At 34.3% G+C, this 178,058-nt stretch carries 147 protein-coding genes and 3 pseudogenes (1 of these 150 running past the window's edge); 109 read left to right on the top strand and 41 right to left on the bottom strand.

Translation table 11 applies throughout. The features are described 5' to 3' along the window. From FN817_RS14025 to FN817_RS14005, 5 genes are all read left to right on the top strand, one after another. Positions 1 to 987: thioesterase domain-containing protein (locus FN817_RS14025; protein WP_228451562.1), on the top strand; the 987-nt coding region annotated here is incomplete at its 5' end. 371 nt (positions 988 to 1,358) lie between these two features. Continuing rightward, entirely contained in the window at positions 1,359 to 1,751 is a 393-nt protein-coding gene (locus FN817_RS14020; protein WP_142718499.1) for a hypothetical protein, read from the top strand. A gap of 30 nt (positions 1,752 to 1,781) precedes the next feature. After that, on the top strand, positions 1,782 to 2,804 hold the full coding sequence (locus FN817_RS14015) for an alpha/beta hydrolase (protein WP_167498871.1): 1,023 nt from the start codon (positions 1,782 to 1,784) through the stop codon (positions 2,802 to 2,804). Positions 2,805 to 2,836: 32 nt separating this feature from the next. Beyond that, positions 2,837 to 3,436, top strand: coding sequence for a hypothetical protein (locus FN817_RS14010; protein ID WP_142718497.1), 600 nt, complete (start codon positions 2,837 to 2,839; stop codon positions 3,434 to 3,436). A 1,048-nt stretch (positions 3,437 to 4,484) separates the two neighbouring features. Beyond that, on the top strand, positions 4,485 to 5,078 hold the full coding sequence (locus FN817_RS14005; protein ID WP_142718496.1) for a Crp/Fnr family transcriptional regulator: 594 nt from the start codon (positions 4,485 to 4,487) through the stop codon (positions 5,076 to 5,078). Positions 5,079 to 5,197: 119 nt separating this feature from the next. On the opposite strand, the gene FN817_RS14000 is transcribed toward FN817_RS14005, so the two are convergent. The 3 genes from FN817_RS14000 to FN817_RS13990 all read right to left on the bottom strand — a co-directional run bounded on the left by FN817_RS14000 (position 5,198) and on the right by FN817_RS13990 (position 8,215). Beyond that, positions 5,198 to 6,586 carry a hypothetical protein gene (locus FN817_RS14000; protein WP_142718495.1) on the bottom strand — a complete coding sequence of 463 codons (1,389 nt, stop codon included), beginning with the start codon at positions 6,584 to 6,586 and terminating at the stop codon, positions 5,198 to 5,200. After that, positions 6,520 to 6,927, bottom strand: coding sequence for a hypothetical protein (locus FN817_RS13995; protein ID WP_142718494.1), 408 nt, complete (start codon positions 6,925 to 6,927; stop codon positions 6,520 to 6,522). Before FN817_RS13995 ends, FN817_RS14000 begins: the two co-directional genes overlap by 67 nt. A gap of 517 nt (positions 6,928 to 7,444) precedes the next feature. After that, a complete protein-coding gene (locus FN817_RS13990; protein WP_142718493.1) occupies positions 7,445 to 8,215 on the bottom strand; it encodes a YdcF family protein in 771 nt (256 codons plus the stop codon). A gap of 343 nt (positions 8,216 to 8,558) precedes the next feature. On the opposite strand from FN817_RS13990, the gene FN817_RS13985 reads away from it, so the two are divergent. The 10 genes from FN817_RS13985 (at position 8,559) to FN817_RS13940 (ending at position 19,039) form a co-directional block, all read left to right on the top strand. Then, positions 8,559 to 8,960 (top strand): lipocalin family protein, encoded by a 402-nt coding sequence (locus tag FN817_RS13985; protein ID WP_142718492.1) that lies wholly within the window; start codon positions 8,559 to 8,561, stop codon positions 8,958 to 8,960. A 673-nt stretch (positions 8,961 to 9,633) separates the two neighbouring features. Then, the gene (locus FN817_RS13980; RefSeq protein ID WP_142718491.1) at positions 9,634 to 10,044 is read left to right on the top strand and encodes a lipocalin family protein; all 411 of its coding nucleotides are present in this window, start codon (positions 9,634 to 9,636) and stop codon (positions 10,042 to 10,044) included. Positions 10,045 to 11,083: 1,039 nt separating this feature from the next. Then, positions 11,084 to 12,502: a peroxiredoxin family protein gene (locus tag FN817_RS13975; RefSeq protein ID WP_142718490.1), complete on the top strand. Its 1,419-nt coding sequence runs from the start codon at positions 11,084 to 11,086 to the stop codon at positions 12,500 to 12,502. A gap of 16 nt (positions 12,503 to 12,518) precedes the next feature. Beyond that, positions 12,519 to 12,869 (top strand): helix-turn-helix domain-containing protein, encoded by a 351-nt coding sequence (locus tag FN817_RS13970; RefSeq protein ID WP_142718489.1) that lies wholly within the window; start codon positions 12,519 to 12,521, stop codon positions 12,867 to 12,869. 45 nt (positions 12,870 to 12,914) lie between these two features. Continuing rightward, positions 12,915 to 13,370, top strand: a complete 456-nt coding sequence (locus tag FN817_RS13965; protein WP_142718488.1) for a transposase — start codon at positions 12,915 to 12,917, stop codon at positions 13,368 to 13,370. A gap of 38 nt (positions 13,371 to 13,408) precedes the next feature. Beyond that, on the top strand, positions 13,409 to 14,008 hold the full coding sequence (locus FN817_RS13960) for a DUF6759 domain-containing protein (RefSeq protein ID WP_142718487.1): 600 nt from the start codon (positions 13,409 to 13,411) through the stop codon (positions 14,006 to 14,008). Between the two features lie 121 nt (positions 14,009 to 14,129). Continuing rightward, on the top strand, positions 14,130 to 15,272 hold the full coding sequence (locus tag FN817_RS13955; RefSeq protein ID WP_142718486.1) for a Dabb family protein: 1,143 nt from the start codon (positions 14,130 to 14,132) through the stop codon (positions 15,270 to 15,272). 155 nt (positions 15,273 to 15,427) lie between these two features. Further along, positions 15,428 to 16,375 carry a glycosyltransferase family 2 protein gene (locus tag FN817_RS13950; RefSeq protein WP_142718485.1) on the top strand — a complete coding sequence of 316 codons (948 nt, stop codon included), beginning with the start codon at positions 15,428 to 15,430 and terminating at the stop codon, positions 16,373 to 16,375. A 439-nt stretch (positions 16,376 to 16,814) separates the two neighbouring features. Then, a complete protein-coding gene (locus FN817_RS13945; protein WP_142718484.1) occupies positions 16,815 to 17,177 on the top strand; it encodes a hypothetical protein in 363 nt (120 codons plus the stop codon). Then, the gene (locus tag FN817_RS13940; RefSeq protein WP_142718483.1) at positions 17,177 to 19,039 is read left to right on the top strand and encodes a hypothetical protein; all 1,863 of its coding nucleotides are present in this window, start codon (positions 17,177 to 17,179) and stop codon (positions 19,037 to 19,039) included. The genes FN817_RS13945 and FN817_RS13940 overlap by 1 nt, the downstream gene beginning before the upstream one ends. Positions 19,040 to 19,310: 271 nt before the next feature. Here the strand turns inward: FN817_RS13940 and FN817_RS13935 are convergent, their stop codons facing one another. Then, entirely contained in the window at positions 19,311 to 20,543 is a 1,233-nt protein-coding gene (locus FN817_RS13935; RefSeq protein WP_142718482.1) for a helix-turn-helix transcriptional regulator, read from the bottom strand. Between the two features lie 365 nt (positions 20,544 to 20,908). Further along, positions 20,909 to 21,526, bottom strand: coding sequence for a response regulator (locus tag FN817_RS13930; RefSeq protein WP_228451561.1), 618 nt, complete (start codon positions 21,524 to 21,526; stop codon positions 20,909 to 20,911). Between the two features lie 1,230 nt (positions 21,527 to 22,756). On the opposite strand from FN817_RS13930, the gene FN817_RS13925 reads away from it, so the two are divergent. From FN817_RS13925 to FN817_RS13905, 5 genes are all read left to right on the top strand, one after another. Continuing rightward, positions 22,757 to 23,182 (top strand): hypothetical protein, encoded by a 426-nt coding sequence (locus tag FN817_RS13925; protein WP_142718481.1) that lies wholly within the window; start codon positions 22,757 to 22,759, stop codon positions 23,180 to 23,182. 1,277 nt (positions 23,183 to 24,459) lie between these two features. Continuing rightward, positions 24,460 to 25,101 (top strand): porin family protein, encoded by a 642-nt coding sequence (locus FN817_RS13920; protein WP_142718480.1) that lies wholly within the window; start codon positions 24,460 to 24,462, stop codon positions 25,099 to 25,101. Positions 25,102 to 25,117: 16 nt separating this feature from the next. Further along, positions 25,118 to 25,660, top strand: coding sequence for a CopD family protein (locus FN817_RS13915; protein WP_142718479.1), 543 nt, complete (start codon positions 25,118 to 25,120; stop codon positions 25,658 to 25,660). A 136-nt stretch (positions 25,661 to 25,796) separates the two neighbouring features. Further along, positions 25,797 to 26,717, top strand: coding sequence for an oxygen-dependent coproporphyrinogen oxidase (hemF, locus tag FN817_RS13910; protein WP_142718478.1), 921 nt, complete (start codon positions 25,797 to 25,799; stop codon positions 26,715 to 26,717). 38 nt (positions 26,718 to 26,755) lie between these two features. Next, positions 26,756 to 27,568, top strand: a complete 813-nt coding sequence (locus FN817_RS13905) for an RsiV family protein (protein ID WP_142718477.1) — start codon at positions 26,756 to 26,758, stop codon at positions 27,566 to 27,568. A gap of 89 nt (positions 27,569 to 27,657) precedes the next feature. Here the strand turns inward: FN817_RS13905 and FN817_RS13900 are convergent, their stop codons facing one another. After that, on the bottom strand, positions 27,658 to 28,713 hold the full coding sequence (locus FN817_RS13900; RefSeq protein ID WP_142718476.1) for a PKD domain-containing protein: 1,056 nt from the start codon (positions 28,711 to 28,713) through the stop codon (positions 27,658 to 27,660). Positions 28,714 to 28,979: 266 nt separating this feature from the next. Between FN817_RS13900 and FN817_RS13895 the strand changes: the two genes are divergently transcribed. The 18 genes from FN817_RS13895 (at position 28,980) to FN817_RS13810 (ending at position 44,686) form a co-directional block, all read left to right on the top strand. Beyond that, positions 28,980 to 29,633: an NlpC/P60 family protein gene (locus FN817_RS13895; RefSeq protein ID WP_142718475.1), complete on the top strand. Its 654-nt coding sequence runs from the start codon at positions 28,980 to 28,982 to the stop codon at positions 29,631 to 29,633. Between the two features lie 4 nt (positions 29,634 to 29,637). Continuing rightward, on the top strand, positions 29,638 to 30,573 hold the full coding sequence (locus FN817_RS13890; RefSeq protein WP_142718474.1) for a type VI secretion system baseplate subunit TssG: 936 nt from the start codon (positions 29,638 to 29,640) through the stop codon (positions 30,571 to 30,573). A gap of 20 nt (positions 30,574 to 30,593) precedes the next feature. Further along, entirely contained in the window at positions 30,594 to 31,535 is a 942-nt protein-coding gene (locus tag FN817_RS13885) for a TssN family type VI secretion system protein (RefSeq protein WP_228451560.1), read from the top strand. 8 nt (positions 31,536 to 31,543) lie between these two features. Next, positions 31,544 to 32,704, top strand: a complete 1,161-nt coding sequence (tssK, locus tag FN817_RS13880) for a type VI secretion system baseplate subunit TssK (protein ID WP_142718472.1) — start codon at positions 31,544 to 31,546, stop codon at positions 32,702 to 32,704. Positions 32,705 to 32,760: 56 nt separating this feature from the next. Then, a complete protein-coding gene (gene tssO, locus FN817_RS13875) occupies positions 32,761 to 33,273 on the top strand; it encodes a type VI secretion system TssO (RefSeq protein ID WP_142718471.1) in 513 nt (170 codons plus the stop codon). Beyond that, positions 33,273 to 33,812, top strand: coding sequence for a hypothetical protein (locus FN817_RS13870; RefSeq protein ID WP_142718470.1), 540 nt, complete (start codon positions 33,273 to 33,275; stop codon positions 33,810 to 33,812). Before tssO ends, FN817_RS13870 begins: the two co-directional genes overlap by 1 nt. 115 nt (positions 33,813 to 33,927) lie before the next feature. Then, positions 33,928 to 34,356, top strand: coding sequence for a GPW/gp25 family protein (locus tag FN817_RS13865; protein WP_142718469.1), 429 nt, complete (start codon positions 33,928 to 33,930; stop codon positions 34,354 to 34,356). A gap of 5 nt (positions 34,357 to 34,361) precedes the next feature. After that, on the top strand, positions 34,362 to 36,182 hold the full coding sequence (locus FN817_RS13860) for a type VI secretion system baseplate subunit TssF (protein WP_142718468.1): 1,821 nt from the start codon (positions 34,362 to 34,364) through the stop codon (positions 36,180 to 36,182). A gap of 76 nt (positions 36,183 to 36,258) precedes the next feature. Beyond that, positions 36,259 to 36,708, top strand: coding sequence for a hypothetical protein (locus FN817_RS13855; protein ID WP_142718467.1), 450 nt, complete (start codon positions 36,259 to 36,261; stop codon positions 36,706 to 36,708). Between the two features lie 11 nt (positions 36,709 to 36,719). Further along, positions 36,720 to 38,078, top strand: coding sequence for a DUF5458 family protein (locus FN817_RS13850; RefSeq protein WP_167498870.1), 1,359 nt, complete (start codon positions 36,720 to 36,722; stop codon positions 38,076 to 38,078). A gap of 288 nt (positions 38,079 to 38,366) precedes the next feature. After that, the gene (tssD, locus tag FN817_RS13845; protein ID WP_142718465.1) at positions 38,367 to 38,753 is read left to right on the top strand and encodes a type VI secretion system tube protein TssD; all 387 of its coding nucleotides are present in this window, start codon (positions 38,367 to 38,369) and stop codon (positions 38,751 to 38,753) included. A gap of 85 nt (positions 38,754 to 38,838) precedes the next feature. Next, entirely contained in the window at positions 38,839 to 39,225 is a 387-nt protein-coding gene (tssD, locus tag FN817_RS13840) for a type VI secretion system tube protein TssD (protein ID WP_142718464.1), read from the top strand. A gap of 43 nt (positions 39,226 to 39,268) precedes the next feature. Continuing rightward, on the top strand, positions 39,269 to 41,338 hold the full coding sequence (locus FN817_RS13835; protein ID WP_142718463.1) for a type VI secretion system Vgr family protein: 2,070 nt from the start codon (positions 39,269 to 39,271) through the stop codon (positions 41,336 to 41,338). Positions 41,339 to 41,371: 33 nt separating this feature from the next. Continuing rightward, positions 41,372 to 41,710 (top strand): DUF4280 domain-containing protein, encoded by a 339-nt coding sequence (locus FN817_RS13830; protein ID WP_142718462.1) that lies wholly within the window; start codon positions 41,372 to 41,374, stop codon positions 41,708 to 41,710. 447 nt (positions 41,711 to 42,157) lie between these two features. Continuing rightward, positions 42,158 to 42,751 (top strand): Crp/Fnr family transcriptional regulator, encoded by a 594-nt coding sequence (locus tag FN817_RS13825; RefSeq protein WP_142718461.1) that lies wholly within the window; start codon positions 42,158 to 42,160, stop codon positions 42,749 to 42,751. A gap of 220 nt (positions 42,752 to 42,971) precedes the next feature. Then, positions 42,972 to 43,373 carry a putative signal transducing protein gene (locus FN817_RS13820; protein ID WP_185149914.1) on the top strand — a complete coding sequence of 134 codons (402 nt, stop codon included), beginning with the start codon at positions 42,972 to 42,974 and terminating at the stop codon, positions 43,371 to 43,373. 493 nt (positions 43,374 to 43,866) lie between these two features. After that, a complete protein-coding gene (locus FN817_RS13815; protein WP_228451559.1) occupies positions 43,867 to 44,349 on the top strand; it encodes a hypothetical protein in 483 nt (160 codons plus the stop codon). A 64-nt stretch (positions 44,350 to 44,413) separates the two neighbouring features. Further along, a complete protein-coding gene (locus FN817_RS13810) occupies positions 44,414 to 44,686 on the top strand; it encodes a hypothetical protein (RefSeq protein ID WP_142718459.1) in 273 nt (90 codons plus the stop codon). Positions 44,687 to 44,972: 286 nt separating this feature from the next. Here FN817_RS13810 and FN817_RS13805 read toward each other — a convergent pair whose 3' ends face one another. Next, positions 44,973 to 45,215: a hypothetical protein gene (locus tag FN817_RS13805; protein ID WP_142718458.1), complete on the bottom strand. Its 243-nt coding sequence runs from the start codon at positions 45,213 to 45,215 to the stop codon at positions 44,973 to 44,975. Positions 45,216 to 45,816: 601 nt separating this feature from the next. Between FN817_RS13805 and FN817_RS23615 the strand changes: the two genes are divergently transcribed. Continuing rightward, entirely contained in the window at positions 45,817 to 45,969 is a 153-nt protein-coding gene (locus FN817_RS23615; RefSeq protein ID WP_142718508.1) for a glycosyltransferase, read from the top strand. A gap of 2,960 nt (positions 45,970 to 48,929) precedes the next feature. Here FN817_RS23615 and FN817_RS13795 read toward each other — a convergent pair. Beyond that, positions 48,930 to 49,736 (bottom strand): hypothetical protein, encoded by an 807-nt coding sequence (locus FN817_RS13795; RefSeq protein WP_142718457.1) that lies wholly within the window; start codon positions 49,734 to 49,736, stop codon positions 48,930 to 48,932. Between the two features lie 373 nt (positions 49,737 to 50,109). Here FN817_RS13795 and FN817_RS13790 point away from each other — a divergent pair, with 373 nt between their 5' ends. From FN817_RS13790 to FN817_RS13760, 7 genes are all read left to right on the top strand, one after another. Continuing rightward, a complete protein-coding gene (locus FN817_RS13790; RefSeq protein ID WP_142718456.1) occupies positions 50,110 to 50,304 on the top strand; it encodes a hypothetical protein in 195 nt (64 codons plus the stop codon). 1,095 nt (positions 50,305 to 51,399) lie between these two features. After that, positions 51,400 to 51,774, top strand: a complete 375-nt coding sequence (locus tag FN817_RS13785; RefSeq protein WP_142718455.1) for a hypothetical protein — start codon at positions 51,400 to 51,402, stop codon at positions 51,772 to 51,774. Positions 51,775 to 52,140: 366 nt separating this feature from the next. Further along, positions 52,141 to 53,280, top strand: coding sequence for a DcaP family trimeric outer membrane transporter (locus FN817_RS13780; RefSeq protein WP_142718454.1), 1,140 nt, complete (start codon positions 52,141 to 52,143; stop codon positions 53,278 to 53,280). A 565-nt stretch (positions 53,281 to 53,845) separates the two neighbouring features. After that, complete coding sequence (locus FN817_RS13775) at positions 53,846 to 54,571, top strand: glycosyltransferase family 2 protein (protein ID WP_142718453.1); 726 nt, start codon at positions 53,846 to 53,848, stop codon at positions 54,569 to 54,571. A 1,132-nt stretch (positions 54,572 to 55,703) separates the two neighbouring features. Then, the gene (locus tag FN817_RS13770) at positions 55,704 to 56,921 is read left to right on the top strand and encodes an FISUMP domain-containing protein (RefSeq protein WP_142718452.1); all 1,218 of its coding nucleotides are present in this window, start codon (positions 55,704 to 55,706) and stop codon (positions 56,919 to 56,921) included. Between the two features lie 454 nt (positions 56,922 to 57,375). Then, positions 57,376 to 61,122, top strand: a complete 3,747-nt coding sequence (locus FN817_RS13765; RefSeq protein WP_142718451.1) for a T9SS type B sorting domain-containing protein — start codon at positions 57,376 to 57,378, stop codon at positions 61,120 to 61,122. Between the two features lie 498 nt (positions 61,123 to 61,620). Next, the gene (locus FN817_RS13760) at positions 61,621 to 62,388 is read left to right on the top strand and encodes a class I SAM-dependent methyltransferase (RefSeq protein ID WP_142718450.1); all 768 of its coding nucleotides are present in this window, start codon (positions 61,621 to 61,623) and stop codon (positions 62,386 to 62,388) included. Between the two features lie 614 nt (positions 62,389 to 63,002). Here FN817_RS13760 and FN817_RS13755 read toward each other — a convergent pair. Beyond that, positions 63,003 to 63,266 carry a signal peptidase gene (locus FN817_RS13755; RefSeq protein ID WP_228451558.1) on the bottom strand — a complete coding sequence of 88 codons (264 nt, stop codon included), beginning with the start codon at positions 63,264 to 63,266 and terminating at the stop codon, positions 63,003 to 63,005. Between the two features lie 5 nt (positions 63,267 to 63,271). Then, entirely contained in the window at positions 63,272 to 65,233 is a 1,962-nt protein-coding gene (locus FN817_RS13750) for a T9SS type A sorting domain-containing protein (protein WP_142718449.1), read from the bottom strand. An 839-nt stretch (positions 65,234 to 66,072) separates the two neighbouring features. Between FN817_RS13750 and FN817_RS23610 the strand changes: the two are divergent. The 3 genes and pseudogenes from FN817_RS23610 to FN817_RS13735 all read left to right on the top strand — a co-directional run. Next, positions 66,073 to 66,288 (top strand): annotated as a pseudogene (locus FN817_RS23610) (lipocalin family protein); the annotation flags it as partial. A gap of 324 nt (positions 66,289 to 66,612) precedes the next feature. Then, positions 66,613 to 67,884, top strand: coding sequence for an FISUMP domain-containing protein (locus FN817_RS13740; RefSeq protein ID WP_167498869.1), 1,272 nt, complete (start codon positions 66,613 to 66,615; stop codon positions 67,882 to 67,884). 128 nt (positions 67,885 to 68,012) lie between these two features. Further along, positions 68,013 to 69,284: an FISUMP domain-containing protein gene (locus tag FN817_RS13735; RefSeq protein ID WP_142718446.1), complete on the top strand. Its 1,272-nt coding sequence runs from the start codon at positions 68,013 to 68,015 to the stop codon at positions 69,282 to 69,284. An 871-nt stretch (positions 69,285 to 70,155) separates the two neighbouring features. Here the strand turns inward: FN817_RS13735 and FN817_RS13730 are convergent. Continuing rightward, a complete protein-coding gene (locus FN817_RS13730) occupies positions 70,156 to 73,128 on the bottom strand; it encodes a ligand-binding sensor domain-containing protein (protein WP_142718445.1) in 2,973 nt (990 codons plus the stop codon). A gap of 709 nt (positions 73,129 to 73,837) precedes the next feature. On the opposite strand from FN817_RS13730, the gene FN817_RS13725 reads away from it, so the two are divergent. Next, the gene (locus FN817_RS13725; protein ID WP_142718444.1) at positions 73,838 to 74,110 is read left to right on the top strand and encodes a hypothetical protein; all 273 of its coding nucleotides are present in this window, start codon (positions 73,838 to 73,840) and stop codon (positions 74,108 to 74,110) included. Positions 74,111 to 74,354: 244 nt separating this feature from the next. Here FN817_RS13725 and FN817_RS13720 read toward each other — a convergent pair whose 3' ends face one another. The 5 genes from FN817_RS13720 to FN817_RS13700 all read right to left on the bottom strand — a co-directional run bounded on the left by FN817_RS13720 (position 74,355) and on the right by FN817_RS13700 (position 78,865). Continuing rightward, positions 74,355 to 74,726, bottom strand: coding sequence for a GntR family transcriptional regulator (locus FN817_RS13720; RefSeq protein ID WP_142718443.1), 372 nt, complete (start codon positions 74,724 to 74,726; stop codon positions 74,355 to 74,357). Position 74,727: 1 nt separating this feature from the next. Beyond that, positions 74,728 to 75,453: a hypothetical protein gene (locus FN817_RS13715; protein ID WP_142718442.1), complete on the bottom strand. Its 726-nt coding sequence runs from the start codon at positions 75,451 to 75,453 to the stop codon at positions 74,728 to 74,730. A gap of 8 nt (positions 75,454 to 75,461) precedes the next feature. Next, a complete protein-coding gene (locus FN817_RS13710) occupies positions 75,462 to 76,292 on the bottom strand; it encodes an ABC transporter ATP-binding protein (RefSeq protein WP_142718441.1) in 831 nt (276 codons plus the stop codon). A 357-nt stretch (positions 76,293 to 76,649) separates the two neighbouring features. After that, a complete protein-coding gene (locus FN817_RS13705; RefSeq protein WP_142718440.1) occupies positions 76,650 to 77,279 on the bottom strand; it encodes an NUMOD4 domain-containing protein in 630 nt (209 codons plus the stop codon). Between the two features lie 341 nt (positions 77,280 to 77,620). After that, a complete protein-coding gene (locus FN817_RS13700; RefSeq protein ID WP_142718439.1) occupies positions 77,621 to 78,865 on the bottom strand; it encodes a chloride channel protein in 1,245 nt (414 codons plus the stop codon). A gap of 98 nt (positions 78,866 to 78,963) precedes the next feature. On the opposite strand from FN817_RS13700, the gene FN817_RS23605 reads away from it, so the two are divergent. After that, on the top strand, positions 78,964 to 79,107 hold the full coding sequence (locus FN817_RS23605; RefSeq protein ID WP_142718506.1) for a DUF2750 domain-containing protein: 144 nt from the start codon (positions 78,964 to 78,966) through the stop codon (positions 79,105 to 79,107). 689 nt (positions 79,108 to 79,796) lie between these two features. Here the strand turns inward: FN817_RS23605 and FN817_RS13685 are convergent. Next, a complete protein-coding gene (locus tag FN817_RS13685; RefSeq protein ID WP_142718437.1) occupies positions 79,797 to 80,105 on the bottom strand; it encodes a hypothetical protein in 309 nt (102 codons plus the stop codon). 338 nt (positions 80,106 to 80,443) lie between these two features. Between FN817_RS13685 and FN817_RS13680 the strand changes: the two are divergent. Beyond that, positions 80,444 to 81,697: pseudogene (locus FN817_RS13680) on the top strand (DNA topoisomerase); the annotation flags it as partial. A gap of 2 nt (positions 81,698 to 81,699) precedes the next feature. On the opposite strand, the gene FN817_RS13675 reads toward FN817_RS13680, so the two are convergent. Then, positions 81,700 to 83,982 carry an AAA domain-containing protein gene (locus FN817_RS13675; protein WP_142718436.1) on the bottom strand — a complete coding sequence of 761 codons (2,283 nt, stop codon included), beginning with the start codon at positions 83,980 to 83,982 and terminating at the stop codon, positions 81,700 to 81,702. 340 nt (positions 83,983 to 84,322) lie between these two features. Here FN817_RS13675 and FN817_RS23600 point away from each other — a divergent pair. Beyond that, positions 84,323 to 84,465 (top strand): annotated as a pseudogene (locus FN817_RS23600) (integrase core domain-containing protein); the annotation flags it as partial. 273 nt (positions 84,466 to 84,738) lie between these two features. On the opposite strand, the gene FN817_RS23530 reads toward FN817_RS23600, so the two are convergent. Both FN817_RS23530 and FN817_RS13660 read right to left on the bottom strand, forming a co-directional pair. Further along, entirely contained in the window at positions 84,739 to 84,903 is a 165-nt protein-coding gene (locus FN817_RS23530; RefSeq protein ID WP_317129980.1) for a hypothetical protein, read from the bottom strand. Between the two features lie 598 nt (positions 84,904 to 85,501). Next, entirely contained in the window at positions 85,502 to 85,756 is a 255-nt protein-coding gene (locus FN817_RS13660; RefSeq protein ID WP_142718435.1) for a helix-turn-helix domain-containing protein, read from the bottom strand. Positions 85,757 to 86,401: 645 nt separating this feature from the next. Here FN817_RS13660 and FN817_RS13655 point away from each other — a divergent pair. The 4 genes from FN817_RS13655 (at position 86,402) to FN817_RS13640 (ending at position 95,049) form a co-directional block, all read left to right on the top strand. After that, positions 86,402 to 89,389 (top strand): SusC/RagA family TonB-linked outer membrane protein, encoded by a 2,988-nt coding sequence (locus tag FN817_RS13655; protein ID WP_142718434.1) that lies wholly within the window; start codon positions 86,402 to 86,404, stop codon positions 89,387 to 89,389. 43 nt (positions 89,390 to 89,432) lie between these two features. Beyond that, positions 89,433 to 90,815: a RagB/SusD family nutrient uptake outer membrane protein gene (locus FN817_RS13650; protein WP_142718433.1), complete on the top strand. Its 1,383-nt coding sequence runs from the start codon at positions 89,433 to 89,435 to the stop codon at positions 90,813 to 90,815. 33 nt (positions 90,816 to 90,848) lie between these two features. Next, positions 90,849 to 93,374, top strand: a complete 2,526-nt coding sequence (locus tag FN817_RS13645; RefSeq protein WP_142718432.1) for an alpha/beta hydrolase family protein — start codon at positions 90,849 to 90,851, stop codon at positions 93,372 to 93,374. A gap of 436 nt (positions 93,375 to 93,810) precedes the next feature. Continuing rightward, positions 93,811 to 95,049, top strand: coding sequence for a pyridoxal-dependent decarboxylase (locus FN817_RS13640; protein WP_142718431.1), 1,239 nt, complete (start codon positions 93,811 to 93,813; stop codon positions 95,047 to 95,049). A gap of 911 nt (positions 95,050 to 95,960) precedes the next feature. Here the strand turns inward: FN817_RS13640 and FN817_RS13635 are convergent. Next, positions 95,961 to 96,440, bottom strand: a complete 480-nt coding sequence (locus tag FN817_RS13635) for a hypothetical protein (protein WP_142718430.1) — start codon at positions 96,438 to 96,440, stop codon at positions 95,961 to 95,963. A 1,045-nt stretch (positions 96,441 to 97,485) separates the two neighbouring features. Here FN817_RS13635 and FN817_RS13630 point away from each other — a divergent pair. Together FN817_RS13630 and FN817_RS13625 are read left to right on the top strand one after the other, a co-directional pair. Further along, on the top strand, positions 97,486 to 100,068 hold the full coding sequence (locus FN817_RS13630; RefSeq protein ID WP_142718429.1) for a T9SS-dependent M36 family metallopeptidase: 2,583 nt from the start codon (positions 97,486 to 97,488) through the stop codon (positions 100,066 to 100,068). A 1,394-nt stretch (positions 100,069 to 101,462) separates the two neighbouring features. Further along, positions 101,463 to 102,854: a M14-type cytosolic carboxypeptidase gene (locus FN817_RS13625; protein WP_142718428.1), complete on the top strand. Its 1,392-nt coding sequence runs from the start codon at positions 101,463 to 101,465 to the stop codon at positions 102,852 to 102,854. A 146-nt stretch (positions 102,855 to 103,000) separates the two neighbouring features. Here the strand turns inward: FN817_RS13625 and aqpZ are convergent, their stop codons facing one another. The 5 genes from aqpZ to FN817_RS13605 form a co-directional block, all read right to left on the bottom strand. Beyond that, positions 103,001 to 103,714, bottom strand: a complete 714-nt coding sequence (gene aqpZ / locus FN817_RS13620; RefSeq protein WP_142718504.1) for an aquaporin Z — start codon at positions 103,712 to 103,714, stop codon at positions 103,001 to 103,003. A gap of 398 nt (positions 103,715 to 104,112) precedes the next feature. Beyond that, on the bottom strand, positions 104,113 to 104,376 hold the full coding sequence (locus FN817_RS13615; protein ID WP_142718427.1) for a DUF6520 family protein: 264 nt from the start codon (positions 104,374 to 104,376) through the stop codon (positions 104,113 to 104,115). Between the two features lie 32 nt (positions 104,377 to 104,408). Further along, the gene (locus FN817_RS13610) at positions 104,409 to 105,920 is read right to left on the bottom strand and encodes a MauE/DoxX family redox-associated membrane protein (protein WP_142718426.1); all 1,512 of its coding nucleotides are present in this window, start codon (positions 105,918 to 105,920) and stop codon (positions 104,409 to 104,411) included. An 18-nt stretch (positions 105,921 to 105,938) separates the two neighbouring features. Next, a complete protein-coding gene (locus FN817_RS23185; RefSeq protein WP_167498867.1) occupies positions 105,939 to 106,106 on the bottom strand; it encodes a hypothetical protein in 168 nt (55 codons plus the stop codon). Between the two features lie 16 nt (positions 106,107 to 106,122). After that, a complete protein-coding gene (locus FN817_RS13605; RefSeq protein ID WP_142718425.1) occupies positions 106,123 to 106,350 on the bottom strand; it encodes a hypothetical protein in 228 nt (75 codons plus the stop codon). 274 nt (positions 106,351 to 106,624) lie between these two features. Here FN817_RS13605 and FN817_RS13600 point away from each other — a divergent pair, with 274 nt between their 5' ends. Together FN817_RS13600 and FN817_RS13595 are read left to right on the top strand one after the other, a co-directional pair. Beyond that, positions 106,625 to 108,328 (top strand): helix-turn-helix domain-containing protein, encoded by a 1,704-nt coding sequence (locus FN817_RS13600; RefSeq protein ID WP_142718424.1) that lies wholly within the window; start codon positions 106,625 to 106,627, stop codon positions 108,326 to 108,328. A gap of 46 nt (positions 108,329 to 108,374) precedes the next feature. Beyond that, positions 108,375 to 109,220 (top strand): RteC domain-containing protein, encoded by an 846-nt coding sequence (locus FN817_RS13595; protein ID WP_142718423.1) that lies wholly within the window; start codon positions 108,375 to 108,377, stop codon positions 109,218 to 109,220. 49 nt (positions 109,221 to 109,269) lie between these two features. On the opposite strand, the gene mobC is transcribed toward FN817_RS13595, so the two are convergent. The 3 genes from mobC to mobA all read right to left on the bottom strand — a co-directional run bounded on the left by mobC (position 109,270) and on the right by mobA (position 113,081). Beyond that, positions 109,270 to 111,270: a conjugal transfer protein MobC gene (mobC, locus tag FN817_RS13590; RefSeq protein ID WP_142718503.1), complete on the bottom strand. Its 2,001-nt coding sequence runs from the start codon at positions 111,268 to 111,270 to the stop codon at positions 109,270 to 109,272. Positions 111,271 to 111,396: 126 nt separating this feature from the next. Continuing rightward, the gene (gene mobB, locus FN817_RS13585) at positions 111,397 to 112,650 is read right to left on the bottom strand and encodes a conjugal transfer protein MobB (protein ID WP_142718422.1); all 1,254 of its coding nucleotides are present in this window, start codon (positions 112,648 to 112,650) and stop codon (positions 111,397 to 111,399) included. Continuing rightward, the gene (gene mobA, locus FN817_RS13580; protein WP_142718421.1) at positions 112,647 to 113,081 is read right to left on the bottom strand and encodes a conjugal transfer protein MobA; all 435 of its coding nucleotides are present in this window, start codon (positions 113,079 to 113,081) and stop codon (positions 112,647 to 112,649) included. The genes mobB and mobA overlap by 4 nt, the downstream gene beginning before the upstream one ends. A 633-nt stretch (positions 113,082 to 113,714) precedes the next feature. On the opposite strand from mobA, the gene FN817_RS13575 reads away from it, so the two are divergent. The 15 genes from FN817_RS13575 to FN817_RS13505 all read left to right on the top strand — a co-directional run bounded on the left by FN817_RS13575 (position 113,715) and on the right by FN817_RS13505 (position 125,294). Beyond that, a complete protein-coding gene (locus FN817_RS13575) occupies positions 113,715 to 114,482 on the top strand; it encodes a ParA family protein (RefSeq protein WP_142718420.1) in 768 nt (255 codons plus the stop codon). A gap of 4 nt (positions 114,483 to 114,486) precedes the next feature. Further along, positions 114,487 to 114,882 carry a DUF3408 domain-containing protein gene (locus FN817_RS13570; RefSeq protein WP_142718419.1) on the top strand — a complete coding sequence of 132 codons (396 nt, stop codon included), beginning with the start codon at positions 114,487 to 114,489 and terminating at the stop codon, positions 114,880 to 114,882. Positions 114,883 to 114,893: 11 nt separating this feature from the next. Then, positions 114,894 to 115,514, top strand: coding sequence for a hypothetical protein (locus FN817_RS13565; RefSeq protein WP_142718418.1), 621 nt, complete (start codon positions 114,894 to 114,896; stop codon positions 115,512 to 115,514). A gap of 62 nt (positions 115,515 to 115,576) precedes the next feature. Further along, positions 115,577 to 116,101, top strand: coding sequence for a hypothetical protein (locus FN817_RS13560; RefSeq protein WP_142718417.1), 525 nt, complete (start codon positions 115,577 to 115,579; stop codon positions 116,099 to 116,101). Positions 116,102 to 116,298: 197 nt separating this feature from the next. Continuing rightward, on the top strand, positions 116,299 to 116,604 hold the full coding sequence (locus FN817_RS13555) for a DUF4134 domain-containing protein (protein WP_142718416.1): 306 nt from the start codon (positions 116,299 to 116,301) through the stop codon (positions 116,602 to 116,604). 10 nt (positions 116,605 to 116,614) lie between these two features. Further along, positions 116,615 to 116,947 carry a DUF4133 domain-containing protein gene (locus tag FN817_RS13550; protein ID WP_142718415.1) on the top strand — a complete coding sequence of 111 codons (333 nt, stop codon included), beginning with the start codon at positions 116,615 to 116,617 and terminating at the stop codon, positions 116,945 to 116,947. After that, positions 116,944 to 119,451: a TraG family conjugative transposon ATPase gene (locus tag FN817_RS13545; RefSeq protein ID WP_142718414.1), complete on the top strand. Its 2,508-nt coding sequence runs from the start codon at positions 116,944 to 116,946 to the stop codon at positions 119,449 to 119,451. Before FN817_RS13550 ends, FN817_RS13545 begins: the two co-directional genes overlap by 4 nt. 19 nt (positions 119,452 to 119,470) lie before the next feature. Next, on the top strand, positions 119,471 to 120,103 hold the full coding sequence (locus FN817_RS13540; protein ID WP_142718413.1) for a DUF4141 domain-containing protein: 633 nt from the start codon (positions 119,471 to 119,473) through the stop codon (positions 120,101 to 120,103). A 1-nt stretch (position 120,104) separates the two neighbouring features. Next, positions 120,105 to 121,097, top strand: coding sequence for a conjugative transposon protein TraJ (traJ, locus tag FN817_RS13535; RefSeq protein WP_142718412.1), 993 nt, complete (start codon positions 120,105 to 120,107; stop codon positions 121,095 to 121,097). 12 nt (positions 121,098 to 121,109) lie between these two features. After that, a complete protein-coding gene (gene traK / locus FN817_RS13530; protein ID WP_142718411.1) occupies positions 121,110 to 121,733 on the top strand; it encodes a conjugative transposon protein TraK in 624 nt (207 codons plus the stop codon). 11 nt (positions 121,734 to 121,744) lie between these two features. Continuing rightward, entirely contained in the window at positions 121,745 to 122,038 is a 294-nt protein-coding gene (locus FN817_RS13525; RefSeq protein ID WP_142718410.1) for a hypothetical protein, read from the top strand. Beyond that, on the top strand, positions 122,022 to 123,320 hold the full coding sequence (gene traM, locus FN817_RS13520; protein ID WP_142718409.1) for a conjugative transposon protein TraM: 1,299 nt from the start codon (positions 122,022 to 122,024) through the stop codon (positions 123,318 to 123,320). Before FN817_RS13525 ends, traM begins: the two co-directional genes overlap by 17 nt. An 18-nt stretch (positions 123,321 to 123,338) precedes the next feature. Continuing rightward, positions 123,339 to 124,235: a conjugative transposon protein TraN gene (gene traN / locus FN817_RS13515; RefSeq protein WP_142718408.1), complete on the top strand. Its 897-nt coding sequence runs from the start codon at positions 123,339 to 123,341 to the stop codon at positions 124,233 to 124,235. 1 nt (position 124,236) lies between these two features. Further along, positions 124,237 to 124,794 (top strand): conjugal transfer protein TraO, encoded by a 558-nt coding sequence (locus tag FN817_RS13510; protein ID WP_142718407.1) that lies wholly within the window; start codon positions 124,237 to 124,239, stop codon positions 124,792 to 124,794. Positions 124,795 to 124,808: 14 nt separating this feature from the next. Next, positions 124,809 to 125,294, top strand: a complete 486-nt coding sequence (locus FN817_RS13505) for a DUF3872 domain-containing protein (RefSeq protein WP_142718406.1) — start codon at positions 124,809 to 124,811, stop codon at positions 125,292 to 125,294. A gap of 182 nt (positions 125,295 to 125,476) precedes the next feature. Here FN817_RS13505 and FN817_RS13500 read toward each other — a convergent pair whose 3' ends face one another. Further along, positions 125,477 to 125,920, bottom strand: a complete 444-nt coding sequence (locus FN817_RS13500; protein WP_142718405.1) for a JAB domain-containing protein — start codon at positions 125,918 to 125,920, stop codon at positions 125,477 to 125,479. Positions 125,921 to 126,442: 522 nt separating this feature from the next. Between FN817_RS13500 and FN817_RS13495 the strand changes: the two genes are divergently transcribed. The 7 genes from FN817_RS13495 (at position 126,443) to FN817_RS13465 (ending at position 132,382) form a co-directional block, all read left to right on the top strand. Further along, complete coding sequence (locus FN817_RS13495; RefSeq protein WP_142718404.1) at positions 126,443 to 127,492, top strand: alpha/beta hydrolase; 1,050 nt, start codon at positions 126,443 to 126,445, stop codon at positions 127,490 to 127,492. A 12-nt stretch (positions 127,493 to 127,504) separates the two neighbouring features. Continuing rightward, entirely contained in the window at positions 127,505 to 128,095 is a 591-nt protein-coding gene (locus tag FN817_RS13490; protein ID WP_142718403.1) for a hypothetical protein, read from the top strand. 157 nt (positions 128,096 to 128,252) lie between these two features. Further along, on the top strand, positions 128,253 to 129,032 hold the full coding sequence (locus FN817_RS13485; RefSeq protein ID WP_167498866.1) for a transporter substrate-binding domain-containing protein: 780 nt from the start codon (positions 128,253 to 128,255) through the stop codon (positions 129,030 to 129,032). 697 nt (positions 129,033 to 129,729) lie between these two features. Then, a complete protein-coding gene (locus FN817_RS13480) occupies positions 129,730 to 130,404 on the top strand; it encodes a DNA-processing protein DprA (protein ID WP_142718401.1) in 675 nt (224 codons plus the stop codon). Further along, positions 130,394 to 131,002: a hypothetical protein gene (locus FN817_RS13475; RefSeq protein WP_142718400.1), complete on the top strand. Its 609-nt coding sequence runs from the start codon at positions 130,394 to 130,396 to the stop codon at positions 131,000 to 131,002. The genes FN817_RS13480 and FN817_RS13475 overlap by 11 nt, the downstream gene beginning before the upstream one ends. Before the next feature lie 121 nt (positions 131,003 to 131,123). Next, positions 131,124 to 131,639 (top strand): restriction endonuclease, encoded by a 516-nt coding sequence (locus FN817_RS13470; protein ID WP_142718399.1) that lies wholly within the window; start codon positions 131,124 to 131,126, stop codon positions 131,637 to 131,639. Between the two features lie 95 nt (positions 131,640 to 131,734). Beyond that, a complete protein-coding gene (locus tag FN817_RS13465) occupies positions 131,735 to 132,382 on the top strand; it encodes an ImmA/IrrE family metallo-endopeptidase (RefSeq protein ID WP_167498865.1) in 648 nt (215 codons plus the stop codon). 144 nt (positions 132,383 to 132,526) lie between these two features. Here the strand turns inward: FN817_RS13465 and FN817_RS13460 are convergent, their stop codons facing one another. Further along, positions 132,527 to 135,298, bottom strand: a complete 2,772-nt coding sequence (locus FN817_RS13460) for a TonB-dependent receptor (protein WP_142718397.1) — start codon at positions 135,296 to 135,298, stop codon at positions 132,527 to 132,529. Positions 135,299 to 136,379: 1,081 nt separating this feature from the next. Here FN817_RS13460 and FN817_RS13455 point away from each other — a divergent pair. From FN817_RS13455 to FN817_RS23595, 4 genes are read left to right on the top strand one after another with little or no spacing between them, the layout of a single operon-like run. Beyond that, the gene (locus FN817_RS13455) at positions 136,380 to 137,594 is read left to right on the top strand and encodes an ABC-three component system protein (protein ID WP_142718396.1); all 1,215 of its coding nucleotides are present in this window, start codon (positions 136,380 to 136,382) and stop codon (positions 137,592 to 137,594) included. Beyond that, complete coding sequence (locus FN817_RS13450; protein ID WP_142718395.1) at positions 137,591 to 138,088, top strand: three component ABC system middle component; 498 nt, start codon at positions 137,591 to 137,593, stop codon at positions 138,086 to 138,088. Before FN817_RS13455 ends, FN817_RS13450 begins: the two co-directional genes overlap by 4 nt. 8 nt (positions 138,089 to 138,096) lie before the next feature. After that, positions 138,097 to 139,944 carry a DUF3732 domain-containing protein gene (locus tag FN817_RS23485; RefSeq protein ID WP_142718394.1) on the top strand — a complete coding sequence of 616 codons (1,848 nt, stop codon included), beginning with the start codon at positions 138,097 to 138,099 and terminating at the stop codon, positions 139,942 to 139,944. Positions 139,945 to 139,981: 37 nt separating this feature from the next. Beyond that, positions 139,982 to 140,152, top strand: coding sequence for a hypothetical protein (locus tag FN817_RS23595; RefSeq protein ID WP_394345038.1), 171 nt, complete (start codon positions 139,982 to 139,984; stop codon positions 140,150 to 140,152). A 474-nt stretch (positions 140,153 to 140,626) separates the two neighbouring features. Here FN817_RS23595 and FN817_RS13435 read toward each other — a convergent pair whose 3' ends face one another. The 4 genes from FN817_RS13435 to mnmE all read right to left on the bottom strand — a co-directional run bounded on the left by FN817_RS13435 (position 140,627) and on the right by mnmE (position 144,595). Next, the gene (locus FN817_RS13435; protein WP_142718392.1) at positions 140,627 to 140,971 is read right to left on the bottom strand and encodes a helix-turn-helix domain-containing protein; all 345 of its coding nucleotides are present in this window, start codon (positions 140,969 to 140,971) and stop codon (positions 140,627 to 140,629) included. Positions 140,972 to 141,052: 81 nt separating this feature from the next. Next, positions 141,053 to 142,225: a site-specific integrase gene (locus tag FN817_RS13430; protein WP_142718391.1), complete on the bottom strand. Its 1,173-nt coding sequence runs from the start codon at positions 142,223 to 142,225 to the stop codon at positions 141,053 to 141,055. 107 nt (positions 142,226 to 142,332) lie between these two features. Next, on the bottom strand, positions 142,333 to 142,950 hold the full coding sequence (locus tag FN817_RS13425) for a helix-turn-helix domain-containing protein (RefSeq protein WP_142718390.1): 618 nt from the start codon (positions 142,948 to 142,950) through the stop codon (positions 142,333 to 142,335). Positions 142,951 to 143,209: 259 nt separating this feature from the next. Further along, positions 143,210 to 144,595, bottom strand: a complete 1,386-nt coding sequence (mnmE, locus tag FN817_RS13420) for a tRNA uridine-5-carboxymethylaminomethyl(34) synthesis GTPase MnmE (protein ID WP_142718389.1) — start codon at positions 144,593 to 144,595, stop codon at positions 143,210 to 143,212. 436 nt (positions 144,596 to 145,031) lie between these two features. On the opposite strand from mnmE, the gene FN817_RS13415 reads away from it, so the two are divergent. After that, positions 145,032 to 146,036, top strand: coding sequence for a hypothetical protein (locus FN817_RS13415; protein ID WP_142718388.1), 1,005 nt, complete (start codon positions 145,032 to 145,034; stop codon positions 146,034 to 146,036). A gap of 16 nt (positions 146,037 to 146,052) precedes the next feature. Next, on the top strand, positions 146,053 to 146,568 hold the full coding sequence (locus FN817_RS13410; protein WP_228451557.1) for a hypothetical protein: 516 nt from the start codon (positions 146,053 to 146,055) through the stop codon (positions 146,566 to 146,568). A 151-nt stretch (positions 146,569 to 146,719) separates the two neighbouring features. Here FN817_RS13410 and FN817_RS13405 read toward each other — a convergent pair whose 3' ends face one another. After that, positions 146,720 to 147,190 (bottom strand): Lrp/AsnC family transcriptional regulator, encoded by a 471-nt coding sequence (locus FN817_RS13405; protein WP_142718386.1) that lies wholly within the window; start codon positions 147,188 to 147,190, stop codon positions 146,720 to 146,722. Positions 147,191 to 147,332: 142 nt separating this feature from the next. On the opposite strand from FN817_RS13405, the gene FN817_RS13400 reads away from it, so the two are divergent. From FN817_RS13400 to FN817_RS13365, 8 genes are all read left to right on the top strand, one after another. Continuing rightward, positions 147,333 to 148,721 carry an MFS transporter gene (locus FN817_RS13400; protein WP_142718385.1) on the top strand — a complete coding sequence of 463 codons (1,389 nt, stop codon included), beginning with the start codon at positions 147,333 to 147,335 and terminating at the stop codon, positions 148,719 to 148,721. 111 nt (positions 148,722 to 148,832) lie between these two features. Continuing rightward, the gene (locus FN817_RS13395) at positions 148,833 to 149,579 is read left to right on the top strand and encodes a metallophosphoesterase (RefSeq protein ID WP_142718384.1); all 747 of its coding nucleotides are present in this window, start codon (positions 148,833 to 148,835) and stop codon (positions 149,577 to 149,579) included. A gap of 85 nt (positions 149,580 to 149,664) precedes the next feature. After that, positions 149,665 to 150,579 (top strand): helix-turn-helix domain-containing protein, encoded by a 915-nt coding sequence (locus FN817_RS13390; protein ID WP_142718383.1) that lies wholly within the window; start codon positions 149,665 to 149,667, stop codon positions 150,577 to 150,579. Positions 150,580 to 150,797: 218 nt separating this feature from the next. After that, positions 150,798 to 151,943, top strand: coding sequence for an efflux RND transporter periplasmic adaptor subunit (locus FN817_RS13385; protein WP_142718382.1), 1,146 nt, complete (start codon positions 150,798 to 150,800; stop codon positions 151,941 to 151,943). A gap of 9 nt (positions 151,944 to 151,952) precedes the next feature. After that, positions 151,953 to 155,093, top strand: a complete 3,141-nt coding sequence (locus FN817_RS13380) for an efflux RND transporter permease subunit (RefSeq protein WP_142718381.1) — start codon at positions 151,953 to 151,955, stop codon at positions 155,091 to 155,093. A 17-nt stretch (positions 155,094 to 155,110) separates the two neighbouring features. Further along, a complete protein-coding gene (locus tag FN817_RS13375) occupies positions 155,111 to 156,523 on the top strand; it encodes an efflux transporter outer membrane subunit (protein WP_228451556.1) in 1,413 nt (470 codons plus the stop codon). 59 nt (positions 156,524 to 156,582) lie between these two features. Beyond that, a complete protein-coding gene (locus tag FN817_RS13370) occupies positions 156,583 to 157,134 on the top strand; it encodes a DUF2652 domain-containing protein (protein ID WP_047388034.1) in 552 nt (183 codons plus the stop codon). Positions 157,135 to 157,515: 381 nt separating this feature from the next. Beyond that, positions 157,516 to 159,702: a TonB-dependent receptor domain-containing protein gene (locus FN817_RS13365; RefSeq protein ID WP_142718379.1), complete on the top strand. Its 2,187-nt coding sequence runs from the start codon at positions 157,516 to 157,518 to the stop codon at positions 159,700 to 159,702. A 610-nt stretch (positions 159,703 to 160,312) separates the two neighbouring features. Here the strand turns inward: FN817_RS13365 and FN817_RS13360 are convergent. From FN817_RS13360 to FN817_RS13340, 5 genes are all read right to left on the bottom strand, one after another. After that, positions 160,313 to 162,523, bottom strand: coding sequence for a glycoside hydrolase family 3 C-terminal domain-containing protein (locus FN817_RS13360; RefSeq protein ID WP_394345039.1), 2,211 nt, complete (start codon positions 162,521 to 162,523; stop codon positions 160,313 to 160,315). A 288-nt stretch (positions 162,524 to 162,811) separates the two neighbouring features. Then, positions 162,812 to 163,621, bottom strand: coding sequence for a methionine ABC transporter substrate-binding lipoprotein MetQ (metQ, locus tag FN817_RS13355; protein ID WP_142718377.1), 810 nt, complete (start codon positions 163,619 to 163,621; stop codon positions 162,812 to 162,814). A 141-nt stretch (positions 163,622 to 163,762) separates the two neighbouring features. After that, positions 163,763 to 164,419, bottom strand: a complete 657-nt coding sequence (gene metI / locus FN817_RS13350) for a methionine ABC transporter permease MetI (RefSeq protein ID WP_142718376.1) — start codon at positions 164,417 to 164,419, stop codon at positions 163,763 to 163,765. After that, positions 164,412 to 165,440: a methionine ABC transporter ATP-binding protein gene (locus tag FN817_RS13345; RefSeq protein WP_142718375.1), complete on the bottom strand. Its 1,029-nt coding sequence runs from the start codon at positions 165,438 to 165,440 to the stop codon at positions 164,412 to 164,414. Before FN817_RS13345 ends, metI begins: the two co-directional genes overlap by 8 nt. A gap of 18 nt (positions 165,441 to 165,458) precedes the next feature. Further along, a complete protein-coding gene (locus tag FN817_RS13340; RefSeq protein ID WP_142718374.1) occupies positions 165,459 to 166,457 on the bottom strand; it encodes an EamA family transporter in 999 nt (332 codons plus the stop codon). Between the two features lie 682 nt (positions 166,458 to 167,139). Here FN817_RS13340 and FN817_RS13335 point away from each other — a divergent pair. The 12 genes from FN817_RS13335 to FN817_RS13280 form a co-directional block, all read left to right on the top strand. Then, positions 167,140 to 168,072, top strand: coding sequence for a ring-cleaving dioxygenase (locus FN817_RS13335; protein WP_142718373.1), 933 nt, complete (start codon positions 167,140 to 167,142; stop codon positions 168,070 to 168,072). Positions 168,073 to 168,130: 58 nt separating this feature from the next. Beyond that, positions 168,131 to 168,427 (top strand): GNAT family N-acetyltransferase, encoded by a 297-nt coding sequence (locus tag FN817_RS13330; protein ID WP_142718372.1) that lies wholly within the window; start codon positions 168,131 to 168,133, stop codon positions 168,425 to 168,427. Between the two features lie 76 nt (positions 168,428 to 168,503). After that, entirely contained in the window at positions 168,504 to 169,550 is a 1,047-nt protein-coding gene (locus tag FN817_RS13325; RefSeq protein ID WP_228451555.1) for a ring-cleaving dioxygenase, read from the top strand. 5 nt (positions 169,551 to 169,555) lie between these two features. Then, positions 169,556 to 170,176 (top strand): alpha/beta hydrolase, encoded by a 621-nt coding sequence (locus FN817_RS13320; RefSeq protein WP_142718371.1) that lies wholly within the window; start codon positions 169,556 to 169,558, stop codon positions 170,174 to 170,176. Between the two features lie 303 nt (positions 170,177 to 170,479). Next, a complete protein-coding gene (locus FN817_RS13315; protein ID WP_142718370.1) occupies positions 170,480 to 172,090 on the top strand; it encodes a Na+/H+ antiporter in 1,611 nt (536 codons plus the stop codon). A 121-nt stretch (positions 172,091 to 172,211) separates the two neighbouring features. Further along, the gene (locus tag FN817_RS13310) at positions 172,212 to 172,523 is read left to right on the top strand and encodes a hypothetical protein (protein WP_142718369.1); all 312 of its coding nucleotides are present in this window, start codon (positions 172,212 to 172,214) and stop codon (positions 172,521 to 172,523) included. A gap of 10 nt (positions 172,524 to 172,533) precedes the next feature. Further along, on the top strand, positions 172,534 to 173,118 hold the full coding sequence (locus tag FN817_RS13305) for a Crp/Fnr family transcriptional regulator (RefSeq protein WP_142718368.1): 585 nt from the start codon (positions 172,534 to 172,536) through the stop codon (positions 173,116 to 173,118). 268 nt (positions 173,119 to 173,386) lie between these two features. Then, on the top strand, positions 173,387 to 174,262 hold the full coding sequence (locus tag FN817_RS13300) for a pirin family protein (RefSeq protein ID WP_142718367.1): 876 nt from the start codon (positions 173,387 to 173,389) through the stop codon (positions 174,260 to 174,262). Positions 174,263 to 174,303: 41 nt separating this feature from the next. Then, the gene (locus tag FN817_RS13295) at positions 174,304 to 174,993 is read left to right on the top strand and encodes a hydrolase (protein WP_047388066.1); all 690 of its coding nucleotides are present in this window, start codon (positions 174,304 to 174,306) and stop codon (positions 174,991 to 174,993) included. A 58-nt stretch (positions 174,994 to 175,051) separates the two neighbouring features. Beyond that, positions 175,052 to 176,824 (top strand): amidohydrolase, encoded by a 1,773-nt coding sequence (locus tag FN817_RS13290; protein ID WP_142718366.1) that lies wholly within the window; start codon positions 175,052 to 175,054, stop codon positions 176,822 to 176,824. A 211-nt stretch (positions 176,825 to 177,035) separates the two neighbouring features. After that, complete coding sequence (locus tag FN817_RS13285; protein WP_142718365.1) at positions 177,036 to 177,461, top strand: DoxX family protein; 426 nt, start codon at positions 177,036 to 177,038, stop codon at positions 177,459 to 177,461. A 2-nt stretch (positions 177,462 to 177,463) separates the two neighbouring features. Further along, positions 177,464 to 178,058, top strand: partial view of an alginate export family protein gene (locus tag FN817_RS13280; protein ID WP_142718364.1) — the 5' end (the start) only. It continues 773 nt past the right edge of the window; 595 of the gene's 1,368 nt are visible here — the first part of the coding sequence; the start codon lies at positions 177,464 to 177,466; its stop codon lies beyond the right edge, outside the window.

Here is a 178,058-nt window from a genome sequence, read left to right as displayed (position 1 = left end):
CCTTTACAGGAGTTGCTGGTGGAGATTTACGGAGAAATGCTAGGTCTAGATTCAGATCATATCAGTATCCATGATGATTTTTTCCGATTGGGAGGTAATAGTATTATGGCTATTAAACTGGTCAATAAAATTTATCAGCGAACGGGGATACAAGCTAAGGTTATCGATATTTTTAATGAAAAGACGATTAACAAACTAAGCTTGGTTATCAATCACTATGAACCTGAATATAAAGCAGTCATTCCTTTAAACCATGTTACTGACAAACCCAGTGCTTTTATGATCCACCCGGGAGGAGCGGGATGTGAAGTATATAAGGGACTCGCTGAAAAGCTAAGACCTTATTGTCAATGCTATGGAGTGGATTCTTATAATTTATACAATGATGAAAAAATAACCAATCTTAATGATTTGGCTATGTACTATCTAAACCATATCGAAGTAATACAGAAATCCAGCCAACAGAAAGAGTATATTTTGGTAGGATGGTGTTTAGGGGGACAGATTGCTCTGGAGATCGCTTCAATTTTAGAAAGCAGGGGTCATAAAAATATTATAATATTGATGTTGGATACTATACTCAGAGGTGAAGATGCAAAACTGATGGAGCTTTCTTCCGTGCCTAGTGATGATGAAATAAGTGAAGAATTTAAAGCACCTGTAGACAGTGAACTTTTTTTAGCGTCCAAAAAGTTTGCGTTGGCTGAACATTGTATTGTTGGACAAAAAATTACTACCCGTTTGAGATTTACAAGGATGGTATTATTAAAAGCTATGGTTAAAGGGGGAAAAGAAAGCCAGTTACTTTTTGATCATATTCATCAGTTGGATTGTAATAATTTGGACAAAACAATAGAAAATTCCGATTTATTAATGGTGTATCCAGTTGAGGCATCACACCAGGAAATTATAAAAGAAGAGGAGTTTATTATAGATATTATTAAAAGATTAATCCATGATCCACAAAAAATGATTCCATTATTTTAAAGAAGACTTTTATAGGTTTTTGATTTGGTTAGGTTGGCAACCAGGATATATTCCTGGTTGCTTTTTTATTATAATTGTAACCAGATTCTATTACTTATATTCTTATTCGCTCTCAACACGAGATACAAATGATTTCTAAAAGAACTTATAATATAAAAACGCACTAATGGTAGTTATAATTTTACATTAAATTCTATATAAATCTACATTTGTCTTTTAGTTTTCATATCGCATAAGTATTAAATTTACATAGATAAGTAGGGGAACTACATTTTCATCGCAAGCTTTACAGTTAACAACAATGGTGGGGTAACTGCTCCATGATATTTTGGCATTGTTGCTAACCATAACAAATTAAATAATGTATTGCCATGAAAAAAAAAATATTTTTCTTTTTAATAATACTGATCTATTCAGTAACAGCATGTGAACAGCCTGGGAAAACAAAATTATTTAAGGCTGAAAAACAGATTCATTCTAATCATATTATTAAGAACGTTTATCTTGACGATCAATTCGCAGAGGATGAAATGGAGGTTATTCTCAACAATACGACCAATACGGTAACCATACATCTGGACGGAGAGACTCATGAGCTTAAGAAAAGTATAGATTTACCGGAATATACTGCTGAAAATAGTGAATATAGATATACTGATATTAATGGAGAAATCACTTTTTTAAACAGAAATCTTGATATGATCGTTTTTCATCATACAGCGGAACCCAAACGACAAAAAAAACTTAGAAAAGTATCCTACTAATAATTCTGAATAACCATGGAAATAATATTTATGAACAAAGCTTTCAAGGCAATGAAGCTGATTGCGATCAAGTTCTGTATGTGCTTTATAATTCTAGGCAGTGGATCCTTAATATTTTGTCAGATCAGCCTGTGGCCGGAAGTTATGCTGATCCGCCTTGCTTTCAACAAAAATGGTAAAAAAACTGCAAAGGCTCTTCAGCCTTTTGTACCTGCCGGGATTGCTACAATAAGTAATCTGCAATATCAGAAAGATGACAAGGACGCTTATCTTGATGTATATTATCCTCAATCTATGATCAAAATCCGCAAAGTACTACCCACTATTATGTGGATTCATGGTGGGGGATGGGTGTCCGGAAGTAAAGAGAATGTTGCTAATTACTGTAAAATTCTTGCAGCAAAAGGATTTACAGTAATTGCTATCAATTATTCCATCGCTCCAGAACATACCTATCCTACACCTGTCATTCAGGCTAATCAGGCATTGGACTATCTTATAAATAACTATAAGAATCTTCATGTAGATCCTGATTCCATCATCATTGCCGGTGATTCAGGCGGGGCTCATGTTGCTGCACAGTTAGCCAATATTATTTCTGAACCTTCGTATGCTTCGGAAATGAAAATGTTTCCTTCGATAACAAGGGCGCAGCTTTCAGGTGTAATTTTATTTTGTGGCGCATACGATCTCAATCAGGTTGATTTCGAGGGAAAGTATAAAGGTTTCTTAAAGACAGTCCTTTGGGCGTATACCGGAACGGAGGATTTTATGACTGATCCAAAGATTGCTCCTGCTTCTGTTTATAATTATATTTCTTCCACGTTTCCACCAACATTTATCAGTGTGGGGAATGGGGATCCTTTAGCGAATCAATCCCATTCATTAGCCCGTAAACTGACTCAAATGAATGTCAAAGTTGATTCTTTATTTTATCCCAAAGATTATAGTCCGGTATTACCTCATGAATATCAGTTTAATTTGAAGGGAGATGCAGGAAAAGAGGCTCTAAAAAAGGTTTCAGCTTTTTTATCTTCCGGGATTAGGAAATAATAAATTCCAACTAATCATATAAAAATAATACCATGAAAAAATTATCTCTTCTATTTATTGTTCTTGCCTCGTTTTTACACGCCCAGACATTGGAATTGACAGATGGTGATTACACCTATACCAAAACCATAAATACCGACAAACAGAAAAAAGAGCTTTATATAATTCTGAAAAAATGGATTATAAGTAATTCTTCTCTATATACCCTGAATAAGGATGACCAAAGGTCAGGTATTCTTTCCTTTGAAGAGAGGCTACCCTTAGTGCATTATAATGATTCCCAATCTACTATTCCTTCCTACACCAATGTTATTGAGATTACCAACAAGCAGATAATGTACCGAGTGGAGCATATTGTATTTCAGGATATATTTGGTGGAATGACAAATACCAGAAATGATTATCAAAGTCTGGTTAAAAGAATTGCTCTTTCAGTGTCAACAATTAATCAGCTTAAGGACCAACTAAACAAGGAAAGAAATATTAAAAATAGATTTAATTTCAGGAAAGAAATTTCGGCAGAAAATGAAAAGTTAAGTAAGCTTAATAACATTAATATGCTGTTGACAGAACACTTTACCTCTAATGTTGAAGCTATTGCCCAACAAATAAGCGGGACTTATCAGAAGTAGGCTTATAGTGTTTTTTTGACATCTGGGTATGGATAAAACTACAGTTTATTAGGATGTTATATGTGATATATATGGTACATTTACAATACAAAACATACATAGAGAAATTCACATTTTTTTATAGTTAATTGTACGGTGTGAAAAAATGGGATGGGCGTAGTTTAACATAACTAAATTCTATTATCATAATTTGTGGTTATCGCCGGAGAATTCATCCCGCTCCGGCATTTTAACCAAAATAGTCATACAACTGAAATACAGCAGATAGATTCCTCAGGATCTCTAAATGAAATAATATAATATTGGTTTTTATAAATGGTTGGTTTTCAGGAAAGGTGGTTTATCAAAAAATTGAAGATAAACTATTGATTTCACTTAATTTTATGCCAGCCGTAATTGATAATTACGGCTGGCTTTTTTAAAATACCAGTACTCATAAAAAACGATTAATTAAGCCCTAATCTATTGTAAAGTTGAACCTGCCATATTCTTACTATTTCACCTAACATCATGGAAGTCATTGCACTGTTGTAGGAATTGGGAATTAGTTTCAAGGGGACAGTTCTTCCGCCAAGAACATTATTACCGAAGGAGAAGAAACAGGTGGAAGTTTGGATGGATATCCTTCCTGTAAATACTGTGCAACTAATTCTATAATGCCAATCATTATTATTAAGAAGGTTGATGTTAATATGATGATTCCTGACATGGCTACAATCACAACAAATAAAATAAAGGGATCAGTCAGTACTTTAGAAAGTTTACCAGAAGTTGAATGGAGTGTAGAACTTTTATACATATAATTTATTAATATTTTCAGTACGAACAGGAAAATCACCCAACAATAGTTGTTTTTAAGATTAGAATAAATTATTTGATATTACCATAATGTTGAATTTTATAGTAGGAATAAAGAAGGATGAATTTTTTTCTGTATATTTTTGAATATTAATGTGTGGTAGAAATAATTGATTACGGTATGCTATTTGATGTAATATGAATTAATTTTTTACTAACAATTTCATTGCTTAAATGAAAAATTAACGATATGATAATTAGTGAAGATCTGTTACTTTCACATGGAGCAACCTATGAAGAATTTCATACAAAAGATGTGATTTTTAGTGAAGGTACATTACCAAGGTTTTACTTTCAGGTTGTAAAAGGAACTGTTGAACTAAATAACTTTCAGGAAGATGGACGCGAGTTTATACAGGGTATAATTTCTGACGGACAAAGTTTAGGTGAATCATTGTTGTTTATTGAACAGCCCTACCCAATGAATGCAATTGCAAAAACTGATTGCAAAATTTTAAAATTACCTGCTTCGGATTTTCTATCTTTAGTACAGCAGAATAAAGATGTAATGATGACTGTATTTAAATTTATGTCAGAAAGATTACTCTATAAATATATTATGCTTTTTAGCATTGCTTCGGGTGATCCTCAAATGAAAATTAAAACATTACTTGATTATATTAAAACGATCAATGGTTATAAAGAACAGAGCTTTATAGTACCCTATACTAGACAACAGCTTGCTAATTTAACTGGACTGAGAGTAGAAACAGTAATCAGGACAATTAAGAAAATGGCAGATTTTAGGATAATAAGATTAAATAAAAAGAAAATTGAATATTAAAAAAACCTCCATAAGGAGGTAAAAAGATTAGACATTTTATCAATAAAAGTTTAAAAAATATTCCAGTAAAGTAAGCCGAAAAAATCTTGAAAGTTGATTTACCAGGTAAATCGCTTACTTTATATACCACCTAATATTTCAAAGAAATAACTATAAACAGTACCATTCGTATTGGTAACTCGTAATTCTCCATTATCTTGATCTATACTAATTTTCGTTGTACCAAGATTAGAATTGACCCAACTGATACTAGTGTCTGTACGGGTAAATGATTTTGGATTCCCATCATATCCTTTTATTGTGACATCAACTATAGTATTAAGATGATTATAATCCATACCAATTATGGTAAAATCACCATAAGTATAAGCAGCAGCTCTTCCGTTGTTTGTATCATCACTATTATCAACATAATGTACAAATCGAATTCTTGCTATCAAATTTGTTTTAGGGAAAGTAGCTATCAGGGCATTTCCTCCAGGTCTATATCCCCCGGAAACTCTTGTGTAACCATTTGGAGCAAAACGAACTGTTCCATCTGTAGTGCTGGCATAAAGAGGTTCGTTTGTTCCGTTCATTAATCTGTTTGGGATATTGTCAGCTACAGTTTGACTTATTCGTGCAGTTCCTTCAATGTCCATAGTTTTTTTTGGAGACGTTGTGCCTATCCCTAGATTTCCAACTGAACTTAAAACCATTGCCGGTGCCTTGTCTGTCGCAGATCCAGCATGAAATTGAAGGATACCAGAGCTTACTCCAACTCCATAAAAAGAGTTGCCAGTAGCATTGTTATAGAGTGCAAGTTTTTTCCCAAGTACATCATTAGGGCTACTTCCAATATTAGATCCCAGATCTAATGTGTTATTTGGTGCAGTTGTTCCAATACCTACTTTTCCTGCAGAATTTAATACCATTCCAGGAGACTTAGCAGAAGTTGAACCTGCATGGAATTGAAGAATATCGGTGCTGCTTCCCAATCCATAAAAATCAGTTCCGTCCGCATTATTGTAGACTGCCAACTTTTCACCAAGCACGTCTGTTGCATTACTTGCTAAGTATAACCCAAGATCTAATGTGTTGTGGGGTGCAGTTGTTCCAATACCTACTTTTCCTGAAGAACTTAACACCATTCCTGGAGATATAGTGGGACCGGAGCCCGCATGAAACTGTAGGATTCCAGCATTTACTCCCAGTCCGTAAAAATCAGTACCTGCTGTATTATTGTATACAGCAAGTTTTTTCCCTAACATATCACCAGATGTGGTTCCAATATTTGGACCGAGATCCAGTAAATGATTAGGGGCAGCAGTGCCAATTCCTATATTTCCAATAGGATTTATACGAAACCGTTCTCCATCGGAAGTTCTGAATATTAAATCACTTAATAATGTAGTTCCATCTCCACGATAATAAGAATTTATCGAAGATCCTCCTGAAATATTTAATATACCAGCTGTTCTTGGACTAAAATAGATTGAACCAATAAAATCGTTAGGGGCAAGATCCATTGGAGTAGCTGAAGTTCTATTGGAGTAGCTGAAGTTCCATTGGATGAATGTAGGATAATTGCTGGTCCATTTGATGTTCCAAATCCTTTAAAAGAATATTGGTCTCCCGAAACATTTTCGATATTATAGGAAATAGATTTTACGGATTGTCGGGTATTCTCTTTAAAGGACTTTGGCATTACGAGAGCTGTATCCTTTCCGTGTTTTTTAACGGAAGAGTTTGTAGCTACTTTAGATTTAATTTCTTTACTATTTGTTTTTTTTGATTTAGAAAAGTTTGTTTGAATTTGCGCTGAGGTTAAGGAGAAAACCAAGATACACAAGAAAGCTAATTTTTTCATGGTTGTAGGTATTTCATGTTTCATTATTAAGTAAATAATATCTTAGAGATATTTTCATGGTATAAAAATCTAAATATCAGTGCTATTTAATAGTTAAATCTAATTGTCTGCTAATTATCAAATAATATGATATTTATCTTTTACGTTCTGAATAAAATAATCCAGCATAACATACATTGTAGAACAACAGAGATTATCAGACTATTTATTTCAATAAATCAGCGTGTCACCTACACTTTAAAATTAGATACAAAAGTCATTAGTCGAAAATATATATATGTAGTTTTTAATTAACCGTTTATAGTTTTTTCGTTACAAAATAGGAGGTTATTTGCTATGGTAAATACAGCAGATAGATTTCTTAGGATCTCTAAATGAAATAGTATAATATTGGTTTTTCAGGAAGGTGGTTTATTAAAAAATTGAAGATGATCTATTGATTTTACTTAATTTTTTGCCAATCGTAATTGATAATTATGGCTGGCTTTTTTAAAATACTACTACTCATAAAAGATGATTAATTAAGCCCTAATCTATTGTAAAGTTGAACCTGCCATATTCCTACTATTTCACCTAACATCATGGAAGTCATTGCACTGTTATAGGAATTGGGAATCACTGTAAGATGGGTATTAATTAAATCGGAAGGACATGGTACTGGATGTACACCAAAAGTTTTAAAGATTACTGCAGCTCTTTTGATATGAAAACCTGAAGTGACAAGATATACTTTTGAAGAGGATAATTTTCTTAATATCACACTTGAATATTTGGCATTTTCATATGTATTCATACTCCTCTCTTCCTTAATAATGTCGGTTTCAGGAACGCCCATTTCGGTAAGAACCTTGGCATACAATACTGCTTCAGAGCTCCCATTGTGATTTCCGTTTCCGGATGCCAATATTTTGCATGGTTGTTTATTTTGCTTAGCATTCTGATATAATTTAAACGCTGCAATAAGTCTTGAGTAAGAAATGAGGTTGGATTCCTGGGTTTCATTCAAGCGGACAGTTCCTCCGCCAAGAATCACTATTACTGAAGGAGAAGAAACAGGTGGAAGTTTGGATGTATATTCTTCCTGTAAATACTGTGCAGTTAATTTACCTACAATGCCAGTCGTTATTATTAAGATGGTTGATGTTAATATGATGATTCCTAACAAGGCAGCCTTATATTTATTCTTTTTCCTAAGAATAACAATTATTATAGCCATTACAACAAATAAAATAAAGGGATCAGTCAGTATTTTAAGCACTGAAAAAATAGCATTTAATAGTATTTTCATGTTTGATTATTTAAAATTAATAAATTTTGGAGAAATGAATTTCAAAATAAATACAAAACCATTTTGCGAGGGGTGAAAATACAAAAAACACACTATAACAGATCTTTATTTCATTAATAATCAAGAAAATACTAATCTTTAAAAAATGGTGTAGTGATAATTTTACATTATTCTCAACGTAAATCTATATTGCATTTATCTTTGTTAAAAAAGATATGATTTAATTTTACAGAATTATCATTAAAATATAAGGTATGGTGCTTAAATATAATACAATTAGAAATAATACTTATAATAATCATTTTATATTAATAATTTTTGAAAACTCTAAATTTTACATGTTATGAAAAAACAAACTATTTTATGGATCGCCCTCGGTGTATTGACCGCGTGTAATTCTCCTTCAGGAAATAAGAATTCAGACTCTACTAAAGATATTAATTCACAAAGAGTCAAACTTATAGGAAAGTGGCTTCAGCCTATTCCCGGTATGGAAAGTGAAAAACAAGGCTTTGAACTCTATGAAAACGGAGTGGCTACATCACTGAATATTCACACTTTGCAATACGACAAATGGATGGTTTCACAGGATACTCTTTTCCTTTGGTATCATACAGAGGGTGTCCAGCAAGTTTCAAACGGTGTTGATACTCTAATAATCAAAAAACTGGATGTGAACAATCTGGTGGTTTCTTCTGCAGGAACCAATACTTCTGATGAAGATACATACACCAAAGAAAAATAACTGAAGATTTCTATTCCATCAAACCAAAGCATTAATCAAAAAACTACTAAATACTAGTGATAATGCAACTTTAAATAATTTTATATTCAAAATGTAGCTCTTTACATTTGATCATTAATGATCAATCTACATGATTTACACGCTATCATATTATTAAATTTGGGTACCTGGCAGAGTACAACTTATGCCAGGTTTTTACTGATTTCACCTACAAAAATCTATAACAATACATAAATAAAGATAAGTAAGAACAAAAAAATTGAAAAGGTTGAATTTATCATGAGGTTCGAAGAACCTAAGCGCTAAGTATAAATACAGACTTACTGTATTTTTATTATAAAAATAATTTGTTAGAGCTTCATAGTCATATTCATTAAGAATCTAATTTTCATCCTTAGTGTTTGGGTTTAAATACCTCAGTGCGACAAGATATTGTCGCACGTTTTATTTTATGTCTGTACTATTAAAACTTTCCTGATTTCTTTTCATGCAAAATAGTGAAAAAACTATAATTTACTAGTGATAATATGACTTGTGTTCAGTGTTGTAATTAATAATAAGAGTATACATTTGTACTATAACATTGAGTTAAAAAGCAATTATAAAATTGAAATGTGGACTTGAATATACCGGTGAAGTTTTTATAATTACTTCCAACTTAAATTATATAAATATGAAAAAATTAATTCTTCTAACTTTTGCCTGTATGTTGTCCGCTTGCAATCCGTTTTCGGAAAAGAAGATAACTAAGGGTTTTTCATCTACAGCCTCAGTTCCTAATCCCTACAGGGAGAAGCTGATTGGAAAGTGGTTACAGCCTATTGCTGGTCAGCAAAAAGAAAAACAGGGTTTTGAATTACAGGAAAATGGTACTGCCTCTTCACTTAATATTCATACGTTGCTATATGATGGGTGGAAATTATCTGAAGACACAATTTACTTATCTTATCACACTGAAGGTGTCAAACTGATCTCTAAAGGAATCGATACCCTTGTCATTAAAGAAGTTGATGATAGTGAACTGATCCTCTCTCCTATTGGAATCAATGTCAGCGATGCAGAATTTTATCATAAGGAAAACTAAATAAATATTCAATTAAAATAATAAGACACTTTCTACCCCTGATTTATAATGCATAGTTTCTGATTTGTTTGGCGTTTTTCTTAGGTAGGTTCCGTTAAATACTATTGAGCGGATAAAACTAATAAAAATAAGGAACCTTTCTTATAAACTTCGGTTAAGTGCCGGGATAACAGTATAGCAGAAGTATATATTTTTTCATGTCAAAACATAATGCTATCCTTATTATTTTAATTTTGAGCGCCCGGCACTGATCGTGCAACCAATGCCGGGCCTTTTCTTAAGTATATCTTTTTTAACATCAGAGTCAGTAATTTAATTACTATTTTTTTTCATCCTTAGTCTTTTTGGGTTTACCCTTTGTGTGGCAAATATATTTTGCCACATTTTTTATGTTTAAAACTGACCGATTATCAATTGTAAATAGTTAAAAAACTACAGTTAGATAGTTGTAATATGACTGTTAATCAATGTTTTTTTTGCCCAGGAGATCCTAAATTTGTTTGAGATACTTTCTTAATGACTTAATGTGTTTTCAGCTTTAAGATAAATTAAGTTAGTATATAGACAAAATCATCTCAATCAATTTATTAGGATTAAAACAATAAATAATCATTAAATGTTATATAAATGAAAAAGTATATATTATTTGTTTTTAGTATTTTATGCTCAGGCAGGTAGGGATCAATAACTGTGTTTCACCTTAAATCTAATAATTGGTATTGATTAGCACATTAATAGACTATTTTATAGGGTTTGTTTCTTCATTCAAACCCGTGCAGCAAAGAAATTTGCTGCACTTTATTAAAATATAAGCTCATTATTAATAATAATTATGAACAATATGGGAGCATAGTCCGTAGCTGCTGCTGAGAACTATTTTGAGTAGTAAAAAAGATTGTACAAGCATTTTATTTTTACTTGGCTAGCAGTACGGCGCCCCCACCAAAATACCAAAGAATATCAGTAATTGCATTTTAAGAAATTGTCAATAAAAGAAACTTAAAAAAACTAATTACCCATTTTAATTTCATTAAATTTTATGTACTACAAAAACAAACTCATACTGATTATCATTTTCTTAAGTACTACCATTAGTATTTCAGGGCAATCTGTCAGCATGTATTTTCCTCACTTTGCCGGCAAGACTTATGACTTTATTCTTTTTCAAGGAAAAGATACTAAGGTTCAAAAAGGAACCATACCTGCTGATGGTAGGTTTACTTTGGAAGTTCCCAAAGAGCTATCTCCCTACACGGGAATGTCCAGATGGCTGATTACCGGAACCCAGGAAGGGGGAGGTCTTGATATGATTATCCCTGGCCACAACTTTTCTGTAGAATGCACTTCTGCTATACCGGATAATAAAAATATCATCTATAAAAACAACGATGAAAACAGCTTTTTGAATTCCCGATATAGCGCACAAAAATCAATTGTTGACCGCTTTGTTGCCATGAACATGGTGATCAAAGCTTATCCAAAGGATGATAAAAACTACAGCCTTTATCAAAAAGAGCTGGCTATACAAAAAGACCGTTATACAGGTTTTCAGAAGAATCTTGAGAAAAACAAGGACTATGCATCCGGTTTTCTGCAAACCGTAAATCTCACCAATGGACTCGGAGGAGCTTTAAAGGAAAATGAAGAGGACAATAGAAAAGAAATTCTTCGCACAATCACAGAAAATATTTCGTGGACCAGTCTTTATTCTTCGGGACATTGGGATGGCGTTATTGCGATATTTACAGACCTTGAAGAAAAAAAAGACGGTGGGCAGATTTTTACAACTGACTTTAAGCGTATAGGAGATCGAATTTCAGACAATAAGCTCTATACTGAATTTACAGACCGAATTACCTATTATCTCACTCAATCTGGGAATGATAATATCATTGCAAAGCTTTCTCCGATTGTTTTAGGTTCTGGTAAAATTACCTCTTATAATGGTATTCTGTCAGTATATCAGAAAGCGACTCCGGGCAATAAAGCACCGGATCTTACCATTAGCTCATTTGAAAATGGCTCTAATGTTGCCAAAAAAATAGATTTTACAGATGCTCAATACCAGAAGACCCTTCTTGTATTTTACTTGTCAGACTGTGGACATTGCGAAACGGAGATGAAAATGCTTGCTGAAAAGCAGGGGGATCTTCTCAAAAGTAAAATCCGTTTGATTGCTATTTCCGGAGATACAGATCAGAAAGTTTTTAAAGACGGTGTTGATAAACTGCAGTGGAAAGCTACTTTATCCTGTGACCTTCAGGGAATGAAAGGAGACAATTTTATGAATTACGGCGTTCATGCAACTCCTACATTATTCGTTATTGATCAGCGCGGAAACATTGTTACCCGTGAAAGTACTGCAGAGTCTGCACTAAAAGCACTTGCCGATCCGTCAACAGAATTATGGAGAAAAATACGAAAACCTCCACGACCTTATGTAGCACCTCAGCAATAAAATGCAAAATATTAATATGAAAAATACCAAAAAAAGAAAGTCTCCGGCATCTAGAGTGCCTGACTATAAAAGAATATATACAGACCTTATCACGTTAAAATATCCGCATCTTATGGAAAGATGCAGAGTCTTTCTCGAAAAGGACCATCTGATGAGTTATGATGTATTGAAACTTAGTGGAATTATTACCGGAAAGGATGATCATGAAGCGATATCTTTTAATGCAAGGCATAAGTCTTATGATCCTAATACGATTCTAAGAATTCTTGACTACCAGAAAAAGTATAAATGCAGCAATCTACAGCTTGCCCAATATTTCAGGCTGAGTCGGAATACGGTTGCAAAATGGAAAAAATTATTTTTATAACCGATTATTTCATTAATCAATTTAATTCATCAAAACGGGTAAGTAATGAATTCTAATATATTTAAAAATATACATATTGGAACACTTTTAAAGAAAAGGGTTCTGGAACTAAATATCAACGAATCAAGAATTTGTTCCTTCTTATCATTAAGTCCAGTAGAGGTTTTGGATATGTACAAGAAGGAAAGTATTGATTCTAATTATCTGCTGATGTGGAGTAAACTATTGGAATATGATTTTTTTCGTATTTATTCACAGCATCTGATTTTATATGCACCGGCGGCATCTACTATCACACGAAATACATCCACTAGTGATCAGAGTTCAATGCCTAAATTCAGAAAAAATATCTATACAAAAGAAGTTATTGATTTTATGACCGAACTTATAACAACTCAACAGAAAACGGTTAATGAGATAACTTTAGAATATGGGATTCCAAAAAGTACCTTAAATAAGTGGATAGCCAAATACACAAAAAGCAAAACCGAGGCTGATTAGTCATATTAGTTTCTAAATTTAATTACATATAAAACACAATGATGAAAGAAATAGTAAAAGTTAAGCTTTTGCTTATTATGGCTGTAATGTTGATTCAATGCAGTGGAACAAAAAGTCTAAATAGTATTCTCGTAAGTAATAATATTAACGAGATTCAAAATTATCTTAAGAGATCCCATTCGGATGATCCTAAGAATGCTTTATTAAAGAAAAGGATTATAGATCTTAAAAATGATGAGTGGATGAAAAGATCAAGGGATTCAAAGCCTATTGAAATCAGACCACTGACTGTGAATAAAGACTGTGATTCAGATGTTGATCCGGAGAAATTTGAAAAACTTTTACAGGCTGACAAAATTAAGCACAAGGATAAGACTGCTGATTTTTTGAATGAAATGTTTAGCAGTAATCGCGATTCACCTAATGCAATACTTGTTATTAAAAATCATAGTCATTGTAATACCATTCTACATATTACAGAAGGAATTGAAAAGTATGATCTTGCAGTGCCTCACGATGGTGAAAATTTTATAGTACTTGAAAAAGGTAAATACAGTATTAGTGGAAGTATTTGTGGAGCAAGATATGAAAAAGTAAAGGAACTTAATAGAGGAACTTGTTTGACATTAAGTCATTAACCTATCGTAAGATCCATTAAAAAAGTTTTCACTTGAATATTTATAGATATTTCAAAGATGGATTCGATAATTCGTATGGCATGTTTGTACAACAAATTATAAGAGCTTTAAAAGATTACAGATGATTGATCATTTAGTTACATTTCAATTTTACAACAATCCGCTTTTTGCTAAAAAAGATAGGCAAACTCTAAGGGAAAGAGGATTCAAAAGTTATATTATGAATGAACGGGCCATTCTGACTGATTTCATGATATCTGAAACTACTGAGGGTGTATACTTGAAGGTTTTCGATGAGGATTTCGATAGCATTAAAGAGATTTTACAGGAAGAAAAGATAAACGAAAAAGGAAAACTAATTCCGGATGGGGGTGACGTTCTTTGGGAATATTGTGAAATTGTTAATCAGTATACGATGAGTAGGTATAAGAATGGCTCAAAGCTGTTCAGGATTTTATGTGTTGGAATTCTGACCGTATTGGCATTTTCTGCTTTATCGTGTGATCCGAAATTTGAGGTAGTACAACCAAGACAGAGGATTGAAAGATTGGTTTTAATCAGATTAAAAAAAGATCTTTCTGAGGAAAAAAAAGAGGAATTTTTACGAAAAATTACGGAATTAGGCAGTTCTTTAAAAAACGGAAAACTCTATTTAAAAATAGAATATGGTTTTCAGAATAGTAAAGAAGGCCTGAATGCAGGATATGATGTAGGAATAAGGATTTCTTTCCGTTCTTATGAGGATCGGGATTATTTTGACGGAAAGTTATATGAATCGGAGAGCTCCATATTGACATATAGAGATTTCAAAGATTCACTGACACCTTATATGGATCCAGACAATGAGCTTTTCTGTTTTGATTTTTTAAGTAATGAAAAAGGAAAAGGAGATGTTCCAGGAAAAGAATACAGATTGGACCACTGGGTTTTGTTCAAATTCCGAAAGGATTTAACAGAGGCTGAAAAGCAGATGGTAATTGACCGTTTTATGGAACTTAAAAATTCACTTAAAAACGGCAAACCTTATATTCAGTTTATTGAATATGGTTATGAGAATAATAAGTCTGCAGCAAATCTTAATTTTGAAATAGCGTTCCATCTTAGCTTTTTATCACTGGAAGACCGTAATTATTATGTTGGAAAGCCTTTTCAAAATAATCCTAAACATTTTGATCCTATGCATGATAAGTTCAAAAGTTTTGTAGGTTCATACTTGGACCCGATTGGCGGTGTTCTTGTTTTTGATTATGATGTTATAAAATAGCAGTGCATTTTCAGAACTCCATCTACTTATTGAAAATAGTCGTCTCTTAATCATATATAACCTTCGAACATCATTTTTATTCAAAACTGTAGATTGTAGAGAGAATCTTTTCTCTGCTTGAATATGAATGAAGCAGAAGATTAAAAATTTATTTAATGAAAATTTCCGTTATTATCCCTGTCTGTAATGCAGAAGTACTTATTACAAATGCTGTTGAATCTGCTTTACAATTTGGAGAAGTTTACGAAGTTATCCTTATTGAAGATGGGTCTTATGACCAATCATTAAGTGTCTGTCAAGATCTAGTGCATAAGCATGAAAGAGTGAAGCTTTTTCAACATTCTGATTTGCAAAACCATGGAGTTTCTGCAAGCAGAAATCTTGGAATTGAAAAATCAAAAGGAGATTATCTTGCATTTCTTAATGCTCACGATCACTATCTTCCCAACCGATTTGATGCCGAAAAGGAAATGTTTGAAAATAGCAGAGTAGAGGGGATTTATGGTGCTCTGGGGGTTCATTATCACTCAAAAAAAGCAAAAGATAAATATTTTCATCTTTATAGGAATTATTTGACAACGGTTTGTGAAAAATGTCCTCCTGAGGTAGTTTTTGCCGGTCAACTGACTTTAGGAAATCTTTTTGGAAAACTGCATATCGATACATTGACTCTGCGAAAAGAATCTTTCATGAAAAAAATGAAAGATTTTTTTAAACCTATACCGTTTTATACAGATATTGATTTTCTACTGCGGACGTCTTTCTATCTTAATCTATATTCTGGTATTATCAATAATCCCATAGCGATGAGAGGTATTTATGTGCCAGATAGGATCAGTCTTATTATCCCGGATAAGGTAAATCCTGCTACGAAAAAGGTCATTTTATGGAAAGAACTTCATGAGTGGGCTAAGATGGAGGATTCTATTCCAGAAGAAATTAAAATACATATTCGAAGAATGTACCAAAGCTTTAGCATTGGAGACGCTTCTTTTTTAAGAAAATGGAAAATGATATTCAAATATATAATTACAGATTACACCATTATTCGTGCTGATATCTATAACAACAATTTCAGGGATTCTTTATTTTTATTCAATTAACTTTTTACATTGATTATTAACTAGGTTATTTATACCAATCAAATAATATTTTTTGTATATTTCCTTTTATCAATCCGATCTTCTGAGGTCGGATTATTTTTTTAGATATATTCTAGAATAAACTATAAATCATCTATTATAGAACATTACTTATTTTATTGCTTGTTCGAGAGTTAATAAAAATGAATTGAAAAGTTTCTGCATTATATAATGTATTGTAAGTCGTTTAGAATGAGTCTATTGTTTGTTGTATATGATTTGTATATACTGATTTCTAGAATGTATACTAATTGTAATGTGATATTTTATGCATATCTGTTTTAAAATATAATCTTTGTCCCCTTGTATTATCAATATGCGATCGTTCGTATCAATTCATTTCTTAACCTTAAGAAATATAGAAATATTAATTTTTTTATTAACCAATAATAGATTACAAATGAAAAAAAATTTGCTTGCTATTATTTGCTTTGTTTCCGGTTTTGTTTATTCCCAGCAAAATGGAAGTGTGGGAATAAGTAAGGGTTCTTCATTCCGCCCGGACATAAAAGCAATAGTAGATGTCGATTCTAAAGATGCAGGTGCATTATTTCCACGATTAACCACTTTGGAAAGAGATGCAATAGCTGTTTCTGTACAAGAGGATGGTCTCCTTATTTATAACACGGATGAAAAGTGTTTTGATTACTACCAAGCTTTGTCCGGTACATGGAAACAGATGTGTGGAAATGTGGACTCTTCAGTTCCTAAACCACATCTGAAGCTTCTTCAACAAAGTAAAAATTCTAAAAAGAAAAAATAATGAAAAAAATATTTTATTTTATTCTATTGCAGCTAAGTTGTATTGCCTTTGCGCAAGTCGGAATCGGTACAACGAGTCCTAATGCCAAATCCATGCTTGATGTTGTTTCCAATACAAAAGGGGTTCTGTTACCAAGGATGTCACAGGTCCAGCGAGATGCTATATTACCAGGAACTATTGACGCCAACCGGGATGGGCTATTGATTTATAATACCGATACAGGATGTTATAACTATTGGAATATTACACAGAAAAAATGGGTGTCATTATGCCAGACTTCATGTGATCCCTCAACATTTGCTGATTTTACCATGAATTGCAGTCAGTTTCCAGCTGCTGATACTAATACTTATGCAACAGGTAGTTCTGTTTCCGGAAATACCATAACGGTAAGCGTTGATGTCACGCATATTGGGCCTTATGCTATCAATATTATTTCGGATAATGGAATTTCATATTCAGCAGTTGGTACATTTACAACTACCGGGGTGCAAAATGTAACCATCGCTAATGCTAATGGATCTCCTTCTTCATCAACAATAAACTTTACAGTCAAAAGCAATGGTATATCAGTATGTACCTATACTAAAAACTCTTCAGGGAGTGTCGCTGCTTATAATTATAATTGTACCATGGCAACGGTTACTCCGACTATGATCCAAGGGGTATCGGGAACAGGTATTGTAAAAGTTCCGGTAATTATAACAGGAACAAAAGATATTCCAGCTATTAATCAAACCATTAATGGAGTTTCCTATACGTTTGCAGGTATTTCCGGGGCAACATCAGCAATAACTTCTATTGATATTGCTTATAGTGGGACACCTAGCACAGCCAATACAAGTTTATCAATGACCAATTCTGATGGATCATTATGTAATATTGATATTTCTCATCCGGCTGTCAATGCTGCCATTTTTACATGCTCCAGCGTTTCTGTTACAGGCACATATACAGTGGCAACTGAACTCACAAGCTCTAATAAAGTTTATGTAACAGTAAACGTTTCACAACCAGGTAAACTCAGATTGTTATCAACGGATAAAAACGGGATACTGTTTGATAGTGGAGAACTCACTGTGACTACAGGAGCTCAGACGGTTATTCTGAAAGCTGCAATCGCTAAAACGGGTAAGTTCCCTATGACTGCTGAGGAGGTTTCTATGGGAGCGAATGGAAGTAATAATCAATCTTCTACTTACAGCATTAACAATACTATTAACGGTGGCTCACATGTAGGTTGCTCATTTAGTATTGATGTAAAACCTAAAGTTTGGCAAACCATGTATAACGGAGAAGCTAATTCACGTCAATATGGTGCGGATAACGGTATGATAAGACTGGAGATGCAGGATAATTCAAATTTCCAGCTAGGTGTTCCGGGGTATTATAAAGTATGGGTGAAAAATCTTACAGGATCTACAATGTCAACTTCGGTGTATATAAAATCGAGTGATGATCCGCTGCAGGAAAAGAAATGGAATGGCTCTATCAATTCTAATGAAGCATTAGGTTCTATAGACTGTTATTTGCAGGCCAATACGAGTAAACCTATCACAACGGGAGAAATCGGAGCTCATGCCGGTCCGAATGTTCTTCTTCCTGAGTTAAGTGAAACAGGAGCCACATTTACTTTATACAACACATCAGGTAGTAAATGGTTTAATGGGTTAGGCAATAAGAAATTTAAGTACCGTCTAATTTTTAACTCAAGGGATCATGCCCTTAAAGGAACTAATATGGCTGTAGTATTATATGGAATTTATGATACCTCTGTTTCAGTATCCAATTACAATCCGGGTGAACTACCAATGACACCAGGGGGGGCTGGTGGAAACCCTCTTACAGGGTATTGGCCGTAAATATCTAATTGATACCTGCTATAATAAATATTTTAATGACAAAGGGAGTAATAAAATTATTACTCCCTTTACTATAATAATGTTTTTCATTTCAATTTAATGGCTATACTCTTTTATTTTTTAGGGATATTACATTTCATTATTCCTTAATCCGCTACATAACTGGATTTATGTACTATTCCTGAATCAAACTCATTTTATGAAGCCTAATTGAAAGCTATTGGAATTAATAATTTCTTGTATGTTATTGAATATAAAATATGATTGCGGTCTACGCTATTTCTCCTAGGTTTTTAATGAAATCACATAAATCATCATTTTTATTCAGACCAATCTTTTGCTTTAATCTATATTTGGTTACCCTTACGGTTTTAGGATCTACTTTTAAAATATTCGATATCTGAAAATTATTCAGATTAAGATAAATATAGGCTGCGTATTTCAGATCCAGATGGGTAAGTTTGTTTTTAGAAATTTTTTGAATTCGATTAAAAAAGTTAGGATGAACTTCCTCTGTCATATGTTTAAGCTCATTGAAATCATGATCGACCAGTTGGTCTTCTTTTAATATTTTTTTAAGATTGATTTCATTATTCTCTATGCTGTTCTTTAGCTCGTTGAGTACCACATTTTTGGAATTAAGATGAAGTGATGTTGCAATAGCTTGTTTTTGAAGCTTTTGGCGTTGCAGGGTTAGTATCTGCTGCTGTGCTTTAAGGTCATTCTTTTCTGTAGTGAGGAGATGGGTTTGATGTCTGTTTATCTTTTGCTTGTACTGCAAGATAAACATCAAAATAATACTTCCTATTCCTGCTGATAAAGTCATTATCAGAAAGACAAATTTTTGTTTTATATATTTCTTATTTTTTGCTTTCAGTTCTTTAATAAGCTGATTTTTCTGGTCTATATGATAAAAAATTTCCAATGATTTGTTGTCATTTTCTAAATCAATCAAAAGCGGACTTTTTGATTCGACAGCATACTCAACAGCTTTTATGGAATTCTCTTTGATTTCCTTTAAATTGTTATCTTCATCACTATTGGTAATGATCAAATATCTGGTCTTAAGATTGTAAAACATACTGATCAGAAAATTTTCATTTTTTAAACCTTTGAGAATTGTAAATCCTCTATAATAGCTTTTTAAAAACAGATCAAATTCTTTGCGGCTGAGATAATATTTTGCATATCCATATTGTACATACGCCAGGTCTACCGGTCTGTTTGTTTTTTCGGAAATATCATTTGCTCTTTTTAGTAAGTCAGCTCTTTTTTGTGATTGAAGTAACGCATTATAATGTAAGGATAATCCGATATAACCAACAACTTTTTTGGAGTCATCAAAGGAATGAATAAAGTTTTCATCTATTATACGTTCTGCTTTATCAAAATTATTATACTTCAGATAGCACAACACGGACTGCATATTCTGATTGGAATCACTTTGAGCAGGGGCGAAGAAAGAGGTACATAATAAGATAAATAAAAGAAATGTTTTCATCATTGATAGTGCTAAATCCTTTAAGGAAAGAGTAAATTTTTTATTCTAGTTTATTTAGAAAAGGTATTGTTTGAGATACTGAGTTTCGGAATCAATTGCTTGAACTCTGCTTTCTCAGGAATTACCATGGGTATAGAATTTGTGATGGTTGTATGTTTTTATCTGAAGAGTTTCATACCAATTGTTTAAGAGCAGATATGCTTGGGCTGATCAGACAAAATTAAAAAGATGTTTTTTATTATCTGGCAGATCTGGAGTAATATTATTGCTACTTCGTTGTCGTTTTAAAATTAAATTTCAATAGAAGTTTTTCGAAAATAAGTTCAAAAAAAGCCGGTTAATAATAACCGGCCTTATTCTGTATTATATCAGCTGTAATACTTATTGTGAAGATGCACCAACTCTGCGATGGAATGGACGTTGAGTTTTTTAAATATTCTAAGCTTGTGGGTACTAACCGTAGACATATGTATGTTCAGAATGTTAGATATTTCCAGAATACCGTTTCCCTCCACCAGCCGATGGTAAATTTCGGCTTCTCTTTCTGATAGCATATCCAAAGGTCTTGTCATTTTGTTGGAAGGGTTAAAGTCGTTATTGATAACTTCATGCAGTAATGCTTGCGGATAATAATATCCTGAAGTAAAAATAGAGTTTACCGCTTCAATAATCTTGGTGTCTTCACAGGATTTGTTAAGGTAGCCGTTAGCGCCTGCTGATAGATAGGATATCGCTTGGCTTTCTTTATGACTTGTGAAAATAAGAATACTAATGTCATTTTGTAGTTTTCTTATATCCTTTATCATATGTTCAAAAGTGCTGCCCGGCATTTCGAGGTCAAGAATCAGCATGTCATAGTTCTTTTCATTTAATTTCTCAAGAACTTCATGAAAACTTTCTGCATGATCAATACAAAAATCGGGATGAGCGCCTTCAAGAATTATAGCAGTACCCATTCTTACAACGTAATGATCGTCCGCTATCATGATGTTTTTTTTCATAATTGTCAACATTTTAATTTTAGGTTTTTAATTTCTACTTTTTGTCCTTTTGGGTATATTATGGTTAAAGTTATTTAAGTCTTAATTTTGTTGAATAGAAGGATAAGCTTCAGTCCTTAATCGAATCCTTTTTCTGTAGCTGAGCATCCTCAACCCAAATTCAGTGGAGGTTGTTTGGATGATATTCCGTTTCTATCACTGCTGATTATATAAACAAATGGATTATCATAATCCATATCAATTACGATATTACCCTCAATGGTTTTTTACAGTATTTTTAATGATATTATGTACAATTGCTCCCCAACAGTGATTATTAGTTTATATATATAGGATTGAACGTAATACAGGTATCTTTGACATTGTATTGTAAAAGTCTGTTATCTGTTATATAATTTTGCTACTCAAGGGCAGGCTGAGGGTTGGATTAAAAAAATTAAATAATAAAAAAATATAAGTCTATATTCCATACTTAACATATTTGGTTTTCATTTATATCTATAGAGAGTGATTATTAGCACATGTAAATAAAATTCGTATTATTTTGAATTTATTTTTTTTGATTTCTAATTTATGAATAATTTAAAAAAATAAATATTTTGTATTTAATTTTCTTAATATTATATTAAAATATAATATTTTAGTGTTTTTTTTGTAGATAATATAATTCTTACGTATGTGAGTATTTTATTTGTTATAAAATTTTTAACTAAAATTTTTAACAAAATGAATAGATTTTACGAATAAATGGATTGGTTTGTTTGACAATTTGTAATTGCGGTGAAGGATAGCGTTAATTAGCACCGTACATTTTAGGGTGAATAGTAGATATTTTCTCATCTTGTCTTTATTTAAAACAAATTTAGGTCATAGAATTATCTTCCGTTGTAGTTTTGTATTTCATTTAATATAGTATTATGTTTCATTTTATATAGATCTACATCTACACCTTCGATGAATATGCTGTATTTTTTTAATAATTAAAGGCGAATATCGAAGGTGAAATTCATTCGGTTGTAGTTATAATTTTGTGTTTGTATAGTGATAAAACTATAGTATTTCCTGTTGTAAAAGTTTTTAAAAAATGTAAATTTAGATCATGAAAAAGAATAACTAATAACCTTCGTATAAATTAATCTGAGAGGCAAAACGACTGCTGAACATTGGATTTAATTTCGTAATGGTTTATTGTTTAAAATTTACAATGATAAAATTATGACTATTAAAAACATTATATCAAAAGAAGATGGGAAGACTATAGTGTTTTACAAACATAGGGCCTCATGGATTGCGTATGAACAAAGTGCATACTATTTATGGCAGACAGGTGAGTATATTCCTGAAGTAAGGCATATGAAATACCTCAGAAAACATGTTGTCAGTATTAATTTCCCAAATACACTTCTACCAGAGATTGTCAATAATCTTTCAACTTTTGGATTAATAGCGGTTGAGAAAGACCGCGTTCAAATAGTGTTAAGAAAAAAAATGAATAAGCGTCATTTTATACATTGGAAGGAAAGTATTTATTACAGAAATTTTAAAGAAAATGTTCTTTCTTTTTCGTTGGAAACAAAGACCTCTGTAGAAGCTTATCAATTTTTACGGAAGGTACAGCAGAACCTTAATAATCATTTGTAGAATTTTAGATCAATCACTTTCAACTATATTATTTTATGTTTTACCATTTCCTGTAAAAACGGGAAATGGTTTTTTTAGCTTAACAGTGATTTACCATAGTATGATACTTGTGTAATTAAAAAACTATATATGATTCGTGATAATGCTACGTGTTGTGGTCCGTATAATTATTATTTTGTTCTTATGTTTGTATAACAGATTTTTAATTCATTTTTAGCAAAGTGATGAGAAAAATGATGAAGTTCCCTCACAGGGTTTTAAACCTAAAGCCCTGTATTTTTTCAATTACTAAAAACTTTATTTTCATAATTCATTTGATGAAGGAATCCAGATTACAGTTTATATATAAACATCTGAGTTCCTTTTTTTTGATTTTTAATCAAATACTTAGCCGTAAATTTCTATATGTAAAATAATAGTACACAAACGTTTTATTTTTCTTTTCAGATATGCATCTGAACTTTTAATAGTGTTTATTCTGATTAAAGTACATTTAACTCATACTCAAAAGATGGTATCTGTGATTTATGAGTCAGTTTTTATATTGCGTATAACTATATCATAAAATTCCATTATTCCCACAAAAATTTATTAATAATTCACTTTGGGCTACTTACTTGATGTAGTTATCATATAATCACTACGTAAAATTCCATCTAATACTATATTTTGTTTATGCCTAATGGCGGAGATTTTGTTTCTAATTTTGGAATGAACATTTTTCACGTCAATTTTTTGCTAAACAATTAGAGATAAGGATTGCTTAACAGAAGCCTGTATTTTAACCTTAGATTCTCAGGATTGCAATTGCAGATGATCCGTTTATGTGATGTGGAATTCCCAGGTTTATCAGTAAGAAAGAATCAGGAATATAAAGTCTAGTTCTTTAGGTAAGCTTATGCAATTTTCTGCATTAAACTTTTTCATAAAAACTTAATAATCAAAACCGTGGGCCATCTGTTGAACAGATTTAATACAATTTATCTGTAAGATTGTGGCTACAGGAGGAGAATGATAACTACAACTGGAATTTAGCAATTCATGGAATAATATTATTAAAGAACCATTTTATAATAAATAGATATGAAACATTTACAATTAGTAGTTATAGGCATAATTATGTTTTCTTGTCATAGGCTGAAACAGCAGGTATATTTATAGTAATGTACATTCCGACGGGATCTACAGGAAAGAAGTTAATGTTCAGCTTAAGGCCTATCTCGCAGAAGGCATAATGTTTATGGACATCCGAAAATAAATCAATTAATTTTTATTATATGAAAAAACAATCCGTTATTATATTTTTGATGCTCTCAGTAGCAATGACCGCTCAAAAAGTCAATTTTGCAGTGGAAGCAGGTTTTGGATTATCCAATGTACATACTAATGAAACAAGCGGTATTTCAAATGCTTCGGGATTTAATGCAGGTATTTCGACCCGTATACAACTTAATAAGAAATTATGGTTTCAATCAGGTTTATTTTATTCACCTAAAGGAGCCCAAAAGACCATATCAACAGAAAATTCAACCATTAATACCAGACGGGTAATCAATTATTTTGAATTACCAGCTAATATTGTTTATTACTTTGATGGTGAAAAGGCAGGAGGACTGTTCGTATCGACAGGTATGTATGTAGCTCTCGCAGCTGGAGGTCATACCCTTAAGACGGTAACTGGTACAGATAAGAAAATTGAAAAATACAGAAAAGATATTGCATTTGGTCAAAATGTTAATCAGGTTCAACGTTTTGATTACGGACTCAGTGTTGGCTTGGGTTATCAGTCTCCTTTAGGAATTTATATCAAGGGAGAGTATCAAATAGGATTACATAATGTTGTTAATACAAAGTATCTTTACAACAGAAGTGTCCAGTTAATGATTGGGTATGTTATAAAACATCGAGTAACCCTTTAATTGTTATATATCCGTTATGTTTACTATTATAATCACTTTGGCACACATTCTTTCTATAGTATGTTATTTTTTTGGGATATTTTATGTGGGACAACTGTTTCTATGCTATAAACATACTGATAAATTTCTCAGGGTGAAAAAGAAAATTTTAAGAAGGCAATACCTCTTTACCATTGAAAGGATATGGAATTTAATTGTTGTTCCTAGTGGATTAATGATGCTTACAACGGGGCTGATTATGTTTTTTTTGAACAAACAACTTATTAAGATGCAGTGGTTTGATTTAAAACTGATATTCCTCACTATGCTGAGCATTTATCATTATTGGTTTTTAGATAAAATCCGCTATTTAAAAGCATTACAAGGCTATGATTTTAAAATACCCTATATAAAATTACAGCAGATCAATGAAGTGGGTATTTTACTATTGTTATTACTGGGATGCAGTGTGGTTTTAAAGTATACGATAATGCTTCATTATGGGCTTATCATTACAGTAATTATTATTCTGATGTTTTTATTGGCTGCAGTTGTAAAATTGCTAAAAAATGAAAAGTAATATCTATTTTATTTGGTACATATTACCAATGATTTATAGAACCGGATACTATGAAGATACCTATTCTGATTCTTGTCTTTCTATATTAGATTATAAGTTTAAAAAAGGTAGAATGTGGTATTAATTTATTTTGAAGATGAATATTAAAAACGAATTCATAAACTTTATAGAGTTACTCCAGGTACAAATATGTGATGTTCTGGAAACGATAGATGGAAAAGCGGTTTTCAGGCAGGATGTATGGCAGCATCCTGAAGGCGGAGGTGGGCGTACACATGTTATAGAAGGAGGTAATGTATTTGAGAAGGGAGGTGTAAGCACTTCAATTGTTCATGGTAAGATTCCTGCCATGCTGCTTGATAAGAAAGATATACCAGGTAGCCATTTTATGGCCTGTGGGATTTCTGTTATAATTCATCCGGTTAACCCATTTGTTCCTACCGTACATGCTAATTTCCGATATTTTGAACTTTATGATAAAAAAGGAGCTTTAAAAGACCGTTGGTTTGGGGGAGGTGCTGATTTAACCCCTTACTATCTTGAAGAGTGTGATGGTAGTCATTTCCATCGCACATTTAAGAAGGCTTGTGATCCTTTCGGTATAGAGCTCTATTCTTTGTTTAAAAGAAAATGTGATGAATATTTTGTCAATAAACATCGTAATAATGAACCAAGGGGTATCGGAGGAATATTTTACGAGTATATGCGTCCAGATTCTGAAAAAAATATTGAAGATATTCTTGCTTTCTCCCAATCTAATGGTAATGCTTTTTTAAATGCTTATATCCCCCTGGTCATAAGGAACAAGGATGTTCCCTATACTCAGGCACACCGGAGTTGGCAAGCGTATCGGCGTGGACGTTATGTAGAATTTAATCTTATCCATGATCGGGGAACATTATTCGGGATTCAGACCAATGGACGCACGGAATCAGTTCTGATCAGTCTTCCTCCCTTTGCAGAATGGAAATATGATTTTCATCCAGTTCCTGGAAGTCCTGAAGCTCAGATGGAAGAATGGCTTAAACCCAGAGATTGGATTGATACCGGATCTTAATGAATAACTCAGCAAAATTTTAACACAAATATATTATTATGAAAAATTTGATTGTTATTTCAAGTATTGTTTTTTTTTCCATGACAGCCTGTAAAAAAGCTGAATCTCATCCTTTAGCCCAGAAGGAAATATACGCTATTGATTCTATAAATATTACAGATACAATAAAAATTACTGATTCTCTTTCTCTGATCTATTCTTCAAATGAGCTTTACTTGCCATTCATACAGAATCCTGATTTACTCAACAGTATTTATTTCAGGTCTGAAGACTCATATCATTTTTCGAAATCGGAACTGAAAATTTCTGTAGAAAAAGATATGTTAAAGCATTATGATGAGTTAAACAAGCTTTATAAGTTAAAAAGGCTTAATGGCTTGTGGGTATACAAGAATCAAATGCAGATGAAATTTTTGCAATACCAGTATATGCATATTCAATATACTGACATCCATAATGAAGGTGATAAAATTAAACAATGTATCTATAAGGATAAAATGTTTGATCTTAAGAATAATAAAGAAATGGCTCTCGGTGATATCACCAATATATCCACAAATCAGCTTTTGGCACTTTTGAAGAAAAATATGTACAAAGTCTTTTTTAATATGGCGGGTGATGTAAGAATTAATGAATTTGATGAAAAAATATTCAAGATGAATGGATTACGTGAAATTCCGAATACGAATAACTTTTACTTTGATACCAAAGGCTTGTATTTTCATTACAATCCTTATGAAATCCTTTCTTCTTCCTCTGTTGATTTTGTGATTCCCATTTCCTGGGAACAATTAGAGGGAACCTTAAACTCTGAGTTTAAACAAAGAATGAATATTCCTAAAAGTAACTGATACAAATAGAATTCAATTATAATTATACCGGCTGTTTATCGTCCGGTTTCTTTTTTTTTATATTTTTAAATTTCAAGTCTTTTATTTTTTTACTCTTTCATCCACATCATAAATTTCTTAGTTTTATACTCAATAGTAACATGCTCTATACAATTTTGCTGATTTTTTTCTATTCTCAAGAGTGTAATTTTTATTTTTTTTCCATTAATAAGCTGGCAGAACTGTTCGAATGAAATTATTTTTTTCTTGTTAACAACGACAGGGATGTCATATTTACTGCACATATAAGGGGCGAAATCTTCTTTGGTTTTTGACTCCGCAGCTACTTGCTGCAGTAATATTCTGAACTTCTCGTTAGAAATTTCAGGCACATTAATTCGGTTGGTTACTGTATCTTTTTTAGCGGTGGATTTTGGAGAGACAGGAATATATTTTAATGCGTCTACCAACGGATCTTTCTCCGGATTTCCAACCGGTAATGAAAAAGAAGAATGAGGCTTTTCAAATTCATAGGAACTGATATCAATTTTAGGCTTTTCCTGTTTAAGCATAGGCGCAACATAAATAGTTTTTGTTGCAGAGTGCTGCACATCACCGTTAACGACAAGGGTGATTTTCTTGGGGCCTTCTGAATTAAATTGATAGGAAGTTATCTGGTCTACGGCATCAATCTGATTCGATTCTCCAAAATTCCATTCCCACGAAACACCATCTTTTTTTATAGCGTTAAAAGTAACTGTTTTCCCTGCCGTAACAACATTCGGAGCGATAATCAAAGGTAGATTCTCACTATGCTCATCAGTGTTGTGTATGGTTACCAGCTTTTGATGAACACAATTTTTATTAATGGTCAAAGTAATAATATAATCGCCTGGCTTTTGATATGAGTGAAGCGTACGTTGTCTTTTGTCCACTTGTGTACTGTCACCAAAATCCCATTCCCAGCTTTTTGCCCCTGGTGTACTATCATGAAATTCCACTACTTTATGGGTGGTAAACTCCTTTGCATACACTATGAATCTGGCATTTTCACAATCTATATGCCGGCTGTACTGATAAATTAATAAAATAGTACCTAAAGATAAAAGTAATATGATGGTCCAAAAAACTTTAGGATCCAGACTGGAAGAAAAATAAGATTTCATTGTTTTTGTGTTTATTACAATGATATAAAATGGTTAGTTATTGCAACTTGTTTTATATCAATATTTTATGTTGTAATTTTATCGATTTTATTCTATGCCATTTCATGATTTGAATCATGAAAATGAGAAAATTCATCCTATACATTTGTGCATCTTTAGTACAAAAAAATTATACAATAAATTTTTGATTTTGATGATTTCCTGTCTTGCATCATTATACAGTATCAGATAGTCTGTACTTGTTTTTAATACCCTATATAAAAAAGATGAAATTGTATTTAGACCAACATTGGGTTGCAGTAATAACTCTTCTTTCGCTATTGGGACTTATTTCCTGTAGCAGCAGAAGGTATATCGAAGAACTTCCGTATCTGCATTCTTCGGAGCAATATACTGAAGAATTAAATTGGGTCAAGAGTCGTGCTGATTCTGCTTTTAATACGGAGAATGAGCACAGTGAAAAACTAAATGATGAAGAAATGGATATCATGGAAAGGTATTCTATTATAATGGGGGTAATGCCTAAAAAAGTTACCAATTATAAACTATATTCTTTTATTGATCAGTGGATGGGAAGGTCCGCCAACAAGCAAACGTTTGATCAGAAAAACGGGGTAAATTGTGCTCAGTTTACTTCTTTACTTTTTAACGAAGTATATCAGGAAACACTTTCTCCAATCCCTGAAAAAGTTTTTCGTTCAAAAGATATTGAATTATTTACCGGCAGGAGTTTTCTGCAGGAGGGGGATATTTTATTTTTCCGATATGATAAATTACATCCTATTTCTGATGAAGGTATATATCTGCAAAATAACAGAATAGTTGCCTGTACAGCCGGTGGATTAAATATCTATGATTTTAATGACAAGTATTTTCAGCTGAGATATATAGCTGCAGGAAGATTAAAACCTAAAAGCTGAAAGAATGAAACATTTTGAAAATATTGCCAAGCAGATCAACTCTTTACCTTATGATATCAGAGCAGAGGTGATTATTAATAATTTATTGGAAAATAATGATTTACAATCCGACAATTTCATTGTAGAAAAGGATGGACAGTTTTCAAGGGCATATCGTTATGATGTTCTGGATGCGGAGTCGGGCAATTATAGCTTTGGAAGTGAAGCCTTTTTAAAGCTCGTTTTGTCCCGTGACAGCATATATGATATGCTGCCTGAAAATATAGTGCATGATATCAGTAATCATACCGCAGAAAATAATGTGGATATCATGATACAGGAATACAGGATTAAAAAACAGGATCAAAAGAATTCAAGGCTTTTTTTCCAACCATTTGAAAATGAAATTTTCAGTTATGGAATCCGTATTGAAAATTTTGAACAGGACCTTTTTTGCCAACTGCATAGTTCAAATTCTCCTGAATTATTTTATGAACTGTGGGGTATCAGAAAAGATGTACCCCCCGAGATGGCTTCCCGGTTAATCAGAATCTTACCATTTGCTTATAAAATTGTAGGCAATACTGCTGTAACCTGTCGGGTGTTTTCTTTACTTATGGAAGAAGAGGTAAGGATAAGCCGAAAAAGCTGGAAAAAATACTATGATGATATGCAGAATAGCTGTCTGGGTAGTTGTAAGCTAGGGCTAGACATGGTGTCAGGTAATAATTACGATCACTATACGGATCATATCAATCTGTCAATAGGACCTCTAAAAAACGGGCTTTTTTCAGATTACCTGAATGAGGGAAAAAGAAAGTGGTTTTTGGATTTGCTTTGTTCCTATTTCTTTTCGGCTGAAACGGAAATAGAGATTACAATTCTGCTTTCAAAGCAAGAAGAAGATTTCGATTTGAATGTGACAAAAGATACTGTTTTAGGATATAATACAAGGATATAATGCAACTGAAGAAGTATTTTATGAATTTGCTGGAACCCGAAATTTTGGTTTTCATTCTTGTTCTGCTTTCTGTTTGTATTATCCTTACTGCAATTTTCAGACGCAGAATACCGGATTTTAAAAGCATATACGGCTCCAAATTCAATTCATATCTTTTGGGGGTAATGATTGTCAGCTCATTGATTGGTTTTGTTGGATATAATCAACTTTTCGCGGATCATATACAGCTTGAGTTTATTTTTTATCAGTTAAGTTCGTTAGCTGTGGGAAGCTTACATTGTTATATATACAGAACTTTTTTTAGAAAATTCGGGGATGAGGTAAAGGGACTGGAATACTTTTTTGTACTGTTAATGATTGGTTACAGTATTATTCCTTTTGCTTTAATCTATACTTTCTTCAATGGAATTCAGTTTGTTTTTCTCATGTCGGGACAGTATGTTTTATTTTTTCTTCCCACAGTATTGAACGAAACTTTTAACAGGGCAATGGCTATTCCTCCTCAGATTTATAGGACCTGGCATTTTCCTGAAAATTATAAGAACCTTCCAGGAGTTACAGATGAAGAAATGAAAGACCTAGTGGTTTTTACCTTACTTATTGATAAGGACCGGAATGCAAAAAATTACAGTGCCTATAAAGCCAAAGGCCCTACTAGGATTGACTTCGGCCGGCTTTTTTACAGTTTTATATTAGACTATAATGAAAAGAACTCGGAAAGCGAGATAAAAGTAGAAGGAGAAAATGGTTTTTATGATTGGGTGTTTTTTTTACGGCCCAAATGGTATGAATCTACCAAATATGTGGACGCGGACCTGCCTCTTTATATGAATGGTATTGAAGAAAACAGTGTGGTAATCTGTGCACGGGCGCAGCATATGATTGTCGAAGAAAATTTGAATGATAATGATAATATACCTGACTTTGAATATAAAGAAAGGGAATATGACGAATTAAAATAACAAATAAAATGATAGAAAAGTTAAAATATTTTCCTGTGCATTGGATAGATGGCATGAAGATTAATAAAGGACATTTTACAGATATTCAAAATTTTATAAGTGACTCTGTACGCGATTCAATCGGAGTTCATACATCACCAGTGGATTATGGTCTTCTACCTGTTAATGACGCTGTAAAAGTCAGCACGTCCGTAGATCAGCATAAATTGCTAAAAGTTGTTCTGGAAGAATGTCAGGCTATTACACCGAACGGATCCCGAATTGATATCAGTACCCATGATACTGGATTTTCTGAATACGCACTTTTATCCCCTGATTCAAACTATGTGATCAAGGATGAAGAAGATATTAACCTGATGGTATGTATTTCGGTAAACCATTTCAACAGAGTTCCTTTTGGAGAGCTTGATCCTGATGAAAATCCTCCGAGATATCCTTATACAAAGCCAAAATATTCCTTGGAACTTATTGCGGAAAGCGAATTGAGAAACACATTGGGATTTAGATCAGGGTACCTTATGGTTGCAAGAATAATTATAAGTGCAGGAGAATGTACTATAGATGAAGATTATATACCCCCTTGTGTAAGTGTATCAAGCCATACAAAGTTAAAAAAACTCTACGTTGAAATTGACCGCTTTTACTGTCAGGTTGAACTCTTTGCATCTCAGATCAAACAAAAAATCCGTGCTAAAAAACAAAATAATCTGTTATCGTTACTGGTGGATGATATAGCAGAGAAAGTAGTCTGTTACCTCGGATCGGAAATAAATCGTTACCGGTGGTCTGCTCCGTATTCTCCTCCGGTTTATATGCTTTCATCAGTCATTACTTTAGGAAGGATACTTAAGAATTGCCTAGAAACCTATACGGGTTGTGGAAAAGAAGAATTATTGAATTACCTTACAGAATGGTGTAACATAAGCCAGGGGGATTTTGAATCAATTTTTTCCGAAGTACTGAATGCTGAGTATAATCATAATCAGATAGGTTCGGTTGTTCTAAAAATAGAGCGGTTTATTAAAACAGCAGAAGAGATATTTTCCATTCTTAACCAATTGGATTATATCGGTAAAAAAAGAGATGGCAGTATTTTTATTTCTGAAAATCAGAATGACCGCGATGCAATTATTCATTCCAAGCGAAGTCACTCATTTTTAGCAGATTAATTCATTCCAAGCGAAGTCACTCTTTTAGCAGATTAATAATTTTATGACCTTATATTATGGAAATCCTTAATAAAAAAGAACGATTACGTGCATTTCTGTTTTTTATTTTCTTCTTTTTAACTGCTGTATTTACGTTAGTTACAGGCCTCTTTTTTAATACCTACTTCCCATTTAAGGAGAACTCATTGTTAAAAGCTGAAAATAATACACTTAGAAAGGAAATGGAAATTCAGGATCATTTTTCTTTTCAATTGGAAAAAGTGAAGTCGGCTGTAGATTCTATAGGAGCTCCGGGGAAGAACGATTTCTTTAATGAAAACTTAGCATTATCGGTTCTTGCAGATATGTATCAGAAGATACCGAAAGATAGTATTAAAAATGAGGTGATGTACAATAACATTATCATTGGTTATAAAGACTTGGTCGATCGTAAGAAAGAGATAAGACGATTATCCTCGACCGGGAAGGCTGCGGATAGTTTACAGGCAATCAATAAAATCCTAAGACAGGAATATGATAAGGTAAAAACTGATCTGGATGTTTGCCGACAATTATATAAATCTCAGTAATGAACCGCTTCAAAACCTGTTTTACCATATTATGTATTGCTTTTGGAGAGATTTTTTTGCACGCGCAAATAATAGCAGACTCTAACTCGAAAGCAGCTCAGTTCGATTGTAAAATAACCCAGAATAAGGAAAAACTGCAAAATAAAAATTTCATCAGTACACCAGATCTGCGGCTGAGAGCGAACAATGAGGAACTTGTTTATGCAGTGATGCAGTTTGGAAAAAGGAGCCATAGTATTTTTATGTATATCAGGATTATCGATAAAAATGTATGTATTAAAAAAGATCAGATCCTGGAGATACAATATACCAACGGGGAAACAGTCAGTTATAAAAATGACTATTCAGTAAACTGTGATGGCATCTTCGTGAGAAAATTTGATAAAAAAGAAGTAAGAAAAATCAGCGAAAATGAAATGACTGTTATCAAAATATATACCTACCAAAAAAACTACGAGTTTTTGGTCAATGGTACACTAAACTATGATATAAGCAATCAGATTCATTGTCTGACTGCTTACAAGATGAAATCAATGTAGGCTATAAATTATCATAATGATAAATGGAAATGATTATGAAGCTATCATTACATAATGAATATTTTAGCTCTTAAAAAAACTTACGAGTAGTAAAAAACGATTTAAAGATATATGTATGAGAGGAACTTATTATAAGATACCCATCGACTTTGCTAGCATTATAGATGAAAGAAATGCTGAAAAGGTGTCCATTGAGCAATCGATTAATCAGCATCTTTTTATTATTGTCACTACACCTTTAGGAAGATGCAAATTTGATGATAGTTTCGGAACCGAAATTTTTGAAGTTGACTTTGATCTTCCCAGAAGTGATAATTCAATCAAAGAATTTATTACAAAGGCTGTAACGGAATCCATTATTAAACGTGAGCAAAGGCTTTTGCTGGAAGATATAGAAGTAGCCGTAAAAAATGCAGATATAGGAAATGCAGAGAGAAAAAGAGCAAAAAAAAAGGTTATGGTATCGGTAAAAGGGTTGGTTAAAGAAACGGACAGACCTTTCTTTTTTCAAAAGTCATTTTTTATAGGACCTCTTTCATATTAAATAGTATGAATCAAGAAAAAATAAAAGACAGAATATTCCGCAGAGCGGCAAAACTCTGGGGATATAACGAACTGCGAGCAGATTCTTCCTTTGATCCTATTGTTGGTCTTATGTTATCAGCAACAGCCTCGGAACTTGAAAAACTCGGATTTGAATTGGAAAATTCCAAGGCACGTATAATAGAACGTGTTATTGAAGTGCTGTTTCCGGAAGAGATTTCCGGAGTAACCCCCTCAAGATCACTGCTTCAGGTGTTTCCCGTTGAGAATGGATCTAAGATATCGTTACATGATCATTTCAAAATGGAAAAAAAGATATCAAATGGGGCTCACCGCAGTGAGGTAACAGGTAAGGATATTTATTTTTGTCCGACAATAGAAGCTTGTCTGACTACAGCCAGAGTTGAATATATTGCTCATGGTAAAATTATTAAGGAAGTTGCGAGTTCTTTTTCCGGAACTGTATTGCAGAAAAGTAAGAGTCATATTCCGGCAGGTGAAATATGGATAGGTATTCGTACTCCGGATAAAGAATCTCTTAAAAATCTGATGTTTTACATTGATATTAATAATCCATATCAAAAAGAGTTGTTTTCCCATTATATCAAGCAGGTTAAAGTGTATTCAGGTGATCAGGAATTGGAGCTTACCGCAGGTTATAATGTAGACCAGCAGGTAATTGATTTTGAAAATATCCTTGTGGAGAATTACTTGGAGCTTAAGCATATATATCAGGAGGTGAATACATATTATTACTCCCGTTACTTTACTTTAAAGGAAAAGATCAGACCTACAAATGGGCGGAGCGAGGAGCTTTTTACTTGGTACTTCCCTGATAGCAGCCTTTCTGAAGAAGAAGATTTGATTTGGCTTAGATTTAAGTTTCCTGAAGCCGTTGAAGAGGATGTATTGCAGAATATAAGTATTATTCTTAATTGTATTCCGGTTGTCAATATATATAATGTTAAAACCTATAGAAGAGCTTTAGGAAGACTTGATATTCTGCCGATTCAATCCGAAGATCATTTTTTAGCTTTAGATTATGTCTCTGATGATGCAGGGCGAAGATTTGATGTAAAAAACTATTCTACAGGAGGAGATAACGTTTCGGCTATTTTGAGGAAAGGAGGGGTATCTAGGTTTGACCGTCGCAATGCCTCCGAGCTTCTGCAATATCTGTTAGAGGTTATAAAAGATGAAACAGCTGCCTTTTCAGCAATAGGAGGTGATTCCACCCGGGAGATGCTAGTGCAGATCAGTCAGAATATGGCAGCACTGCATCAGCTTGCTCAGGAAAAGAATTTTTCATATATACATAACCCATATCTTATTATCACAGGCAATACTCTAAAATCTGAAGCTTCATATAATATTTCTTATTGGAATACACAGGCGGAAGAGGCCAATCATATCAGGCCGGGAACATTGTTTGTTGCAGACCAGCCGGGAACTCTGATGTGTGAAAGAAATTCTGTAATGATCACCACCTCACTTGGTGGAAGAAAGAGTCTTTCACCCCAGGATAAAATTTTAGAATTCAGAGCAGCGCTGCTTAGCAGAGGGAGAGTGGTAACTCCGGCAGATATTAAAGAATCTGCTATGAGGCATTTTAAAGATACTATAATAGATGTTAAAGTACAAAAAGGAACCAGGAAAGAAGCAGCCTTAAAAGAAGGATTCAGCAGAACAATAGATATTCATCTTTTTAAAAATCCTGACATTAAAGAGATTCATGAAGATGAATGGAAATATTTATGTGATAGCTTTCTGCTTCATCTTAAAAATAATTCTGTTCATATGCTTCCTTACAGGATTTTTGAAAATTAAGTATACAGTTGGTTCATAGCCGGAGGCAATGTTGGCCGCTCTAAAAACGAAGATAAATAATTAAAAAATACATACTATGTTATCAAACAAAGGAATTGGAGGAAACGAAGTTCCACCAGAAATAAGCGAATCCATTTTTGAAATTCCTCAGAACAGGACGCTACTAGCACAGAAATTAACTGCTCATGATCCTGTTAAACCTGAACTTGTAGAAGGATTAGATACAGTAGAAAAAGTTTTTGAACACTTTAAACCAGAAATTAAAGTTGATTTTGAAGATGAAAACGGAACCTCTAAAATAGAATCACTCAAATTTAATAATCTGGGAGATTTCGGAATAAAAGGTATTACAAAACAGAGTGACTTCCTATCAGGATTGGAAACGGAAAAAAATCAATATCAGCAAATCATCAGGCAGCTCAAGACCAATAAAATATTAAAAGCAGCCATAGAAGATCCGGATGCACGGAAAGCCCTATACAGCACTTTGCAGTCTCTGATCCTGGAATTGGAAAATAATAAATAAAAAGAAGTATTATGGACAAGCAACAACAATTACAACAACATACCACTCAAGAAAGGTTTAGAGAAAATTACGCACAGCCGGACAACCTTGTAGCGCTGGCCCGTTATGGTGGTTTTGACTTGCTGGAAATATCTATTGATGGAGTACAGAATATCAATCCCGACAGAAGGGCCAGAAAAAGAATTTTTTTAACTGAGCCAGGTAAAGAAAAAGAAAAAGAAACCTTGAAAAAGACTCTGAAATTATGGGTAAGTGTGTTGTCTAACAGCGAATCACTATCGGATATGATTACAGATTGTGAAGAAAGAAAAAAATGTGCGGAACAGCTGTTAGTAAACAATTTATCGAAAGCTATTGAAGACAGTAGGGAAATAGAGGCTAATTACAGAACTGTTGCCTTATTCTACAAAAATACGGAATCAGCCAAGGTAAAAAACATTACCATTGTTAATGCAACGTTGGAGCAGTTAAAAGATCTGGATAATACACGTTTTATTGATACCATACATACGGAACTTACGGATAATTACGACAGACTTGACCTTAAAAATAATTATGGAATCTTGGTTATTCCGGGATATCTGGGATCCAATAAAGTAATAGAGAAATGGGCAAAACTAGTGTATGAAAATAAGGTAATGCTTGTTACAGATTTTGAGCACCTCGATGAACCGGATGACGTAATGGAGATGTTTGATCAGGCATATCTTACGGGAGGGGATGTATACAGATCAAATGTTCTGATGACCTGCAATTGGCTTGTAGGAAGAGGAAGGTTTGAAGAAATCGAGGAACGCGAAAATATGTATATACCTCCTTCTACAGCTTTGGCAGGAAAGATCTATAAAACCCTTATGTCGCAGGTTACTGCGGGAAAGAAGTTCGGAGGAATTAACGAAGTGGAAGGAGTAAAATTTGATCTTAAAAAAAGTGAAATTGCCAATCTTGAGAATCTGGGGCTTATTCCTATGGTAAATGAATATGGAAAGGTTATGGCCTTTTCAGGAAAAACCCTTTTTAACGGAGATAATTTAGGTCTACAAACGTATTCCGTAGTGAGGGTTTTTGATTATGTGACTAAGGTTCTGATGGATTTTCTAAACCGAAGAGCTTTCGAAAATTTCACGGCAGTAACCCGTAAAGAAATCATGAATCAGATTGTTGGTTTCTTGGACAGCATTGCGGGTCCCGGTAAATTAATTGAGAATTTTGAGATCAAAAGATTTGAACAAGATCCCGTTCAGAAGGATAGAATTCACCTTGATATTCATATGAAACCCTATTTCCCGGCTAAAAACTTCTTGATCAAGATGGACGGGCATAAAGGGGACCAGGGTAATGAATGGGATACAGAATATAAGCAAAACTAGAATGAAATATCAGAAGATCATTATGTAATATGTTCAGGAATATGTATCATGAAAATCACAATATAATATCGGGAAGCTGGGTAATGTAAAAACCAGATAAAGGAATATTGATACAACCAAATTAAACAGGATTTCTATTCTATTACCTTTCCCCGTTTTAAGCAAAAATTACAAACAGCCTCACTGCGATGAACGATTATTTTTAAGGCCCATCCTTAAGAATTAACGGGTTGCTTGTTTGGGCGAGTATTGTATTTCAATATTTATTAATCATTAAATTTTAAAGTTATGTCATTTAAAGCAAAGTTAAAAGTGGCTGGTAAAGAGTATAATATACTTAAAGTAAGCTACGGATTATTTCAGGAAACTGATGCAACAGGAAGACCTTCCACCGTTACAAGGGGTGGAAAGATTGATATTGTATTAGAAGGTACAGGGTCTACCGATCTTTTCGAGTGGATGACCAATTCTTTTGAAAGAAAAGACGGGTGTATTGTATTCGCTAAGCGGGATAGTGAAGCTACTCTCAAAGAATTGAAATTCACTGAGGGATATCTGGTAAAGCACAATGAAGATTTTGATTCTACTGGAGATAATCCATTGACTGAAGCATTTACGATTTCAGCAAGAAAAATCGAAATGGGGACCGGGGCCTATGAAAATGAATGGGTATAAACCTTAAGGATAAGCAGTAGTAATCTGTTTACTGCTGCTTATCTTATTATTATATGTTTATTATTTAACTATAAGCTAATCTATTATGTCATTTTTATCCAAATTAGAACTGGATGGTATTACGTACAACATTCTCGAATGTCAATATGGTTTTACCCAAGCAACAGATAATACAGGGAAACCACAAGGAATACCACAGGGAGGAGAGATTATCATTAAGATTGAAAGTACAGGAAACCCCGAACTTTTGAGCTGGATGCTGGATCATAATCAGACAAAAAACGGTAAGATAATTTTTTACCGTCGTGATGCTATAAGTAAACTTCAGGAATTGGTTTTTGAAAAAGCCTACTGCATCGGATTTAAAGAAAAATTTGATGCCAACAGCACCCAGCCTTTACAAATTGAAATGCGCATGATTGCAAAGAAGTTTGATCTTAATAATGCAATTCATGAAAAAATGTGGAAATAACAAGCGGATATTGAATTAAGTAAAATTTCAATGCAATTTGGTCATGTCGAAAAAAATATATAACTCTATATCGTCTGATAATTCATCGGATGTATCCAATAGCATCTACGCAGTACAGAATCCTTATTTACAACTGACAAATTCTGTCCTGAAAGAAAAGGAAAGCCCTTTAGTTTATTGTACATTGGTGCTTGAGGGAAAACCGTTCCTTGAAAAATCAAGTTTTTCACTGGAACTTTATCAGGTTACTAATGATCATGATGGTTTTAATATCATTGTTCCTGACGATGCACTTGATCGTTTTGAAGGGTATTTAATGGAAAACTCTAAAACTCTACTTGGAAAAAATATCACTCTTTCTTTCCATCGTTTTGGAAGTATAAGGCAGTCTTTTAGCGGAATTATTACCAATATTAAAAATAGGAAAGAAAATGGATATGGTAAGCTGATCATAACCGGAAATGCACCTACGATTCTTTTGGAAAATGGCAAAGCCTGCCATAGTTTTGAGAACAGAAAGCTTAATGAGATTGTAAAAGAATCAACCGAGGAGCATGCGGATATTAAAGTAGTTATTGAAAACCTTAATACTCAGTATACTTTACCGTATACTGTACAATATAAAGAATCGGACTATCAATTTATCCGAAGGCTTGCCATTCGGTATGGGGAGTACTTTTATTATAACGGGCAAGAATTGGTATTTGGTAATAAAGTGCAGCCTATAGTTGTTCTTGAAGAAAATATTGATCTCATTGAGGTAGAATTTGAACTAAACATCAGGCCCCAGGATTTTGAGTATACTGTTTATGACGCAAAGAAGGGAATCAATACAAAAACAAAGTCTTCTTCAATTCGTTCCCAATATAAAGAAAACCACTTTCAGGCTATTGCTATTAATGCTTCTAAAGGAGTATATAAAAAGAAACAGCAAATGTTGTTCAACTACAGTGGTATTTCCGATGTTACTGAAAAAGAGTTAAAGGAGGCAGTAACAAAAGAGAAGGAAACCAGGGAAAACCTGGTTTGTATAAAGGGGAAAAGCAAAGATCCCGAGGTAAAAATCGGGGGAAGGGTTCAGCTGATTGATATTAACGGAAAGGCAATGGAAACGTACCGGATTACTGAAATTACACATTTTCATGACGGAAATATTTATTACAATGAATTTGCAGGGATTCCCGATCTGTATATTGCGCCTTATCAGGATGGTGAAGCTGTTCCCTTAGGTGAGCAGCAATCAGCTAGGGTAATAGATAATAATGATCCTCTGGGAATGGGAAGAGTGAGGGTTCAGTTTCCATGGCAGGAAAACAAAGGGACTAGTTCACCGTGGCTCCGTTTGCTTCAACCTCATGGAGGTGACGGGAAGGGGTTCTATTTTGTGCCAGAGAAAGGTGAGGAAATCTCAGTTGGGTTTGAAAGCAATAACGCAGAAAAGCCGTATGTTATGGGAACCCATTATAACGGATCTGAAAAAAGTGGCTATCAGACGGAGAATAATTCTAAAAAAATAATTCAAACGCGGAGTGGTAACCGTATTGAAATGGATGATGAGGCAGGTAGTATAACTATACGAGACGCTGGTAATAACACTATTGTTATGGATGGAAAAGGAAATATTGAAATTAATGCACCTAAAACGATTCATCTTACTGCAGGTGCAGAAATTAAAATGGTAGCCGGAGCTAAAATATCTGCTACAACCGTCAATATGGAGCAAATGATAGCGAATAAACTGGAAACTACGGCCACGCAGATCAGTTCTAAGGCCATCGCAAAAATTGAGCAGTCGGCCCTTGAAATTATAACTAAAGGTGAAAAGAAACTTGATCTTAAAACGAAAGAACTTACATTGAATGCCGAAGAGAAATTAATGATGCATTCAGATAAGGAGGCTATTGTCAATGGTAAATCCACTGTAGGAATAAAGGGTGGTAAAATCAGCATGGATAATAAACCCAAAGGACCTGAAAAAACCAAGAAGGAAAAAGATCTGGAAAAAGTAAAAGAGGTTGGTCTGGATAAAATTATTCCAGCAAGTGTTGATAAAGGGATGGAATATCTGGACAAATATAAAAAATTAACAACAGACCCTACCCAAAAAAAGTAGATATAAATGTATTACAATTAAGTTCCGTAAGATATGCCAGAGATCATTACAGAGAGAGCTTCTTTATTATGTGATAAAGGAGTAACACCTTCACTGCTGAAGGTTACAAGCAATTGCTTTTATCAAGCCGATAATAAGTTAATTGCTACGGAAGAAGATAAACAGACAGAAATCAATATTGGTTCCTTTGGAATTTGCACCGTTACCAAAATAAAATGTATTCCTGTCATTGCAAAGTGGGAGAATACGGCGAAGGACACTTGTATTAACAATCACAAGGTTCTCACGGAAAAAAGCACATGCCATTGCGGTACGGGTGGTAAAATTTCCGTTACGAATAAAGGACACTGTGAAAAGCATGATGTAGAATAAATGAATACGTTTCGTTTATTAAGAAAATTTGAGGCTTACTATAACTTTTTTCTCTTTATAATAATCAGCGGTTCCTTAGCCTGATTAGTTAAAAAATTACATTTTTTTAGTGATAATACGACCTTGAATGAGTAGAATTTTAAAAATGAACTTTTTACATTTGTTCTGTTAATAATCTAATTATTAATTCTTTATTGCAGTATTGTGGTATCTGATACAATGATTCTTATATCTGTATGATTCTCCAGATACACGGCATTTCCGGGAATGCTGAAATATGAAGCAGATCTGCTATATCAGTAGGTTTATTTTGCTTGTTTAATCGTATATATGTTCAAGGAACAAAGAATATACTTTCATAACTGGCTTTCTTATAGTATCGAAGCTTGATAGTATTACAAAACTATAACCTAAGTAATTTTATTCAACTTTTTTAAAAGGAGTAGTATGATAATAGACGAAGATTTGCTTTTAGCAAAAGGTGAAATTAGGTATTATAAACCAAATGAATTGATTTTTTGTGAAGATGAATTTCCTTTTTATTATTATCAGATAATAAATGGCAAAGTAAAGCTAAACAGCTACAAAGAAGAAGGAAAAGAGTTCATTCACAATATATTTTCAGATGGACAAAGTTTTGGTGAATATACACTATTTGCTGAAAAGCCATATCCGATGAATGCTGAGACTGTTACACAAAGTAGTATTGTAAGACTCCCCAAACAGGCGTTTCTTGAATTAGTAGGGCAGAGTACTGAATTATTATCAGTTATGGTAAAGAACCTTTCTCATGGAATGTATGATGAATGTATTATTAAGAAGTATCTTACTTCTCTAAGCCCTGTGGTTAAAATCAGGGGGCTGCTGGATTACCTAAAAAGTTTTCAGAAAAAGAAATTTATTTATTCTTTCAAGATACCGCTAACCAGGAAACAGATTGCCTGTCTGACCGGTCTCTGTGAGGAAACGGTTATCAGAACATTAAAAAAAATGGAGAAGGATAAGATTGTTACCATCAGGAATGGAAAAATTTTTTATTAACCTGTTGATTGTGCTGAGGTTATTTATCATCGGACTTTAGCCTCTGGTAAGAATCGAACGTTTTATAGGATTACAGTAAGGCTGCAATTAAATTAATGAATATAGACCTAACAGAATGAAAGGTCATTATGTCTATAGAGCTGCTATTTTCAAAACTTTTACCTGCAACGATCTTATCTGTATTGTGGCTCATACTTGTTTCATATATATATTTTAGCATATGTCCAGATTGATCAGTATTAAATTTTACAGACAAATTAGCAATGCCAGAGAAGACAAGCAATTGTTGGAAAAAAACGGAATTAACTGTTTTATAGGTAACGAGAATCTTTTTAATGCTGATTGGATGCTCTCGAAGACTGGTGGTGGAATACAACTACAGGTTTTTGATGTTGATGTTGAGGATGCCATACATATCCTGGAAAAGGAACATACAGAAGATCCTAAAATAGGGATTGAGGTATCAAATCCGGTGTGTACCCGATGTGGCTCCCATCATGTTTTTCAGATTGAAAAACTGGGTGGTGTTTTCGGTATGAGTTGGTACATCCTTGGATTTCCGAGTGAAATTTCAAAAACATATTACTACTGTTATTATTGCGATGGCGAGTTTACTTGCTGAAACACTGATGAAAAGTATTGGAGATTATTAAATAAGATAGCAATAAGATTCATGAAAAAGATATGATATTATGCCATTATTATTTGTAATGGTTAATTCTAGACCAGCATTCTAATTTTACTCCTCTATTATGCTATATTTTGTTAGTTTAAAAACTATAGTTTATTCGTAATAATACGAGTATGTTTAAACGAAATATGGAAAATATCTTTTTAGCTTTGTAATAAGTTTTTAAAGAATATTTCATCATCAAAAACATTTGGAATATTTAAATCTGAATTATTTGTTTCTCATTATCCGGTATTGGGTAAAACCTTTGCCGGATTTATTTTCTTTTAAGTCTAACACCAAACATAAAAATAATATTTCTGTCATTTAATAAGTAGAGGAAGCATGTATTTGTAGCATTAGAAAATGCTAAAGAAGGGTAAAATCACAGATCCAAAAAATCAGAGATGTTAACATCATTATATTAATGCAAAAAATCGATTTTATGCTAAAACCATGTATTTTTCTTCTATCAGGTTTACTGTTTCTATCTTGTTCAAATAAATCAGGGAACACAGGAATATCTTATCATTCGGTAATACAAAATATTCCCATAACCGATACACTTAAAGCCGTTAAAAGTCAGGAAGCTGAAAGAACGGTTACTAATGCAGTTATTACCCGTATTGTAGATATGCATCAATTTCCTATTGAAATTCATGAAGAACTGACTAATGAAAATCAGAAGTTGGTGCTACACTTGAGAAACATCAGAAGAACTAAAATATCCGGACGTATTATTCCGGAGTCTGGGCAGGATAATATCCGCTTTAATAACATTGAGCTGAATCAACGAAGTATTGACGGTCCTTTTGGAAAAGACTTTGAATATGAGCTTAACAAGGTAGGAGATTACAGTATTGTAATACAAAAAAGTTTAATGGCTTCTGGAAGCCAGATCGGGAAATTTAGAATTATTCTGAAATAATACTCTGAATCATTTATCAATATTAGGTTTTATCCTAATTTATGTTCAATTAAAAAATTAATATATGAAAAATGTAAATCAATTTGTGAATAATATTCCATTTGACAAAGTTATTGTTTTTGACAGAGATGGAAATCAGATGGTTTTAACAACTTACAAGATTATCATAGAGCTGGATGGAAAACAATATTTCATTGAGAATCATCCTCATCCGCGAAAACCGGACGGACTAAGCATTTACTTTGATGCTAACCGGGGTAATCCAAAATATTTTGCAGTTTATCCCGGAGGTGGTAATCTGGTACATTTGTCCATTAACTGTTGTGAAAATTTATAAAGTCGTGTTTTTTAACAATAATACATTTTTTAACAAAAATGAGACAACATTCATTTCCCGACAAAATCAAATTCTCAACCTTATTTTGAGATTTACCAAGGCTCTCATTAAGTTCATTTCTAAAAGAAGTGATAAAGTTAGTTATAATAATATTTGAACTGCAAGAGGAATGTAATGTATTATTTTATTGTCTTCAGCAGAACATTTCTAGCCATTTAATAATCCTTTCGTTTGATTGATTTTGCATATCGTCAATTATCAAAAATGACAATTGGTTAAAACAATTTTATCTGCAATTGAGGATTTGGTCTTCACACATTCTATACACCATATATTTGTTGTCTGTTGAAAATTTAATACAGGACTGATCATTAAATCTTTTAGGATCTTTCCTGTATTCATTCATATATCTTTGGAAATCCTCTGCTTTTGAGGGGAGAATCATAATTTCTGAAGGACTGTAATTCCTTAATTCTTCCAAACTTTTTAGAATTTCTTTTTTGTGGTTTAATGCCTGATTATAATCCATGATTAGTATTTTTTGATATTGAAGTTAGAAATAGCCAGCATATTTCATATACCGGTTACACGATCACGTCAGTTTTGATTCTGATTAAAACTATTCAGCTTACATTATGATACGCTATTCACGAAAAAAGTTTGGGTGATAAATATTATTCAAAAATAATTAAAAAACTGCAAAAAACAAATAGGTTATTTCTATTTAAAGGAATTAATATCTTGAATATTAGTTATTTATGCTCATGTTGATATTTGTAATTTACAGTGTATGTAATTAAGGTAAATTATTCAATGAATGATTTTTTCTGTAGAGAAAAGCTATGTCATTTTATTGAACGTTTTGTAAATATATATTTGAAGCGGTATTCCAGGTACTACTTTACTTTTTTAGTATGAATTTAAAAATTAAATATTTTCACCAAATTGAGATATAATATAATAATCTTAAGAAATTATAAGTATGGAATGATTTTTATTTATAGTTAAAAAACTATAAATAATTAGCAAAAATACTACAATGTAGAAGGTCTCTGCTACGAGTAAATTGTCAATACTTTTGTTCTAAATCTAATGCCAGATCATGAAATTTTCTATTCTTATAGCTAACCATAATAACGGTAAGTTTTAAAAGTTGTTATGATTCTCTAATCAATCAAACTTACCATAACTGGGAAGCAATTATTCTGGACGACTGTTTTACAGATGCTTCAATAAAGGTCATAAAAGATACTATCGGATCTGATCACTGTTTTAAATTGTAAATTCGATGAAAACCTTATTCCGATCCATATTCAAGATAACGAAAAGATCAGAAATAACGACTGATATTTTTTCAATTGTCTAATGCAGATTGTATTAGACTAACTTTAAAAATTGCAGAAGATCAAAGTCCTATATGGGATTATATGAAAAAAGGAAATTTAAATTTATCAATAAAGTTCACTGTTACTACAGAATGCATGGAGGAGGTGTTTCCAAGAATATTAATAAAGAAAATGAGAGGGAATATGTCTTGGTATTCAGGAATAAAAAGTTTGCTTATAAATTTGTTCACAGACCTGACAATTATTATCCATTTATCTTGATCCAAGATGTGTCTTTTTAACAATGATATATTATTTTATTAAAAATCTGGCTCATTTTGCCGGATTTCTTTATTCTTTCAACCTTTTCTATCTACATTGTATTTAATCTTTCTAACTAGGTGCTAATGAATTTATTCTGTATTATTTTAGATAATCTTCTAAAGACAGATAAGGATTAAGGCCTTCCAATTCAACAAAAAGAAGAGAACCATCAGAAAGACAGTAGACATCTATTCTTTAATCCTTTTCTTAATGTTATTATATTTGATAATTAATCTGCAAATGTAATTTTCCCAACTGGGGGAAATATTCAACTCTTAAAAAGGTATATCTGGTAAAAATAAATGTAATTCAGAACTATTTGATATTCTTATGAGTTGCAGTATTTAGATTTTAATGTAAGTCCAAAACTGAATATCTTATTGATGATTACTTTAGATAAAAAACTACTATTTTATAGTAATAATATGACTAATAATCAGTATTGTATCTACTAATGAATTGTTAAATTTGTTGAAGATCTGATGTAAATAATTTCTTTACTATAACAGCAATATTGAAATGTTAATCTGCATACTACATGGAAGGGAATTTTCAAGAGATGGATATTATGATGTTGATCCAAATTTAAATGTATAAAGCTGAAGAAAGAAATCGAATTTACACAAATATATTTATTAACAAATAGCCATTACAATGATTTAACAAATGAGAAAAATGTATTTATTACCGATCTTTAGAGAAGTTGTATTAATTATTGAATCATAGATTATTATCCTTTTAAAAAAGTGTTTTTTAAGTTTTCTGACCCTGTGCGGCAATGAAATATACTTGCCGCACTTTTTATCAGCTCATTGAGAAAGCCGATGATAGTTTACAGATTAATTATACTAATAAATAATATGTTGTTACAACTGAGATAACCATGAAGACTACAAGTTAAGTTATATTAAAAACACAATTTTCTATAGAAAATCTTAATGTCTGTCTTAAGATATGGTAACAATAATTAGGGTGCATTGCCGTAACTGCCGTTGATAATTTTGGAATAGAATGAAGAATTGTACAAACATTTATATTTCTTTTCAGTGGCAGCACGGAGCCCCGCAAATAATAATGGAAACAAAATTATTAAATCCAACTTGATGCTGTATCTGATATTTTAAGTTTATATATTTTAATCATTATTATATCTCTTTTCAGGTTTATTTTTAAGAAGATTAAATTTATTTGATTTTTTATTTATAAATGTAAAGTGATGCAGATTGACAAATAGCTCCGTAAACTAAATCTTTATTTTTCTTTATTGTAATTGAGTAGATATGGTGCCCACTGAAAAAGCAAACTCTGCTTATTCTCGTTTGAAAATACTCTGCGATGCGGATCATTCAATAATTATATTATTTTCTACCTTACAGGTGGGATGGTAAATGAGATTTCCAAACCAATATATGAATGAGGAGATGTTCAGACCTTTGGGTTATACGCTGACATCAGTCACATCTCTTTAATAAATGGCATGTAGTAAGTTATTTTAAATCAAGATTCAGAATATTTGATTTTGGCTTGTATAGATCAAAAAATTCCGATATCACGACAAAGAAAGATTTGTAAATCCCCTTGTACAGTTGAATGGCAGACTTCATTAGCCGCATTTAGATGCGTCACAGTTGTCCTTTTTCGCGGAGAAGTACTGTATTATTCAATTTTTTGCTGAGATTTATTTTATCCTTTATTAACTATATAAACTGATCCTACTCATGATTTTTCATATTTTCAGATATTATATTTACATTATTCCTATGGTTAGGATTCATCATTAATTATAAGGGCTTTTTTTAGTGTTTAAGCTTCCCATTAGGGAAGCTTTTTTTAAGTATTCTCTACTTCTTCTACTTGGGTATATGTGTTTTTAATTAAAGTGTATTCTAATGAAAAGTATACTTAAATAATTTCTGGTGATTAGCAATGAACTAGAAATTACATAGTTATTCAAGTGTCTGGAATACGAAAACATTTGTTACTGGCTATTGACTGACACTTACCCGTGAAAGAATACAAGCCATCAATACAATGCAAAAAGATGAACAGATTTTTTAACTATTGATACGAATAAAGATACGGTTATCCAAGTAATTTTAACTTTTAAAACTTGTTTAGTATATAATCATTGTATATTAGCGGAAATATTATTCCTGAGTCGACTATGATTACTTCCACGGAAATTTATGAGTTATTGGAACATCAAAATTCTATGGTGTTCCGGATTAAAGATGTAACAATCATTTACTGAATTTTTTAGAAAGTTTCGGATTTTTAGGAGCTGCATCGCTATTAAAGCTCTCAGTGTAGTATATAACAATAAAATCAAGGTAAATGTATCATTACAAGATATAGGTTTGTAGTTTAATTACTGCATTTTTTAGATTTATTACTGCCGTCTCAGAATTCATGACAAAAAGGTTCTTTATAAGTTTGTTTACAGACCTTAAAATTATTATTCATTATCTTGCTCGAAGATGTATTTTTTTAATAACAGGTCTGAATGATATATTAATTTTATTAAGAATCCGGCGCAATAAGTCAGATTTATTTTTTACTCTCTATCTGGCTATTGAGTAAAACATCCCGTTTATCTACATAATATCTAATATCTCTACCCAGTTTTTGATGAATCTGTCCTGTTTAGTTTTAGGCAGTATTTCCAAGGAAAGATAAGGATTAAGGTCTTCTAATTCAACAAGGAGAAGAGAACCATCAGAAAGACAGCAGACATCTACTCTTGTAATCCCTCTTTTAAGGTTATTCCAATTAATGAATTGATCTGCAAATGCAATTTCCCTGGCTGAGGGAAAATATTCAATAAGCTCCCACCTCTTATTTTTTTCCGGTGCATATAAAGCATATTGAAACCGATCATTGAGATAAACAAAAGAGATTTCATATTTAAAATCAATAAAGGGTTGTATAATCTTACCATTAAGTTCTGTGGTATGAATATATTTATTGTTCACTTTTTCCTGACCTGTTGAATCTGCACCATTCTTCATTTTAACCATATAGCTTCCAGGAGTTCCCAGTCTGTGCAGTTCATCTCTATTTTCTACAGTAGGAATAACTGGGAAATTATCCTTTGTCAGTTTCAGTAAATAATCTTTTCCTTTCTGATCACCTTTTCCATCAAATGAATTGAATGTTAAAAGATTTCTCTTTTTAACATTGTCGATAAATTCTTTGAAATAAGGTTCATAATTCATCACAGATCCTGTATTTCTGAAAATAATGATATCTCCATATTCCAGATAAGAATTTACTTGATGTGGATGGCCGATCAGTATATTAAAGTTATTTTTCAATTTTGATGTAATATATAGATCTTCTTTGTAGTAGGCTCTTCCTTTAGCCTCATAGTAAAAGTCCGTAAGATATAAAATGGTTTTCATTCTCAATAGTATATCTGGTAAAAATAAATTTAATTCGGACCCATCGGATATTCTTATATGTAGTAGTATTTAGATTTTAATGTCAATCAAAAACTAATATTTATTAATAATTGTTTTAGATAAAAAACTATAAATTTATAGTGATAATACTACTAATAATCAGTATTTTATTTACTAATGAAGTGTTAAATTTGCTAAAGTATTTATAACATCAATAGTGAAAACGTAACCTATAATATTACATAAAGGAGAATTTTTATGAGATAGTATATTATGATTTTTTTATCCGAACGTAAATATATACTGAAGAAAGAAATCTACTTTTCATAATATATTAACAAATAGTCATTACAATATTTAACAAATGAAAAAAATGTATTTATTACTCCTACTATTTTTTGATGCTCTGTCTTATGTACAAATAATGGCCAACAATGTGGTTGTTAGGCCTACTTTAGATATTACAAGTAACGGGATTAATCATTTCTTGGGTGACGAGGACGGGGTAATTCCCTTAAAAATGCAGATACTGCAGGAGTTTGCAGCTGCTTTGTTCATCAAGATTTAAGTAATCCTCCCTATGTGATTTAAAAAGTTGCTGGATTGTTTATAAGTGTGTTTAAGAATAAATTCTATTGATTGGTATTGACTAGCACATTAACAGGCTATTATAGGGTTTGTTTCTTCATTCAAACCTGTGCGGCAAAGAAATTTGCCGCACTTTAAAAAAACTAAAAAGTCAAATGAGAATATAAAATTTTTTGATAGTTACTTCAATATTGAAATACTTAACAATATATCCGAAATCTTCATTATATTTTAACTTATAACCATGTTTAACTATAGATATATTTTGTTACGACAACTTAAGACTACCATGATTTATTTGAATTAAAAACACAAAGTTCCTATATAAATTTGTAACTCCCTGTCTTAAGAAGTGGTGACCATTATAAGGGAGCATAGTCCGTAGCTGCACTGATTGTCATTGAATTAAATGAAGATTTATGCAAAAACATTTATATTTTACTTTCAGTAGCAGTACGGAGCCCCCGCAAAAATATAATATTTATTTCTCTATAAGTTTAATTTCAGGAAGTGGCTTTCTCATTTTGAGAAAGCTACTTTATTTTTATCCCGATGCACCATCAATAAAATCCTTAATACAAAGTAGAACTTTAGAATGATAAGCCTGATTTTATATTAATAAAACATCAGAAGGTTGTTTTATTTCAATGGAAATTACATTTTGACTATTATAGGGATCACGTCTATTTAGATTGTTTGGCTGTTTAAAACACACGATAAGATAATTATTATTAAAAACATCAAATCATTTTAAAAAACATCAAATTACCGAAGCTGATCAGTTACCGATCAAATCAATGGTTTGCTTTATGATGGAACTGGAAAACTTATTCAAGTAATACGAGAATATCTTCTTTCATCCGGCGAAACAGTTTCCACCGCTGGATTTTCACAGTTTTTTTTTCTCTTAGATGAAAGACGTTTTCTGATCCTTTTAAAGGAGGAATAATTGCTTACATTGAATGAAAAAGTACACCTTCCTTCCGTGAATAAAGATGAGGCCCAGCAATATAATTGTGTCTCCCGTCAGATTGCCAAACAATACCTTAGAAGTTGCTTCTCTTTATAAAACGGATTGGTTCATAGTATAACCAGATATGCTTTACCAATAAAAGAATCAAAAGGAAAAATCTATTTTTATTTTGCGATTGTCTACAAGGGAAAAGTTATGCCTTCAGAAAAACTGGATCTCCAGATCAAAAACAATGAATGTATGGGAGAAAGCAGAGGTAATTATAATATGTGGTATCAGTATCTTATAGCTCAGATTTTAGATAAAAGTAGTTTGATAGCATTAAGTCAGTACCATGCTTTTGACCTGACTTATGATTTAGGACTTCTTTTAATAAATGGATATCTAGACTACCAAATAAGAGAAGGTTTAAAGATTGTATCCGAGGTTATGTTTTTTGCCCTTGAATCGTATCAATTAGATGATACGAAAGAATAGGATATGAGAAAAAACCTTTTGAACATGTAACTGTTATACTTATTCAAGCCAAATTGACTGGACCTTCCAATTATTGAGGCCTTTCATTTATGTAAAGCTTCTCCCTAGGAGAAGCTTTTATAGAGTTAACTTTTGATATTTTCAAGTAATATTTCAATTATTAATATGTGAACAAAAAGCTGATTTCAATCATGATTAACATAAAAATAGCAATATAAATTTGTTTTTCTATAGGTGTTTAATTCAGTATTAACTAAAAAATTAAATATTCAATCCGGAAAAATAAGACTACAAAAACTTGCGAAAGCTTACACAAAACACAATATTACGATGAAAAAAATACAAAGATCTCTAATCTTGTTTATTATGGCAATTATTTATACAAAAGCTCCAGCACAAATTGTTCTCACCAAAACACAAACTGCTGATAATGAATTTGAAGTTTCCTTAAAACCTCTTTTACAAGCAAACTATGGAATTACGTTTCAAAATATGAGTGCGGCTGACGGCTTTGTTCCGCAAGCCATAGAAGTTCCTCAGCGTGATGATGCAAGGGGATATTTCAGTATGAAACAGACCACGATAGGATTAGAAATAAAGAAAGAGAGTACTACTAAAGAAAATTCCTTTTATTCTTATCTTGAAATAGATTTTTACGGTAAGAACGGAGCGACAGCACCAAGATTTAAGCATGGTTTTATCCGTTGGAAAGGATTGACAATCGGACAGACAGCAAGTAACTTTTCTGATACTGAAATTTTTCCCAATATTTTTGACTTCAACGGGCCTAGTGGATTACTGTATTCCCGTAGAATACAGGTAAGCTATAGTACTCATTTTTCAAAAAAGGAAACGCTCTCGTTATCTCTCGAGGATCCCAATACTCCAAGTATTTCTCTTCCTTCAAATAATTATCTGGGATGGAGAAAAAGAGCTATACTTCCGTCATTATCAGGAGTGTACAGGTATGGAGATGAAAGAAGCTATATTAAAGCAGGGGCTATTATTATGCCTATCAGCTATGCTATGAAAGAAAATATGGGAGATAATTACAAGACCTGTACTATTGCAGGCTGGGGTGCTATGATATCAGGAAAATTAAGATACGATGAAAGAAATATTTTCAGCTTTGAAAGTTCTTTTGGAAACGGAATAGCTACCTACAATGCTGATCTGAACGGAGAGAAGTATGATGCGGTACCTGACCCTGCTCATAAGAACCTTCTAGAAACACTGCGGTTATTTAACGTAGTTGGAATTTATGAACATTGGTGGAACCCAAAATGGAGTTCTGTTGCTTTTGCTAGCTATTCAAAGGTTGGTGGTAAAGATTTTATTCCGACCGATATGACAAAAATTCTTTACCATATGAGCCTTAACCTTATTTTTCAACCTTACAAAAGATTTAGGATAGGGATTGAAGCCAATTATGGTATAAAACGAACGTTTGACAACCAGAAAGCACCTGCCTGGAAAATTCAGACATCTACCTCTTTACAGCTTTAATAGCAATTTAAGTTTGTTTTTGTAATCAATAACTATTGTACAAATTAATTTACAAAGCTTATACATGCATACTCAATTTAATTAATAATAAATGAATTATATTGCAATTATTAAGTCAAATTTTACACGAAATTTTTAGAGATATAGCTAAAAAATTACAGATCATTAGTGAAAATACTACCCGCTATCTATTGCGGTGAGGATAAGATATTTTTACTTTTACACAGTTGTCTTTAAGCAATCATTTTTATAAGTATATTTTTGTTAGGCTAAATGATTTAAAGATATTTGCTGAATTATCACTTCATCCGGCCGAGATTGATATCTTTGCCGGATTTTTATTAGAATATTTTAAATTGATATATACACTTAATGTGTTAGAAATACATATTGGATTATAAGGTTTCTTAAAAAAAAGTTTTCCAGAACCTGGCGATCTGGAAAATGAATCCTCACTATTAATGTTGTTCAAATTCAAAGAGGCTGTCGTCATTTTGCTCAAAATGATCATTGATTATGCTTTAAACTTGTTAAAACATTATAATATAAAACTAATACCGATTAAATGAAAATTTCAGTAATTATATCAGTCTATAATGCAGAAGAATTTGTTGCAAATGCAGTAAGGTCTGCCCTACAGTTTGAGGAGGTTTGTGAGGTTTTTCTCATAGAATATGGGTCTTCAGATCATTCGCTGACAATATGTGAAAAGCTTGAAGAGGATTATGACAGGATAAAACTTTTTCAGCATAATCAATGCAGGAATAAAGGGAATATAACCAGTAGAAATTTAGGAATTGAAAACGCTTCGGGTGATTTTATTTCTTTTTTAGATGCTAGCAATTATTATCTTCCCAACCGTTTTGATGCTGAGAGAGAGCTTTTAAAGAATCAAAAAGTAGACGGTGTCTATGGAGCAGTTGGAATCCATTATTACTCACAAAGAGCAAAAGAGAAATATTATCATTTATATAAAGATTGCTTAATCCCTTGCTGTAAGAAATGTCATCCCAAGACTTTTATTCCAAGAAGGCTTAATAAGGCTGATTTGTTTGATCAATTCAGTATTGATACGTTAACAGTACGGAAAGATCGTTTGCTTGAAAAAATGCATTATCTTTTTACTTCATATTCAATGCAGGGAGACGTAGAATTTCTGTTGTCACTTTCATATTATTTGGAATTGTACTATGGAATTTTACATGAACCTGTAGCGATGCAAGGAGTTCATGATAGCTGCAAAGTATTATGGATTAGTAATAAAGAAGTTCTTTCTGCCATAACAGAATAAAAGGTTTTTAAATTGGCTCGGCAACCTGCAAACCCTTAAAACATTAGCCAAATAGTTTAAAAGTATAATGATTGTTTTACATATTGACTTATATAAAACCACATGAATTTCTAACATTAAAGGAAAAAATTGAAATAAGTTTGCACATGAGTAATTCTTTGTTATAAATCAGACTAATAAATAGAATAAAAATGTTGCATTTACGAATTATGAAGAAAAAAATTATTAATTAAAGCCATTCTAATTATTGTTATCAATTATTTGTGGGATGTAAAGTTGACCCCTGGCATATTCAGCATGAAATAAACAAAAAAGTAAGGATGTATTAATAAGAGATATGTTACAGTTTAAGAAGCAGATAGAAAATATCTTTAAGATATAAAGGTGTAAATCCAGTGATATTGACTCTTGTTTTTCATGTGTCAATTAGAATATACGCTGTAACAGTGTATGGTCATTGTTACTCATATAATAGTTTTTGTTTGATGCTCATGATCAGTTTTATTTTTTTCAAAAGTGCGGCAAATTGCTCTGCCGCACAGATTTAAACCAAACTCACAAACTTATTTTAATAATGTATTAATGCTTATTACTTTGATAAAATTTTAAAAGCTATAAAACAAATTTAACATTATATTAACAAATGTTAAATTTGGCCTAAATAGTCAAATAAATTCCGCTTAATAGAGAGACTAACGAATTAAATGAATAGGATCTATTCTGAAATACAACGTACAGAATATCCGTACGTGCGGTAGTGTCTTGTTCTGAATTTACCTTACAGTACTGTTTAGTTATTTGTAGAATGCTAACAGTCATATGTTTAAGTTGTCGTAAAAAAACTACATAATATTAGTGATAATCCGATATGTTGTAGTTGGTGTATTATAAATTAAAAAATTACATTTGTTTTAATTTTTCTTAAAGAGATAAAGGAATTCATCTCAGAATTAATAACTAACACAAAATTTTCAGAGCTTATAAGATCGTCATATGAAATTAACGTCTAAATTTCTGATCCTAACTATTGTCAAAATGCGTTTTTAATGATTTATTGAATCTTATCTATAGAAGAATAAAACAGATTATACTAATTGAGCCAAATGAAAACTAACTATCAAATATTAAAAACATGAGAAAAATATATTTATTACCAACGATTTTTTTTGGTAGCTTATTCTATGGACAAACCTTTATAGATGCTTCAGAAGGGCTTATAATCCCTCGTCTGACGGGTAATTTTCTTCAAACAGCAGAATTAAAGGGTGTATATTCCAATGCCAAAGATGCCATTTTGGTATATGTTACCGCCCCCCCTGATCCTGAAAGGCGTACTGGCCAGGTAGAAGGGATAGATTCCAAAGGTTTCTATTATTTTGACGCAGCAAGTAACCGATGGGTAAGGATAATCTCCAGGGGTAGCGCTACAGCAGCTTTATCACAGTTGTTATGTTCTTCTTCTACCAATATAGGTATTTTGGAAGCCACACGGCCAGCTTCTGGGGTCAGTGTTATTGTGCCTTATAATGGTGGAAACGGAGGAGTCTATCCTGCTTTGAGTGTTCCTTCTATGGGTATTACAAATCTTAACGCAACCCTTTATCAAGGAAATCTTAGTGTTGGCGGTGGTTTCTTAGTATTTAACATTACTGGAATACCTCTTACTACAGGCACAGCTATCTTTAACATCAATATTGCGGGTAAAGACTGCAGTTTTAGTCTTCAAGTACAACCGAAAACCAAGTTTGATGATGTAGTAAATGTCTCCATTAACGGTCAAATCCGTCAGATAATGTCAAGAAATTTGGGTGCAAACCCTACGCAGGATCCTGATGTGCCTTCCCAAGCTATTATGGGAGATTATTTTCAATGGGGGAAAAGGAATGCGGTGGCTACGCCTTATACTCCTGATGTGGCCATCGCCGGATGGAGTACAGAAGGAGCAGCTGATAAAGCATGGAATAGTGGTACAGAAACCAATCCATTAAAAACAGTAAACGATCCCTGCCCATCAGGCTTTAGGCTTCCTACCAGAAATGAATGGGTACAGTTTAACAGCGCAAGTACTAGTAGTACTATAGGAACATGGGCTACCACACCAACAAATGGTCCAACTAATTTCACTGCAGCTATTGTATTTAATAATAATGGGAATACTTTAACTCTTCCTGTTAGCGGATACCGTAATGAGGCTTCAGGATCATTACAGAATCGAGCTCGTTTTGGATATTATTGGAGTAGTACTGAGAGTAGCACCAGTGCATATGCCTTAAATTTTGGTATTAGTGCAGTAAATGCCACTGCTTACACTCGTGGAGATGGCTTCTCAATACGCTGTATCAGTGAATAATTTAGTTTACCTAGTCTATCAGTGTTATCTCAATTAAACTACAAGGATAATCATATGGGACTATTGAGCTAACCCTGCAATTGGAAAGGCATTAGCTATTATGTGACATATATATCGAGGTTCTTCAGAAGCAGACGGCCTCTTAACAATAAATAAGAATCATAGAAACATGTGCTTAATACTGTTTGCTTGATAAACTCATTATCTTTTACTTTAACACAGGAAGACATAGAATTTATACTATTTCTTTCATATCATATAGCAGGCAAGACATCTTTTAAAATATCTAACTTAGAATTAATATTGTGAACAATAGATTTATCTATCCTAGTCTTTTTATGATCATACTAATCGATAATATTCTATAATTAAACCCATATAATACTATAGCTGACTTTTTTTATTACAATAATTTAGTTCCTAAGTTTGCATTTTTGAATTTATCTTTCAAGATATGATAATATCTAATGCATTTTTGTCTAAAGTAAAAAAGACATTACTTTTTCTTTTCCTATTTTTTTCACTGGCAGAAATTTTCGGACAAAGAGATACAGAACATTGGGTGGCTCCTTACTTTGACAGTATGGGAAGTTCATATAATCACGGACTCTATTTTTCAACAGATTCATTTACACCATTTACAGTTAAAATTTATAGCAATAATAATCAGATTGGAAGTGTTACTATCAGTAAAGGTTCTCCTGCAACTTTTATCGTAGAACCTAATTACATAAAATTGACTGGAACTTCTGAAGCAGCTTCAAAATCTAATAAGGGAATATATACTGTTGGGGAAAAGCCTTATTTCCTAACGATGCGAATTGCTACAGGTGCTCACGCTGAGATTATCACCTCTAAAGGACGGGCAGGAATAGGAACTGAATTTTTTGCTGCTGTTGCTCCTGTAACCGCGAGTTCCAATAACTATAATTTTACAGCAGGAATTCTGGCGACAGAAGATAATACGACCGTGAATATTTCAGGATATAATCCGGCAATCAGTTTTTTGAATATCGCTTCAACCCCTAGTGTGCTAACGGTAACATTAAACAAAGGACAGTCGTATACTCTTGCAGGTATAACTAATATAACCGCTAACAGAGAAGGATTTATTGGCGCAAAAATTAGTGCTGATAAGCCCATATCCGTTACCAATGGTAATTCCAATGGATTTTTTGCCACTACAGCAAATGATGGTTCTGATCTGATTATGGACCAGTCTATTCCAGTTTCACGTCTTGGAAACGAGTTTGCAATGATTAAAAGTGTTTCTACAAGTCCTTACAATGTGGACGGGGGAATTATTATTGCCACTGAAAATAATACACAGATTTACCTTAATAATGGCACTGTGCCTATTGCAACAATTAACGCGGGACAATATTATAGAATTCTGGCTAATGCGTATATTAATCAGGGGAACGGACATTCTAATATGTATGTCAAAACTTCCAAAAACGTCTATCTCTATCAACTGGTAGGAGTAGGATCCGGAGGTTATACTGGTGGGTATAACCTTATTCCTCCTTTAAACTGCTTCCTGCCAAGAAAAATTGATGAAATCGGGAAGATTAATGAAATGCCCAATATCTCATCCATATCTGTAAGGATGAATATTCTTACACAAACTGGTGCCCATATTACGGTTAACGGTGCTAGTCCAACATCTGTTCAGGGACCATATCCTCTTCAGGGAAATAATGACTGGGTGACTTATTCAATACAGAATATTACAGGAAACACAACTATTACTTCAGATAAAGCGGTTACGGCTGGAATTAACGGAGGTTATAGCAATGCTGGATATGGGGGATATTTTGCAGGTTTTTCTTCAATACCTGTTATTATGAAAAAATCCGGTGAATGTGCACCCAGTATTACTCTTGAGGTTGATGATAGCTATGATACCTACCAGTGGTATCGTAACGGAAGCAGTATTTCAGGAGCTGCCACTAACACATATTCGCCTGCTCAGGGAGGTAATTATACGGTAAGAATAACTGCCGGCTCATGTGAGCCTAAATTTACTCCTGTTTACAAGATTAACAGCTGTTTGAAGGAAACTACGAAGAATGATTCTATCTGCGGGGATCATCTCAATATTGTTCCCCAGTTTTCACAATCTTCACAAACTGTGGTTCCCGGAAGTGTTGTGATCATTACACCACCTTCCCATGGCACAGCAATTGTGGATTCCACAACAGGAAAAATTACTTACACACCTGTTTCAGGATATGTCGGAACTGACACTATTGTATATAAATTTTGCGGGAATGATCCGGAATTTCCGGATTGTGAACAGGTTAGTCTTCATATCAATATTTCAAAAACACCCAATGTTCAAAATACATCACTTAGCAACTGTTCAGTTACGAATACAGCAGTATTTAATTTAAAAGATGCTGAAACGGTTATTTCTTCAGAGCCGGGTGTCAGTTTTTCATATTATCAAAATCTGACTGATGCTAATGCCGGAAATACCAATACGTTATCAAATCCTACTGCTTATTCCTCGGGAAATATTACAATATATGTTCGCGTATCCTATGGTTTCTGTTATAGTATAGCAGAGTTGCAGCTAATTGTCAATACAAAACCTGAGCCTGTTATCAATGTTTCCTCTTCAGTGATTTGTCATGATATTCCTGTTGTACTCACCTCCAGTTTGCCTGTAGGAAACATCTGGTCGACCGGAGAGATGACACAATCCATAACTGTGCATGCAGCAGGGGTATATACGCTGGTGAATGATAACGGATCTTGTAAGAGTGATGCTGTTGCCGCTACCATTGTTAAAGATGAGGATCCGAACTTGCAGATTGCAGGAAATCTTGTATTCTGTGAAGGGGATTCTACGGTATTAACGGCTAATGCGGACGGAACAGGAAATAACTTCCTTTGGTCTAACGGTACTACCGGAAATACCCTTACTGTGACAACACCAGGAACCTATACAGTAACACTTACTACTGCTTTAGGATGTCAATACCAGCATGCGGTAACAGTGAAGATGGATTCTTTGATTGTTGTTAATATAGCTCCACCCACAAAGACTATTACATGTAATGAAACAAGCATCACGTTAGATGCAACAGGGTCTGTATACCAACCCGGTGCAGCTTTTTTTTGGACAGCAGGCTCTGGTGGAAATATTGTTTCAGGAGAGAATACTTTAACCCCTTTAGTTAACAAAGGTGGTGTTTACACATTAAGCATCAGCAGTTCAACACCTATGGGATGTGTAAAGATGGGTTCAGTCACCGTTTTAGAAGATACTGTTCCTCCTCCGGTAGTTATAACAGCTCAGCAGCTGACAATTTGTAAAGGGTATTCTGTTACTTTGACTGCTTCCGGAGCACAGACCTACATATGGACAGGATTATCAGGAAATGGCAATACACAGATTGTTTCCCCTGATGTTACCACAACATATCATGTTGAAGGAGTAGGACAGAATGGATGTTCTGCTCAGGCAGATATTACAATTACTGTCGTTCCAGCCATAACGTCCCTTCTTCGGGATATCGAAATCTGTCAGGGGCAGAAAGGAGTACTTGATGCCGGTAATGGTCCCAATTATACTTATCACTGGAGCACTGGAGAAACAACAAGAACGATTTCAGTTACTCAGGCAGGAACCTATACTGTTATCATCAGCAATGGAGTTTGCTCAAAATCATATTCGTCTGATGTTGCCTATATCCATGTTCCGGAGATTCTTGAGGTCATATACGAAAATGATGCTTTGAAGATTTTTGTCAAAAACCATGAAAATCTTCCTTTAGAATTTTCTATTGATGATGGAGTGTTATGGCAAAGTTCAGATATATTTTATAATGTCAATAAAAATACAGAATACACAATCAGAATAAGAAATATGGGGATTCTTTGTGATACCTCAGTACAGTATTATACGTTTTTCTTACCTAATGCTTTTACCCCTAACGGAGACGGGATTAATGATGTGATCAGTTTTGCAGGAATCGCAAAACTCAAAAACTTCTCAGCCGTTATTGTTGATAGGTATGGAAGGCAAATGTTTAAGGGCACAGAAAGTAATTTCATCTGGGACGGAAAATATTTAGGTGGGTCTATTCCCACTGCTTCCTATTGGTATACTGTTTCATGGGATGACCGTATCAACGGAAAGCCTGTCACCAAATCAGGATGGATACTACTGCAGAATAGAAATAATAATTGATCAAGCATATTTGTAATTTTGATTTCAACTTCTAAAGCTTTTATATTGCTCAGAATATACTATTTTTTAAACCATATAGTTGTATAACTATGGTTTATTGGTATTAATACGATGTGAAAAAGTGAATATATTTCAAAGTAAGCTTTTAAATTTGTTATGTAGTTTCATTAACATTAAGATAAAGAAATTAATCAATAAAAAATGCTATTAAGATAAATATCATATTAAGAGACCAAAGCAACAATAGGTTCTATGAATAGATTATTTAAATTTTTGATTTTAATGATCTCTATAGACCGGTTAATTTTTATTGTATAAAAGTTCTATAGTTCTAATTAGCAAGCTTTCATGCTGTTTTTTCATGGTAGTGATTATTTTATATAAGCCATTATATAAAACTATAATAGTTTCAGGATAGGTATAGAGGTGAAAGTTTAATTTTGCAACTCTATTAATAAAATAGATTTCAATTAATCTGTTAATTACAAATCAATACTTATGAGCAAAATGAAGCGAAGTGACGGGAGATACTGGAATAATATAGCAAAAGATTACAATTCACTGTATGCCGATAATTGGAGCAAGGAAGAAAATTTATTTATTCAGAAACTATTGAAAACTTTTATCTGTGATCATCATAAAATCCTTGATCTGGGATGTGGTACAGGATTAGGATATGAATTATGCACCGCCAGTAATAAAAAGATTAAATATACAGGTCTGGATATTTCTGAACATATGATACGGCTTCTCAGGTCTCAGCACCCGGAAGTGGGATATATAGAAGGTTCTATGAGTAATTTGAGTCAGCTTAATGATAATTATTTTGATCTTATTGTCAGTATTTTTACCTCTTTCTCCTATACTGATGATGTTTCCAAAACAAGACAAGAAATGTTCAGAGTATTAAAACCCGGAGGAACGGTTGTGATTTCTGTTTTAAGCAAATGGTCTTTAAGACGAATATTTGCATTTAAATTTTTGGGCATTGAAAAATACAAGACCAGAAAAAGCAAAGGTGCTGATTACTGCCTGGCAAAAGTATTTAGTAAAAAAGATATCACTGCATTTGAGCAGGATTTTATCGTGGAAGAGATACTGGGCTATAATTCTTTCGGAGGAATAAATTTTCTGACCAAAAACAACAGGTTCTGGAATATTAGCCGTATCATATCAAAGTTATTTCCTCAGACAAGTCATGAACTTATTGTAATTCTGAAAAAAAGGATGGTATCATGCTCAGCTGAGATCAGTGAAGCAGTATAAGAGCAGTTAACATATGACGGATACTGATTCCATCATAATCCTGAAATACATGTAGTGATTATTTTACATTTAAATCTATATAAAACTATATGAATCTCGTTTATAGTCTGCCTTATATGCTTTAAGTTTGCAATAGACAATGTTTGAAATATATTTCACATTTTAACAGTTATGAAATTTTTCAGAAAATTGTATGACAAGCATTAAGCTAACTATTCAATTAGTATAATTACTTTGCCTGAATTAAACACTCTGGTTTTGTTTCTGCAGTTTTGTTTCATGGACTAATTTTCTGCAGGGCAACATAAGCACAGTGTGATTGTACATTTGGATATACAACTTTTTATTGTCATTATTTGTGTGTTAGCCGGAGACCAACTCCGGTTTTTTATTTCCATAAAAAAGCTCAGCAAATATAAACAATTAAATGATATCTGCCATTAAAAATACCAGATATCAAAAAAAATGCTGGATTCTAAGCACTTTTTCGCTTCTTAAACTTTATATTTTATTGACCTGATAAAATACCTCGGACAGGGAGAAGCTGTTCTATTTATATTGGCAAAACAAAAAAACCTCTCTGATTACAGAGAGGTTTTGTATCTAATTAAATTTTATGCTTTTTGGTGTCCTGTACTTTTAGTAAAGTAAATAATAAATATAATTGCTACGATACCAAGCGCATATATATACATATCAATCGGTGAGGCAGGAGCTCCAGGTCCAACAGGCCCTGTACCCCCTCCTCCGCCATTTGGATTTCCTCCTGGCCCAACTGGTCCTGTACCTTTCATTACTACGGTTGTTTCTTCTGCATAAATCCATATAGCTGAGAAAAGAAGGAAGGAAATTGATAATAGCTTATTTATGATTTTCATATATTTTATTTTAAGATTTTTGTATTAACAACTTCTCCTTTATCTGAAACCACTTTCACTATGTATGCATTTTTAACTTTACCATCTAATTCAATTACAAAATCAGTTGAAGTATTCACTGCTTTTTTAGAAATTACCAGTTTTCCACTCATATCATACACTTCAATATCAGCTTTTTTCCAGGCCGGATCAAATCTGACAATATAGTTTGTAATCTGTGGATTATAAACCACTATTGTTTTTGAAGGAGCTACAGTATTACCTGTTGCCAGAACAGCAGTGTTAGGGGTATCATAATATAGGTTAAGCAGATCTGTAGTAGCTGGGATTATATCTCCTTGTTTAATCGGTTGGGCATTTCCTCCAGTTACATTATAATAAAATCCAAGACCACTAGATAGGGCGAAGGTTGAATTGTTTATCAATTGTGCATTTTCTCTTACTTCAAATTTGTAAGATTTAACTCTCGTCAGATCACTATTTTTTAATACAATATTCTTTCCCTGAAAGTTGCTTTCGTTAGCTTCATTGATATATAACTGATACACATCTTTATAGTTGTTATCAATTCCACCACCTGGAGCTTCTTCATAAGTATATATGAGACTGGATGAATTTGCAACCTGAATTCTTGAACTTGTTGAGTGTCCTGTGTTTCCATTGGCATAGACAACATAATATGTTTTTGCCACTTCATTTCCATTGGCATCAAGACCAATAACACCTAATTGCTTTACGGTATTTGTCGTCGGATTATTTTTATTTGCATTTACATTGTAATCCGTACCACCGGATCTGCTATAATAATTAAATCTTCTGAGATTTGAAAAATTAAGCTGATCGGCTGCAGTATTATCATTAAGCTTAATAGCGAAAGTTCCTAATGGTCTGATTACCATATAGTCGACATCTCCTGTTGGAATGCCTGCATTAAATGTAACAAATTTATCAGGGCCGGTACTTATGGTACCGCCACTATTCGTAGTTACCGTTCCGGGCTGTAATTTAATTCCATAAATTGTACTTAAATAAACACCATCTCCGTTTGCAGCTGGTTCATTATAAGCGACATTTGTTAAATCTAAGTTTGTCAGGAATGGATTAGCCAAAGAATATATATTTCTACCAAAATTGCCTTGCCATTCAGTTCCGCCAGAGGCAATTTCAAAAACATCCTGTATATAACTGTTATAATACTCGTTATAAGAGTTTTTCTGAGCACCTGTTGGTCCAAAGTTGATACCAGCTGCCGCATTTTGTAAAGTTATAGCAGCTCCGATATCTGTTAGCGGACGTCCTTTTAGAGTTCTTGTTGTGTTGCTTACATCAAGATTTAGCCCTCCTAGCATATAATATGTTGAACCGGGAGTTGCTACTCCGAATTTAGAGCTTAAACCAAAATTAGTCGATTCAGTGTTGCTGTTATTTGACCAAAGTATTTCATTTTGAGAATACCTGGATTGCACAAATGTCTTTCCTAATTCTGCACTTAATGTAGAAGCCGTTTTATCATAAAAAGGAAGTCCAATTTGTTGATAACTTCCATGTTTTATTGATCTGAACTCCTGGTCTACAATACCTGTAATATTAGCTTGTGGGATCCCACTAATATACAGTTGCCCATAAGTATAAACAGGGGTAGCAGAAGGACTGTTTACATTGACAGAAGCGTAAGCAGTGGGTTCGTTAAGTTTGTTAATAAAATTACCTGTTACTGAGCCTTCTGTTTTGTCTGCTCCTCCTGTAGTGATCGTTTTAAAGGAGTCTGAAGTAGTACCTGAAACAATAACGTTTCCGTGGTTTTCAATGGTACCAGTTCCTCTTGTTTGTAACCCCCCACCGTTGTAAAGCAGTGTACCTTTACTTACAAAAGTTATAGCAGTGTCATCTACATGAAGTAGAACGTTCTGCGCCTGAACAGAACCTATTGCTGCTAATAAACCAATAGCTGATAAACTTTTTTTCATTAGTATAGTTATTTTGTGTTAAACAAATTTTTAAAAATCAAAATTCACATACTTATATCTCATAGTTACAAGCCGCTATAAAAAATACGTTTTGTAAATTCTTATACAAATGTAAAAAGTATAGTTATTGAATAGGTTTTGAACTGTATAGTATTTTCGTTATTTAATTGTAGTATTTTAACTATAATATTGTTTTTATTTGTAGTTTTAATAATTATATTTGTTTTTTACTGCGTGATTAATCATGGGTTGTCAGTGCGAAATTTTGTAATTGTGAATAGAGGTTATAAGTTTATCTAGAATATGAACAGTTATATAGAGCTGTGTATGATAAATAATTTATTGTTAAAAATTCCAAAGATGAATTATTGATATCATTTCTATTGAACATTCAATTTATCCTCATAAATTCATATTCTCTGAATATTTTTTCAAACAATGGAATAAACTTCATTTCCCAATTGTATGCTCATTTTTTTTTTTTTTTCTTTTTTTTCATATTGTTAAATTTATATATGGATTTTGTGGAATTTGCGAAAGCGTAGTGTTATTTTACGAAGCTATAATAATTAGGTGATTTTGGAATAATATACTTCTAAATTTGTACATGATATAGCAGTTAATTGTTTTTCTGTAGTATTAGGGTTAATAAAGAGTCTGATAAATTAAAGTGAATCAATTAACAGATAATAAAACAATCAATTATATTATTTCGAAAACCTAAAATTTAATGCATTATGGAAAAGAAAATTATTTTAATAATTATTCTTATAGGTAAATGGCTCCAGCCTGTTGAAGGTATGGAAAACGGAAAACAAGGATTTTAGCTCTCCGAAGATGTTACTGCTACTTCTCTTAATGTGCATACATTTTTGTATGAAAAATGGCACAACTCTCATAATACTCTTTTCTTAACTTATCGTACTCAAGATGTAAAACTGATTTCAAAAGGTATCGATACGCTCATTATTAAAAAACTGGATAATGACATGGTAGTAGTTTTTCCTGCTGGAGTTACCACGGAAAATAAACAAGCCTATATGAAAAAGAAATAATACTACTTCGACAGAATTTAAAATTTTTTGGCAAAAGTTAGCAATAATCTAGATGCTATATATCGGAAGAAACAATTTTGTTTCTTCGCTTTTTTTTTAGATGCTTGGGATTTTATAAAATTTTTTATAATTATTACCATTTTTATAAGAAAGTTAGTTTTATTTAAGCTTTTGTTAGTTAAAAAACTACATGTGTTAGTGATAATACGACTGACTGATAATAAGTTACTTGAAAACAACTTTTTATATTTGTTGTGCAAAGGATCTCACATGATTCTTAAAAATTGATAACAAATAAATTAAAATTATATAACGATGAGAAAATTGTATTTATTACCAATAATTTGTTTTGGTACCTTATCTTTCGGTCAGGTTGGTGTTAATAATGTTGTACCTAAATCAACCCTGGATGTACAGAGTAAAACAATAGATGGAAGCCGTTCTGAAGGATTTCTCCTTCCACGAGTAACTGGTAATGCTTTGCATGATGCAGAAGCAGCAGGAGTATATGGAGCAGATCAGGATGTTACATTGGTGTATGTCACTCAGGAGCCTGATCCTGATAATCGTATAGGGCAAACGGAGGGGATGGATTCTCCAGGCTTCTATTATTTTAATGCTGGCAGCAACCGTTGGGTAAAAATGCTGGCCAGTGGCATCAATACGGCTGCTATAACTCAGTTAGTGTGTTCATCCTCCAGCGATATCGGAATACTGCAGTCAGGAGTAGCCGCTGCGGGAGTAAATACTGTAATTCCGTACAACGGAGGTAACGGAGGTGTTTATTCTGCAATAAGTATTCCCTCCATCGGAGTAACAGGACTTACTGCTGTACTTCCTTCAGGAACACTTAATCATGGTAGTGGTTCATTAAATTTCACTATTATTGGTACACCGTCGGGAGTTGGTACAGCTGTTTTCACTCTCGATATAGGGGGGGAGACCTGTGGCTTTAGCCGTAATGTGCAGGCAGGAGGGTCATTCACAGATGTGGTTGATGTGATTGTTAATGGACAAACACGGCAAATGATGACCCGTAATCTTGGAGCCGATCCAACAAAAGATCCTAATACTCCTGTTCAGGCAATCTTTGGTAATTTTTATCAATGGGGTAAACTTAATCCTGTAGCAACCGCTTATACTGCTGCAGGTTCAATTCCGGGTTGGTATACATCCCATGCACCTAACAGATCATGGAATAGTGGTACAGAAGCAGTTCCTATAAAGACCGCTAAAGATCCTTGTCCTTCTGGCTTTCGTATACCAACACGAAATGAATGGGTCGGATTTAATAATGCAAGTACCAATAGTAATATAGGTACATGGGCTACTGGTACAACAGATGGTGCTACCAATTTTACCGCTGCTAAAGTGTTTGTTAATAATGGAAATACCTTAACTTTCCCTATTGTTGGTCAACGTAACTATTATGCTGGTGGATTAATTAACCGATCTTTTGCGGCAGGGTACTGGAGTAGTACTGAAAATGGCAGCGGGCAGGGCTTTAGTATGACGTTGATATCTAGCGCAGTAAACCCGTCTAATATTAATACTACTCGCAGTAATGGATTTGCATTACGTTGTATTTCGCAGTAATTTTTATTCGTATATTCTTTTTGAACTTTGATTTTAAGTGTAATTAATTTATTATGCTGACAATAATCAAATATAAATAGGTATACAATCAGAGCGATTAAAAGCTTTTAATTTAAACAATATTTGCAATGAAAAAAATATATTTATTACCAACAGTTTTCTTAGGTATATTGTCTTATGGACAACTGGGAATCAATAATAGCGACCCAAAATCCACTTTAGATGTGGTTAGTAAAACCACTGATGGCAGTACTGCTGAAGGTTTTATCCTTCCCCGCGTAACCGGTAATGCTTTAAAAGCAGCTGAAGTTGCTGGTGTGTATGGTGAAGACCAGAATGCTGTGCTTGTATATGTTACTGAAGAACCTGATCCTGATAATCGTACGGGACAGGTAGAGGGTATGGATTCTCCCGGGTTTTATTACTTTGATGCGGGTAGTAATCGATGGTTAAAGATGGCATTAGCGGTTACGGCTACAGCCCATATCACACAACTTATGTGCTCATCTTCCAGCGATTCTGGTTTTCTGGAAGAAGGAGAACCTGCTTCCGGAGTAAATACAAGTATTCCCTATAATGGTGGTAATGGAGGTACCTATGATGCAATCAGTATTCCTTCAACAGGAGTAACAGGGCTTACAGCCATACTTCCTTCAGGGACACTTAATAATGGCAGTGGAACGTTGAATTTTACCATTATTGGTACACCTCTAACGGCAGGCACAGCAGTGTTTGATCTTACTATAGGTGGTGAATCTTGTGGTTTTAGTCGTACTGTAGTAGCCAGTAGTTCTTTTGCTGATCAGGTTAATGTACTCATTAACGGACAGACAAGACAGATGTTAACGCGTAACCTTGGGGCTGACCCTTCACAAGACCCTAATGTCCCTAGTCAGTCAATAATGGGAAATTATTATCAATGGGGTAAAAAGAACCCTGTAGCCACTGCTTATACTTCTAGTGCTTCCATTTCAGGATGGAGTACTTCAACAGCAGCCAACAAATCATGGAACAGTGGTACGGAAGCAACACCAGTTAAAACGGCAAATGATCCTTGTCCTACCGGGTTCAGAGTGCCTACCAGAAATGAATGGTTACAATTTAACAGTGCAAGTACAAATACAACTATAGGAACATGGGTTACAGCAGCAACAAATGGCTCTACTAATTTCAGTGCAGCTATAGTATTCAGTAATAATGGGACAACATTAACTTTGCCTACTGGTGGGTATCGTAATGAGACTACTGGATCATTACAGAATAGAGCTCGTTTTGGATATTATTGGAGCAATACTGAAAGTAGTACAAATGCATTTGCTATTAATTTCGGTGTCAGTGCGATAAATTTAACTGCATACACGCGTGCAGATGGTTTTATAGTGCGTTGTATCAGTGAATAAGTTGTTATTTTATAATCACTTATCACTTTATTTTAAAATTCCATAACTCTGTGTGGTAAAATGTTTTTTTTTGTCGCACATTAAAATATAGAATTATAAAAATTTATAAATCGAATTTGACTTAAAAATAAATTAAGTTAATGCCTCACTCTAATTAGTTTCATATTTGATATCATTCTGATCATATTGGTATTGTATTTAATTTCCTGTGGAGAATGGTAATGCAAAATCCTTTAAAGATTGAACATATGAGCTTTTTAAGCTTTGTCCATGCACATGTGAAATGTAAATAATGTATAAAAAAATAAATAGTTTTATAATATTTCTTCTTTTATGTGGTAATGAATTAGCTGGCCTTTAGGTCAGCTTTTCTCTTGTGTCCTGGGCGATATTTTCAAAAAAAGGAATTTTTCTCTAAAAAATTATTTAACAGGTAAGATCAGGCTCATCTATAGAATCGGCAAAAGCTATGCATAGTTGTCTAACTCCGGAGTGAAAAAAATAAAACATTTATTTCTGAATTGGTCTTTATCAATAATCATTTTGGCTTTGATCTTATTATTTACCAATTAGATTTCCATTACAAATTTTCTCTTTAATCCAACTTTTTCCAATCTGCACTATTGCCAACTAGACATCGAGATTCAGATTGTTGTTGTTAAATAACTATAATGGGGATGTATTTTTAAATATAATCAAAGTTTACCCTCGCAAATAATCATTATGAAACCTTTCTCAATAACTTTAGGAATTCTCTGCATTACTAATCCTTTATATTGTATGTTGATCTTGCAGTATAATTACAGTTTCTATTCTTACTCCTCGATGCTCATTGGCTATTAATATATTTCTTTTTCCATCATGGTACCTATTATTTAGGGATTTTTATTTCAACGATGGTTCCTTTAGGAATGTTATTCTTAAAATTAATCTGAGAATTGATCTTATCTAAGAGCAGCAGAACAAATTTAAGACCATAACCTGAACCTTTAAGTTTTACCTCTTCAATAGGAATTTTATATATATTATTATAATGATCTAGCTGCTCTGCAGACATTCCTTTTCCATTATCAGAAATTTTAATGGAAAAGAAGCTATCATTATCCACTGTATCGAGTATTATTTTGCCCTGGCTTGTATTTTTGACTGCATTATCAATAATATTGTGCACGATCGCAGATATAACAGAACGGTTGACTTTTGAGTACAGAAGTTCATTTTGATTATATTCAATAATGGTATTATTGTCCTGGGCGATATTTTCAAAAAAAGATTTTTTCTCCTCCAGAACGTCATTTAAGAGGTAAGGAATTGTCTCATCTACGGTATTAGAAAAAAGGTATGCATAATTGCCTAGCTCCAGAGTGAAATGATAAAGCATTTCTGAGGATTTGTGTATGCTGTGAAGATACTTTTTCTGGATTTCCAGATTATCGGTATCATCGAGTTTTTTAGAGAGATGTGAAAGGTGTTTGATCGGAGTGGAAATATCATGAGATATTGCTTCAATAAGTTTTTCGCGGATAACAGTACTGTTATTGATTTCTTCTTTTTGGGCATTTATTTCTAAATTGGCCTTTATCAATAGTTCATTTTTGACTTTAAGTTGATTATTGGTTAATTTGATGATCAAAACGGTGATCAACAAAGCGATAAAGATCATCAATATTTTAAAGTACTGACTTTGATAGAAAAGAAAATCAACTTTAACAATAATTGTCTTATAGGTATAATTGTTGTTTTGCTGTAAATAACGAAATTTAAGCTGGTGATATCCCGGTTCAAGGTTTTCTAATACATATTTTCTCTGTAATCCGAGATCTTTCCAATTTGCACCACCGTCAATCAAGACATCAAGGTCAATATTATTCAGGCTTTTGAAATATGGAAAATCCAGAAAAATCTCAAGAGTAGTGAATCTATTATTAGGTATATGAAGGGTATCTTTAACTATAGGCATTTCTTTATCATCTAGTTTCGCTCTTTCTATAAAGAAATTTGAGTTTTTAGGGTAAAATGACTTTATTTTATCGGGCTTGAAAAACACCAATCCTTCAAGAGAAGGAAGTACCATTTGTCCATTGGGTAAAATACTTCCGATCGGATTTCCTCCTCCGTTTAATTCATTAATGGATAGCCCATCAGCAATAGTATATTGATAATAAGTCACCGGTGTATTTCTATCGGCGGCGAATTGTAAAAGAGTTGCTTTTGGGATTTTAAACAATCCATTGTTTGTCGAAATCCAAAAGTTACCCTGCTTGTCTTCCAATATAGTATGGGGGTCGAGCAGGTAACTTTTTTTATCCAGAGGCATTTTAATCAGCTTATTATTTCTGAAAAGGTAAAACCCATGATTTTTTGTAAGAATCCAAATGTTATTATCAGTGGTCTGTATGATTTTTTTGATAGAAAAGTCAGAAATTTTTCTAATTTCTTTTTTTGCATAATTACCCATATACAGTCCATTCATTCCACCAATAAGCAATTGTTGTTCATCATATTTTTTGAGATCATTTACTGCATAATGAAAGGAAAATAAAAGGTGTGTTTTTTTGAGTTCTTCATCATATTGTGACAGGTAATACTTGTTATCTTTTAATATTATCACATAGAGATGCTTATCTTTCCCATATACGGCATCGATATATTCTGGAATCGGGATAAGTACAGATTTACTATATTGGTACGCCTTAAGACGCTTGTAAAGTTTATGATCTTTTATAAAAAAAATATCATCATGGGTGTTGTTGGCCAGCGAATATTTATCGTAGGCAAAAAAATAATTCTCAATTTCACCTTTTTGAACTGTGCCAAGGTCTGATATACTATCATAAATCGTTCCATCTGGGGTTATGACGCTGCGATTATTAAATGGAAGTGTAGTATAAAAAACATTGTCAGCAAATGGCGATTTTTTTCTGGAGATGCTGAACTGTGGAATGGTAAGTATGTAGAGTCCTTTGGTGAGGCTCCCAAAAAATAAACTGTGGTTTTGTTTATCATATACTATTGTATTGATATAGAGTGATCTGAGTAGCTTATTGAAATTGGCTATATGATTAATTTTTTTTAGATGTAGTTTACCATCAGTGTATTCACTCAAATATATTGTATCCTTATTAATTACAAATACTTGTCCTGAGCCTTGACTCCAGTATATATTGTTTTGCGGATTATTATACAAAGGATCACTATCAATGAAAGATAGTTCACCGTTGGTAATTTTAATAATTTTGCGGTCATTGGATTTAACAATAAAAATATGATTTTCATGGATGAATACATTTCTCATTTCATCCATGGTAAACTGGATTTTTATCTTTTTGGTCACCCCGGTTGAATGATTATAATAGGTAATGAGATCTTTTTCAACAAAGTAAATATCTTTATTTAGATAAATAAAAAAACGGATGCCGGTAAAGAGTTTTGATGAAACAGAATTTTTATTAAATTGGTTATATCGTTTGTAATTATAAAAGATCACTGGTTTCAGGAATTTTGAAGCCATTTTTGTTTTTGATAACTTTCTCTTTGTAATAAAAGCTGTGAAATCTCCATTGGCTTCAACACTAAATATAGAATCCTTTTCTATATTACCAAAAAAGTTTAAGTATCTTTTTTTATTAAAAGACCGGTCTAATGTTAAAAATTGTTGCCCGTCAAAACGTGTAATTCCATTTTCCGTGGAGATCCAGATAAAACCGTACTTATCTTTTATAATATCTTTCACACTATTCTGAGGTAGACCATTGTCAATATTATAATTTTGCCCCATTACTTCAGATTGAGCACACAGTTTACATATAGTAAAAAATAAAATAAGTATGACACTATTTTTCATTCTTTATATCTTTGATCTTAGTTATGTAGTCGGAATTTATTTCGAATAGAAGAAACAATTCACAGTTATTAGCTTTTCGTTTAAATAGCTAATTTAATAATTTTTTTGAGCTGTTTGTTGTATTGTCGGTATTTTTTAAAATAATTAATATAAATAATATATTTTTTTTATTTTTTTGATACCACATATTTAATTCTTTTTAGAATAATTATAATGGTTTCGTTAGTTTCTAAGTGACATAATTGTGATAATCAGGTCATAAAATAATAATACCTATATGATTATAGGTAAATCCGGGATCATGATTAATTATGAGGAAGTTATCTTAATGACAGGTGTGAGGCAGTTTTTATTCTGTTTTAATATGCAAATTTAGGCTATAGTATTAATTTAATATGTAGTATTCAATTTCAATTGTTGTAGTTTTTAATTTACCATAAATATTTTGATATATCCGAAAAAAAATAACATATAGCTTATATGGAAGCTATACTATATGATGAATATTCAATGATAATAAAAGGCAATTGCAGGATTTTACCTTTAATTTGCATGTCATTGTAATTTTATATTGATATAGTTAAAAATCTGTATTGTTATCTGATATTGGTACCGCTTTTAAATTTAAATTTATTATTTAGTATTATATAAATAAAAGCAAGTAGCGATACGTGATTTTATACCCCAAAATAGTAAAATTATAAAATATATGAAAAATAATGAATTTATTAGCGAAACTCCATTTGATAATGTTACCATTTTAGATAAACATGGAAATAGGAACACTTTTGAAGCGTACAAAATTATTATTGAGTTAGAAGGAAAGGAATATTCTATAGAAAATATACCACATCCCAGAAAGCCTACGGGAATAACTTTATCCTTCATAAGTAATGAAGAACAGAATAGCCGAAGTTATTTTTCTATTTATCCCGGAGCATCTAACCTTGTGCATCTTTCGATTGACACTACTTCTTGGTAAAAATTCTTTTATAAAACTTATAAACTACAAAAAAACTTAGGTATAAAAAGCTTTTACTTATACTTTCATCATTGTTAGTGGTTAGCAACTAGAATTCATTGATGAAATTACAGATATATCGAAGTGATTGAATTAGCTGGGGTGATATTTATTCTTCTGAAATGGTAACCGGTCCTTCCATTTTACAACTTCATCATGTCCGTGATATTGATATTACGGTATTTATATAAGTTTACCGATGTACCTATTTATTATAATTTTCGCAGAATTTGTTAAAGTCATCTTCCAGAGTATGGATATCAAGATCAAGCAGATATAATTGTCTGAAGAAATGAGGAAGATCTTTTTTTATAAAATCTTCCTTTTTATATTCAAGCACCAGCTTGTATCCATCTTTAGTTATAGAGAAGCCAATACCGCGTTGATTCATAATTATTCTTTTTTGTTCAAGAAATTCATAAGTGCGTACAATGGTGTTAGGGTTTACAATAAGCTGAGTGGCAAAATCCCTTATAGAAGGAATTCGCTGTTCAGGAAGCCATTGTTTTAAAAGAATATTTTCACAAATAATATCTGCTATTTGCAAGTATATTGGTATTTGATCTCTGAATTGCATTTTACAAACTGTAGTTTTTGAGTTTCCGATACGCTATAAGCCAGAAACTAATGGTGAAAAATCCATAAATAAATAGATAATAGGTATCTGTTTTTGCCTGCAAATTTAATAAAGCTACTGCAAAATAGAATAAGGTAACGACTAATAAGGTCGTGATATATTTAAATTTATTCAGGATAATGGATCCCAACATAAAAACTGAATGAAAAAAGAAAGCATAGGTAATACTCTCCATGCTGGTCATTATTTTAATATTATGCCATGTATCAAATTTTTTAACCACCAGATATTCGGGAGAGACATGCTGCAGGGCAATAGGATAAAAGATATTCCAAAGGAAATACAAACCTATAAAAGCACTGACAAAAAATACAATCCAAAATAAAATTGCAGTTATTATAAACTTAGCCATAAATTTTTCCCCATTGGTATTTGGTTGCAGAAGAATATAAGAAGTCTTGTTTGTATCGGTGCCCATTTCCGTAAAACTCCCGCAAGCTAAAAAGCTTATAAAACCGAACATTTGAAGAAAAAATGCTAACCTAATAGCACTGGAATTAGTAAAAATATCTTTTTTTAGAGATGTTATGAGCCAAAGAGCTGCTAAACCATATAGCACCCAAAAAGCAAACATCGCCAAGATGATAAACATGTATTTCTTACGATTGGTTTGCCAGTCAATAGCTAATAATTTTTTTAAACGGGAGATTGAAAAATTTTCTTTCATAATATGTTTTATTTGAATAAAGAAGTTATTTTATGTTGTTGCTTAAGCAAAGCATGGTACAATAATTCAATATTAAGATTGGTTTCCTTATGGGTAAGATTGGGACTAATGGTCATAAATCCCTGATAGGTTTGTTCACTATATAAGGATTGTTCCGCTTCTGTGGGATCTTTCACAATATCAAAGGTTAATTTCTGTAGAATATCGCTGGTATTCTGATGAAAAATAACTTGCTCTTGTCCTAAAACAGTGATGCCATCTGCCAGTATATCCATATCTGACACATCGTGGGTACCAATAATCACTGTTTTATCATCATTGGTTATTTCTGTAAGAATCTTTCTAAATTCTCTTTTACTCTTAATATCAAGACCATTGATCGGTTCATCCAGTAAAATGATACTAGCTTGGGTAGCAAAGGCAAAGCTCAGGAAAAGTTTTTTTCTTTGTCCGAAACTCAGTTCGGAAATCCGAGATTCTTTTTTCACTTCAAACATGAACAGGTATTTATAAAAATCATCTGCCTTAAAGAGTGGATATAAAGAACCATATAAAGTTGCAAACTTAGTAATAAGCATATCCGGACAATACATTCCGTCAGAAACAAAACAAATGTTCTGAAGGAGATTTATATTTCGCTTGAAAGCCGGATGATTATTAACTTCTACAGTCCCAGTCTGTGGATGATGCAAACCCGCAATACTACGCAGCAGGGTTGATTTCCCGAATCCATTCGGTCCAAGTAAATAATATATTTTACCTGGCTCATATTGAAGATTAACATCATTTAATACTTTTTTTTGCGAATAAGCAAAGGATAAATTTTTAAATATAATCATGTGTCTTTGTGTACTGGTTTGATAGTACACTGCAAATTTATATAATTACTTTTCAGTCAGCCTAGTTTTTTTCAAAGATTTTTCTGTAGTTTTTTCACTACATATTGATTATATATTTGATTTTTAGTGTTTTATATTTTTTAAATATGTCACCAAAATTGCTCTTTACGTCCATTCGGTAAGTTCATAGATGTTGTCGGGACAATACCAGACTGATTGGTTGTATTAAAGTATATAACAATTCAGCCGTGCTGATTCTGATATCGGCAAAACCGTTGCTGTTGGAGTGGTATATCTTTGTAATTGCTGAGACCACTCAACTTTGTTCATTTTTCAAATTAGCAATTCAATTCGTCTTTATGATTTTCCTTTAAGTAAAGAAATTCTGGTTTTTAATTTAAGTTTCGAGATATCGAAATCCCAGATGGGTTGGTTTTCATTAATTACGACCAGTGTTTTATTGTTCATATCAAATTCTTCCACAAAAGAATAATAGAGCAACCTAGAAATCACTAATAGGATCTTTCGACCTTTATTATTTAACATGATATAAAATAAAGGGTTATAGCGGCCAGCTCCTTTTCCCAGATTAATGGACATAATCCTTTCCTGCCAAAAGCTTTTATTTTTGGAGGTTGTCCAACTGCTGAGGCGTTTTACTCTTCCTTTACTAGAAATAGCATATCTATCTTCAAGGCCAGTTATCGGTTTCCAATGCTCCCCGGGAAGGTCATTCAGGGACAGGTTCATGCATGCAGGTGGATTGTTTGTATCAATTGAAGGTTTGCCCAGTTTTTCCCATAGAGATTTGTTAAATAACTTATTTTGATTATCAGGTTTATTTTCCGTAATGAATTGAAAATCTTCTTTGTTAGGAACCTGGTCTGTAAAGAACCACCGGAAACCTCCTGCTGTTAGCTGGTTTTTGTTCAATGCATGGAAGATATGGTTGGAATGAGGAGTCTGAAAAATGCGCGGGGATAACACTGATTTGTGAAAACTGTTATTTTGATTTGAAAGAATCCTATAAAAATATGCAATAGTTGAATAGCTTATCTACAGCAGAAAATCGATAATATCACTTGAAGAATTTTATACTAATAAGAATCAAAAGAAGCCAATTTTCAATGAAAGCAATAAGTTTGATTAACGTACTAAAAAAACATATAAAAAATTATGAGGAAAATTAACCTCTCTTTTAATTGTTAATGATGCAATGAGTGTAGAATCTTGAAAAATTGACTATAGTAATCCGTTAATTGATTGTATTGTATTGTAATTACCTTACATTATTAAACTATAATTCTGTTTTTATTTTACATCAATTTCTACGACGGATAATTATAAACGTTGTATGGGTAAAGCTTTTTAGCAAAAGTTTTGGAAATCAGGCATCCTATCAAAATCGGGAAAAACAATTCGAAACCATTCGGAACCAGATTACATACCAAGAAAAGTGCCGTAAAGGGCGCATAAATAGAAGCAGACAATGTAGCTGCCGCTCCCACCAAAACGAAATTAAGATAAATTAAAGAGGTTCCGAACCAAGTATTACAAGAATAGGAAAATGCAAATCCCAGAAAAGCACCAGCAACAATACTGGGCGCAAAAACGCCACCATCTCCTCCTGCTCCCAGCGTAAGCGCAGATGCCAAAGGCTTTAGAAATATCAAAAACAAAAGAATATACAGTGAATAACTTTGAGGATGATTCAGGATTTCTGAAAGCGAATGATAGCTGTCTCCGTACAGAAACGGAAAACAAAATATGATACTTCCCACGATTAAAGCACCGAGATTTACCCTCAAAAAATTGTTATTAATCCCTGAGAAGAAAGTTTTAATTTTAATCACCAAAACGGTAAAATAAACGGATAAAATCCCACCCAATAAGCTTAAAATTACAAAGAACGGAACAGCCACCCACTTCCATTCAGTAATGTTGATGGGAAGCAATGGCTCACTTTTTAGAAATATCATGAAAATCCAGGCAACAAGTGCCGATGCCGTACAGCTGATAAAAAGCGTTTTGTTAAATTTCCGGGCAATAACTTCCATTGCAAAAAGCCAGCCAGCAAGAGGACTTCCGAACAAAACAGCCACACCTGCCACCACGCCGGCACAGATGAGCTCTAACTTGTAAACATTGGCGGAAAATTGTTTTTTGTACACTGCATTTCCTATGGTTGCAGTTGCCACAACGGTAGAAACCTCAATTCCTGTGGAACCGCCGAATATGACTGTTAGAAAGCCATTGATATAATGTGACGGAATTTTAAAAAGGGGCAAATGATCTTTTCTATAGTCAACAGTTTTGTAAATTTCGGTAATTCCCTTATTTCTTCTGTTGCGGAAAAGGTATTTTCTTAAAAAATAAATTGCCGTAATCCCAATAGTCGGAAGAAAAATAAAGAGAATAACATTCTGTTTTTCGGCAAAAGTAAAGATTAGTTTCTGAAAATGCTCCGTAATCAACTTTAATGAATATGCCAGGGAAGAAGTAAGGATACCGATAAAAATCGAAACTAAAATTAACCTGAAATAGTGATGTCTTTGTACTTGCTTTCTTTTCATACCTTTTTTGAAATCAAATTTTAAACAAATTTAGGTGTTATAAAAGATAAATCCTATTATGTCATTGGTAAATACAAACGAAATATCGCAGAGATTGACTGGCGGGAGTACTAGGAGATCATGATGATAATCAAATATTTCCTGTATGGCCAGAAAAAGAATTTGCTGTACTTTGTGCAGTTGATCAATGGAAAAATTATAAACCTGAAGTAATACAACTAGAAAACTTTATTGAAAAATGATACCAGGTATAACTAATGATAAAACATTAGTAAATGTTTTTCTTACACCAAATGCTAAAGGAACGATAATTTCATCTAGTGGCCTATACACAGATTTGCAAGAAGAATTAGAACAGTACTAATAATGAATCAAGAAGAGATTGAAAGTGTTATTGCTTTAGAGCTGGAAGAAAGAATTTTCCCATTATGGAGCGCGCAGGAATACGCAGAACTTTGTAAGGTTAATGGGTGGGAAAATTGTGAAATGGTCTTATAGATATTAAAATAATACTTATAGGCAACTTTTGTAAAAGTAAAAAAGGAGAAAAATAGTATATTTTCCTCCTTACAGATTATTTATTTAAATGATTACTATTTCTTAATTTATATTCAGTTTTTTAATATTTTTCCTACCTGTTCTTTTATGAATTTGGGTATTTTTATGATCAACAAGCTGTTGCCTTCTGAATAATTTTCATTCTGAACACGCCAGGGTTCAACTTTACATCCGATACATAAATTGATAGCAATAATTGAAATAACCCAAATTAATACTCTTTTTTTCTTCATAACTTGTAATGCGACATTTTAATGTATTATTCTTAACCTTATATACTACAAAATAGCAATTACAAAAATATTACAATTCTTTTTTTTTAATACCAAAAATCTTGTAGTTTTTCATAAGTAGATTGTAAAATTTTCACTACTTATCTGGTTAAGGATTTAAGTGTTTGCAGATTGATAAACCAATTTAAAAACTGCTTATTACGCTCTAAGTCTGCATAAGAAAAAATAGTTTCTTTGTCACCAGCCCACAGCACTTTACAACGGTCATGAACTCCCTGCATTGCTATAGGTTTATGTAAAATTCCATAATTTAATTCCAGATAATATGAAAGAGACAGGAGAAATTCTACGTCTCCCTGCATTGAATATGAAGTAAAAAGATACTGATTTTTTTCAAGCAAACGATCTTTCCGTACTGTTAACGTATCAATACTGAATTGATCAAACAAATCAGCCTTATTAAGCCTTCTTGGAATAAAAGTCTTGGGATGACATTTCTTACAGCAAGGGATTAAGCAGTCTTTATATAAATGATAATATTTCTCTTTTGCTCTTTGTGAGTAATAATGGATTCCAACTGCTCCATTAACACCGTCTACCTTCTGATTTTTTAAAAGTTCTCTTTCAGCATCAAAACTTTACCAAGCAAAAGTACTTTCAAATCCAGCTGAGTCATAGAAAAAAATATACAGATTTCACCAGCCTTTCACTATTACAATGGGAAGAAAAAAAGCAGGCAGAACAAATCCAAAAATCTATACAACGGGAGTGAAGAGCTGTTGTCGAGGATGTATCCATTACAACAGTGAAGGAACAATCTCCGTTACTTTTCGATCTCACAGAATTACAAAAAGAAGCTAACAGAAAGCTTGGCCTTTCTGCTGATGAGGTTTTACAGATTGCCCAAAGCCTTTATGAAAAGAAATTCATTACCTATCCCAGAACCGGCAGCAAGTATATTCCTCAAGATTTATGGACAGAGATTCCTGAACTGGTCAGAATCCTCAATACAAACGATCAATTTAAATCAGCCATATCTACTTTAAAATTCGGAAACTTCAACAAGAGAATCGTTAATGATGTAAAAGTAACCGATCATCACGGTTTACTTATCACTACGAAAGTTCCATCCGCAATTAGCGCTACGGAAAAAGCCATTTATGAGATGATTGCTTACCGTTTATTGGAATCCCTTTCCCATACCTGTACAAAGCAAGTCAGCCACATCACCATCAAAGTTCATCATTATGAATTCCAGGCCAAAGGCTCAAAAATACTAAATCAAGGCTGGCGAGCGATAAAAGGAATCCTTTCTGACAAGGAAAATACCAATAATGTTGACGAAGCTCTGACTGAGCTACCGGAATTCAAAACAGGAGATGAACTGAAGATTTCAAAAACCAGCCTACTGGAAAAATCTACACAACCTCCCAAGCTTTATACAGAAGCTGATCTCTTATCAGCAATGGAAAATGCTGGTAGATCTATTGAAAATAAAGAAGAGCAGAAAGCGCTATCCAATATCGGCATCGGAACCCCAGCCACCGGAGCCTCCATTATTGAAACGCTTAGCAGAAACTATATCCTCAGGAAAAACAAAACGCTGCATCCCACAGATAAAGGTTTACAGGTTTATGACCTTGTCAAAGACAAAAAAATAGCCAGTGTCCAAATGACCGCAGAATGGGAAATAGCATTAGATCGAATTGAAAAAGGTGAACTTAACAGAACCCAATTTATCAATGATATCCAAAATTACACAGCAGAAATCACCAGCGAACTTTTATCACTGCATATTCCCCAAGAAAATATTCCACAATTAAAATGCCCTAAATGCCAACAGCATCATCTTATTATCAAAGAGAAAATCGTAAAATGTCCTGATGACCAATGTAATTGGATTCTCTTCAGGACCATATGCGGAATACAACTCAGTATTAAAGATATTACCTTATTGTTAACTCAAAACAAAACATCATTAATCAAGAATATGAACATTAAAGGAATTAATTACGGCTTTCCGTACTCTTGTAAATCTTGAAATTACAGTTTTGTTAAAGCCTTAATCAGCTTCTCTCTTTCCCCGCTTCCCGTCGTCAAAAATCTTAACAAAGGAATCTTATACTTTTCCAAGATCTCATTTTTCATGACATCTCTTTCAGCTTGCCGACTTTCCATTTTATGATATTCATATCCATCAACTTCTATGGCTAATACAGGATTTTTTCCCAGTTTATTGTAGATCAGAAAATCAAGATGAGTTGCATGATGTCTGGCATAACGCTCTTCTTCAGGACTTAATCTGGAAAAATTTAACAATAAATTTCTCAATGGGTGATGCAGAATAACACCATATTTTGAAAATTGATCGTCGGATAAAATTTCCATGATTAACAAATACATAAGATTCTCACTGTCGAAAACAGATTTCTTTTTTTGTTCCGATAAAAGGACTCTTCTTTTTTCTTCATACCCCTTGTAGAGATAATCAAAAATAGAATGTACCTCACTGTTGATTGTGCTGAAATTATTATAATCAATATAGCGGATGAGATCTGAGATATTCGTGTCGTTGTCACTTTCATTTCCGTTCACCAACAGGATCAGCTGATCTTTAGCTCTGGAAATGGCTACATTCAGACGGTTCGGGTTGTCGGTGAATTCAGAGATTTCATTATCTACTGTGGAGAGAATGATCACATCATTTTCTCTTCCCTGAAACTTATCCACCGTATCAGCTTTAATGTCTGTTCCCTGAAATGTTCTTTGTAGTGCTAAGGTCTGATTGCGATATGGGGTTACAATTCCCAGATTCACACCTTCTAGCTTTTGCTGGGGAATGATTTCTTGAATAATCACATCAATCTGCCGCTGATTCTCTCTCTGGCGGGCATGATTGCCTTCAGTTGTTTTATATACTAATAAAGGTTCTCTTTCCGTGTGTCCTTCCGAAAGGATGATCAACTGATCGTTATAAAATTTACGGTTACAAAAATCAATGATTTTAGGATGGCAGCGATAATGCTCTTTTAACAATGTTTTAGGCACCTTCGGAAATACTTCTATTACTGAAGAAAGCAGGCTATGACTGGAATACCGATAAGGTTCCGGAATATCATAGTTCTTAAAGATCTGATCTGTATTTTCCGCTGTTTCGGAATCTACCACGTTGGGAAGCTGTTTTAAGTCTCCCACGATGACGGTCTGCTTTGCGCAGGATAATGCGAGTACACCTGTTGCAAGATCTACCTGTGAAGATTCGTCAACAATCACATAATCGTAGATCACATTTTCAGCAAAGCTTCTTCTTAATGAGTAGGTTGTACTCATAATGACAGGATAATCTTTAATAAATTCTTCTGATTTAAATCGAAGATCCCATTCGGTATATTCTGAACGTTCCTGTCCTTTATTTTTTTTATAGAGTTTGTTTTTAAACAGCTGCATCGATCCGTCCGTATATTCTTTCATTTTATCATGGAAAGAAAAATGTTGTAACGTATTGTGCAGCTCCTGCTTTCTAAAAGTAAGCTCTGAAATTTTTACTCCATAGTATTTTGACTGAACAATCCTGATCATTTCTTCATACGTTAAGGTATAGAAAATCTTATCTCTTACCCCATACAGAAAAGGTAATATGAGTTTACGCCACCAGTAAAATCTCTTACCTTTTTTTTCATAGTCTTCCAACGTCACCCATAATGAAAGCAGCTGATCTGAACTGACATTCTTTTTAAAACGGATCTCCGTTGTCAATGCAACATCATCCGTAAAATGCTGATGCTCTGTTTTGATCTTATCGATTTCCAATTTGAGTAAAGCCAATTCATTCTTTAGTTCCAACTTTTCAGCAAGTTCAGTAAAAAGAAGGGTGGTAGACTGAATAAGGGATTGTTCCTGTTCTTCCTCTAATCTAAAATCTGATAGATCCGGTATTTCAGTCTGAGCATCGATAAATTCTTTTTTATTCTGACTGCTCCCCAATAATGCTGCTATAAAAGAAACCCCGTTGCTCTCCAGTTTCTCAAAAACATTTTTTGTCGCCGAATTATTGCTTGAAACAACAGCCACACTTTGATTATTCATTACAGCATTGGCAATAATATTAAGAATAGTCTGTGTCTTTCCTGTTCCGGGAGGACCTTCAATGACACTTAACGGATTTGAAAATGCGTTGTCAACTCCTGTTCTCTGACTTAGATTAAAACCAAAAGGGAAAATTTCAATAGGAGAGGTGTGATAATCCTTATTGGGTTCTTTTCCATTAAGGTAATTGTAAATAATAGAAGTTTCTGGAATAAAAGATATCCTTTTAACTTCCGGCAAGAATATTATTTCCTTCTTCTGTTTGTAGTCCTATAGTGTCGGCAATCTCTTAGATACCTGAAAATATTTGCTACCTTCTGGCTTTACATAGCAGACCTGGCAATCTTAATTCTACTTTGAGGATAAGAATAGACTTTATCGCTGCTTTTATAAACAACCAAACATTTATCCCCCTCACAAAGAATAAGAGTCGATCTCATCCGTTCGGTCTTTGCCATCAATATTGATGGTTTCTTTTCTATGGGTATGTGGAGTAGATTTTTGCATGGATTATTTTTTGTTACAAATATAATGACATGAAGCGAAAAATAACAATATATTGTTTTCGCATATCTATATACCTACGCAGAACTCTTTAATTGAGAGGTTCAACAAGTCATTCAGAGAAGGGATTTTGGATGCGTATTTATTTTCAAATTTAGAAGAAGTAAGAAAAGTAACAGAAGAATTGGTCGAAGGTTATAACTATATCGTCCGCACGATGCATTGGGTACCCTATTACAGTAGTTAAAATTTTTATACGCTTTTTGGTGACCATTAAAGTTATCCAAAGTGAGATCAAGATGGGGTTTTGCCATTGAGTATGAGTTATTGTTTTCAACAAATATGCAAATTAATCAATACAAAAGATTTGTTATCATCTATAATATTTATTACAGTAACTGAGTGATCTCTTTTATCTCTTTCTCTGCTATTCGTATGCTTATAATACATCCATACATACATTAATCCTATCAATATAACAGCATATGCTAATCATTTTCCTATCCGTTCTATAAAGTTTATAAAAGTAGCTTTCTCATAATTTGAGAATCCTTCCAATCCGGCAACATTACGTCTGTTGAATTTTCTTCTGTTAATCCAGTATCGAAGACCAAAGCCTAGCAGCAAGAATACTATACCTTTTATTAATATTTCCATGATTTTTAGTTTTATTTAATATACCATATAATCCAATATGATAATTTATTAGATTAAAGTAATTTTTATACAATTCAGAAATGAATTTACAAAAAAAATTAATTAGCCAACAATTAAAAACTAATGTTATAAAGTGTTTATTTTCAATTTTATAATAGGTTTCTAAAATTTCCTTTGATAAATTTGAGGATATTATATAGGCGATCATGATAACCTGCCCGTTTCTTTGAAGAATTTAGAATAATAAACATTTGGATAAATAGCAATATTAAGATATAATAATGAAAACTTGATCTGAAAAGTTATGGATTAAAATTTTTACAACTATTGCACGCAACTAATTGTCACTTCCTTTTACATTTCTATTGATTTTTTTGAAATCGTGCCCTGCTCTAGTGTGAGTTAATTCCAACAATTTTATCTGCCTATATTCTGTTCCCTCAATTTCATCAATAATGGTATTATCAGATTCCCTTTACAATACAAATTAAGAATTTACAAAACCAAAAAAGAATATGAAGAAACAGAATAAGTTTTTAAACAATGTTCTGACCGTTTTTACAAAAAATGGTAAATAAAAGGAAATCCTAACTATTAGTTAGGATTTTTCAATGCTATATTTTTTATAATCGAATTTAAAGTTTATTAATTCTTTTGGTTCAACATTTAGCGCAATTGACAACTTTAGAAGTGTCTTAATAGTTAGATTAATTTTGCCTTGTTCATATTTATTTACATCACTTGAATCTATGCCAGTTAGAAACTCAATATCATCTAATGTTTGCTTATTAATATTCCTTATTTCTGAAATCCTTTTGCCAAGTTCAATTAAAAAGTCTTTGTTAATATTCATTTTTAATGATTTGAAGCTAAAATCCTGACTTTTCTAAAATTTCTTTTGGGGATATATCCCCAAAATGAAAATAATTTAATATATTTGTAAAATAAGTTACAATAAATGTAACTTTGCGATACTTCAACGAATATTAGAAGCTATTGCTTAGAATCTCAATCTGAAAACTGGTAATTTTTAACACACGAGATGATAAGCTAGAAGCTCACGACCTAGGCGTGAGGTTCTTCCTCTTATCTGTGTGTAAGGTATACCAGTACCTCAGATTAGATAATGTAGAACCCATGCCGTTTTTTATTTCATGCAGTCCTGCCATTCTATAATTATCTTTTTAAGCCAGACTTCACCATATACAGTATCATGACATGACACAATGGACCCGTACAATCCATTGAGGCTTTAGTGCTTTCACAGGAATTAACATTCATTCATATTAGTTTTTATAGTGGGCCGGGGTGGAGGCTTAAATGCAGGGCTTCCTCCCGGTTTTTACTAAAGATATGATAATATAAAATAATAAAAGATTGTAAAAAACAGAAAGTGTAAGGTAACCATAGAAAGAGAAAAAGCCCTTTCCGTGAAGTTGACCGCTAGTAGGAAAGAGCTAAAATGCTTAATTAAATTAAACTTTTCAATTTCAAAAGTATGAAAAAAAACTTTTGCAGCCTAAGGCATCTTCAAATGTCTTTAGGTTTTACCATACTCATTTCAGGTATGGCTGTCGGACAGCTCCGTACTATTACAGGTACTGTCACAGAGAATAACAAACCCATACAGAATGTATCGGTATTTGAAGAGGGGAGTACTGCCATCGCAGTAACCAATTCTTCAGGCAGTTATCAATTAAAGGTTTCAGGAGATAACCCTGTCATTATTTTCCGCCATCCTGAATATGGTGAAAAAAGAGTATTCATTCAAAACAAAACTGTAGTTCCTGTTTCTCTCGAACCCCCAACCAAAAGCATTGGAGAAGTTATTCTCAACGCAGGCTACTACAAGGTCAAAGACAAAGAAAGAACGGGTAGTATTGCTAAGATCTCAGCAAAAGATATCGAAAATCAGCCTGTCACTAATGTCCTTTCCACCGCGCAGGGCAGGATGGCAGGGGTGAGCATTACCCAGAATTCAGGAGTTCCGGGAGGCGGCTTTGACATCCAAATCCGCGGTAAAAACAGTCTCCGCCGTGAAGGAAATGAACCATTGTATATTGTGGATGGAGTACCTTTGAGCTCAGAAACATCATCCTTGTTTGCCGTCACCATACTGCCGTGGTCTTCGATGAGTCCACTCAATAGTATCAATCCAGATGACATAGAAAGCTTTGAAGTATTAAAAGATGCTGATGCCACTGCTATTTACGGTTCCAGAGGCGCTAACGGAGTGATCCTTGTTACTACCAAAAAAGGAAAGAAAGGAAAAACGGAGTTCAAGCTGGGAACTTCTTATTCCTTAAGCACTGTAGCCAACAGGTTAAAGATGATGAATACGGAGCAGTATTTAGATATGCGCCGGCAGGCCTATCAGAATGACGGCATATCCAGTATTCCTGCTTCAGACTATGATCTTATAACATGGGATGAGTTCCGGTATACAGACTGGCAGAAAACCTTGATCGGTAATACCGCCGATGCTTCTTCGGTGCAGCTTTCTCTAAGCGGAGGCTCTGAGAATTTATCCTATCTACTCAGCTATGGACATCAGGAGCAGGCTACGGTCTTTCCTGCTGATTTCAGGTATACAACCAATAACCTTACCGGAAACTTTACTTTCAGAAGCCCTGATAAGCGTATTGAAGTGAATATGAACAATACATTCTCCTTTCAGAAAAACAATGTCCAGAATGATGATTTGACTAAGAAAAGCCTTCAGCTGAGTCCCAATGCTCCGGCATTGTATGACAGCTCAGGAAATCTTAACTGGGAAAACGATACCTTCAATAATCCCCTGGCCTTACTTAACAGTGAGTATTTAAATTCTACTGTTATGATCAATAACGGAACGAATATTTCCTACAGGCTGTTTCCTTTTCTTTCTTTGAAACTCAATGGAGGAATTACTTATCAGGATTTTGAAGAACAGAGCCTTAAGCCTCATACGATCTACAATCCTGCTTTTGGACTGACCAGTGCTTATTCCAGTTCATCTCAAAACAATCAAACGGTTTTTTCTTACCTCTTAGAGCCTCAGATCTCAACGGATTTCGGATGGAAAGACCATCGTTTCAATGTACTGATCGGTACTACCTTACAGCAATCTGAAACAAAACAAGGCTCGATACAGGGGATTGGTTTTGAAAGCAATGCCCTGATCCGTAATATAGGGGCTGCTGCCACTAAAATAGTTTCAGACCAGATCCGTAGCCAGTACTATTATACTGCTGCTTTTACCAGACTAAACTATCAGTATAAGAAAAGATATATCCTGAATATAACAGGAAGGCGAGACGGCTCGAGCCGCTTCGGACCGGATAACAGGTTCGGAAACTTCGGAGCTGTAGGGACAGCATGGATTATTTCTGAGGAACCATGGATGAAAAAGCTGTCATGGCTTAGTCTTGCCAAATTAAGAGGAAGTATAGGAACCACAGGAAATGATAAAATAGGAGATTATCAGTACCTGAACACCTACAGTGTAACAACAGGTATATACAATGGTACGGTTGGTCTTTCCCCATCCAGACTGTACAATCCTGATTTTAGTTGGGAGAAAACCATAAAGAGGGAAGCTGCTTTGGAATTAGGAATGCTTAAAAACAGATTAAACGTTTCGGCTGCCTATTACCAAAATACTTCTTCCAACCAGCTGGTAGGGATTCCTCTTCCTGCTACAACAGGTTTTCCAACAATTCAGTCTAATCTTAATGCTAGGGTTCAGAATACAGGCTGGGAATTTGAAGTCTCTGCACGGCCTTTCAAATCGACTCAGTTTAAATACGAAACTTCATTTAACCTTTCCATCCCAAGAAGCAAGCTATTGGAATTTCCAAATCTGGAAGGCTCGACCTATGCCAACCAGTATATGATCGGCTACCCGACGTCCCTGGTTAAGGTCTATCAGTTTGAAGGAGTAGACCCTGCAACAGGTTTGTACCGCTTTAAGGATTTCAACGCTGACGGAAAGATTTCCTCACCTGATGACAACAAGGTCATTGAAAAAATGGGGGTACAGTTCTTTGGTGGGTGGAGTAACAATTTCCACTATAAAGGATGGTCTGCGTCTTTCCTGTTCCAGTTTGTTAAGCAGAGGAACTGGAACTATAACCGGAGCATGCTTATTCCGGGATCAATGAACAATCAGCCTGTAGAAGTGCTGGATGCATGGTCACCTTCCAACCCTTCAGGAACCTACATGCAGTATAGCGCCGGAACCAATGCTCAGAAGAATACTCTGCATTCTTACTTCCAGAACTCAACAGCAGCGATAGGAGACGCTTCATTTATACGGCTTAAAAATGTACAGCTGAGCTACAGTATTCCGGTAAAAAACCTCGGAATCCGCGAAGCGATGATTTATTTTCAGGGGCAGAACCTCTTAACCATTACACGTTATTTCGGGATTGACCCCGAGTTTTTAAGCGTAGGCTATCTCCCTCCTTTAAAGACCTATTCTGTAGGATTTCAACTGAGCTTTTAGTATTCAACTTTTAAACCTTCAACCTTAAACTCCATCTAAAAACATGAAAAATTCAATCAAACAACTAATAAAGACAATTCTTTCATTCTTATCATTAACTGCCATATCCTGTGAAAAGTGGATAGAAACCGATTTTCCCACCAATCAGCTTCCTACAGAACTGGTCTTTGAGAATGAGCAGACTGCGGATGCCACACTGGCTGGTCTGTATGCTAATCTCTGGAACAATTCCTTGATATCAGGAGGACAAGACGGTATGGGACTTCTTATGGGATTATATACGGATGATATTGCTACGGTAATACCGGCTGGAAGTAACGGCATTGTTGATCTGTATTATAATCAGCAGATCCCTACCAACCTGATGGTTCTTACAGTCTGGACCAATGCGTACCAGCATATCTATGCTGCCAACAGTATTTTGGAAGGAGTGGGGAATTCAAAATCATTATCACAGGTTGTAAAGGACCGCATCACAGGAGAAGCCCTTTTCATAAGATCGTTGCTATATTTATACCTTCATCAGATCTACGGTGATATCCCATTTGCAGATACCACCGATTATAAGGTAAATAGTAAACTTTCAAAGCTCTCAGGAAATGATATCCTCAACCGTTTGGAGAAAGATCTTTCAGAGGCGGTAGGACTGCTGCCTTCTGCGTACCGGAGTACGGAAAGAATATATTCCAATAAGTCTGCCGGGTATATCCTTTTAGCCAAAGTCAAGATGCTTCTTGGAAAGTGGACTCAGGCGGAAGTATTATTAGGTGCTGTGATGCAGTCTTCTGACTATTCATTCCAGCATGATATTACCAAGGTATTTCAGAAAAACGGAAGCCATATCATCTGGCAGTTAAAACCTAAAAATGAAGGGGATGCCACCAAAGAAGCTTCACTCTATAACTTCTCAGGAATTCCCACCACGTATATGCTTAGTACAGACCTAGTGAATAGTTTTGCTGATTCCGATCTGAGAAAACAGGCTTATCTCTCAAAAGAAACAGCACAGGGACAGGTTAATTATAAATCGGTTAAGTATAAGAACCTTCAAGGCAGCAATACGACTGAATACTCTGTGATCTACAGGTTAGAAGAAGTGTATTTGATGTATGCGGAAACACTGATCCACCAGAACAGGGTAGTGGAAGCAATTCCTTACCTCAATAAGACAAGAGTAAGAGCCGGACTTGATCCTCTTGCGCAGACCATAAACCAGCCCATAGCAATGAATGAACTGATGGAGGAAAAAAGAAGGGAGTTTTTCATTGAGCACGGCATCCGCTTTTTCGACTTAAAAAGATGGGGAATGCTGGGTGAGCTGATGACGGTAAAACCTAACTGGAAGGCTCATTATGAGAGATGGCCTCTGCCTCAGCAGGAAATGCTCCTTAACTCCAACCTTAACCCTCAGAATCAAGGATATTAGAATACCAAATATCATCTATAAAAGAAGAAGGTTATGAAGATAATTGATAAAATACTACAGATCATAATTTTAATTCTGATGTTTATTGCTCAGCAGTTACCCGCGCAGGTTGATCTTCAGAAACTTGAGGAGGCTACAGAGCATTCTGAAGAGATCCGTTTTCTTTCCACTTCGCGAAATGGAAGTTGGAAAGTATGGCAGTCCTCTTATGAAACTAAACCTCCGCAATTGAAAATAGCGGACAGTCATCATCCTGAAACACTCTTTACGCAAGAAGGAGTAGGAGCATGGAAGCAGGTTGGGGATAAAGGTCTTCTGATGAAACAAGGAGAGGATCTGAAGTACAGAATTCTGGGAACAAACAAAGAAACTGTTCATCATCATGTCAAAGAATTCGGATATCAGGAATCTCAGAATTTCTTCTGGATTCTTCATAATAAAAAGCTCAGTAAGGCTTTAAAAATCTATAATCACGATTCAAAATTGATTAACATCATATCTGATGTAGAAAGGATATTTGCACTTAAAAACGAACTGATACTATTAATTAAAAAGAATGAAAATAACGAACTATATTGTTATAACGGCAGAAACCTGAAGCTAATCTGGTCAGGCACTGCTGAACTATACCGGATTTATGAATCAGGCCTGGTGACTAAAGGGTATACCTTAATCCTACAGGAAACCAAAGGCTTAACCACGTATTATGTGAATGAAAATGCTCACCTGACAGCACTCTCATTAGATGAAGGGGAGTATTTTGATGATGTCAGTCAGTATCCCTCCGCAGATGTCAAGGCTGTTTATTTGCGGCTGAGCCATAAAAAGGAAAAAGAAATAGAAAAGAGTATGGTAGACATTTGGTATGGAAAGGATTTTGATCTGGAGCAGCACTTCCATGAAAAGCCTTTCCATAGGTATGTTCTCTGGTATCCACTAGAAAACAGAATCGTATCTGCTGACCGCAAACGGTTTGGTAAAATGACAGCTGTAGGAAAGTCAGGGTTATTTCTAACCAAAGAAATTGATTCTACATTGGTAGATCCTCATGATAAGAAAGGGAAGGATTATCCAGAGCGGTTCTTTATTTATAATCCTGAAATTAACAGCCATCTTTTTGTAGACGAAATCTCTCAGGGAATACACATAAGCCCATCTGGAAAATGGTTGTTGTATAGAAAAGACAGCAGGTGGAACGTATACAATACTCTAACCAACCAAAGAAAAGAAATTGATCTGCCTGAGTATTCAACACCATACTACTGTTCATCCGATAAAGTTCTTTGGGTCAGAGGTAATGAAATATGGCTTCAGAATCTTAGGAACTTTGCAAAGTCCAAACAAGGTACTTTTACGGGAACTATTGAAATCCTTAATGCGGAAAAGCAAACATCAGAACTAGGATACAGCATTATATACCCGACTGTGGGTCTTAAGCATGAGCTTCTGTTAAAGATAAAGGAAGACTATTCTGTCAGATCTTCTGTAGTCAGCTGGAAAAACGGACGGTCTTTGTATCTTATCCTTAATACAGACGACCGGATTACCGAAGTTTCCTACAACCAAATTTCAAAATCCTATACCTGGATCAGAGAGAACTATAACAAGGCTCCTGAAATTATCATAAAGAAACCTAATGAACAAGCACGGACGCTCTATGCATCACAGCAGCCAGCTTCTACAAAAATGATAACTATGAAGCGCCTCCATTATAAAGGCCCGAACAATGAAGATTTGAGTGCAATTCTGTATTTTCCTCCTAATTTCAAGGAAGATAAAAAGTATCCTGTTGTTCTTTCTATATACGAAATGCAAAGTCAGAATGCCAATAAATATCTTCCTCCTACTTTTAAAAACTCCAGAGGTTTTAATGAAAGATTTTTTTTGGAATCAGGTTATATAATCTTGCTTCCGGATATCAGTCCAGGAGATAAAGAACCTGGATACTCAGCGCTACATTGCGTCAACAATGCCCTCGACCAGCTTGCAACAATACAACAGGCAGATATGAAAAGGGTAGGTCTTGTAGGACAGTCTTTTGGCGGGTATCAGACCAATTTCATTGCTACTCAATCTGACCGGTTTGCTGCCTATATCTCAGGGGCATCCATTTCAGATGTGATCAATACTTCCTTTGCATTTAACTATAATCATTTTTCTGCTGATTACTGGAGGTATGAAGATGGGCAGTTCAGGTTTGGAGATTTTGTGACCCATAAACAAAGGTATATTGATAATAACCCGCTGTATTATGCTCATCAGGTTAATGCTCCCATGCTGTTATGGACAGGGACAGCAGATAAAAATGTCAATCCTGAACAAACCCGGACAATGTATAATGTGCTCCGGAAACATAAAAAGACCGTTATTGCCCTTTTCTATCAGGACGAATTACACGCCTTAACAAGAAATTCTTCCCGTAAAGATCTTAGCATTAAGATGCTGGAGTGGTTTGGATATTTTCTCAAGGATCATCAAGATGTTCCATGGATCAATAAACAAATAAAGAAACACTCAGATCGAGTAGCTTTCAGAACCTCAGAAAAATTCAGTTATTGACTTGTTATTATCAGTCCGGTATTTTGCCAGGCTGATTTCTTGTTTTAGTTTATAGTGGTGAAGTTAAGTTTGAGTTATTCAAAAAGAAATGATGTAATTAGAAGTATATATCATTATTTCTTCCAATTAATTTGTTTTTCAAATGTTGATAATTTTCTAAATTCAGAATTGAGATATAGTAATTATTTTACGTGTATTTCTGTATAAATCTACATTTTCACATGTCTATCTATGAAGTAGAAATTTTAAATTTACAACCAATAAAATAGAGCTTCAAATGTTTTATTATATCTTATTCATAAGAATAAAGACATTAAAATCCCATCAATCTGAATAAAATGTAGAATAAAATTTGACTTAACAGAAAACGTGAAAAAAGGAAATTTTATTAATAAAACACATCTATTATAACTAATAATTAATCTTTTTAAAAAACATGTACTGGGCACAACTTTCAGAAAGAATGATAAAAGACAAAGTATTTAAGGCTTTAAATAGTAATTTTAATTATTCGACCGATCTAATATTAGGAATTCCCGGTTCTTATTTAAATCAGAAACAATTTTATAGTACCTCATTTATAAAAGAATCACCTTTTCTTTCTGTTCTGATGCACAATCCCAATCATATTGGATGTCATACCTATAATAAAGGGGAAAAGTATTTTTTAGGGACACAACAGCTGGAAATTGAACTATTACAGATCTGTGCTGAAGAGATTTTAGAGGCAAAAAAAGGAGAATATGATGGATATGTAGCTACTGGAGGTACTGAAGCAAATATTCAGGCCCAATGGATTTACAGAAACTATTTTATGAAAGAAAAAGGAGCTCTGATCTCTGAAATAGGAATTGTTTTTACTGAAGATGCTCATTATTCTGTGTATAAAGGTGCTAACCTGTTAGGAATATCTCCGATTTGTGTTAAAGTAGATGCTGATAACAGAAGAGTGATTCAGGATGATTTGAAGAATCAATTGAAAAAATCATCTGCTCAAGGTATTAAATACATTATTGTACACCTTTCTATGGGAACAACAATGTTTGGCAGTATTGATGATGCTGATCTTTTTTTAGATATTGTCAGAAAGGATTTTTGTAATTATTTTGTGCACGTTGATGCTGCTTTTGGAGGATTTATCTATCCTTTTTCTTCTTCTAAAAAGGATCTGTACTTTCAAAATCCTGAGATTAGTTCAATTACAATTGATGCGCATAAAATGCTTCAGTCTCCTTATGGCACTGGAATTTTCTTATGCAGAAAAGGGCTGATTGATCAGTCTCAGACTTCGGAAGCTGCCTATGTATATGGTTCAGACTTCACGTTATGTGGGAGCAGGTCCGGCGCCAATGCAGTAGCAATATGGATGATTTTAAAGAGTTACGGTTCTACGGGATGGACCGATGCAATAGCGCAAGTGATAAGCCGCACAGACTTTATATGTCATAAACTTGTTAAAATGAAAGTAAAATTCTACAGAAATCCTCATATGAATATTGTTTCCATAAAAGCACCATTTATTCCCAAAGAGCTTGCAGAAAAATACAATTTGGTTGCTGATAACTATCATTCGCCCAAATGGTGGAAGATTGTGGTGATGCCTCATGTCACCACAGCGCTGCTTTCTGAATTTATAAATGATTTGGATAAATTTAATAAGTGTGAGTGTAATTAATGATATTCTTATGATCATTTCAAAAAAATATTTAAAAAGACATTCTAAAGCAATTTGATTATGCAATTCTACTTAATTTCATAAAGTTTAATACTTGATATTAAGTTTATTGCAGGATTTTCTATTACAAATTATTTACATAAATTTGTTTCACTAACCAATTATTGTAATATTACTATGTTGTTTTTCCATAAAAGTGCTAAAATAGATGAAGAAAAGTATAAAGATTTTTTTTATGCTTACAACAAACGTGTTTATATACATCAAAAAAAGTAAAAGACAGAGATACTGTACGGGAGATCATGCAAAATGTATTTATAAGTACTTTGGCAATATCGTCCTAAACTTTTAAATCCACAATTGAATGAAAGTATTATTTTCAATATATGTGATCAGGAAATACACAAATTTGATATGTCTTTGTAAATACTTTCTTCGAAACCATTGGGTTTAATAATGATGGCTCTGGAAATTATACCTTCCATTGCTTCAATGACAGTAGTGTCCTTGAAAATCTGGACTATACTCTAAGTTAGGACAATAATTTTATAATAGTGATTAAACTTATTCTTTTCATAAATTGAATTATCTATCAAAATTGTTTTAACTCTATAAATTCAATTTTCTAGTAATACCAGAGCGGATAAACCAATCTTATCTTTACTAATCCATTTGTATGATATTATCTGAATTAATAACTTTTGCAATTTAAATAAGAAAATAGAAAACGATTACTCAAAAGAATTTAAATTTCTATGATAAGGGAGGATTACTTGTTTTGGATGAAAATTCATTTTAACTAAAAAATATATTTAATAAAATCCAACCGGAACACAAAATCAGACAAGGATAACAAACCTCTAATATTTATCAGAGGTTTGTTGTTAGACAGTTGAAACACTTAATTTCTATTACTGCCTTTTTATATAGGTTTTATTTCCGTTTTTATTGATATAATATTTACCGCCTCTAGGGCCTGTCAATATTTCTTCACCATTAGGCCCCTTTAAAGTTCGATCTACGGTGGGTGTATATACCTTTGTAGTGTTTATGTTTGGAATATTTGGTCTGTTAACAGATTGAGCCTGTGTTGGTGTGGTTTCTGTTTTTTCTTTTGCTGTACTGTAACGTTTATCAGGTGTACCATCCTTTTTTAACTTAATACCACCTGTATTTGAAGTTGCATTTGGAGCGGCAGTTACTTTGTCAGAAATTGCTGTTGAGGTTTTAGTATAGCGTTTATCCGGTGTGCCATCTTTTTTTAGTTTAACAGCATCTGCTGTTTTCTTTTTAGCTTTTGATTCAATGGATTTTGTTGTTGTAATTGTTTGTGCAATACTTACATTGACACAGAAAGTCATAATGCCTAACAATAATAATAATTTTTTCATATGCTTGGTTTTATAGATTAGATTATTGAAGAGGTTAGTTATAGCAGTTTGAATAGCTTTGCAGTCTCTGTTGACTAAGTAAATAAGATCTGATACATAAAATGTAATATCTTTCATTTTCTTAATTGCATGATAAATTAAGTGTTCTTAAAAAGATACAGTTCAAATTTAAAAAAGATATTTTTCATATTTCATTTAACAACAGTAGTGTTATCGCTAATTGACTGTAGTTTTATTACTAATGTTTGCTGTTTTTTATGGCAGCAGCAGCTAAGAAATGTCAATCCGCAACAAACTCGGCCAATGTTTAATGCCCTTCTTAAACATAAAGACCGTTATATCATTTTTTTTATCAGGATCAATTACACACCTTAACTAGAAATCTGTCCCGTAAAGATCTTAGCATTAAGATGCTGGGAATGCTTTGGTATTTCTCCATAATTATCTAGATGTATAACTAAACAGATGAAGAAGACGAAATAGAGTCATGAAAATTAATTTGTCAGGTTTCAAAAGACTATTCTAAAATTGTAATAAGAAGAGAATAACTTTTTATAGATATATTAATTAACATGTTGAAATCCAAAAAAATAGCCGATTAAATTGTATCATTATAAAAAGTGATAATGTTGATGTAATGTATCTGTGTGCTCAATATTCAAAAGGTATAAGTGATGTAATTATTATTTTACATTGAAGTCTAAATAAAACTATATTGTTTTATTGGGTATTGCGATATATATGCTTTATGTTTGTAATATACAATCAAGAGGATGTATTTCGGGTTTTAACATTATGTAATTTCTAAGAAAATTGTATGACAAGAATTGAGTGTACTATTCCAACATTATGTCACTTTAAGTAATGTCCATATATGATGGCAACAAAATTCCTAAATATAGCTGCTAGATTATTTTCGATCAATTGTGATTTCAAATACAACAAAAATCACGTTTAATTTCACTGCTTTTCTGCTTTTATTATCACTTATGAGAGGAAATATGGTTTATAAAATATTTTTTTCTTCTTACAAATACAGTACAATATGAAAAAGAAAAAATTGCCTGTGCTTCTATATGCATTTTTATTATTTTTGTCTAATAATTTGTTTTCTCAGAATAATGAAGATCTGATAAGAAGTTATATTTCAAGTAATAAGCTTGAAGAGTTTAAAAAAAAGGATCTTACCAACTTTATAATTGAGAATGTAGACCGATCAAAATCATTGAATGGAAGTGTTGTTAAATTCCAGCAAGTCTACAATGGAATTCCCATATACAGCTCTGTTGGAACAGCTTTTATAAGAGATAATAATATTCTTTATTATACGGATAATTTTATTAAAGATTATCAAGGAACGATCTCTGAACCCAAAAAAATCATTAATAAGAAAAGTATATTACAAATATTAGCAGATAGCTTTAAAAAACCAGCAATCAGAAATTATACCCTGCTTGGTTTTTATGACTCAAGCCCTGGAAACAGTAGTATAGTAAGAGAAAGGCAGGTATATGCAATACACAATAATGTACTCATCGAGTGCCATGAATTATTAATATCTGAGCCAGGAACTTCTAATTACTGGAATATATTAGTGGATACAGAGAAAGGTACTGTCATTAGTAAGATCAATTTGGCATCTTACTGTAATTTCAGCGCTGATGCATATTCCCATGATTTTGCAGGCAGTAAAAATAAACCTTCTGTTTTTATTGGACCACAACATCAACGGCCTAGTTTTTTATTGTCACCAGATCATGCTTCCTATAATGTATTTAAATTACCTGTAGAAGCTCCTACTTTTGGTAGCAGGATGCTGGTCAATAATCCATGGATTCTCATCGCCTCTCCCGAAGGATGGCATTCTGACGGTACCAATCATTATACGATTACTAGGGGAAACAACGTGTATGCTTATGTTCGCAATGAAATTGCTGATTATTCGCCGGATGGAGGGACTTCAAGAATCTTTGACTACCCATTTAATGTTAATGGGGCTTCTTTGGATAATCGCGATGCTGCCATTACTAATTTATTTTACATCAATAATAAAGTTCACGATATTTTTTATCAGTTTGGCTTTACGGAGTCGGCAAGAAATTTTCAGCAAAATAATTTTAGCAATGGAGGAATCGGAAATGATTATGTATTGGCAGAAGCACAAAGTAATGAAAGTATGAACAATGCTGTTTTTTTTCCTACCCCTGATGGAATTAATCCCACTATGAAAATGTTTTTATGGTCTCCCATTAAAAAATTATACTATAACACACCGCCTCAAGCAACAACAAGGGTGCCGATAGCCAAAGCAGCGTCTTTTGGCCCTGTTTTAAATACTATAGGAGTTACCGGGGATATTCAGTTAGTCCCTGTATCCAATGGTTGCACGGCACTATCAGCCGGCTCGCTTACTAATAAAATTGCATTAGTAAAGGGGTTGACGATGTCAGAAATTCAGCAAAACCCTCCCTGTACATTTACCACCAAAGTAAAGAATATACAAAATGCAGGTGCTATAGGTGCCATAATATATGAAGATCCCGCTTTCGAGAACATAGGCTTTTTTGGAGAGGATAATACAATAACGATACCTTCAGTGTTGATAAAAAACTCTGAAGGAGAATATATTAAAAACTTGTTGCAAGCTGGAACAACAGTAAATATAACTTTAAAAAGCGGTACAGGCGATACTGCTCCGGATGGCAGCTTTGACAGTGGAATCATGAGCCATGAATTTGGCCATGGAGTTTCAAACAGGTTAACTGGTACAGGATATAATTGTTTAGAAACAAGTGAAAGTCAGGAGCAAATGGGTGAAGGATGGTCAGACTTTTTTGCATTGATGTTAACCAATACACAGAATAGCAGTGCGTCAGTTCCAAGAGGCTTAGGTACTTATATAATCGGAGAGCCAACCACCGGCAATGGAGGCCGACCCGCCAAATATTCTCCGGATTTCACCATTAATAATTATACTTATGGAAATACTAATGGCATGGTGGATGGACATTCTATAGGCTTTATCTGGGCTACAATGCTATGGGATCTTCATTGGAAATATGTTGAAAAATACGGATATTCAGCCGATCTGACAGCCAACACTACTAACGGCAGTACAAGAGCTATGCAGCTTGTCATGGATGCTCTGAAACTTCAGGCTTGTAACCCGACATTTATTGACGGAAGAAATGCAATTCTTGCTGCTGAACAAGCAACCACCGGTGGAATAGATAAGTGTATGATCTGGAAAGTTTTTGCTAAAAGAGGATTAGGGGTTAATGCTTCTGCGGGGAGTAAAACAGATATTAATGATCAAACAGAGGATTTTACTGTTCCCTCCGTATGTAATTCTTTGGAATCTGAAGAATTAAATATAAATAGAACTGTAGTTACAATTTATCCAAATCCTGCAAAGAATGAATTCTTTATCAATTTTCCAGATCATGCATTAGGAAAGGTCAATATTGAAATTTATGATATGTCAGGCAAATTGTTGTATTCAGAAAATAAAGTATTAACGGATACAAAAAAAGTAATACCTACAATAGGTTGGGCCAATGGTACTTATATGGTTAATATAAAAGGATTTGGTTTAAAAAGTGTGCATAAGGTTATAGTGAACAAGTAAATGCTATTAGAATATTTTAAATATAAGTAAGGAAAAATACTTCATTGTCAAGTAAAATATTATAACTGCTATCACAATCTAACCAAGTAAAAAATGGAGAGTGAATATCAATTTCGAACTCCTTTTTGTTATTGGACCATCCGTACTAAACCCTGTGATGTGCTATTATATATCTTTTCTGATACTCATTTTTACAATTACTATCGAATCAGAAATGTGAATAGACGAGTTCTTTCGTTTAAGGGTTGTAGTAGATAATTTATGAAACTTCAAATCTTTGTATTGAATTCGATTAATTGTAGTTATTGTAATATACGTTTTGCTATATAAAACTACATTGTTTTTGTTTTCTACAATAATTTTGGATATTATTTTTGTAAAAATTTGATTTTTTGAAGCTAGAGGAGCATTGTTATATGATCTGAAAGGAATTGGGAGAGCAGCAATTTACCTTTAAAAAGATACAATCTTTTTTTGAATTAATGAAGTTGCTTTAAATACACGATAAATATGAAAAAAAAAGATGAGTACCAACATTATATGGGTATGAGTAAGCTGCAAATATTCATAGAGATGAATGATCAAGCCAATTACTATATGGCCAACAAATGGGAATATCATATTAATACAAATTTGTTTGGGAAAAAAACTATTCTGATCCTTTTTTTCAGGAAAGATATTGTTTATAAAATAAGGATAAAAAAAACGTACAAAAAAATAGTACCCCAAACACTATATTACGTTTAACTACAGCAATAATAAGAGGTATTTAAAGAAATATATGAGGCATAAGTTGAAATTATGTAAATGTTTTAAATTCAATCAAAATTAGCTCATTATAATCTCGATAAATACTCCTGTTTTATTCCGATATTTAAACAACTTACTACAGTGTTCTGTTTAATTAGGAAAAAACTATAGTGGTATTAGTGATAAAATTACCATAAATAAGAAATTTCATGAACGATAATATCATTTACCTTATTCTCTTATAGGAGGAACTGAAGTTAAAAAATGAATAGAATGCATACTTTGGCTATCCCACAAAATAATATTATAAAATATATAGCGTAACCCGGACGATCTAAAAGCTGTTTTATTCATGTGTAGGGAAAATATTGAAGTCAAGTACTTTTATGGGTAACTGTTTTAAATATAATTGTTCTAACATTATTTCTAACCTCTTATTTTATATATACAAGATTATTGAGCACACTGTTACTTCAATATTGTTCAATCGTTATTCTGAAACAGCCTTATACCAAAGTAATAGCTGACTTGGTGTTTGAACTGTAAAGGTCATCATTTTGATCGATCTGGAGCATCTGTAAGATAATAAATGTAATCTATAGTTTTTCACTCCAAAATTATGTTGAATAAATATATCATCATTTATGAAAAAAGAACAATTTTTATGGCTCTTTCTTTTTTTTCTTATTTACAGTTGTTCTCAGGAGACAATAAGTGAGCAAGAAAATAAGAAAATATGTAATGGACTATGTTTTAATACTGATTTTGAATCTGGAAGTATAGGGAAAATATCCAAACTTTCTCAGGATGTATGGTCTCTTGAACTTAAAAATGATAATGATAATTCTTCTTTACCAGATTCATATCGTACTTGGTGGAATGTAAAGGTAGAGTACATTCCAAGCTCAGGTGTTAAATTAAGGTTTACCAAACTGGGATTTCCCTATTTTTTTGTTCCGGTATTCTCTATCAATGGTAAAGATTGGAAACACTTTCCAGAATCCGCTGTAAAGCAAATTGATCCAACCACCATTGAAGTGTCTTTATCCGGAGAGCAATCCTCATTATGGATTGCCAGAACTTTTCCTTATACGACTAAAGATTATACGGAGTATCGAAATTCTATCACTACAAATCCAAATGTAAAAATCAGCTCTTTAGGAAATAGCCCTTTCAAAAATACTTCAATTGAATTATTAACAATAACAAATGCCAATCAAAATCCTGATAAGAAAACAATTTGGATTCATGCCAGAACACATGCTGCAGAAGTAGGAAGCTCTTATGTATTGGAAGGTCTTATCAATACTATTCTTTCTGACGGTAGTTTAGGAACTGATCTTCGCCAAAAATATATATTTAAAATTGTACCGATGCATAATCCTGATGGTATTATTCTGGGAAACTATAGAACCAATAGTGCCAGTATCAATTTAGAAAGTCAATGGCTATTTGATAGAACTATCCTTCATCCTATATATCTTCAGGATACTGCACCTGTAGAGAATAAGTTTCTGAATAAAAATGCAATGTCAACAGTAATTGAAGATGAGGTACATCCGGTTGTATTAGCACTAAATCTGCATTCGAGTAATAGCGATATTAATACACCTGCTTTCTTCTTTCCGCATTTTGGACCTGGAAATAATTATGATAGCCAGCAACAAAATCTCTGGAATAAGCAGATTAACTTTATTCAAACTGTAGCCAGCTTTTATGATGGCAGAATAGAAGCTCCGCCAGCAGACGGAGGAAATGGCTTCCTTAATACCTACTTTCCTGAAACTTGGTTTTGGTATAATAAAAAGGATGTAGTCAATGCCATTACTTTAGAAACAACTTACAGTAAAGCTGGGTATGATTATTGGGTAACCCCTAAAGAATGGAAACAACTGGGAGTTGCATTAGCCCATGCCATCAATAATAGCAATTTTAATAAGCCAAATATGATGAAGGATAGTGAGGATAGATCAATGTTTAAATTACCTTCTACAATGACAAAAGAGCAGTTGCAAAAAATGGAGATTAATCATTAATGGTTATTTTCTATTACTCTAAATTGGGTGATCTTTGATAGTATTTATAGCGAAAAGAAGAGTCCTGTAGATCACAGGACTCTTTCTCTTTAATAATTTTATTGTTTATACTGTTGAATAGTTAATTTATTTCTGGTTGAGTTTAATCAGCTTATTTCCCGAGAATCCCTCTGAAGTAAAAATTTATAGATCAATCCTCCTACAATTCCACCTAAAATTGGTGCTACCCAGAATAGCCAAAGTTGTGATAGGGCAAGCCCACCTGTAAAAACAGCCTGAGAAAGTGATCTTGCAGGATTTACGGATGTATTTGTAATCGGAATAGAGATCAGGTGGATCAAAGTCAGGACAAGACCAATAGCAATACCTGCAAATTTACTATGAGCCCACTTTTCTGTAGCTCCCATGATCACAATAAGAAAAAGTGCTGTTAATAAAAACTCGGCCAGAAATGCTGATCCCATACTAAAAGCTTTTCCATTGTATACAGGTACATCGTAAAAGTTGGTTGCAAAAGCTCCTGGTTGTGAAAAGTCGAGTGTGCCGGCACCATTCAGTATAGTATACAGGCATCCTGCGGCTGTAACTGCTCCAAGGCATTGGGCTCCGATGTAAGGAACCAGTTCTTTTGCAGAAAACCTGCCACCTGCTAAAAGTCCGAATGAAACTGCGGGGTTAAAATGACCTCCGGAAATATGCCCTACTGCGTAAGCCATTGTGAGAACGGTGAGACCAAAGGCTAAAGAAACACCTAAAAGTCCAATGCCAATATCGGGAACACCGGCAGCAAAAACAGCACTTCCACAACCTCCAAAAACGAGCCAGAATGTGCCGAAAAATTCAGCTAAAAGTTTTTTTATCATGTTATTGATTTTTAATGTAAACCAAATGTAGAATTTAAATTTCAAAGTAAAAACACAAGTTGTGTAGTTAAAAATCTGATTTAATTAGTTTTAATACTATAGTTATGATTTTAATATGGGAATGAAGATTTAATGAAGGAGAATTCTATGCAAAGAAATCATAATAAAAAACGTAAAAGGATGCTGAGAACCACAAATTCAAACTATTGCTGAAAGAGTATCCCAATTTGATGAAAGGTCTTAATTACGGATTTTTTGGTAATCACTTACAAAAATATGTATTATATGCATTAAAACCAATACGGGGGCATAATTGGCGAAATTAAAGTACAAAAAACAATCATTATGCCAACCTAAACAAATGAAGGATGCTGATCAGCATCCTTCATTCTTAATTATGGAACTCTAAATAATACATTGAGACAGCCTTCTTTAAAAAGGTTATGTTCTTGTGAACCATCCACATAAGTACAGATATCACCTGATGGTATTGTACTGCAAGAGGTTGTGGTTACATTACATTTCATGCCCGGTGGTGCTGAAGGATTAAAGCGGTACCCGAATTCAATGGTTTTTGCTGTTTCTTTTTCCGCTGTTGTAGCGTACGCACTTCCAATGCCTAAGGCAAATACTACAAAAGGCAGTGCGATTTTTCTCATTTTTTTCATGATGTTAAAATTGTTTTTTATGCCTACTCTTTGTTCAGGTTTTCGGCTTTCCCTGAAATGAAATGTTGAGTGATGTTTTGCGCAAAACTATATCTGATCAGTTCATTTCCTATAATGGTAAAAAGTGTATTATCCGAGATTGAAAATTCTGTTTTGTATTCCCCGGCTTTTTTGGGAACATAAAAGCTTCCCAGATATTGCTGTTTGCTAGTAGAGTACATGTCAATGACCAGTGAACTTTTCTGATATGCTTTATCTTCAAATTTTCCTTTACGCGGAGATTCTATAAAGAGGATACCCTTATAAACAAATGCATTTTTATTAACGATAATAGGAGGGTTTTTCATCTTCTTACTCCCGTCAGGAAGCTTTACAACTTCAATACCAGTTGCACTTATGTCATCAATAGTCTTATAGATCTTCTTAGATTCCAGATTAGTATCAAGGACAATAAATTTATTTTTGTATGTATAGACATAAATAATTGTATTATGGGCAGGATCATATAAAAGTTTACCATCAGTATCAAAAACCCCATCATGTATCTTTTCTAGGATTTCAGGTTTAACAATAGTATTCTTTTGATAGGTAAACATTAAGCCTAGCGACTGTATATTTTTTTGCTTCGAATAGGTAATTACTGCGAAGGAATTATTATTTGTAACCTGTAGCTGGGTGAAATAATTCTGCATATGACTTACTGTTTTAGCACGCTGTTTTCCTATTTCACCTCTGTAGATGATAGGAACTGTGCCATCATAAAGGTAATAATAGGGAGGATATACCTGTACCTTTGAACTTTTGAACAGAAAATCATATTGATCAGGAGTAATTTGATATTCTTTCATCTTCTTAAATGTTGCATCTATAGCATACAGATCAAATGGATGTTCTGTATTTCCCAGATAAAGTGAATCTTCTGTATGTCCTGAAAAATAATAAAAATCAGATGTCAGTATGAAGCGTTTTTCAAGATCAACAGGATGCTGTAAAAACCGACGGGTAAAATTATTTTCTTTCTGGATCATATATTCAGACCTGTCATAAAGTATAAAAAGTATAACAGTACTCAATAAGGAGAAAGTAAGGAGCAGGAATATTGTTATTAATATATATTTTCTGCCTGGCTTTGTCATCAAAATAATGGCCGTGGCTGCGATGAATGTCGTAACGATATTAAAAATAAGGTGAGTTTGCCAGTCCATTTTTTCAAGAATGCCGCCACAGGAGCATGGAACGGATTCACTGTAATGAAGGGTCATATAGATATACATGCTAAATAAAAACATCAGTACAAAAGAACAGTAGAGGCCAAGGAGTCTTGTTCTTTCAAAAATCAGCAGTATACAGACTACGAGCTCTAATGCAAGGATGCCATGAGAAATGGAGCCTGCAAAAGTACTTAATAAGGGAGATTGCGATATCTGTGTCGTAAAGTTTTCAAAATCCATTATTTTACTGATGGCTGCATAGCAGAACAGAAGGATAAAGAAATATGATATTACTTCAACTGTGATAATCTGTAATTTTTTCATGGTTTGTTTTTATGTGTTTTATCCTGGAATCAGTAATTTCCAATAGGTTTTAACGCCACAGTATTCAGGCATTATATCTCCTTTTAGCAGAGGAACTGTAGTTTTGAAATTCCCCATACTCTCCCAGATGCCACTTGCAGGACATGGTAAGCCGGTGAAAACTGATATGGAGGTATGAGGATCCATGGATTATTAGTAACATTTAAATTATTTGATTAGGTCGCCAGTTGTCTCCGTCCCGTACCGGGGGATCTTTTTGCGGATCTTTTATCTGTTCTGATAATTTTGCAGAATCCTGCCGCATTATCAATTGCTCACTAATCTCATTATGTGATGTATTATGAGTGTCAATATCTTCATCTCGAGTTATGCAGTTTTGCACACAAAGTGCCCCTATAACTAGACTTAAAATTGGGATAAGCTTTTTCATGGTAATAATTTTATTGGTTATCCCGGCCGGATTAAATTAGAATTCTGATCTCAAAGTTATCGTGCTGGTTGATGAAAAAAAACTGCTATTCGGATCAATTTTGAAATTGGCACGTCTCAATTTCAAAATTGAGACAATTATTAACGCGTTTTTAACAGTTAATGTTCAGTCTTTTATAAGAAGTTGAGGTGATATTTTTTTCATTTCCCATAAATATGATTTATTTCAGAACAAATGTTTACTTTTGAGATGGTGAGGTTCTAATAATCAGTATATGAAAAAGTTAAACTACTTTCTCGTCTTATTTTCTGCTATTTCTCAGTTATTCTTTTCAAAGGATAAAAATGATAAGACTTTCAATGAAATTAGAAAAGTTTACGAAAAAATGGCTATAGACGACATTAATGCAATGCCGTCTGTGAAATTATATATTGAAAAGGCTAAGAAAGAGAATAATTTTGAGAAACTGATTCAAGGCTACAGAGATGGAAGACAGTTTGACTACCATAATAAAATTAGATATGCTGACAGTGCTATAAGTGTTAGCTTAGTGTACGGCTCTTCCGATGATGTCGGCAAAGATTATCTCAGCAAAGGTATTATTTATTACTTCTATCAAAAGAAGTACAAACTGGCTTTAAACGAATATCTTAAAGCGTATCAATACTTAAAGGGATCAAATGATAAGTATCACCATTATAAAGTGGTCTACCATCTGGGAATTGTTAAAGGGCATTTGGGTTATTATGATGAAGCTCTAAAACATTTTAACGACTGTATCTCGTTTTATAGTACGAAGATGAATGGACAGCTGCATGAGAATGAACTATTTAATTACAACAAAGCATATCTAAATTGTCTACATCAAATGACGGTTATCAACCGATACCAAAAAAATTTTGATAAGAGTGATAGTTTAAGTGAATTAGGTTATAGGCGCACTCTGAATAATAACGATTTTGCTTTGGAGAAAAGTTATTTTCTTAAATGTATTGGAATTTCAAAATATCAGAAAAAAGAATATTCAAAGGCTGCTAAAGTCCTCCAAGAATCCTTACCAACCATTCTAAAGAGAAATGATTTTGCCTGGGCCTCTGTTATTTATTATTATTTAGGAAGATCTTCAGAGGCTCAGAATGATATACCTCAAGCAATTCGCTATTATAATAAAATTGATTCTATTTTTGTAAAAGATGAGTTTATTCTGCCTGAAGTTTATAAAAGCTATAGTTTTCTGATCAATTATTATAAAAATAAAGATATTAATAGACAGCTTTATTATACCAATCAACTTCTTAAAGCCGACAGTGTGATCAGTAAGGACTACGTTTTTCTATCTTCTACACTGCATAAAGATTATGACCGGAGGAGATTAATAGAAGAAAAAGAAGAACTGCAAAAAGCTGGCAGCAAGAAAATGAAATTTGCCGGGGCTTTAATTTTCTCGGGAAGTCTAATTCTTACTTTTTTTGTAGTCAGATACAGAAAGGATCAGGAAATTAAAAAACAATATGATCTTCTGCAAAAAAAAATATCTGAAGGTTCTTACCAAATAAACGATCTTTTGAAAGAACAAACTGACAAATATTCAATGAGGAAAACATTTCTTACTCCCGAAATGACATCGGAAATCAGGGAAAAACTTAACAAATTTGAACAAGAATTACAATTTAAGAAGAAAGGTCTTACGCAGCAAAGTATTGCGACTAAGTTAGGAACCAATTCTCACTACTTATCAATATATATTAATGAGAATAAAGGAATGAATTTCAATAAGTATATGGCGGAGCTCAGAATTAACTATATTACCAATCTCCTCAATACTGATAATAAGTATCTCCAACTTAAAATTGATGCTTTAGCTGATGAGTGCGGAATTGCTGCCCGCCAAAATTTTTCCAACCTGTTTTTTGAAATTAACGGAATCCGTCCTGCTGATTATATTAAAAAACGTAAAGAGGAGTTGAGAATCAGCTGAGTAGATTTCTAGTGCTTTAAATTTTGTAAATTTCTAAAAAAAGGCCATGGTAACAAAAACAATTTTTAGAAAAACTACAGAATTATACAATGATCTGGAGTTAAAAATTAATGAAGTATGCGATGATGACCAGGATATGGTAAAAATTTCTGAAAAGTCTTTACTGCTGATTGATACCTCTATCAGAACCTTGAAGGAACTGGTTTCAGACCATCATTTTGAGAATCTTGCTGAAGAAGTTTACTTTTTTAAAAAGCTCAAGCCTTTGTTTATTTCAAAATTTATTTACTATTCCTCTATTTTGAATATTGAATCGTACAAACCCAACGCTACAGCCAAAATTTTGAAAAAATACTATGAGACAGAGCAGGAAAAGTTAAAGTCATTTTATTCTACGCAGTCAGAATTTTACAGCTATTACCGGCGTGATGCTACGTATCTTGATCATAAGATATTTGTCCGAAATTCCTATGATTTAAAAATGAAATTATCATTTGGCTTCTACAATTTCGATACGAATTTTACTACTTCTCATGATCACATGATTTCGAGAATTATCGCCAATCAACAATTAGGTCAATATCTAAAAAGGCAGATTGAAAATATTTCGGATCGCTTTAAACAAAATATTTTGTCCCCGCTAACATGGTCTTCCTCCAAAGTTGGTCTAATCGAACTGGTTTATGCTCTGTATCATATGCGCTGTTTTAATGGTGGAAATATTGAGTTAAGCGAGGTTATAAAATTTGTTGAGAAATCTTTGAATACTGATCTTGGAAACTTTCATAAGACTATATTTGAAATTAGGAACCGGAAACAGGGGCCAACCAAATTTCTTCAATTGGTTAGTGACAATCTTAATCAGCATTTTATAAATAATGAAGCTGAGTAACCTAATACCAATAAAACCTCAAATCGTATGGTATTTGAGGTTTCTCTATTTAATCTTTTTTAATTAAATGCTGTAAGCCAGGGTCATTTTTTATTCTAATCATTTCATGCCTGATGATGGTAAGAATATCTGCCTTAATTCCTTTATAATTGTCTTCAATCTGCTTACTCATAGAATCATTTCCGTTTTCATCAATAAAGGATCGAATCTGCGGTATTTTGTGATAGTTTTTCGTTTCCTGAAATAACTTAATAGTGTCCACAATGATTTCTGAATGAAAAATCTTCTGTTGAATCCTTTCATCAAAGTTATCAGATACAGCACCGACAAAAAATCCCTGTGTCAAGGTAGAAATCTTCGAAGCAGGAATCAAACTGTCCAATTGGGTGGAGATGGAGGTGGAAGTGTCATTCCTATTGATGGATATACTCTGTCTTTTTTGCAGTACTTTTCCAAAACGTTCAGATAAGGTTTTTGCTGTTTCCCCTACTACCTGACCGCTGAAAATATTGCCGACTGTATTCTGAATAACTTTACTTTCTTTATCTCCGTAGTCTCTTGTTAATTGAGAAAAATCCTGAAATCCAAGACATACAGAAACTTTATTACTTCTAGCAGTAGCAATTAAATTATCTAAGCCTCTGAAATAAATAGTGGGAAGCTCGTCAATAATGACAGAACTTTTTAACTGTCCTTTTTTATTGATCAACTTAACAATTCTTGAATTGTATAGTCCAAGAGCAGCAGAATAAATGTTCTGACGATCAGGATTATTTCCAACACATAGAATTTTTGGTTCATTTGGATTATTGATATCTAATGAAAAGTCATCTCCTGTCATTACCCAATACAATTGTGGTGAGATCATTCTTGACAAAGGAATCTTTGCCGATGCTATTTGTCCTTGCAATTGATCTTGCGCACCGCCTTGCCATGCATCCATAAAAGGAGAGAGGTAGTTCTCTAATTCAGAATAAGAGGTTAATATAGTAAAGACATCTTCATATTTTTTGTTCAATAGCTCAATAGCATGTGGAAAAGTACAGTATTTCCCGTTGTCATAAATTTTAAGAAACCATATAATTGCAGCTAACAATATGATAGGACTTTCTACAAAGAAATCGCCCTGTTTCTGAATCCAGCTTTTATTCAGATTCAGCATTATGGTATAAGCAGCTTCATATGCATCTGATATATCCGACATAAAATTGGGGTTTAAGGGATTACATCGATGACTTCTTCTGGGGTCGTCAAAATTGATAATATAGAATTTCGGCTTTATTTTATAAGCATCTGAATGATTTAGAAGATGGTTGTAAGCAATTGTAGACAAATCATCGAATTTAAAATCATAGATATACATGGAAAACCCTTTTTCGATATGTTGTCTGATATAGTTATTAACTACAGCGTATGATTTTCCTGAACCGGGTGTTCCTAAAACAATGGTGGCGCGAAAAGGATTGACAATGTTAATCCATCCCTGATGCCAGTTTCCTTGATAATAGAACCTTGTAGGAAGGTTAACTGAATATTCATTATAGAGTAATTTAGTCTCCTGCTGAAAACTTTCATTCTCATTGTTAAAAACATCGGTCATTAAGTTCGTTTTTAGTAAGCGGCTCATCCAGATCCCTGCCTGCATTAGGAGAATGTATCCGGAGCCAGTAGATAGAATATAAAGTATAGGAGTAAAGCTGGTAGCAGATTGTAATAGGATTGAGTTTAAAAAGAATAGTACAAAACCAATAGAAAAAGCAGCAGTAATTTTTTTCCAAGTGATCTTTTCATTTTTGACTCCCTTTGTGCCGAGACAACTCAGACCCAACAAAACAACTGCGAACAGCTTAGAATAAAGAGTATGAGAAAAAAGGTCTGCTGTCTTGTTAAAATTATGAAGTATCTTATTGATCAGTTCTAATGTCCATTGTTGCTGTTCAAAAAATCCGTAACAAAACCAGTAAAAATGCATTAGTACTAGAATAATGCTGACAGTTCGCATAAGTGCCATGATTTTGGCAAGCCCTCTCAAATCGTCTTCACCCTGCATATCATATTTTAGAAGCATAGATAAATGACTATACATTCTTAAAAATGAATACGACATTGCAAGCATTAATTGGCTGGCTTTGGCTCTCAGAACATAGTTATAAAGCCATTTTTTTACAAAAGGAGGTCATTTTTTTCTTCTTTTTCTCTGCTTTTTTTTCATTTGTGATTCGAAAATTTGTTCCTCCTGCTCTCCATTTGTATCTGACGACAATAAACCATTAAAGCATCCTTCAAATATTTTGTGGATGTTATTGGTAGAAAAGTGTTCTGTAGATTTTTCAAATGATAAATCCTCTTTAGAATTACTGTATGAATGGGTTTCAGGCTTTGTTTCTAAATTATTCCACAGTTCATTGAATGAGTTTGCTGAAAGCTCTTTACCAAACTGTGAGCCATTCCAGACTAATTTAGAGTTATGGTCTATGAATGTAATTCCGTAAATCCTTCCAGTATCATTTTTTCGAATGACAGTCGCAATTCCCTGTGCAAGCAGTTTTGTTTTAAATGCAGCTTCAGATTTACTGGTGCCCATTGCCGTTTCAATGGTTTTTTTGAGAATTAGTTTAGAAGGATCTTTTTTCATTTTTACTCTTGATTTCTCAATGAGCGCCAGAATATTTTCCAATCCTGCGTGTTTACCAAAAAGGGATGATTTAAAAGGGGGACTTATTTTTTTTCCATTTTTATCCGTAGCAAAATAAACCAGCCCCTTTTTCATCTTGCCATGAAGCTCTCCGCTCACCTCCTCAGAGGTTACATTGAATTGAGAGAGTAAAGCGTTATATGCACCCATACTTTGAAAGCAGTAGGTTTGAGGCATATTCCGAAGTACCGATGATAATTGTGCCTTAATATTCCCTCTAGTATATTCAACAGGTTTAAATATAAAGTTTTGATATGAATTTCTATTCTTCTTGGTAACTCTTAAGTTGTATTGTTTTTCCAATTTTCTGCAGGCTTCCATTGACAGATGATGGTCATAACGATCTGATATTTTGTTTCCGTTAAGCTGGACACAGGTAGTGACAATATGAATATGCGTCCTATCAATATCAGTGTGTTTAAAAACAACATACGGTTGATTGCCATAACCCATTTCCTGCATATATTGCTGAGCTATTTCCCGATAATCTTTGTCATCAACCTTATCTTCGGGATCAGGGTTAAGTGAGATATGCCTTACGGGTTTTTCAGTTTTGTTATTGGCAATTAAGTAGGGTTCAAAGTATTGATGAAAAAATTTGACAGAATAAGGTCGATCCCACACATCCGGAATCTTGTTGGTGAATAAAACGATCCCATTTTCGTTGTCCACTTTTTGTTGATTGTAGGTAAGAGTACCCCAAAGATTTTCACCTTTTCCAATTTTTGCAATCATTTTTCAGAAGTTTTTTGAATATGCTTTTGTTCAAATTCTTTAGTGAGTTCTATAATCTGCTTACAAACTAGGGCTAGTTCTTTGGTCTGATTTTCTAGTTTAAAGAGATAAAAAGAAGCTTTTTTCTCAGTGAAATTTCGATATAAAATTTTTACAATCTGATTATAATTGTTTCCAATCGACTGGAACTGGTAGAAGAATTTAGTGAGTTGTGTATGGTAATCCATTGTTGAGACATCCACTTTAACAATCTTCAATTCTTTCTGAAACAAAATTGTTGTGATAAATTTTGCTTTGTTGTTCAATCCTGAAGCGTCATATAATTTTAAAAAATTAGCGTTTTCTTCATCCGTTAGTCGAAATACATACCTGTTTTTACTGGGGTTCAGCTTAGGCTTACGTCCACCTTTGTTGTTTTTATTTATATCCATAGCATCCAATTTAATATGATCAAAATCGCGACTTCGGAGTGGTTTTTAAAGCCCCAGCCAGGGCAAGTTGTTTTGAGGTACAAAAAAAGTTATGAGGCACTCAAAACATAACTTGCCCCTTTCGGGTGAAAGGAAATTTCAGTAAGAAAGCAGATTTAATACTGCATATTTTAAAACAGTTTAATTTCCCCAGACTCCTCAATCTTCTGGAACAAAGTAAACCACAATGATTTATAGAGATAGTACTAGATAGAATGCCAAAGACAGGCACTTAAAGCCAAAAACTACCATTAGGAATATCCCGAAAAAGAAATACTATTCATTTGTGTCTGATTGAGGGCGGGACTTCCTGACTGCGGATATAACAGAAATTTTGAGAAGCGGAAATCCAGCTTTCCAGCCTTCTGGAAATCCAGCCTTCACGATAGCATTTGTGAGAGATAGAAATCAGTAAGCCAACTTCTAAGGAATGAAAGATGGATGGTATTCAGTAAGTACCTATAGAAGTCAATACAGGTATTGGGAATTCCAGCCCTTATTAGTGAAAGCAATACAGAGAAACTGAAGTAGCTGCAGTTCAATGGCCTTCACTCAGCCGTTCTTTCAAATTAAGTTTAATAAAATTCAAGCAAAATGAAAACAAAAAAACAACCCACAATTATTGCATTTTCCACTCAAAAAGGAGGCGTAGGAAAAAGCACATTTACAACACTGATGGCAAGTATTCTTCATTATCGGATGGGCTATCAGGTTGCTGTCTTTGACTGTGACTTTCCACAGTATAGTTTATTCCAGATGAGGGACCGGGATTTGAAAATGGTGATGCAGAATGAGATTTTAAAAAAGATGGCTCACAAACAATTTACGAGAATCAATAAAAAAGCTTATCCCATTTTCCAGAGTAAAGCTGATCAAGTTTTAGAAGAGATCGAGGTTTATGTTGATGGCTCCGAAACAACTCCAGATGTCATCTTTTTAGATTTACCGGGAACTGTTAATACCGCCGGTATTTTAAAAACATTGACAAATGTCAATTACATTTTTTCTCCTATTACTGCGGATCGGGTCGTACTGGAGAGTACACTGAGTTTTACCAATGTTCTGATCAATGTATTGATGAAAGAAACGCAAACAAGGATTCGAAGCATTCATTTATTCTGGAACCAAGTGGATGGAAGAGAAAGAACAATGTTATACAAAAATTACAGTAAAGTGATTTCAGACTTAGGACTGCAGCTTATGGAAACAACCATTACAGACAGTAAAAGATTTCGGAAAGAAGGTGAAGCGGTAGCAAAGACGGTTTTCCGATCGACATTACTGCCGGCAGATCCTAAGCTGTTAACTCAATGCAGGCTTGATAGATTTGTAGAAGAATTTCTAAAAATTGTCAAATTGTAACAGTATGGAAAATGAAAAAAAGAACAATGAGAAAAATGGTATCGATGAACAATATCTGATGTCCATTATGGCAGAAAGTCCAAAGAAGGAACAACCAGCAAATAATGCTGATCCGCCCAAGGAAAAAGGTGCAATAAAAAATAAGTTGAAGAGTAAGAAAACTACAGATCTAACCTATGTGGAACACTTTCTGACCCATCATACGATGACTAAGCGTGGTGATAGAAGTATATATATCCGTCCGGAATATCATGAGCGTCTTTCACGCATTATTCAAATCATTGCAGATGACAAAATTCCTTTGTATGCTTATTTAGACAATATTTTGGCTTATCATTTCGAATTGTTTGAAAAGGAAATCACAGATGATTTCAATAAGAAATACCGTCCAATCTTTTAATACATAACGTTATGGAACAAATTATTATAATCGGGTTGTTAATCATTATTGTTCTGATTCTTTTAGACAGAAAGTTTTCAATCAATATTCAGGGAAAAGATTGTAATGATGCAAATAAGAATTTGCCTTCTTTCATGGGAGGTACGAAGCAATTAGAGAGACAGGCTTTGCCTATTGATGTCAATGGAGGACAAAATGAATCTATTTTACTGACAGAAGATAATTTTGAATCAGAAACCAGAAAAGAGGAATTTGGCTCTATTGATCCGACTAAAAATCTCAATGATATTCTGACCAGAGATAATGATTGGGAGCAGGAGGATGAAGATTGGAAATACGAGAATTCTACTATTGAAAGCGGGTTTGCTACAGGGGTTACCTTCCAGGAATTGAGTACTGCGGGTCAGCTGCTTCAACAGGACGTGCTAGAGCCTGACTTAGAACAACAAACAGTCGATATTATTCAAAAAATTCAGGGAACCGAGCTTTTTGATCTATTAGAGAATTCATTAGGAGATGCTTCAAGAAGAATCGCTGCTTTGTTAAGTGAGAGTATTTCAAATGATGATAATACCATTTCTTCTAAGCACAATAATTCTGCAGATGGTTTCGACATTGGGGAGTTTGTGTAGACTTCCTAATGTTTTTTTAAAAAGATAAGTAAGGAGAATGAACAATCAAATTTTTTAATGCTGTGGATTTAACTGAAAAAAATATCAACGAAGAGGCTTATGATTTACGTGTAAACAAAGGGCAGCTTCCGACAATAATGATTGCAGGACATACATTTTTTGTAGACATCCGTATGGATATGCTGAGACCTAAAGATGATTTTCTATCTAAGGGTATCGTCTTTTCGGATATACAGAATTACTATGATGAAGACCAAAACAGCTATATTATACCTTACAATCGCAGGACACACGAATTTCAGGATATAGACTTTAGTATGATTAACGAATTTCCTAAAGATTTAATCGCCGTACAGTTTCCTATTGAAAATGAACTTGACAGGATCGGATGGAACCGACATCATGGCTTTGAATTGACAGAGGGATTATCAAAGCAAGGTTTTAAAATGCAGTTTGAGGCAAAACAAATTTCGTGGGAGGATACTGTTCTTGCAGATATGATCAAAAGCAATTTGAAGTATGTAAAAGTCTTGGGAGATTGTATAGAAAAGCCGAATAAGAATAAGTCGAAAGGAAGAAAAATATAAAGTCCGCTCGCAGAAAGCTCAACGTCAAAATTACAAAAGTTTGGCGTTTTTTTTATGTGGAAATTTTAACTAGAACGCCGCTTAAAGCCAAGCGATTCCCCCTGCTGACATTTTCCAATAAGCTTGTTTTTCCAAAGCACATTTGCTTCTGAGTACTGTAGAGAGCAGTTCTCATTAACAAAAAAAATATTTACTAAATGGAAAAACAGACAAAAAAACTGATGTATGGAATACTGGTAATTTTGATAGCTCCATATGCTTTTTCACAGGGTAATGGTAGTGCCGGCATTAACGAGGCAACACAGATGGTCACCTCTTATTTTGAACCAGCGACTCAGCTCATCTATGCGATTGGTGCTGTTGTCGGATTAATTGGAGGAGTTAAGGTTTATAATAAATTTAGCAGCGGTGATCCTGACACCAGTAAAACCGCTGCGAGCTGGTTCGGTGCATGTATTTTCTTAATTGTTGCAGCAACAATCCTTCGCTCATTCTTTCTTTAAAATAATGATTATGAATACCTATCATATCAATAAAGGAATAGGACGGACTGTCGAATTCAAAGGACTGAAGGCACAATACCTGTTTATTTTTTCAGGTGGTCTGCTGGGATTACTGATCTGCGTTATGATCATGTATATGGTTGGTGTCAATACTTATTTGTGCTTGGTCACAGGTGGAGTCAGCAGTGGTCTTTTGATCTGGCAGACCTTCGCATTGAATGGAAAATACGGAGAGCATGGTCTGATGAAAATGGGAGCTCAAAAAAAACATCCCAGTTATATCATTAGTCGCAAGAACATTTACCGCTATCTGCAAACCAACCGTCAAAAAGCTTCAGCATGAGAAATTCCTCTAAATCAGCAACGTTGGAGAGTAAGTTTCCACTGCTCGCTATAGAAAGTGATTGTATTATTTCAAAAGATGCGGACATCACGGTTTGTTTTAGGGTTAAACTTCCAGAATTATTTACGATTGCCTCAGCTGAGTATGAAGCTATTCATTCAGCATGGTCCAAGGCGATTAAAACGCTTCCTGACTATACGGTCGTTCATAAACAGGACTGGTTTATCAAAGAAAATTATAATCCTGACCTTTCGAGAGAAGATCAAAGCTTTCTTTCAAAATCTTTTGAAAGGCATTTCAATGAAAGACCCTTTTTAAATCATTATTGTTATCTGTTTATTACGAAAACCAGTCGGGAGAGAATGCGGATGCAGAGTAATTTTTCATCTTTATGCAAAGGCAAACTGATTCCAAAAGAAATCAGAGATAAAGAAGTGATTAGTAGATTTATGGAAGCGGTTGATCAGTTCGAAAGAATCATGAACGAAAGCGGCTATGTTTTTCTTGAAAAAATGAATTCTGATGAAATAACGGGTACAGAAAAACATTCCGGGGTTCTTGAACAATACCTTACTCTATCCAAAGAAATCAATCCCTTCCTTCAGGATTTGAACTTAGGTTCAGAAGAAATGCGGATAGGCAACAACCGTCTCAGTATGCATACCTTATCAGATACAGATGACTTGCCAGGTACCGTTTCATCTCACAGCAGATATGAAAAGCTCAGTACGGACCGCAGTGACTGTTTGTTGTCTTTTGCATCTCCGGTGGGGTTGTTATTAAGCTGCAATCACATTTATAATCAATATTTGTTTATTGATAATAGTGATGAAAATCTGTCTAAGTTTGAAAAATCAGCAAGGAATATGCATTCTCTGGCAAAATACAGCAGAGCCAATCAGATCAATAAGGAATGGATTGAAAAGTATCTGAATGAAGCACATTCTTATGGTCTGCAATCTATCCGTGCCCACTTTAATGTGATGTCATGGTCGGATAATCCCACTGAATTAAAGCAAATAAAAAACGATACGGGAAGTGCCTTAGCACTCATGGAATGTAAACCCCGTCATAACACAACGGATTTAGCAACACTGTATTGGGCAGGAATTCCCGGAAATGCAGGTGACTTTCCAAGTGAGGAAAGCTTTTATACATTCATAGAACCTGCTTTATGTTTTTTTACTGAAGAAACGAACTATCAGGATTCTCCTTCGCCTTTTGGAATCAAGATGGCTGATCGCTTAACAGGAAAACCTATTCATTTGGATATTTCCGATCTTCCTATGAAGCAAGGGATCATTACGAACAGAAACAAGTTTATCCTTGGACCTTCAGGGAGCGGTAAATCATTTTTTACCAACCACATGGTAAGACAATATTATGAGCAGGGTGCTCATGTCTTACTGGTTGATACCGGGAATTCCTATCAGGGATTGTGTGAACTTATCAAGGGAAAGACAAAAGGTGAGGATGGAGTATATTTTACGTATACGGAAGACAATCCTATTGCTTTTAATCCTTTTTATACAGATGATGGAATATTTGACATTGAAAAAAGAGAAAGCATTAAAACGCTGATTCTAACCTTGTGGAAAAGAGATGATGAACCGCCCTCACGTTCCGAGGAGGTGGCGCTGTCCAATGTGGTCAGCGGATATATTGAAAAGATTAAAAGCAGTGAAGAGCACCCTTCTTTCAATGGTTTTTATGAGTATGTCAGCAATGATTATCAGAAAGTGCTTGAGCAAAAAAAAGTAAGAGAAAAGGATTTTGATATTGCCAATTTTTTAAATGTTTTAGAACCATACTATAAAGATGGTGAATATGACTACCTGCTGAATTCCGAAAAGCAGCTCGATCTTCTTTCCAAACGTTTTATTGTCTTTGAAATTGATGCCATTAAGGATCACAAAATCTTATTTCCGATTGTCACCATTATCATCATGGAAGTTTTTATCAATAAAATGAGAAGGCTGAAGGGCATCCGAAAACTGATTCTCATTGAAGAAGCATGGAAGGCAATTGCTAAAGAGGGTATGGCAGAATACATCAAATACCTATTCAAGACCGTAAGGAAGTTTTTCGGAGAAGCCATCGTAGTAACTCAGGAAGTCGATGACATTATTCAGTCACCTATTGTGAAGGAAAGTATCATCAATAATTCAGACTGTAAGATTCTTCTTGACCAGCGTAAATACATGAATAAGTTCGATGACATTCAGGCAATGCTTGGACTAACGGATAAAGAAAAATCTCAGGTATTATCTATCAATATGAACAATAATCCGAAACGATTGTACAAAGAAGTTTGGATCGGATTAGGCGGAACACACTCTGCGGTCTATGCGGCCGAAGTTTCTACTGAGGAATATCTAGCGTACACCACCGAAGAGACAGAAAAGATGGAAGTAATGAATCTTGCATCAGAACTTGATGGAAATATGGAACATGCCATCAGGAGAATATCTCTTAAGAGAATTAAACCCACCAAAGAAAATTAACTAATTAATATTTAAAACAATGAAAAATCTAATTATTACTACGGTTATAGCAGTTGCTATATCCTTTACATCATTTGCGAAAGCACAATTTGTAGTTACAGATCCTGCTAACCTGGCATCGGGTATTCTTAATTCCGCTAATGAAATTGTGCAAACTTCTTCAACAGTTTCCAACGTGGTTAAAAACTTTAATGAAGTCAAGAAAGTTTATGAACAGGGAAAAGAATATTATGACCAGCTGAAAGCCATCAACAATCTGGTGAAAGACGCAAGAAAGGTGCAGCAGACAGTTTTGCTTGTGGGTGATGTTTCAGAAATGTACGTCAATAACTTCGGAAAAATGCTTAATGATCCGAATTTCAATGCCCAGGAACTAACAGCTATTGCCAACGGCTATTCAGCTCTGCTTACCGAGAGTACTGAGCTTTTAAAAGAATTAAAACAAATAATTACGTCTAATGGTCTTTCTTTAAATGATAAAGAAAGAATGGATATTATTGACAGAGTATACAAAGAAGTGAAAGAGTATCATAATCTGGTACGCTACTATACCAATAAAAATATTTCGGTAAGCTATCTCAGAGCAAAAAAGCAGAATAATACGCAGAGGGTGCTCAATCTCTATGGAACTTCTAACCAAAAATACTGGTAAGATGGAGCCTATTAATTTACATGAAGTTTTAAAATCAGTATACGAGGAAATGATGCCGCTGTGTGCAGACATGGCTGCTGTTGCCAAAGGAGTTGCAGGATTGGGAGCGTTATTTTATGTTGCCATCAAGGCATGGCAGTCGCTGAGCCGTGCTGAACCTATAGATCTGTTTCCAATGCTCAGGCCTTTTGCTATTGGGCTCTGTATTATGTTTTTCAGCACTTTGGTCTTAGGCGGTATTAATGGTGTTCTCAGCCCAATCGTTCAAGGAAGCCATTCGATGCTTGAAAATCAAGTGTTGGATCTCAATGGGCTGCAGCAGCAAAAAGACCTTTTAGAGAGGGTAGCTATGCTAAGAAACCCTGAAATGGCTTATCTGATTTCCAATGAAGAGTTTGATAAAAAACTTGAAGAATTGGGTTGGTCACCTTCTGATCTGGTTACAATGTCGGGTATGTATATTGAAAGAGAAATGTTTGAGATTAAAAAAAGCATAAGAGACGGTTTCCGTGAATTTCTGGAAATTCTCTTCCAGGCAGCTGCTTTGGCTATTGATACCATACGAACTTTTTTTCTGATAGTACTTTCCATATTAGGACCTATTGCATTTGCAATATCGGTTTGGGATGGATTTCAGACAACATTAACGCAGTGGCTCACCCGCTACATCAGCGTGTATTTATGGCTGCCTGTTGCAGATATATTCAGTTCTATTCTTGCCAAGATTCAGTCGCTCATGATAGAAAGAGACATAGAAATGCTTGCGGATCCTGACTTTATCCCTGATACTTCTAATACAGTGTACATCATTTATATGGTGATCGGTATTATAGGCTACTTTACCGTTCCAACTGTCACCGGATGGGTGATCCAGGCGGGAGGTGGAGGAAACTTTATGCGGAATGTCAACCAGACTGCCACAAAATCAAGCAATATTGCAGGAGCGGCAGCAGGTTCTGCTACCGGTAATATTTCAGGCAGATTATTAAAATAAAAATAGTACCCTATGGAATTTAAAACTTTAAGAAATATTGAAAGCAGTTTCAAACAGATCCGTTTGTTCTCTTTTATTTTTGCTGTTTTATGTTTTGGTGTAATGGGTGTAGTGGTGTTTAAATCCTACCAGTTCGCTGAAAAACAGCGTGAGAAAATTTATGTACTTGATAACGGCAAGTCTTTGATGCTCGCATTATCCCAGGATATGTCAATCAACCGGCCTGTAGAAGCCAGAGAACATATAAGGCGTTTTCACGAACTTTTCTTTACTATAGCGCCGGATAAGAATGCTATTGAGAGTAATGTCAAAAGAGCATTTAATCTCGCCGACCAGTCTGCATATAACTATTATAAGGATCTTTCTGAGAAGGGATATTACAACAGAATGATTTCCGGTAATATACAGCAGCGGATTGAGATTGACAGTGTCATTGCCGACTTTAATCATTACCCTTATCAAGTAAAAACATTTGCAAAACAGTTTATTATAAGATCAAGTAATCTTACAACCAGAAGTCTATTTACCGAGTGCTCTCTTGTTAATTCTGTCCGTTCCGACAGTAATCCTCAGGGATTTATCATAGAAAAATTTACTGTTGTTGATAACAAAGATGTAGAAACTGTTGAACGTTAAAAAACAAAATAATGAAAACAATAATCCACACAATACAATGTTATGCCTTATGGGTAGACAGAAAATGGAAATTTTTGCCCGTGAAACGGCAGAGAATACTTACCAAATTTTTTCTCGTAGGGTACACTGTTCTTACAATTCTGATGATTGTCAGTATATGCGCATCGACAGGAAATAAGACCAATACAATGTTTATCGGTCATGTTAGTACGATTTCAGGTCATGCTGCTTTGAAGAAAATCAGCGAAAATAAAGATTCTGTTAGCCAGATTAAAAAAAAGAACTATAATGAGAGATTCAAATAAAATTAAAATAACGGAAGGTGGGTCACCTGAGACAGAAAATGAATCAAACAGCGTTAAAAAATTAAAATGGGAGAGAGCTAAAAAGCCTGTCATTTATTTTTTAATGACCATGGTATGTGCTTGCTGTTTCTATCTGATTTTTAGACCCAAAGAAAGTGAAATTATTGAAGATTCTGGCTTTAACACAGGTATCCCGCAGGCAAAAGGAGATCAGCTTCAGTCTGATAAGCAGAAAGCTTATGAGCAGGAGCTTTTAGAAAAGAAAAGTGAGGAAAAAAAGAATGCGATGGCAACGCTTTCTGATTATTGGACTGATCAGATTAACGTACATTCTAATGGGAAGCCAGCCAGAGTATCAGATAATACAGGTGGACATTCCTATTCTGATCGGAATGCTCTTAATAGTTATAGGGATGTCCAGAGTACCTTACATTCTTTCTATCAAAAGGATGATCAGCAGGTCAATCATCTTAAGAAAGAAATCTCAAGATTAAAAAATGAAGCTTTACAAAATAATCATCCATCTACAGCATTCGGAATCAATGATCAGCTCGCATTGATGGAAAAATCCTATCAAATGGCTGCGAAGTATCTCCCTGCATCTTCTAAATCGGAAGAGCATACAGGAAAAGTTCAGGAAGATAAAAAACCTGAAGAGAAGCAGATTTTTATAACATCTGCAAAACCTGTCAGACGAAATATTGTTTCATCATTATACAGGGCACTCTATGACAGTTCTTTTGTGGCGGGACTTTATCATAATAGGTTTGAAGGTATTCAAAATGATTCAGACAGGCAGTTCCATTCCAAAAATGCGATCAAAGGCATTATTCATGAAACAAAAGTCTTAACCAATGAAAGTACAATATTAATCAGACTTTCAGAAGCTATGATTATTGGGCAAACAGAAATACCGGCCAGAACACTGCTTACTGCTTCTGGAAAATTTCAGGGTGGAAGACTACAGCTTAAAATATCGTCCATAGAATACAAGGAAAATATTTATCCGGTTGAGATTAATATTCATGATAATGATGGTCAGCCTGGAGTTTACATTCCTTATTCACCGGAACAAAATGCGGTTAATGATATTGTTGCCCATATGAGTCAAAGCTCAGGAACCAATATTATGATGACACAGTCAGCCGGACAGCAGATTAGTGCTGATTTGAGCAGGGGAGTCGTTCAAGGATTATCAGGGTATTTTCAAAAGAGAGTGAGACAGTCTAAAGTCCTAGCAAAGGCTGGGCATCAGGTATTTCTTGTTTCAAAAAATAATTAATTACAAAACCACTACATTATGAATTCAAAAATACGTAATCAAACTTTCATCTTCATTTTTGTATTGCTCATAAGTAAAATATGTGCTCAGGATTCTACAATAATAGATAGTTTACCGGATGAGGCTAAAGTACAGTCATACCGAATTGAAGTTACCTACCAGAAAACTACCCATCTCCTGTTTCCTTCATTAATTCGTTATGTTGACTTGGGGAGTGATCTTCTTATTGCTGGTAAGGCTGAAGATGTTGGGAATGTTCTAAGGCTTAAATCGTCAGTACGTGATTTTGAGGAGGAGACTAATTTCTCGGTAATTACTGAAGACGGAAAATTTTACAGTTTTGAGGTTGTCTACAATTCGAATCCTAATACGTTGAGCTATGATTTTCTGAACTTGCAGCGAATGCAAGAAAAGGAAAATTTCACAGAGGTTTTCTTTGAAGATTTGGGATCAGGAACGGTTGTACAAAGGTTTCTTGAAAACCTGTACCAGTATCCTAAAAGGATCTTTAAACATATCAGTACGAAAAGTTATGGAATTCAGTTTTCGCTGAGATCCCTATACGTTGATGAAGGAAAAATATACTTTGTTATTGATATTAAAAACAGTAGTCCAATGGATTACGAAATTGATTTTATTCAATTTAAAATAGCTGATAAGAGAAGCCTGAAGAGGACTATTGTACAGGATAAGTTGCTTAAACCGATTCGTGCATATCCGCAGATTGACTATGTTTCTCATCAATCTGAAAACAGGATGATTTTTCTGCTGGATCAGGTGAGTCTGCTGGATGGGAAGGTATTGAGAATCGAGATGTTCGAAAAGAGTGGAAATCGTCATCAGAAACTGCAGATAGAAAATGATGATCTTATTCAAGCCAGAGTTTTAAAAGATTTACCCATACAAATGAAGTAAGATGAAAAAGATAATAACTATTATATACCTGTTGCTTATTTTCAGCAACAGCCTGACAGCTCAGCGTATGTTTCCCAACCAAATAGGAGTAGAATTTAATACCGGATTACTGCAGCAGGAAATAATCAAAAATTATTATGCAGGGGTAGGAATGGTTATTCATTCTGGGAAGGGGGATTACAGTACCTACTCATTTGAATACGTAAGGAGGATAATTGATTACAAGGATACGGTTATTTCTGTAGAAACTTACATGGGACTGGGTGGATATAGTTTCAATCTGATATCCGATAGAAGCAGAAATTTTGTGATTAACGCTGCATTATATGGCATAGGCGGATATGAAAAAAATAACAGTGGGAATACGGCATTATATGACGGTGCTCAATTGATTAGTGAATCTTCTTTTATTTATGGTGCTGGCGGTGGATTAAGCCTTGAAACCTACCTGTCAGATCGCTGGGTACTGATTGTTTCCGGAAGAACGAAACTGCTCTGGAACACATCTGGAAAACTACTAAACCCATCTTTGGGAATAGGTATAAGATTTAATTTATAAAAAACAACAATCATATGAATACTATAATAAAAATAACAAGATCTACTCTTTCTACTTTATTTATACTGCTTGTTTTACTGGTAAGTGAACTCGGCCTTTCCTCATGTGCACAGAATGATCTTGAAATCCGGCAGAATTTCCCTTTTGAGATTTCAGTTATGCCTGTTCCTAAGAATATTGCCAAAGATGAATATGTTGAAATTCGTATTAAAATTCATCCTGAAGGTAACTTTGAAGATACTCAATATCATCTCCGATATTTTCAGTTTGAGGGAACAGGAAAATTGCAGTACTACAATACTCAACCGTATTTTCCCAATGATTCTTATAGGCTTTTTGAGAGAGAATTCAGACTGTATTACACATCAACTTCGGACGTTTCACAGTCATTTACGGTGTGGATTTCCGACACTTTCGGAAATGAGAAGAAAATTGAATTTCAGTTTAACAGCAAAAAAGCAAACGGAGAAAGCCATGCCATTGAGTTAATGAATATTTAATTAATGCGTATCCCGGCCGGCTGTAATCTTTTATCAGGATTATTAATAAAGGGAGAAGTATTGTTTTTAATGTTTGCGAAAAGGTGACCAGCCTTCGAAGGCTAATCATCTTTTCGCGACGCCACAAGAATCCAGGTCATTAGTTGGCTCTGGATTCTTATTTTTCAGCAGATTAAGATCATTTATAATAATCCTTCATCTGAGAAAGAGAATGAGTCCGCTGAGGTCATTATACAATGATCCAGCAGATTAATATTCAATAATTGACCTGCTTCTTTTATTTTCAGGGTGATGTTGATATCTTCATGGGAAGGTTTCAGGTTACCCGAAGGGTGATTATGGGCTATGATAAGCGACACTGCATTGCATAGCAATGCACCCTGCATAATAATTCTGATATCAACCAGAGAAGAGGTAATTCCGGATTCTGATATTTTTTGTATTCCTAAGACCTTATTGGCCTGATTCATATATAGGGCGTAAAATGATTCCCTGTAATCGATCTGATCAATATCAAAATGTTCCCGAAAAATATCGCTGGCATCTCTGGAGCTCAGTACTGTTTTTTCACTATTCCCTTTCCTTGTATAGGTCAGTTTAACTTCGTTTACTATGTTAAATTTCATCGTTGGTGCTCTGAATACGGCAGAGACTTGCATTTCCCGTACTTTAATTAAACATTTTTTCAATTTCTTCTCCCACAATTCTGCTCATTCTTTTTATTTTTCAAAAGAAAAACCGGAAAAAAGAAAGCAGCCAGGAAAGGAGGTCAAAAGAGAAGGCAAAAGGAAACTGAATAATGGAAGGGCCCCCTTGGGGAAGTAGTCCGTTATGCGGTAGTCTTTTGACAGGCCAGGCCAGGGATGCCCTCCATACCTTAGCTGCCTTTTTACCGGTTGAATATGAAAAGTTCCATTATATTACAGTAGTAATTATACTATGTTCATTTCCATATAAAACTATGAGTATTGTGAAATACTTATAAGGCAGAAGCTTTACATTTACAGTAATAAGTAGAGAAACTATATTTTTCACGGCGCACTTTGTTGTTTGATAGTAACAGAGGTACTCCTTCTCCATCCAAGGGAAGTCAAAATAAAAAGTGAGAATAGTTTCGTACTGACAGTTTGAAATTACTATTAACAAATATGAAAACAAATGAACATAAAATCAGGAGAGTTCTTGTCTGGACCCTTACGACTATTATCATGATAGCTGCAGGTATTTTTATTTTTAGCCAGATAAGTCCGTGGCCTCGTTCTCTGTTGATCCGTCACGAGCTTAACGAGAATGGCAGACGGCAATCGGAAGAACTTGAACCATTTCTACATTCTGAAATCAGTACTGTGTATGATCTTAATTATAGGGAGAACGATAAAGAGGCTTTACTGGATGTTCATTTCCCTGATTCTATTTCAACCACCGTTGAAAAGCTTCCTACCATTGTGTGGATTCATGGAGGGGGATGGGTTTCCGGGAGCAAAGAGATTGTGGGTAACTACTGCAGAATGTTGGCTGGTAAAGGATATACTGTTGCAGCGATAGATTATTCGGTTGCTCCTGAGTATACTTACCCTACTCCTGTAATTCAGGCTAACGCCGCATTGGATTATCTCAATAAAAACTTTGCTACCCTTCATATTGATTCAGGCTCTATGATCATCGCAGGTGATTCCGGTGGTGCACAAATTGCCGCACAGCTGGCCAACATCATCTCTGAACCTGCTTATGCTGCGAAGTTTAACATTAAATCTGCGCTGAAAAGAGAACAGCTGCGTGCTGTATTGTTATTTTGTGGTGCCTATGATCTCAATGATATCAAGCAAGCTGATTCGCGTGGTCCTGGTAAGGATTTTCTGAGAACAGTATTCTGGGCATATACCGGAACCAGGAACTTTATCCATGATCCTGAAGTAGCAACTGCTTCTGTTGCTGATTATGTTACTCCTGCATTTCCTCCTGCATTTATCAGTGTGGGAAATGCGGATCCTCTGGCTAGCCAGTCTTATATGTTTGCAAGAAAACTTGCACGACTGAATGTTAAGGTTGATACCTTATTTTTTCCCAATAACTATAAACCGCTACTTCCTCATGAATATCAGTTTGATTTTAATAACGCAGCCGGAAAAATGGCATTGGAAAAAGCCACTGCTTTCCTGTCTTCAACGGTTAAAAACAAGAGCAGTAAAAAACAATAAAAAACATGTACCATGAAAAAACTGTCTTTATTATGTCTTCTGATCGTTGTATTTATGAATGCTCAGAGTGTAGAGCTGGTAAATGGTGATTATATGTATACAAAAATAATCAATACGTCAAAAAAGAAAAAAGATATCTATCCGATGTTAAAAAAGTGGCTTACAGACAATTCTCTGCAGTACTTCATCAGAACAGATGATCGGGATCTGGGTATATTGTCTTTTGATGAGCGATTATCCCTGATGCATTATAATGACACCCAATCTACCTTTCCTTCGTTTAACAGTACCTTTGAAATCCAAAACAGAAAGGTAATCTATAAGGCTGGCCATATTGTTTTACAGGACAATTACGGGGGGATGACCAACATCAAAAATGATTATAAAAGCCTTTTGGACAGAATTACGAATTTAACATTGCATATCAATGAATTAAAAGATCAGCTTACCACGGAGAGAGATGAAAAGAGAAGATCTGATATAAGGAAGGAAATTGATATAGAAAACAAAAAGCTAAACCAGAGTAATGCTGTCAAAATAAAATTAACCGATTGTTTTGCAAGGAATGTTGATATGATCATAAAAATGCTGAACCAGAATTAGCAACATTAAAATTGATTAATATTTTTGTGCGTTTTTTGATAGCGGTGTTCTCTCACTATTGATTTTACATCAGTAGCTACTATTTGTAGCTGTTTTTTATATGAATCGACTACCAACTATTGTAGCAGTACAGGTTGTATTAATATTATTTACAAATATGAAAAAAATTGGTATTCCCATTTTTAATTGTTGGGTTGCTGGTAGTAATAGAATTCCATATCTGGTGTATGCATTAAGTATGGGTTTTATAAGTTCTTGCCATCAGCTTAATACTGTTGAGAAGAGTAATTCTGATATGTTATATGTAGGTACTACAGGAGATTATCCTCCATTTACGCTATATGATAGCATTACGCATCAGTTTAGCGGAAAGGATATTGATCTGATGAGACGATTTGGAAAAGACACAGGTCAGGATATTATTTTTTTGAAAACAAGCTGGAAACAGCTGTCGAAAGATATGCAGAACGGGAGATTCAGAATAGCGGTCGGGGGGATTTCTGTAAATAAGGAGAGAGCTCAGTTATTCAGTTTTTCTATTCCTTTACATGTAGACCGCAAAGTGGCACTTTTCAGAAAAGCAGATTATGCACGGTTTACTGACTTTAGAAGTATAGACGAGATCGGAGTAAGAGTCGTTGAGAATATTGGAGGAACCAATGAAAGTTTTGCTAAAAAGAATATTAAGCATGCAACTCTGGTATGGGTTGCCAATAATTCTGAAACTTTCCATCTTTTGCTTTCTGATAAGGCGGATATTATGTTTACTGATGAATCAGAAGCTCAATATCGTAAAGAACTGGAACCCGCACTTTCATGGATGTCACTTGATAAAAAAATCAGTCCTTCTTTTGTAAAAGCTATACTATTTAACAAAAAGGACAGTTTGCTCCGAATACAAATCAATAACTGGCTGAAAAAGCAAAAACAAAATTGATTTTTTTAATGATGTTACTGATGATTATCGGACATTTATTGATTTAAAGAGATCACAGAATGATAAAAAGTATTTGGAAACTATTTTCCTGTTTCTATAATATTTTAGTGAAAGAACTATGTTCATGAGTGATAATATGACTGAATGTGCTTAACTTAAAATGACCGCTTACTAGTCTCTAAGAATTTAGGATAGCGTACAATTTGATATATAAACATAAATTTTATGGGAGTAAACATGGTAAGAAATTTTTATATTCTCTGGATTTTTTATAAAAAATCTTTTTTCCACCCTGCTGCTGTGTACTATCTCTTTGAGTTTTATTGCAAAAAATGATAATGTTGTTCCTATGAATAAGCTTCTTATTGACATTGTGACAAAGTCTTTCGTTTTGCCGGTAATGGTATTTTCTCATCATGAATTTTATATCAAGAACTGAAATTTTTAATAAGTAGGGTGTCAAAGAATAGTAAGGGACTAAACTGTGCTTAAAGTTAATTAAAACTAGATTTTTAACAAATAAAATCTGGAATTTGCTATTCACAATATACCAGCGGCTTTATATTGGATGATTAGGAATAATAAGAGTATAGTTCTATTTTTCTGCCATTGACTCAGTGACCCTTTTATGTTTTCAATTTGTATTTACATTGTAAATATATTATATTTACAATGTTCATTTAAATCTTGAATATCTATGCAGATTAGTACTTTTAATGATTACTACAGTAAACTGACAACCGTTGAGAAAAAAAACAGCCCCAAAGAATTATTCTACAAAGGGGATTTTTCTTTATTGGAAAATGGAAGAAGAGTAGCAGTCGTAGGCTCACGTAAGGTTTCTGAACTTGGCCTGAAAAGAACACATAAGATTGCTAGATTCTTGGTAAAAAACGATATCACTGTTGTGAGTGGCTTAGCAGAAGGTGTTGATTCTATTGCACACAGAACCGCCATCGATTTTCAAGGTAATACCATTGGGGTAATCGGAACACCGCTTAATAAATATTTTCCCATTGAAAATAAGGATTTGCAGGATTTTATTGCTGAAAAACATTTACTGATTTCTCAGTTTCCGGAAAACTATCCCGTAACACCTAAAAGTTTTCCTATAAGAAACAGAACCATGGCATTGATTAGTGATGCTACAATTATTGTTGAAGCCAGTGAGAAGAGCGGAACAAAACATCAGGGATGGGAAGCACTTAGGTTAGGAAGGCAGCTTTTAATCATGGAAAATGTCCTTAATGATAACATTTCCTGGGCAGAAGAAATGCTTAGCTATGGTGCACAAGTTCTGACCCAAGATAACTTTGAATTTCTGATTGAAAGCATTCCTTTTTTAACAACAAAAAGAGAGTATGTCTTTTGAGTTTCTTACCTTTTTGGCATATTCCCCAAGAGGTAAATCTGAGATTGAGATTAATTCACGCACTGTTGCCGGTTCCTGTAAAAATGGTGATGTATATTTCAGTACACGATTAAGCCAAAGATTAAAAGAGGCTGATTTATCCGATTATTTTGAAAGCTCAGCTTTAGTACCTGTTCCCAGAAGTACACCTCTGATTGATGGTGCCGTTTTTCCAGCACAAATTATATGTGAGACTCTTGTTAATAACGGATTAGGGGAGATTGTTGCAAATTGTCTAAACCGTGTACACGCAATACCTAAATCAAGCGGTCAATTTAACGCAGATACCAGAAATACAGTACAAACTCATCAAGATAGTTTAAATGTAAATCCACTGCTTATTGCTGAGCCGAAGATTATTATAGTTGATGATATCCTAACGTTAGGAAGGACCTCCATGGCATCTGCATTAAAGCTTCATAAAGTTTATCCGGATAAAGAAATCAAAATATTTTGTGCTGTAAGAACCAGAGGATGGAAAAATCTGGAGAATATTATAGATATTAGTAAGGGACGTATGCATCTTACCGCTAATGGAGGTGTTCAATTACCAGATTAGTAGCCTGCCAGGAAAGAATAGCGTATAATTATTAGAAAGTTCTAAAATAAGTTAAAACATGTGGGAAACTCAGTTTTGAAGTAATACTTTATGTATTTACATTTGTAAGAAACTATTTTGCATGAATACTGTAAAACTCGGAAATGAATTTGAAGATAAATCATACAATATTATTGAACAGGCATTAAAAAGTAATGAGTTAGGACTTATACCAGAATATTGTAAAATTTACAGGAAAAAGCCCTACTACTCTTTTAGAAGAAAAGCAGATATAATTTTTGACCTGGCCATTGAAGTTACTCCACCAAAAGCTAAGAATCCCACTTTAGTATATTTAATAGAATGTAAAAACTACACAAGCGCAGTACCTGTATCGGATGTTGCTACATTTGCTGAATATATCAGCCAAATAGAAGGTTTTGCTACAAAGGGAGTGTTTATTTCTAATAACCGGATGCAAAGTGGGGCGTTGGCAACAGTTAAATCATATGGAATGATGTTGATTGAGGTAGATGATAATGACTACAACATCCTTTTATATAGAACAGAAAAACTTAAAGAGCAGAATGAAAAGGAAATAGAACTTGATGAGAAAGTTAGAAAACCATTGAAAATGCTATACTTCCTAAAAAAATAGAAGGCCTTAAGCAGCTTTCAACTCAACAAATACAAAATTTAGCAAATACCTTTTTAAATGAGTTTGATAGTTCTATTTTAGCATATGCAACGAAATTGGATCTAAAACTGCTTACCCATTATTTAGAAAGAAAATATCAGCTAAGAATTGAATATGTTAATCTGTTGAATAATGATGGAACAAAACTACTAGGTTATTTTGATTCTCAAAATAATAAAATCTTAATTGACTATACAATCATTGGGACGGAGCGTTTCGCTTTCACTCTGGCACATGAAATTGCACATTTCGTTTTACATAGAAATTTGAAGATAAATCAACTGGTTTATAATAATTTTAAAGATTCGGTTCACAATGTGTTTTCTCAACAGTATGAATTGAAAAATGATAAAAATTGGATTGAATGGCAGGCTAACTGTTTTGCATCTTCAATTTTAATGCCTCATACCTCAATACTTGCAAGGTTAATACAAGTTCAAAGAACAATAGGAGTAAACAGGAATCAAGGATCAATCTATGTTGATCACCAAGAACAAAATAGAAAAGATTTCCACACTTATATAAGTTATTTATCCAATCATTTTGGAACGAGTAAACAAAGTGTTGAATACAGACTAAAATCACTAGGGATTATTAAAACGCCGAAAGAAGTAAAACTTAATTATGCTAGTGACCAAGAAAGAGTAAGACAAGAATCTATTAGAAGAGCGAATGAATTTATGAATAAAAACTTTTATGATTAAAAATTAAATTTTCATTTTCGCAATTACTGAAAACACTTTAACTAATAAATATAGAAATAATTTTTTAAAAGCCGTCCCTATATGTAAATATGAGTAATTTGTTGAATTACAGATTTTTAAAAAGAATATAATGATTATGAAATCTTAATCATTCGTTTTTTTTTCTGCAAATTTATTCAGTTTCATGCTGATAGAGAACATGATATATCTTTTCAGAATCAGATCTTCGCGGTCTTCGAAATAGGAATCTGTGATCGTTCTTTTTATGCTTTGATTTTGATTTAATACGTCATAGATCTTCACTTTTGCCGTAAACTGTTTTTTGTAGAATGAATAGCCCAGACTGGTATTCCAGAAGTAGAAATCTTTTTTAAAGCCTGGAGCAATATTGGAATTGGTGTTATATTCAAAGTCATTTCCAAATACAAATCTGCCCTTCAGTATGTAATTGGTCAGTTCGAGTTTTAGTGACTGATTCTCTGTATTTACACTGGTTACATTGTAATTAGTATAATTGGAGAAACTATATCCAAGTTTATAAGAAGGTTTGATTGTCATTTTATCCTTAATCTCATAGATAAGATTAAGACCCGGATTAAGATTATAAGAGTTGCTGGTAAAAGCCTTTCCGTCAATAAGACCATTATTGTAGGCGTAATTCATTTTGAATGTAGGGCTGATAGTAAGTTTGCTGTTTTTCCATTTCAGGGTTTTACTGAAACCTCCGCCGGCATTGATGCTTTTATTTCCGCTTACGTTGTTATAAGTGACCACTTGTTTTCCTGCATTATCATAGGTGGAAAAATTGACGATGTCATTATTCCTGTACGTAAAGCCAATACTGAAATAATAACTCAGATCTTTTACTTTATTAAAATTGTTGAAATACAGATAAAGATTGTTGGTCCATGTATTTTTCAAATCAGGGTTTCCTTTATAAGTAATCAAGGGATTGGATTCATCTTTATATGGAGTCAGCTGCTCTGCCGTAGGAATTGTGTAATTGGAATAGTTATAAATACTTAAGTTTTTTCCTTCACCCAGCTGATAGTAAAGGTTTAGATTATATTCAGGCAGTATAAAGTTTTTCTGCAGGTCATATTGCTGCCCGTTATAGATGGAGTTTACTTTCATATCCGAAATATTAAGATTCACCGAAGCCCAGAAGTTGAGTTTGTTTTTGTTGATCTGATAGTTGATTTCAGGAGAGATCTGATTGATTCTCTGCTTCATATTATTGGATAAAAGCTGGTTGAATTTAGTATAATCTCCGGTGGTATTATCAAAATCGTTCACATTCCTCGAAACTCTGGCAGACCTGGTTTCATACTTTACTTCAAAGCTTACGCTTGACGAATCGGAAACAGGCTCTGTATACCCGGCACTGAAATTAAAATTGCTGTTCTGATTTTTATTTTGGGCTAATTGATCCCGGTTGTCTACTGTTGTTCCGTTTGGCTGATAGAAGGTATTCTGAGATTGGCTTAGGTTATCTCTTTTAGATTCAGAGATCATACTATTTATATTGGCTGAAATCAAGCGCCCTTTTTTCTTGAATTTTCTAGAGAAATAAATGTAAGGATCAAATGAATTACTTTCCGAATCATTACTTGAGTAAACATTACTTTCATTCAGAAGACCGGCGTTATTTAAAGTGGAAGATCTTGAATTATTAAAGCTAAAACTGCTGTTTTTAGTAAACATCGGAGAAAGATAAATACTGGTCATAGAATCCAGTTTGATTTTGGCTGAAGTATCAAAACTGTATTGCTTAGATTCACTCTCTCCGTTACTTTCAGAATTCGTCTGTAAAGTATACATGGGTAAAAGGGTAGATCTCGAAACTTTCGACCTAGTTTCCGTATTGGAATCTGAATTCATCAGACTGAAAGAATCCAGATCAGCATTCCCCCCCATTTTATCACTATAATTCAACCCTATGATTGTAGAACGTTGGATCCCTTTTATTTCATCTTGGCTATTATAATACGTCATATTTCCTACTGTAGATAGAGATTTTTCCTGCATTATCCACGCATTCCGGCCGTTCCCCATACTGTCAAAAACCTCATCCCTGGAAAATCCCTGTGAATTGATATTATTGGAAGAGGCTAGAATACTTACTTTCGTATCACCTTTAAAATAACTCGCAAGGCCACTTGTTTCATACCGTTTGTCCGATCCATAACCGACAGTAAGTCTTGTCAGTAAACCTTTATTTTTCTTTTCGTCAATATTAAAGTTGATGGTGGTATTCTGAGATTTGGCTGCTTTCCCACTAAGTTCCTCTTCCTTTGTTTTAGTTGTTGTAAACTGAATGTTCTTAATGATATCTGCGGGTAAGTTTTGAAGGGCAATTTTACCATTTTTCTCAAAGAAAGGCTTCCCGTTGATCATGATCTGATCCACTTCCTTCCCGTTGACCGTAATTTTTCCCTCATTGCTGATCTCTACACCGGGAATCTGCTTCAGAAGTTCCTCTATTTTACTGTCAGGACGTACTTTGATTGCTGCTGCACTGAATTCAATGGTATCTTTTTTAATTTTTACCGGTGATGCCGTGAGTTTTATCTCATCAATATTGTTAACAATACTTTGTTTCTCAAGCTGAATATCTCCTAAAGATAAGGAATGATCTATTTTTTCAAATTTTTTCGAATAAGAAAATAATTTATCAGCATCAATTTTAAGGATTGACGGTTCTTTTACATTATCAATCTTCAGAGAGAATTTACCTTCTCTATTAGTGGCTGTATAATTGATGATAGTGGAATCTTTTTCTTTCAAAAGATAGACAGTGGCATTTTCTATCGCTTTCTTCTCAGAATCTGATATTTTTCCGTCAATGTGTAGTTTTTGAGCGTGCAGAATAATGACTGTGAACATCAAAGTAACTAACAAAATAGTTTTCTTCATGACCTATTATTATAATAACAAATCTAAATTGGTTTAATGTAATTCTGTCTTAATCTATAGTCATATCATCACTAATCTGTTGTAGGTTTTTGTTTAATATACAGTGTGTTAATTGATTATGTGTGATAGTTAAGGCGGGCAGAATGCATTCCACATTTTAGGCTATACCAGAATCTGAAAATATTTATGACGACGTATAGTTCAATACCACGAGACAAATATCAACCCGGGGCAGACCACACTGGACAAAAACTCGAACTTAATATTTGAAAATTTTTGACTCTGCAAAGCTACAATTATAATAAAACAAAGCAGAAACTTACTTAATGAAAGTTGATTATCGCCATAAACACCGAGCTTGTTTGACCACTTACTGGCCAGTATAGTGTAATCTTAGATTATCTGTCAAAAGAACATTGAAATGGCTCTTCACATGGAAAGTTTTATTGATTAATTCCTAAAGTAAAATACTACTTTACTCAATAAATGAACAGTTTTTATTTTATTACTTTGGATCCGGTTTTTCAATAACAATGTGTCATGACTAGAAGTTAATCAGTTTGACAATTAGGAAATCGAATATTAGCCCTGTATTATTTTAAATTTCTATACTCGTTGAGTATTTTCCAATTTTTTTTTTGAAATCTTTAAATATATCCGTGAAACATTGACTCCAGATTTTAAGATGATTTTACTTTTTGTTTTTTTTACGGGAAACCGTAATCATTGTGTGCTAACACTTTATATTTTTGGGAGATCACTATTACTGAGCAATGATATAAGTTAGATAATCAAAATCTAAAGTAAATAAATCGTCGGAATTTTCATTATATTATCAAATTCAAGTTATTCAATTGGAAGATTACGAAAATCTCTCGTTGCTAAAAAATGGTATTACTTTTTTATATTATAATTTTAAAGAAAATATTACGTATGAATAACTTGTATTTCTCAATTTTTTTATATGATGCCACCTTATTTCATTTAGGTAACTAAACTTAATAATTTGTAATGTAACTGAGAAAATTAGTTAATATTGAATATATTTGAAAGAATAAACTAAAAACCACAAGAAAAGAACGTGAGTAAAGATAATAATAAAGGAACACCTGCAGGTTTTATTTTTCAATTTGAAATTGCTTTATTAGAATTATCTAAACTAAGTATTACTGATTCTATTTCATTAGAAAAAGTTGATGATGTAGCAAAAGAAGATAAAAATGGAATTTATAACTGCACAATTCAAGCAAAGCACAGCATAAAAACATCAACAACCAATTTTGGGAATACATCTACTGACTTATGGAAAACACTTAACATTTGGATCAGAAAGTTAGTTGATAAAATTGTTAATCCTGATAATAAATTCATTGCAATTACTAATAAAAGCATCCCTAAAGATTCTATTTTAAAAGAAAAAAATTTTAATGACTTTTTTAATAAAATAATTAAAATCCTAAATCAACAAAAAATTGACTACAATGCAAAAACTAAAGCCGAACAAAATAGAGGAGTTAGTATAAAAGCAACAATTGACCGTATTGAATTTGCAATAAAATATAAACCAGAGTTAGAGGTCATTTTTAACAATTTTGAAATAAAAGAAAATTTGGATGTAAAAGAGGAATTTCTTAATAATATTTTTGTCTCTACAAAAGATCCAAGTGTCAAAGACAGGATTTATGATGAATTTCTTGGCTGGATACAAGTCATAAGCAAGAATAATTGGAAAAATAAAAAAGAAGCGATTTTTTCCAAAAAAGATTTTGATTTAAAGTATGATCTTATTAGAGAAAATCCAACAATAATTAATTCATTATTTCGCCATAAGAAAGAAATTTTTGCAGATAATATTGATTTTAACAATAGGGATGAAATTTACATAAAACAAATTGATGGTTTTGATAGGTTTGAAAAAGAAGAAATAATAAAGAATGCAATATTGGATTTTGTTTATTGTGATATAGAGATTACAAGATTAATAATTAATAAAGATTGCAGTTCTTTAACCAGAATAGATTATGAAGAATTTGAAGAAAATTGCGAAGAATCTTGGAAAAGAATTAAAAGAAAACATATTCTTAAACCAGATTTAAATCAATATACAGATGATGAATTAAATGAAATCGGATGTAAAATCTATGATGAAATAATTTCTGACCTAAGATTGAAGTTTCTCGATAATTGGGAGTTTAATGATTCTATTAAATACATTCAAAATGGTACTTTCCTGAAATTATCTAATACACTCAAAATTGGTTGGCATCCAAAATGGGAAGAAAAATATAAAAAATGAGTAAAAACCTGAATCTTTTTGAAATTTTGCAAAATCCTGCAATTGGAGTAATTGCAATTCATAGTTTTATTATTGGTTATAATAATGTAGCAAAACATAAAGATGGAAAAGAAAATTATCCTCCTTTAAATCAACTGTTTTATATATTGCCTATCATTTATGATATAAGTGCTATGAAATCTATAAAAAATGAACTATATACAACATTAACTGAAAATAAGAATTTGACATTAGAACTTGAAGAGAGAGCAAGAAAGATGTCTGGACAAACTTTTGAAAGTTTAAATTTAGGTTTCAGTAAATTAATATTTAAACTAAATAGAAAAAATTTTACTGTAGAGATTGAAAAAGAATATGAAAAAAATATTTTAGATATGATGAAAATTGGAGTAGAATCATTAAGAAATATTCAAACTTATTCTAAAAGATTGGGAAATATATTCGCAAAAAAAGATGAAAAAAGGCTACAAATTGATTTGAAAATCAGATTTTAATACTACAAATGAATTTAAAAATAAAAAATATAGCACTTTATCCTATAAATAGAAAATTAAACCCCAAATTTATTTCTTTTGATGGTGATAAAATAAATATTATAACAGGATTAAGTAAAAGAGGGAAATCTTCTATAATTGATATTATTGATTATTGTTTAGGTAGCAGTGATTGTAGTATCCCAACTGGATATATTAGAAATTTTGTAGATGTTTTTGCATTGAAAATAAGCATAAATGAGAATGATTATTTTATTGGAAGAGATTGCCCAAAAGATTCTGCACAAAGTTCAAATAACATGTATTTCATAGACATCTCAAAAAAAGGTGAATATCCAGAACTTAATACAAATAAATGGTTAGGAAATAAAGATGAATATAAAGAGAATAGAGATAGTATAAAATCTATTCTTGATGCGTTTGCAAAATTTAAAAATATTCAAGTATTAAAAGATAACAAAGAAAAAGAAAGTGGATTTACAGTTGGGTTTAGAGATACTACCGCATTTCAATTTCAATCACAAAGCATAATTGCTAACAATACTACTATTTTTTATAATACTGATGAATTTCAGTATGTAGACAGATTAAAGATACTTTTTCCTTTAGCTCTGGGTTATAAATCTTATGAAATGCTTTTACTTGATGATGAAATTAAAGATTTAGAAAGTGAAGTTTATAAGCTAAACTCTAAAATAGAAATTGCGAAAGAAAAATATGAATATAACAAGACTAATCTATATGAATATTATAGTGAGGGAATTAAACTTGGATTAACCAACAGTGATATTAATCTGGAATCATCTAATGTTGAAGCAATAAAATCAGAATTACAAAACATCTTAAAAAATGTTAAAAAAAATACTTTTTTTATTGAAGGAAATAGTATTCGATTTTCTGAAAAATTAGAAGAATTTGAAAAACAACGATTGGAATTGAATAGAACACTCCAAACAAAAAGAATGGAGTTTAATAAAATTCTAAAATTTGAAACTGCACAAAATGATTATTTAAATATTGTTCATGTTGAAATTAAAGATAAATTAAAACCAATAGAATGGTTTTTAAATAGAAATGGTACAGATATTTGTCCATTTTGTGATTCAAAATCCGATAAGGCATTGATTCAATTACAAAGATTAAAAGAAGTTAATACAAATAATCAAAAATTATTGGGAATTAAAAATAATCATAATCTAACATTTGAAAATGAAAAAAAAAATTTAAAAAAAGATATTCAAAAACAAGAAATAGAAATAAAAGAATTTGATAAAAATATTGACATTTTACTTAATGAAACAAAAGACAATCAATTTACTTATCAAAAAATTTATGAATATATTGGTAAAATCAAACTACTTTTAGACAGTTTAGTTTCACCCGACAATAAACTAATCCTAGAACTAGAAGCTAAACAACAAATATTAAATTCAAAACGAATTACCTTAAATAATTTAAATAAAAAATTCGACAAAGATTTTGTTCTTTCTAAAGTAACAAAATCAATAAAAACTTATATTGATTTATTACCCATCGAAAACAAAGAACATTGTAATGTATTATTAGATCCAACAAAATATATTGGCATTAAAATAAAAGATGATTTCAACAAGTCTATAACTTTTTTGAATAAAATAGGAAGTGGATCTAATTATATGTGTTATCACTTAGCTACAATGTTAGGATTGCATGAATATTTTTATAAACTCAAAGAAGAAGGAAAAATTAATTATGTTCCATCATTTATAGTTTTCGACCAACCTAGCCAAGTTTATTATCCAGATATTGACTACACTGAAAAATTGCAAAAGAAAAGCAAATCAGAAATTAGAAATAAAGGAATCAGAAGATATTGAAAATACTCGAAAAATTTTTGAAGTTTGTTCTACATTTATGGATAGAACTAATAATGAAATCCAAATTATAATTTTAGAACATGCTCCAAAAGAAACATGGACTAATATTAAACATATTCAATATAAAGAATGGAGAGGGACAGAAAAAGATGGAGTTTTTAGTGAGGATTATAATGCCCTGCTTCCTAAAGAGTGGTTCCTAATTTGAAATGGTTTTATGACGATTTAATTTACATCAATTAGAAAAAATAATTCAAATTTGTAATATCGTATTTTATTATTGGCATCTTCCATAAGAAAAAGGAATTAAAGTTCAATTACTACAAATCTTTAAGCATATCTGGTCTGTTTATGAATCGTATTTGTGATTGCTTTGATATTTTATTTCGGATGTATAGAAATCTCTTAGGTTTCGGTGTCCTTTTAAAAATGCCATTTAAATTTAGGTAGCGGCTATTTCCAGAAAAACCACGTCTCTTTCACTGAATAAAGATGATATTAAGATTCCTTTAAAAAGCAAAAAAAGGAATCCTGAATTAAATATTTTTTACAGGCACAATATATTAAAAGAAGCTGTCCCAAAAGGTAAACTAATGCTCTGAGAATCTCCTAAACGACAAAATTTGTCAGACAGGAGTCCGAGACAGGAGGTACTTTTGAGACAGCTTCTTATATTTGCTAATTAGTACCACTTTCTTTTTTCCATCTTTTCGGCGATTTCTTTTGCGCTTTTATTTATTTCAGTGATAGATTTCTTTTTACCTTCTTTAATCCAATCAAGAAGTTCTGTTCTAGAGAAATGCAGACGATTCCCCTTTTTATAAAACGGCAGCTCTCGGTGACAAACTTTGGTGTACAATGTAGGCAATGACAATTTTAATAATCTGCATGCTTCTTTTGCCCCAATGTAATCATCTTCTGCTGGGATTTTGTATCCGTTTTCAAGTAATAGCGTTTCGATTCTGTCAAGCTTTACTTCAAGTTTAGCGATAACGGATGGCAGTTGTTCAAATGTGTAGTTTTTCATAATTTTTTTTACAAGGTTATTATTAAACAATTAGAAATTGATATGATGGCTTCCAATGTCCTGAATATGCGTAAGAATGAACTATAGCGATGGCTGATCAGAATTTAAATTTGGAACGGCTGTTGTGTTAATAACTGTCTCGCTGATGTTGAAATAACTGAGTTTTATTCTTTCAGAAGCCTCTTTTTTAAGGCTGTCAACAATTTTTGCGTAAATTTCTGTTGTCTTGATACTTTTATGACCCAATAGTTTGGATACAGTATAAATGGATGTTCCGGCTGCGATCTGAAGAGTAGCAAAAGTGTGTCTGAAGCCATGAAATGTGAAATGTTTTTCAATATCAGCATTAAGTAGCCATTTCTTTAACGAAGCAACTGTATGATCGTATCTAAGCCCATCAAATACACGATTTTCAGGATCTCCAGATTGTCCTATTAATTCAATAGTCTGGTCTGAAATCGGATAGTATTCTGCACTTTCGGTCTTCTCCTGATTATATAGAATATAATAATTTCCGGGAGAACCTTGTATCTCTTTCCATAATAATGTTTCTACATCTGAATACCTAAATCCTGTCATAGCGGAAAAAAGGCCTGCCTTTTTTACTATTTCATTATCACAATGAGCAATGGCCATTCTTTCTAACTCTTCCAAAAACAGAAACGGACGATGAGTTTCCTGAGGTTTAATATTTGATATAATAGAACTGAGATCTGTCGGCAAATATTTTTTTTTAAATGCGGCCTCAAGAGCAAGTTTAAATCTACTAAAGTAGGCTGCAGCTGTATTTTTTTTAATTTTTTTCTTAGCACGGCCAATGGCTGGTGATGAAAGCAAGAAATCGGCATATTCTTCCGCTAATGTTTCAGTTAGCTCTGTGCAAGGAATTTTTTCACCAACAAAGGCTTTAAAATATCTGACAGCCATTATCCAGTTATAACACCCTTTTCTTTTTGAGGCCTCTTCTTCAAAAATATCAATAAAATTCAACTTCATTTTTGCCTCAGAAATAAAATCAAACCGACGGTTCTGGAGATCAATTTGTCTCTGGGCCCTGACATATTCTGCCAGTGCTAACGTTTCCGTATTAAAATCTTTTTCTATTTCATTTTTTGGACGTTGGTAGATGAAAAGCTTTAAATAATGCTTTCGCTGCATTATACCGGTTGTGGGATTATATATAGGAGGATAAATATCTAAATATAGAGATTGTCTTCCTTTCGAAATTGTTTTTTTTCTTAGCGTAACTGGCATAGTATTATTTTTTTTTTATTATACTGATATTTTTTAATACTGGGGTAATGTGGCTGGACAATGGAAGTGTTTGTCCCATAAGTTATCATTAATGGTTTGTAATTAGTCTATCCGCAATAGCTATTTGACCTGATTTTATTCAGAATCGGATCAATATCTATTTTAGGAATATATATGAATCTGCCATTTTTGAATTTTGGAATATGATGTCGTTTGATGAGATTTTTTAAGCTTGTTTCTGAAATATTGAACTGCTTTTGTATCTGACCAATTGTATAGCAATCTTTCAGTGGGATTTTTTCCACAACCGTTCGCTCAAATATAAAGGGTTGCTCCGGTTTTTCAAGCATTTCAAATAATGCGTCGATATCTTTTTTTAAAATGCGTGTTTTTCTGATAGAAAGATTGGCTGAAGGTAACATTCCATTTTTTAACATATTGTAGACAGTCCTGCGATCACATTTCAAAAGTACAGAAGCTTCTTTAACTGTTAAATACTCGAGTGTTTCAAACCCCAAACATGAATCTGGATTTTGTTTAGGTGTGAATTTTTTTTCTGGAATGTGTTGTTCGGTTTTGCTTTGCTGAATCTTCAGCTCCCTAGCATTTGCTTTGTAAGCTCTTTGGTTACACTTGTGACTACAGTATTTGGTGACTGTAGTTTTGGCAATAAATTCAAGTCTGCAGTGCTGGCAGATTTTCCTGATTTTGATAGTTGAACTCATAATATTTTAATTGTGGGAGTTCAGACGTGCTTAAGGTGCAATAGAGTACATTAAGTAGCAATAAGATACAATAAGGTACATTAAGCGAAGTTATTTCTCCCTGGTTTTAAAAAATAAAATATTATCAGTTTGAGGGACAAATAGGGGACAAAAAATAAAAAAACAAACCAACTTCCGAATAACCAGTACAAAAAATAAATTTTGTAAATATTTGGTTGTCAGAAAGTTGATTTGTTTTGGATTATTCTATTTATCGTATTTATTTCCCGATACAAAACTTAGAAAAAATATTCCCCAGTACCTCATCATTCGTAACCTCTCCGGAAATTTCACCAAGATGTTCTAAGGCATTTCTAAGCTCATAAGCAAGCAATTCTGTAGAAATCTGGAAAACAATGGCTTCTTTTACTTTGTGAACAGCATCCAAAGACTTGCGCAGTGCTTCAAAGTGACGTTGATTGGTGATCACAACGTTATTTTCTTCAGATTTTAAATGTTCAACATACGATGAAAGCTCATTTTTCAGATCCTGGATATTTTGATTTTCAACGGCTGATATTTTAATGAAATCAAATTCGTGAGAGATAGCGTTTCTGAAGATATTTTCTACCGTTTCGTATTTGGTAGGAATCACTTCATCAATTTTTGTTGCGCAGATGATCAGTTTCAGATCTTCTCTCAGCAGTGAGTGAATCATTTCAATATCCTCCGAAAAATCTTCAGTGGCAGCATCGGCCAGATAAACAAGGATATTGGCATTTTCTACCTTTTCTTTTGCTTTTTTTACTCCAATCGCTTCAATTTCATCCACCGTTTCGCGAAGTCCTGCCGTGTCAATCAGTCGGAAGGCGTGGCCTTTAATATGAAGGATTTCCTCAATGGTATCTCTGGTCGTTCCGGCAATATTGCTTACAATCGCTCTTTCTTCCTTCAAAAGAGAGTTCAGCAGCGTAGACTTCCCGGCATTTGGTTTTCCGATGATCGCAACGGCTGTCCCGTTTTTAATGGCATTTCCGTATTGGAAACTTTCAATAAGAGAATTTAATTTTAATTCAATTTTATCTAATAATCCGTTCAGAGCCGTTCGGTCTGCAAATTCTACATCTTCTTCAGCAAAATCCAGCTCCAACTCGATCAGGGAAACAAAATTCAGAAGATCCGTTCTTAACAGGGAGATTTCATTCGTAATTCCTCCTTTCAATTGATTGATGGCTACCTTTCTGGAAGCTTCATTTTCAGAGGCAATCACATCAGCAATTGCTTCTGCCTGGGAAAGGTCAATTCTTCCGTTGATAAAGGCACGGAGGGTAAATTCTCCTGCTTTTGCCATTCTCGCTCCATTTTTGATCAGCGTTTCAAGAATACGTTTTCCGATATGCGGCGAGCCGTGAAAAGCAATCTCCACAGAATTTTCAGTGGTGAAACTTTTCGGTGCCAGAAAGATAGAAAGCATTACTTCATCAATGGCTTCCTCCTCATCCATAAAATAACCGTAATGAATGGTATGGGATTTTTGTTTTTCCAGATTTTTCCCCGGAAAACTTTTCTGAACTACAGATAAAGCTTCATTTCCAGAAACCCGGATGATGCCTAAAGCACCTATTCCATTGGCAGTAGCCAGTGCACATATCGTATCGTTATTCATGCTGCAAATTTACGTTTTTTAATGTGAATTTTCGCTGGGGTCTGTTATTCAGATTATCTATTGTTGTATTCAGATTAAGGATGCTGTAAACAAAAATGAAGAATTCTTTTATTAAACATGAGCTAATTAGACCAGAAAAAGAATATTTAACCTTTAAAATCGTCTCCGAATTGTTAACCGTTTTTAAGATCGTTGTGTGTTGTAGCGTAGTATTTTATTAACGCTTTACTAAGATTATTAAATAATGATTCTGGTGAAGTTTTATCAGATATTAAAAAATTAAACACCCGTTTGGTATGTTAATTGTTTCTTAGTGCGTCGATGATGTTGAAAATTTAAATATTTTCCAATTAAACAATAATAATCTGTTAAAATATTATAAATGTACATGAATAAATTATTTTTTTTAAAAATTAATAAAAAAATCATTTTTTTAATGATGCTTGTTTTCAGCACGATAGCCTACGCTCAGTGTATTCCTTACACAGGGCAGGCGATGACGAGTGGAAATACCTATTGTCTTAATGGCAGTCTCAGTATAAGTACGAATATCGGTATCCCGAGTGGGGCAACTCTTATCATTCAATCCGGGCAGCTTCAGTCTAACAGTATTCAGGTGGATGGAGTGCTGGAAATTGGTAACGGAGCCAGTGTTAAGTCTACCGGGACCGTAAAAGTAGGAACTTTCGGATCTCAGAAAAATTCAAAAATTAAACTGGGAACCAAATCATTTTTATCATTGGTGGGATCAGTTATTCAGGAAGACCCTTCTTTTGGCGGATTTTACCCGGGAACAACTTCTGTTATTGAAATGGGAACAAGCAGTGTGGTAGAGATTTGCGGCACATTTACCCAGCAGTCTACAACGTATCCTTCTGTTGAATATATTGGAATTCCTACCGGAAAAGCTTACTGTATTGCAAAGGCAGACGTAAGTGGAGGTGGAGGAGCTTCCATTATCAGTGATGACAGCCAGATTGTAACCATTGCTATGGGATCTGTTACAGGATTAGGGATGGGAAATTCAAGCTTCTGTGGTCCCAATGCTACAAAGGCGATGTGTCCTTCTCTCTGGCCTGAAGGATTGTCCGAGGATAAGTCAAGTTGCGGAAATGCTCCTGTCATTATTGATGAGATCGATGGATTTTGTACAAAACCAGGAATTTCAGGTACGCCCGATGGTTTCACCAAATTCGGAATTACAGTACAGGAGAAAAACAATGCCTGGCCGGAAAATATACCTAATGGATTTTTAGCGATGGAATCAAAAAGCAAAGGTTTTGTTATGACGAGAGTTCAGCATGTAAGCCAGACTCCACAACCTGGTGATGCCATTGCCGATCCGAAAGAAGGAATGCTTTTATATGATATCCAGGACAAATGTGTAAAGCTTTACAACGGTACGGAATGGAAATGTGTACAAAGAAGCTGTAATGATTAATCTAACCGATAAGAATATGAAAAATATAAGAAATATAAGTATAGCCGCTGCCCTGATTATTTTTAATTCATCTTTTGCTCAGGTAGCTATAGGGAAACAGACGGTAGATGGAAACAGTAGTGTATTGGATTTTGATAACATTTCCGGAAATACAAAAGGCTTGATTCTTCCTGCAACGTCCGGACTTCCAACAGGGAGTTTGGTGAACGGAACATTGATTTTTGATCTCACAGATAATAAAGTAAAAGTCTACGAAAATGACACCTGGAAATCTTTGTCAGATGCCGGTAATTCAAGTGCGGTTATAGCTAATAATTCTGCAGAATCAGGGAAAGGAGTTATTATGGGAGAAGCATCAAGTACTGCTGATGGTGTATTGGTCCTTGAATCTCAGGATAAAGCAATGATTCTTCCAAAAGTAGCGGCACCGCATCTTAATGTAAAAAATCCCTATCCGGGTATGATCTGTTACGATACAACCAGCAAAACACTGGCTATATTTGACGGGTCAGTCTGGAATTACTGGAAATAATTAAAATAATAAAAAGAGGTTGTCTCAAAAGCTAAATTATTGGCTTTTGCCATTCTGACGTAGGAAGAATCTTATTTCTGAACTGCGTTTGCAGGCATTGAGTCTGTATTCAGGGTGACAGTTTTGGGACAACCTCTTTTTTTATTTTGTCTTAAACAATCTGAGCGCTTTCCTTGATGCTGTTCATCACAAAAATACTCTTGGTCTGTCCAATTCCTTCAATCTCTGATAATTTATTCACAAAAAACTCATGGAATTCATCCATATTGGGAGCAAGGATCTTCAGCATGAAATCAAAATCTCCACTGATGTTGTAAAATTCCACAACTTCCTTCAGTTTACTAACTTCCTCAATAAATTTTCCTGCAGTCTTTTTATTGTGAACGCTCAATGCAATCATACAGATCACCATCATTCCCTTATTGACCTTTTTACGGTCTACAACAGCGGTGTATTCTCTAATAATTCCCTGTTTTTCCATACGCTTGATGCGTTCATGCGTAGGGGTGGGACTTAAATTGATTCTTGCTGAAATATCACGGACACTCATCTTGGCATCTTTCTGAAGAAGGCGCAGGATGGATAAGTCTTTTTCATCGGGAGTATAATTTTCAGTTGCCATTTTGTTCTGTTTTAACAGGGTTTTTCTGATGTATCAGGTATTTTGTTCTTTTTAATGTTTAAAAAACTCAACATTGTTCCAAATTTATGATAAAATTTTCAAATACGTTCTGTTAATTTTAATTTTGCAGGAAATTTGAAATATGGATACAAGGAAGAATGTAATATTAATTTTAGCATCGGTGGGAACATTTGTGGAGGCTTTGGATATTGCCATTATTAATTTAACAATTCCTTCTATTCAGCAGCAGTTTCAGATCGGAGCAGAGACTGTTCAGTGGCTGCAGACCCTATATGTATTGTTCTTTGGAGGATTTCTGATCATTGGCGGAAAACTTTCAGATCAGATCGGAAGAAAAAAAATGTTCTTACTCGGAGCACTGATTTTTATGCTCACATCATTAGGGGCGGGATTGTCTCAAAACTTTGAAGTGCTGGCCATTTTCCGTGCTTTACAGGGATTGGGAGCTGCATTGGTGATGCCTTCTGCATTATCCATTGTGACCAATACATTCAGAGAAGAGCAGGAGAGAAACCATGCGATCGGAATTTTCAGTTCATTCGCTGCTATCGGTTCAGGAAGTGGCCTTTCCGTTGGAGGAATTATCAGTACTTACCTGAGCTGGCACTGGGTTTTCCTGATTAATGTACCTATTCTTCTGATAACACTTGTGCTCTCTTATTACTATCTGCCTGCAGATGAGAAAAATGAAGCTGCACAGAAAACAGATGTAATTTCCGGAATATTAATGGTACTTGGGCTTTTAAGTCTTACTTATGGTACCCATGAATTAGTTTATATTAAAGAACAGCCGTTCATGGTCATCGGCTCTTTGATTCTGGCAGTATTGCTGCTGGTGATGGTGTATAAACGATTGAAATCTGTAGCTGAACCTTTGGTTGACCTGCAGTTATTCAAACACCAATCTTTAGTGATTTCCAATGCAGTATTTTTTACATTGGGTGCATTTTTTATAGGATTTTTATTCCTGATTTCATTGATGCTTCAGAAAGATATGGGGTATAGTGCAGCTTCTGCAGGATTAATGCTTGTTCCGTTCAGTATTATCTCTGCTTTAACGGCTAAATTTATTCTGCCGCATGTATCAAAACGTCTGAGTTCATCTCAAATGGGAATCTTAGGATGGTTGTTTATGCTGATGGGTGGATTGTCACTGTTGATTTCCGTTTTTACCGGACATCCGCTAGCTGTAGTTTTATTAGGAGCGGCATGTATTTCAGGAGTAGGAATGACATTCTGTTTTACCGCACTTTCAGTAATGGGAATCCAGGATGTTGAACCTTCCAATTACGGATTGGCATCAAGTTTGAGCTCTACAAGTTACTTTTTGGGGGCCGGGATTGGATTGTCGTTCATGACTTTAATGAGCCGGATTTTTCCTTCAGATTTTTCAGTAGGAAGTCTGAATCTGATTATCCTGATTGGTTATGCTCTTTTGGCGCTCGGAATGTTGTTTTATTTTATATTGAAAAGCTTAAAAGTGAAGCAGGCAAAAGTAGCCGTTTCATAGCAGGCAGCCTAAAAATACACAAACTATATGAGGAAGAATCGGTACTTAGGTGTCGGTTCTTTTTTTGTCTTTCCGGCTCACTTCATTACCTTTGTTCTTTTACGATACATCATGAAAATACAGGTCATCAGCGATCTTCACCGGGAATTTGGGAGTACGGAATTATGTTTTGATCATTCTGATATTGTTGTTTTGGCAGGTGACGTCAATTTGGGAACCAAAGGAATTGAATGGATTAAAAATGCAATTCCTGATAAACCTGTAATTTATGTTCTGGGTAATCATGAATACTATAAAGGTTCCTATCCAAAGACCCTTAACAAGATTAAAGAAGCAGCACTGGATTCCAATGTATTTGTACTTGAAAATTCATTTGCAGATATTGACGGTATTCGTTTTCATGGTGCCACTTTATGGACGGACTTTTCCATCTTTGGGAATCCGGTTCAGTACGGAATGCTTTGTCAGTCTAAAATGAATGACTATAAAATGATCAGGAGAGATCCTACCTATTCCAGAATGAGAACATTGGACACCTTCAAAATCCATCAGTTTTCAAAACAATGGCTGAAGGAAAGTCTTGAGGATTCAAAAGGGCTTAAAAATATTGTCATTACCCATCATGCGCCCAGTCTCCAATCTGTTCCGGAGCATTATAAAGAAGATCCGTTAACAGCAGCCTATGCTTCTGACCTGGAAGATTTAATTACGGAACATCAGCCATTGTATTGGATTCACGGGCATATTCATACTCCGTGCAGATATAAAATCGGAGAAACAGAGATCATCTGTAATCCTCATGGCTATATTGATGAAAAATACAACGGATACGATAAGGAATTACTGATTGTTGTTTAGAAAACAATCAGAAGTAAAATTAGATTATTTGCCTTCTTGGCTCTTTTTCCTTTTTCAATTATCTTCGTGCTTAATTTTCTTTCCAATGTCTAAAAAATCCCAGCCAAAATCTGATTTTGTTTCGCAGCTAGCTTTTGATGAGGTGTTGCAACAGGTAGAATTTGATCTTAGAATCAAGGAATTTGTGGTGATGGAAATTGATAAGGCGAATTATATCATAAAACCAAATATCCCTTACCGTTCAGATTACTTCTGCATTTTTATGATACAGAAAGGCGGGGTTACATTCAGGCTGGATGACAAGAGCTACGAAGTCTCAAAAGGGGATATTGTCTTTTGCCCGATGTTAGAAACCTTTTGGCTGGATGAAATCACTGAAGACTATGACGCTAAATATATTTTCTTTTCATTGAATTTTATTTCTGATGCAGGTTTTAATTATAAGTCTAATAATGTTCTGAAGAGCCTTTCATCAGATCCTACTCATATCATCAGGAATGAATCGGAGGTATACAGAAAACTGAATTTCCATCTCGATGAGCTTAAGGTGTTGAATGATAAGGAAAAAGATAATTATTATTTTAATGAAATGATCTGGCATCATTTTTCGCTGGTCATCTATGAAATTGATAATTACTTCAAGAAAACGGAAAAACCTCATCAGGTAACCAATAGGGAAGATGAGTTAACGACCAGTTTTTTTACGCTGGTTCAGCATCATTTCAAAGAAGAGCATAACGTGCAGTTCTATGCCGATAAGCTTTTTATCAGTCGTAAATACCTTACAAAAGTCATTAATAAAACGGTTTTCAAATCCCCAAGAGATATTATTCATCAGGTTTTAGCGGTAGAAGCCAGATTGCTGCTGAGAAATCCTAACCTGAATATCGCGGAAGTTGCCTCTCAATTAAAATTTTCAGATCAGGCGTCTTTCAGTAAGTTTTTCAAAAAACATGTGGGCAGGTCTCCTTTGGAATACAGGAAAGATGATTTGTATTGATAATGAGTGGTTTATGATTTTAAGACGTCTTTTTACCAAATTTAAACTATAATTTCGATTAAAAATAATAAATAGTATCATTTATGTTGTCTATGAATGATATTTCTCATGTTTTTTAAAATAAGGAGTCTTTTTGACAAAACAAGAGGTTTTTTGAATAATCCTATTGAATTTTTTTCGTTCGATTTTTGTCCGGAAAATTTAAAAGGACTATTGTTATGCAAAGATTTTTTATTCAAAAATCAACTCTACTTTTCCTCGCACTGATCATTTTGGCAGGGTGTAGGAAAGATAATCAAAACCAAGGCTATCAGCAGCAGGCACCGGAATTACCTGTGGCAAAAGTGACCCAGGGAGACGCCTCTGTTTCCAGAGAATATGCAGCATCTGTAGAGGGTGTTTCCAATGTGGAAATCAGACCTCAGGTAACAGGATATTTAAGCAAAATTTATGTAGATGAAGGAGACTTTGTAAGAGCAGGGCAGCCATTATTCAAAATTGAAGATCAGGTTTTCCGCGAGCAGCTGAAAAGTGCTCAGGCAGCTTTGATCACTGCTCAGGCCAACCTTTCAACTTCTAAAATTGATTTAGACAGAAAAAAAGAACTGTTCAGAAACAAAATGGTTTCAGAAATTCAGGTGAAAGAAGCTGAAGCGGCTTACAATGGAGCAAGAGGAGCCGTAAGCCAATCTGCATCCACTATTGAATCAGCTAAAATCAATATGAATTTCTCTACCATCAAAGCTCCGGTAAGCGGATTTATCGGGAGATTCAATTATCGTTTGGGAAGTTTGATGACACCAGGGAATCAGGAACCGATTACTTTATTGTCAGACATTCATCAGGTATACACCTATTTCAGTTTGAGTGAAAATGATTTTAATAATTTCCAAAAGCAGTATGTAGGAAACAGTATAGATGAAGTGATCAAAAATACTCCGGCTGTATCATTACTTCTTTCCGGTGGTGGGCAATATGCTGAAAAAGGAAAGATTGATGCTGTAGAAGGACAGTTTAATAAAACAACCGGATCTATTACATTAAGAGCAAAATTCAATAATCCCAATAATCTTTTAAGAAGCGGAAATACCGGCAAAATTGTATTGGATCAGTTCTACAGCAATGTTGTTTTACTTCCTATTGCTTCTACCAGAACTATTCAGGATAAAGTGTTTGTGTTCACCATTCAGGGCGGGAAAGCAGCAATGCTTCCTATTGAAGTGAATGGAAAGGCCGGCGATAACTTCATTGTTGCCAAAGGACTTAAGGCGGGAGATGAATATATCACCAGCGGTTTCGACCGATTACAGCCTGGAACCCCTGTCGTGGCACAAAAGAAAAATGCTCAACAGAAAAAATCGTAAGAAGAAATCATGTTAAAGAAAATTATAAAAAGACCCGTACTGGCAACGGTTATTTCCGTATTGCTTGTTATACTGGGGATTGTCGGGATGGTAAGCCTTCCGATTACTAAATTTCCGGACATTGCACCGCCTACCGTTATGGTAACGGCTGCTTATCCGGGAGCCAATGCTGAAACAATCGCCAGGTCGGTAGCACCACCGTTAGAAAATGCCATTAATGGAGTGGAAAATATGGACTATATTACTTCTACAGCGAGTAATGACGGAACATTAAGCATTACTGTTATTTTTAAACTGGGAACAGATCCTGATCAGGCGGCGATTAATGTGCAGAACAGGGTAGCTCAGGTGACCAACCAGCTTCCTGCAGAAGTAATTCAGGCGGGAATCACAACGGTGAAAAGACAGAACAGTATGATTGCGATGGTTTCCCTGACCAGTAAGGATGGAAAAATGGATGACCTTTTCCTTGAAAATTATGCAAAAATCAACATTGTTCCGGAACTGAAAAGGGTAAAAGGAGTAGGAGATGCAATGGTGTATGGAAATAAAGATTACTCTATGCGTATCTGGCTTGACCCGAATAAACTGACTTCATACAACCTTACCCCATCCGATGTTTCCCGTGCCATTCAGACTCAAAACCTGGAAGCCGCACCCGGAAGATTAGGAGAGAGAAGTAAGGAAGTAATGGAATATGTTCTTCGGTACAAAGGCAAATTTACGGAGCCTGAGCAATATGAAAATATCACCATCAAAGCATTGAACGATGGTTCTGTTTTAAAACTAAAAGATATTGCCAAAGTAGAATTCGGAGCGTACAGTTATACGGTTTCTTCCAATTATAATAAAAAAGCGTCCGTAACGATGGCGATTTTCCAGATGGCAGGTTCCAATGCGAATGAAGTGCAGATCGCTCTTCAGGAGAGAATGAAAGAACTGGAAAAATCTTTCCCGGAAGGAATGGATTATGAAATTCCATACGCAACAAAAGAAGCGTTGGATCAATCCATAGAACAGGTAATTCATACATTGATAGAAGCATTTATCCTGGTATTTATTGTAGTGTATATCTTCCTTCAGGATTTCCGTTCTACCCTGATTCCGGCTATTGCAGTTCCGGTATCTATTGTAGGAACGTTCTTCTTTATGAAGGTTTTCGGGTTTTCCATTAATATTCTTACGTTGTTTGCCCTGGTATTGGCGATTGGTATTGTAGTGGACGACGCTATTGTAGTGGTGGAAGCGGTTCATGCCAAGATGGAACATAAAAAGCTGAATCCGAGAGCTGCCACGATGTCGGCCATGAGTGAAATAACAGGAGCGATTGTTTCTATTACCCTGATCATGTCTGCCGTATTTGTTCCGGTGGCCTTTATGAGTGGTTCCACAGGATTATTTTACCAGCAGTTTGCCTTGACATTAGCGATTGCAATTGTGATTTCAGCAATCAATGCATTGACACTAAGCCCGGCGCTGTGTGCTTTATTCTTAAAACAACACCATCCGGGAACGCATGAAAAAATGAATTTCAAAGACCGTTTCTTTGCAGGATTCAATGCGAGCTTCAATAAGCTGACATTCCGATATGGAAAAGCTGTACTCTTCCTTTTAAAAAGAAAATGGATCGCGTTGGTTATCATTGTGGCCTTCGGAGGATTGTTTGCATGGATGTCTATGACAACCCCTAAAGGATTTATTCCGGATGAAGACCAGAGTTTTATTATTGTAACAGCAAACCTTGCTCCGGGAGCATCAAAGGACAGAACTTCAAAAGTAGTTTCCGATACAGAAGACTTATTGATGAAAAATCCTGCTGTGGAAAAAGTGATTTCAGTGGACGGATTAAACCTGTTCAGTGGTTCCATGTCATCTTCTGCAGCTTCTATTTTTGTTAAATTAAAAAAAGGAGGTGAGAGAGGGCCTGTAAATAATATCAATGACATCATAGGGCAGACGCAGGGCATGCTTTCCCAGGATAAAAGAGCCAATTTCCTTGTGATCAATACGCCAACGGTAGATGGTTTTGGAAATACGAGTGGTATGGAGCTTGTGCTTCAGGACCGTACCAACGGAGAGCTTCAGAATTTGGGAAATATCTCCTATGGAATGATGGGTGCTTTGATGCAGAGACCGGAAGTGGCGGTAGCATTTACCACTTTCGATGTTACGTATCCACAGTTTGAAGTATTGGTAGATGAAGTGAAGTCTGCCCAGCTGGGAGTGAATGTTTCTGATGTGCTTGGAGTAATGCAGGGGTATTACGGAAGTATTCAGGCTTCGGATTTCAACAGATTTGGAAAGTATTACAGAGTTTTGGTACAGTCGACTCCGGAAACAAGGCAGGATAAAGAATCCCTGAACGGAATTTTCGTTAAAAATAATTTAGGCCAGATGGTTCCAATCAATACATTAGTAAGCCTGAAACAGGTAACAGGAGCTGAGGTGGTAGACCGTTTCAATTTATTTAACTCATCCAACTTAACGGTAATGGCCGCTCCGGGATACAGTACAGGGCAGGCTATGGCCGCGATTGAAGAAGTGAGCAAGCAGGTACTTCCTCCGGGATATACTTACGATTATAAAGGAATGAGCCGTGAAGAAGCAGGTTCAAGCTCGCAATCTGTCATGATTTTCGGATTATGTATCGTGTTTGTATTCTTCCTTTTATCTGCTCAGTATGAAAGTTATATCCTTCCGTTAGCTGTATTGATCGCTATTCCGGTAGGACTTTCAGGAGTATTTGTTGGAATTACATTCGCGGAATTATCCAATAATATTTATGTACAGATTGCTTTGGTAATGTTGATCGGATTGTTGGCGAAAAATGGTATTCTAATCGTGGAATTTGCTATTCAGAGACGCAGAGCAGGGAAAAGCCTTATTGCCTCTGCAGTGGAAGCAGCAAAAGCACGTTTACGTCCTATTTTGATGACCTCGCTGGCATTTATTACCGGATTGCTGCCTTTGATCTTTGTGGTAGGACCTTCAGCCATGGGTAACCATTCTATCGGATATGCGGCCATTTCAGGGATGCTTTTCGGAACAATCTTAGGAATTTTTGTGGTTCCGGTTCTTTTCGTGGTATTCCAGGCTTTGCATGAGAGAATCAACGGAAAGGTAGTAACGGATGCGGATTGGGAATATTAATTCAAATGATTTTAAAAATGAAAATTAAAAATATAGCATATATCGCATTCATTTCAGGGACGGCAATTTCCTGTAAAGTTCAGAAATATGAACAGCCTGAAGTAAAAATGCCCGAAACCTTCAGAAGTGACAGTATTGTTACAGGACAGGAGGGAAATATTGCTAAGATCGGTTACAAAGACTTTTTTAAAGATCCGGTTTTGGTAGGACTGATCGATAAAGCGATGGTACAGAATAATGATCTTCAGGTGGCTTTAAAGCAGATAGAATTTGCATCCCTGGCGTATACTCAGAGTAAATGGGGAAATATCCCGACGATCAGTGCTTCGGCTAATGCAAATATCAACCGTCCTTCAGACAACAGTATGAATGGAATGATGGCCGGACAGTTTATGGGAAAAAGATATATGGAAGATTATACAACTTCTCTTAGTTTTTCATGGGAAGCTGATATCTGGGGTAAGATCAAAGGCAGAAAAGAGCAGGCTTTGGCAGAATATCTTAAAACACAGGAAGCAGCAAAGGCGGTAAAAACACAAGTGGTATCTACTGTAGTGCAGGGATATTATAATCTGCTGATGCTGGATACCCAGCTGGAGATTACAAAATCCAATCTGGCGTATGCTGATAATACCCTGAAGTTTTTGATTAAACAGCAGGAACTGGGATTGACAACGGCTTTGGCAGTGCAGCAGCAGGAAATTGTAAAAGATCAGATTCTGAAATCAATTCCTGCGATTGAAAGCTCTGTGACAACTCAGGAAAATGCTTTGAGTCTGCTGACGGGTTCCATGCCCGGGAAAATTGAAAGAAGTGCAAGCCTGAACAATGTACAGTCTCCGGATCATATTGCAGCGGGAGTTCCTTCAGAATTATTAAGCTACAGACCAGATATTAAAACGGCTGAGCTTGAAGTAAGAAAGAGCGCTGCAGCGATTCATGTTGCTAAAATGAGTATGTATCCGTCACTGAATATTACAGCACAGGGTGGTGTAAATGCTTTCCAGATCAGTAAATGGTTCAGTGTTCCGGGCTCTCTTTTCGGAATGGTGGCAGGAGCTGTAGCACAGCCTATCTTGAATGGGAAACAGTTGAAAACGCAGTATGAACAGTCTAAAGTAGTCGCTGATCAGGCAGAACTCAACTTTAAACAGTCTGTTTTAAAAGCGGTAGCCGAAGTTTCTGATGCACTGGTGCAAATTCAAAAACTGGAAGAGCAGCAGAAAATTGCAGAAGGGCTGGCCGTGAAATCCGGTGAAGCAGTGAAAAAAGCTGATATGTTATTTAAATATAATTCAGCAACTTATGTAGAGGTGATCATTGCCCAATCGAATAAACTTAAGGCAGAACTGGAACTGGCTTCTCTGAAAACCCAGAGACTGAATGCTATAACAGCACTTTACCGCTCAGTAGGAGGCGGGTGGCAATAAAGTAAAATTGAATCTGCTTCGTCTGTAATGATGAAGCAGGTTTTTAATCCATTATCATTATGAAGACAAATATACAAGAGGGGATCATTTTAATTCCGGATTTCAGCGGATTTACCGAATTTGTGTTCAATACAAAATTGTATACAGGCGAGTATATTGTAAGACAGTTATTGTCTACACTCATTGATGTGAACGATCAGTATTTTGAAATTTCCGAGATTGAGGGAGATGCCATTTTATTTTACCGTTATGATGAAAATCCTTCTTACCAGAGCATTTCAAAAATGCTGTGGAAGATGAGAAGCGCTTTCAACAGAAAGATAGAGGAGCTGAGTAAGAGCTTAAGCACTACCATTGATCTGGCGCTCAAGTTTATTGTTCATTATGGATCTTTTTCACAATACAATATTGGAAACTTCAGAAAATTATATGGGAAAACTATTGTGGAGGCCCATCAGCTTTTGAAAAACGGATTGGCAGAACAGCCTTCTTATGCTCTTTTCAGTAATTCTTTCCTGGAAAACAGCAAAAACAAAGAGTCTGATTTTAATAAAGATCCGCGTCGCCTGCCTGAAGTAGGTGTTATCCATTATTTTGAAAATTTAAACTAGCATATATTTTTTAATATTATTCCTTGTAGATTTGCTATTGCTAGCGGCCCGGGTGAGATCCGGGCTTTTTTGTTTGTGAGAGTTTGGGAAAGTTAGTGAATGAACAACTTATTTTCATAACGAAGACTCTCATATCAATAATAAATTGTAAAGTTTTTTAATAAAATTTAAATTACAGATAAAATGCATTTTTAAGAATATTTATTACGGAAGTGATTTATATTGTATTGTTTTATTGAAAATTTTTCACTTTTTTTCAATTTATGCTTCTGTTTTTAGTTTATATCTTATTGGAAATTAAGGATTTATTTTATTTTTTTTACTTTTTGATGTAACAAACTTGTGAAGATAATGGTCTTATAGAAAAAACTATAATTTCACATGAAAGTAATCTTATTTCCAATAGCACTACTAGCAGGTTCATTTGCAATGGCTCAGCAGGCCACGGCCCCGGCAGCAAAAGATACCGTAAAAGGAAATACAAAAGAAATAGAAGCGGTTACCCTGGTTGCCAGAAAACCGACCGTAGAATCTAAAGTAGACAGAACTGTATTTAATGTAGCGAATAGTGCAATTCTGGCAGGAAATACAACATGGGATGTTCTTAGAATGACTCCTCTGGTAAGCATAGATAATAATGATGATGTAAAAGCCGAAGGGCAGATGGTCACCGTATACATCAATGATAGAAAATCAGTTTTTACAGGGAAGGAATTAAAGGAATATCTTAAGACAATTCCTGCCGATAACCTGATGAAAATTGAAGTGATTACCAGCCCTTCATCAAGATATGAAACTTCAGGATCCGTGATTAATATTGTCCTGAAAAAAAGAGATGACGAAGGATTGAAAGGAAGTATATCTTTCAACAACAGACAAAGCACAAAAAATTCACAATACACGAATTTTAACCTGAACTATCATAAGAAAAAGTTTACCCAAACCTTTATTGGAAGTTATAATAACGGAACTTATGTGCAGAAGAATCAGACATGGGATAACCGGTATGCTGGTAATAAACTGACTCAGTTCAATCTGGAAAACGTAATGAGAAATGAAAGTCCGTCCCTTTCTTCCACTTCAGAGTTTGAAATCAATGATAAAAATAATTTCGGGCTCGTTCTGGAATATTCTCAAAACAGGAATTTACTTTCAGCAGAATCTAACGGGATGACTACGAAAGATGGAGATCCGGGTGAATCTTTCCTTCAGACCCAAAATAACTGGGGATTCAGCCGTAATTTAGGGACTAATGCATTCTATAAATACTATGATAAAGAAAAGAACAGGATTTTAGATATTAATTTAGGAACCAATTATTCCAGTAATGACAATGATAATTTGATTGACAAGCAAATCAATCAGCAGGGTGCAATTACCAATCAGCAGCTGGGATCAATAAGTTCCAACCAGATGCGTAATTATTATTTAAAAGTAGATTATACCCATCCTTTTGGTAAGACAGGCGGTACCATGGAAGTAGGAGGAAAAACCGAATTGAACAATCACGTTATTCCTAACAGTCTCTATGGATTAAGTATTGATAATGGCACACCGGAATATGCTAATCTTTCCAAGAATGACAGATTTCATTATGAAGATCATCTGAGCTCTTTATATGCCAATTACAGCAAAACATTTTTTGAAAAACTGGAAACAAGAGTCGGAATCAGATATGAATATATTGATTATAAAGTAAGACAGGATGTGGCAGGTACAGAGAGAAGAGATTCTTACGGAACTTTTCTTCCCAACCTATTGCTGAAATATAATTTTTCAGAGAAATTTGATTTGAGTCTTACCTATAACCGAAGCATCTGGAGACCGTGGTATTCTGAGTTTAATCCTTTTGTGACGCCTGAAATTAATGGAACATATTCCAGAGGGAACCTTTATCTGAATCCCAACCCGAATGACCGTCTTTATCTGAAATTCGGAATTCTGAAAAAGTATTTTATTTCTGCAAGATATATGCATACCAATCAGGATTACTGGACGACTTATGTAACGGAAAACGGCAGAACAGTTTCGTTGCCGGGCAATTTTGATGGGAAAGTTGAAAAATATTACCTTTTTGCCAATACCAATCAGAATTTCCTGAAAAATAAACTGAACGTAAACGCCGGATTTGGATGGTACTATATTAATAATAAAGATTTTAATGAAAAAAATAATTTAGGTGCCAAAGACTATATCAGTTATTGGGGAGCTTCTGCGAATGTTTCTTATACGAATCTGTTCAATAAAAATATTAACCTGAGTGCGTGGGTAGAGCTTGCCAATCAGAACAACGGAAATTCATACGCGAACAATACCAATGTTTTCCACAATATTTCAGTTACTAAAATATTCCCGAAAACCCAGATGGAGCTGAGTATGCAACTGATGAATATTTTTAAAAGACCTTATGGTGATAATACAACTTATAGTCCGGACGGAACTTTCAGAGAGTATTCAAAATGGGATTGGTACGGAGTTTCTCTTACGTTTGTGAAGCGTTTCGGAAATCAGAAGGTAAAAGAAAATACAAAAACCGATGTTGAGAAAAACGGCGGCGGCGGAAAATAATTCAAGATTTATCAGATAAAAATAAAGGCAGGTTTCAATTTGGAGCCTGCATTTATTTTGGATTGGAAGAGGGAAGCTGGAAGAGGGAAGTAGTGAGGTCTATTCTTGAGATTGTCTAAAAAAAAACAGGGAAATCTATGGGATCTATGGGAAACAATTCAAACAAATTTTTGAACCATTAAGAAAATATTAAGTTGTTAAGATTATTAAGAGCATGTCTAAAGACATTTATCAGATGCAACGCTTCATTCAAATTTATTTGAATCTTAACTTTTCTTCATCACTTAAAACTCCTTAATGGTTTTAAAAATAAGATTGAATATTTGAGCAGATTTAGGATTTTTATTTTGACGCAAAGTTTTACATTAAGATACTTTTGAATTTAAAGGGAGCAAAGATGGAATCAATTGCATTGATTCTTTCTAAGCATTCGCATCATCCCTTAGCTCCATCCGCGACATTGTCGCCTCACTTTGTTTCCTTAGATAATAAGATTGAATCCAATAAACTTTGCATTTAAATAAATTTAAAAAACAGATCCCAATTTGGAATCTGTTTGCATTCTATCAAATAATTATTAAATAGAGTTTATACTCTTAACTCTCAGTTTTTATTTAAGGGTAAATTTCACTTTCGTTTTAATAGCATCAGAAGAATTTCCAATCAGTGCTTCAAAATCTCCGGGTTCAGCTACCCAGTCATGTTTTTGGGTATCAAAGAAACTTAAAGCAGTTTTATCAATAGTGAAAGTAACTTCTTTCTGTTCTCCGGGGTTCAAATATACTTTTTCAAAACCTTTCAGTTCTTTTGCAGGCCTTGGAACAGATGATTTTAAATCACTGATGTAAAGCTGGGCAACTTCTGCACCTGCCTTTTTACCAGTATTTTTCACTGTTACTGTAAACGTAATTTTTCCATCCTGTGAAATGGTGGTCTGATCTGCTTTTGCCTTTCCGAATTCAAAAGTCGTATAGCTCAATCCATGTCCGAAACTGAACAGTGGTTTTATATTTTTAGTATCATGCCAGCGGTAGCCTACAAAAACACCTTCGTTGTAAGTGATGTTGATAGGGTTTTTCTGATCTTTGCCTTTTCCTGCAGCCAATTCATCTTTCTGTCCCGGATATTCTCCAAGTTGGTGTGCTGCATTGTCTTCAAGTTTTACAGGGAATGTAAACGGAAGCTTTCCTGACGGATTCGCATCACCTGCCAGAATAGAGGCAATTGAATTTCCCGCTTCAGAACCCAGATACCACGACTGTAAAACGGTCGGAACTTCCTTAATCCACGGCATTGCCACAGCATTTCCGGAAACTAAAACAACAGCAAGGTTTTTATTCGCTTTTGCCAGAGCACTGATCACATGATCCTGGTTATAAGGAAGCCCATAGCTTTTTCTATCATTTCCTTCACTGTCCTGGAAGTCTGCTTTATTCAACCCTCCTACAAAAATTACATAATCTGATTTTTTTGCCAATTCTACAGCTTCATTCAGTAATTCAGCTTCAGAGCGGGTATCTTTTAAATCCTGTCCGGATTTTACGCCATTATATTCACCTCCGATATCTCCTACATAACCTCTCGCATACTGTACATCAGCCTGTTTTCCAAATCTGTTTTTGATTCCGTCCAGAGGAAGGGCTTCATATTTAACTTTCAATGAGGAAGAACCTCCACCAACAGTCATTATTTTAATGGCATTTTCTCCGATAACGGCTATTTTTTTAGCTTTATTAAGGTCAATAGGAAGAATATTTCCCTGATTTTTTAATAAAACGATTCCTTCTTCTCCAATTTCTTTTGCAACCGCTTTATGCTCTTCAGAAGCAATATTCCCGAAAGGTTTATTGCGGTTCATTGTTGTTTTATAGGCAAGACGAAGTAATCTTGTTACTTTATCATCAAGTTCTGTAGTACCTACTTTTCCGGCTTTAATCAGGTCAAGATAAGGCTTTGCCAGATAGTAATTGTCGTAGGCATTTTTAGTTCCGGCGGAAAGTCCGTTGGTCCAGGATCCGAATTCCAGATCAAGACCGTTGTGAATGGCCTGTTCTGTATTGTTTACAGCACCCCAGTCAGAGACTACAACCCCTTTATAGTTCCATTCTTTCTTTAGAATATCATTTAACAGATATTGATTCTGGCTGGCATACTGACCTTTGTACATATCGTAAGCACCCATGATGGTCCATGAATCACCTTCTGTTACCGCAGCTTTGAATGCTGGCAGATAAATTTCATAAAGCGCTCTGTCATCTATATTCACATTGCTTGTATGGCGGAACATTTCCTGATTGTTCAAGGCAAAATGTTTCACGGAAGTTGCCACCCCATTAGATTGTACCCCTTTAATGTAAGGAACTACCATTTTTGAGGTCAGATAAGGATCTTCACCCATATATTCAAAATTTCTTCCGTTCAGTGGAGTTCTGTAAATATTTACTCCAGGTCCCAGAAGGATATCTTTTTTTCTGTAACGGGCTTCTTCACCCAAAGCTTTCCCATAGTTCCATGACATTTTTTTGTTCCATGTGGCGGATAAAGCAGTCAGGGCAGGGTAGGCGATAATAGAGTCGTTGGTCCATCCGGCCTGATCCCATTCATCCCACATTACTTCCGGACGTACCCCGTGAGGACCGTCAGTGGTCCAGAATTCCGGAATTCCCAACCTCGGAACACCTGGTGAACTGAATTTCGACTGTGCATGAAGCATTGCCACTTTCTCTTCCAGTGTCATTCTTGATAATGCATCCTGAATACGCTGTTCCACAGGTTTGGATTCATCTAGATAAACGGGGAGGGTAGTATTAGTCTGAGCCATATAAGAAGCAGAAATAAAGGTGAATAAACTTATAATGACGGTTTTCTTTAACATGATGCCTTTCTATTTGATTAAAAGCAAAAATAGAGAAAATTTCTTTATTATCTCAAATTGAGAAAATAAATTTTAATGAATAAAAAAACTGTCCACATATTTTGCAGACAGCTCATTGTTGAATATTTTTTATTGATACAGGTGGGAAAAATGAAAAAAGCAGATTGCAAAGATGTTATCTCTCAAACCCTCAACTCTCAAACTCGTATCCGAATCTCGACACCCTCTCACTCATTACTCCCATCCTTTCACAGCCCCGCCTTTGAAAATCTCTTTGGCTTTCTTTTCTACTTCCGGCGACTGGTAGGCTTTTACAAAGTTTTTTACTTTCTGACTGTTTTTATTATCCTGTCTGGCCACCACCAGATTCACATATGGAGAGTCTTTATCTTCTACAAGGATGCCCTGTTTTTCAGAGTCTAATCCCGCCTGAGCAGCAAAATTGTTATTGATAATTCCTACCACAACATCTCTGTCATCTAAAACCCTTGGAATCTGTGCTCCCTCAATCTCCATAATTTTCAGCTGTTTCAGATTTTCAGTAATATCTGTCACTTTTGGCAGAAGTCCTACCCCTTCTTTTAATTTCAGAAGACCGCTTTTCTGCAGAAGGAGCAGAGAACGTCCTCCATTGGTTGGGTCATTAGGAATTACAATAGTATTGCCTTCCTGCAGCTGGCTGATATTTTTAATCTTTTTTGAATAGGCTATAATGGGATAGACAAATGTATTTCCTACAGGCACGAGGTTGTATCCTCTCTGTTTAGACTGTTCTGTCAGATAAGGAAGATGCTGAAAAGCATTGGCATCAATATCACCGTTTGTCAGCGCTTCATTGGGAACTACATAATCATTAAAAGGGATAAGCTCCACTTCCAGATTATATTTATCCTTAGCTACTTTTTTGGCAACCTCAGCAATTTCCTGTTCCGGACCATAGGTAATTCCCACACGGATAAAGTTCGGATCATCTTTTCTTCCCGAACAAGCACTGAACAGTAATATTCCTGCAGCTATTACACCAAAAATCTTTATTTTTTTCATTCTATTTTTTTATTTAAATGATAGTAAAGCAGAGAAATAAAAGAGCAAAAGGTACCATCACGATTAAGCTTTGGTCTTCATCTACGCTATACCTCGTAACCCGCATCTCAAACCCTCTGATTCTCAAACTCATCAACTCAACTACCTGTGATCAAATCTTTTTGATAATCGGTCTCCCGCAAATTGTATGATGAACACCAACAGAACAAGCAGAATCAATACTGTATTCATAATGACGATATCATATCCGATATAACCGTACTGGTAGCCAACCTGTCCAAGTCCGCCTGCCCCTACAGCACCACCCATTGCAGAATATCCTACAAGCGTAATCAAAGTGATAGTAGCATTGTTGATTAAAGAAGGAAGCGCTTCAGGAAGCAATACTTTTCTAATGATCTGGAAAGGAGAAGCTCCCAAAGCTCTTGCCGTTTCTATAAGACCATGAGGAACTTCAATAAGGCTGTTCTCCACAAGTCTTGCAATAAACGGAGCAGCACCCACACTTAGCGGAACCAAGGCTGCATTTACTCCAATAGAAGTTCCCGCCAGAATTCTCGTAAAAGGAATCATCCATACGATCAGAATAATAAAAGGAATGGCACGGAAAATATTAACCAGGATAGATAATCCTCTATGATAGACCACATTTTCCAGCAGTTGTCCTTTTCTGGTTAAAAATAACATGATTCCTACCGGAAGTCCCAGCACAAATCCAAAAAATCCGGATAAAAATGTCATATAAACCGTTTCCCAGGTTCCTTTTGCCAAAAGGGCAATTACCGTATCACTAAGCATATCCTTTTACTGTATTTTGAATTTTATTTTGGTTGAAATAATAGATCGCCTGTTGGTTTTCTTCCGCCTCACCCTGAAGCTGCAGTAAAAGTTTACCGAAATTGGAATTTCCGAAATATTCTACGTCCGCCTTTAAAAGCTTATAGGGGATTTTATATTGATTGTATAGCGCTGAAAGAATTTGTTCAACACTGATGTTTTCGTTAAGTTCTATTTCGACCAGCGGAAACAAACCTTCTTTTGGTTCTTTCTGCAGTCTGATGCTGAGTTCCTGTGGCAGGGTCATGATGTCTGAATTTATAAACTGGCGGATAATCGGGTTTTCTTTGTCCGAAACAATCTCGCTTAAAGTTCCTTTTGTTAATAATTTTCCTTTGTCGATCACGGCAACGTGGTTGCAGACCGCTTTGATCACTTCCATTTCGTGGGTAATTAAAAGGATGGTAATTCCCAGTCTCTGATTGATATCTCTTAAAAGCTGCAGGATAGATTGCGTCGTAGCCGGATCCAGTGCGCTGGTTGCTTCATCACAAAGCAGAAGATGAGGATCATTGGCCAAAGCCCTTGCAATAGCGACCCTCTGTTTCTGTCCACCCGAAAGACTTCTGGGATAATCATTGGCTTTATCTTCAAGTCCTACAACCTTCAGTAATTCGTTGACTTTTCTGTTGATTTCATCCTTACTGCTGTGATCCAGTTCCAAAGGAAGAGCTACATTATCAAAAACAGTTCTTGAAGAAAGAAGATTGAAATGCTGGAAGATCATTCCGATTTTTTTACGTTCCTCAGCCAGTTGCTTGGAATTAAGCTGAGTAAAATCTTTTCCATTAATAATAATCTGCCCTTCATCCGGTCTTTCCAGTAAATTTACTGTACGGATCAGAGTACTTTTTCCTGCACCCGAAAAACCGATAATTCCTACAATATCTCCTTTCTCTATATTTAAACTCACCTTGTCCAGTGCCTTAAAGGACTGTTTTTTCTGGTGAAATGTTTTCGATATGTTTCTGATCTCTATCATTCTGATTTTGTATACTGTTTAAATAGGCTGATATGGTCTGCCTGCTCTGTTAAAAAATCTTCTTACTTTTCTGATTTTTACTTTTGACCGTTTTGAAAGTCTGAAATACTTGGTGACATTCGTTAGAAGTACTCCCAGCAATATGATGAATAAACCATACAGCTGACCTCCATTGATGCTTTGGTTGGCAACAATCCAGCCTGCAATCACTGTTACAATAGGATTGATGTAGGTGTGGGTACTTACCAAAGCAGCGGGTTTTACGGACAGAAGCCAAATGTACGACAAATAAGCGACTATCGATCCAAAGAAGATCAAAAATAGGACTCCAAACCATGCCGATAACGGAACAGCAGAAACTGAAAAGCCACTCCATTCTTTTCTTAAAAAAGCAATTAAGAAAGAGGCCAATCCCGCTACTATAAGCTGTTGAGCAATATTCATAAAGGTAGATTGAGAAGCCGGATTTTTCTTTGAATATAAAGATCCCAGTACCCATGCGATGGAACTTAATCCCAATACTACAAACGCTGTAATACGAAGGTTTCCGTCAGCAATGGCATGAGCCGCATTTGAATTCACACTGCCTTTTAAAAACATAATTAATCCTGCAAATCCAATGACCAATCCTATCGGAATAAATTTATCTGAGAAATAATATTTCCAGTTTTTTTTGTCGATCGCAATAAACCAGAACGGACCGGTTGCAATAGAAATTGCCGCTTCTGAAGCCGTTACATATTGTTCTCCCCAGGCTACAAGACCTGTTCCTCCGGTAAGAATGAGAATACCGGTAATGGCATTTTTCTTCCAGTTGATCAGGGAATTTGCTTTTTCTCCTTTAGAAAGAAGATACCCTATCATCAGAATTCCGGCAACCAGAAATCTTAACCCTGAAAGAATGAATGGCGGAAAACCTTTTAAGCCAAATGAAATAGCTAAAAACGTAATTCCCCATATCACATAGATGTTTGTAAAAGCCAATGGAATTAACCATTTGTTTTTAGAATTGCTCATTTTTATTTTTTTAATGTTGTTGTGTTCAATAAAAAAAGGCTCTACCACGTGGTAAAGCCTTGAAAATATGTATAAATAAAAGTAAGGTCAACCACAGTATTCTTGATGCACAGGCATACAGATATCCTTCATCATATTTTTGATGGTATATTTCTTAATTGAATTATTTTTGAATTCTGCCTTCATTTTGTTTTATTTCCTGAATACGTTTGCAAATATATAATATAATTTTTACTAGTCCACTAAAAAAGTAGACATTTTAAATATTAATTTATTGCTAATAATGTAATATATTGTTTATCAGTATTTTATTTGTTGGTTGTTCGCTCTTTTTTTAGATTGAAAAAGCAATTTTAGTTCCTTTTATTTCGGGAAACATAGAAAATATTGCTTATTTTTAATTATCAAAAATGTAAAATAAATTGAAATTTATGAGAATTAAATAATTTTTATATTGTTGAAAAGAAAATGGATAGAAATTTATTCTGATGCATTTTTATTTTGTAGATTATTTATAAACGTCAATTTATTTATTGCTTGAATTTCCATTACATCTGGGAATTTTAAATCAAATTATTATGATCAGATCACCAGGACAAGATCATTGAATCTTTTTATTTATTAAACTAGTTAAATGTGCAGCATTTCTGTTCACTGTAATTTAGCATAAAAATTAAAGACAATGGACAATAGAATATTAGGTCTGCATCATATTACTGCAATCGCAGACAACGCCAAAAGAAATTTAGATTTTTATACTCAGGTTTTAGGAGTAAGACTGGTGAAAAAAACAGTGAATTTTGACGATCCGGGAACGTATCACTTCTATTTTGGGAATGAAAACGGAACACCGGGAACCATCCTTACTTTCTTTCCGTGGGAAGGAATTGGAAAAGGAAACAACGGAAGCGGAATGGCCACCCATATCGGATATTCAGTACCCAAAGGAAGCCTTGAATTCTGGAAAAACCGTTTACAAAACTTTAATGTAAACGTGAATGAAGGAGAAGTTTTTGGAGAAAAAATGATCTCTTTCAATGATCCGGACGGTCTTCAGTTACAGTTGATAGAACCTGCAGGTGAAGATAACAGAAAGGTATGGACAACCGATGATATCAAAGATGAATATGCCTTGAAAGGGTTCCATAATGTAACTTTAACCTTAAAAAAAGCAGATCCTACAATCAAAGTTCTGACTGATGTTTTAGGGTATGATTTGCAGAAACAGGAAGGAGAAAAATACAGATTTGCCACTGATGCCATCGATACGGCTAATCTTATCGATATTATTGAAAATGATACTATTCCTGCGGGAAGAAATGCTGCCGGAACCAATCATCATATTGCATTCAGAGTGAAAGATGACAACGTTCTGATGGAATATCGTGAGAAAGTATTGTCTGCAGGGCTAAGCATTACTCCGAAGATCAACAGAGATTATTTCTATTCATTGTATTTCCGCGAGCCAGGAGGTGTTTTATTTGAAATTGCAACCGATAATCCGGGATTCACAGTAGATGAACCTTTGAATGAGCTGGGAACCAACCTAAAGCTTCCTGCACAGTATGAAGGAATGCGTGAAAAAATAGAAGGAGTACTTCCGAACTTATCATAGATCATCGGCCAGCACGGATAAAGATGCTAATTTTGAATTAAGAATTAAAAACAAAAAAATGGAAAGAACAGAAATAGTTTTAGAAGGAAGAAAAGGGGAGATCCAGCTTTTCTCAGACGATAAAAAAGCAGGTAAAATGGATATTTCAGTCATTGGAAAAAAACTGACGGTTTATCATACTGAAGTACATCCGGAATATGAAGGAAAAGGCTTTGCTAAAATCTTACTGGAAAGACTGGTTTCCTATGCAAGAGAAAATGATTTAAAGATTCTGCCGCTGTGTCCGTATGTTCACGCACAGTTCAAACGTCATCCGGAAGAATACAATGATGTTTGGTTGAAGGAAGAACTCTAGTGAGTTTGAGAGTCGGGTTTCGGGATACGGGTTTTCGAGTCGGAGAGTTTTCGAGTCTCGAGCTAAAAAACAGAAGATGAATAAAACTATGCTCGAAATTATCAACTCGAATCCCGAATCCCGAAATTTCAGCTCCGATCATAATAACCCATTAACAATTATCAACACAATGAAACTTATCACAGGACTGCATCACGTTACGGCAATTACGGGAAATGCACAGGAAAATATAGACTTTTATACCGGAGTTTTGGGACTTCGATTGGTCAAAAAAACGGTTAATTTTGATTACTCAGATGTTTATCATTTTTATTTCGGGGACGAATATGGAACACCGGGAACGATCATGACTACTTTTCCGTATGGTAAGGATCTGATCAATGGCAGACATGGTAAAGGAATGCTCAATACAACGGCATTTTCAGTTTCTATAGATGCTCTGGATTATTGGATGGACCGTCTGGAACAGTTTAATATTCCTTTTAAACAGCCGCAGCAAAGATTCTCGGATGAAGTTTTTATTTATCTTGAAGATTTTGACGGGTTGGGTCTGGAGCTGGTTTTTAATGATAAGGACGAAAGAAAAGGATATTACAATGGTTATATTCCTAAAGATTATGCCATTAAAGGAATCCATCACGTAGAAATCTGGCAGGATGACTATCAAAGAACGGCCGCTCTTCTGACCACTCAGATGGATCATAAAGTAATTAAGGAAACTCCTGACAGACTGAGATTGGGAACAGACAATATGCCGGGGAAATATGTAGATCTGCTTTCTACACCCAGCGCATTGAAAGGATTGGCAGGAAGAGGTACTGTTCACCATGTAGCATTTGCTACTCCGGATGCAGTATCTCAGCTTGAAATGGTAAAACGGCTAAATGCCTATGGACTGGAACATACTGAAGTAAAAGACAGAAAATATTTTACCTCCGTATATTTTAAAGAGCCGGGTGGAGTTTTGTTTGAAATTGCTACTTCAGGCCCAGGGTTCGATGTAGATGAAGAAGCTGCATTTTTAGGAGAAGATTTACAGTTGCCGCCGCAGTTTGAAAAAAGAAGAGAACGTCTGACAGAAGTTCTTCCCGTAATTAATTATCCAACAGAAAAATTCAGATAGAAATAATGAGTCATATTTTAAATATAAAAACAGCAGGAATTCCATTGAATCAGGCAGAAAAAGCTTTGATCATGATTCATGGACGTGGAGGAAGCGCTCAGGATATTCTGAGTTTATCTCAACACTTAAATGTAAAAGACTATGCTTTATTAGCCCCGCAAGCTTTGAATCACACCTGGTATCCTTTTTCATTTATAGCACCGGTAGAACAAAACGAACCATGGTTGTCATCAGCCATTGAAATGGTTGAAGAAACGGTAAAAGCAGCTGTAAAAGCAGGAATTAAACCAGAAAATATATACTTTTTCGGATTTTCTCAGGGTGCCTGTCTGACTCTTGAATTTCTGGCCCGTAATGCTCAGAAATTCGGTGGAGCAGCAGCCATTATTGGTGGCGTGATAGGAGATAAGATCAATCGTGAAAACTATAAAGGAGATTTTGCGGGAACCCCTGTTTTTCTGGGAACCAGCAACCCTGATTTTCATGTTCCTGTAGAAAGAGTATACGCTACAGCCAATATTTTAAGAGAAATGAACGCTGAGGTAACAGAAAAAGTATATGCTAACTTTGGTCACTCTATTAATGAGGAAGAAATTGAAATAGCTAATTCCGTGATATTTAAATAATTTAACCACAAAAGTCACAAAAGATTTGATAAGTAAATATCGAGCTCCTGAAAAGAATATTTAAGTTTTATAAAAATCTTTGATTTTTCTCTCATGTGATCTTTATATTGTATGCTATTAAACTTTATAAACATTTTAAAATAAAAACTTTGTGACTTTTGTGGTTAATCTTTATAATTGGGATTTTAAAACAATGACAATTCAATAGCGATGGGCTTTAGCCCACCTTTAAAAAATAAATATACCACTGGCTTTAGCCAAAACCTGGATAACCAGAATCTGAAATCAAACTTCTGAAAAACTATGCACGAACAACTACTTTTAATACTGGGACTTTTATTACTCGTCATGATGCTGGTCATGCTGGCACAACGGATTAAAATTGCTTATCCTATCTTTCTGGTGCTTGCCGGATTAGGAATTAGTTTTATTCCGGGAGTTCCTGTATTAAAGCTGGATCCCGAAATTATATTTTTAATTTTTTTACCTCCACTTCTGTATGAAGCAGCCTGGTATACCTCATGGAATGATTTCTGGAAATGGAAACGTCCCATCAGTCTGCTGGCTTTTGGTCTGGTATTTCTCACTTCTTTGGTGGTTGCCTATACTTCACAGATGTTGATTCCCGGATTTACCCTGGCATTGGGTTTTTTATTGGGCGGAATTGTTTCACCACCGGATGCTGTTGCTGCCACCACGGTTTTAAAAGGATTAAAAGTTCCCAAACGTACTCTTGCGATACTGGAAGGAGAAAGCCTGATTAATGATGCTTCTTCACTGATTGTTTTCAGATTTGCTTTGGCTGCGGTAATGACAGGAGCTTTCTCAATGCATGAAGCAACAGGACAGTTTTTCCTGGTAGCAGGGATGGGAATTGTAATAGGAATTGCGGGGGCTCATATTTTTTATGCGATTCACCGTTTTTTACCTACTACACCTGCCATTGATGCTGCCATTACCGTAATTACACCTTATATTCTGTTTCTTTCTGCAGAACATTTTCATTTTTCGGGAGTAATGGCTGTGGTGAGCGGAGGTTTATTTATGTCTTTCCGTGCTCATGAAATTTTTAAAACAGGTACCACAAGAATCAATATGACAGGAGTCTGGAATACCCTGATCTTTGTAATGAACGCTTTGGTTTTTGTATTAATAGGGCTGGAACTTCCGGATATCATCAATGGATTGGGAAAAATTTCATTAATGGAAGGAATCAAATATGGTTTAATTATAAGTTTAATCGTTATTGCAGTACGTCTGTTATGGATTTATCCTGTGGCTCATATTCCAAGATGGCTGAGTGAAAAAGCCCGCCGTGATCCAAGCCCGGGATGGAAAAATCCTTTAATTATAGGATGGGCAGGAATGAGAGGAGTTGTTTCTCTGGCTACAGCTCTGTCTATTCCGGTAATGATGAACAGTCAGGCCGAATTTCCCATGAGAAACCTGATTATTTTTATCACATTTGTGGTCATTTTTGTGACATTGGTATTTCAGGGATTGACATTGCCTTTGGTGATCAGGCTGACAAAAATTGAAGAGATTGATCCTATTCTTCCTTCTCACGAACAGCAGGCCGGAATTCAAATGAGGCTGGATAAGCTTGCTGTCCAAAAACTTGATAAAGAATATAATGAATTGGTGAGCAGCAATAGTCTGCTTAAGAATTTTAAAAAAGCTTTGGAAACTGATATCCAACTTCATCAGAATCATTTAAGTTCTTTGGAAATGTGTACCAACAGACGAAATGATATGGAAGAATACCATAACGTAATGCTGAATATATTTGCCCTGCAGAGAAAAGAACTGTTCCGGATGAAACGTGAAAAACGCTTCAGCGAAGACGAAATAAGAAAAGCAGAATCCCAATTGGACCTGAACGAACTGAAGATTACAGGGAACAAACATTTGTAGAGGGAACGAGATGCGGGTTTCGGGTTTCGAGTTATCGAGTTTGAAGGTATGAATTGTATAAGAGATGTACTTTTTACTCAAATGTTTCTTACCTTAATCAACAATATAAATAGTGAACAAAATGAAAATATTACATTTTTTAGTCATTGGAAAGAATCAGGAAATTCTCGATACTTTAAAAAGAATTATAGAAAATAACGAAGGCTGGACTGCCGAAATACAAAGTGATGAAAATTTCTGCTACGAATATATAAAAGAGAACACCGTAGATATTGTTCTTTTAAGCTCCGGGCTTGAGGAAGATTTTGAAAAAGATATTAAAATATTCTGCGAAGGATTAGATAAAGATGTTAAAGTAATCGATCATTATGGAGGAGGAAGTGGACTTTTAAAGAATGAAGTTTACAGTCTTTTTCCTAATTTGCAGGGATAAACCTGACATTATGTTTGAAAATATCATCAAAAACATTACACGATTTATCTCAATCACTCCCGAAGAAGAAAAAATATTTACAGATCTGCTGGTATGTCAGTCATTTCCTAAGAAGACCGTTTTACTGAGGGAAGGAGAGATTTGCCAGTTTGAAGGTTATATTCACAAAGGATGTATAAGAATGTACTGTTTGGATGATGCTGGTACTGAAGTTACGCTGCTGTTTGCCATCGAAGACTGGTGGATCAGTGATATTGCCTCATTCCAGGAGCAGAAACCTTCAAAAGTGTATATTGAAACGCTGGAAGATTCGGAAATCTATATGCTGAATCCTTCAACCAAAGAAAAACTGCTGCAGGAAATTCCGAAACTCGAAAGAGTTTTCAGAATGCTGGTTCAGAGAAACCTGGCGACATTGCAGAGCCGTTTGGTCAATACCATTTCCAAGGCGGCATCAGACAGATACCTCGAATTTATCAAAGTATATCCTTCAATCCCACAAAGAGTAGCACAGTATTACATCGCTTCCTATCTTGGGGTTTCAAAAGAATTTGTAAGTACAATAAGAAAGCGTCTTGCCTCAAAAGAGAAATAATTTTTTTACCTACAGATTACACAGATTCTATCTTGTGATAAATAATTTTATCGGAGATAAAATCTTTGCGCCTTAATAACCATTATAATATACATATTGCGCCTTTGCGTTTTACCAAAAATAAGAATTCAATATAGTAATACTGCCGGATACAAACGTATCCGGCATTTTTTTTTGCTGCAAAGTCATTTATTAAACTAGTTAAATGTGCAGGGTTTACGGTCTCTCTAAATTTGTCCTATCAAACAAGAACAAATAACAATCTGATATGGACAGAAAAGATTTTTTAAAGAAAGGATTATTGGGAACAGGAATGTTTGTAGCATCAGCTTCTCTGGCGAACACTATGAAAAATGAGATCGATGAGATTGAACCACTAGAACCCATCGGATACAATCATCTTCCCAATACAGAATCAAAAATAAAAGAAAACTCTGTCATCCACAGAGCAGACTCAAGAGGAAAAGCAGACCACGGATGGTTATTAAGCCAGCACACTTTCAGCTTTGCCAATTATTACAATCCTGAAAGAATGCACTTCGGAGTACTGAGAGTTCTGAATGACGATAAAGTGGAAGCAGGAAGAGGTTTTGGAACACATCCTCACGACAATATGGAGATCATCAGTATTCCTTTGGAAGGGGACCTTGAACATAAAGACAGCATGGGAAATATAGCAGTAATCAGAAGCGGAGACATCCAGGTGATGAGTGCAGGAACCGGAATCATGCACAGCGAATTCAACAAAAACAGTGATAAGTTTGTAAAATTCCTTCAGATCTGGATCTACCCGAAAAAAAGAAATGTTACACCAAGATATGATCAGATCACTTTAGACAAGGCGAAAGGACACAATAAATTTCAGCAGATTCTTTCCCCAAACGCAGATGACGAAGGAGTATGGATCCATCAGGATGCCTGGTTTCATCTGGGAACTTTTGATCAGAATACAGAAACACCTTATCAGATCAGGAAAAAAGGAAACGGAGCCTATGTTTTCATTCTGAAAGGAAGCGCAGAAATAGGCGGAGAGATTTTGGAAGAACGTGATGGATTCGGAGTCTGGGATATCCAGAATATCAATATCAAAGCATTAAAAGAAGGTACGGAAATCCTTGTAATGGACGTACCAATGACACTATAATAAAAATTAAACAGAAATAACAACCCTTAAATTAAATCATTATGAAAAAATTAATCCTATCCTTTGCAGCTGGCTTATTATCCTTAACAGCGTCAGCTCAAAACCCTGGAAAATCATTATTAAATCCTACCAATCATGCCGTGGTATTGATAGACCATGAAGGACAGATGGCTTTTGCAACAAAAAGCATCAGCATGGAAGAATTAAGAAACAATGTAGCACTTGTAGCCGGAGGATCAAAGATTTTTAATGTTCCTACAGTGGTAACAACAGTGGCAGAAAAATCATTCAGCGGACCTGTTTTCCCTGAAATTTCAGAAGTATATCCTGAAGCAACAAGCGGATATGTAGACAGAACTACGATGAATACTTGGGAAGACCTTAATGCTCACAAAGCCATTACAGGAAAGAATAAAAAGAAACTGGTTTTCGCCGGATTATGGACAAGTGTATGTATCGTAGGACCGGTATTATCAGCCATTGATGAAGGATATGATGTATATGTGGTAACAGATGCTTCAGGTGATATTTCTAAAGAAGCTCATGATCAGTCAATCACACGTATGGTTCAGGCAGGAGCACATCCTATTACTTCTGTTCAGTATGTATTGGAACTTCAGAGAGACTGGGCAAGAAAAGAAACCTACAAACCGGTTAATGATCTGATGAAAAAACACGGTGGGGCTTACGGTATTGGAATTCAGTATGCTCAGGAAATGTTAAAACACTAATGGTCTGTTTCGGCAGGCTGAAAGCCTGCCGAAACCTTCAAACTAAAATATTGAAATAATGAAATTACTGAACACACTTATACTTTCCACAGTCTTAGGGACAGGAATCCTGAATGCTCAGAAAGCAGACATGATCATTACCAACGGGAAGATCACAACAATGGATGATAAAAATCCCGAAGTACAGGCTGTAGCAATAAAAGACCATAAAATCTTACAAACCGGAACGAACGCCCAGATTTTAAAATTAAAAAGCAGCAATACAAAAGTCATTGATGCCGAAGGGAACAGAGTAATCCCTGGATTGTTTGACAGTCACCTGCATGTGATTCGTGGTGGTAGATTTTATAATACGGAACTTCGCTGGGATGGAGTAAAATCCTTAAAAAGAGCCTTGGAAATGCTGAAAGAACAGGCGCAGAGAACCCCGAAAGGACAATGGGTAAGAGTGATTGGAGGCTGGAATGAATATCAGTTTGAAGAAAAAAGACTTCCTACCCTGGCTGAAATAAATGAAGCCACAGGAAATGTACCCACTTTCGTCATGTACCTTTACGGAAAAGCATGGTTAAACAAAGCTGGATTAAAAGAACTCAATATCAACGGAGAAACACCTAATCCTGCACAAGGTTTAATTGAGAAAGACAGCAATGGGGATCCCACAGGTTTATTAGTGGCGGAACCTAATGCATTTATTCTTTATTCAACATTGGCGAAACTACCGGAGTTGAAAGAAGAAGAAAAAATAAATTCTACCCTTCAGTATATGACCGAGCTTAACAGATTAGGCGTAACCGCTGTAATGGATGCAGGAGGAGGATTTCAGAATTTTCCGGATGACTACGGAACAACAGACAAGTTGAACAAAGAAGGAAAAATTACCGTTCGTTTACCTTACTATTTATTTGCTCAGAAGAAAGGTTCCGAACTTGCAGACTACACCAAATGGATAGGAATGGTAGAAATTGACGATCATGGTCACAACGATTTCAACGAAATAGATTATCACGTTAACGGAGGAGGGGAAAACCTGGTGTCTGATGGAGCAGATTTTGAAAATTTCCTTTTTCCAAGACCTGAACTTCCTGCAACCATGGAAAAAAATATGGAAGAGGTGGTGAGTCTTCTGGTTAAAAATAAATGGCCTTTCAGAATTCACGCCACTTACAATGAAAGTATCACAAGATTTTTAAATGTCATTGAAGAGGTCAACAAAGAAACTCCTTTGAACGGATTAGTCTGGTTTATTGACCACGCTGAAACCATTACTGAAGACAATATGAAAAGAATCAAAGCAATGGGCGGCGGAATTGCCATACAGCACAGAATGGCTTATCAGGGAGAAAGTTTCATCCACAGATACGGTAAAAAGCCTGCTTTAGCTTCTCCACCAGTGAAAAAAATGCTGGAAATGGGAATTCCTGTAGGACTGGGAACAGACGGAACCAGAGTAGCAAGCTACAATCCATGGGTTGCTTTATACTGGATTACCACGGGAAAAACAATCGGAGGAAACCAGGTAATGGGCAAAGAAAATACCTTAGACAGAAAAACAGCCTTATCACTTTCTACCTATGGAGGATATGAATTAATAAAAGACTATCAGAAAGGAAAAATACAGAAGGGATATTTTGCAGACCTTACCATTTTGGACAAAGATTATTTCACGGTCAATGATGAAGAAATTAAAAACATCACTTCAAAACTGACCATTGTAGACGGAAAAGTAGTGTACGGAGATGAAACTTACAAAACCGTTGCTCCTGCACCTCTTCCGGTTATCCCGGACTGGTCACCTGTAAAATATTACGGAGGCTATCAAACCAAATAGAATTAATCCCCATCAATATCGAACTGAAGGAGCAAAAATTCCCCTCCTCCGGAGGGGTGGCAAAAATTCAAAAAATTTTTGACGGGGTGGTCTTACACGCAAACCCTGCCACAAAATCAAAGTAAGCACAATCATCTGTGTCAATCTATGTCATCTGCGGTTAAACAAAATCCCCTCAATCAAACTCACTCTTAAAAATCCCATATAAATCATGAAAAAGCTAATCCACATCATCACCAATACCAATCCGTCAGGAAAATTAACAGACATTGCACTTTTAGTTTTCAGAGTCTTACTTTCTACAGAATTAATCGTAGCGCACGGATTAAAAAAATTAGGAATAGGCGTTTCAGAAGCAGAACAGGTTCCGAACCCGCTGCACCTTCCGGAAGCTTTCAACAGTCTTTTTGCAGACGCTGCCAATCTGGTATTCCCGGTATTTGTGATCTTTGGCCTTTTCACAAGAGTTGCAGTATTACCCATCCTGGCGGTGACGCTTACAGGATATTTTATTCTTCATTGGAACGATGCATTACTGGTGAAAGATACACCTTTCATGTACAGTTTATGTTATCTGTTTTTACTGTTTATGGGAGCTGGCAGATATTCAGTTGATAATTTTTTAACCAAGAAATAATCATGAAAAAACTGATTGCCATTGCACTTTTGTTGCAGATTTTCATTCCGGCTCAGATTTCTGCACAGTTCAAACTGATGAGGTTTGATGAAGATTATGCTGCATACAAAGACTCTGCAAAGACTTTTTACAATTCCATAAAATATATTCCGCTTGCAGAAAAAAATAACAATTACCTGTCAGTGGGAGGAGAAGCAAGACTGGAGTTTGTAGATTTTAATAATGAAGATTGGGGGAGAATGGACATTGGAAGTAATCCTTTTCTGATTCAAAGATACAATGTACATGCAGATCTGCATCTGGGCTCACGGGTAAGAATTTTCGGACAAGTGAGAAGTGCCTGGGAAAATGGAAGAAAGAACGGCCCAAGACCAATTGATGAAGATCATTTGAATATCCAGAATCTCTTCATTGATGTAGATATCCTGAAAAATGACAAAGAAAAACTGACAGTGCGTGCAGGAAGACAAGAACTTGATTATGGAAGCGGAAGGCTGATTTCAGTAAGAGAAGGTCCGAATTTAAGACTCTATTTTGACGGATTGAAATTCATGTACAAAAAAGGAAACTTCAGATCCGATGCCTTTATGATGGCTG

The organism is Chryseobacterium rhizoplanae (assembly GCF_900182655.1).
Taxonomy (GTDB): Bacteria; Bacteroidota; Bacteroidia; order Flavobacteriales; family Weeksellaceae; genus Chryseobacterium; species Chryseobacterium rhizoplanae.
The sequence above is the reverse complement of the archived record's forward strand: the minus strand, read 5'-3'. Positions and strand labels throughout refer to the sequence as shown.

Coding starts and splice junctions, on each gene's coding strand:
- FN817_RS14020 (WP_142718499.1), top strand. CDS start 1,359: ATGAAAAAAAAAATATTTTTCTTTTTAATAATACTGATCTATTCAGTA.
- FN817_RS14015 (WP_167498871.1), top strand. CDS start 1,782: ATGAACAAAGCTTTCAAGGCAATGAAGCTGATTGCGATCAAGTTCTGT.
- FN817_RS14010 (WP_142718497.1), top strand. CDS start 2,837: ATGAAAAAATTATCTCTTCTATTTATTGTTCTTGCCTCGTTTTTACAC.
- FN817_RS14005 (WP_142718496.1), top strand. CDS start 4,485: ATGATAATTAGTGAAGATCTGTTACTTTCACATGGAGCAACCTATGAA.
- FN817_RS14000 (WP_142718495.1), bottom strand. CDS start 6,586: ATGGATCTTGCCCCTAACGATTTTATTGGTTCAATCTATTTTAGTCCA.
- FN817_RS13995 (WP_142718494.1), bottom strand. CDS start 6,927: ATGAAAAAATTAGCTTTCTTGTGTATCTTGGTTTTCTCCTTAACCTCA.
- FN817_RS13990 (WP_142718493.1), bottom strand. CDS start 8,215: ATGAAAATACTATTAAATGCTATTTTTTCAGTGCTTAAAATACTGACT.
- FN817_RS13985 (WP_142718492.1), top strand. CDS start 8,559: ATGAAAAAACAAACTATTTTATGGATCGCCCTCGGTGTATTGACCGCG.
- FN817_RS13980 (WP_142718491.1), top strand. CDS start 9,634: ATGAAAAAATTAATTCTTCTAACTTTTGCCTGTATGTTGTCCGCTTGC.
- FN817_RS13975 (WP_142718490.1), top strand. CDS start 11,084: ATGTACTACAAAAACAAACTCATACTGATTATCATTTTCTTAAGTACT.
- FN817_RS13970 (WP_142718489.1), top strand. CDS start 12,519: ATGAAAAATACCAAAAAAAGAAAGTCTCCGGCATCTAGAGTGCCTGAC.
- FN817_RS13965 (WP_142718488.1), top strand. CDS start 12,915: ATGAATTCTAATATATTTAAAAATATACATATTGGAACACTTTTAAAG.
- FN817_RS13960 (WP_142718487.1), top strand. CDS start 13,409: ATGATGAAAGAAATAGTAAAAGTTAAGCTTTTGCTTATTATGGCTGTA.
- FN817_RS13955 (WP_142718486.1), top strand. CDS start 14,130: ATGATTGATCATTTAGTTACATTTCAATTTTACAACAATCCGCTTTTT.
- FN817_RS13950 (WP_142718485.1), top strand. CDS start 15,428: ATGAAAATTTCCGTTATTATCCCTGTCTGTAATGCAGAAGTACTTATT.
- FN817_RS13945 (WP_142718484.1), top strand. CDS start 16,815: ATGAAAAAAAATTTGCTTGCTATTATTTGCTTTGTTTCCGGTTTTGTT.
- FN817_RS13940 (WP_142718483.1), top strand. CDS start 17,177: ATGAAAAAAATATTTTATTTTATTCTATTGCAGCTAAGTTGTATTGCC.
- FN817_RS13935 (WP_142718482.1), bottom strand. CDS start 20,543: ATGATGAAAACATTTCTTTTATTTATCTTATTATGTACCTCTTTCTTC.
- FN817_RS13930 (WP_228451561.1), bottom strand. CDS start 21,526: ATGATAGCGGACGATCATTACGTTGTAAGAATGGGTACTGCTATAATT.
- FN817_RS13925 (WP_142718481.1), top strand. CDS start 22,757: ATGACTATTAAAAACATTATATCAAAAGAAGATGGGAAGACTATAGTG.
- FN817_RS13920 (WP_142718480.1), top strand. CDS start 24,460: ATGAAAAAACAATCCGTTATTATATTTTTGATGCTCTCAGTAGCAATG.
- FN817_RS13915 (WP_142718479.1), top strand. CDS start 25,118: ATGTTTACTATTATAATCACTTTGGCACACATTCTTTCTATAGTATGT.
- hemF (WP_142718478.1), top strand. CDS start 25,797: ATGAATATTAAAAACGAATTCATAAACTTTATAGAGTTACTCCAGGTA.
- FN817_RS13905 (WP_142718477.1), top strand. CDS start 26,756: ATGAAAAATTTGATTGTTATTTCAAGTATTGTTTTTTTTTCCATGACA.
- FN817_RS13900 (WP_142718476.1), bottom strand. CDS start 28,713: ATGAAATCTTATTTTTCTTCCAGTCTGGATCCTAAAGTTTTTTGGACC.
- FN817_RS13895 (WP_142718475.1), top strand. CDS start 28,980: ATGAAATTGTATTTAGACCAACATTGGGTTGCAGTAATAACTCTTCTT.
- FN817_RS13890 (WP_142718474.1), top strand. CDS start 29,638: ATGAAACATTTTGAAAATATTGCCAAGCAGATCAACTCTTTACCTTAT.
- FN817_RS13885 (WP_228451560.1), top strand. CDS start 30,594: ATGAATTTGCTGGAACCCGAAATTTTGGTTTTCATTCTTGTTCTGCTT.
- tssK (WP_142718472.1), top strand. CDS start 31,544: ATGATAGAAAAGTTAAAATATTTTCCTGTGCATTGGATAGATGGCATG.
- tssO (WP_142718471.1), top strand. CDS start 32,761: ATGGAAATCCTTAATAAAAAAGAACGATTACGTGCATTTCTGTTTTTT.
- FN817_RS13870 (WP_142718470.1), top strand. CDS start 33,273: ATGAACCGCTTCAAAACCTGTTTTACCATATTATGTATTGCTTTTGGA.
- FN817_RS13865 (WP_142718469.1), top strand. CDS start 33,928: ATGAGAGGAACTTATTATAAGATACCCATCGACTTTGCTAGCATTATA.
- FN817_RS13860 (WP_142718468.1), top strand. CDS start 34,362: ATGAATCAAGAAAAAATAAAAGACAGAATATTCCGCAGAGCGGCAAAA.
- FN817_RS13855 (WP_142718467.1), top strand. CDS start 36,259: ATGTTATCAAACAAAGGAATTGGAGGAAACGAAGTTCCACCAGAAATA.
- FN817_RS13850 (WP_167498870.1), top strand. CDS start 36,720: ATGGACAAGCAACAACAATTACAACAACATACCACTCAAGAAAGGTTT.
- tssD (WP_142718465.1), top strand. CDS start 38,367: ATGTCATTTAAAGCAAAGTTAAAAGTGGCTGGTAAAGAGTATAATATA.
- tssD (WP_142718464.1), top strand. CDS start 38,839: ATGTCATTTTTATCCAAATTAGAACTGGATGGTATTACGTACAACATT.
- FN817_RS13835 (WP_142718463.1), top strand. CDS start 39,269: ATGTCGAAAAAAATATATAACTCTATATCGTCTGATAATTCATCGGAT.
- FN817_RS13830 (WP_142718462.1), top strand. CDS start 41,372: ATGCCAGAGATCATTACAGAGAGAGCTTCTTTATTATGTGATAAAGGA.
- FN817_RS13825 (WP_142718461.1), top strand. CDS start 42,158: ATGATAATAGACGAAGATTTGCTTTTAGCAAAAGGTGAAATTAGGTAT.
- FN817_RS13820 (WP_185149914.1), top strand. CDS start 42,972: ATGTCCAGATTGATCAGTATTAAATTTTACAGACAAATTAGCAATGCC.
- FN817_RS13815 (WP_228451559.1), top strand. CDS start 43,867: ATGCTAAAACCATGTATTTTTCTTCTATCAGGTTTACTGTTTCTATCT.
- FN817_RS13810 (WP_142718459.1), top strand. CDS start 44,414: ATGAAAAATGTAAATCAATTTGTGAATAATATTCCATTTGACAAAGTT.
- FN817_RS13805 (WP_142718458.1), bottom strand. CDS start 45,215: ATGGATTATAATCAGGCATTAAACCACAAAAAAGAAATTCTAAAAAGT.
- FN817_RS13795 (WP_142718457.1), bottom strand. CDS start 49,736: ATGAAAACCATTTTATATCTTACGGACTTTTACTATGAGGCTAAAGGA.
- FN817_RS13790 (WP_142718456.1), top strand. CDS start 50,110: ATGTATTTATTACTCCTACTATTTTTTGATGCTCTGTCTTATGTACAA.
- FN817_RS13780 (WP_142718454.1), top strand. CDS start 52,141: ATGGCAATTATTTATACAAAAGCTCCAGCACAAATTGTTCTCACCAAA.
- FN817_RS13775 (WP_142718453.1), top strand. CDS start 53,846: ATGAAAATTTCAGTAATTATATCAGTCTATAATGCAGAAGAATTTGTT.
- FN817_RS13770 (WP_142718452.1), top strand. CDS start 55,704: ATGAGAAAAATATATTTATTACCAACGATTTTTTTTGGTAGCTTATTC.
- FN817_RS13765 (WP_142718451.1), top strand. CDS start 57,376: ATGATAATATCTAATGCATTTTTGTCTAAAGTAAAAAAGACATTACTT.
- FN817_RS13760 (WP_142718450.1), top strand. CDS start 61,621: ATGAGCAAAATGAAGCGAAGTGACGGGAGATACTGGAATAATATAGCA.
- FN817_RS13755 (WP_228451558.1), bottom strand. CDS start 63,266: ATGAAAATCATAAATAAGCTATTATCAATTTCCTTCCTTCTTTTCTCA.
- FN817_RS13750 (WP_142718449.1), bottom strand. CDS start 65,233: ATGAAAAAAAGTTTATCAGCTATTGGTTTATTAGCAGCAATAGGTTCT.
- FN817_RS13735 (WP_142718446.1), top strand. CDS start 68,013: ATGAAAAAAATATATTTATTACCAACAGTTTTCTTAGGTATATTGTCT.
- FN817_RS13730 (WP_142718445.1), bottom strand. CDS start 73,128: ATGAAAAATAGTGTCATACTTATTTTATTTTTTACTATATGTAAACTG.
- FN817_RS13725 (WP_142718444.1), top strand. CDS start 73,838: ATGAAAAATAATGAATTTATTAGCGAAACTCCATTTGATAATGTTACC.
- FN817_RS13720 (WP_142718443.1), bottom strand. CDS start 74,726: ATGCAATTCAGAGATCAAATACCAATATACTTGCAAATAGCAGATATT.
- FN817_RS13715 (WP_142718442.1), bottom strand. CDS start 75,453: ATGAAAGAAAATTTTTCAATCTCCCGTTTAAAAAAATTATTAGCTATT.
- FN817_RS13710 (WP_142718441.1), bottom strand. CDS start 76,292: ATGATTATATTTAAAAATTTATCCTTTGCTTATTCGCAAAAAAAAGTA.
- FN817_RS13700 (WP_142718439.1), bottom strand. CDS start 78,865: ATGAAAAGAAAGCAAGTACAAAGACATCACTATTTCAGGTTAATTTTA.
- FN817_RS23530 (WP_317129980.1), bottom strand. CDS start 84,903: ATGGAAATATTAATAAAAGGTATAGTATTCTTGCTGCTAGGCTTTGGT.
- FN817_RS13660 (WP_142718435.1), bottom strand. CDS start 85,756: ATGAATATTAACAAAGACTTTTTAATTGAACTTGGCAAAAGGATTTCA.
- FN817_RS13655 (WP_142718434.1), top strand. CDS start 86,402: ATGAAAAAAAACTTTTGCAGCCTAAGGCATCTTCAAATGTCTTTAGGT.
- FN817_RS13650 (WP_142718433.1), top strand. CDS start 89,433: ATGAAAAATTCAATCAAACAACTAATAAAGACAATTCTTTCATTCTTA.
- FN817_RS13645 (WP_142718432.1), top strand. CDS start 90,849: ATGAAGATAATTGATAAAATACTACAGATCATAATTTTAATTCTGATG.
- FN817_RS13640 (WP_142718431.1), top strand. CDS start 93,811: ATGTACTGGGCACAACTTTCAGAAAGAATGATAAAAGACAAAGTATTT.
- FN817_RS13635 (WP_142718430.1), bottom strand. CDS start 96,440: ATGAAAAAATTATTATTATTGTTAGGCATTATGACTTTCTGTGTCAAT.
- FN817_RS13630 (WP_142718429.1), top strand. CDS start 97,486: ATGAAAAAGAAAAAATTGCCTGTGCTTCTATATGCATTTTTATTATTT.
- FN817_RS13625 (WP_142718428.1), top strand. CDS start 101,463: ATGAAAAAAGAACAATTTTTATGGCTCTTTCTTTTTTTTCTTATTTAC.
- FN817_RS13615 (WP_142718427.1), bottom strand. CDS start 104,376: ATGAGAAAAATCGCACTGCCTTTTGTAGTATTTGCCTTAGGCATTGGA.
- FN817_RS13610 (WP_142718426.1), bottom strand. CDS start 105,920: ATGAAAAAATTACAGATTATCACAGTTGAAGTAATATCATATTTCTTT.
- FN817_RS23185 (WP_167498867.1), bottom strand. CDS start 106,106: ATGGATCCTCATACCTCCATATCAGTTTTCACCGGCTTACCATGTCCT.
- FN817_RS13605 (WP_142718425.1), bottom strand. CDS start 106,350: ATGAAAAAGCTTATCCCAATTTTAAGTCTAGTTATAGGGGCACTTTGT.
- FN817_RS13600 (WP_142718424.1), top strand. CDS start 106,625: ATGAAAAAGTTAAACTACTTTCTCGTCTTATTTTCTGCTATTTCTCAG.
- FN817_RS13595 (WP_142718423.1), top strand. CDS start 108,375: ATGGTAACAAAAACAATTTTTAGAAAAACTACAGAATTATACAATGAT.
- mobC (WP_142718503.1), bottom strand. CDS start 111,270: ATGCAGGGTGAAGACGATTTGAGAGGGCTTGCCAAAATCATGGCACTT.
- mobB (WP_142718422.1), bottom strand. CDS start 112,650: ATGATTGCAAAAATTGGAAAAGGTGAAAATCTTTGGGGTACTCTTACC.
- mobA (WP_142718421.1), bottom strand. CDS start 113,081: ATGGATATAAATAAAAACAACAAAGGTGGACGTAAGCCTAAGCTGAAC.
- FN817_RS13575 (WP_142718420.1), top strand. CDS start 113,715: ATGAAAACAAAAAAACAACCCACAATTATTGCATTTTCCACTCAAAAA.
- FN817_RS13570 (WP_142718419.1), top strand. CDS start 114,487: ATGGAAAATGAAAAAAAGAACAATGAGAAAAATGGTATCGATGAACAA.
- FN817_RS13565 (WP_142718418.1), top strand. CDS start 114,894: ATGGAACAAATTATTATAATCGGGTTGTTAATCATTATTGTTCTGATT.
- FN817_RS13555 (WP_142718416.1), top strand. CDS start 116,299: ATGGAAAAACAGACAAAAAAACTGATGTATGGAATACTGGTAATTTTG.
- FN817_RS13550 (WP_142718415.1), top strand. CDS start 116,615: ATGAATACCTATCATATCAATAAAGGAATAGGACGGACTGTCGAATTC.
- FN817_RS13545 (WP_142718414.1), top strand. CDS start 116,944: ATGAGAAATTCCTCTAAATCAGCAACGTTGGAGAGTAAGTTTCCACTG.
- FN817_RS13540 (WP_142718413.1), top strand. CDS start 119,471: ATGAAAAATCTAATTATTACTACGGTTATAGCAGTTGCTATATCCTTT.
- traJ (WP_142718412.1), top strand. CDS start 120,105: ATGGAGCCTATTAATTTACATGAAGTTTTAAAATCAGTATACGAGGAA.
- traK (WP_142718411.1), top strand. CDS start 121,110: ATGGAATTTAAAACTTTAAGAAATATTGAAAGCAGTTTCAAACAGATC.
- FN817_RS13525 (WP_142718410.1), top strand. CDS start 121,745: ATGAAAACAATAATCCACACAATACAATGTTATGCCTTATGGGTAGAC.
- traM (WP_142718409.1), top strand. CDS start 122,022: ATGAGAGATTCAAATAAAATTAAAATAACGGAAGGTGGGTCACCTGAG.
- traN (WP_142718408.1), top strand. CDS start 123,339: ATGAATTCAAAAATACGTAATCAAACTTTCATCTTCATTTTTGTATTG.
- FN817_RS13510 (WP_142718407.1), top strand. CDS start 124,237: ATGAAAAAGATAATAACTATTATATACCTGTTGCTTATTTTCAGCAAC.
- FN817_RS13505 (WP_142718406.1), top strand. CDS start 124,809: ATGAATACTATAATAAAAATAACAAGATCTACTCTTTCTACTTTATTT.
- FN817_RS13500 (WP_142718405.1), bottom strand. CDS start 125,920: ATGAAATTTAACATAGTAAACGAAGTTAAACTGACCTATACAAGGAAA.
- FN817_RS13495 (WP_142718404.1), top strand. CDS start 126,443: ATGAAAACAAATGAACATAAAATCAGGAGAGTTCTTGTCTGGACCCTT.
- FN817_RS13490 (WP_142718403.1), top strand. CDS start 127,505: ATGAAAAAACTGTCTTTATTATGTCTTCTGATCGTTGTATTTATGAAT.
- FN817_RS13485 (WP_167498866.1), top strand. CDS start 128,253: ATGAAAAAAATTGGTATTCCCATTTTTAATTGTTGGGTTGCTGGTAGT.
- FN817_RS13480 (WP_142718401.1), top strand. CDS start 129,730: ATGCAGATTAGTACTTTTAATGATTACTACAGTAAACTGACAACCGTT.
- FN817_RS13475 (WP_142718400.1), top strand. CDS start 130,394: ATGTCTTTTGAGTTTCTTACCTTTTTGGCATATTCCCCAAGAGGTAAA.
- FN817_RS13470 (WP_142718399.1), top strand. CDS start 131,124: ATGAATACTGTAAAACTCGGAAATGAATTTGAAGATAAATCATACAAT.
- FN817_RS13460 (WP_142718397.1), bottom strand. CDS start 135,298: ATGAAGAAAACTATTTTGTTAGTTACTTTGATGTTCACAGTCATTATT.
- FN817_RS13450 (WP_142718395.1), top strand. CDS start 137,591: ATGAGTAAAAACCTGAATCTTTTTGAAATTTTGCAAAATCCTGCAATT.
- FN817_RS23485 (WP_142718394.1), top strand. CDS start 138,097: ATGAATTTAAAAATAAAAAATATAGCACTTTATCCTATAAATAGAAAA.
- FN817_RS23595 (WP_394345038.1), top strand. CDS start 139,982: ATGGATAGAACTAATAATGAAATCCAAATTATAATTTTAGAACATGCT.
- FN817_RS13435 (WP_142718392.1), bottom strand. CDS start 140,971: ATGAAAAACTACACATTTGAACAACTGCCATCCGTTATCGCTAAACTT.
- FN817_RS13430 (WP_142718391.1), bottom strand. CDS start 142,225: ATGCCAGTTACGCTAAGAAAAAAAACAATTTCGAAAGGAAGACAATCT.
- FN817_RS13425 (WP_142718390.1), bottom strand. CDS start 142,950: ATGAGTTCAACTATCAAAATCAGGAAAATCTGCCAGCACTGCAGACTT.
- mnmE (WP_142718389.1), bottom strand. CDS start 144,595: ATGAATAACGATACGATATGTGCACTGGCTACTGCCAATGGAATAGGT.
- FN817_RS13415 (WP_142718388.1), top strand. CDS start 145,032: ATGATGCTTGTTTTCAGCACGATAGCCTACGCTCAGTGTATTCCTTAC.
- FN817_RS13410 (WP_228451557.1), top strand. CDS start 146,053: ATGAAAAATATAAGAAATATAAGTATAGCCGCTGCCCTGATTATTTTT.
- FN817_RS13405 (WP_142718386.1), bottom strand. CDS start 147,190: ATGGCAACTGAAAATTATACTCCCGATGAAAAAGACTTATCCATCCTG.
- FN817_RS13400 (WP_142718385.1), top strand. CDS start 147,333: ATGGATACAAGGAAGAATGTAATATTAATTTTAGCATCGGTGGGAACA.
- FN817_RS13395 (WP_142718384.1), top strand. CDS start 148,833: ATGAAAATACAGGTCATCAGCGATCTTCACCGGGAATTTGGGAGTACG.
- FN817_RS13390 (WP_142718383.1), top strand. CDS start 149,665: ATGTCTAAAAAATCCCAGCCAAAATCTGATTTTGTTTCGCAGCTAGCT.
- FN817_RS13385 (WP_142718382.1), top strand. CDS start 150,798: ATGCAAAGATTTTTTATTCAAAAATCAACTCTACTTTTCCTCGCACTG.
- FN817_RS13380 (WP_142718381.1), top strand. CDS start 151,953: ATGTTAAAGAAAATTATAAAAAGACCCGTACTGGCAACGGTTATTTCC.
- FN817_RS13375 (WP_228451556.1), top strand. CDS start 155,111: ATGAAAATTAAAAATATAGCATATATCGCATTCATTTCAGGGACGGCA.
- FN817_RS13370 (WP_047388034.1), top strand. CDS start 156,583: ATGAAGACAAATATACAAGAGGGGATCATTTTAATTCCGGATTTCAGC.
- FN817_RS13365 (WP_142718379.1), top strand. CDS start 157,516: ATGAAAGTAATCTTATTTCCAATAGCACTACTAGCAGGTTCATTTGCA.
- FN817_RS13360 (WP_394345039.1), bottom strand. CDS start 162,523: ATGGCTCAGACTAATACTACCCTCCCCGTTTATCTAGATGAATCCAAA.
- metQ (WP_142718377.1), bottom strand. CDS start 163,621: ATGAAAAAAATAAAGATTTTTGGTGTAATAGCTGCAGGAATATTACTG.
- metI (WP_142718376.1), bottom strand. CDS start 164,419: ATGCTTAGTGATACGGTAATTGCCCTTTTGGCAAAAGGAACCTGGGAA.
- FN817_RS13345 (WP_142718375.1), bottom strand. CDS start 165,440: ATGATAGAGATCAGAAACATATCGAAAACATTTCACCAGAAAAAACAG.
- FN817_RS13340 (WP_142718374.1), bottom strand. CDS start 166,457: ATGAGCAATTCTAAAAACAAATGGTTAATTCCATTGGCTTTTACAAAC.
- FN817_RS13335 (WP_142718373.1), top strand. CDS start 167,140: ATGGACAATAGAATATTAGGTCTGCATCATATTACTGCAATCGCAGAC.
- FN817_RS13330 (WP_142718372.1), top strand. CDS start 168,131: ATGGAAAGAACAGAAATAGTTTTAGAAGGAAGAAAAGGGGAGATCCAG.
- FN817_RS13325 (WP_228451555.1), top strand. CDS start 168,504: ATGAATAAAACTATGCTCGAAATTATCAACTCGAATCCCGAATCCCGA.
- FN817_RS13320 (WP_142718371.1), top strand. CDS start 169,556: ATGAGTCATATTTTAAATATAAAAACAGCAGGAATTCCATTGAATCAG.
- FN817_RS13315 (WP_142718370.1), top strand. CDS start 170,480: ATGCACGAACAACTACTTTTAATACTGGGACTTTTATTACTCGTCATG.
- FN817_RS13310 (WP_142718369.1), top strand. CDS start 172,212: ATGAAAATATTACATTTTTTAGTCATTGGAAAGAATCAGGAAATTCTC.
- FN817_RS13305 (WP_142718368.1), top strand. CDS start 172,534: ATGTTTGAAAATATCATCAAAAACATTACACGATTTATCTCAATCACT.
- FN817_RS13300 (WP_142718367.1), top strand. CDS start 173,387: ATGGACAGAAAAGATTTTTTAAAGAAAGGATTATTGGGAACAGGAATG.
- FN817_RS13295 (WP_047388066.1), top strand. CDS start 174,304: ATGAAAAAATTAATCCTATCCTTTGCAGCTGGCTTATTATCCTTAACA.
- FN817_RS13290 (WP_142718366.1), top strand. CDS start 175,052: ATGAAATTACTGAACACACTTATACTTTCCACAGTCTTAGGGACAGGA.
- FN817_RS13285 (WP_142718365.1), top strand. CDS start 177,036: ATGAAAAAGCTAATCCACATCATCACCAATACCAATCCGTCAGGAAAA.